160 protein-coding genes, 1 tRNA gene, 2 pseudogenes and 2 riboswitches are annotated in these 171,286 nt (G+C 71.4%); of the genes and pseudogenes, 61 read left to right on the top strand and 102 right to left on the bottom strand.

The window, feature by feature from the left end; translation table 11 throughout:
* The 11 genes from FLX08_RS12870 to FLX08_RS12825 all read right to left on the bottom strand — a co-directional run.
* A partial coding sequence (locus FLX08_RS12870; RefSeq protein WP_142619053.1) for a roadblock/LC7 domain-containing protein occupies positions 1-216 on the bottom strand: 216 nt, incomplete at its 3' end.
* Positions 216-3,278 (bottom strand): sensor histidine kinase, encoded by a 3,063-nt coding sequence (locus FLX08_RS12865; protein WP_142619052.1) that lies wholly within the window; start codon positions 3,276-3,278, stop codon positions 216-218. The genes FLX08_RS12865 and FLX08_RS12870, both read right to left, overlap by 1 nt.
* Before the next feature lie 563 nt (positions 3,279-3,841).
* Positions 3,842-4,378 carry a GTP-binding protein gene (locus tag FLX08_RS12860; RefSeq protein WP_244312598.1) on the bottom strand — a complete coding sequence of 179 codons (537 nt, stop codon included), beginning with the start codon at positions 4,376-4,378 and terminating at the stop codon, positions 3,842-3,844.
* Between the two features lie 28 nt (positions 4,379-4,406).
* Positions 4,407-4,766: a DUF742 domain-containing protein gene (locus FLX08_RS12855; protein WP_030510865.1), complete on the bottom strand. Its 360-nt coding sequence runs from the start codon at positions 4,764-4,766 to the stop codon at positions 4,407-4,409.
* Between the two features lie 15 nt (positions 4,767-4,781).
* On the bottom strand, positions 4,782-5,201 hold the full coding sequence (locus FLX08_RS12850) for a roadblock/LC7 domain-containing protein (protein ID WP_036327223.1): 420 nt from the start codon (positions 5,199-5,201) through the stop codon (positions 4,782-4,784).
* Positions 5,198-8,584: a nitrate- and nitrite sensing domain-containing protein gene (locus tag FLX08_RS12845; protein ID WP_167530388.1), complete on the bottom strand. Its 3,387-nt coding sequence runs from the start codon at positions 8,582-8,584 to the stop codon at positions 5,198-5,200. Before FLX08_RS12845 ends, FLX08_RS12850 begins: the two co-directional genes overlap by 4 nt.
* Before the next feature lie 230 nt (positions 8,585-8,814).
* Positions 8,815-11,166, bottom strand: a complete 2,352-nt coding sequence (locus FLX08_RS12840) for a [protein-PII] uridylyltransferase (protein WP_244312597.1) — start codon at positions 11,164-11,166, stop codon at positions 8,815-8,817.
* 4 nt (positions 11,167-11,170) lie between these two features.
* Complete coding sequence (locus FLX08_RS12835; protein ID WP_142619049.1) at positions 11,171-11,509, bottom strand: P-II family nitrogen regulator; 339 nt, start codon at positions 11,507-11,509, stop codon at positions 11,171-11,173.
* Positions 11,506-12,822: an ammonium transporter gene (locus FLX08_RS12830; RefSeq protein ID WP_142619048.1), complete on the bottom strand. Its 1,317-nt coding sequence runs from the start codon at positions 12,820-12,822 to the stop codon at positions 11,506-11,508. Before FLX08_RS12830 ends, FLX08_RS12835 begins: the two co-directional genes overlap by 4 nt.
* A gap of 396 nt (positions 12,823-13,218) precedes the next feature.
* Positions 13,219-13,383: a hypothetical protein gene (locus tag FLX08_RS40565; RefSeq protein ID WP_167530387.1), complete on the bottom strand. Its 165-nt coding sequence runs from the start codon at positions 13,381-13,383 to the stop codon at positions 13,219-13,221.
* On the bottom strand, positions 13,368-13,619 hold the full coding sequence (locus FLX08_RS12825) for a hypothetical protein (protein ID WP_142619047.1): 252 nt from the start codon (positions 13,617-13,619) through the stop codon (positions 13,368-13,370). Before FLX08_RS12825 ends, FLX08_RS40565 begins: the two co-directional genes overlap by 16 nt.
* Positions 13,620-13,648: 29 nt before the next feature.
* On the opposite strand from FLX08_RS12825, the gene FLX08_RS12820 reads away from it, so the two are divergent.
* Positions 13,649-14,110 (top strand): Rossmann-fold NAD(P)-binding domain-containing protein, encoded by a 462-nt coding sequence (locus tag FLX08_RS12820; RefSeq protein ID WP_142619046.1) that lies wholly within the window; start codon positions 13,649-13,651, stop codon positions 14,108-14,110.
* Between the two features lie 120 nt (positions 14,111-14,230).
* Here FLX08_RS12820 and FLX08_RS12815 read toward each other — a convergent pair whose 3' ends face one another.
* The 9 genes from FLX08_RS12815 to FLX08_RS12775 all read right to left on the bottom strand — a co-directional run bounded on the left by FLX08_RS12815 (position 14,231) and on the right by FLX08_RS12775 (position 23,692).
* Entirely contained in the window at positions 14,231-15,163 is a 933-nt protein-coding gene (locus FLX08_RS12815) for a sigma-70 family RNA polymerase sigma factor (protein ID WP_142619045.1), read from the bottom strand.
* Positions 15,164-15,387: 224 nt separating this feature from the next.
* Positions 15,388-16,536 (bottom strand): imidazolonepropionase, encoded by a 1,149-nt coding sequence (gene hutI, locus FLX08_RS12810; protein WP_142619044.1) that lies wholly within the window; start codon positions 16,534-16,536, stop codon positions 15,388-15,390.
* Positions 16,537-16,589: 53 nt separating this feature from the next.
* The gene (locus FLX08_RS12805; protein ID WP_244312596.1) at positions 16,590-17,933 is read right to left on the bottom strand and encodes a formimidoylglutamate deiminase; all 1,344 of its coding nucleotides are present in this window, start codon (positions 17,931-17,933) and stop codon (positions 16,590-16,592) included.
* Positions 17,934-18,006: 73 nt separating this feature from the next.
* The gene (locus tag FLX08_RS12800; RefSeq protein WP_142619042.1) at positions 18,007-18,693 is read right to left on the bottom strand and encodes an SDR family oxidoreductase; all 687 of its coding nucleotides are present in this window, start codon (positions 18,691-18,693) and stop codon (positions 18,007-18,009) included.
* A 340-nt stretch (positions 18,694-19,033) separates the two neighbouring features.
* A complete protein-coding gene (locus tag FLX08_RS12795) occupies positions 19,034-20,818 on the bottom strand; it encodes an ABC transporter ATP-binding protein (RefSeq protein ID WP_142619041.1) in 1,785 nt (594 codons plus the stop codon).
* A 138-nt stretch (positions 20,819-20,956) separates the two neighbouring features.
* The gene (locus tag FLX08_RS12790) at positions 20,957-21,658 is read right to left on the bottom strand and encodes a hypothetical protein (RefSeq protein WP_244312595.1); all 702 of its coding nucleotides are present in this window, start codon (positions 21,656-21,658) and stop codon (positions 20,957-20,959) included.
* Positions 21,659-21,696: 38 nt separating this feature from the next.
* Positions 21,697-21,891: a hypothetical protein gene (locus FLX08_RS12785; RefSeq protein WP_142619040.1), complete on the bottom strand. Its 195-nt coding sequence runs from the start codon at positions 21,889-21,891 to the stop codon at positions 21,697-21,699.
* Between the two features lie 95 nt (positions 21,892-21,986).
* Positions 21,987-22,844, bottom strand: coding sequence for a hypothetical protein (locus tag FLX08_RS12780; protein WP_244312594.1), 858 nt, complete (start codon positions 22,842-22,844; stop codon positions 21,987-21,989).
* Between the two features lie 44 nt (positions 22,845-22,888).
* Positions 22,889-23,692 carry a FadR/GntR family transcriptional regulator gene (locus FLX08_RS12775; RefSeq protein ID WP_244312593.1) on the bottom strand — a complete coding sequence of 268 codons (804 nt, stop codon included), beginning with the start codon at positions 23,690-23,692 and terminating at the stop codon, positions 22,889-22,891.
* 146 nt (positions 23,693-23,838) lie between these two features.
* On the opposite strand from FLX08_RS12775, the gene FLX08_RS12770 reads away from it, so the two are divergent.
* The 14 genes from FLX08_RS12770 to FLX08_RS12715 all read left to right on the top strand — a co-directional run bounded on the left by FLX08_RS12770 (position 23,839) and on the right by FLX08_RS12715 (position 39,201).
* The gene (locus tag FLX08_RS12770; protein WP_280117096.1) at positions 23,839-25,176 is read left to right on the top strand and encodes a glutamine synthetase family protein; all 1,338 of its coding nucleotides are present in this window, start codon (positions 23,839-23,841) and stop codon (positions 25,174-25,176) included.
* A complete protein-coding gene (locus FLX08_RS12765) occupies positions 25,143-26,528 on the top strand; it encodes an aldehyde dehydrogenase family protein (RefSeq protein ID WP_425280623.1) in 1,386 nt (461 codons plus the stop codon). The genes FLX08_RS12770 and FLX08_RS12765 overlap by 34 nt, the downstream gene beginning before the upstream one ends.
* Positions 26,529-26,532: 4 nt before the next feature.
* Entirely contained in the window at positions 26,533-27,297 is a 765-nt protein-coding gene (locus FLX08_RS12760; RefSeq protein WP_142619038.1) for a 3-oxoacyl-ACP reductase, read from the top strand.
* Between the two features lie 11 nt (positions 27,298-27,308).
* Positions 27,309-27,998 (top strand): gamma-glutamyl-gamma-aminobutyrate hydrolase family protein, encoded by a 690-nt coding sequence (locus FLX08_RS12755; protein WP_142619037.1) that lies wholly within the window; start codon positions 27,309-27,311, stop codon positions 27,996-27,998.
* 124 nt (positions 27,999-28,122) lie between these two features.
* Entirely contained in the window at positions 28,123-30,285 is a 2,163-nt protein-coding gene (locus FLX08_RS12750; protein ID WP_142619036.1) for a peptidase domain-containing ABC transporter, read from the top strand.
* Between the two features lie 134 nt (positions 30,286-30,419).
* Positions 30,420-30,572 carry a hypothetical protein gene (locus tag FLX08_RS40560; protein WP_167530386.1) on the top strand — a complete coding sequence of 51 codons (153 nt, stop codon included), beginning with the start codon at positions 30,420-30,422 and terminating at the stop codon, positions 30,570-30,572.
* Positions 30,573-30,582: 10 nt separating this feature from the next.
* Entirely contained in the window at positions 30,583-30,747 is a 165-nt protein-coding gene (locus tag FLX08_RS40555) for a hypothetical protein (protein WP_167530385.1), read from the top strand.
* Positions 30,748-31,131: 384 nt separating this feature from the next.
* The gene (locus tag FLX08_RS12745) at positions 31,132-32,097 is read left to right on the top strand and encodes an MvdC/MvdD family ATP grasp protein (protein WP_244312591.1); all 966 of its coding nucleotides are present in this window, start codon (positions 31,132-31,134) and stop codon (positions 32,095-32,097) included.
* A 73-nt stretch (positions 32,098-32,170) separates the two neighbouring features.
* Entirely contained in the window at positions 32,171-33,274 is a 1,104-nt protein-coding gene (locus FLX08_RS12740) for a TIGR04500 family putative peptide maturation system protein (protein WP_142619034.1), read from the top strand.
* Positions 33,275-33,480: 206 nt separating this feature from the next.
* Positions 33,481-34,419 (top strand): AfsR/SARP family transcriptional regulator, encoded by a 939-nt coding sequence (locus FLX08_RS43375; protein ID WP_142619033.1) that lies wholly within the window; start codon positions 33,481-33,483, stop codon positions 34,417-34,419.
* A gap of 96 nt (positions 34,420-34,515) precedes the next feature.
* Positions 34,516-34,613, top strand: a riboswitch (glycine riboswitch).
* A riboswitch (glycine riboswitch) is annotated at positions 34,614-34,709 on the top strand. It begins immediately after the preceding riboswitch.
* Positions 34,710-34,751: 42 nt separating this feature from the next.
* Entirely contained in the window at positions 34,752-35,843 is a 1,092-nt protein-coding gene (gene gcvT / locus FLX08_RS12730) for a glycine cleavage system aminomethyltransferase GcvT (RefSeq protein ID WP_142619032.1), read from the top strand.
* Positions 35,840-36,232: a glycine cleavage system protein GcvH gene (gene gcvH, locus FLX08_RS12725; protein ID WP_142619031.1), complete on the top strand. Its 393-nt coding sequence runs from the start codon at positions 35,840-35,842 to the stop codon at positions 36,230-36,232. The genes gcvT and gcvH overlap by 4 nt, the downstream gene beginning before the upstream one ends.
* A gap of 25 nt (positions 36,233-36,257) precedes the next feature.
* Positions 36,258-37,631 carry an L-serine ammonia-lyase gene (locus FLX08_RS12720; protein WP_142619030.1) on the top strand — a complete coding sequence of 458 codons (1,374 nt, stop codon included), beginning with the start codon at positions 36,258-36,260 and terminating at the stop codon, positions 37,629-37,631.
* A 142-nt stretch (positions 37,632-37,773) separates the two neighbouring features.
* Positions 37,774-39,201, top strand: coding sequence for a hypothetical protein (locus FLX08_RS12715; RefSeq protein WP_142619029.1), 1,428 nt, complete (start codon positions 37,774-37,776; stop codon positions 39,199-39,201).
* Here the strand turns inward: FLX08_RS12715 and FLX08_RS12710 are convergent.
* Both FLX08_RS12710 and FLX08_RS12705 read right to left on the bottom strand, forming a co-directional pair.
* Positions 39,130-39,621 carry a hypothetical protein gene (locus tag FLX08_RS12710; RefSeq protein ID WP_142619028.1) on the bottom strand — a complete coding sequence of 164 codons (492 nt, stop codon included), beginning with the start codon at positions 39,619-39,621 and terminating at the stop codon, positions 39,130-39,132. The genes FLX08_RS12715 and FLX08_RS12710 overlap by 72 nt on opposite strands.
* Position 39,622: 1 nt before the next feature.
* The gene (locus tag FLX08_RS12705; protein WP_142619027.1) at positions 39,623-40,339 is read right to left on the bottom strand and encodes a DUF6286 domain-containing protein; all 717 of its coding nucleotides are present in this window, start codon (positions 40,337-40,339) and stop codon (positions 39,623-39,625) included.
* Positions 40,340-40,540: 201 nt separating this feature from the next.
* Between FLX08_RS12705 and FLX08_RS12700 the strand changes: the two genes are divergently transcribed.
* A complete protein-coding gene (locus tag FLX08_RS12700; protein WP_142619026.1) occupies positions 40,541-41,716 on the top strand; it encodes an amino acid deaminase/aldolase in 1,176 nt (391 codons plus the stop codon).
* A 159-nt stretch (positions 41,717-41,875) separates the two neighbouring features.
* On the opposite strand, the gene FLX08_RS12695 is transcribed toward FLX08_RS12700, so the two are convergent.
* A complete protein-coding gene (locus FLX08_RS12695; protein WP_142619025.1) occupies positions 41,876-42,205 on the bottom strand; it encodes a DUF3618 domain-containing protein in 330 nt (109 codons plus the stop codon).
* Positions 42,206-42,341: 136 nt separating this feature from the next.
* Here FLX08_RS12695 and bcp point away from each other — a divergent pair, with 136 nt between their 5' ends.
* The 4 genes and pseudogenes from bcp to FLX08_RS42910 all read left to right on the top strand — a co-directional run bounded on the left by bcp (position 42,342) and on the right by FLX08_RS42910 (position 43,634).
* The gene (gene bcp, locus FLX08_RS12690; protein ID WP_142619024.1) at positions 42,342-42,800 is read left to right on the top strand and encodes a thioredoxin-dependent thiol peroxidase; all 459 of its coding nucleotides are present in this window, start codon (positions 42,342-42,344) and stop codon (positions 42,798-42,800) included.
* Between the two features lie 66 nt (positions 42,801-42,866).
* Positions 42,867-43,301 (top strand): annotated as a pseudogene (locus FLX08_RS43370) (hypothetical protein); the annotation flags it as partial.
* Positions 43,302-43,337: 36 nt separating this feature from the next.
* Positions 43,338-43,411, top strand: a tRNA-Leu gene (locus FLX08_RS12680).
* A gap of 94 nt (positions 43,412-43,505) precedes the next feature.
* Positions 43,506-43,634: a hypothetical protein gene (locus FLX08_RS42910; RefSeq protein WP_280117095.1), complete on the top strand. Its 129-nt coding sequence runs from the start codon at positions 43,506-43,508 to the stop codon at positions 43,632-43,634.
* Positions 43,635-43,797: 163 nt separating this feature from the next.
* Here FLX08_RS42910 and FLX08_RS40550 read toward each other — a convergent pair whose 3' ends face one another.
* Complete coding sequence (locus FLX08_RS40550; RefSeq protein ID WP_167530383.1) at positions 43,798-43,962, bottom strand: hypothetical protein; 165 nt, start codon at positions 43,960-43,962, stop codon at positions 43,798-43,800.
* 412 nt (positions 43,963-44,374) lie between these two features.
* On the opposite strand from FLX08_RS40550, the gene FLX08_RS41340 reads away from it, so the two are divergent.
* The 5 genes from FLX08_RS41340 to FLX08_RS12660 all read left to right on the top strand — a co-directional run bounded on the left by FLX08_RS41340 (position 44,375) and on the right by FLX08_RS12660 (position 50,094).
* Positions 44,375-44,605, top strand: a complete 231-nt coding sequence (locus FLX08_RS41340) for a hypothetical protein (RefSeq protein WP_208761410.1) — start codon at positions 44,375-44,377, stop codon at positions 44,603-44,605.
* Between the two features lie 174 nt (positions 44,606-44,779).
* Entirely contained in the window at positions 44,780-45,961 is a 1,182-nt protein-coding gene (locus FLX08_RS12675; protein WP_167530382.1) for a sensor histidine kinase, read from the top strand.
* Between the two features lie 129 nt (positions 45,962-46,090).
* A complete protein-coding gene (locus tag FLX08_RS12670) occupies positions 46,091-46,744 on the top strand; it encodes a response regulator transcription factor (protein WP_142619023.1) in 654 nt (217 codons plus the stop codon).
* Between the two features lie 113 nt (positions 46,745-46,857).
* Entirely contained in the window at positions 46,858-47,601 is a 744-nt protein-coding gene (locus tag FLX08_RS12665) for an ABC transporter ATP-binding protein (protein ID WP_142619022.1), read from the top strand.
* A 3-nt stretch (positions 47,602-47,604) separates the two neighbouring features.
* Positions 47,605-50,094, top strand: coding sequence for an ABC transporter permease (locus tag FLX08_RS12660; protein WP_142619021.1), 2,490 nt, complete (start codon positions 47,605-47,607; stop codon positions 50,092-50,094).
* A gap of 291 nt (positions 50,095-50,385) precedes the next feature.
* Here the strand turns inward: FLX08_RS12660 and FLX08_RS12655 are convergent, their stop codons facing one another.
* Positions 50,386-51,009, bottom strand: a complete 624-nt coding sequence (locus tag FLX08_RS12655; RefSeq protein ID WP_142619020.1) for a TetR/AcrR family transcriptional regulator — start codon at positions 51,007-51,009, stop codon at positions 50,386-50,388.
* A gap of 86 nt (positions 51,010-51,095) precedes the next feature.
* Between FLX08_RS12655 and FLX08_RS12650 the strand changes: the two genes are divergently transcribed.
* Positions 51,096-52,052, top strand: a complete 957-nt coding sequence (locus FLX08_RS12650) for an alpha/beta fold hydrolase (RefSeq protein ID WP_208761409.1) — start codon at positions 51,096-51,098, stop codon at positions 52,050-52,052.
* A 57-nt stretch (positions 52,053-52,109) separates the two neighbouring features.
* Here the strand turns inward: FLX08_RS12650 and FLX08_RS42025 are convergent, their stop codons facing one another.
* From FLX08_RS42025 to FLX08_RS12615, 7 genes are all read right to left on the bottom strand, one after another.
* Positions 52,110-54,035 carry a toxin glutamine deamidase domain-containing protein gene (locus FLX08_RS42025; RefSeq protein ID WP_244312589.1) on the bottom strand — a complete coding sequence of 642 codons (1,926 nt, stop codon included), beginning with the start codon at positions 54,033-54,035 and terminating at the stop codon, positions 52,110-52,112.
* A 178-nt stretch (positions 54,036-54,213) separates the two neighbouring features.
* Positions 54,214-56,073 (bottom strand): molybdopterin-dependent oxidoreductase, encoded by a 1,860-nt coding sequence (locus tag FLX08_RS42020; RefSeq protein ID WP_341874324.1) that lies wholly within the window; start codon positions 56,071-56,073, stop codon positions 54,214-54,216.
* Between the two features lie 58 nt (positions 56,074-56,131).
* Positions 56,132-56,734 carry an RdgB/HAM1 family non-canonical purine NTP pyrophosphatase gene (rdgB, locus tag FLX08_RS12635; RefSeq protein ID WP_142619018.1) on the bottom strand — a complete coding sequence of 201 codons (603 nt, stop codon included), beginning with the start codon at positions 56,732-56,734 and terminating at the stop codon, positions 56,132-56,134.
* Between the two features lie 19 nt (positions 56,735-56,753).
* Complete coding sequence (gene rph / locus FLX08_RS12630) at positions 56,754-57,470, bottom strand: ribonuclease PH (RefSeq protein WP_142619017.1); 717 nt, start codon at positions 57,468-57,470, stop codon at positions 56,754-56,756.
* Positions 57,471-57,475: 5 nt separating this feature from the next.
* A complete protein-coding gene (locus FLX08_RS12625; RefSeq protein WP_142619016.1) occupies positions 57,476-58,228 on the bottom strand; it encodes an MBL fold metallo-hydrolase in 753 nt (250 codons plus the stop codon).
* Positions 58,225-59,061 (bottom strand): glutamate racemase, encoded by an 837-nt coding sequence (gene murI, locus FLX08_RS12620; protein ID WP_425280622.1) that lies wholly within the window; start codon positions 59,059-59,061, stop codon positions 58,225-58,227. The genes FLX08_RS12625 and murI overlap by 4 nt, the downstream gene beginning before the upstream one ends.
* Positions 59,062-59,143: 82 nt before the next feature.
* Positions 59,144-59,938 carry a thioesterase family protein gene (locus FLX08_RS12615; RefSeq protein ID WP_142619014.1) on the bottom strand — a complete coding sequence of 265 codons (795 nt, stop codon included), beginning with the start codon at positions 59,936-59,938 and terminating at the stop codon, positions 59,144-59,146.
* A 242-nt stretch (positions 59,939-60,180) separates the two neighbouring features.
* Here FLX08_RS12615 and FLX08_RS12610 point away from each other — a divergent pair, with 242 nt between their 5' ends.
* Entirely contained in the window at positions 60,181-61,800 is a 1,620-nt protein-coding gene (locus FLX08_RS12610; RefSeq protein WP_142619013.1) for a DUF3352 domain-containing protein, read from the top strand.
* 91 nt (positions 61,801-61,891) lie between these two features.
* On the opposite strand, the gene FLX08_RS12605 is transcribed toward FLX08_RS12610, so the two are convergent.
* The 5 genes from FLX08_RS12605 to clpS form a co-directional block, all read right to left on the bottom strand.
* Complete coding sequence (locus FLX08_RS12605; RefSeq protein ID WP_030510924.1) at positions 61,892-62,839, bottom strand: PLP-dependent cysteine synthase family protein; 948 nt, start codon at positions 62,837-62,839, stop codon at positions 61,892-61,894.
* Positions 62,840-63,118, bottom strand: a complete 279-nt coding sequence (locus FLX08_RS12600) for a MoaD/ThiS family protein (RefSeq protein ID WP_142619012.1) — start codon at positions 63,116-63,118, stop codon at positions 62,840-62,842. It abuts the gene before it with no gap.
* 261 nt (positions 63,119-63,379) lie between these two features.
* Entirely contained in the window at positions 63,380-63,796 is a 417-nt protein-coding gene (locus FLX08_RS12595; protein ID WP_142560302.1) for a M67 family metallopeptidase, read from the bottom strand.
* A 10-nt stretch (positions 63,797-63,806) separates the two neighbouring features.
* Positions 63,807-64,331, bottom strand: coding sequence for a DUF2017 domain-containing protein (locus FLX08_RS12590; RefSeq protein ID WP_142619011.1), 525 nt, complete (start codon positions 64,329-64,331; stop codon positions 63,807-63,809).
* Positions 64,331-64,618 (bottom strand): ATP-dependent Clp protease adapter ClpS, encoded by a 288-nt coding sequence (gene clpS / locus FLX08_RS12585; protein WP_030510928.1) that lies wholly within the window; start codon positions 64,616-64,618, stop codon positions 64,331-64,333. Before clpS ends, FLX08_RS12590 begins: the two co-directional genes overlap by 1 nt.
* A 39-nt stretch (positions 64,619-64,657) precedes the next feature.
* On the opposite strand from clpS, the gene FLX08_RS12580 reads away from it, so the two are divergent.
* The 4 genes from FLX08_RS12580 to FLX08_RS12565 all read left to right on the top strand — a co-directional run bounded on the left by FLX08_RS12580 (position 64,658) and on the right by FLX08_RS12565 (position 68,354).
* Positions 64,658-65,941, top strand: a complete 1,284-nt coding sequence (locus FLX08_RS12580) for a nicotinate phosphoribosyltransferase (RefSeq protein ID WP_142619010.1) — start codon at positions 64,658-64,660, stop codon at positions 65,939-65,941.
* Between the two features lie 64 nt (positions 65,942-66,005).
* The gene (locus FLX08_RS12575) at positions 66,006-66,578 is read left to right on the top strand and encodes a nicotinamidase (protein ID WP_142619009.1); all 573 of its coding nucleotides are present in this window, start codon (positions 66,006-66,008) and stop codon (positions 66,576-66,578) included.
* A 117-nt stretch (positions 66,579-66,695) separates the two neighbouring features.
* The gene (locus FLX08_RS12570) at positions 66,696-67,328 is read left to right on the top strand and encodes a hypothetical protein (protein ID WP_142619008.1); all 633 of its coding nucleotides are present in this window, start codon (positions 66,696-66,698) and stop codon (positions 67,326-67,328) included.
* 264 nt (positions 67,329-67,592) lie between these two features.
* On the top strand, positions 67,593-68,354 hold the full coding sequence (locus FLX08_RS12565; RefSeq protein ID WP_142619007.1) for a hypothetical protein: 762 nt from the start codon (positions 67,593-67,595) through the stop codon (positions 68,352-68,354).
* A 338-nt stretch (positions 68,355-68,692) separates the two neighbouring features.
* Here the strand turns inward: FLX08_RS12565 and FLX08_RS12560 are convergent, their stop codons facing one another.
* The 7 genes from FLX08_RS12560 to FLX08_RS12530 form a co-directional block, all read right to left on the bottom strand.
* Complete coding sequence (locus FLX08_RS12560) at positions 68,693-70,447, bottom strand: DEAD/DEAH box helicase (RefSeq protein WP_142619006.1); 1,755 nt, start codon at positions 70,445-70,447, stop codon at positions 68,693-68,695.
* Positions 70,448-70,874: 427 nt separating this feature from the next.
* Positions 70,875-71,831 carry a hypothetical protein gene (locus FLX08_RS12555; protein WP_142619005.1) on the bottom strand — a complete coding sequence of 319 codons (957 nt, stop codon included), beginning with the start codon at positions 71,829-71,831 and terminating at the stop codon, positions 70,875-70,877.
* Between the two features lie 438 nt (positions 71,832-72,269).
* Positions 72,270-72,944, bottom strand: a complete 675-nt coding sequence (locus FLX08_RS12550) for a hypothetical protein (protein ID WP_142619004.1) — start codon at positions 72,942-72,944, stop codon at positions 72,270-72,272.
* Positions 72,945-73,332: 388 nt separating this feature from the next.
* On the bottom strand, positions 73,333-74,232 hold the full coding sequence (locus FLX08_RS12545; protein WP_142619003.1) for a hypothetical protein: 900 nt from the start codon (positions 74,230-74,232) through the stop codon (positions 73,333-73,335).
* Positions 74,233-74,383: 151 nt separating this feature from the next.
* Complete coding sequence (locus FLX08_RS12540; RefSeq protein ID WP_244312588.1) at positions 74,384-75,880, bottom strand: zinc metalloprotease; 1,497 nt, start codon at positions 75,878-75,880, stop codon at positions 74,384-74,386.
* A 71-nt stretch (positions 75,881-75,951) separates the two neighbouring features.
* A complete protein-coding gene (locus FLX08_RS12535) occupies positions 75,952-76,212 on the bottom strand; it encodes a DUF3039 domain-containing protein (protein WP_030510937.1) in 261 nt (86 codons plus the stop codon).
* Positions 76,213-76,298: 86 nt separating this feature from the next.
* The gene (locus FLX08_RS12530; RefSeq protein ID WP_142619002.1) at positions 76,299-77,864 is read right to left on the bottom strand and encodes an MFS transporter; all 1,566 of its coding nucleotides are present in this window, start codon (positions 77,862-77,864) and stop codon (positions 76,299-76,301) included.
* Between the two features lie 126 nt (positions 77,865-77,990).
* Between FLX08_RS12530 and FLX08_RS12525 the strand changes: the two genes are divergently transcribed.
* Positions 77,991-78,656 carry a TetR family transcriptional regulator gene (locus FLX08_RS12525; RefSeq protein WP_142619001.1) on the top strand — a complete coding sequence of 222 codons (666 nt, stop codon included), beginning with the start codon at positions 77,991-77,993 and terminating at the stop codon, positions 78,654-78,656.
* A gap of 51 nt (positions 78,657-78,707) precedes the next feature.
* Here the strand turns inward: FLX08_RS12525 and FLX08_RS12520 are convergent, their stop codons facing one another.
* Entirely contained in the window at positions 78,708-79,820 is a 1,113-nt protein-coding gene (locus FLX08_RS12520) for a leucine-rich repeat domain-containing protein (protein ID WP_244312587.1), read from the bottom strand.
* A 260-nt stretch (positions 79,821-80,080) separates the two neighbouring features.
* Here FLX08_RS12520 and FLX08_RS12515 point away from each other — a divergent pair, with 260 nt between their 5' ends.
* A complete protein-coding gene (locus FLX08_RS12515) occupies positions 80,081-81,478 on the top strand; it encodes a cellulase family glycosylhydrolase (RefSeq protein WP_142619000.1) in 1,398 nt (465 codons plus the stop codon).
* Positions 81,479-81,623: 145 nt separating this feature from the next.
* Here FLX08_RS12515 and FLX08_RS12510 read toward each other — a convergent pair whose 3' ends face one another.
* The 3 genes from FLX08_RS12510 to FLX08_RS12500 form a co-directional block, all read right to left on the bottom strand.
* Positions 81,624-82,199, bottom strand: a complete 576-nt coding sequence (locus FLX08_RS12510) for a YqgE/AlgH family protein (RefSeq protein WP_079315330.1) — start codon at positions 82,197-82,199, stop codon at positions 81,624-81,626.
* Positions 82,200-82,323: 124 nt separating this feature from the next.
* Complete coding sequence (locus tag FLX08_RS12505; protein WP_142619060.1) at positions 82,324-83,733, bottom strand: NAD-dependent malic enzyme; 1,410 nt, start codon at positions 83,731-83,733, stop codon at positions 82,324-82,326.
* Between the two features lie 273 nt (positions 83,734-84,006).
* Complete coding sequence (locus FLX08_RS12500; protein WP_142618999.1) at positions 84,007-84,921, bottom strand: tetratricopeptide repeat protein; 915 nt, start codon at positions 84,919-84,921, stop codon at positions 84,007-84,009.
* A 130-nt stretch (positions 84,922-85,051) separates the two neighbouring features.
* Between FLX08_RS12500 and FLX08_RS12495 the strand changes: the two genes are divergently transcribed.
* Together FLX08_RS12495 and FLX08_RS12490 are read left to right on the top strand one after the other, a co-directional pair.
* Positions 85,052-85,558 (top strand): DinB family protein, encoded by a 507-nt coding sequence (locus FLX08_RS12495; protein ID WP_142618998.1) that lies wholly within the window; start codon positions 85,052-85,054, stop codon positions 85,556-85,558.
* A gap of 112 nt (positions 85,559-85,670) precedes the next feature.
* The gene (locus tag FLX08_RS12490; RefSeq protein ID WP_142618997.1) at positions 85,671-87,056 is read left to right on the top strand and encodes a pyridoxal phosphate-dependent decarboxylase family protein; all 1,386 of its coding nucleotides are present in this window, start codon (positions 85,671-85,673) and stop codon (positions 87,054-87,056) included.
* A gap of 69 nt (positions 87,057-87,125) precedes the next feature.
* Here FLX08_RS12490 and FLX08_RS40545 read toward each other — a convergent pair whose 3' ends face one another.
* Positions 87,126-87,296, bottom strand: a complete 171-nt coding sequence (locus tag FLX08_RS40545; protein ID WP_167530381.1) for a helix-turn-helix domain-containing protein — start codon at positions 87,294-87,296, stop codon at positions 87,126-87,128.
* Between the two features lie 50 nt (positions 87,297-87,346).
* Positions 87,347-89,029: a coenzyme B12-dependent isobutyryl-CoA mutase large subunit gene (gene icmA, locus FLX08_RS12485; RefSeq protein ID WP_142618996.1), complete on the bottom strand. Its 1,683-nt coding sequence runs from the start codon at positions 89,027-89,029 to the stop codon at positions 87,347-87,349.
* A gap of 195 nt (positions 89,030-89,224) precedes the next feature.
* Between icmA and FLX08_RS12480 the strand changes: the two genes are divergently transcribed.
* Entirely contained in the window at positions 89,225-90,955 is a 1,731-nt protein-coding gene (locus FLX08_RS12480; protein ID WP_244312586.1) for a S8 family serine peptidase, read from the top strand.
* Positions 90,956-91,054: 99 nt separating this feature from the next.
* Here FLX08_RS12480 and FLX08_RS12475 read toward each other — a convergent pair whose 3' ends face one another.
* Complete coding sequence (locus FLX08_RS12475; protein ID WP_142560327.1) at positions 91,055-91,600, bottom strand: MarR family winged helix-turn-helix transcriptional regulator; 546 nt, start codon at positions 91,598-91,600, stop codon at positions 91,055-91,057.
* Between the two features lie 381 nt (positions 91,601-91,981).
* Here FLX08_RS12475 and FLX08_RS12470 point away from each other — a divergent pair, with 381 nt between their 5' ends.
* Both FLX08_RS12470 and FLX08_RS12465 read left to right on the top strand, forming a co-directional pair.
* The gene (locus FLX08_RS12470) at positions 91,982-94,186 is read left to right on the top strand and encodes a hypothetical protein (protein WP_208761408.1); all 2,205 of its coding nucleotides are present in this window, start codon (positions 91,982-91,984) and stop codon (positions 94,184-94,186) included.
* 137 nt (positions 94,187-94,323) lie between these two features.
* Positions 94,324-95,046 carry a DUF4230 domain-containing protein gene (locus FLX08_RS12465; protein ID WP_244312585.1) on the top strand — a complete coding sequence of 241 codons (723 nt, stop codon included), beginning with the start codon at positions 94,324-94,326 and terminating at the stop codon, positions 95,044-95,046.
* Positions 95,047-95,189: 143 nt separating this feature from the next.
* Here FLX08_RS12465 and meaB read toward each other — a convergent pair whose 3' ends face one another.
* Both meaB and FLX08_RS12455 read right to left on the bottom strand, forming a co-directional pair.
* On the bottom strand, positions 95,190-96,191 hold the full coding sequence (gene meaB, locus FLX08_RS12460) for a methylmalonyl Co-A mutase-associated GTPase MeaB (RefSeq protein ID WP_142618994.1): 1,002 nt from the start codon (positions 96,189-96,191) through the stop codon (positions 95,190-95,192).
* Between the two features lie 12 nt (positions 96,192-96,203).
* The gene (locus FLX08_RS12455; RefSeq protein WP_142618993.1) at positions 96,204-97,397 is read right to left on the bottom strand and encodes an acetyl-CoA C-acetyltransferase; all 1,194 of its coding nucleotides are present in this window, start codon (positions 97,395-97,397) and stop codon (positions 96,204-96,206) included.
* 105 nt (positions 97,398-97,502) lie between these two features.
* Here FLX08_RS12455 and mce point away from each other — a divergent pair, with 105 nt between their 5' ends.
* On the top strand, positions 97,503-97,925 hold the full coding sequence (mce, locus tag FLX08_RS12450; protein WP_139575889.1) for a methylmalonyl-CoA epimerase: 423 nt from the start codon (positions 97,503-97,505) through the stop codon (positions 97,923-97,925).
* A gap of 182 nt (positions 97,926-98,107) precedes the next feature.
* Entirely contained in the window at positions 98,108-99,409 is a 1,302-nt protein-coding gene (locus tag FLX08_RS12445) for a DivIVA domain-containing protein (protein WP_142618992.1), read from the top strand.
* A 174-nt stretch (positions 99,410-99,583) separates the two neighbouring features.
* Here the strand turns inward: FLX08_RS12445 and FLX08_RS12440 are convergent, their stop codons facing one another.
* The 3 genes from FLX08_RS12440 to FLX08_RS12430 form a co-directional block, all read right to left on the bottom strand.
* A complete protein-coding gene (locus FLX08_RS12440) occupies positions 99,584-100,354 on the bottom strand; it encodes an alpha/beta fold hydrolase (RefSeq protein WP_142618991.1) in 771 nt (256 codons plus the stop codon).
* A 78-nt stretch (positions 100,355-100,432) separates the two neighbouring features.
* Positions 100,433-101,137: an alpha/beta hydrolase gene (locus FLX08_RS12435; RefSeq protein ID WP_142618990.1), complete on the bottom strand. Its 705-nt coding sequence runs from the start codon at positions 101,135-101,137 to the stop codon at positions 100,433-100,435.
* 20 nt (positions 101,138-101,157) lie between these two features.
* Positions 101,158-101,484 carry an ATP/GTP-binding protein gene (locus FLX08_RS12430; protein WP_341874322.1) on the bottom strand — a complete coding sequence of 109 codons (327 nt, stop codon included), beginning with the start codon at positions 101,482-101,484 and terminating at the stop codon, positions 101,158-101,160.
* A 199-nt stretch (positions 101,485-101,683) separates the two neighbouring features.
* On the opposite strand from FLX08_RS12430, the gene nucS reads away from it, so the two are divergent.
* On the top strand, positions 101,684-102,358 hold the full coding sequence (gene nucS, locus FLX08_RS12425) for an endonuclease NucS (RefSeq protein ID WP_142618988.1): 675 nt from the start codon (positions 101,684-101,686) through the stop codon (positions 102,356-102,358).
* A 39-nt stretch (positions 102,359-102,397) separates the two neighbouring features.
* On the opposite strand, the gene FLX08_RS12420 is transcribed toward nucS, so the two are convergent.
* Positions 102,398-103,288, bottom strand: a complete 891-nt coding sequence (locus tag FLX08_RS12420) for an SDR family oxidoreductase (protein ID WP_142618987.1) — start codon at positions 103,286-103,288, stop codon at positions 102,398-102,400.
* 72 nt (positions 103,289-103,360) lie between these two features.
* On the opposite strand from FLX08_RS12420, the gene FLX08_RS12415 reads away from it, so the two are divergent.
* From FLX08_RS12415 to FLX08_RS12395, 5 genes are all read left to right on the top strand, one after another.
* On the top strand, positions 103,361-104,152 hold the full coding sequence (locus FLX08_RS12415; protein ID WP_142618986.1) for a TetR/AcrR family transcriptional regulator: 792 nt from the start codon (positions 103,361-103,363) through the stop codon (positions 104,150-104,152).
* A gap of 95 nt (positions 104,153-104,247) precedes the next feature.
* The gene (locus FLX08_RS12410; protein ID WP_142618985.1) at positions 104,248-105,132 is read left to right on the top strand and encodes an ABC transporter ATP-binding protein; all 885 of its coding nucleotides are present in this window, start codon (positions 104,248-104,250) and stop codon (positions 105,130-105,132) included.
* On the top strand, positions 105,129-106,004 hold the full coding sequence (locus FLX08_RS12405; RefSeq protein WP_142618984.1) for an ABC transporter permease: 876 nt from the start codon (positions 105,129-105,131) through the stop codon (positions 106,002-106,004). Before FLX08_RS12410 ends, FLX08_RS12405 begins: the two co-directional genes overlap by 4 nt.
* 259 nt (positions 106,005-106,263) lie before the next feature.
* Positions 106,264-106,869: a TetR/AcrR family transcriptional regulator gene (locus tag FLX08_RS12400; RefSeq protein ID WP_142618983.1), complete on the top strand. Its 606-nt coding sequence runs from the start codon at positions 106,264-106,266 to the stop codon at positions 106,867-106,869.
* A 53-nt stretch (positions 106,870-106,922) separates the two neighbouring features.
* Entirely contained in the window at positions 106,923-107,513 is a 591-nt protein-coding gene (locus FLX08_RS12395; protein ID WP_142618982.1) for a cob(I)yrinic acid a,c-diamide adenosyltransferase, read from the top strand.
* Between the two features lie 35 nt (positions 107,514-107,548).
* Here the strand turns inward: FLX08_RS12395 and FLX08_RS12390 are convergent, their stop codons facing one another.
* The 22 genes from FLX08_RS12390 to thrC form a co-directional block, all read right to left on the bottom strand.
* Positions 107,549-107,947, bottom strand: coding sequence for a DUF2550 domain-containing protein (locus FLX08_RS12390; protein WP_142618981.1), 399 nt, complete (start codon positions 107,945-107,947; stop codon positions 107,549-107,551).
* A 19-nt stretch (positions 107,948-107,966) separates the two neighbouring features.
* Positions 107,967-108,368 carry a F0F1 ATP synthase subunit epsilon gene (locus FLX08_RS12385; protein ID WP_079320504.1) on the bottom strand — a complete coding sequence of 134 codons (402 nt, stop codon included), beginning with the start codon at positions 108,366-108,368 and terminating at the stop codon, positions 107,967-107,969.
* Between the two features lie 71 nt (positions 108,369-108,439).
* The gene (atpD, locus tag FLX08_RS12380) at positions 108,440-109,867 is read right to left on the bottom strand and encodes a F0F1 ATP synthase subunit beta (protein WP_142618980.1); all 1,428 of its coding nucleotides are present in this window, start codon (positions 109,865-109,867) and stop codon (positions 108,440-108,442) included.
* 1 nt (position 109,868) lies between these two features.
* Entirely contained in the window at positions 109,869-110,768 is a 900-nt protein-coding gene (locus FLX08_RS12375) for a F0F1 ATP synthase subunit gamma (protein WP_142618979.1), read from the bottom strand.
* A gap of 3 nt (positions 110,769-110,771) precedes the next feature.
* Positions 110,772-112,421, bottom strand: a complete 1,650-nt coding sequence (gene atpA, locus FLX08_RS12370; RefSeq protein ID WP_142618978.1) for a F0F1 ATP synthase subunit alpha — start codon at positions 112,419-112,421, stop codon at positions 110,772-110,774.
* Positions 112,422-112,445: 24 nt separating this feature from the next.
* Entirely contained in the window at positions 112,446-113,255 is an 810-nt protein-coding gene (locus FLX08_RS12365; protein ID WP_142618977.1) for a F0F1 ATP synthase subunit delta, read from the bottom strand.
* On the bottom strand, positions 113,255-113,800 hold the full coding sequence (locus FLX08_RS12360) for a F0F1 ATP synthase subunit B (protein ID WP_142618976.1): 546 nt from the start codon (positions 113,798-113,800) through the stop codon (positions 113,255-113,257). Before FLX08_RS12360 ends, FLX08_RS12365 begins: the two co-directional genes overlap by 1 nt.
* A gap of 29 nt (positions 113,801-113,829) precedes the next feature.
* Positions 113,830-114,051 carry an ATP synthase F0 subunit C gene (gene atpE, locus FLX08_RS12355; RefSeq protein ID WP_079320508.1) on the bottom strand — a complete coding sequence of 74 codons (222 nt, stop codon included), beginning with the start codon at positions 114,049-114,051 and terminating at the stop codon, positions 113,830-113,832.
* An 84-nt stretch (positions 114,052-114,135) separates the two neighbouring features.
* Positions 114,136-114,924 (bottom strand): F0F1 ATP synthase subunit A, encoded by a 789-nt coding sequence (gene atpB, locus FLX08_RS12350; RefSeq protein ID WP_142618975.1) that lies wholly within the window; start codon positions 114,922-114,924, stop codon positions 114,136-114,138.
* A 132-nt stretch (positions 114,925-115,056) separates the two neighbouring features.
* A complete protein-coding gene (locus tag FLX08_RS12345; protein ID WP_079320510.1) occupies positions 115,057-115,272 on the bottom strand; it encodes a hypothetical protein in 216 nt (71 codons plus the stop codon).
* A gap of 62 nt (positions 115,273-115,334) precedes the next feature.
* Positions 115,335-115,757: a Cg1360 family ATP-synthase-associated protein gene (locus FLX08_RS12340; RefSeq protein WP_142618974.1), complete on the bottom strand. Its 423-nt coding sequence runs from the start codon at positions 115,755-115,757 to the stop codon at positions 115,335-115,337.
* Positions 115,758-115,915: 158 nt separating this feature from the next.
* Positions 115,916-117,400, bottom strand: coding sequence for an MraY family glycosyltransferase (locus tag FLX08_RS12335; RefSeq protein WP_244312584.1), 1,485 nt, complete (start codon positions 117,398-117,400; stop codon positions 115,916-115,918).
* A 63-nt stretch (positions 117,401-117,463) separates the two neighbouring features.
* On the bottom strand, positions 117,464-118,726 hold the full coding sequence (locus FLX08_RS12330; RefSeq protein ID WP_142618973.1) for a serine hydroxymethyltransferase: 1,263 nt from the start codon (positions 118,724-118,726) through the stop codon (positions 117,464-117,466).
* 106 nt (positions 118,727-118,832) lie between these two features.
* Positions 118,833-119,222, bottom strand: a complete 390-nt coding sequence (locus FLX08_RS12325; protein ID WP_142618972.1) for a hypothetical protein — start codon at positions 119,220-119,222, stop codon at positions 118,833-118,835.
* A gap of 227 nt (positions 119,223-119,449) precedes the next feature.
* Positions 119,450-122,533: a hypothetical protein gene (locus FLX08_RS12320; protein WP_142618971.1), complete on the bottom strand. Its 3,084-nt coding sequence runs from the start codon at positions 122,531-122,533 to the stop codon at positions 119,450-119,452.
* A 144-nt stretch (positions 122,534-122,677) separates the two neighbouring features.
* Positions 122,678-123,325, bottom strand: a complete 648-nt coding sequence (locus FLX08_RS12315) for an L-threonylcarbamoyladenylate synthase (protein WP_142618970.1) — start codon at positions 123,323-123,325, stop codon at positions 122,678-122,680.
* An 88-nt stretch (positions 123,326-123,413) separates the two neighbouring features.
* Positions 123,414-124,268, bottom strand: coding sequence for a peptide chain release factor N(5)-glutamine methyltransferase (gene prmC, locus FLX08_RS12310; protein WP_142618969.1), 855 nt, complete (start codon positions 124,266-124,268; stop codon positions 123,414-123,416).
* A 222-nt stretch (positions 124,269-124,490) separates the two neighbouring features.
* A complete protein-coding gene (gene prfA / locus FLX08_RS12305; RefSeq protein ID WP_244312583.1) occupies positions 124,491-125,537 on the bottom strand; it encodes a peptide chain release factor 1 in 1,047 nt (348 codons plus the stop codon).
* A gap of 107 nt (positions 125,538-125,644) precedes the next feature.
* The gene (rpmE, locus tag FLX08_RS12300) at positions 125,645-125,863 is read right to left on the bottom strand and encodes a 50S ribosomal protein L31 (protein ID WP_079317149.1); all 219 of its coding nucleotides are present in this window, start codon (positions 125,861-125,863) and stop codon (positions 125,645-125,647) included.
* Positions 125,864-126,117: 254 nt separating this feature from the next.
* The gene (gene rho / locus FLX08_RS12295; protein WP_142618968.1) at positions 126,118-128,100 is read right to left on the bottom strand and encodes a transcription termination factor Rho; all 1,983 of its coding nucleotides are present in this window, start codon (positions 128,098-128,100) and stop codon (positions 126,118-126,120) included.
* 413 nt (positions 128,101-128,513) lie between these two features.
* Positions 128,514-129,440 carry a homoserine kinase gene (gene thrB / locus FLX08_RS12290; protein ID WP_142618967.1) on the bottom strand — a complete coding sequence of 309 codons (927 nt, stop codon included), beginning with the start codon at positions 129,438-129,440 and terminating at the stop codon, positions 128,514-128,516.
* A 41-nt stretch (positions 129,441-129,481) separates the two neighbouring features.
* Positions 129,482-130,540, bottom strand: coding sequence for a threonine synthase (gene thrC / locus FLX08_RS12285; RefSeq protein ID WP_142618966.1), 1,059 nt, complete (start codon positions 130,538-130,540; stop codon positions 129,482-129,484).
* A 186-nt stretch (positions 130,541-130,726) separates the two neighbouring features.
* Between thrC and FLX08_RS12280 the strand changes: the two genes are divergently transcribed.
* Entirely contained in the window at positions 130,727-132,313 is a 1,587-nt protein-coding gene (locus FLX08_RS12280; RefSeq protein WP_244312582.1) for a glycosyltransferase family 2 protein, read from the top strand.
* A gap of 211 nt (positions 132,314-132,524) precedes the next feature.
* Here the strand turns inward: FLX08_RS12280 and FLX08_RS12275 are convergent, their stop codons facing one another.
* The 12 genes from FLX08_RS12275 to FLX08_RS12220 all read right to left on the bottom strand — a co-directional run bounded on the left by FLX08_RS12275 (position 132,525) and on the right by FLX08_RS12220 (position 146,937).
* Complete coding sequence (locus FLX08_RS12275) at positions 132,525-134,186, bottom strand: glycosyltransferase family 2 protein (protein ID WP_142618965.1); 1,662 nt, start codon at positions 134,184-134,186, stop codon at positions 132,525-132,527.
* Positions 134,183-135,298, bottom strand: coding sequence for a glycosyltransferase family 2 protein (locus tag FLX08_RS12270; protein ID WP_244312581.1), 1,116 nt, complete (start codon positions 135,296-135,298; stop codon positions 134,183-134,185). The genes FLX08_RS12275 and FLX08_RS12270 overlap by 4 nt, the downstream gene beginning before the upstream one ends.
* 121 nt (positions 135,299-135,419) lie before the next feature.
* Positions 135,420-136,160 carry a polysaccharide deacetylase family protein gene (locus tag FLX08_RS12265; RefSeq protein ID WP_167530380.1) on the bottom strand — a complete coding sequence of 247 codons (741 nt, stop codon included), beginning with the start codon at positions 136,158-136,160 and terminating at the stop codon, positions 135,420-135,422.
* Between the two features lie 187 nt (positions 136,161-136,347).
* Positions 136,348-137,829, bottom strand: a complete 1,482-nt coding sequence (locus FLX08_RS12260; protein ID WP_244312580.1) for a glycosyltransferase family 39 protein — start codon at positions 137,827-137,829, stop codon at positions 136,348-136,350.
* Positions 137,830-138,144: 315 nt separating this feature from the next.
* Positions 138,145-139,020, bottom strand: a complete 876-nt coding sequence (locus FLX08_RS12255) for a hypothetical protein (protein ID WP_142618962.1) — start codon at positions 139,018-139,020, stop codon at positions 138,145-138,147.
* A complete protein-coding gene (locus FLX08_RS12250; protein WP_142618961.1) occupies positions 139,013-139,231 on the bottom strand; it encodes a hypothetical protein in 219 nt (72 codons plus the stop codon). Before FLX08_RS12250 ends, FLX08_RS12255 begins: the two co-directional genes overlap by 8 nt.
* A 339-nt stretch (positions 139,232-139,570) precedes the next feature.
* A complete protein-coding gene (locus FLX08_RS12245; RefSeq protein WP_142618960.1) occupies positions 139,571-140,878 on the bottom strand; it encodes a homoserine dehydrogenase in 1,308 nt (435 codons plus the stop codon).
* 42 nt (positions 140,879-140,920) lie between these two features.
* On the bottom strand, positions 140,921-142,327 hold the full coding sequence (gene lysA, locus FLX08_RS12240) for a diaminopimelate decarboxylase (protein WP_208761407.1): 1,407 nt from the start codon (positions 142,325-142,327) through the stop codon (positions 140,921-140,923).
* A 128-nt stretch (positions 142,328-142,455) separates the two neighbouring features.
* Positions 142,456-143,298 (bottom strand): DALR anticodon-binding domain-containing protein, encoded by an 843-nt coding sequence (locus tag FLX08_RS12235; protein ID WP_244312579.1) that lies wholly within the window; start codon positions 143,296-143,298, stop codon positions 142,456-142,458.
* A 77-nt stretch (positions 143,299-143,375) separates the two neighbouring features.
* Positions 143,376-145,397, bottom strand: a complete 2,022-nt coding sequence (locus FLX08_RS12230; protein WP_142618958.1) for a glycosyltransferase — start codon at positions 145,395-145,397, stop codon at positions 143,376-143,378.
* Positions 145,398-145,915: 518 nt separating this feature from the next.
* Positions 145,916-146,467 (bottom strand): hypothetical protein, encoded by a 552-nt coding sequence (locus FLX08_RS12225; protein ID WP_142618957.1) that lies wholly within the window; start codon positions 146,465-146,467, stop codon positions 145,916-145,918.
* Positions 146,458-146,937 (bottom strand): hypothetical protein, encoded by a 480-nt coding sequence (locus tag FLX08_RS12220; protein WP_142618956.1) that lies wholly within the window; start codon positions 146,935-146,937, stop codon positions 146,458-146,460. Before FLX08_RS12220 ends, FLX08_RS12225 begins: the two co-directional genes overlap by 10 nt.
* 201 nt (positions 146,938-147,138) lie before the next feature.
* Between FLX08_RS12220 and FLX08_RS12215 the strand changes: the two genes are divergently transcribed.
* From FLX08_RS12215 to FLX08_RS12205, 3 genes are all read left to right on the top strand, one after another.
* The gene (locus tag FLX08_RS12215; RefSeq protein ID WP_142618955.1) at positions 147,139-148,818 is read left to right on the top strand and encodes an asparagine synthetase B family protein; all 1,680 of its coding nucleotides are present in this window, start codon (positions 147,139-147,141) and stop codon (positions 148,816-148,818) included.
* Positions 148,819-149,036: 218 nt separating this feature from the next.
* On the top strand, positions 149,037-150,767 hold the full coding sequence (gene treS / locus FLX08_RS12210) for a maltose alpha-D-glucosyltransferase (RefSeq protein ID WP_142618954.1): 1,731 nt from the start codon (positions 149,037-149,039) through the stop codon (positions 150,765-150,767).
* 192 nt (positions 150,768-150,959) lie between these two features.
* Positions 150,960-151,550: a superoxide dismutase family protein gene (locus tag FLX08_RS12205; RefSeq protein ID WP_167530379.1), complete on the top strand. Its 591-nt coding sequence runs from the start codon at positions 150,960-150,962 to the stop codon at positions 151,548-151,550.
* Positions 151,551-151,643: 93 nt separating this feature from the next.
* Here the strand turns inward: FLX08_RS12205 and FLX08_RS12200 are convergent, their stop codons facing one another.
* The 3 genes from FLX08_RS12200 to FLX08_RS12190 all read right to left on the bottom strand — a co-directional run bounded on the left by FLX08_RS12200 (position 151,644) and on the right by FLX08_RS12190 (position 155,246).
* Positions 151,644-153,917, bottom strand: a complete 2,274-nt coding sequence (locus FLX08_RS12200) for an ABC transporter permease (RefSeq protein ID WP_142618952.1) — start codon at positions 153,915-153,917, stop codon at positions 151,644-151,646.
* 76 nt (positions 153,918-153,993) lie between these two features.
* On the bottom strand, positions 153,994-154,743 hold the full coding sequence (locus FLX08_RS12195; protein WP_142618951.1) for an ABC transporter ATP-binding protein: 750 nt from the start codon (positions 154,741-154,743) through the stop codon (positions 153,994-153,996).
* Positions 154,740-155,246 carry a PadR family transcriptional regulator gene (locus FLX08_RS12190; protein ID WP_142618950.1) on the bottom strand — a complete coding sequence of 169 codons (507 nt, stop codon included), beginning with the start codon at positions 155,244-155,246 and terminating at the stop codon, positions 154,740-154,742. Before FLX08_RS12190 ends, FLX08_RS12195 begins: the two co-directional genes overlap by 4 nt.
* 136 nt (positions 155,247-155,382) lie before the next feature.
* Here FLX08_RS12190 and FLX08_RS12185 point away from each other — a divergent pair, with 136 nt between their 5' ends.
* From FLX08_RS12185 to FLX08_RS12160, 6 genes are all read left to right on the top strand, one after another.
* Complete coding sequence (locus FLX08_RS12185; protein WP_142618949.1) at positions 155,383-156,645, top strand: ABC transporter substrate-binding protein; 1,263 nt, start codon at positions 155,383-155,385, stop codon at positions 156,643-156,645.
* 2 nt (positions 156,646-156,647) lie between these two features.
* On the top strand, positions 156,648-157,973 hold the full coding sequence (locus tag FLX08_RS12180) for an ABC transporter substrate-binding protein (RefSeq protein WP_142618948.1): 1,326 nt from the start codon (positions 156,648-156,650) through the stop codon (positions 157,971-157,973).
* Positions 157,974-158,289: 316 nt separating this feature from the next.
* Positions 158,290-159,606: an ABC transporter permease gene (locus FLX08_RS12175; protein ID WP_142618947.1), complete on the top strand. Its 1,317-nt coding sequence runs from the start codon at positions 158,290-158,292 to the stop codon at positions 159,604-159,606.
* Entirely contained in the window at positions 159,603-160,490 is an 888-nt protein-coding gene (locus FLX08_RS12170; RefSeq protein ID WP_142618946.1) for a carbohydrate ABC transporter permease, read from the top strand. Before FLX08_RS12175 ends, FLX08_RS12170 begins: the two co-directional genes overlap by 4 nt.
* 184 nt (positions 160,491-160,674) lie before the next feature.
* The gene (locus FLX08_RS12165; protein WP_142618945.1) at positions 160,675-161,355 is read left to right on the top strand and encodes a uracil-DNA glycosylase; all 681 of its coding nucleotides are present in this window, start codon (positions 160,675-160,677) and stop codon (positions 161,353-161,355) included.
* A gap of 24 nt (positions 161,356-161,379) precedes the next feature.
* Complete coding sequence (locus tag FLX08_RS12160) at positions 161,380-161,736, top strand: hypothetical protein (protein WP_142618944.1); 357 nt, start codon at positions 161,380-161,382, stop codon at positions 161,734-161,736.
* A gap of 59 nt (positions 161,737-161,795) precedes the next feature.
* Here FLX08_RS12160 and FLX08_RS12155 read toward each other — a convergent pair whose 3' ends face one another.
* Both FLX08_RS12155 and FLX08_RS12150 read right to left on the bottom strand, forming a co-directional pair.
* Positions 161,796-162,338, bottom strand: coding sequence for an MOSC domain-containing protein (locus FLX08_RS12155; protein ID WP_142618943.1), 543 nt, complete (start codon positions 162,336-162,338; stop codon positions 161,796-161,798).
* A gap of 11 nt (positions 162,339-162,349) precedes the next feature.
* Positions 162,350-162,871, bottom strand: a complete 522-nt coding sequence (locus FLX08_RS12150) for a TetR/AcrR family transcriptional regulator (RefSeq protein ID WP_244312578.1) — start codon at positions 162,869-162,871, stop codon at positions 162,350-162,352.
* A gap of 284 nt (positions 162,872-163,155) precedes the next feature.
* Between FLX08_RS12150 and FLX08_RS12145 the strand changes: the two genes are divergently transcribed.
* Positions 163,156-164,082 (top strand): TIGR03564 family F420-dependent LLM class oxidoreductase, encoded by a 927-nt coding sequence (locus FLX08_RS12145; RefSeq protein ID WP_142618942.1) that lies wholly within the window; start codon positions 163,156-163,158, stop codon positions 164,080-164,082.
* A 238-nt stretch (positions 164,083-164,320) separates the two neighbouring features.
* Here FLX08_RS12145 and FLX08_RS12140 read toward each other — a convergent pair whose 3' ends face one another.
* The 6 genes from FLX08_RS12140 to FLX08_RS12115 all read right to left on the bottom strand — a co-directional run bounded on the left by FLX08_RS12140 (position 164,321) and on the right by FLX08_RS12115 (position 169,662).
* Positions 164,321-165,265 (bottom strand): hypothetical protein, encoded by a 945-nt coding sequence (locus FLX08_RS12140; protein ID WP_142618941.1) that lies wholly within the window; start codon positions 165,263-165,265, stop codon positions 164,321-164,323.
* A gap of 177 nt (positions 165,266-165,442) precedes the next feature.
* Positions 165,443-166,360, bottom strand: a complete 918-nt coding sequence (locus tag FLX08_RS12135) for a hypothetical protein (RefSeq protein ID WP_142618940.1) — start codon at positions 166,358-166,360, stop codon at positions 165,443-165,445.
* Between the two features lie 256 nt (positions 166,361-166,616).
* Entirely contained in the window at positions 166,617-167,069 is a 453-nt protein-coding gene (locus tag FLX08_RS12130) for an NUDIX domain-containing protein (RefSeq protein WP_142618939.1), read from the bottom strand.
* A gap of 216 nt (positions 167,070-167,285) precedes the next feature.
* The gene (locus FLX08_RS12125; protein ID WP_244312577.1) at positions 167,286-168,245 is read right to left on the bottom strand and encodes a GNAT family N-acetyltransferase; all 960 of its coding nucleotides are present in this window, start codon (positions 168,243-168,245) and stop codon (positions 167,286-167,288) included.
* Between the two features lie 266 nt (positions 168,246-168,511).
* Positions 168,512-168,994: a hypothetical protein gene (locus tag FLX08_RS12120; protein ID WP_142618937.1), complete on the bottom strand. Its 483-nt coding sequence runs from the start codon at positions 168,992-168,994 to the stop codon at positions 168,512-168,514.
* A 110-nt stretch (positions 168,995-169,104) separates the two neighbouring features.
* Positions 169,105-169,662: a TetR/AcrR family transcriptional regulator gene (locus tag FLX08_RS12115; protein WP_142618936.1), complete on the bottom strand. Its 558-nt coding sequence runs from the start codon at positions 169,660-169,662 to the stop codon at positions 169,105-169,107.
* Between the two features lie 80 nt (positions 169,663-169,742).
* Between FLX08_RS12115 and FLX08_RS40535 the strand changes: the two genes are divergently transcribed.
* The 4 genes and pseudogenes from FLX08_RS40535 to FLX08_RS42010 all read left to right on the top strand — a co-directional run bounded on the left by FLX08_RS40535 (position 169,743) and on the right by FLX08_RS42010 (position 171,237).
* Positions 169,743-169,892, top strand: coding sequence for a hypothetical protein (locus FLX08_RS40535; RefSeq protein ID WP_167530377.1), 150 nt, complete (start codon positions 169,743-169,745; stop codon positions 169,890-169,892).
* 19 nt (positions 169,893-169,911) lie between these two features.
* Positions 169,912-170,277, top strand: a complete 366-nt coding sequence (locus FLX08_RS12110) for a nuclear transport factor 2 family protein (RefSeq protein WP_142618935.1) — start codon at positions 169,912-169,914, stop codon at positions 170,275-170,277.
* Positions 170,278-170,369: 92 nt separating this feature from the next.
* Positions 170,370-170,864: pseudogene (locus FLX08_RS43590) on the top strand (AAA family ATPase); the annotation flags it as partial.
* A gap of 67 nt (positions 170,865-170,931) precedes the next feature.
* A complete protein-coding gene (locus tag FLX08_RS42010; RefSeq protein WP_142618934.1) occupies positions 170,932-171,237 on the top strand; it encodes an AAA family ATPase in 306 nt (101 codons plus the stop codon).
* Positions 171,238-171,286: the final 49 nt, after the last annotated feature.

Below are 171,286 nucleotides of genomic sequence, written 5' to 3'. Positions count from 1 at the left end.
ACCCTCGAACACCCGCGACGCACCCTGCGTCAAGCTGATCAACCCGGCCGCGACCGCCGCCAGCTGATCCGCCCGGTCCTTCGGAAACCCGTCCGAGAACGCAAGAGGCAACCCGTCGGCCGACACCACCACGGTGTGCGCCACACCCGGCACGTTGTTCACGAAGTCCGTGATCAACCAGTTGATGCCGCGTGCGGCCTGGCTCATTTCCCTCATCAGTCCTCCTTCTCACTGTCCTGGGCATCGGGCGTGCCCAGGGGCGCCGCCCCGGGATATCCCTGGTCCTCCCCGGCCTCCCCGCGGGCGACGGCCCGGCCCTGCCGGACGCCCTGCTGGAAGCTGGAGAGTCTGCTGCGCACCCGCTCGGGCGAGAGCACGGGCGGGGGCGGCGGCGGGGTGGCCGCCGCTGCCGCGGCGGGCTCCGCGGAAGGGGTGGGAGCCGTGGCCGAGCCGGGCACCAGGTTGGCCTTGGGCACCCGCTTGGGCAGGCCGGACGAGGTGACCCCGCCCAGGGCCGGCTCGCTGGCCGCCTTGGCCGCCTGCCAGCCGGCGTCCGCCGGGGACGACCAGCTCCTGGAGTCGGTGGCGGACTCATCGTTCGAGTCGTTCTTGTCCGCCGGGAGGTCGACCTTCTTGAACCAGTCCGACTCGACCGCGGCGAAGATCGGCAGGAACTCCTCCTCCGACTCCAGCGGCGAGGTCCGCACCACCGGCAGCGGGCCGGTGTTGTCGTCGCCTTCGAACGAGCCGCGACCGGTCCGTCCGGGCCAGCCCGCGCCGTCGTCCTGCGAGGCGCCGGGCCAGGAGCCGCCTCCCGGAGGGGGCAGGTGGCCGGGCCAGGGCGTGTCCACGGGGGCCTCGCCGACGTGACCCCGGCTGAACGGGTTGGTGTCGAAGGGACTGGCGTCGAACGGCCCCGAGTCGAAGGTCGTCGTCTCGAACGGGTCCCGCTCCGGCGCCGTCCTCTCGACCGGCGTCTTGTCGAAGGCCGCCCGGTCGAACGGCCCGGACTCGAACGGGCTGCGGGCGAAGGGGTCGGGCTGCCCGCCCTGACCGAAGCCGCCGGTGTCGAAGGGGTTGCGGGCGAAGGGATCGGACGGCTCGCCCGGCCGCCCCGCACCGCCCGCCTCGAAGGGGTTGCGCGCGAACGGGTCGGCGTCCGCGCCGCGGCCCGGCGGCGGCTCGAACGGGTTGCGGGCGAACGGGTCGGGGTCGAAGCCGACGGTCTCCCGCGGGAACGACTCGAAGGGCCCGCGCTCGAAGGGGTCCGCGCCGGGGGTGCCGACGCCGGGCGCGTCCGCGCCGAACACCGGGGTGCGCGGCGGGTTCTCGAACGGCGTCGGGCTGGCGAGGGCCGGCGCGTTGCCGAACATGGAAGCGCCGAACTGCGGCCCGGTTCCGACCACCGGCATCGGGCTGGTCAGCTCCGGCTGCGGCATGCCCGGCACGCCAGGGAACGCCGGGCCGGCGTTGGCCAGCAGCGCCTCGGGCAGCAGCACCATGGCCGTCAGGCCGCCGGTGTCCTGCTGGCGCAGCTGCACGCGGATGCCGTGGCGCAGCGCCAGGCGGCCGACCACGAACAGGCCCATGCGGCGGGACACCGACACGTCCACGACCGGCGGGTTGGCGAGCCGGTAGTTGGTCTGGGCCAGCTCCTCGGGCGTCATGCCGATGCCCTGGTCGCTGACGGAGATGATCAGGCCGCCGCCGTCGATGCGGTTGCTCGCCACCGTGACCTTGGTGTCGCGGGGCGAGAAGGAGATGGCGTTCTCCACCAGCTCGGCCACGAGGTGGACGACGTCGTTGACCGACTGGCCGACGACCGACGCTCCGGCCTGCACCTTGATGTCGACGCGCTCGTAGCCCTCGACCTCCGACAGCGAGGCGCGTACGACGTCGACGATGGGCACCGGCTGGCCCCAGCGGCGCGCGGGCTCCTGCCCGGCGAGAACCAGGAGGTTCTCACTGTTGCGGCGCATGCGGGTCGCCAGGTGGTCGAGCTTGAACAGGTTCCCGAGCCGCTGCTCGTCCTGCTCGCCCTGCTCCAGGCCGTCGATCAGGGACAGCTGGCGTTCCACCAGCGTCTGCGTGCGCCGCGACAGGTTCACGAACATCGCGTTGACGTTGCTCCGGAGCCGGGCCTCGTCGCCCGCCAGCCGGATCGCCTCGCGGTGGACCTCGTCGAAGGCCCGCGCGACTTCACCGATCTCGTCGCGGCCGACCACCTGGATCGGGGCGATGGGCGGGACCTCGGCGGCGTCGCCGGCCTCCCGCAGCTTCTGGACCGTGTCGGGGAGGCGGCTGCCGGCGATCTCCAGCGCCTCGGAGCGCAGCCGCCGCAGCGGGCGTACGAGCGAGCGGGCGACGCCGGTGGTGACGAGCAGAACCGCGATCAGCAGGAGGGCGACGGCGACGGCCACGATGATGGCCCGCTGCTGCTCGTCGTCCTTCAGCGTCTGGCTCCGGGCCACGATGGAGGAGGTCAGCTTCGCTTCGACGGTGCGCATCCGGTTGATGGGCTGCGACATCGCGTCGTACCAGAGGCGGGTGTCGTCGCGCACCGACAGGTCGAAGCCCTTGAGCGGGAAGCCCGCGTTGGCGCGGTCGAGCACCAGTGTGCGGATGAACTCCGCCTGGTCGACCTTGCCACCGGTGACCGCGTTGTCGTAGTCGGTGCGTTCCGCGGCGGTGGCGCTCTTGCGGAAGGCGCGCTGCTCGCTGTCCTGGGCGGACACGGCACCGAGGAAGTTCTGCAGCTGGGCCTGCTCGAAGCGGCCGTTGGGCAGCACCGTGGTCAGCAGACCACGCTGCACGGAGGCGCTCTCCTTCGCGCGGGCGAGCGCGGCCAGCGTGACGGACGAGGAGGCGAGCCGGTCGTCCTGCGTGCTCTTGGCCAGCTCGTCCTGCAGGGCCAGCAGGGTCTCGATGACGAGGGTGTACTGATCGAGCACGGCGCTCGGTTGCAGGTTCCCCTGCATGGCCTGGCTCCGCAGGACCTCCACGCCGTCGAGCTTGCCGATGATGTGGTCGATCTCGTCGGAGGCGCGGCTGCTCACCTTCGGCCTGACCTCGTTGGCCAGGTCGCGTACGGCGGTGGCCGCCTTGTTGGTGAGCAGGGTCTGCGCCTTGACCGCGGCGGTCGCCTTCGCCGGATGGCCGAGCGTGGCGTTCCAGGCGGCGCGGTCGCGTTCCGACTGCAGCTCGTGGGTGAGGCCCGCGACCTTGTCGACGAGTCGCGCCAGGTCACTGATCTGCTGATACTCGGCCGCCGTGTTCACCGACGTGACGACCCGCAGACCGCCGAGCAGCAGCGCCGCCGCGGTGGGGATGAGGATCAGCGCGACAAGCCTGAGCGCACGCGCCAGTTGCGCAGGAGAAAACGACTACCCTCGTCGGGCTCCTGCTCAGCCGGAACCCCGGTCCCGGGGCTCTCGTCGGTCCGGGGGTCTTGTGTCCTCACAGGCTTTGCAACCTCTCGCAGTATGTGCGCACAGGGGGAGTGTCTCAGCACGGATGTGGCTGGCGTGACGTGCGAGACGTCCTGCAGGCGAGGGTAATTGCAGCACACCGACACCAGGGAGGCCAACCGAACACCCGTGCACAAACAGCCTAGACAGGCATGTAGATGATGTTATTTGGTTAAATATCGGGTCAGCATCAATACCGAATTCTGCCCTGCCGGGTAGTCGCGGGTCCTGGAGACGAGGCCCCCGAAGGCAAAGAATGCCACCCCGGCGTCGCGCCCGGGCCGGACGCCGCGAGGGCGGCACCCACCTGGATGCCGCCCTCGTCGCCCCCGACCACAGGGCAAGGTTTTCCTGGAACACGCGCTGTCCCGGACTCAGTACTGTCTGCCGTACGCGGCCCGGACGGTGAGCACGTATTCGACCAGGCTGATGAGCGTGGACTTGACGGCTTCCCGCGAGCGCGCGTCCGTACGGACGACGGGGACGTGCGGAGGCAGCGACAGCGCCTCACGGACCTCGTCCTCCGAGTGGAGGAACTGGCCCTCCCAGCCGTTCATGGCGACCAGGAAGGGAAGCTGGGCCTCCTCGAAGTAGTCGATGGCCGGGAAGCAGTCGGCGAGCCGGCGGCTGTCGACGAGCACGACCGCACCGATGGCGCCGCGGACGAGGTCGTCCCACATGAACCAGAAGCGGTGCTGGCCCGGCGTGCCGAACAGATAGAGGATGAGGTCCTGGTCGAGCGAGAGCCGGCCGAAGTCCATGGCGACCGTGGTGGTCGTCTTGTTCGGCGTGAGCCCGAGGTCGTCGATGCCCGCACTGGCGTCGGTCATCACGGCCTCGGTCGTCAGCGGCAGGATCTCGGAGACGGCACCGACGAAGGTCGTCTTCCCGACGCCGAACCCACCCGCCACGACGATCTTCGTCGAGGTAAGACCACGGCTAGAGCCTGCGTAGTCCACTGAGCACCCTTTCGAGCAGGTTGAGGTCTGGCTGTCCCTGGTTCAGCTGCGGCATGTGCAGGCGGACCAGACCCTCGTCGGCCATGTCGGCGATGAGCACGCGGGCCACGCCGAGCGGGACCCGGAGCAGTGCCGAGATCTCCGCGACCGATCGTACGGAACGACATAGCATCATGATCGATTCCTGCTCTGGGCTGAGCAGAGAATAATCATTGCTCTTCAAGGTCACCGATGATACGAGGGTTTCCATCGCCATGTGGTAACGCGGCTCGGATCGGCCACCGGTGACGGCGTACGGACGGAACAGAGGCTCGTCCTCTGTCCCGTCACGATCACGCACGGCCCTCTCCTCTTGTCATCGCCGCGACGTCTGCAGCTCGGCGCGCAGCGCCGGAGTGAGCACCTGGCCCGCCCGTTCGACGAGCAGGGTCATCTGGTAGGCCACCAGGCCCATGTCGCAGTCCGGTGCGGCGAGCACGGCGAGGCAGGAGCCGTCACTGATCGCCATCACGAGCAGCAGTCCCCGCTGCATCTCGACGACGGTCTGCGTCACCGAGCCTCCCTCGAACACCCGCGAGGCGCCGACGGTGAGGCTGAGCAGGCCGGCGGCGACAGCCGCGAGCTGGTCGGCGCGGTCAGGCGGAAAGCCGTCCGATTGGGCCAGCCGCAGGCCATCCGACGACACCACCACCGCGTGCGCCACGCCAGGCGTGCTGCCGACGAACTCGGTGATCAGCCAGTCGAACCTGCGTGCTTCCACGCTCAGCTCAGTCACGAGCCCTCCTCCTCTTTACCCGACCCTTCGGCGAGCCCTCCGGACGTCTCGGCCCGGCCTCGCCTCACACCCTGCTGGAAGCTGGACAGGCGGCTGCGCACCGCCTCGGCCGAGACCGGGGGGCGCGGGGCCGCGGCGGCGGCGGGGCCGTCCGCGCCCACCGAACCCGGCACCAGGTTGGCCTTCGGCGTGCGCTTCGGCAAGCCCGCCGCGGTCACGCCGCCCAGCAGGGGGTCACGGGCGCTCGCCGCGGCCTGGAAGCCGCTGTCGGCCCGCGACCGCCACGCACCGGGGCTCCCGCCCTGCGCCTGCGGGGCGGCGGGCGCCGGGGCGGGAGCGGAACGCGGCACCCGCGCGATCTCCCCGGTGGTCTCCCCGGGCTTCTCTCCGGACATCTCTCCGGACCTCTCCGCCGGCTTGTCCGCGTCCGCGCCGGTCGGCGCCGCGGGCGCGGCCTGCGGGCCGGTGTCGGAGGGACGCCGGAACCACGCCGACTCGACCGAGGCGAAGATCGGCAGGAACTCCTCGCCCTGCTCCAGCGGCGACTCCTCCACCGACGGCAGCGGCCCCGCGGACGACGCGACGTCCTCGGACCCTCCCGCGGACGGCGCCGCGCCGGGGAAGGCGTTCGGCCCGGTGCTGGACGGGGAGAAGGCCGTCGGTCCCGTGCTCGACGTGGAACCCGGCTGAGGGAACGCCGTGGGTCCGGTGCTGGACGGGGAGAACGCGTTCGGGCCCGTGCTCGACGGCGAGAAGGCCGTCGGTCCCGTGCTCGACGTGGAACCCGGCTGAGGGAACGCCGTGGGTCCGGTGCTGGACGGGGAGAACGCGTTCGGGCCCGTGCTCGACGGCGAGAAGGCCGTGGGGCCCGTGGAGGCGCCCCGCCGCGGCAGCGCGTTCGGCCCGGTGGGCAGCGACGGCCACGAGTGCTCCGAGCGGTCGTCGCCGCTCCCGCTCGCCGCTCCGCTCTGCGATCCACTCAGGGATCCGCTCTGCGATCCGCTCAGCGACCCGCCGGGGGACCCGCTCCGGGGTCCGCTTTCGGAGAACGACGACGGCCACGACGACCCGGGCTGCTCGCCGAACGCCGGACGGGGCATGTCGCCCTCCGGCGCCCTCCCGGCGCGGCCCGGCATCGACTGCGGCCCCGTGTGCTCGCCGAACCCGCTCTCCCCGAACCCGCTCTCCCCGTAGGCGCTCTCTCCGTAGGCGCTCTCCGCGGGCGCGTCCACCGTCGGCGCGCCGAACGCGGCGAACCCGCCCGTGCCGCCGGCGCCGGCGCCGCTGAGCCCGTTCCCGCCGGGACCGTTCCCGCCGGCGGCCGAGGGCCTGCGGGCGCCGACGCCGCCCGCCGCGCCGTTGCCGGGGCTCCAGGGTTCGAACGAACCGCCCCCCGGCGCGGCGGGACCAAGCGGGTCCGGCTCGGCGAACGCCTGCCGCGCCGGCAGTCCTGACGCCGTCTGCCCGGCGGGTACGGAGGGACGCGGCATCATGGGCTGGTCGGCGTTGGAGATGAGCTGAGAGGGGAACAGCACCATCGCGATGACGCCCGCGCCGTCGCCCCGGCGCAGCTGCACGCGGATGCCGTGCCGCAACGCGAGGCGGCCGACCACGAACAGGCCCATCCGCCGGGACACCGAGACGTCGATCGTGGGCGGCTCGGCCAGGCGGCGGTTGATCTCCGCGAGCTCCTCCGGCGACATGCCGATGCCCGCGTCGGTGACGCCGAGCATCACGGCGCCGCCCTCGACGGGGCTGCTGGAGACGACCACCTTGGTGTTGCGCGGCGAGAAGGCGATGGCGTTCTCGACCAGCTCCGCGAGCAGGTGGACGACGTCGTTCGCGGCGTGCCCGGCGATCGCGATCGTCCGGGGGATCCGGACGACGACCCGCTCGTAGTCCTCGACCTCCGACAGCGAGGCGCGCACCACGTCGACCAGCCGGGCGGGCTGGCTCCGCTTGCGCGGCGGCTCGTGACCGGCGAGGACCAGGAGGTTCTCACTGTTGCGGCGCATGCGCGTGGCCAGGTGGTCCAGCTTGAAGAGGTCGGCCAGACGCCGGCCGTCCTCCTCGCCGCGCTCCAGGCCGTCGATCAGCGAGATCTGCCGCTCCACCAGCGTCTGCGTACGGCGGGAGAGGTTCACGAACATCGCGTTGACGTTGGCGCGCAGGCGGGACTCCTCGGCGGCCAGGCGCACGGCCTGCGTGTGGACCTCGTCGAAGGCCTGCGCCACCTCGCCGATCTCGTCGCTGCTGTCGACCGGGATCGGCTGCACGTGGGACTCGCGCTCGGGATCCTCGGACTCGCGCATCTGCCGGACGATGTCCGGCAGCCTCCGCCCCGCGATGTCCAGCGCCTCCGCCCGCAGGCGGCGCAGCGGCCGCACCATCGACCGCGCGATGAGCACGGTCGTGACGAGCACGAGCACGAGGAGCGCGAGGATCAGGCCACCGGCGATGAGGGCGTTGCGCTGCTCGACCGACTGCAGGTCGCGGGCGCGGCTCTGCACCAGCCCCGACACGCGGCCCTCGACGGCCGCCATCTGCTCGATCGCCTTCGTGCTGTCCTGGAACCACTGCTGGGCCGTCCTGTCCCTGCCCCGATAGCGGCTGAGGGACTGGTTCTGCAGGCCGAGCGTGAGCGCCCACGACTTGGTCAGCTCGCTGTTGACCACGTCCTTGTCGCCCAGAAGGGTGACCAGGCGGCTCGCCTCGGCCGCCGGGGCCTCGGTGTAGAACGTCGCCAGGGCGCTCTGCTGGCGCGACTGGGAGGCCAGGAAGTCCTGCAGCTCGAACGTGGTGAAGACCTGGTTGCGCTCCAGCAGCTCACGGGTGAGGGTGGCCCGCTGCACCGCCGACTCCTCCTTGGCGTGGGCCAGAGCGCTGAGGGCGCGGAGGTTGCCCAGGATCGCGGCGTTGTCGTCGTTGTTGCCCAGCTCGTCGTGCAGGCGCAGGACGTTGGCGATCACGGCGCTGTAGTCCTCCGGCGCACCGTTCTTGCGGATGCCCGTGAGGCTCGAGAGGCGGCTGGAGAGCTGCTGGGCCTGCTCCACCGCACGCGGGCCGTATTCCTCGTCGATGTCCTTGAGGTCGGCCTTCACCTGTGCGATGAGCGGGTCGACCGCCGCGCGCTGCTGGGCGCGGGTCACGACCGTCTCCCCGTCGATGTTGAACTTACGGCTGGTGTTGCCGCCCCAGACGAACAGGTCGCGTTCGAGAGCCAGCTGCTCGGCCAGATCCCGCAGGTGCACCGAGTATTCCGCCGCCGACCTGGTCCGCTGGTAGGCCGTCAGGCTGTCGATCGAACCCACGACGCGGACGCCGGCGAGGAGCACGGCCACGAGCGTCGGGGCGAGGATCAGCGCGGTCAGACGTGTGGGCACTCTCCAGTTGCGCGGCGAGAGACGACTCCGCCGCCTGCGGTTATCGGTATTCGACTGCTCCATGCTCACCGGCCCCGCCATCGTTCGGCCTGTCTTCACGCGTCTGGACAGCATGAAGTGACACAGCTGTATAAGCGGGGACAATTCGACCACAAGGTCACGATGGGGAGCGGCCCTACCCCTACCGCAGCACCCCAATTGTTACCAAGAGGTGAGGATCGTTACTTACGTCATCTGAGTGCCGCAAGCACATGCTCTCGCACCTGGATCCGCTGTTGCTCATCGAGAATGGGGCGGCCCGTACGATCCGCCACATAGAAGACATCCACCGCTTCTGCGCCCAGAGTCTCCACACGCGCGGCGCGTACGTCAAGGCCGCAGTCGCCGAACGCACGGCCGATCCGCCACAGCAGCCCGGGTCTGTCGTGCGCCCGCACCTCCACCACGCTGGCCGTCAGCGACGCGTCGTCCACCAGGGTGACCCGGGGCGGCGCGACCGGCACCCGGGACGGGCGCATCGACCTCGCCCGCCGGGCCAGGCGCTGCTCGATGTCGAGCCGGCCGGCCAGGACGAGGCGCAGATCGGCCTCCAGCGTCGCCGGGTCGGGCGGCGTGCCGTACTCGGGGACGACGACGAACTCGATGACCGCCGTCGACCCGGCCGACGCGGCGGAGGCGGAGCGGACCGCCATGCGGTGCGCCGCGAGCACCCCGGCCGCCCGCCACAGCAGGCCCGGCCGGTCGGGCGCGACCACGGTGACCGCGCTCCCGTTCACCCGCACCGCGCCGCCACCGTGCCGGGCGAGCGCCGCCTGCTCGGGGGAGAGCACCGGCGCGGGCATCGGAGGCGTGCCGGACAGCACCGACCGCACCCGCCGGACCAGGTCGGAGACCAGGGACGCCTTCCAGGAGTTCCACGCGGCCGGGCCGGTGGCGTTGCCGTCGGCCACCGCCAGCGCGGCCAGCAGTTCGAGCACCTCGCGGGACCCGATGGCCTCCGCGACCCTGGAGATGGTGACCGGGTCGTCCAGGTCGCGCCGGGTGGCGGTCTCCGGCAGCAGCAGGTGATGGCGCACCACGGTGGCGAGGACGTCCACGTCCGCCGGCGGCAGGCCCATGCGGGTGCCGATGTCCCTGGCCACGATCTCACCTGTGGTGGAGTGGTCGCCCGGCCAGCCCTTGCCGACGTCGTGCAGGAGCGCCGAGATCAGCAGCAGGTCGGGGCGGGACACCTCGCGGGTGAAGGCCGCGGCCCCGGCCGCGGTCTCGATGAGGTGCCGGTCCACGGTGTAGCGGTGCACGGGGTTGCGCTGGGGGCGGTGCCGCACACGCTCCCAGTCGGGGATGAGCTTCACGAGCACACCGGCCTGGTCGAGCTCCTCCCAGACCGGCACGGCCGCGCGCCCGGCGCCGAGCAGGGCGACCAGCGCGCCGCGCGCCTCCGGGGGCCATGGCACGGGCAGCGGCGGCGACTGCGCGGCGAGCGCGCCGACCGTCGCGGGCGCGAGCGGCAGCCCGGCCTCGGCGGCGGCCGCGGCGGCGCGCAGCACGAGCGTGGGGTCGGTGCGGGGGTTGACGCCGCGGGCCAGCACGACCTCGCCGCCGTGCTCCACCACACCGTCGGCGAGCGGCCTGCGGCCCCGGGGAGCGGGACCGGTGAGCAGCCGGTCGACCGTCCGCCAGGTGGCGTCGAACGCGTGGGAAATGGTGCGGCCCGCCTCGGCCAGGCGGCGCATCAGCGCCTCGGCGTCCAGCAGGCCCAGTGTGCCCGCGACCGCGTCCTGCTCCTGGAGCACCAGGCGGTCGGTGCCGCGCGCGGTGACGAGGTGCAGCCCGTGCCTGATGTCCAGCAGCAGCTCGTACGCCTCCCGGACCCGCGGGCCGGGGGCCGAGGCGACCCAGGCGGCGGCCACGGCCTGCATCGCCTGCACGTCGCGCAGCCCGCCCCTGGAGTCCTTGAGGTCCGGTTCGAGCAGGAAGGCCAGCTCGCCGCCGACCTCGGCGCGCTTGTCGGCCGCCGCGCGCAGCTCGGCCAGCCTGCGCCGGGAGTCGGCCCGCCACTCGGCGAGCACGGCCTCCCGCACGGATCTCGTCAGCTCGGGGTCCCCCACCACGTGGCGCGCCTGGATAAGGCCCAGCACGGCCTTGAGGTCCTCCCTGGCGACCTTCACCGCCTCGTCCACCGTACGGACCGAGTGGTCGAGGCCGATCCCGGAGTCCCAGATGGGATACCAGATGCGGTCGGCGATCCTCGCCACATCGTCGCGGCCGTCGTGCAGCAGGACCAGGTCGAGGTCGCTGCCCGGGGCGAGCTCGCTCCGCCCCAGGCTGCCGACCGCGACGAGGGCGACCCCGCTGATCCCGTTGGGAGCGGCCCCGCTGTGTCCGATTCCAGTGGGGCCGCTCCCGTGGGAGGCGGCGGGGCCGCGCTCGTCGGGGAAGCCGCCCTTCCCTCCCGATCCGCCCTCCCGCGCGTACGGCCGCGTGGCCGCCGTGCGGAACAGATCGGTGAGCCATCTGTCGATGTCCGCGGCCCTGTCCTTGCGGACCGCGGCGAACGAGCGCGCCTCCCCTCTCATCATCCGGTTACAGCGCCTCCGGCCCGCGCTCCCCGGTGCGGACCCGGACGACGGTGTCCACGGGGACCGACCAGACCTTGCCGTCGCCGATCTTGCCGGTCTGGGCCGCCTTGACGATGACGTCGATGACGTCCTCGGCGTCATCCTCCTCGGCGAGGACCTCGACCCGGACCTTGGGCACCAGGTCGACCTGGTACTCGGCGCCGCGGTAGACCTCGGTGTGGCCGCGCTGGCGGCCGTAGCCGCTGGCCTCCGAGACGGTCATCCCCTTGATGCCGGACTGCTCCAGGGCGGCCTTCACGTCGTCCAGTTTGAACGGCTTGATGACTGCGGTGATGAGTTTCATGCGTCGACCTTCTTCGCAGGCGCGGGCACGGGCCCGTTGACTGAGGCCACTCCCGAGGAGTGGACGGTGCCGAGGTCGTACCCGGTCTCGGCGTGGGTCGTGATGTCGATGCCGGTGACCTCGTCCTCCTGGTTGATCCGGAAGCCCATCGTCTTGTCGATGATCTTTCCGATGACATACGCCATGATGAAGGAGTAGAGGCCCACCGCGACAGGACCGAGGGCCTGCACGCCGAGCTGGGAAAGCGGGCCGCCGTAGATGAGGCCCTCGTTCTGGCCGTCCGCGAAGGGGTAGCGGGCGATGATGCCGAGGGAGACCGCGCCGATCGCGCCGCCGACCAGGTGCACGCCGACCACGTCGAGCGAGTCGTCGAAGCCGAGACGATACTTCAGGCCGACCGCGTACGCGCAGACCGCGCCGGCGACGAGGCCGAGTACGAGCGCCGCCCACGGGTCGATGAAGCCACAGGCGGGGGTGATGGCGACGAGGCCGGCGACGGCGCCGGAGGCGACGCCGAGGGTGGTGGAGTGGCCGTCGCGCAGCTTCTCCACCAGGATCCAGGCGCCGGCGGCGGCGGCCGTGGCGACCTGGGTGTTCATGAAGGCGAGGCCGGCGGTGCCGTCGACGGCGAGCTCGGAGCCCGCGTTGAAGCCGAACCAGCCGAACCACAGCAGGCCCACGCCGAGCAGGACCAGGGTCAGATTGTGCGGCCGCATCGGGTCCTTGCGCCACCCGGTGCGCTTGCCGAGCACCAGCGCCAGCGCGAGACCGGCGGCACCGGCGTTCACGTGGACGACCGTGCCTCCGGCGAAGTCCTCGATGCCGAGGTTCGCCAGCCAGCCGCCGCCCCAGACCCAGTGGGCCACGGGGAAGTAGACGATCGTCGCCCAGGCGAGGCCGAAGACGACCCACGCGCCGAACTTCGCGCGGTCGGCGATGGCGCCGCTGATGAGGGCCACGGTGATGATCGCGAAGGTGAGCTGGAAGGCCGAGAACACCAGGCTCGGCATACCGGTGCCGTCGTCCGCGGTGGGCGTGTCGATGAGGCTCTGCAGGCCGAGGGCGTCTCCCCCGCCCACGAGCTTGTTGATGAAGTTGTCACCGTCGCCGAAGGCGTCGAAGGCCAGCGAGTGGCCGTACAAGACCCAGGCGAGGGTGATGGTGATGATGCTGACGAACGACATCATCATCATGTTCAGGACGCTCTTCGCCCTGGTCATGCCCCCGTAGAAGAACGCGAGCCCGGGCGTCATCAGCAGCACCAGAGCGGTGGCTGTGATCATCCAGGCGGTGGTGCCGGTATCGATCTTCACCGACGCGGCCCTCCTTACATTTGGCGTGTGGCCGTTATCACTCCCGCAGTGACTTCCTCCCGGGCAACCTCGGCCGGCTGGCGCACTGACGTTGGCGACAGCGTGTTCTTCCGCCGTTTCAGCCCACGACCATGTGTGTTTCACATGTGTGAAACTCGCCACCACCGTGTTTCGGGCCGGTTTCGGACGTGCTGGGAACGACAAAACGCGCACCCGGAACGGATGCGCGTCGTCGGCCCTCCACTCGGGCCGACGCGACGGCCGACGCGACGGCCGCGAAGCGGCCGAGGGCTGCGTTCTATGCGTGCCCGTCCACGTCCGACGCCGCGGCGACGACCGATGAGACGCCTCCCCCGCCCCTGACCGATCTGCCGTCCTCGGCGTCGAATGCCCTGTTCACAGCAGTTCTCTGGCCGAGTCGTAGACCTTGCCCGGCGCGGCCATCAGCCGGCGGAGCTCGGTCTCGGTGAGACCGGCGGTGATCTTGTCTTCCAGGCTGCGGCGCTCGGCCTCGACCGGCTCCCGAAGCGCTCGGCCCGCGTCGGTCAGCCAGAGCCGCACGAGCCTGCTGTCACGTCGCGACGGCGGACGAGCAGCCCGGTGGCGCTCATCCGGGTGGCCATCGTCCGCGCCCCCGCCCGCGCGGCCGGCTTGCCCGCGAGCGCCGAGCGCGTGCCCGGCGACCTGGACGAGCCCTCGACGCTCGCTCCCGCCTTCGACGGCGTCGACCGGGTCTTCCTGCTCACCCCGGGCATCTGCGTGGACCAGGCCGCGAACGCCGTCACCGCCGCGCGCACCGGCCACGATCCTGCGTTCCGGCGGTTTCATGACCAATGTCCTGGAATGGGGGCCGCCCATCAGGAAGGAGGGGGTCGTCCTCGACGCGATCGGGCCGGGCCGGTCCGCGCCGATCGATCCGGCCGGCATCGCGGCCGTCGCCGCCCTCGTGCTGACCGAGAACGGCCATGAAGGCCAGACCTACACCCTCACCGGTGACGAGACATTCACCATCGCCGAGCAGGTCGCGACCATCGCCGCCACCATCGGCCGTCGCATAGAGGTCCGTGCGGCGGCCACCCCCGAGGAGATCGTCCGGTCCCGCTACCCCGACGGCGCGCCGAAGCCCCTTGCCGACGCGATCCTCGAAGCCGCGGCGCTCATGCGCGCGGACACGGACGGAGTCCGCACCGGCACCGTGCACCACCTGCTCGGCCGCCGCCCCCGGACCTTCTCCGACTGGTGCGCCCGGAACGCTCACGCACTGCGGCTCGGCGGCGAAGCCGAGTAGAGGAGGCCGGCGGGCGGGGCGCGCCCCCTCTCCGCATGACGAACCGACGACGCTCACGGACGACCGCGGACGCCGGCCTTCGTCACCCGGGCGAGACCCCGGCCGAGGGCGGACCGCCGGTCAGGCGGCGCTGGCCATCTTGCGCAGCCGCACCAGCGCGTCGCGCTCGATGCGCCGGGCCCGGTCACGCCCGATGCCGTAGCGCTCTCCCACCTCGGTGAGGGTGTGCTCGCGGCCGTCCACCAGGCCGTAGCGCCAGCGCAGCATCTCGCGCATCTGGCCCTCCAGGCCGGTCAGCCACTCCTCAAGGCGCTCCTTCTCCAGCGTGGCCATGGCCTGCTGCTCGGGGTCCGCCCACGTCTCGTCGGCGATCATGTCGCCGAGCTCGGTCTCGTCCTCGTCGCCCACACCGAGCTGGAGGGAGACCGGGTCGGAGGCCCAGCGGCGCAGCTCCTGCACCCGCTCGATCGGCAGGTCGAGCACCTCGGCGAGGTCGGCGTCGGTCGGCTCCGCGTCGGACTCCGCCAGCATGTCCCTGCGCACCCGCATGAGCCGCGTCATCTGCTCGCCCGCGTGGGTGGGCAGCCGCACCGGCCGCGCCTGCTCGTGGATCGAGCGGCCCACCGACTGCCTGATCCACCACGTGGCGTAGGTCGAGAACTTGTATCCCCGGCGATAGTCGAACTTCTCCACGGCGCGGACCAGACCGAGGTTGCCCTCCTGCACAAGATCGATCAGCGGCATTCCCCGTCCGGAGTATTTCCTCGCGACCGCGACCACGAGACGCAGATTCGCCTGGATGAATTCGTCCTTCGCCCGCCGCCCCGAGATCGCGATGCGCTCCAGCTCCTCGTCGGTCGCGTTCGCGATCTTCGGCTCGGGCCGCCCGCTGTCGAGCAGCTGCTCGGCGAACAACCCCGCCTCGATGCGCTTGGCCAGCTCGACCTCCTGCTCCGCGGTCAGCAAGGGGACGCGGCCGATCTCGGCCAGATATGTCCCGAGCAGATCCCGGTCAGAGATGTGCTGTTCCTGCGTCCGATTCCCCGTCGCCATCCGATGGCACCTCGTTCCGCCGCCGCGATATGCAATATGTGAGCCGGTGAGCCGGACGTGTCCGCCCCGTTCGGCACGGTCCCCGGCTTCCTGCTTCTGACCCGGACAACGGCCGGTCCATGGCAAAGATTCCCCAAACGGATACGACCGGGGAATGGTTTCGTTTTCCTCCCTGAGGAGGATGCGCGGCCGGGAAGAAAGGCGTTTACCCAGTTTGCGGGGGTCTAAACGAGGCGACGCCCCATTTGCCACACCTGCGCCACCAGCGGCACTCCGGGCCGGTAGGCGAGGTGGACGTACGACGGCGCCTCCAGGATGACGAGGTCCGCGCGGGCGCCGGCGCACAGGGTGCCCACGTCGGTGCGCCGCAGCGCCCGCGCCCCGCCGCGGGTGGCCGCCCGCACGGCCTCGAGCGGCGTCATGCCCATCTCGCGTACGGCCAGGGCGACACAGAACGGCATCGAGGTGGTGAACGAGGAGCCCGGGTTGCAGTCGGTCGCCAGGGCCACCGTGACGCCCGCGTCGAGCAGCCGCCGCGCGTCCGGGTAGGGCGACCTGGTGGAGAACTCCGCGCCCGGCAGCAGGGTGGCGACCACCCCGGAGGCGGCCAGCGCGTCCACGTCGGCGTCGGTGAGATGGGTGCAGTGGTCGGCGGAGGCCGCCCCCATCTCGCAGGCCAGCCGCACGCCCGGCCCCGGTCCGAGCTGGTTGGCGTGGACCCTGAGCTGCAGCCCGGCCTTGCGGCCCGCCGCGAGCACCTCCCTGCTGTGCTCCTCGCCGAACGCGCCGCGCTCGCAGAACACGTCCACCCACTTGGCGTACGGCGCGCACGCTTCCAGCATCGGGCCGGTCACGAGCCGGACGTAGTCGTCGGCGCACGTCTCCGGCGGCACGACGTGCGCCCCGAGGAACGTGGTCTCCTCGGTGAACTGGCAGGCGATCTCCAGGCTGCGGCGCTCGTCGTCCACGGTCAGGCCGTAGCCGCTCTTGATCTCGAACGTCGTGGTGCCCTGCATGGTCATCTCGGAGACCAGCAGCGCGGTCGTGGACACCAGCTCGGGGATGGTGGCCCGGCGGGTGGCGGCGACGGTCGAGCGGATGCCGCCGGCGGTGTAGGGCTGTCCGGCCATCCGCGCGGCGAACTCCTCGGTGCGGTCGCCGGCGAACACCAGGTGCGCGTGGCTGTCCACGAACCCCGGGACGACCGCGCGTCCCTCCACGTCGACCTGCTCGTCGGCGGCCGGGGCGTCGGCGGACCGGCCGATCCACCTGATCACGCCGTTCTCCGCCACCAGCGCGGCGTCCTGGATCTCCTCCCGCTCGGGGTCCGCCGTGTACAGCGATCCGATCCCCGTGAAAACGACTGATGTCATGCCGCTCGGCCCCACGTTTCCTGATCCTCGCCACCCCGCGAACGGCGCAAACCTCACCGGTTGAGCGGGGCGAGCGCGTCGCCCAGCAGCGCGCCGACGTCACCGAGCACGTGCCGTCCGTCCTCCACGATCCGCCGCCCGCCCGCCACCACCGAGTAGACGTCGGCGGAGGTGGCGGCGAACACCACCGCCTCCACCGCCGTCGCCTTCGTGGCTCCGGCCGTACGGACCGAGTCGAGCCGGACGGAGACGAGGTCGGCCCAGGCCCCGGGCACCAGGCACCCGGCGTCGGGGAAGCCCAGCGACGCCTGCCCGACGGCGGTCGCGGCGTTCAGGAGCTGCTCGGCGTGCCAGTGCCCGCGCTCGCCGGTGACCAGCCGCTCGTCCAGCTCCACCGCCCTGGCCTCCTCGAACAGGTCGATGACCGCCTGGCTGTCGCTGCCGAGCGTGACGGGCGATCCGGCGTCCAGCAGCCTGCGGGCGGGGCCGACGCCGTCGGCGAGGTCGCGCTCGGTGGTGGGGCACATGCACACGTGGGTGGTGGAGCCGCCGAGCAGCGCCACGTCCACGTCGGACAGGTGGGTGGCGTGCACCGCGGTCGAGCGCGGTCCGAGCACACCGTGCTCGTGCAGCACCTGCACCGGCGTGGCCGAGTAGAGCTCGACGCACGCCTCGTTCTCCGCCGGCTGCTCGGAGACGTGCGCGTGCAGCGGCGCGGTGTGCCGGTGGGCGAAGTCGACGACCACGGGCATCTGCTCGGGCGGCACCGCGCGCACGGAGTGGATGGCCGCGCCGATCTCCACGTCCTCCTCGCCCTCGTGCGCCCGGGCGAGGTCGTCGGCCCTGGCCGCCCATCGATCGGCGTCCCCGTCGCCGAAGCGCATCTGGGTGCCGGTGAGGGCGTCGCCGATGCCGCCGGTCAGATAACAGGTGTCGAGCAGGGTGATGCGCAGCCCGGCCCTCCTGGCCGCCTCGACCAGCACGTGGCCCATCGCGTTCGGGTCGGCGTACGGCCGGCCCCCGGGGGCGTGGTGCAGGTAGTGGAACTCGGCCACGGTGGTGATCCCCGCGAGCGCCATCTCGGCGTACGTCGCGGTGGCCAGGGCGAGGTAGCTGTCCGGGTCGAGCGCCTCGGCGACCGCGTACATCCGCTCGCGCCAGGTCCAGAAGCTGCCGCGGCCGGTCTGGGTGTGGCCGCGCAGGGCCCGGTGGAAGGCGTGGGAGTGACAGTTGGCCAGGCCGGGCAGGGTGATCCCGGCCAGCCGTACGGCTCCGGGGGGAGGCGCCGCCTCGGGCCTGACCTCGACGATGCGGCGGCCCTCGACGCCGACGACCACACTCTGCACGATCTCGCCGGGCGGCAGCCACGCCATCTCGCACCAGTAAGTCACGTGCACCGGTCCTCCAGATGGGCGGCATGGCGGTGATGCCACTGTAATGAACATCCGTCCCCCGCGCCTCGGGGGGGCGTCAGCGGGTCGGTCCCCCAGCCGGCCGCACGGTGATCTCGGTGACGTGGGCGTCGGGCGTCGCCGTCAGCGCGGCCAGCACGGCCCGCGCCACCGATTCCGGCTCCAGGTATTTTCCCGGCTCGTACGGCCCTCCTTCCTGGGCCCGGATGCGTCTTTGCATGTCCGTGTTCACCCGCCCGGGGAAGATCGCGGTGACCCGGACGCCGTTGGCGTGCTCCTCCTCGCGCAGTGTGTCGCCGAACGCGCGCAGGGCGAACTTGCTCGCGGCGTAGGCGCCCCAGTTGGCGTTGGCCCGCTGCCCGGCCCCCGAGTTGATCAGCACGACGTGCCCGCGTGCCGCCCGCAGCGCGGGCAGCAGCAGCCGGGTCAGCTCGGCGACCGCGACGACGTTGACCTCCAGCAGCCGCCGCCACTCGCGGGCGGGGGTGTCGGCCAGGGGCCCGACGCTGGCGACGCCCGCGCTGTGGACCAGCAGGTCGAGCCGGTCGATCCCCTCCACGTCCGCAGGGGTGAGCTCGGTCAGCTCCACCGCCCAGGGGCGGGCGGCGGGCAGTTCCGCGCACAGCGCGTCGAGCGCCGTGCCGTCCCGGCCGCCCAAAAAGAGGTCGTAGTCGGAGGCGAGGGCACGGGCGATCGCCGCCCCCACGCCCCGCGAGGCGCCGGTGATCAGAGCCGTGGGTCGCATGGACCTCACCTTAGAGCGCCGCGCGGATCTTGCCGCACACCGCGTGCCGGGTTTCTCCGCCGAAAGTGATCATTGAGCGCGGGACCGGGTAGCGGGTGAAGCATGGCGGGGCGCCCCGGCATGACCGGGACGCCCCGCCTCCGACCCGGGTCACCGGACGCGCCCGCACGCGCGATGGCACCGGCAACCGGGCGGTGGTGAAGGAGAGGTTACGCACCACCGACCTTCCCGGTCTCCGGTCGAAAGAAGCTGTGGCCCGGTGTAAGGGCTGCTCACGGCTTCGCCATCGGCGTCTGCGGAGATCACGGGCGCCGGCCGGGCGGAGATCGCCGGGCGCCGGTCAGGACGAGACGAGGAACTGCGTGGCGGCCAGCTCGCGGTAGAGCTCGTCGGCCGAGACCAGCTCGTCGTGGGTGCCCCAGGCCCGCACGCGGCCGGCCTCCATCACCACGATCCGGTCGGCGCCGGTCACGGTGGACAGGCGGTGGGCGATCACCAGGACCGTCGTCTCGCGCGCCACCTCCGCCACGACCTCCCGCAGCCGCATCTCGTTGACCGCGTCGAGCTGGGAGGTCGCCTCGTCCAGGAGCAGCAGCCTGGGTTTGCGCAGCAGCGCCCTGGCGATGGCGACCCGCTGCCGCTCGCCGCCCGACAGCAGCACGCCGCGATGGCCGACCGGCGTCTCCAGTCCCTCGGGCAGCCGCGCGACCAGGTCGTCCAGGCGCGTACGGGCGAGGGCGCGGGCGACCTCCTCGTCGGTCGCTCCGGGCGCGCCGAAGACGAGGTTCTCCCGCAACGTCCCCGCGAGCACGGGGGCGTCCTGCTCGACGTAGCCGAGCATGGCCCGCAGCTCGCCGAGCGGCCAGTCGCGGATGTCGCGCCCGCCGACGGTGATCGTCCCCTCCTGCGGCTCGTAGAACCGCTCGACGAGGCCGAACACCGTCGACTTGCCCGCGCCCGAAGGGCCGACCAGCGCGGTCATGCCGCCGGCCGGCACCTCGAACGTCACGCCCTGGTGGACCACCGGCCGGTCGTCGCCGTAGCGGAAGACGACCTCGGAGAACGTCACCCCGACCGGCTCGCCCCCCGCCCGCGCCGCCGGGGCCGCGGGCTCGGTGCGCAGCGTGGTGATCTCCTGGATGCGGGTCACCGCGGCCAGGCCGTTCTGGATCTGCGTGAGGCTCTGCACGATCTGGCCGATCGGGGAGACCAGGTAGAACAGGTACATGAGGAACGCGATCAGGGTGGAGATCTCCATCTCCCCCGAGGCGACCCGGGCGCCGCCGACCCCCAGCACCGCGAGGAACGCGAGCTGGATCGACATCCACGCGCCGATCCCGGCCAGCGAGGTCCACGCGGCGGCGGCCACGCCCCGGTCGCGCGCCTCGGCGGCGGCCGTGCCCACCGCCGCGATCTCCCGCGTCTCCGCGCCGCTGGCCTTGACCGTACGGAACGCCTGGAGGGCGCGGTCGAGCATCGAGCCCATCTCGCCGAGCGCCACCTGCGCCTGAAGGGACGCGCGGCGGATGCGCGGGGCGATGACCACGCCCAGGAGCCCGACCAGCGCGACGACGGCGAGCGTGACGACCAGCAGCAGGCCGTCCATGATCGCCATCATCACGGCGGCGCCCAGGAACGTGAACACCGAGCCGACCAGCGAGGCCAGCGCGTCCGTGCACACGGCCCGCAGCAGAGTGGTGTCGGAGCTCACCCGCGACAGCAGGTCGCCGGGCTTGAGCCGGTCGACGTCGGAGACCGTGAGCCGCAGGATGCGGTCGACCAGGCCCCGGCGCGAGTCGAGCACGATGGTCTCGCCCATCCGCTCCAGCAGGAACCGCCCGGCCGCCGAGATCAGCGCCCCGGCCAGGACCGCGGCCGACAGCCCGAGCACGGGGCCCGCCAGCGCGCCGCCCGCGCCGAACGTGTCGATCACCCGCTTGGCCATGACCGGCATGGCGAGCCCGGTGAGGCTGCCGACGAGGCTGAGCAGGCCGCCCAGCAGCAGCACCCGCCGGTGGGGCCGCACCTGGTCGAGCAGCAGCCGCCAGGCGGCGCGCTCCCCCAGCGACGCCTTCGGCCGTGGCGCGGGCCGTCCTCCGTCAGGGCCGTCGCCCTCCGTCCCCATGGAGCCCCCTCCGCGAGCACTGCGCACGGACCGGGCGCGCCGACCCTGTGCCCGGGCCCTGCGCAGCCTGTGCGCGATCTGCCGGAGACCCTAATTCACCGGAAACGCCGGTGCGCGCGGGGATTTCGGCCTCGTGGATCAGTCCAGGCCGGGGACGTCCAGGTCGAACTCGGCGTCGCCGTCGTCGACGCGGCGCAGTTTGATGTCCTCCGCCCAGGCGTACGCGAAGCGGCGTACGGCGGCGACGCCCTCCTCGTCCAGGCCGCCGAACGCCTCGTCGGCAAGCAGGTCGACGGTCTCCAGCCGCTCGACCAGGTCCTCGACCCGCCACTCGTCGTCGTAGCGCGCGCCGAGCCGTTCGAGCAGGCGGAAGGAGTAGAGGCCGGACACCGAGGCCACGTCGGCGAAGTCGCGCGGCAGGCCGCGGTCCTGCAGGGCGCGGACCTTGAGCCCCACGGCGTCGTCCAGGCCGAGCACCCGGCAGGGGCCGATGTCGGCGGGCCGGTCGCGCAGCGGCTCGCGGAGCAGGGCGACCTCGCACGACTGGCCGGTGATCTCGTCGGTGACGACGACGCGGCCGATGCGGGCGCCGGCCTCGCACACCTCGGCCGACAGGCCGGTGCTCCCGAACGCCTCGGCCAGTGCCCGGCCGGCCTCCTCCAGCGGCGCCTCGGCACCGGTGGCGAAGGTGAGGTCGTCGACCGGCCTCGACGTGCACCCGTGCGCCAGCAGCGCGTAGCCGCCGGCGAGCAGCAGGCCGTAGCGGTCGAGGACCGGCCGCGCGTCCTCGATGAGGCGCAGGTGGAACGGGGGCGCCGGGAAGGCGCAAGACGCGGTCACCACATCAGTATCGCCCGCGCACCCACCGTGATGATCCCTCATCCCGGCACTCCATAGGTCAGGCGGATGTGCCGGGTGGTGTCCATGATCGCGTACCAGGTGAGGCACAGGTCGGCCTCGGCCTCCTCCGCGCGTGCCTCCGCCGCCATGAGGCGATCCCCCGTCAGCAGCGCCGCCTCCCTTTTGAGCTGTGCCGCCATCCGCTGGAACACGAACCGCTCGCGAGACTCCATTACCGCCCCTCCCGCCCCCCAACAGTTCTTACCTGGGGTGAAATACCCACAGAACCGGCCGAAATGCTCTTCCTGTGAGCGGCATCGGCGGTTCGTCAGTGGGCGCGCGGCCGGCCCGACCGCCAGGGACGCCCGGGGTGCTCCGCCCCCTGACGGGGACGGGGGGACACGACCCGCCGCCGGAGGTGCCGGTCGGGCAGCGCGGGCGCGGGCAGGTCGTGGCGGCCGGAGACGAACTCCTGCACCGCGATCTTCGCCCGGATGACCGGGCGGCGCCAGCGATCCTCCCGGTGGACCGCCTTGGCCATCAGGCGCGGCCGGGGCCTCCGGGCCCGGTCCGAGTAGCACCAGCGGGCCCAGGGCGAGCCGGGACGGGCCACCCGCACCGCCCCCACGTACAGCAGCGGCGGCACGAACAGGCCCAGCAGGCCGCTCCAGATCTTCCCCTTGAGCAGGGTGATCACGGCGAAGACGAGGTTGACGAAGAGGAAGACGAGAGCCGTCCAGTGGCCGCCGTCCGCGCCGTTCCAGGCGAGCGGGCGCAGCCCGAGCAGCAGCAGGCCGGTGGCGGCGATCGCCACGAAGACCGCGTCGACGGAGGTGCGGCCCTCCTCCTGCCAGTAGACGTCGCGCAGGTGCAGGATCAGCGCGAACTCGTCGAGCACGAGGGCGGCGCCCACGCCGAACACGGCCGCGGAGAACGAGTACCACCCCGTGGACACGTCCGACAGGACCAGCCCGGCCACCCCGCCGAGCAGCGTGAGCACCACGCCGAACACCACGTGGTGGATGTGCATCTCGCCCACGCTGACGTTGCCGAGCCACCGCACCCGTGCCCTGATCAGCCGTACGTTCACCCGCGTGAAGACGAACGCCGTGATCAGCGCGACGAAGAAGCAGAACAGCGGCAGGCGGTGCGCCTCGATAATGCGTTCGTGAAACCAGCTGGACATCAAGCGATCCCCCGGCCTCCGATGGTACGGCGCGGAGGAAGTGGTCAGGCGAGAAAGCCGCGCAGCAGGGCCGCCGTGCCCTCCAGGTGCTCGGCCACCGCCCGTTCGGCCGCCTCGGGGTCGCCGTCCAGGATCGCGGCGGCGATGGCGGCGTGCTGCACCGCGGCGTGCTCGATGTTGGGCCGCAGCACGGGGATCGCGTTGAGCAGGTCGGTGACCCGCAGCCGGGCGTCGGCGCACGCGGCGGCCAGCAGCGGCGAGCCGCTCAGCTCCGCGATCGCCAGGTGGAACGCGATGTCCATCCTGCGATAGTCGGCCGGCGCCGCGTCGTTCACCCCGGCCAGCCGGGCGGCGAGCGTCTCCCGCTGCCCGGGGGACAGCTCGGCGGTCGCGAGCACCCGGGCCGCGCCGCACTCGACGGCCAACCGGAACGTCAGGGCGTCTTCGAGGTCGTCCTCTCCCATGCGGGTGACGGCCCTGCGCAGGTCGCCCTTGCGCGGGCTCGGCGGCTGGTAGACGACGAAGGCCCCGCCATACCGGCCACGCCGTACGTCGAGATAGCCGGCCTCCTGCAGCGCGCGGATCGCCTCGCGCAGCGTGACCCTGCTGATGCCGAGCCGGGAGGCCAGCTCGCGCTCCGCCGGGAGCTTCTCGCCATAGGGGACGACGCCGAGCTTGATGGCCTGGAGCAGGCGCTCGACGGTCTCCTCGAACGCGTTGCCCGCCCGCACGGGCCGCAGCAGCGACACCGCGCCGGTGATCCCCACGACCGCGTCCCGGGACGCGGGCTCGGCCGGGGTCCGGGAACGGGAGACGGACGCCTCCGCCGGGGTGATCTCCATGCGCATCGTCCCTCCACCCGTCACAGCGGGTCCCCCGTCCCTGTGATCGAGGTTAATCCCCTCGGGCATTGTTGACGACGAGGGGAACATGGTGCTTGCATGCCCTCAATGGTCTGATTCCAGACTTTTGGACGGGAGGCACCGTGCTCAGCGTGGATCGACTCCGCGATGACGTCGAAGCGGGCCGCGTGGACACGGTCCTGCTCGCGGTCACCGACATGCAGGGGCGGCTGCAGGGCAAGCGGCTTTCGGCGCGGTACTTCCTGGAGGAGGTGCTGAGCCACGCCGCGGAGGGCTGCAACTACCTGCTCGCGGTGGACGTCGACATGAACACCGTGGACGGCTACGCGATGTCGTCCTGGGAGCGCGGCTACGGCGACTTCGTCATGCGGCCCGACCTGTCGACGCTGCGCCGCGTGCCCTGGCACGAGGGCACCGTGCTGCTGCTCGCCGACCTGGTGTGGGAGGACGGCGCCGACGTCGTGGCCTCCCCCCGGCAGATCCTGCGCCGCCAGCTCGCCCGGCTCGCCGAACGCGGCTGGACCGCGTACGTCGGCACCGAGCTGGAGTTCGTCGTCTACGACGACAGCTACGAGCAGGCCTGGCAGCGGGGCTACCGCGACCTGACCCCGGCCAACCTCTACAACGTCGACTACTCGCTGCTCGGCACCTCCCGCATCGAACCGCTGCTGCGCAAGATCAGGCTCGGCATGGAGGGCGCCGGGCTGTACGTCGAGTCGGCCAAGGGCGAGTGCAACCTCGGCCAGCACGAGATCGCCTTCCGGTTCGCCGACGCGCTGACCACCTGCGACAACCACGTGTTCTACAAGAACGGCGCCAAGGAGATCGCCGCCCAGGACGGCAGGTCGATCACCTTCATGGCCAAGCCGAACCAGCGCGAGGGCAACTCCTGCCACATCCACATCTCCCTGCGCGACGCCGACGGCACCCCCGTGATGGCGGGCGGCGAGCCGTACGGGCTGTCGGAGACCGGGCGGCGGTTCATCGCCGGTCAGCTCGCGGCGATGCGCGAGCTGACCCTGCTCTACGCGCCCAACATCAACTCCTACAAGCGGTTCGTGCCCGGCAGCTTCGCGCCCACGGCCGTCAAGTGGGGCGTGGACAACCGCACCTGCTCGCTGCGGCTGGTCGGCCACGGCCCCTCGCTGCGGATCGAGAACCGGGTGCCGGGCGGCGACGTGAATCCCTACCTGGCGGTCGCCGCCATGATCGCGGCGGGGCTGTGCGGCATCGACGACGGGCTGGAGCTGGAGGAGCCGTTCACCGGCAACGCGTACGATTCCGGGGCCGAGCGGGTGCCCGCCACGCTCCGCGACGCCCTGGCGCTGTGGGAGGGGTCGCCGACCGCCGAGGAGGCGTTCGGCAAGGACGTGGTCGCGCACTACGCCAACAACGCGCGGGTCGAGCTGGCCGCCTTCGACGCGGCGGTCACCGACTGGGAGCTCTATCGGGGGTTCGAACGGCTGTGAAGATAGTCAATCCGGCGACCGAAGACGTGGTCGCCGAGGTCGAGATGGCGGACGCCGCCGAGGTGGACCGGGCGGTCGAGCGGGCCGTACGGGCCTTCCCGGCGTGGCGGGCGGTCGCCCCGGGCGAGCGGGCCCGGCTGCTGCGCCGCTTCGCGCAGGTCGTGGAGGACCACGCGGAGGAGCTGGCGCGGCTGGAGATCGCCAACGCCGGGCACACGATCGGCAACGCCCGCTGGGAGGCGGGCAACGTCCGCGACGTGCTGAACTTCTACGCGGGCGCGCCCGAGCGCGATCACGGCAAGCAGATCCCGGTGCCGGGCGGGGTGGACGTCACGTTCGCCGAGCCGCTGGGCGTGGTCGGGGTCATCGTGCCGTGGAACTTCCCGATGGTCATCATGACCTGGGGAGTCGCCCCGGCCCTGGCCGCCGGCAACACGGTGATCGTCAAGCCGGCCGAGTGGACGCCGCTGACCGCGCTGCGGCTGGCCGAGCTCGCCCTGGAGGCCGGGCTGCCCGAGGACGTGCTGCAGGTCGTGCCCGGCGAGGGTGAGGTGGCCGGCGCCCGGCTCGTCGAGCACCCGGACGTCCGGAAGATCGTGTTCACCGGCTCGACGGAGGTCGGCAAACTGATCGGCGCCAAGGCCGCCGAGCAGGTCAAGCGGGTGACGCTGGAGCTGGGCGGCAAGAGCGCCAACATCGTCTTCGCCGACGCCGACCTCGCCCGGGCGGCGGAGTCCGCCCCGATGGCGGTCTTCGACAACTCCGGTCAGGACTGCTGCGCCCGCTCGCGCATCCTGGTGGAGCGTTCCGTCTACGACGACTTCCTCGCACGGCTCGCCGAGGCGGTGCGCGCGGTGCGGGTCGGCGACCCGAACGACCCGGCGACCCAGATGGGCCCGCTGATCAGCGCCGAGCACCGGGAGCGCGTCGCGTCGTTCGTCACCCGGGCCGACGTGTACGCCGCCGGGTCGTGCCCGGCGGGCCCCGGCTTCTGGTTCCCGCCGACCGTGCTTGCCGGGTCGTCCTCGGAGTCCTTCCGCAGGGCGTTCACCGAGGAGATCTTCGGGCCCGTGGTGTCGGTCGTGCCGTTCGAGGACGAGGCCGACGCCGTGCGGATCGCCAACGACACGGCGTACGGCCTGTCGGGGTCGATCTGGACCCGCGACGTCGGCCGGGCGCTGCGCGTGGCGCGGGCCGTCGAAGCGGGCAACCTGTCGGTGAACTCGCACTCCAGCGTCCGCTACTGGACCCCGTTCGGCGGCTTCAAGCAGTCGGGCCTCGGCCGGGAGCTCGGCCCGGACGCCCTGTCGGCCTTCACCGAGACCAAGAACGTCTTCATCTCGACGGAGTAGATCAATGCAGCGTTTGCAGGACCGCGTCGCCGTCATCACCGGCGCGGGCAGCGGCATCGGCCTGGCCACGGCCCGCCGGTTCGCCCAGGAGGGCGCCAAGGTCGTGGTGGCCGACCTCGACGAGGAGGCCGGCGCGAAGGCGGCCGCGGAGGTCGGCGGCCTGTTCGTCAAGGCCGACGTGGCGAACGAGGACGACGTGACCCGGATGTACCGGACCGCGTTCGAGGAGTTCGGCAGCGTCGACATCGCGTTCAACAACGCGGGCATCTCGCCGCCGGACGACGACTCCATCCTGGAGACCGGCCTCGACGCCTGGCGCCGGGTGCAGGAGGTCAATCTCACCAGCGTCTACCTGTGCTGCAAGCACGTGATCCCGTACATGCGGCGGCAGGGCAAGGGCTCGATCGTCAACACCGCGTCGTTCGTCGCGGTCATGGGCTCGGCCACGTCGCAGATCTCCTACACCGCCTCCAAGGGCGGCGTGCTCGCGATGAGCCGCGAGCTGGGCGTCCAGTTCGCCCGCGAGGGCATCCGGGTCAACGCGCTGTGCCCCGGACCTGTGGACACCCCGCTGCTGCGGGAGCTGTTCGCCAAGGACCCCGAGCGCGCCCAGCGCCGTCTCGTCCACGTGCCGATCGGCCGTTTCGCCCGGGCCGAGGAGATCGCCGCGGCGGTCGCGTTCCTCGCCTCCGACGACGCGTCGTTCATCACCGCCTCGGAGTTCCTGGTCGACGGCGGCATCTCCGGCGCGTACGTCACTCCGCTGTAAGGGGGTATGCCATGGCCCGTCCCGTGATCGGCGTGACGTGCTACGTCGAGCCGGCGAGGTTCACCGTCTGGGACATGCCGGCGGCGCTGCTGCCGTACATGTACGTCGACCACATCGCGCGGGCGGGAGGCCAGCCGGTCATCCTGCCGCCGGCCGGGGAGCCCGCCGCGCTGGTGGAGCGGCTGGACGGGCTGATCATCGCGGGCGGGGGCGACATCGACCCCGCCCGCTACGGCGCGGCGCCCGCGGAACAGACCGGATATGTCAGGGAGTTCCGCGACGAGGCGGAGTTCGGGCTGATGGAGGCGGCGCTGCGCACCGGCCTGCCGTTCCTCGGCATCTGCCGGGGCCTGCAGGTGCTCAACGTTGCGCTGGGCGGCACCCTCCACCAGCACCTGCCCGGCGTGGTCGGCCACACCGCCCACTCCCCCGCGCCCGGGACGTTCGGCCGCCTCCCCGTACGGCTCTCGCCGGGGTTGGCCAAGATCTACGACGGCGAGGAGCTCACGCCCGCCCACTATCATCACCAGGCGATCGACCGCCTGGCGGACGGGCTGGAGGTCACCGCCCGCTCGGACGACGGCACGATCGAGGCCGTCGAGGTCACGGGCGCGGCGTTCGCCCTGGCCGTCCAGTGGCACCCGGAGGCCGACGAGGACGGCCCGCTGTTCCACGCCCTGGTGGCCGCCGCCCGCCGCTGAGCCGCCGCCTTTTCCAAGGTCGCCCGGCCGCTTTTCCAGGGTTGCTTGGCCGCTTTTTCAGGGCCGCGGGATTGAAGCCGGTCACAAGCGATGGACAAGCCTCCTGGCCGACACTCCGTGGACCATGAGGCTCAATCGCGGCACAGCTTTCAGCAGGGTTCCGGTCGTCCACCAGCGCACCCCCACCGAGTGCGGCCCCGCCTGCCTCGCCATGGTCCTCGGCGCGTACGGGCACCACGTGGAGGTGCGCGAGCTCGCCGAGGAGCTGGGCGCCGGCCGTGACGGCACCTCGGCGCTCACCCTGATCAGGGCGGCGAGGCGGCGAGGGCTGGAGGCGCGGGCCTTCTCCCTGCCTCCCGAGGGGCTGGCACACGCGCCGCTCCCGGCGATCGCGCACTGGAAGGGCGACCACTACGTGGTCGTCGAGCGTCACGGGCGCGGCGGGATCACGATCGTCGATCCCGAGACGGGCCGCCGTCGCGTCGCCGCCGCCGACCTCGCCCGGGACTACAGCGGCATGCTGCTCGTCTTCACCCCGGGCCCCGGATTCCGGCGGACCGCGCGCCCCCGGCGGGGCCGCTGGTGGCGGTGGCCGGCCGCCGTCGCCTTCGCCGGCCGCCGTCGGCTGCTCGCGCTGCTGGTGGCGCTCAGCGTCGTCATGCAGGCGTTCGGCTTCGCCCTCCCGGCGCTGACCGAGCTGGTCGTCGACCGGGTGCTGCCGGCCGGCGACCACGACCCGCTGGCCGTCGCGGGCCTCGGGGTGCTCGGCCTGGTCGCCGCGTACGGACTGGTCCGGGCGCTGCGCGGATACGCCATGGTCGCGCTCAGGGCGAGCGCGGACGGCGAGCTGGTCCGCGTCACGGGCGAACGGCTCCTCGCGGCGCCTTACCGGTTCTTCGCCCTGCGCGGCTCCGCCGACCTGGTCAACCGCGTGCTGGCGACCTCCCTGATCCGCGAGGTCCTCACCAACCAGGTGACGCTCGCCTTCCTGGAGGCCCCGCTGGCCCTGGGATACGTGATCGCGATCGGCGTGCGCAGCCCGCTGATCGGCGGCTGCCTGGTCGCGTTCGCCCTCGCCCAGGCAGGCCTGCTGCTCCTCACCCGCCGCCGCGTCGGCGACCTGGCCCACCGCGAGACGGAGGCCCGCAACGACCTGCAGAGCAGGCTGATCGAGGGCCTGCGCGGCATCGAGACGGTCAAGGCCTCCGGCTCCGAGCCGCGCATCGCGGACCGATGGGCGACCGCCGTCGCCGTCGTCGCCGAGCGGTCGGGGCGAAGCGGCCGGGCGCAGGCCCTCCAGGAGGCTCTGCTCGGGGCCCTGCAGTTCGCCGCCCCGCTCACCCTCGTGTGGACGGGCGCCCGCCAGGTGGCGGACGGCACGCTGACGCTCGGCGGGATGCTCGCACTGCAGGCCCTGGCCGGCGCCGCGCTCGCCCCGCTGAGCTCGCTGATCGCCGGTCTGCAGGCCGTACAGGTCGTCCGGCCGCACGTGGAGCGCCTGGCCGACGTGTGGCACGCCGCGCCCGAGCCCGTTCCCGCCGCCCCGGTCACCCGTACGCTCAGCGGACGGATCGAGCTGGACGGCGTCGGCTTCCGCTATGGCCCCGACAGCCCGTGGATCGTGCGGGACGTCACGGTCACCGTGCGTGCCGGGCAGAAGGTCGCGCTGGTCGGCGCCTCGGGCTCCGGCAAGACCACCCTGGCCCGGCTGATCCTGGGGCTGCTCACGCCCGGCGAGGGCGAGATCCGCTACGACGGCGTGCCCGCCGCCGCCTTCGATCCCCGCGCCCTGCGCCGCCAGTTCGGCGTGGTGCCGCAGGAGCCCGTCCTCTTCCACGGCACGATCTTCGACAACATCGCGCTCAACGTCCCCTCCGCCACCCCGGAACAGGTGGAACGGGCGGCCCGGGCGGCCCGCCTGCACGAGGAGATCGCGGCCATGCCGATGGGCTACCACACGCTGCTCACCGACGGCGGCGGGCTGTCGGGCGGGCAGCGCCAGCGGCTCGCGCTCGCCCGCGCCCTGCTGTCGGAGCCGAGGATGCTGCTGCTCGACGAGGCCACGAGCCACCTCGACACCGCGACCGAGGCCGCGATCGAGGAGAGCCTGCGCCGCTTCGCGGGCACCCGCGTCGTCATCGCCCACCGGCTGAGCACCGTGCGCGACGCCGACCTCATCCTCGTGCTGGACCGGGGCCGGATCGTGGAGGCCGGCGGCCGGGACGAGCTGCTCGACCGCGACGGGCACTACGCCCGCCTCGTCGCCGCGCAGCGGCTGGGCGCCTGACCTTCGCGAGCTGCGGCTAAAGCCGGCCGCAAGTCGCTTACCTCTCTCACGCAATCCGGTTCCAAGACCACCACGAAAGGCTCTGGGACACGGGGGGAGCCACCCGGCTCCCGACTCGACGGAAGGAGAAGACGATGAGCGGACAGCTCAGGACCGAGCTGCGCGACCTCTCCGAGGTGGGCGCCGAGCTGGACGAGAGCCGCCTGGAGGGCATCACCGGCGGGATGCAGGACCCCATGGCCGCACGCACGCGGTCCGGCGCCGGCTACGACGACTACCTGTGCTGAGGGAGGGGTCATGACGTCTCGCACCGTTCGCACGGTCCTCACCGCCATCGACGCCGTGGGCGAGGAACTGGACGAGGAGCGCCTGCGCGGCGTGACCGGCGGCCAGGCCCCGGAGTTCGACAGGACCGGCTGCTACGCCGACAACATGTGCAAGTACGACGACATCGCCGTCTGACACATGCTCACCGCGTCACGGCGTGACCCGGCCGGGTGAAGCACGCCCGTGACGCCCAGGGTGGGGACGCCACCCCGGCAGCTTCCGTGGCCCCGGAGGCCACGGTAGCTCCGGCGGTCGCGGTAGCTCTGGCGGTCGCGGTAGCTCCGGCGGTGCGGCACCGGTGGCTCTGCGGCTCCAGTGGCCCTGCGGCTTCAGTGGCTCTGGTCGCTCAGTGGCTCCCGCCGGCGCCCCACCCACCAGGCCCGTCGATCCACGGCCCGCTCGATTGCGGCTCTGTGGATTCGGGCCACTTCCGGAAGGCGCCCGCCGCGGCGGCCCGTCCGCGCTCAGGTCTGTTGAGTCACGTCGAAAGGCCCTCCGTTGCGCTCTTCTCACGTTCTCGTGCTCACCAGCGAGGACGACCCGCACGCCGACCGGGTCTGCGGTCTGCTCGCCCGGCGCGGCGCGCGCGTCAGCGTCTTCGACCCCGGCGACTTCCCCGTCTCCGCGAAGCTGGACCTCGGCTACGGCGCCGACCTCGGCACCCGCCGCATCCTGCGCCGCGACAAGGAGACGATCGACCTCGACACGGTGTCCGCCGTGTGGTGGCGCCGGCCGACTCCCCCGCAGCCGCACCCCGAAATCGTCGATCCGGCGGTCGCCGCCCACACGGTGCAGGAGTGCAAGAGCCTGCTCGGCGACCTGTGGGAGCAGCTGCCGTGCCGTCAGGTGCCCGCCCGCGAGTCGGTCTTCCGCCGGTCCGGCCAGAAGTCCTCCCAGCTCTCGCTGGCCGCGGAGCTCGGGTTCGCGATCCCGGAGACGCTGATCACCACGGACGCCGAGTCGTTCCTCGACTTCCACGACCGGCACGACGGCCGGATCATCACGAAGGCCTTCCACGTCCCGCTCGTCGAGGGCGTCTCGGGCGGCCTCACCGCGACCCGCCTCACCGAGCCGGTGTCGCCCCGCGATCTCGCGTACACCGACGGCCTGCGGTTCTGTCCCCTGATCGTGCAGGAGATGGTGCCGAAGCGCGTCGAGCTGCGCGTCACCATCGTCGGCCGGCGGATCTTCGCCGCCGAGATCCACTCGCAGGCGTCCAACCGATCGAGCCTCGACTGGCGCTACTACGACACCAGGACCACCCCGCATCGGCCGCACCGGTTGCAGGAGGAGATCGCCGACCGGTGCCTGGCGCTGATGGACCGCCTCGGCCTGCTGTACGGCGCGGTCGACCTGATCGTCATGCCGGACGACCGCCACGTCTTCCTGGAGGTCAACCCCAACGCTCAGTGGTTGTGGGTCGAGAACATGACCGGCCTGCCGATCAGCGAGGCCCTCTGCGATCTCCTGCTCGAACCGGCCTGACATCCCCGCCGCCGACCAGCCCGACAGATCCCGCTCTGAGGAGCGGGAACGACCGCACCCCGAGGAGCCCGACATGCCGCCGCACAGCGCCGTTCTTCCTTCGGCCCGTCTGCTGACCGATGTCCTGGCGTACCTGCGCCGGATCCGTGATCTGGAACCCACCGAGGCCAGGCTCCTGCTGGGCGACCTGCGGGCGGAGCACGAAGGCGTGCCGATGCGGCTGGTGTGGCAGCGTGACCACCCCGGCGGCGATTGTCACTACGACCTGCTGCTCCCGGTGGGCGACGGGACGGTCTCGATCGCCTTCGCCCCCGACCGCGCGCTGCCCTGGCCACTGCGCGGCAGCCGCAACTCGGGGGAGCAGGTCGTCGTCCGGGTCAACGGCATGGAGGTCGCCATGGAGCAGGCCATGGCGGTGCTGGACGAGTTGTGGAGCGACACTTCACTGGCGAGCAGGCTGGTCGACGCCGCCCTGGTCGCGCAGGAGCTGGCCGACGACCCGGCAGACCTGTCCACCGCCGAGTTGCAGGACGCTCTGGACGCCTTCAGGCGGGCCCGCGGGCTCCTGACGGTCGAGGCCACCCGGGCGTGGATGGCCGAACGCGGCCTCGACCACGCCGGTCTGGAGGACGTCGCGGCCCAGGAGGCGGGGATCGCCCGGCTGCGCCGCCGGGTCGCCGGTGACCGCGCCGAAGGCGTTTTCGCCGCCGGCCCCCGCTCCTACGACCGGCTGTGCGCGGTGTTCCTGCGCTATCCCCGGATGGAGGCCGCCCGGGCCGCCGCCGACCGGCTGCGGATCGGCGCGCCGGACGCCACCGCCACCGCCACCGCCACCGCCACCGCCACCGCCGAGATGCTCGACCACGGCGCGGACGCCCGGCTGCGGCGCCTGTTCCGCGCCGAGCTCGGCCCTGAGGGGGCGGACGCCTCACCCGGCGACGTCCTCGGCCCGTACGGACCCGACCCCGTGGTCGTCCAGGTCGTGGAGGTCAGGACCGCCGCTTTCGACGACGCCACCCGGCGGGGTATCGAGCAGCGGCTCTTCGACGACTGGCTGGCCGGGCGGCGGCGTGAAGCCCGCATCGAGTGGGTGTGGGGCGACGCCCGGCGCACCGAGGCCGTCAACCAGGCCCTGCGGGCTCCCGCGGCGGAAGGCGGCGCCGCGGCGGCCCGCTGAGCGCGATATTCACGCATCCCCGGGCCGGATTCACCCCTCCCCCGGGCGTGGCGCCGTACGCGCGCCGATCATCCGGCTAATCGGCGTCACCTCGCACACCGCCGACGGGACGGCCGGCGAGAGCTTGACTTGCAACCGCTTTCATTTGGGTTATCGGCGTATCGGAGCATGCGGAGCCGGGCATTGGCGCAGGCGGAGCAGCGTTTATGGGCCCCGGAGTGGCCGACATAGAAACGGCATATTTTTTGACGCACGCCGCCGCAGAGAGATATGGTCAAATAGCGATCATAGCCGCGTCGTCGGCGCGTTCACGCTGCTTTCGTGCGAGGGGAACCGTGTTATACGCCGTGCTCGGACCGTTCCTGGCCATGAAGCCCTCAGGGGACGTCATCGCCGGACTCGCCCCGAGGCACCGGCAGCTGCTCGCGTTGTTCCTGCTCAATCCGAATATCGCGGTCCACCGGGACCGGCTCATCGATCTGTTGTGGAATGGCCGTCCCACTAAATCGGCGCCGCGGAATCTTACCACCTACATCGCACAGGTGCGGCGACGGCTCTCGCCCCGCGACCCCGACCTTTCTCCACTGCACACCGTGGAGGGCGGCTACCTTCTTTCCGTGCCGCCGGCGTCCGTGGATGCTGAAGAATTCAACCATTTCGCGGCGCAGGGCAGAATCGCTCGTGAGAATTGCGATTACCACAATGCGGCGCGGATGTTCGAGAACGCGCTGAGCCTGTGGCGGGGTGATGCCCTGCTCGCCATGAGACATGTGCACGCGCTCTCCGCGTGGGCCGACCGGCTGGACGAGGAACGGCGCGCGGTGACCGAGGACCTCTTCGACGTCAGGCTGGCGCTCGGGCACCATCACGAGATCGTCGGGGGCCTGGCCCAATGGGCGAGGCGCCATCCGCTGCGCGAACGGCCGCACCGGCAGCTCATGCTGGCGTTGCACCGGTCGGGCCGCACCCACGACGCCTCGGCGTCCTACCAGCGGCTGCGCCGCACCCTGGTCGACCGCCTCGGCACCGAGCCGTCCCCCGACACCCAGGCCCTCCACCAGCGGATCCTCACCGGCGACGACCTCCCGTCCACCCTTTTGCGGCTCCGGGCGGCGCATCGGCCGCCGTGCGACTCCACCCACTGACCACGCGGGATGGCATGGCCGGAAGTGGCAGGGGAAATAGGGTGATCCGGCCGGTTACGGGGAAGGCGGCGACCCACTAGGCTTGCAGCACACCAGTGATCCCGCGCGGGAGAGCGTCCTGGCATCCGGTCAGGGCCCCTGAAGGAGCAAGCCCTCCCCGCGAACCTCTCAAGGCAAAGGACCGTGCGGGCCAGGTGACCTCTGGAAAGAAGGCCGTGAGGCCTCGCCGAAGGTGAAAGTCCGGCAAAGATCGGACGAAGCTCTCAGGCGCCGATGACAGAGGGGGAGGATGCCCGATAGTCAAACGCAGCATCCGTCCTTCCGAGGTGCGCATGTCCCGATCCACCCCGCTCCGTGGGGTCCACGAAAGTCTGGGCGCGACCCTGACCGACTTCGCGGGCTGGCAGATGCCCCTGCGCTACGGCAGTGAGTCGGCCGAGCACAACGCGGTGCGCACGGCCGCGGGCCTGTTCGACCTGTCCCACATGGGGGAGATCTTCGTCGTCGGCTCGCAGGCGGGCGAGGCGCTCGACCGCGCGCTCGTGGGGCACCTCAGCGTCCTCGCGCCCGGTCGCGCCCGTTACACCATGATCGTGAACGAGACCGGCGGCATCCTCGACGATCTCATCGTCTACCGCCTCGACGAGGACCAGTACATGGTCGTCGCCAACGCCTCCAACTACGCCCTCGTCGCCCGCGAGCTCGCCGACCGGGTCCGGGGCTACGACGCGCAGGTGACCGACAGGTCGGACGAGTACGCGCTGGTCGCCGTGCAGGGCCCGCGCAGCGCCGAGATCCTGGCCACGCTGACCGACGCCGACCTCGGCGACCTGAAGTACTACGCCATCGTCGCCGGCATCGTCGCGGGCGCGCCCGCCCTGATCGCCCGCACCGGATACACCGGCGAGGACGGCTTCGAACTCTTCGTGCTGAACGAGCACGCCCTGCCGCTGTGGAACACCCTCGCCGAGGCGGGCAGGGACGCCGGGCTCGTCCCCGCAGGGCTGTCGGCCCGCGACACGCTGCGCCTGGAAGCCGGCATGCCGCTGTACGGCAACGAGCTGAGCGCGGCGATCACACCGTTCGACGCGGGCCTCGGCCGGGTCGTCCGCTTCGACAAGCCCGGCGACTTCGTGGGCAAGAGCGCCCTTGAGCGGGCGGCGGAGTACGACACCAGGCGGCGTCTGGTCGGGCTGGTGGCGCGCGGCCGGCGCGTGCCCCGCCACGGCTACTCCGTCACCCGGGAAGGCGCCGTCGTCGGCGAGGTGACCAGCGGCGCCCCGTCGCAGTCCCTCGGCCGCCCGATCGCCATGGCGTACGTGGACGAGGGCGCCCTGGAGAAGGGTGGCCTGGCCGTGGACATCCGGGGCAGCCAAGAACCGGTCGACGTCGTCGATCTGCCTTTCTACAGGAGGAGCAAGTGAGCACCATTCCGGACGACCTGAGCTACACCAAGGAACACGAGTGGGTGGCCGGGCTTGAGGACGGCCACACCGTGACGGTGGGCATCACGGCGTACGCGGCCGAGCAGCTCGGCGACGTCGTTTACGTGGAGGTGCACTCCGAGGTCGGCGCGACGATCGCGCCCGGCGACGCGGTCGGCGAGGTGGAGTCCACCAAGTCCGTGAGCGACATCTTCGCGCCGGTCGGCGGCGAGATCGTCGAGATCAACCCCGCCGTCGTGGACAACCCCTCGCTGGTCAACTCCGACCCCTATGGCGAGGGCTGGCTGTTCCGCGTGCGCGTGGAGGAGGAGCCGGACGACCTGCTGTCGGCTGCGGAGTATGCCGCGCTGACCTCCGGCGAGTCCTGACAGACGGCGCGAAGGGCAACGGTCAATGGCGATCAGCGTCTTCGACCTGTTCAAGGTGGGCATCGGGCCGTCCAGTTCGCACACGGGCGGCCCGATGGCGGCGGCGCACAAGTTCGCCCGCGGGCTGCACCAGGACGGGCTGCTGGAAAAGGTGACCCGGATCGAGGCCATCCTGTACGGCTCGCTCGGGCTGACCGGCAAGGGCCACGGCAGCGACAAGGCGGTCCTGCTCGGCCTGTCCGGCGACAAGCCCGAACTGGTCGACGTCGACACCGTCGACGAACGGCTGGCGGCGATGCGGGCGAGCGGCACGGTCACGGTGTACGGCGTGCACGAGATCCCGTTCGTGGTCGGCGAGGACCTCGTCTTCGAGCGCAAGCTGTCGCTGCCCCACCACCCGAACGGCATGCGGTTCACGGCGTACGCCGACGACACGGTGCTGCGCGAGAAGGTGTACTACTCGGTCGGCGGCGGCTTCGTGGTGGACGAGAACGCCACCGGCGCCGACCGGATCAAGCCCGACGACACGGTGCTGCCGTACGCCTTCACGACCGCGCACGAACTGCTCGCGCACTGCGCCGAGACCGGCCTGTCGATCTCCGGCGTGATGATGGAGAACGAGAAGGCCTTCGGCCGTACGGAGGAGGAGATCCGTTCCCGCCTGCTGCATCTGTGGGCGGTGATGGCCGAGTGCGTACGGCGCGGCACCAGCCGCGAGGGCGTCCTGCCGGGCGGCCTCAAGGTGCGCCGAAGGGCCCACCAGCTCCACCGGCGGCTGCAGGGCGAGGCCGACGGGACCGACCCGCTGCGGGCGATGGACTGGGTGACGCTGTTCGCGCTGGCGGTCAACGAGGAGAACGCCGCGGGCGGCCGGATCGTCACCGCGCCGACCAACGGCGCCGCCGGCATCGTCCCGGCCGTTCTGTCCTATTACATGCGCTTCCTGCCGGGGGCCGGCGAGGACGGCGTCATCCGCTTCCTGCTCACCGCGGGCGCGATCGGCGTGCTGTTCAAGGAGAACGCCTCCATCTCCGGCGCGGAGGTGGGCTGCCAGGGTGAGGTCGGCTCGGCCTGCTCGATGGCGGCGGCGGGCCTCACCGAGGCGCTCGGCGGGACGCCGGAGCAGGTCGAGAACGCCGCCGAGATCGGCATCGAGCACAACCTCGGCCTGACCTGCGACCCGATCGGCGGGCTCGTCCAGATCCCGTGCATCGAGCGCAACGCCGTCGCCTCGATCAAGGCGATCGCCGCCGCCCGCATCGCGCTGCGCGGCGACGGCCGCCACTTCGTGTCGCTGGACAAGGCGATCAAGACGATGCGCGACACCGGCAGGGACATGCTCGACAAGTACAAGGAGACCTCGCGCGGCGGCCTCGCCGTCAACGTCATCGAGTGCTGACGGACGCGCCACCGCCGAGCCGAGCACGCCGATAAGCACGGCGGCAGGCGCGCGGTGGCGGGGGCGGTGACGTCTCGAATGTGACGCATGTGCCGCTCGCCAATATCGTGGTGACTTCCCCGGCGAGGAGGAGGGCCGTCACGTGAGGTGGCGCGAGGCGCTGCGCCCGCATCGGGCGTTCCTGGTCGTGCTGGCGGCGGGCGTCGCACTGCGCGCGCTCGCCGTGCTCGGCTACCGGCCCGCGCTGTGGTTCTGGGCCGACTCCTTCGCCTACCTCAGCTCGGCACTCGACCTGCGGCCGCTGCCCTCGCGGCCGTCCGGCTACTCGCTGTTCCTGGCGGCGCTGAGCCCGCTGGGCAGCATCACCGCCGTCGTGATCGTCCAGCATCTGCTCGGTCTCGGCATGGCCGTATGCGTGTACGCGCTGCTGCGCCGCCGCACCCGGCTGCCCGGCTGGGGCGCGTCGCTGGCGGCGGCGCCGGTGCTTCTCGACGTCCACCAGATCCAGCTCGAACACCTCGTCATGGCGGACCTGCTGTTCACCGCGCTGGTCGTGGCCGCCGTGACGATCCTGCTGTGGCGCCCCCGCCCGGGCGGGTGGGCCGTCGTCGCGGCGCTGCTGCTGCTCGGGTTCGCCACGGTCACCCGCACCCTCGGGCTGCCCCTGATCGCGCTGGCGCTGCTGCCGGTGGTGCTCGCCGGACGCTGGCGGGCCGCGCTCGCCGGGCTCGCCGCCGCGTCCGCCGTGCTCGGCGGCTACGCCGTCTGGTTCCACGACGCCCACGGCTCGTACGGGCTGGGCGGCAACAGCACGTGGCTGTGGTCGCGCACGATGACCTTCGCCGACTGCTCCGTCATGGAGCCGCCGAAGGAACTGGCGGTGCTGTGCCCGTCGGAGCCCCGGCTGGCCGCGCCCGCCTACATCTGGGACGCGGGCTCGCCCATCCAGCGGGTGAAGAAGGACAAGGACCGGCTGGCGAGCGAGTTCGCCTCGCTGGCGATCCGCAGCCAGCCCCTCGACTTCCTCATGACCGGGCTGCACGACGCCATGTGGGCGTTCGAATGGGACCGGAAGGTGTACCCCTCCCCCGGGCCGCAGAGCGCGTACGTCTTCCCCGCCTCGGTGAAGCCGTTCACCTCCAAGGTGGCCTCCGGCGGCCGTACGGCGGGCGAGCTGACCACCGCCTACCAGGGAGGCTCCGGGGACACGCAGGTGGTCGAGCCGTTCGCGGGGTTGCTGCGCGCCTACCAGGAGCAGGGCTTCCTGCGGGGGCCGCTGCTGGCGGTGATCCTGCTGGCCGGGCTCGCCGGGCTGGTCGCCCGGCGGTGGACGGCGCTGCTGCCCTGGGCCGCGGCGGCGGTCCTGCTCCTGCTGCCGCCCCTGATCGCCGCCTTCGACCACCGCTATGTGGTGCCCGTCGTGCCGCTCGCCTGCCTGGCCGCCGGGCTCGCCCTCGGCACGGGCGCCACCCCCGCGCCGTGGCGCAGGCAGGGCCGGTCAGCGGCGGCGGACGTGCAGGCGAACGACCGCAAGCGCGTCGCCGCGGCCGACCGCGCGGCGAACGCGTGAGACCGCCGACTCGTCCAGCCGCCTGATCACCTGCCGCAGGTCGGCCGACCGCCGGAGCGACACCGTCACCCGCAGTCTGCCGTCGCGCAGGAGCCTGACCGAGATGCGGCCGATCCCGTCGATCCCCTTCAGCGCCACGCCGAGCATGGCGATGCCGGCGCCGGTGCGGCTGCCGACCCGGCCCCAGCCGAGCGCCATGAAGAGCCAGCGGGTCGCGACCAGGGCGAGCACCATCGCCGCACCGGCCAGCAGGGGCAGCGCCCACGGTTTCCCGTCGATGACGCTCCCGTCGGCCACGCTCGCGTCGATCAGGGTCACGCCGGGCCGCCGGCGCACGGCGGTCAGCAGGCCGAAACCTCCCGCGGCGAGCGTGACGCCCACCAGCAGGAGCCCGATGCGGTTCCCCCATCGCGGACGCATGTCAGCCCCCTCTCCTGCGCAGCCGTACGACCACCTCGTGACGGGACCGGACGCCGAGCCCCGACAGCCGGTCGCCGACCGCCGCGCCGACCTCGCGCAGCAGGGCCCCGGTCGTGTCCGCGTCGGCCACCACGGCGACCTCGATCCGCCTGCGGAGGATGTGGACGTCGGCCCGCCGTACGTGCTCGACCTCGCGGGCGGAGGCGGCGAGCGTACGGCGCAGACCGGCGCGGGTCAGGCCCATCGCGAGCAGCGGGTCCGCGCAGGCCAGGGGCATGAGCCGGGGACGGCCGGGAACGAGCGCGAGGGCCACCAGCCCCACGCCGCAGACGATCATGCCTACCGCCGCGACGGGAACGACGGGGTCGGACGTCGTGAGGTTCATCAGCCGGGGCGGCAGCCGCCACTCCAGGGACACGCCGAGCATGACGGCGACGACCACGGCGGTGCACACCCAGCCGAGCAGGGCGATCACGGTGGCGACCACGACGGCGGCCGGGGTCCGGCCCGGCAGCAGGAGGCGCGTGGCGCTCCGCCGGCCCGCCGCGGCGCCCCTGCCGCCGGTGTCGCTTCCGGCGCCCTTGACGCCGTCGCCGCCGCCCACGCTGTCGGCGCCTCCGAAGCCGTATCCGGCGTCCTCGGGGCCTTCGGCGTCGCCGCCCCCGTCCATGGCGCTCCTCGCCGACGAACCCGCCAGGATTCCCTGCACGACGCTCATCAGCCGTTCACCCTTCCCGCTCACCGTGCCGGCTCCGCCCGGTAGTCACCTCACCATGGGTACACGGAGCGCCGGCGGGACGGGCGGGTCACCCGCGGCCTTGCGCGATCATGAACGCTCCACGGCGGAGATTTTGCCCGGGCACGGTTAATGTGAACAGCGCTCATGTATTTCCCGGCGGTGCCGTATTAGGCTGCGCCCATGGACGACCGACAGCGCCTCGACCGGGCGACGGCCCACCTTGAGCCGCCCTTCGCGGTCCTCGACATGGACGCGCTCCGGTCGAACGCGGCCTCCATGGTGCGCCGCGCCCGGGGCAAGCCGATCCGGGTGGCCAGCAAGTCGATCCGCTGCCGGGCCGTGCTCGAACGACTGCTCGGCATCGACGGCGTCTCGGGCGTCATGGCGTTCACGCTGCCCGAGGCGCTGTGGCTGGTCTCCACCGGCCTGCGGGACGTGCTCGTGGCCTATCCCACGGCCGACAGGACCGCGCTGCGCGCCCTGGGATCGGACGAGGCCGCCGCGCGGGAGATCACCGTCGTGGTCGACTCGCCCGAACACCTCGACCTCATCGAGAGCCTGCGCCTCCCCCACCGGATCCGGGTGTGCCTGGACATCGACGCCGGTTTCGTGGCCTTCGGCGGCGCGTTCCGTGCGGGCGCGCTGCGGTCGCCGATCCGCGAGCCCGAGCAGGCCGCCGAGATCGCCGCGCACATCGCCAAGCGCCCCGGAGTGCGGCTGACCGGGCTCATGGCGTACGAGGCCCAGATCGCCGGGGTGGGCGACGACGTTCCGGGACCGTACGGCCGCGCGGTGCGCTGGATGCAGGAGCGGTCGCGCCGCGAGCTGGTCGTGCGGCGCGGCCGGATCGTGCAGGCCGTGCGCCAGGTCGCCGACCTGGAGTTCGTCAACGGCGGCGGAACGGGAAGCATCGAGAAGACCGCCACCGAGCGGGCGATCACCGAGGTCGCGGCGGGCTCGGGGTTCTTCCATCCCCGGCTGTTCGACTTCTACCGGGGCTTCACCGGCCGTCCGGCGGCGCTGTTCGCCCTGCCGGTCGTACGCAAGCCGGCGCCGGACGTCGCGACCGTGCTCGGCGGGGGCTACCCCGCCTCCGGGGCCCCCGGGCCCACCCGGCTGCCCCAGCCGTACCTGCCGGCGGGGCTCCGGTATCACCCGGACGAGGGGGCGGGTGAGGTGCAGACGCCGCTGCTGGGCGAGGCCGCCGCCGACCTCCGCCTGGGCGACCGCGTCTGGTTCCGCCATGCGAAGGCCGGGGAGCTGTGCGAACGTTTCGCCGCCCTGCACCTGGTCGAGGGCGATCGGGTTACCGAGGAGGTCCCGACCTATCGCGGTGAGGGCAGAACGTTCCTCTGACCGCCGGCCTCGATGGTTCCGGACCCGGCCGGGAGAACGCGAACGCCGCCGTGAACCCGTCACGGCGGCGTCGGTGCGCAGCGTTTCAGCGGTCCGCCGTGGGCCGACAGTTCGCAGCGGCTCAACGGTTCCGCAGCGGGTCGACGGTCCCGCGGCGTTTCAGCGGGATCGGCGGCGGCGCAGCAGCATGACGGCCGCGCCCACGACGACGACCACGCCGATCCCGATCAGCACCGGAGCGATGTTGGGCGCCGGATAGTCCGCGGGCTCCTCGCCCTCGCCGTCGGCCGGGGCGTACGCGCGCGGACCCAGGACCATGTCCTCCATCGACGTGACGATGCCGCGCGCGCTGGCCTTCGCCTTCTCGACGCCGCGCTCCGCGACCCGCTTCGGGCTCACCCGGTCCGCGATGGCGTCGACCGTGCGAGCGAGCTCCGCGCGCGTGCGCTCGATCTTCCGTTCCAGCGCATCGGGATCGGTGTCCGCCATGCGATCCCCCTCCTGTGGTATTCGTGTGTGATCAGTCTGCCAGGTCCGGCGGTCGCCCCGCACAGCGGCTGAGCCGGTAGTTTGGTTGACGCTTGCCCGCCGATCGCCGCGGGTCACCTTTTTTCCGGAGGACGTGATGAGCAAGCTCCAGCCCGGCGACCCCGCGCCGGACTTCACCCTGACCGACGCCGACGAAAACGAGGTCTCGCTGGAGTCGTTCCGCGGCAAGCGGGTCATCCTCTACTTCTACCCGGCGGCGATGACCCCCGGATGCACCAAGCAGGCCTGCGACTTCCGCGACAACCTCGGCGCGCTGACCGAGCAGGGCTTCGTCGTGCTGGGCGTCTCCAAGGACAAGCCCGCCAAGCTTCGGCAGTTCCGTGAGCGTGACGCGCTCACCTTCCCGCTGCTGTCCGACACCGGCCTGGACGTGCACAAGGCGTACGGCGCGTACGGCGAGAAGACGAACTACGGCAAGACGGTGATGGGCGTCATCCGCTCCACTTTCATCATCGACGCGGACGGGAAGGTCGAGAAGGCCCTCTACAACGTGAAGGCCACCGGCCACGTCGCCCGGCTCACGAAAGAGCTGTGAATCTCCTGAGATATCCCTTTCGCGACTCCCCCGGAATTGTCGGTCGCGGCCGATAAATTCCGGGGCATGGCGAAGTACAAATACACCCCCGAGTTGCTCGCCGACGCGGCGGCCGCCGCGCGCAGCATCGCCGACGTGCTGCGCTATCTCGGCATCCCCTGGTCGGGCGGCGCACACGCCCACATCAGCCGCCGCCTCAAGCACTTCGGCATCGACACATCCCACTTCGGCAGCCCCTCTGCGGACAAGAGCGCCGCGACGCCCCGTCGATACCTGCCCGTGGAGATCCTGGTGCTGCTTCCTTCGGGATCCTGTCGTGAGAAGCCTCGCAAGCTCAGGCGGGCACTGCAGGAAGTAGGAGTCCCATACGTCTGCGCAGACTGTAGGATAGGCGACGCCTGGCAGGGTCGGCCGCTGACATTGCACATCGACCATATCAACGGCAATTGGCTGGACAACAGAAAAGAGAACCTGCGATTCCTTTGCCCCAACTGTCATTCCCAGACGGAGAATTTCGCGGGCAAAGGAAGAGGAAAAGGGGTCGTAGCCCAATCGGCAGAGGCAACGGTTTTAGGTACCGTACAGCGCGAGTTCGAATCTCGTCGACCCCACTGCAATTCAGATGACAATGGCGAGTCGCGAAATAATTCGAGAACGCGGACGTCGCCGGATTCGGCGCGGCCGGCACTCGCGAAGCTGAACCTGATGCTCGGGGCCGACGATCTGTCCTTCCTGGAGCGGTTCGTCTCCACCGGCAGGGCGCGCTCGCGGACGGCGGCGATCCGCACGGCGATCGCGCTGCTCCGCGCCGAGAGCGAGCGGGAGTGGCCGTGATGGGGATGCGCGGAGTCGCCGAAAGAGGTGACGGCACCGACGACGGCTTCCCGGCAACCGCTAGGGAAATTCGAAACCGACAGCGCCGATGCGCGGAAGACCCGTAGGCGCGCGCCGGCCCCTCCGCCGGCACGCGCCTATCGGGAAAACGCGACGTGAGCTTTCAGCCGGGCACCTGGCAGCGCACTCCGGCGTCGGTCTGCCGGCACCAGGGGGGCAGGTCGTTCTGGCCCTGCGGCACATCCTGACCGAAGCCGCGAGGGAAGAACGGCTGCCGTTCGTCTCCGCCGATCCAGGTCGTCCCGGCGTGCGACCGGTCCCAGACCAAGCCGGCGACGGCGACGACGCCACCGCCGAGAAGCGCTCCGACGATCGCGGACGCGACACCGACGGCGACGAGTCGCCCGGCGTGTCCGCGGGGCAGCCGGGCCGCCAGGCGCGTGCCGATGCCGGGCCGCGGGGCCGACGGGAACCGCGCCCGCGGGTCCTGCCAGCCCGGGGCGTTCCATCCCGCGCCGCCGGGACCGAAGGCATACCCGCTGCCGGTCGGGGGTGCGCCCGCGGTTCCCGGCCCGGGCTGCCGGGGACCCGCGGGGCCTGCCCAGATCGCATACGGCCCCGCCGCGCCGGGCCTGCTCCCGGGTCCGGTCCACGCCGAGCCCGTTCCTACGTTCCCCGGGCCGGTCCACGCCGAGCCCGTCCCTACGTTTCCGGGTGAGCCTGGCCCCGCACCTCCGGACGTGTCCCCCAAGCCGGTCCGTGGCGAGCCCGGTCCCACGCCCCCGGGCGTGCCGGCCGGGCTGCTCCAGGGTGTCGTGGGAGTGTTCCCAGGTGGCGGAGGCACGGCCGGCCCGGAGGGTTCGGCCGATCCGCTGGTCGCGGTCGGCTCACTCGGCCGGGCCGGCCCGGTCTCCGGCTCCGGGCGCGGGCCGCGCGGCTCGTCCCCTGCGCCGCGCGACCCCGCGTCCTGATCCGCCATCCAAATCTCCCTTTACCCGCTTCACAGAAGCGTTCCCGAGGACAAGAATGCGCCGAGATCCGTAAGAACGGCGTAAACGCGGCGGACGGCTGCGACCTGAGTCGTACCGCCGGATCCGCCGCAAGGGTGAGACCCTCCTGAGCAGCCGATACATAGGGTTGGGTACGTGTTCGGCAGACTGCGCGCCTGGACCCGGCGCCACAGCAAGCTCGTGGACTCGCTCACGGTCTCCCCGCTGGCGCTGTTGAGCCTGATCACCGCCGAGGTGTTCGGCCGGGCGAGCTCGATCGGGGGACGGCACGTCGGCGTGCTCGGGCTGCTGCTGTTGTCGGCCGCGCTCATCGTTCCGCTGGTATGGCGCCGCGACCATCCTCGTGAGGTGTTCGCGGTGGTCGCCACCGTCAGCTTCGTCCAGTGGCTGCTCGACATCATCGTCCTGCCCGCCAACATCGCGGTGCTCATCGCGCTGTACAACGTCGTCTCGCGCTGCACACTCCTGTGGGCGCTGGCCGCCGGGGCGGTCGCCGAATTCGGGCTGCTGCTGGCGATGCTGCGCTGGTCTCCGGACGCCTGGCGGGCATGGGTGTCGTCTTCGGCGTTCATCGTCGCCGTCTGGCTCGCCGGGATCTACGCCAACACCCGCCGCCGCTATGTGGAGAGCCTGGTCGAACGCGCCGAGCGGGCCGAGCGGGAGCGCGACCAGCAGGCACGCATCGCCGCCGCGGCCGAGCGCGCCCGCATCGCCCGCGAACTGCACGACGTGGTCGCCCACAACGTCAGCGTGATGGTCGTCCAGGCCGACGGCGCGGGATACGCCATCGACAGCGACCCCGAGCAGGCCCGGCGCGCGATGCAGGCGATCTCGGCGACCGGGCGGCAGGCGCTGGCCGAGATGCGCAGGCTGGTGGGCGTGCTGCGGCACGACGCCGGCAGCCCGGCGGAGGAGTACGCTCCGCAGCCCGGCGTCGCCCAGCTCGACGACCTGATCAGGCAGGTCAGGGACTCGGGGCTGCCGACCGAGTTCACCGTGTCCGGCACCGCGCGGAGCCTGCCGGAGGGCGAGCAGCTCGCCGTCTACCGGATCGTGCAGGAGGCGCTGACGAACGCGCTCAAGCACGGCGGTCCGGGCACGCGGGCCTGGGTCGAGGTGACGTACGGCAGGCGCGAGATCGAGCTGAGGATCAGCGACGACGGCAGGGGCGCGGCGGCGCCGCGCGTGGTCGGCGGGCACGGGCTGATCGGCATGCGGGAGAGGGCCGCGATGTACGGCGGAAGCGTCGATGCCTCCCCCCGGCTGGGCGGCGGGTTCCGGGTGGTCGCCCGCATTCCCCTCGGGGTGGCCGCATGACCCGGCCGTCCCCCGACCGGAGCGGCCGGCCGGCCCCGGACCGTGGTGACCCGGCCGTCTCCGGCCGCGTACGGTTGCGGGGATCGCGGCGATGACGAGCGGAACGGAGCGGCGGCAGTGATACGCGTCATGCTGGTCGACGACCAGGAACTGGTGCGGACCGGGTTCCGGATGGTCCTCGGGGCGCAGCCGGACATCGAGGTCGTGGGCGAGGCGGCGGACGGGCTGGCGGCCGTCGAGGCGCTGCGCGCCGTCGAGGCGGACGTGGTGCTCATGGACGTCCGCATGCCCCGGATGGACGGGGTGGAGGCGGCCCGCGTGATCTGCGCGGCGCCCGACGGCCCCAAGGTGCTGATCCTCACGACGTTCGACCTCGACGAGTACGCGTTCGCCGCGATCAAGGCGGGGGCGGCGGGGTTCCTGCTGAAGGACGTGCCGCCGGCCGAGCTGATCAGCGCGATCCGGTCGGTGCACTCCGGTGACGCGGTGGTCGCGCCCAGCACGACACGCCGTCTGCTCGACCGCTTCGCCGTGCTCCTGCCGGAGGGGGACGCGCGGCGGGCGGACGCGGGCGTGCTGACGGCCCGGGAGCGGGAGGTGATGGTGCACGTGGCCCGCGGCCTGTCGAACTCCGAGATCGCGGCGCGGCTGCATCTCGCGGAGGCGACCGTGAAGACGCATCTCGGCCGCATCCTGGCCAAGCTGGGGCTGCGCGACCGGGCCCAGGTGGTCGTCCACGCGTATGAGACGGGCGTGGTCTCCCCCGATCATCCGCGGGGCTGAGACCGGACTACCTCAGTAGTCGCACACGTCCCAGCGGGCCCGTCCCGGGGCCGCACGCCGAGAACGTCCGCGAGGCCGAGGAAACGCCCTGATCACGGCCATAGCGTGGCCGCATGACCACAACAACCCAGGTCCGCACCGCGGTCGTCGCGCGTGGACTGACAAAGGTTTACGGCGAGGGCGACGCGGCGGTGCACGCGCTGCGCGGCATCGACGTCGGGTTCGCCGCGGAGGCGTTCACCGCGATCATGGGGCCGTCCGGCTCCGGCAAGTCCACCTTGATGCACTGCCTGGCCGGATTGGACACGGTGACGGACGGGCGGGTGAGCATCGGCGACGTCGAGATCACCGGCCTGAACGACAAGCAGCTCACGCTTCTGCGGCGCGAGCGCGTGGGGTTCATCTTCCAGGCGTTCAATCTGCTGCCGACGCTGACGGCCGAGCAGAACATCCGGCTCCCCCTGGAGATCGCGGGCCGCCAGGCCGACCAGGCGTTGTTCGACCGCGTGATCGAGACGGTCAGCCTGCGGGACCGGCTCAGGCACAAGCCCAACGAGCTGTCGGGCGGCCAGCAGCAGCGCGTCGCGGTGGCGCGGGCGCTCATCAGCAAGCCCCAGGTGATCTTCGCCGACGAGCCGACCGGCAACCTCGACTCGCGCAGCGGCGCCGAGGTGCTGGCGTTCCTGCGCAGGTCCGTACGCGAACTCGGGCAGACGATCGTGATGGTGACCCACGACCCGGTGGCGGCGTCGTACGCCGACCGGGTGGTCTTCCTGCGTGACGGGCTGCTGGTGAGCGAGGTCGATCGGCCGACGCCGCAGACCGTGCTCGACACGCTGATGGCGCTGGAGGCCTGAGCCGTGTTCCGGACCACCCTCGCCGGGCTCCTGGCGCACCGCCTGCGCCTGGTGCTCACCTCCCTCGCGATCGTGCTCGGGGTCGGTTTCATCGCGGGCACGTTCGTGCTCACCGACACCATCGACGCCGGGTTCGCCCAGTCGTTCGCCGCGGACGCCGGCAAGGTGGACGTGGTGGTGACGCCCAAGGACGGCGCCGAGCCCGACCGGAATCTGCCGGAGAGCGCGCTCGCGGCCATCAAGGCGGTGCGGGGCGTCAAGGACGCGCAGCCCATGGTGTCCGGGGACGCGCCGCTCATCGGCAAGGACGGCAAGGTCGTGGGGGACTACCCCACCGTCGGGGTGTCGATCCCGGCGAGCCGCATCAAGATCACCTCGGGCAGGGCCCCCTCCGCCGCGGACGAGGCGGTGCTCGACGAGAACACCGCCAAGACCCAGGGGTTCGCGCCCGGAGCCACCGTCGCGGTGCTCGACCAGGCCGGCGAGCGACAGGAGTTCCGCCTCGTCGGCATCTTCGACGTGGGCCTCGACCAGGAGCTCGCCTACCGGGGCGCGGTCGCGTTCACTCCCGGCGCGGCACGGCGCGTCACCGGCGCCAAGGGCTTCACCGAGATCGACGTTCTCTCCTCGGGCCCCTCCCCGGAGAGCCTCCGTGCGGCCGTCGCGGCGGCCGTGGGCGACGCGAAGGTCGTCACCGGGCGGGAACGCGCCGACGAGGTGGCCCAGCGCAACCACATGGACACGTCCTTCCTCCGGCTGGGCCTGCTGCTGTTCGGCGCGGTCGCGCTGCTCGTCGCCGCGCTCGTCATCTACAACACCTTCAACATCCTGGTCGCGCAGCGGATGCGCGAGATGGCGCTGCTGCGCTGCATCGGCGCGACCAAACGGCAGGTCTTCGGCTCGATCGTGCTGGAGTCGGCCGTGGTCGGCCTGGTGTCGTCGGTGCTCGGCCTGCTGACGGGCCTCGGCCTCGGGGCGGCCGCGGTCGCCGTGCTGCGGGCCACCGGGACCGACGTCCCCACGGGCACCGTGAGCCTGTCTCCGCTGACGATCGTGGTCGGCATGTGCACCGGCACCGTCGTGACGATGGCCGCCGCCCTGCTCCCGGCGCGGCAGGCCACTCGCGTGCCGCCGGTCGCGGCGCTGCGCACGCAGGTCGAGGAGCACACGTTCCGCACCGGGGTCGTCCGGATGGTCGCCTCCGCCCTGTTCGTGCTGGCCGGGGTCGGCCTCACCGCGGCGGGTGTGCTGCAGGGGCCGAGCCAGGCGGCGTTGCTGACGGTCATGGCGGGCGGCGTGCTCGTGTTCTTCGCGGTGCTCATCCTCGGCCCGGTGATCGTACGGCCGCTGAGCGGGCTGGCCGGCTGGCTGCCGGCGCGGCTGTTCGGCGTGCCGGGACGGCTCGCCGTGGACAACGCGCGGCGCAACCCCAAGCGGGCGGCGACCACGACGGTGGCCCTGACCGTCGGCGTGACGCTGATGACGTTCATGGCGGTCCTGACCTCCACGATGCGGACCACCGTGAGCGGCCGGCTCGACCAGCAGTTCCCCGCCGACTACATCCTGTCCTCACAAACGGGCACGATCCCCCGCTCGATCGCCGACACGCTGCGTGCGAGCCGTGACCTGGCGGCGGTGACCGAGTTCCGCGGGGAGAAGGCCAAGGTGAACGGCCGCGACTACAAGGTGGGCACGGTCACCCAGTCGGCTCTCGGCACCGCCATCGAGCCGGAGGCGTCGTCCGGCACCATGGACGGCTTCGGCGCGGGCGACGTCGCGGTGGCCGACGAGGTGGCCCGGGACCTGGGCGCCAAGGTCGGCGACACCGTGACGGTCGTGTCGCGAGGAAAGAGCACCCCGCTCAAGCTCGTGGCCGTGCTGAAGTCCGACGCGTCGATGCTGCCGTCGATTACCATGGCCGAGCAGAGTTTCGAGCGGCACTTCGGCAGGGTGGGCGACGCGCAGGTCCTCGTGAACGCCGCGGACGGGGTGGACCCCGAGCGGGCCCGCAAGATCGTGGACGACGTGACGGCGGCCTACCCGGCGGTCAAGGTCGGCAGCACCACCGAGATCCGCGGCCAGTTCGACGAGGCGCTCGACTCGATCCTCAAGGTCGTGACCGGGCTTCTGGCCCTGGCGATCGTGATCTCACTGCTCGGCATCGCGAACACGCTGTCGCTCTCGGTCCACGAGCGCACCCGCGAGTCCGCGCTGCTGCGCGCCCTCGGCCTGACCCGGCCGCAGCTGCGGGGCATGCTCTCGGTCGAGGCGCTGATCCTCGGCCTGGTGGGTGCGATCGTCGGCGTCGTGCTCGGCATCGCGTACGGCTGGGCGGCGACGGCGACGTTCACGGCGGACGTCTCCTTCGAGCTGCCTATCGGGCAGATCCTGCTCTTCATCGCCGCCTCGGGCCTGGCCGGAGTGCTCGCCGCGCTGCTGCCCGCCCGCCGTGCCGCGCGGGCCTCGGTCGTCGGAGCGCTGGCCGCCTCCTGACCGCCACTCGTCCGCTGCTCGCCGGTGCCGTGCCGTGCCGGACCGGCCCAGTACGGCCGGCACGGCCCGGTACGGCGGTCGCCCGGGCCGCCCGCGCGCGCGGGTGACCCGGGCGAGCGCGTGACCCGAGCGAGCGCGTGACCCGGGCGAGCGGGGCCGGGCACACCCGCCGCCTCCGGCCGCGCGACGCCCGGCGCCCGACGCCCGACGCCCGGCGCCCGACGCCCGACGCCCGACGCCCGACGCCCGACGCCCGACGCCCGACGCCCGACGCCCGGCGCCCGACGATCGTCAGCCGGAGACCCCCGGCGGGGAGGGATCGCCGGAGCGGGTCAGGGCCCCAGGCAGGATCCGGCGGAGGTGATGGTCGACGATCGCGGTCGCGTCGTCGACGCCGAGTTCCCCGAGCAGCACCCCGTCGGCGAGGCCACGCGCGAGACCGAGCAGTGCGTGGGCCTCCGCGCCGGGATCGACATCCCCTGCCGGGCCGGAGGCCGCCACGAGCGCGGCGATCTCGCGATGGACGCCGTCGCCGCCGGCGCGATAGAGGGCGCGGATCTCCGGGTCGGCGACGGCCATGCTCACGAACGCGTGCCCGGCGAGCAGCGGGACCACGGCGGTCGCGCCCAGTTCGACGATCGCGAGCAGCACGCACCGCAGGGTTTCCGCAGGGCCGCGAGCGTCCCGGACGGCATCGCGAACCTGGCGCTCGATCTCTCCCCTCAGGACCTGGGCACTGGCGCGCAGCAGATCGGCCTTCCCTGCGAAGTAGTGCTGCACGAGCCCCTTGGAGACGCCGGCCTCCTGTGCCACCTGCCCTATGGTCACTCCGGCCAGGCCGTCTCGCGCGCACAGCCGCAGCGCGGCCTGGGCGATCTCCTCCCGCCGAGCCGCGTGGTCGACCTGCTTCGGCACGGCTCGCCCCCTCTTTCGCGATACGAATGTATTGTGATACTGATGCAATACGATCGTACCGCCAATGGCGAACGGAGGATCCGTACGTGGACGAGGTCGTGCGGCCCAACATCGGAGCGCAGTTCCGTCGGCGCCGCCTCGGGCACTTCCGGGACGCGCCGGCCTACGCGCGCTACCGGCGGACCTACGACCGGGCCATGGCCGTCCTTCCGCCTTACGACGGATTCCAGGACGTGCCGACCGGCTTCGGCATGGTCCGCGCCTACCGCTTCGGCGCGGACGGCGCCGACACCCGAACGCCGCTCCTCCTGCTGCCGGGACGCACCGCGTCCACCCCGATGTGGGCGCCGAACCTCGCCGGCCTCCGCGCCTCCGGCCGCGTCGTCTACGCGATCGACCTGCTCGGCGAGCCCGGCCTCTCGGTGCAGAGCAGACCGTTCGCGAGCGCGGCCGACCACGGCGTGTGGCTCGCGGAACTCCTGACCGGGCTCGGCCTCGACCGTACGCACCTGCTGGGAGTGTCGATCGGCGGGTGGACCGCCTTCCGGCTCGCCCTGCACGCCCCGGAGAAGGTCGCCTCCCTGAGCCTGCTCGACCCCGCCTGCCTGTTCGGCCGGATCACCTGGAAGGCGGTGGCCGTCTCGCTGGGAGCGGTGGGGCCGCTCCCCGAGCCGTGGCGCAGGCGACTGCTGCGCTGGATTTCCGGCGGTGCCGACGTCTCCGAAGACGAGCCGGTCGCCGCCCTGATCTCCGCTGGGATGCGGGACTTCGCCGCCTTCCTCCCTCCGCCGACGTACCCCTCGGACGAGGAGGTCGCCGCGGTCGGCGTACCGGCCCTCACCGTGATCGCCGGGCGCAGCATCATCCACAATCCGGGCAGGGCCGCGGAACGCGCCCGCCGGCTGCTCGCCCACGGCGTCGTCGAGCTGTGGCCGGACGCCTCCCACGCCCTCAACGGCGAGTTCCCCGAGCGGGTCGCCGCCCGGGTCCTCGGCTTCCTCGAACGGCTCGACGCGGACGACGCGCTCCACGGCCGTCACTGACCATCGTCGCCGCCGGGCCCGTGCTCGCCGCACGGGCCGTAGGCGTCGGCAGGGCGGTCACAGGCGGCGGCCCTGACGGTCGATCACCACCGCGAAGACCCCCGTCACATCCTCGTACGGCGGTTCCACGGCCATGTGGCCCCGCTGGGCGTCGATCCACAGGACCTCGCCCCGGCAGTTGACGGCGTTCCACGCGTGGCTGCCTCCCCCGGCCCATCGGGTGATAAGGACGGCGGCGGCACCGTGACCACCGAAGATCAGCCGCTGCGCGATCGCCACGTACGCCCGGCGGCCGTGGCCCACGTATTCGAAGCGGTGCCCGAGCCACTCCTCGGCGCGGGCGACACCCCCGGTCTCCCCGGTCAGCAGGGGGCGTCCCGACCCGTCGTACTCCGGCTGCCTGCGCGCCGCCACGACGGGCTCGCCATGCCAGGTGGACATGACCGACAGCGCGCAGTCGACCGCGTTGTTGGACCTGAACGCGTCCTCCGTCGGGCCTTCGGCGTTGATCAGGCGGATCCAGGTGCCCCGCGGGTCCGGGAAGCGCCCGCTCACCGCCTGCACGAGGCTCACCTGGCCGCCCGGGTCCGCCTCGGCCAGGCCGCCGGGCCTGCCGTACGGGCGGGTCTCCTCCAGCCGTCGCGGGCGGCCCGGGCTGTCGAGCCAGTCGCGCTCGGTCTCGTCGTGCAGCACGGCCGACCAGAAGTCGTCCGCGTCATCGAGGTCGCCCGTCTCCGGACCGTCGTCGGCGCCCATGTCCGGCTGCGCGGGAAGTGTCGGCGCGGGTGCGGTCTCGACGAGCCACTCGTCCTGTCGGGCCGGGGCTGCGGCGTCGTGTCCCGTCTCGGGCATCGGCTCGCCCGGCCGATCGCTCTCGTCGGTCGTTACGGTCGTCAGGGCCGTCGCGGCCGTCCGGGTCGTCTCGGCCGTCATGGCCGTCGTGACCTCGTCTTCCGCCGCATCGTCCTGTTCCCCCCCACGGTCCTGTTCCGCCGCACGGTCCTGTTCCGCCGCACCGTCCTGCGTGCCTGCGGCCGCCGTCTCCACGTGGTCCCTGCTTTCCAGGGAATCCTGGGGCTCGGCCGATTCCTCGGCGTCGCCCTCGTACTCGCCCTCGGCGTCGAGGCCGGCGTCGATGTCGGTGTCGGTGTCGTCCGCCTCGGTTGCGGCCGTCAGGCGCTCCACCATGTGAGTGAGATCGCCGGAGTCGTGCGAGCCGGGCTCCCCGGCCCCGGACTCCTCCACGCCGGGTTCCCCCACGCCGAGCGTCCCCAGACCGGGCACCCCGACTCCGAGCGCCCCCACGTCCGGCTCCCCCAAGCCGGAAGGTTCCGCGCCGGACTGTGCCGCCTCAGACCCTGCCGCCTCGCACCCTGCAGCCTCAGACCCTGCCGCCTCGCACCCTGCCGCCTCGGACCCTGTTGCCCCGGAGGCCGCCGCGCTCGACTCTTCGAGGATCGACGACGCGCCCTCAGGTGCTGTGGCGGTCAGTTGAGCAGCCTCCTCGGCGTTCTCCTCGCCACTCTCCTCGGCGCTCTCCTGGGGCGCCGCCTCGTCCGCCGTGTCGCGGGCAGCCTCCCCATCGGCGTCCTCGAAGCCACCGGCATCCCCGGCATCCCCGGCGTCTTCCTGGTCTCCGGTGCTCCGGGTGGCCTCGGCTCCGCCGGGCGTCACGGCGGGGACGGCCTCCCGGGGGTCTGACGACCCCGCGCGCCGCCCGGCCGGCGTTCCCAGCCCGTGGCCTCCGCGTCCCCCGTTCTCGCCGTTCCTCGCGGCCGGCACCACCGGCAAGGTCACGGTGTCCACGCCCAGCGGCAGCGCCGCCAGCCGTACCTCCAGGCGCCGGTCCTCCAGCGAGGGAGCAGGCGCCTCGGCGGCCTGCTCGTAGTCCCGCCATCGCCGGCCGTCGGCCGACACGACCGGGTTGTACACACCGGACGGCAACCGCCACCTCCCGTGGCGGCGCGCCCTCTCCTGGTTCACGCGCTTGGCCCCCCTCCTCGCGCACATCAGCGTGCCGATGGTAGAGGCGGGCCGTCCGGGGCACGGCGGGTTTTTCCAACTTCAGACCCGACTTCCGACCCGGCTTCAGATCCGGCTTCAGATCCGGCTTCGATCCGACTGCCGGCCCGGCTCTCCGCCGGAGATCGCGCGGGGACGGTCAGCGGGCCGTGACGGTGATCGTGTGGAAGCCGGTGGCGCCGTCGGGGGCGGGCGGGGCCTCGTCCGCGGTCTGCGTGTAGCCGGACGCGTCGGTGGCCCGCACGGCGATCGTGTGCCGGCCCGGCGTCAGGACGAGGTCGAGCGACCACTGCCGCCAGGTGTCGGGCCCGGGGACCTGCGCGAGTCTCGCCTGCTGCCACGCGCCGCCGTCCACCCGCACCTCCACCGCGTCGACGCCGCGGTGCTGGGCCCAGGCGACGCCCGCCACGGTCGTACGGCCCAGCGTGACATCGTCCCCGTCACGAGGCAGGTCGATCCTCGACTGGGTCTTGATCGGGCCCTTGGGAGCCCAGCCGCGCGGCGTCCAGTAGGCCTCGTCCTGGTCGAACCGGGTGACCCTGATCTCGGTGACCCACTTCGTCGCCGACACATATCCGTACAGTCCGGGCACGACCTGGCGGACCGGGAAGCCGTGGGACTCCGGGAGCACCTCGCCGTTCATGGCGACGGCGAGCAGCGCGTCGCGGCCGTCCATGACCACGTCGACCGGCGTGCCGCAGGTCCAGCCGTCCTCGGAGACGCTGAGCAGCATGTCGGCCTCGCGCCGGATCCCGGCCTCCCGAAGCACGTCGGCGAGCCGGGCGCCGAGCCAGCGGGCGTTGCCGATGTACGGCCCGCCGACCTCGTTGGACACGCAGGTCAGCGTGACGTCCGCTTCCATGAGAGGGCGTTTGAGCAGGTCGGCGAAGGTCAGCTCGACCGGTCTGTCCACCAGGCCGTGGATCTTCAACGTCCATCGGGCCGGGTCCACCGACGGCACGACGAGTGCGGTGTCCACGCGGTAGAAGTCCGCGTTGGGGGTGACGAACGGCGAGAGGCCGGGAATCCGCAGGTCCGCCCCGGCGGGGATGGGCGCGGCCGGGCGGGCCGCGCGCGGCAGCATCCTGGACACGCCGCGCCGGGCCAGTTCGGCGTCCTTGGAGCCCTTCAGCAGCCATCCGCCGAACCCGGCGACGCCCGCCACCGCGACCCCCGCGGCCGCTCCGGTCAGGAGCCTGCGCCGGTCGAAGGCGTACGGCACGGCGTCCGATCCGACACCCGGCCCAACACCGGATCCCGCGCCCGACCCTGTGCCCGGCCCTGTGCCCGGCCCTGTGCCCAACCCCATGCCCGCCCGCATGACGGCCGGCATGGCGGGCGACGGCGCGGGCTGCCGAGCGGACGACGGCACGGACCGCTGAGCGGGCGACGGCGCGGGCGGCCGGCCGGGCGATGGCGCGGGACCGGACTCCGCCGCGCGGCTCCCCTCCCCCGCGGCCCTCGTGCTATCTGCCGGCGCGGGCGCCGCCAGGACCCTGCCGCCTTCGGCGCGGTCGGCGGCCCGGCTGGCCGCCACGTAGTCCTCCTCGCCGCTGCTCAGGGCGCGGCGCTTCAGACGCGGCAGCGTCCACGCGCCGGCCGCGGCGCCGACGAGCGAGGGCAGCACGTGCGCCACCCCGGCGTCCGGCCGGGACAGCGCCGCGGCGGCGCCGACGAGGCCGAACACGGCCAGGCCCAGTGTGCCGTACGCCGTCCTGCGGCGGGCGAGCAGGCCGAGACCCGCGGCGACGAGGGCGAGCACGACGACAATGCCGCCGAGCAGGACCGGCTTGTCGTTGGAGCCGAAGGTGCGGATCGCCCATTCCTTGAGACCGGCGGGCGTGGCGTCGACCATGGCGCCGCCCACGGCGACGACCGGCGCGGCGGCGGGATCGATCAGACCGGCGACGATCTGGGCCACCCCGAGCGCCACCGCGCCGGCGACGAGGCCGGTCAGCGCGGCCGCCCAGGCGGGCATGCGGGTGCCTGCTGCGTTCACGTCCTGAACGCTACGCCCGTCCGCCCGCCCGGGTCTTACGGCGTCATTACGAGAGGGGTTACGAGACCACCTGGGCGATCACCGGGGCGATGGCCCGGAACGCCTTGCCCCGGTGGCTGATCGCGTCCTTCTCCTCGGCCGTCATCTCGGCCGTCGTGCGGGTGTCGCCGTCCGGCACGAAGATCGGGTCGTAGCCGAAGCCGCCCGTGCCGCGCCGCTCGCGGATGAGGTGGCCGTGCACGGCTCCCTCCACCACGTGCTCCTCCCCCGTCGGCAGCGCGAGCGCGGCCGAGCACGCGAAGTGGGCCTGGCGGCGGCCGTCCGGCACGTCGCCGATCTGCGCGAGCAGCAGGTCGAGGTTGGCGTCGTCGTCGCCGTGGCGCCCCGACCAGCGGGCGGAGAAGATGCCCGGCATGCCGTTCAGGGCGTCGACGCACAGGCCGGAGTCGTCGGCGATGGCGGGCAACCCGCTGACCGAGGCGACCGCGTGGGCCTTGAGCAGCGCGTTCTCCGCGAACGTGAGCCCGGTCTCGGCCACGTCGCCGATGTGCGGGAACGCCTCAAGACCGACGAGCTCGACCGGCACGCCGGCGTCGGCGAGGATCCGGCGCAGCTCCACGATCTTCCCGGTGTTCCGGGTGGCGAGGATCACCTTGTTCATGCTGTCGATCTCCCGTGAATCAGGCGAGGGCCTCGGCCTGCAGACGAGTGAGCTCCGCGCAGCCGGCCGCGGCGAGGTCGAGCAGGCCGTTGAGCGCCGTCCGGTCGAACGGCGTGCCCTCGGCGGTGCCCTGCACCTCGACGAAGTCGCCCCTGCCGGTCATCACCACGTTCATGTCGGTATCGGCCTTGACGTCCTCGCTGTAGTCGAGGTCGAGCATCGGCTCGGTGCCGACGACGCCGACCGAGACGGCGGCGACCGAGTTCACCAGGGGGTCGCCGGGGCACATCCGGCGCTGCCGCATCCAGGCGATCGCGTCGGCGAGGGCGACGTACGCTCCGGTGATGGCGGCGGTGCGGGTGCCGCCGTCGGCCTGCAGCACGTCGCAGTCGAGCACGACGGAGTTCTCCCCCAGGGCCTTGTAGTCGACGCACGCCCGCAGGGACCTGCCGATCAGGCGGGAGATCTCGTGGGTGCGCCCGCCGATCTTGCCGCGGACCGACTCGCGGTCATTGCGGGTGTTCGTCGACCGGGGCAGCATCGCATACTCGGCCGTCACCCAGCCGAGTCCGCTGCCCTTGCGCCAGCGGGGCACGCCGCTTTCCACCGTCGCGGCGCACAACACCTTGGTGCCGCCGAACTCCACCAGTACGGAACCCTCCGCGTGGGCGAGCCAGTTCCGGGTGATGGTCACGGGGCGAAGCTGGTCTGAACGACGACCGTGTGAACGAGCCATACGGGTCACCCTAGGTCATACACGGCCCCGCTCCGCGCCAACTCCATCGGCCCGGCGAAGCCGCCGCGCGAGGCGTCCTCCAGGATGCGCGACTTGTCGTACCACGGGACGAGATGGGTGAGGACGAGCGCGCCGGCCTCGGCGCGGGCGGCGTGCTCGGCCGCCTGTCTGCCGCTCAGGTGCAGGCCGGGGGTCAGGCCCGGCTGGTCGAGGAAGGACGCCTCGCACAGCAGCACGTCGGCCTCGTGCGCCAGCTTGACCAGCTCGGCCGACTCGCCGGTGTCGGCCGAGTAGGCGACGGAGCGGCCCTGGTGGGTGACGCGGAAGCCGTAGGTCTCCACGGGGTGGTTCATCGGGGCGGCCGTCACCTCGAACGGGCCGACGTGCCGGGTGCCGGGCGACAGCCGTACGAAGTCGAAGGAGTTCTCCATTACGGGCTCGTCCGGCATCGCGTACGCCGCGTTGAGCCGCTTGGAGGCGCCCGCCGGTCCGTGCACGGGCACCTTCGGCAGGGGGCCGTCGGGGGTGTAGGTGCGCACGACGTGGTAGGCGCACAGGTCGAGGCAGTGGTCGGCGTGCAGGTGGGACAGGAGGATGGCGTCGACGTCGTAGAGCCCGGCGTGCCGCTGCAGCGCGCCCAGCGAGCCGTTGCCGAAGTCCATCACCAGCCGGAAGCCCTCCGCCTCGAAGAGGTAGCAGGAGGCCGGACTGTCGGGGCCGGGAAAGCTGCCCGAGCATCCGATGATCGTCAGTTTCATCGAGAACTCCCTACGCCGCTGACGTCGCCGATGCCGGAGGCGGTCCGCTCCACCGACTGGAGCTCGGGACCGAGGAAGCGCTGCCCGAGCCGTTCGAACAGCTCGGTGTCGCCGGTCGCGCGGAAGTGGTGGCGCGGCTCGCCCGCGCCGTTGGACAGCCCGCGGTCGTGCAGGACGCGGTAGACGTCCTTGGCCGTCTCCTCGGCGCTGGACACCAGCGTGACCCCGTCCCCGGCGACGTACGACAGGGCGCCGGTCAGCAGTGGATAGTGCGTGCAGCCGAGGATGAGCGTGTCGCACCCCGCGTCCTGGATCGGCTTGAGATAGCCCGTGACCACCTCGATGAGCTCCTCGCTCATCGTCTCGCCCCGTTCGACGAACTCCACGAGCAGGGGCGCGGCCACCGCGACCAGCTCGACGTCGGGGGCGGCGGCGAAGGCGTCGTGGTAGGCCATCGACTCGATCGTGGCCCGGGTGGCGATCACGCCGACCCTGCCGTTCCTCGTGGCCCGCACGGCCCGCCGGGTGGCGGGCTGGATCACCTCGACGACCGGGACGTCGTAGCGCTCCCTGGCGTCCCTGAGCACGGCCGAGCTGGCGCTGTTGCACGCGATGACCAGCATCTTCACGTCGTGCTCGACCAGGTGGTCCATGACCTCCAGCGCGTATGCGCGGAGCTCGGCGATGCTCTTGGGCCCGTACGGCTGGTGGGCCGTGTCGGCCACGTAGAAGATCGATTCGTGGGGTAGCTGGTCGATGATCGCCCGGGCGACGGTCAGGCCGCCCACCCCGCTGTCAAAGATCCCGATCGCCCTGGTGTTGTCCTCCGGCACGCTTCCCAAGGTTAGGGGACTGATCCCCGCCACAGACGGTAAGAATGCTCACATCGCGCGCCGGGCGGCGGGGACGTACGGTCTAGCCTCGGCCCAGGCGCGCGATCTGGCGCGACTGGGCGACCAGCCGGCCCGCCGAGTCCCACACCTCGACCTCCTCGTCGAACCAGCCGTCGCTGATCAGGCGCCCGCCGCCGATCAGGGTCAGCCACCCGGGCGCGGGCAGGGCCCGCAGGTGCCAGGTCAGCTCCACCGTCGGGGCCCAGCCCCGCGCCCCCGCCGAGAACACGACCGGCGGCAGCGCGTCCACCGCCAGCGCCAGCACGTACGGGTCGGGGTCCTGCGGCTCCACCAGCCGGAAGTACGCGCGTGACTCGGGCCGTCCCGTCGGCGTGCCGGTGAGCCAGCCGATCGTGGGCGGGTCGAAGGCGAGCTCCATCCGGGCGCTGAGGTTCATGTTCGACTCGGGCTTGGGCTGGGGCAGGCGCACGCAGCCGGCCAGGTCCGGCATGACGGCCGACGGGCCGTCCGCCCAGTCGGGGACCGCCTCCTCCGCGAGCGTGGCGGTCGTGACGAGCATCTCGATGAACGACTCGCCGTCCTGGACGAGCCGCGCCCGGGTCATCGCCGCCGTACGGCCCGTCTTGAGCGGTTCGAGCAGCACCCGGGCCGGGCCCGGCCGGGCCACGCGAAGGAACTGGGCGCTCGTCGAGATCGGGTGCGCATGCGGCGAGGCGTCCACCACGGCGCGCAGCATCGTGGCCATGAGGTAGCCGCCGTTGAGCGGCCCTCCGATGGAGTATCCGTCGTCGAGACACACGTCGTAGGTGGTGTCGTCGACCCGGATGGCCTGCGTCGCCTCGTCGAACTTGGTCATGCGCCCCTCGCCGCTCTACCGAATAATGTTCTGCTCATTACTCTAGCGTGGCACTCCGGCGGATCCCACGGCCCGCGCGCGTGAGACAGCTCACGCGAGCGGGCCGGACCGGGGTGGGCTCGCGCGCGGCCCGCCGGGCGTGGCCGCGCCGCGCTCGAGGTCAAGCGGGCTGCAAGCGCACCGCTACCGGCCGCGCCTACCTTCGCGGCGTACCTGACGACGACGCCTGTGAGTGAGCCCCCATGTCCCCCGACACCTCCCCCAACCCCCCGAGCCCCTGGCGGCCGGGTGACGAGCCCGACCTCGACCGCACCGTCGCCTATCGCATTCCCCGCGCCGCCGCGAGCGAGCCGCACACCGTGCGGCTGCCGTCCTGGACGGAGCCGGAGGAGATCGGCTTCGCCACCGTGCCCGGCCCGCCCGCCCCGCCTCGCAGCGAGGGCAGGCGGGGGCGCGGCTGGATAATCGCGCTGGTGGCCGCCGTGCTCGTCGGGGTGGTCGCCGGCGGCGGCGTATGGGCCGCTTCGAAGCTCAGCGGCGGCGGCACGCAGCCGCAGGACGTGCTGCCCGCGAACGCGATGGCCTACGTGCGGCTCGACCTCGACCCGTCGGCCGGGCAGAAGCTCGCGTTGTTCGGCATCGCCCGCAAGTTCTCCGCCACCCGCGACGCCTTCGGCGGGGACGACCCCCGCAAGGCCCTCGTCACCGCGCTGCAGAAGGACGACCCCGAACTGTCGAAGATCGACTACGCCAGGGACGTCGAGCCCTGGCTGGGCGACCGCGTCGGCCTCGCCGTGCTCCCCGGGGACGGCGGCGGCGACCCCGTCGGGGCGCTCGCCGTACAGGTGAAGGACGAGGCGGCGGCCCGGACCGGCATCGCCAAGATGGGCCTCGGCGGCAAGGGCGGCCTGGCGTTCCGCGACGGGTACGCCGTGATCGCGACGAGCCAGAAGCTGGCCGACGAGTACGTCAAGGCGGCGCCGCTGTCCGGCGATCCGCACTTCGCCGCGGACCTCGGCGCGCTGGGCGAGCAGGGCGTGCTGTCGTTCTGGATGGACGTGGAGAAGGTCGCCGGCGCGGGCTGGAGCGAGGTCGCCGCCACGCCCGTGCTGGAGCAGATCAAGGGCATGCGGTTCGCCGGCGCCCTCCGGTTCTCGGGGGACTACGCCGAGCTGGCCGGGATCACCCGCGGCGGCACGGCCGTGCAGGGCCGGCCCGAGCCGGTGAGCATCGGCGAGCTGCCCGCCTCCACGGTCGCGGCGGCCTCGGTCTCCGGCCTGGGCGACCTGCTGCGCGAGCAGTGGCCGTCGATCGAGCAGGCGGCGAGCGACTCGGGCGGCGCATCGGTCAGGCAGGCCCTCGACCAGGCGCGGGCGCAGTATGGCCTGTCCCTGCCGGACGACCTCGCGACGCTGCTGGGCCGCACGTTCACGCTCGCCCTGGACGAGCAGGACCTCGACGGCGCGCTGCCCCGGATCGGCGCCGTGGTCACGACGGACACCGCCAAGGCGCGCGACGTGGTCGACCGGCTCAGGGGCCATCTGAACGGCATGGAGAGGTCCGCCGACATCGCCACCGCCGAGGGCGACGGGCGGTTCGTGATCGCGAGCACCCAGGAGTACGCCGACGCGCTCAACGGCGGCGGCACGCTCGGCGAGAGCGAGACCTTCCGCCTGGCCGTCCCGGACGCCGCGAACGCCACCTACGCCGTGTACGCCGACCTCGACCGGCTGGAGAAGCTCTACCTGCGCGCGCTGAACGACCAGGAGCGCGCCGACGCGGAGAAGCTGCGGGCGGTCGGTCTCAGCGGCACCCACGGCGAGGACGGCTCGACCTTCACCCTCCGGGTCGTGTTCAACTGAACCCCATACTCCGGCTCATCCCGTCCGAACCGGATCTCCGGCCCACCCATGCCGGAGCGGGCGGGGTGAGCCGGTCGGCGTTCGACGGCGATCAGGCCCAGAGCTGGCCTTCGAGCCGGTCCTCCGCCTCGTCGAGGGTGCCCTCGTACGCGCCGGTGGACAGGTATTTCCAGCCGCCGTCGGCCACGATGAACACGATGTCGGCCCGCTCGCCCGCCTGGACGGCCTTGCGGGCCATGCCGATGGCGGCGTGCAGGGCGCAGCCCGTCGAGATGCCCGCGAAGATGCCCTCCGCGGCCAGCAGCTCACGCGTGCGGCGCAGCGCGTCGGCCGAGGTCACCGAGTAGCGGGTGGTCAGCACGGACGCGTCGTACAGCTCGGGCACGAAGCCCTCGTCCACGTTGCGCAGGCCGTAGACCAGCTCGCCATACCGCGGCTCGGCGGCCACGATCTTCACGTCCGGCACCTGCTCGCGCAGGTAGCGGCCGACTCCCATGAGCGTGCCGGTCGTGCCGAGCCCCGCGACGAAGTGGGTCACGGTCGGCAGGTCCGCGAGGATCTCCGGTCCGGTCGACTCGTAGTGGGAGCGCCAGTTGGCGGGGTTGCCGTACTGGTAGAGCATCACCCAGTCGGGATGCTCGGCCGCGAGGCCCTTGGCCACCCGCACGGCCTCGTTGGAGCCGCCCGCGGCCGGCGAGGAGATGATCTCGGCGCCCCACATGCGCAGGAGCTGGCGGCGCTCCTCGGAGGTGTTCTCCGGCATGACGCAGATCAGCTTGTAGCCCTTGAGCCGGGCCGACATCGCCAGCGAGATGCCGGTGTTGCCGGAGGTCGGCTCCAGGATCGTGCAGCCCGGCGTGAGCAGCCCGTCCTTCTCGGCCTGCTCGATCATCCACAGCGCAGGCCGGTCCTTGACCGACCCGGTCGGGTTGCGGTCCTCCAGCTTCGCCCAGATCCGTACGTCGGGAGACGGCGAAAGCCGGGGCAGACCCACCAGCGGGGTGCGCCCGACCGAGTCGATCAACGAGTCGAAGCGCATTTAGCGCGCTCCGCCCGCGACGGCCGGGAGCACGGTCACGGTGTCGCCGTCGGCGACGGGGGTGCCGAGCCCGCCGAGGAAGCGTACGTCCTCGTCGTTGAGGTAGACGTTGACGAAGCGGCGCAGCCCGGACTCGTCGACCAGCCGGTCCTTCAGGCCGGGGTGACGCGACTCCAGGTCGCCGATCAGCTCTTCGAGGGTCGCTCCCTTGGCGTTGACCGCCTTGGCGCCATCGGTGTAATTGCGGAGGATCGTAGGAATGCGGACCTCGATGGCCATGTCGGCTCAATCTCCTTGATCAGTGGTCGTCGTTATGGTGGAGCGTCCACCTGCTCTGAACATGGGCAGGCGGGCGGCGATTCCAGCGGCCTTCTTCCCCCGACGCCGCGTGGGCGACCGGGTTCAGCGACAGTCGTAGACGACGACAGACGGCGTGTGCGCGAAGAGGAATGCCTGAACAGGCGATTCCGGGCGCACCCGGCGCGACAGGACAGCCGGTGACGACACGGGACGAGCGTCATCGTTAGCCATGGCTCAAGTTTAACCGTACGACTCTACGATCTTGACTTCCTCCTCGGTCACGACGCCGTCCACGATCCGGTAGGACCGGAAGGGCGTCTCCTCCTCCGAGGCGGTCGACACCAGCACATAGTGGGCGTCGGGCTCGGAGGCGTAGCTGATGTCCGTACGGGAGGGGTACGCCTCGGTGGCGGTGTGGGAGTGGTAGATCACGACGGGCACCTCGTCGCGGTCGTCCATCTCCCGCCACACGCGGAACTGCTCCATCGAGTCGAACCGGTAGAACGTCGGCGAGCGCTCGGCGTTCTCCATGGGGACGAACCGCTCGGGACGGTCGGATCCGGCGGGCCCGGCCACGACACCGCACGCCTCGTCGGGGTGGTCGGCCCGGGCATGGGCCACGATCTTGTCGACCAGCTCGCGTGAGATCGTCAGCATGCTGCGAAACCTACCAAAGCGCCCTGACAAGGGTGTCCTGCAGGTAGGTCAGCCAGTCGTAGGTCACGTACGCCGGATAGCGGGGGTCGTCCTCGGACATCGAGGCGATCTCCTCGTGGACCTCCTCGGTGACCTCCAGCCGCACGCCGAGCGCGAGCCGGACGTCGTTGAGCGCCCGCAGCCACGCCTGTCCCTGCTCGGCCGTCAGCGTCAGCAGGCCCGGCGCCGCGGTCTCCAGCAGCGTGGTCGCGTCGGCCCGCTTGGCGTCGCGCAGCGTCGCCTCGGTGTAGCGCCGGAACTCCTGCGCCGCGTCCTCGTCGTCCGAGTAGGCCGAGGGGAACAGCCGCGCGAGCACGGGGTCGGCCGACGGGGCCGCGGAGCCGATGCCCAGGGCACGCTCCAGCGGGTCGTCGCCGGTGGCCCCCGGCTCGACCAGGCCGAGCACCTGCGACACCAGCGAGCGCAGGATCGACACCTCGCCCGCGTCGAGCTGTACGGCCACCCCGTCGCCGGTCGCCTGGAATCCCGTGCTCATCACCTGTCCTGCTGGACGGTCGCCCACAGCCCGTAGGAATGGAGGATCTGCACGTCCCGCTCCATCTCCTCCCGGGTGCCGCTGGCGACGACGGCCTTGCCCTTGTGGTGGACGTCCATCATCAGCTTCTCGGCCTTCTGCCGGGGATAGCCGAACACGGTCTGGAAGACGTACGTGACGTACGACATCAGGTTGACCGGGTCGTTCCACACGATCGTGAGCCACGGCAGATCGGGACGCACGTCCGACGACGGACGCTCGACCTCGGTTGGAGCTGTGCTACCCACGTACCCATCCTGCACCACGACCGTCGTAGTCTTCGACACGTGCGCACGACCACGGGCACGGCCCTGCTGACCGACCGCTACGAACTGACGATGCTCCAGGCCGCACTCGCCAGCGGTGCGGCACATCGGCGGGCGGTCTTCGAGGTGTTCGCCCGGCGGCTGCCCGGAGGACGGCGCTACGGGGTGGTGGCCGGCACCGGGCGGTTCCTCGACGCGCTCGAGGCCTTCCGCTTCGAGGAGCGGGACATCGAGTTCCTGTGCTCCGCCGGGATCGTGAACGAGCCCACCGGAGAGTTCCTCGCCGGCTACCGCTTCTCCGGCGACGTGTACGGCTATCGCGAGGGCGAGGCGTTCTTCCCCGGCTCTCCGATCATGGTCGTGGAGGGGACGTTCGCCGAGGCCGTGCTGCTGGAGACCGTGGCCCTGTCGATCCTCAACCACGACTGCGCGATCGCGGCGGCGGCCTCGCGGATGGCCCAGGCGGCCGGCGACCGGCCGCTCATCGAGATGGGCTCGCGCCGCACCCACGAGTACGCCGCGGTCGCCGCCGCAAGGGCCGCCTACCTGTGCGGCTTCGCCTCCACCTCCAACCTCATGGCCGGCCACCTGTACGGCGTGCCGACCGCCGGCACCGCCGCCCACGCGTTCACCCTTCTCCACGACTCGGAGGAGGAGGCCTTCCGTGCCCAGCTCGACTCCCTCGGGGTCGGCACCACCCTGCTGGTGGACACCTACGACGTGGCGAAGGCCGTACGAACCGCGGTGAAGCTGGCCGGGCCCGATCTCGGCGCGGTGCGCATCGACTCCGGCGATCTCGCGGCGGTGGCGGTGGAGGTGCGCCGCCTGCTCGACGAGCTGGGCGCGACCCGCACGCGGATCGTCGTCACCAGCGACCTGGACGAGTTCGCGATCGCGGCGCTGGCCGCGGCGCCCGTGGACGCCTACGGCGTCGGCACCGCCCTGTCCACGGGTTCCGGCCATCCGACGGCGAGCCTCGTCTACAAGCTCGTCGCCCGGGAAGACCGCGCGGGCCGGCTCCAGCCGGTCGCCAAGGCGTCCGTCGGCAAGCCGAGCATCGGCGGGCGCAAGTGGGCCTACCGCAGGACCGTCGGCGGCACCGCGACCGCCGAGATCGTCACCCGCGAGCCGGTGGAGACGGACGACCGCCCCCTGCTGGCCGAACTCGTGCGGGACGGCAAGATCGTCGGCCGCGAACCCCTGGCGGCCGCCCGCGACCGCCACCGGGCGACTTTGTCCGAGTTGCCACTGGAAGCGCGCAGCCTCTCCCCCGGAGACCCCGCAGTCCCTACTATCTTCAAGTGATCGCGGGGGACCGGCGCATGAGGACGACGCCGGTCCTCCGTGATCGCCACTGTGAGGTGACCCGATGAAGACCGCGCTCATCGTCGTGGACGTGCAGAACGACTTCTGCGAGGGCGGCAGCCTGCCGGTCGGCGGCGGCGCCGAGGTGGCCGCCGCGATCAGCCGCCACATACAGGAGCACCCGTACGACCACGTGGTCGCCACCCGCGACTACCACGTCGATCCCGGCCCCCATTTCTCGGCCGAGCCCGACTTCGTCAACTCGTGGCCGCCGCACTGCGTGGCCGGCACCCCCGGCGCGGACTTCCACCCGGCCTTCGACACCTCGAAGGTCGAGGAGGTCTTCAGCAAGGGCGAGCGGCAGGCGGCCTACAGCGGGTTCGAGGGCGCCAACGCCGACGGCGTGGGCCTGGCCCAGTGGCTGCGCGAGCGCGGCGTGGAGGCCGTCGACATCGTCGGCATCGCCACCGATCACTGCGTCCGGGCCACCGCCCTCGACGCGGCGGCCGAAGGCTTCGCCGTACGGGTCCTGCTGGACCTGACGGCGGGCGTGGCCCGGGAGACGACCGAGGAGGCGCTCGCCCGCCTCGCCGAGGCCGGGGTCGAGCTCGTCGGGGAGCCCGTCCTCCGTTCCTGATCCGCGACACCGACGAGCCGTGCAGCCGGGACACGCGCAGGACATCAATGGCTTCACCACGAAGCGTCACGGGTGTATTACCTAGAGCGACGACCCCTTCGTGGATTGGCGGCCCCGATGTTCGCGTTCCTGCTCGGCCTCAGCTGGCTCGTCCTGACCCCGGTCTGCATCTGGCTGCTCTTCGGCCGCGGCCACAAGGGCGTGCTCCGCGTCACGGGCGCGCTGACACTGGCGGCCCTGCAGACGGTCACGATGACCGTGGGATTCGCCCAGGAGCCCGCCCGGGTCCCCGCCCAGACGGTCGCCGTACGCGACCCGCGCGCCGACGCGAGCCGACCGGCGGACGCTGGGCCCACGCCGTCCCCCGGTGTGGCGGCGGCCGCGACACCGTCCCCGGCACCCGGCGCCCCGCCCGCCTGCGACTCCCGCGTCCCCGACCCCCAGGCCGTGCGGCTGTCGTTCCACGGCAGGACCCTGCACGGCCTCACGGTGTTCTGGCCCGCATCGCCCGCGCAGTGCGACACCGCGACGGTGGCCGTCCACCAGGCCGGGCGCCGGCTGCGCATCTGGGTGCAGGAGGGCGGCGACGCGCGGCGGCACGAGGGAGCGCACAACGTCCCCGTACGCGTTGAGCAGGGCATGGCCTCCCTCAGCCTCCGGCTCGGCTCGGTCACCCGGCACCACCGGCGTTACGTGGCGATCAACGGCCACACCGGCGACAAGATCCCGCTGCGCTCCCGCACCTCATAGCGTCGCCGCGAGGGCGAAGACGAGCCGTTCATAAATCGCGAGAAATGAGGACACGACGCGTAGAACACGCGGAGCCGGGTGAATATTCGTCACACCGCTAGCGAAAAATCCTCACCCCACCGACGGACCCGCGCAAAATCCGCCGCGAACATTCCCATTCCGGCAGCCTTCGAGCTGATAGCAATTACCTCCGCGCACGCACAGCGCTCTTGTTTCCCCCCGGCGAAGCCCCGGCTACGCTGCGAGCAGCATCGGAGGACATGCATGTTGACGCTCGAGGAACGCGTCGATCTCCTGGAGCAGGAAATGGTCAGTCTCGGCAAGAACAATCGCCTGGAGGCGACGATACGCGCCTATGACTCCCAGCAGATGGTCTGGGTCAAGATCGACGCGGTGGGCGAGCGGCTCACCCGGGTCGAGCAGATGGGCGAGCGGACGAGAACGGACATCGGCGTCCTCAAAAGCCAGATGGCCGCCGCCAGTCGCCGGTTCGACCGCGTGGATCACGAGATCGCGCGCCTGGACGGGCGCATCGACGAACTCAGCAATCGGGTCGACACCCTGACCGGCCAGGTGGACACGTTGACCGGCCGGGTGGACACCCTCACCGGGGAGGTCGAGACCCTCAGAGGACACGTCGAGGTCCTGACCGGCCGAGTGGACGGCCTCACCACACGCGTGGACACACTCACCAACCGCGTCGACACCCTCACCGGGCAGGTGAACGTGCTCACCGCTCGTGTCGACGGGCTCACCGATCAGGTCGAGGCCCTGACCGGCCGCGTCGACGGCCTCACCACCCGGGTCGACGCGATGAGCGGCCAGGTGACCACACTGACGGAACAGGTCGACGGCATGGCCGACCACCTCCGCAGGATGACCGACATGAACAAGACGATGTTCACCTCGGTCCTGACCCGGCTGGAAGATGTGTACGCCCAGATCCGGATGAGAAACCTCGCCGACCGACCGGCCCCCCGGCGCGTGGAGGATGCCGAGGACGGCGGAGCGGAGGCGTCCGCCTGATCGACCCGGCCCGGAATCCGGAGCCCGGGGAGGGGCCCAGGCAGTGCCCGGAACGGCTTGCCGCAGGTCCTCCTGGCCCGCCCCGGGTAGCCGGCGCGACGACACCGCGGTTCGCCGCCCCGCAAGGGACCGGCGAGCCGCGGTCCGTCACCCGTCGGGCGGCAGGCCGTCAGCAGACACCGAACGACTCTTCGGCGCACTCTGGCTGCTGCCGCCGGAGGCGCGCGTGCACGAGCCGCAGGTCGTGCTCGACGGCGACCAGAGGCGCGACGCGTCGCCCGGTCCGGCGCGCTGGACCACGCGCGTAGCCGTACGGCCCCGATGGAATGACCGCGAGGTCACTTGCGCTGGGTGGCCCACTTGCGGATCATCGCGATGCGCTCGCGGACCTGTTCGGCGGTGGCCTGGGCGATGGCGGGGCCCCCGCAGGCGCGGCGCAGCTCGGCGTGGATGACGCCGTGCGGCTGACCGGTGCGGTGGTTCCACGCGCCCACCAGGCCGTTCAGCTCCTTGCGGAGCTCGGCGAGCTGCTCGTGCGGCGCGAGGGCGGGGGCCTGCTCCTCGCTCTTCTTGGTCTTGCGCTTGGCCGCCTGCTGGTCGGCCTGGCGCTTGCGCAGCAGTGAGGCCACCTGGTCGGGCTCCAGCAGGCCGGGCAGGCCGATGAAGTCCTCCTCCTCCGGGGAGCCGGGCGCGGCGGCGGTGCCGAACTCGCCGCCGTCGAACAGCACCCGGTCGAAGGTCGCGGACGCCTCCAGCGTCTGGAAGGGTAGCTCGTCGCCGAGCGCGTCGGGCTGCTTCTTCTCCTGCTGGGCCTGTTCGAGCAGGAGGTCGTCGAGGCCGTCCTCGTCGCGGCGGCGGCCCAGCACGTGGTCGCGCTCTTCCTCCATCTCGCCAGCGAGGCCCATGAGGACGGGCACCGAGGGCAGGAAGACCGACGCGGTCTCGCCGCGCTTTCGGGCGCGGACGAAACGCCCGACGGCCTGGGCGAAGAACAGCGGGGTCGAGGTGCTCGTGGCGTAGACCCCGACGCACAGCCGGGGAATGTCGACACCCTCGGAGACCATCCGGACCGCGACCAGCCAGCGCCGGTCGGAGGCGCCGAAATCCTTGATCTTCTTGGACGCGCCCGGGTCGTCGGAGAGCACGACCTCGGCGCCCTCGCCGGTCACCGCCCGGATGTGCCGGGCGTAGGCGCGGGCCGCCTCGTGATCGGAGGCGATGACCAGGCCGCCCGCGTCGGGCACGCCCCGTCGCACCTCGGTGAGGCGCCGGTCGGCCGCGTGGATGACCTGGCGGATCCAGTCGCCCTTCGGGTCGAGGGCGGCCCGCCACGCCTGCGAGAGCTGGTCCTTGGTCAGCGGCGTGCCCAGCGTGGCGGCGATCTCGTCGCCCGCCCGCGTCCGCCACTTCATCTCTCCCGAGTACGCGAGGAAGATGACCGGCCGGACGACGCCGTCGGCCAGGGCCGGGCCGTACCCGTAGGAGTAGTCGGAGACGCTCCGCATCGCCCCCTCGCCGTCCTCGACGTAGGTGACGAACGGGATCGGGCTGTCGTCGGACCGGAACGGTGTGCCGGTCAGCCCGAGTCGCCTGGTCGCGGGCTCGAACGCCTCACGGATGCCGTCGCCCCACGACTTCGCGTCGCCGGCGTGGTGGATCTCGTCGAAGATCACCAGCGTCTTGCGCGCCTCGGTGCGGGCCCGGTGCAGCGCCGGGTGCATGGCGATCTGCGCGTAGGTGACCGCGACTCCGATGTAGTCGCGCGAGGTGGCGCCCTGGCTGTTCTTGAACTCGGGGTCGATGCTGATCCCGACCCGGGCCGCAGCGTCGGCCCACTGCCGCTTGAGGTGCTCGGTGGGGGTGACGATCGTGATGGCGCGCACGATCCCGCGGCTGAGCAGCTCGCTGGCGATCCGCAGCGCGTACGTCGTCTTGCCCGCGCCGGGGGTGGCGACGGTCAGGAAGTCGCGCGGCTCGCGGCTGAAGTAGAGATCGTAGGCCTGCTGCTGCCATGCGCGCAGCTTGGGGGCGGTGCCCCAGGCGGCTCTGTCGGGGTAGGACGGGGAGAGGTGGGACGCGGCCGAAACGCTCAACGACGCCTCCCCGAACTCATCGGAACACTGGTGTCTCTATCGGTTCGCTCCCTCACAGTGGATTCAGACTAGCCCGCCAGACCGACAGAACGCGCCGAGCACGCGCAGCCCGGCCGGAATTACCAGGTGTGGTCCCGGCCACAGGAGTCCTTAGTGCGATCGGCACAGTGACCTCGCCCATGAGGCACGCGTGGGGGTACATCGGGGAGAAACAGACGTGCCACATCCGCAGCAGGCAGATACGAGGCTCGACAGCCGAGAAGTCGCGTTGGTGTGGGGCTCGTCGGCGCGCGCTCCGGCGGCCTGGGCCGGCCGGCATGGAGTGGGTCGTGCATCAACCCGGTATCACCTTAAACGCGACCGCGCACGTGATCTGGTTCTCCGCAGATTCACGTGCGCGGTTGCCTCACCGACTCACGCCGGTCACCTAGAGCCGGGCCGCCAGCCCGGCACCCACATGCGCGTGGAGCCGAGCGGTGAGACGCGCCGCAGACGGGGACGGGTCCGCCTCAACGGCAGTGCCAGACTCGGGAGCGTCGGCCGACTTCGGCCTGAGCCTCGGCTGCGGTTTCTCGGAAGGCTCCGACTCCGAGGGCGGGGAGACATCGGCGCTCGCCAAGGTCCCATCGAAGAGTGTCTTGACTCCCAGAGGCTCGAAGTCATAGACCGCGTCGTTGATGCGCAGGCCATCGACCGCCCCGTGGAAGGGGCCGTCGTTGCTGCCCTTGTTGATCGCGATGCTGTAGGTGATGACCGCATCCGGCAGAAGGGCCTTGAGCTCGGCAAACGAGCACGGATTGGCCTGCGTGCAGGTGGTCAGCGTGCCGGGACGGGTCATGTACCACCGGCTGCCCTCTGCGCTGGCGTCGTACTGCTGCCACACGTTGGGGAGCGGGGTCGACGGGGCCGACGGCGCCACCGAGGTGTTGGGCAGGTAGACCAGGCTGGAGTAGTTTCCCGTCTCCGGCCTGTTGGGGTCGACCTCCAGGTTGAGGTTCGGACGGTTGATGGTTGGGAAGACGTCGGCGTCGGCTCCAGTGAAGATCCAGTACGTCAGAGTGTCAATGTCCGCGAGCGGTATGTTCGCGAAGTCCGTCTCGTTGCCGAACTGGATGTGATCCGTGTTCCCGCCGACGATGAGCCCTAGGCTGCCGATGCCGTAGGGCGGCGGCTGCTTTGCCGCAGGTGCATCGCTGGTGCGGCCGTATGGGCCGCCACGCAGCACCGCGCTGGGGTCGCCCGATGTATTGCGGTAGATGACACCCCAATGGTCACCCGTATAAGGACCGAGCTTTGCGTTCGCCGGATGTGCTGCAGTCATGCTGGCGGCACTGGCGACGGCAACGCCCGATGCGGCGCACGCCAGAAACTTGGAGAATCTCATTTGACTGGTCTCCTGGAGAGGGCTAGAGAAATTGCGCAAAAGGGGTGGCCGACCAAGCCAAGGCCACCGAGCTGGGACAGGTCTGGCGCCTTGCCCAGGTGAACTTGATCCGATTCGGGAGTGCTTGAAAACACGCCCATAACCGGGTAGGCGAAGGTGGGTGCATGGCCCGCAGGAGGAGCCACGTTCTCCCAGCGGCGCCCCTGCCCCACTTCGTTTCGAGCCTGGGGGGAGATCCCGTCAGTGCGCGGGCAAAGCACGCCTTGCCCGCGCACAGCGAGGCTTTATATGCCAGGAAGACCTGCTTCCGAGATGGCCTTCCGCACTCCGGCAGATGGTGGCGAGCACCATTTCCTACAGCCAACCAGGGCGGACAGCCCGGCGAGAGCAGCTTCCTCTACCGACGTCCGCCCTGATTCGCCTGTGCCGGACCCTCCATCAGCTAGTCGGGAGCAGGCTGGCCGTGCTGCAGTTGGTGGCGCTGAGCGGAATCTCGTTGAACGAACGGCCGCCGGCGATCGCCGGATTCACCACGGAGACGGTGCAGTCGGTGAACAGAATGCGGCCGTCCGCCCTGCGAACGCTGACCCGCAGCAGACCCGCCGGATCCCCCGTGTTCGGAAGAGTGATGGGTGCGAGGGCTGTGGCGCTGGTCAGGACAAGCGGCCTGCTCGGTGACGGAGCCAGGGCGATGTCATACAGGAAGGCGTTACCGAAAACCGGCGTGAGGTTGACCCAGCGGTTGTTGTTGCTGTCGAAGACCCACGCGTTTCCCCTACGGGCGGAACCGGTGTAGTGGTTGGAGCGGTTGGGGAACAGATCGGGCACGGGCGTGTCGATAACGCCGGTGGTCCTTGTCTCAGCGAGTTCACCGGTGAAGCCCGTGACGACGTTGGTAGCGTCCAGGCGCGGGTAGGGAAGGTTGGCCTTTGGCTTCTCCCCCGTCGGGCTTGCCGCCTGCGTGGCGGGGGCGGTCTTCGTTGTGGTGGCATTCGCTGCGACCGCGCCCGAGAGCCCCAGGGTCGCGCAGGTCACCGCCGCCGCGGCGGACCACATCAGCAGGCGACCGGCGCCACGCGAACCAGAGGCCGAGCTGCTCCTACGAGAAATCAATTTGATTTCCCCCCATGGTGAGAGAATTGGTCTTTCCGGGTCACCGCGTTTTTCGTGCGATGCGACATTGAAGATACCTGTCAGGGGAAACGCGGGCAGCGAGCCACTTATCGGATAGCGGCAAACAGATGTTACGCCTATCTCAAAGGCGTCCCGGCGATCCCACTATCTCCTCTTATTCCATGAGTGAACGGCCGAGAGTAGATCAACGCACACATATGAAGTTTCAGCCGGACAATAAGGACAACGAGCTGAGCCGACATACTGCTCGACCGCTTTTTTTAATGCCTATATCCGTTCCGAACATCCGAAGACGAGACAAAAAGAGCTTATTTCGGGCATCAGCGCCGGGCCGCCGTACGAGCGCGCGGCCGGTCTCACGACGCGCTCAGCGGGCTCCCCACATCAGGCCCTCGATCTCGGCGCGCGACTGGGGGCGGTCGGGATGCGCCAGCCCCAGCAGGACCGTGCTGCCGCCGTCCGGCCGGGTCAGCAGGGTCACCCGCATGAAGGCGGGCTCGTTCACCACGTCGGTGTACTCGGCGCGTACGGCCCGCGTGTGGCCCGGCCGCCCGCCGACGGTCACGGCCCGATCGTCGAGCACCTCGACCTTGTCGCCGTGCAGCAGCAGCTGCGTGTAGAGATCGCTCAGGTCGATGACGGCCGAGCGCAGATTGGGCGGGTCCACCCGGTCGCCGGGCCGGGCCATAACGGTGGCGCTGTCGCCACGCGCGGCGGCGGAGGTGAAGCCGGTCACGGGCGCGACCACGCCCTCCCGCCACTCCGGGGGCAACGTGTAGGAGACCCCGGCGATCTGGTCCTGGATCACCGTGGGGGGCGCGCTCTCGGCCCGGTTCAGGACCGTGACCACCACCGCGCCGATGACGGCCGCCGAGCAGACCAGCGCGAGGCCGCCGACGAGAAGGCGCCGTAACCACCTCGGCATCGAGCGCGGAGGCGTCTCGGGCGCTCGATAGCGGCGGGCCGACGGGGGCAGGTCGTCCTCGGGTTCCGGGGACTCCAGGCCCAGCGAGGGCCAGGCCGGGCGGCCGGCCTGTGACCGTTCGGCGACCGGCGCGCCGTACAGGCCGGCGAGGCTCTCCTCGGAGGGGTTCCGGTCCGGCTCACGGCCGCCGTACGGCCGGGTGGGCCACTGGGGGGACGTGGGCGGCGTGGACGACCGCGGCGACCCGCCCGGGACGCCGTACGGGCGAGTGGGTGCCTGCCCGGACGGCGGAGACTCCTCCTCCGCGGGTGGCCAGACCCGGCGGGTCCACTGGTCATCCACATAGCCTCCCCGGGCGGCCTGGCCGGGCGTGTGGGACGGAACCGGCGAGCGAACTCGGCGCTCACGGCCGGGCGCGAGGCTTCGTGACCATGAACGCTGCTGTGGAGTTACTCACACCCGCGCCGCGACGTCAACGGCTCCGACCGATTCGTCATCGCCCTGTTCCTCCCGATGATCTCTCATCGCCCTGCGTGTCGCCAGCCGGATGCTCGGAGCTACGGGTGACGATCCCCGGCCCAGGATCGCTCGCGGAGTCGCTCGCCGTTCCGTTCGCGGTGTCGCTCACAGTGTCGCTCACGGAAACGGCATCGAGGTCGTTCGCGGCGCCGGTGGACACCACCGCGGCGTCTGCGGCGTCCGCGCCGTCGGCGACCTCCGCGGCGGTCCCCTGAGTCGCCGGCGTGGCCCCCTGAACCCCCGCCGCGGCCACCCCGGTGGCGGCCTTCTGCGATGCCGCCCCGGTTCCCAGCGGCGCCGGGCGGCGGTAAGCGTCCCACATCTGGTGGACGCGTACGCCCTGGCCCGCGGTGAACTCACGCATGCAGCGGTCCTGGGCGTAGTCCATGAAGTTGTGCACCGGATCGCTGCCCGGAGCCGGGCAACTGTCCTTCTTCGCCGGGCAGCCGTTCGTCGGGTGGGCCTCGGGGGGCGTGTCGTCCACCGAGTCGCCCGGGGCCTTGCAGCCGTTCTCGAAGGTGTGCAGCAGGCCCAGCCAGTGGCCGATCTCGTGCACGGCCGTGAAGCCCCTGGCGAAGTCGCGCAGCGGGCCGCCGGGGACGCTCCGCCAGTCGATCACCACGCCGTCCAGCACGGGCTCGTCGTCATACCAGTACGGATAGGTGGAGTAGCCGAGCACGAGCCGGCTCAGCTGCGCGATGTAGAGGTTGAGCGTCTCGGGGCCGCCGACCCGCAGCTTCTTCTTCATCGGTTCCTCGTAGCCGAGGGGGTCGCGGAACCAGTTCCGGTTTTCGGTGTGCGTGATGCCCTTGAGCTCGAAGCGCACGCCGGTGTCGGCGCCGCCGTACCCGCCGGAATAGGCGGTGTTGAGCACGGCGATCTGCCGGGAGACGGCGGCGTCGGGCAGGCCGAGCGTGCGGTCCCTGATGATGTGCACCCGCACCGGGACGGTGATCCGTTCGACGGCCGCGGAACCGCTCCGCCGCGCGACGGCCCCGCTCCCCGGCCGCGCTGCCGTCGCCCCCGGCCGCGCTGCCGTCGCCCCCGGCCGCACGGTCGCCCCCGGCTGCGGAGTGACCACGGGCCGCGCGGCCGCTCTCGGCGGCACGGTTGCTGTTGCCCGCGCGGCCTCTCTTGCCCGCGCACCAGCCGTCGCGTGCGCGGCTTCTGCCGGCTGAGCGGCTTGTCGTGACTTCGCGCCGAGCCGGCGGGCAAGGTCGGCCGACATCCGGGCGACCTCGTCCGGCCCCGGCTCGCGCGGCTCCAGGGCATGCGTGAGCCGGCCCACGCCGTTCCGGCGCTTCGAAGCGGCGTGACGGGTCAGGCAGGCGTCCGGCCGGGAGGCCGGCGATCCGCGCAGTGCGGCGCCGGTGAGACCACCAGGCGCCCGGGAGGCGGCGGCCGGAGCGGCGCACGCGCCGCCCAGCGCGTAAAGGCATGCAAGGACGACGGCGATGGGTCGCCGAACCATTCGTTCCCCCGATACGGCTGGTCAGAAGGCAGACCCTAGCCGCAGGGGACGCGATGATCCCGGATCGACACTCACTCGCCGGACGGTTCGCCCTTGGGCAACCCCTCGTAGATCTCCTTGCACTCCGGGCAGACCGGATACTTCTTCGGATCGCGGCTGGGCACCCAGACCTTGCCGCACAGGGCCCGCACCGGCGCACCGGTCACGTAGCTTTCAGTGATCTTGTTCTTGTCGGCGAAGTGCGAGAAGCGCTCGTGGTCACCGTCGCCGTGCGAGAGCCGGGGTGTTACGTCGCTCTCGGGAAGAATCTTCGTGCCGCTCACGGATACCAAGTCTACTGAGCGAGCAGGCGCACCCGGCCCGGACGCGCGTACGGCCCCCGCCGAGGTGGCGGGAGCCGTACGGAGGAGACCGGACCTCAGCCCATGTGGACCGGGGCGCCCTCGGTCTTACGGCCGGCCTTGACGAACAGGGCCAGGGCCGCCGCGACGACGGCGACCGCCGTGCTCACGACGAAGCCGAGGTGCAGGCCGTCCATGAACGACAGGTGCGCCGCGTCGGCGACCGTCTTGGCCACCTCGGCCGGGAGCCCGGGCGGGGCCTGGCCCACCGACGCCAGGGCCTTCAGTCCTTCCATCTCCGCGGGCTTGACGGCCTGCGCCACCGGACCGAGGTAGCCGGGCAGCACGTCGGCCACCTTGGCCGACACGACCGCGCCCAGGATGGCGGTGCCGAGCGCGCCGCCGACCTGCATCGCGGAGTTCTGTACGCCGCCCGCGACGCCGCTCAGCTCCTCGGGCGCGTTGCCCACGATGATCTCCGTGGCGCCGACGAACACCGGCGACAGGCCGAACGCCAGCAGCACGAACGGGATCGCGCTGTCGACGAAGGCGGCCTCGACGCTGAGCCGGGACATGAGGAACATCGCAAAGGCGCTGATCACCATGCCGCCCGCGATGGTGATCTTCGGACCGAGCTTGCCGATGAGGACGCCCGCGATGGGCGAGGCGACGATCATGCCGGCGCTCATGGGCAGCATCCGCAGGCCGGAGTCGAGCGGGGTGAGCCCGTGCACGCCCTGGAAGAAGAACGTGAGGAAGAACATCGCGCCGAACATCGCGAACGACATGAGGATCATGAGGACGGTCCCGATCGAGACCGAGGCGTTGCGGAACAGGCTCAGCGGCAGCAGCGGCTCGCTGGCCTTGGACTGCCAGAACAGGAACACGGCCCCGACGACCACGGCGGCGGCGAGGAAGCCGAGCGTCTTGGCGTCGCCCCAGCCCCACTCGGGGGCCTTGATGATGGCCCACACCAGCGCGAACATCGCTCCGGACAGCAGCACGACGCCGAGCCAGTCGACCCGCGACAGCATCGTGGTCCGGTTCTCCCGCAGCGTCCACAGCCCGAACGCCAGCGCCGCCACGCCGACCGGCACGTTGATGAAGAACACCGACTGCCAGCTCACGTTCTCCACGAGGAGGCCGCCGACGATCGGGCCCGCCGCGCTCGACAGCCCGATGATCGCGCCCCACGCCCCCATGGCCATATTGAGCCGCTCACCGGGGAACGCCGACCGGAGCAACGCGAGCGCCGCGGGCTGGAGCAGCGCGCCGAACAGTCCCTGCAGCACCCGCAGCGCGATCAGCACGCCGATCGAGGACGACAGGCCGATGGCGAGCGAGGTCAGCGCGAAGCCGGCGACGCCGATCAGGAAGACGCGCTTGTGTCCGAACAGGTCGCCGAGCTTGCCGGCCGTGATCAGGAAGACCGCCAGCGCGAGCAGATAACCGCTGGTCACCCACTGCAGGTCGGCCAGCGTCGCCTTGAGCTCGACCTGGATGACCGGGTTGGCGATCGCCACGACCGTGCCGTCGAGCATGACCATGATCACGCCGAGCGAGACGGCGAGCAGCGTGAGCCATGGATGCCCCTGGCCTCGTCCTGGAGGCGCGTCGGCGTCCACCGATACGGCTTGAGTCATGGAGATTCCCCCTTAGCACCACTGAGTCGACCGGCAGCAATTTATGTCAGTCGATGACAGATGACAAATCCTTTTATCCGACATACGGTGACATATGAGAGTTTGTGAACCGGCAGTTTCGAGGAGGTGACCTCCGTGGGTCTGCGCGAACGCAAGAAGCAGCGGACGCGGGACGCCCTGGTCGACGCGGCCCTCGACCTCTTCCTCAGCAGGGGCTACGAGGCGACGACGATCGACCAGATCGCCGCCGAGGTGGAGGTCTCGCCCAGGACGTTCTTCCGCTACTTCGCCTCGAAGGAGGACGTGGCACTCTCGCTGACCGCCGACGAGCAGCGGGTGCTCCTCGCCGAGCTGGTCGCACGTCCCGAGTCGGAGTCGCCGTTCACCGCCCTGTGTCAGGCGATGCGCTCGTTGCTGAAGATGCTACGAGAGGCGGACGACGCGGAGACGGGCAGGTACCTGCGTTGCCAGAAGGTCGTGCACTCCACGCCCGCCCTGCTCGCCGGGGCCATGCGGCTGATCAAGGAGAACGAGCGCAGGCTGGTCGCCGAGGTGGCCCGCAGGCTGGGAGCCGACCCGTGGGACCTCCAGCCGAAGTTCATCGTGGCCGTCTTCGTCAGCGTGGCCCTCGCCTGCTTCGACGAGCGCACGCAGGACCCCGTCGTACTGGCGAGACGGCTGGAGGACCTGCTCACGCTGGCCGAGCGTTCCCTGTGTCCCGGCTGGGACCTGGCCGCGTGCTCCGCGGAGAGCGCCGGGCGCCCGGCCGAGGCCGCCTCGACCACGGGCTGACACACCCGGCCGCCCCGGCAGCCGTCCTCACAGCCGTCCTCACAGCCGTCCTCACAGCAGGACGACGCACCCGCGCTCGCGCAGCGGGCGGACGCAGGCGGGGGTCTCGTCGAACTTGACCCAGCGCAGGTCGAGCTTCTCCAGCCGCGACAGCTCCGCCAGCCCGCCGGGCAGCGTGGTGAGGCGGGTCGCCCGCAGGTCGAGGTGGGTCAGCTCGGTCAGGCGTACGACGGCGTCGGGCAGCCGCTCCAGGGGGTTGCCGCGCAGGTCCAGGTGACGCAGCGCGCGCAGCCCGCCGAGCGACTCGGGCAGCCCGGCGAGGCGGTTGTTCCTGAGGTGCAGCTCGCGCAGCCCGGTCAGACGGCCGATCGACTCCGGCAGCGCCGTCAGCCGGTTGTCGTGGACCCGCAGCTCGTGCAGGCCGGTCATGCCGCCGATCGTTTCCGGCAGCGCGGCCAGCCGGTTCTCCGCGAGGTTGAGGTAGCCGAGCCGGTCGAGCCGTCCCAGCGAGGCGGGCACCGAGGTGAGCCCGTTGTCGCTCAGGTAGAGGTAGTCGGTGAGACCGGGCAGGTCGCCGATCTCCGCGGGCACCTCGCGCAGCCGGTTGTGCCCGAGGTCGAGCATGCGCAGCTCGCGAAGGCCGCCGAGGCCGGGAGGCAGGTCCGCGATCTCGTTCTCCGCCAGGTTGAGCGACCGCAGCCGGCTCAGCCGCCACAGCGCGTCCGGCACCGCGGTCAGCGCGTTGTGCCCCACGCTGAGGTGTTCGAGCGCGGCGAGGCGGCCCACTTCGGGCGGAACGGCCGCGATCCGGTTGCCGTAGAGCAGCAGAACCCGGAGCCGCTCCAGGCGGCCGATCCAGCCGGGCACGGTGGTCAGCGCGTTCCCGTCGAGGTCGACGTGGCGCAGCGTCGCCATGTCGCCCACGGCCGCGGGCAGCGAGGGCAGCCCCGCGCCGGGCGCCACGAGGGCGACGGGCGCCCCACCGTCGAACCGTACGGCGCCCGGAGGCGCCCAGCGCAGATCGGGCCCGCTGACATCTGAAACACCGGGACCGGGCACGCCGAGATCGGGCCCGCTGACATCTGACACACCGGGACCGGGCACGCCGAGGCCGGGCCAACCGAGATCCTGGGCACCGAGATCCTGCACACCGGGGTCGGGCATGGCAGCCGACTCTACAGAGGGCCTCCGGGCCCCCGCGCGGCGCCCGGGGCCGGTGAACGTTTCATCGGGATGACGCGGCCCAGACGGGGCCCTGGGAGGGAGATCGCGCTGGTCCGATGGCACGCGCTGCCGAACCGGTTCAGTAAGGCCGCGCCCGTCGATGGGCGCGCGGGAGCCGTCTCCTGTACGGCCCCGGCTCCCCCTGCCTATGGTGCGTTCGGCGCTTCCACCGGCGCCGATCCCCCCATCCGAGGTACAGAATGAGAACACGTTTCATCGCCGCGGGCGCGGCCATCCTCGCCCTCCTGACGTCAGTGCTCGCGATGACCCAGAACGCGCAGGCCGCGACCGGACTCCACGTCAGCGGCACGAGGATCCTCGAAGCCAACGGAAACCAGTTCGTCATGCGGGGCACCAGCCACGCCCACACCTGGTACTCGAGCCAGACGAGCTCGTTCGCGAACATCAAGTCCCTGGGCGCGAACACCGTCCGCGTCGTGCTGAGCGGCGGCCGCTGGACGGCCAACACCGCGAGCGATGTCGCCAACGTCATCTCCCTGTGCAAGCAGAACCGGTTAATCTGCGTGCTCGAAAACCATGACACCACCGGCTACGGCGAGCAGAGCGGCGCGTACACGCTCGACCAGGCGGTCGACTACTGGGTCGGTCTCAAGAGCGTGCTGACCGGTCAGGAGAACTACGTCGTCATCAACATCGGCAACGAGCCGTACGGCAACAACAACCAGTCCGCCTGGACCAACGCGACCAAGAGCGCGATCAGCAGGATGCGGGCGGCCGGATTTCAGCATCTGCTGATGGTCGACGCGCCCGCCTGGGGCCAGGACTGGCAGTTCGTCATGCGCGACAACGCCGCCTCGGTCCTCGACAGCGACCCCCAGAAGAACACCGTCTTCTCGATCCACATGTACGGCGTCTTCGACACGGCCGCGGAGGTCACCGGCTACCTCCAGGCGTTCCAGAGCGCCGGCCTGCCGCTGGTGATCGGCGAGTTCGGCAACATGCACTCGGACGGCGACCCCGACGAGGACACGATCATGTCGCAGGCCCAGTCGCGCGGCGTCGGCTACCTCGGCTGGTCGTGGAGCGGCAACGGCGGCGGCGTCGAATACCTCGACCAGGTGACGAACTTCAACGTCGACCAGCTCACCTCGTGGGGCCAGCGGCTCTTCAACGGCGCGAACGGCATCAAGTCGACTGCCAAGGAGGCGACGATCTACAGCGGCCAGCCGCCGGTGAGCCCGTCTCCCAGCCCGTCGGCCTCCCCCAGCCGGCCCGCGTCCCCCAGCCCCTCGCCGACCAGGTCCCCGAGCCCCAGCCCCTCCCCCACCGGCGGCGCCAAGGGCTGCTCGGCGACGTACACGGTCGCCAACCAATGGGGCGGCGGCTTCCAGGGTGAGGTGACGGTCAAGGCCGGCTCCAGCGCCATCTCCGGCTGGACCGTGACCTGGACCTACGCCAACGGCCAGGCGATCACCCAGGTGTGGAACGCCACGGTGACGTCGAGCGGGTCGTCGGTCACCGCCAGGAACGTGAGCTACAACGGCTCCCTCGGCGCCGGCGCGTCCACCTCGTTCGGGTTCCTCGGCTCCTGGAACGGCACCAACTCGGTGCCGGCGGTGAGCTGCACCGCGAGCTGAGACGCGAGCTGAGACGCGAACTGAGACGCGGCGTGTCACCCACGGCCGGGCGCGCTCCCCGCGCCCGGCCTCCGCGCGTCGCGGCCGGCCCGGGATGGGCGCTGCGGAGGATCGGCCGAGCAGGGGGATCGGCTGAGCAGGGGGATCAGTTGAGCAGGGGGTCGTCGGGGAAGGTGGCGACCAGCGCCAGGTCCCCCTTCTGCCTGCGCAGCACGGTGCGCCACAGCGTGGCCGGGTTCGGGTGGAAGGTGTCGCCCGGCTCGGAGTCCACGACGTACCAGGCGCCCTCCTGGAGCTCGTTTTCGAGCTGTCCGGCGGTCCAGCCCGCATAGCCCGCGAAGATCCGCATCTGGGAGATCTCCCCCGCCAGGATCTCCGGGGGCGCGTCGAGGTCGACCGTGCCGAGGCGCGAGACCGCCGCCCTGCCCTGCAGTCGTCGCCAGCCCAGCGGCTCCTCGCCGCTGAGCACGACGGCGAGCGCGAGCGCGCTGTCCGTCTGCACCGGGCCGCCCTCGAACAGCACCGGAGGACCCGTGACCAGGGCGTCCCAGGAAGGTAAGACCTGGGTCACGGCGATCTCGCTGGGCCGGTTGAGCACCACACCCAACGTGCCGCCGTCCTCGTCGTGCTCCAGGACGAGCACCACGCTACGCCGGAAGTTGGGGTCGTCGAGCAGTGGCGTCGCTACAAGCAACCCGCCGACGTAGATCGCCTCCGCCATACATCCCATCATGAGGGAGGATTGCGGATTCGTGTACGCCGACCCCGGTTTGCCGCATCATATTACTGATAGTAACGACAATGTCACCGAGAGGGAGTTCGATCAGGCCCGGATCTGGCCCCGATCATGCCTCGGTGAAGCCCCGGGCCCTGCCGCCGGCCGACTCCCGTACGGCAGCCGCCACCGCGTTGGCCACGTCGGGGTGGAAGACGCTCGGGATGATGTAGTTGGGGCCGAGCTCCTCGCTCGTGACGACCGCCGCCAGCGCGCGGGCCGCCGCGAGGAGCATCTCCTGGGTGACGCCGTTCGCCTGGGCGTCGAGCAGGCCGCGGAACACGCCCGGGAAGGCCAGCACGTTGTTGATCTGGTTGGGGTAGTCGGACCGGCCCGTGGCCACGACCGCCGCGTGCTCCCGGGCGTCGTCCGGGGAGACCTCGGGCTCGGGGTTGGCCAGCGCGAACACCACCGCGTCCTTCGCCATGGCGGCGACGTCGTCCCCGGTGAGGATTCCCGGCGCGGAGACACCGATGAAGACGTCGGCGCCCTTGACCGCGCCGCGCAGGTCGCCGCCGTACCCCTCGCTGTTGGTGTGCTCGGCGATCCACCGCAGCGAGTCGTCGAGGTCGTCGCGGCCGAGGTGGACCGCGCCGCGATAGTCGCAGACGACGACGTTGCGCGCCCCGGCCGCCAGCAGCAGGCGCAAGACGGCGGTGCCGGCCGCGCCGGCTCCGGCCATCGCGATCCGCACCTCGGACATCTCCTTGCCGACGACCTTCAGCGCGTTGGTCAGCGCGGCGAGCACGCAGATGGCGGTGCCGTGCTGGTCGTCGTGGAAGACCGGGATGTCGAGCAGCTCGCGCAGCCGCCGCTCCACCTCGAAGCAGCGCGGCGCCGAGATGTCCTCCAGGTTGATGCCGCCGAAGCCCGGCGCGATGGCCCGCACGGTGGCGACGATCTCGTCCACGTCCTGCGTGTCGAGGCAGATGGGCCAGGCGTCGATGCCGGCGAACCGCTTGAAGAGGGCGGCCTTGCCCTCCATCACCGGCAGTGCGGCGGCGGGGCCGATGTTGCCGAGGCCGAGGACGGCCGAGCCGTCGGTGACGACGGCGACCGAGTTTCGCTTGATCGTCAGGCGGCGGGCGTCCTCCGGGTTGCGCGCGATCGCCAGGCTGACCCGCGCCACACCCGGGGTGTACGCCATGGACAGCTCGTCGCGGTTGCGCAGGGGAACCTTCGACTGCATCTCGATCTTGCCGCCCAGGTGCATGAGGAAGGTCCGGTCGGAGACCTTGTGGATCGCGACGCCCTCGACCGCGCCGAGGCTGTCGACGATCGACTGCACGTGGTCGGCGTCCTTGGCCGCGCACGTCACGTCGATGCGGAGCTTCTCGTGACCGGCGTTGGTCACGTCGAGGGCGGTCACGACGCCGCCCGCGTTCTCCACCGCGTGGGTGAGCAGGCTGACCGCCTTGCCCCCAGCGGGCACCTCCAGGCGCACGGTGATCGAGTAGGACACGCTGGGCACGGTGGCCACGTCTATCCGCTCCTTTGCGGGGTGATGCCTGGCCGTGCTCTCCCGGCTGCTCCAGTGGGGCGCGGCCTCCGCGTGGCGGCCACGCTCCCGCATCCGGCTGGACGGCTCATGGGTGCTATCCATCGTGCCATCCCCGGCGGGGTGTTTCAGCCCGTGTCCGTACGTCTCACACCCGTCGTACCCGGCCCGCGCCCAGCCATGCCGCTTTCGCGGGGCGGGCACGGGCGGGAGCGGCGGGCGGGAGCGGCGGGCGGGAACGCGGGCGGGAATGGGTCAGAAAAGCGCGCTGGCCAGCGCCCTGCGCGCCCGCGCCACGGACGGGTCGTCGGAGGGCAGCGCGTCGAACAGCCCCAGCAGGTGGACCCGCGCCTTGTCCCTGTCGGCGCCCCGGGTGCGCCGCACGAGCGCGACGAGCCGGTCGAACGCCTCGTCCACCTGGTTGGTCACCATCTCCACGTCGGCGGCCTGGAGCTGCAGGTCCACGTCGTCGGGGTTCTCGGCGGCCCGGCGCAGCACGTCGGCCGGGTCGAGGTCCTGCGTGCGCCGCAGCAGCCCGACCCCCGCGAGGCCGATCTTCGCGCCCTCGTCCGACGGCGACCTCGCCAGCAGGCGCTCGTACGCCGCCGCGGCGGCGTCCAGGTCGCCCTTCTCGACGGCCTGCTCGGCCGCCAGGAGCTCGGGGTCCACCGGCGGCTCCTCGGGCTCACCCTCGCGCGGCGCGGCCAGCTCGACACCGAGCTGCTCGAACACCTGCGCCAGCGCCTGCCGGAGCTGCGACTCCGGCAGCGGGCCCTCGAACAGGGGCATGAGCTGCCCCTGGAAGGCCAGATAGACGGTGGGCACCGCGCGCATCCGCAGCGCCTGGGCGAGCTGCGGGTCGGCCTCCACGTCCACCCGGGCCAGCACCCACGCGCCCGCCGCCTCCGCGGCCAGCTTCTCCATCACGTCGCTGAACTGCCGGACCTGCTCGGCCCTGCTCACCGTCGCTTCGACGATGACGGGGACGCTCAGCGAGCGCTCCACCACGTCGGTGTTGAAGGTGGCCGAGGTCACCTCGATGACGTCCGCCGAGGCGGCTCCGGCCGGCCCGGCGGCCTCACGCCGCGCCTGGGCCTCGAGTGCCTGCTTGCGCGCGCCGAGGTCCACGGCGCCGTAGAGCGATCCAGGTCGAGAGAACTCCGCTGCCATACCCCCAATCCTGCCGTACCCGCCCGCGTGATCTGTGCGATCCCCGCCCCTTCCGCCCGGCGATCGGGCCGAGGCGGCTCCGGCCATAGGGTGAACGACGCATAAATCGCCATATTGGAGGGAGCAGGAGATGGCTGTGGAGCGGATCGGCCCGCCGACCGTCGCGGACGAGCGCGAGATGCTGCGGGCGTTCCTCGACTACCACCGGGCCACGCTCGCGCTGAAGTGCGACGGGCTGTCGGACGAGGAGCTGCGCCGCAGGTCGATGCCGCCGTCGACGCTCACGCTCCTCGGTCTGGTCAGGCACATGGCCGAGGTCGAGCGCGCGTGGTTCCGCCGGGTGATCGCCAAGGAGGACGTGCCGCTCCTGTGGTCGGACGAGGGCGACTACCAGGCGGCGTACGACCCGAGCGGGTCCACCGGCGCGGAGGCGTTCGCCGCCTGGCAGGCGGAGGTCGAGCACTCCCGCAGGATCGAGCGCGCGGCGGAGTCTCTCGACGTCACCGCCTACCAGCCCCGGTGGGACGAGGAGGTCTCGCTGCGGCTGGTGATGCTGCACATGATCCACGAGTACGCCCGGCACAACGGCCACGCCGATTTCCTGCGCGAGGGCGTCGACGGGACCGTGGGCGTCTGAGCCGAGCCCCGTCCCCGCGTTTCAGGAGACCGCCTCCAGCGGCCGTCCGGGTGATCCGTCCATCGATTCGGCCTTCGTGGCGGGTTACGTCCGATAGAGCCATTATTCGGGCATGACACCGAATCACACCTGGGAGATCGACGACTTCGTCCAGGCCGCCGAGGCGACCGTCGAAGGCCTCGCCGCGTACGTCCGGGAGAGCCAGGACGGGGCGGTGCCGGTGATCCGCCGCACACCGCCCGCGGAGCTGGCCGGGCGGCTCGGGCTCGCCCGCTGGATCCGGGAGGGCGGCATGACCCCGGAGACCTACCGGGAGTGGCTCGACGCCTATCTCGCGGAGGGAACGCGGCTGCACCACCCGGCCTACCTCGCCCACCAGACGGCCGCGCCCGACTTCCCCTCCGCGCTGGCCGACTTCGTCCACGGGGCGATCAACAACCCGATGGCGATCTACGAGATGGGCGCCGCGGCGGCGACCGCCGAGTTCGAGGTGCTGCGCTGGATGCTCGCCAAGGTCGGCTTCCCCGAGGGCGGCGGGGTGCTCACCCACGGCGGGTCGCTGGCCAACCTGACCGCGCTGCTCGCCGCGCGGGCCGTCGCCGCCCCGGACGCGTGGACCGAGGGCGTGCCCGGCGATCTCGCGCTCCTCGCGCCGCCGTCGGCGCACTACTCGATCACCCGGGCGGCGGCGATCCTCGGCCTCGGCGAGCGCGCGGTCGTGCCGCTCGACGTGGACGACCTGGGCAGGATCGACGTGGCCCGGCTGCCCGAGGGGCTCGACCGGGTGCGGCGCGCCGGGCGCCGGCCGATGGCCCTGGTCGCCGCCGCCTGCGCCACCGGCACCGGCCTTTACGACGACCTGCGGCCCATCGGCGAGTTCTGCGCCGAGCACGGCCTGTGGTTCCACGTGGACGGCGCACACGGCGCCTCGGCGCTGCTCAGCGAGGAGCACCGCCATCTGCTCGACGGGATCGAACTGGCCGACTCCGTGATCTGGGACGCCCACAAGATGCTGCGCACCGCCAGCCTCGCGGCGGCCGTGCTCGTCCGGCGCGAGGGCGACCTCGACGCGGCGTTCCGGCAGGAGGCCAGTTACCTGTTCTACGGCGACCAGGGCTTCGACCTCGTCGGCAGGACCGTGGAGTGCAGCAAGGCCGCGCTCGGGACGAAGGTGTTCCTCAACCTGGCCTGGCGGGGCGAGCGAGGCCTGGGCGAGCACGTGGCGGCGCGGTACGCCACCGCGCACCGCTTCTGGGAACTGGCCCGCGAGCGGCCCGGCTTCCACTGCCCGTACGAGCCGGAGAGCAACATCGTCTGCTTCCGCTATGGCGACGGCGACCAGGCCGAGATCCGCGAGAGCCTGCTGGAGGAGGGCTCCTTCCACCTGACCTCGGCCGAGGTCGGGGGTGTGCGCCACCTGCGGGTGACGGTCATCGCCCCGGCGACCGACGACAAGACCCTCGAAGCCCTCCTCGACCGCGTCGCCGCACTGTCGTGAGCGCTGTCGTCAGCGCCGTCGTCAGCGCCGTCGTCAGCGCTGTCGCGAGCGCTGTCATGAGCGCGGTCGTCAGCGGGAGAAAAGGCCGATGATCTCGTGGCCGCGGGGGGTGCGCAGGATCCACACCTCGCGGCCCCCGCGCTCCCTGCGGATCACCCCGGCCGCCTCCAGACGGTCGCAGTGGTAGGCGATGGCGCTCGGAACCGTGCCGGCCAGCGTGGCGAGCTGCCCCGTGGTCATGGGCCGGGCGGTCGTGGGCCGGGCGAAGGGCGTCCCGACAAACGTCCGCGTCAGAAGGCCGCCGGCTCGGAGTAGGTGCCCCACTCCTCGCGCAGGACGTCGCAGATCTCGCCCAGCGTGGCCTCGGCCCGTACGGCCTCCAGCATGGGCGGGATCATGTTGTCGTCGCCCTTGGATGCGGCCCGGAGGGCGGCCAGCGCCGCGTCGACGGCCTCCTGGTCCCGCGCGGCGCGCCGCTCGGCCAGCACCCTGCGCTGCTCGACCTCGACCTCGTGGCTGATCCGCAGGATCTCCAGCGGCTCCTCCACGCTCGCGGTGTGGCAGTTGACGCCGACGATCCGCTTGTCGCCCTTCTCCAGCTTGCGCTGGTAGTCGAAGGCCGACTCGGCGATCTCGGACATGAACCAGCCGTCCTCGATGCCGCGCAGGATGCCGGCGGTCATCGTGCCGTCCCCGCCCATCTCCCGGATCTTCGCGAAGATCTTCTCCGCCTCGGCGTCCAGCCGGTCGGTCAGCGCCTCGACATACCAGGAGCCGCCCAGCGGGTCGACGACGTTGACGACCTCCGTCTCCTCCATGATCACCTGCTGGGTGCGCAGCGCGATCTCGGCGGCCTTCTCCGACGGCAGCGCGAGCACCTCGTCCAGCGCGTTGGTGTGCAGCGAGTTGGTGCCGCCGAGCACGGCCGCCAGCGCCTCGATCGCGGTGCGGACGATGTTGTTGTCGGGCTGCTGCGCGGTCAGCGACACCCCCGCCGTCTGGGTGTGGAAGCGCAGCCACTGCGCCTTCTCGGTGCGCGCGCCGTACACGTCGCGCATCCAGCGGGCCCAGATGCGCCGCGCGGCGCGGAACTTCGCGATCTCCTCGAAGAAGTCGATGTGCGCGTCGAAGAAGAACGACAGGCCCGGCGCGAACACGTCCACGTCGAGCCCGCGCGACAGGCCCAGCTCGACGTAGCCGAAGCCGTCGGCGAGCGTGAAGGCCAGCTCCTGCGCGGCCGTGGAGCCCGCCTCGCGGATGTGGTAGCCCGACACCGACAGCGGCTTGTACGCCGGGATCTCGGCGGCGCAGAACTCCATCAGGTCGCCGATCAGCCGCAGGTGCGGCTCGGGCGCGAACAGCCACTCCTTCTGCGCGATGTACTCCTTGAAGATGTCCGTCTGGAGCGTGCCGTTCAGCTTGCCCACCGGCACGCCCTGCCGCTCGGCCGCGACCACGTACATGCAGAAGATCGGCACTGCGGGCCCGCTGATGGTCATCGAGGTGGTGACGTCGCCGAGCGGGATGCCGTCGAACAGCAGGTCCATGTCGAGGGCGGAGTCGATCGCCACGCCGCAGTGGCCCACCTCGCCGAGCGAGCGGGGGTCGTCGGAGTCGCGGCCCATCAGCGTCGGCATGTCGAACGCCACCGACAGGCCGCCGCCTCCGGCGCCGAGGATCATCTTGTAGCGCTCGTTGGTCTGCCTGGCGTTGCCGAACCCGGCGAACTGCCGGATGGTCCAGGGACGGCCGCGGTAGCCGGTGGCGTACAGGCCGCGGGTGAAGGGGAACTCCCCCGGCCAGCCGATGCGCTCGAACCCGGTGTCGTCCCCGGGCGGGCCATAGACGGGGTCCACCTCCAGCCCCGACAGGGTGCGGAACTCACGGTCCCGTTTGAAGGCGGCGTCGTATCGCGCCTGCCAGCGGGCCCTGCCCGCCTCGATCGCCTCGGCGCTCGTCGCGTCCGGCTCCATGCGTCCCTCCCCGTGTCTCACTCTTCGAGAAGATACTAGGACGTCCTATTAAATCCGGCCACCACCGGTCCCTCTCGACTCCCCGCCTCCACCGCGGTCATGTCACACGTTGGTCGCGAATTGTCACGGACCTTTGACAGAGCCGCTGAATCTCCAAACATTGTCAGCGCCCGTGAAGTCCACATGGAGGTGGATGTGAAGCGCTTGACAGTCGTCGCCGCGACCGCGGCGATGGTGGCGGCAACCCTCGCCACACCCGTTCAGGCCGAACCGGCGGCCGCCGGGTCCGCGGCCCAGACCGAATACGTGGTCCTGTTCAGGGAAGGCACGGCCGCCGCGGACGCCCAGAAGGCGATCGAAGCGGCGGGCGGCAGCGTGATCAAGGTGAACACCGAGGTCGGGCTGGCCACGGTCAGCAGCGCCAACGCCGGCTTCGCCGATGCCCTGCGGGGCTCGGCGGCCATCGAAGGGGTCGCCCGCAACCAGTCGATCGGCAGCGCGCCCGACGACGCCAAGGCGTCCGCCGCCGCGAAGAAGGCCGTGACGCAGGCCGCCAAGAACCAGGCCGTGGAGAAGGAGGGCCGGGGCGGCGGGCCCTTCAAGTGGGGGCGCAACGTCAAGGACGAGCCGCTGGCCGACCTGCAGTGGGACATGAAGCAGATCCACGCGGACCAGGCCCACCGGTTCGAGCAGGGGGACAAGGGCGTCCTCGTCGGCATCCTCGACACCGGCGTCGACGGCTCCCACCCCGACATCGCGCCGAACTTCGACCGGAGGCTGAGCCGCAACTTCACCGTCGACCTGCCGGCGGACGCCAACGGCACCGAGATCGACGGCTCCTGTGAGAGCGACCCCGACGGCTCCTGCACCGACCCGAACGACGTGGACGAGAACGGCCACGGCACCCACGTCGCCTCGTCGATCGCCTCGCCCATCAACAAGCTGGGCGTCTCGGGCGTCGCGCCGAAGGTGACGATCGTCAACCTGCGGGCGGGCCAGGACTCGGGCTACTTCTTCCTCCAGCCCACCGTCGACGCCCTGACCTACGCGGGCGACATCGGCGTCGACGTGGTCAACATGAGCTACTACGTCGACCCGTGGCTGTTCAACTGCGCGGACAACCCTGCCGACAGCCCTGAGGAACGGGCCCAGCAACGGCTGTACATCGCCGCCACGCAACGGGCGATAAATTACGCCCACGCGCGCGGCGTGACGGTCGTCAGCGCGGCCGGCAACGAGGCGATCGACTACACGAAGACGAACGTCGACAGCGGCAGCCCCGACTTCGCCGGCTTCCCCGGCCAGGCTCCCAGAGACCGGACCATCCCCCCGTCGTGCGTCTCGCTGCCGAGTGAGGCCGAGCACGTGATCTCGGTCTCCGCGACCGGCGTCAGCAAGCGCAAGGCGTACTACTCCAGCTACGGCAACCACTACATCGACGTGGCCTCGCCCGGCGGCGACGTCTACGACACCCCCGGCAACACCAGGGACATCACCAAGGCCACGCTCGCGGCCTATCCCAAGGCGCTCGCCGTCGCCAACGGCGAGATCGACGCGAACGGCGACCCGACCGTCGAATACGTCGTGAAGGACTGCAAGGGCTCCACCTGCGGCTACTACCAGTACCTTCAGGGCACCTCGATGGCCTCGCCCCGCGCGGCCGGCGTCGCCGCGCTGATCGTCAGCCGGTACGGCAAGCGCGACCACGCCCACGGCGGGCTGACGCTCGACCCCGGCAAGGTGGAGGAGATCCTCAAGGGCACGGCCACCAGGACGGCGTGCCCGAACCCGCCCGCGTTCACCTACACCCGCATCCTGCCGAGCGGGTCCACCGTGACCGCCACGCACACCTGTGAAGGCGGGCCGTCGGACAACGGCTTCTACGGCAGGGGCATCGTCGACGCCCTGCGCGCCGTCGGCCGCTGATTCGCCGGTTCCTCTTGGGGCCGGTGGCGCACCCGTACGGCGGGGCGCCACCGGCCCACCCCGGGCGGCGCGGCGCCCTGGTGATTCCCCGGGCCGCCGTCAGGAGCTGAAGTCGCCCGCAGCGACGCGCAGGGTCCTGAGCAGGCCGAACATCTCGTCCAGCTCGGCGTCGTCGTACATGCCCATGCAGAAACCCGCGTTCATCAGGTCGGCCGTGGCCCGCCGCACGATGTCCCGGCCCTCGTCGGTGATCTCGGCGAGCACGCCGCGGCCGTCCCGCGGGTTGCGCATGCGGCGCACCAGACCGGCCCGTTCGAGGCGGTCCACGGTGTTGGTCACGCTCGTCGGGTGCACCATCAGCCGCTCGCCGATCTTCGACAGCGGCAGCGACCCGGCCCGGCTGAACGTGAGCAGCACGAGGGCCTCATAACGGGCGAAGGTCAGGTCGTACGGCTTGAGCAGCGTGTCCAGTTGCGCGAGCAGGATCTGATGGGCTCTCATGATCGAAGTCACGGCGGCCATGGCGGACGACGGCCCGAAGGTCGAACGCCATGTCTCGGCCGCCCGCTCGATCGGGTCGAACGGGAGCTTGAGCGGCCGCGGGCCACCCGTGGGCGGCGGCTCTGAGCTGGGCGGAACGGACACAGCGATATACGGTAGCGCGACGCCCGCCAAGATCGACCAGTGCACCGAGCGTAACCGGATTCATTCCTTGACCCCAGAACTCCCCCTCGTACGGGTCACGCTCCGTTATGGTTGCGACGTCGAAAGGTGAGGCGGCGGCAAACCCGGCGGCACGGGGAACCCCGTCTGCTAGAGGACGTCTCGCGGACGGGGGTCCGCGGGGAGACGCGTCCGACGGCGGGCGAGGCGAGGCCGGCCGGCGAATCAGCGCCACGGGGAACGGCGTGGGTTCGCGTGCACCGCTCACACAGACACGGGGGAGATTCTCAATGGACAGCATCGCTGTCCCGGCGCCGCATGCGCGCCGGACTTCGGCGGCGTGGCCGGGGGCCGCGCCCTGCTGTGGGTGAGCATAGGGGCGGTTCACGCGGTGAGCTGAGACACGGCGCACTGGTCGCGGCGACCGTGCTGTTCGTGCTCGCGCTCGTCGCCGCGTGGAGCGTCCTCATTCCCGGTTTCATGGACTGGGACGACATAGTGGCGGCCGTCATCGGCTCGCTGCGCCTGACGGGGCCGCTCGGAGCCGCGTTCGCGGCCTGGGTCGGGCTCCGCAGGCGCCGCGCGGAGAAGGGTCGTGTCCTGACGCCGTGGCGGGCCGCCAGGGCGCCGTTGTCGATCATCGCGGTCGTCACCGGCTCCTTCGGGGCCACCGTGCTGCTGCTCGGGCTGCGCGCCGCGCTGACCGGGCAGGGCGGACCGCCGCTGCCCGGCGGTCTCGCGATGTCCGTCGCCGGGCTGGGGCTGTACGTCGTGATCGGCTGGATCCTCGGCTGGCTCGTGCCTGTCGTCGTCGTCCCGGTGATCGCGGGAGCCGGCACGTTCGGGCTGTTCACCTGGCTGGCCACCGGGCCCAACTGGGCAGACCGGCTCACGCCCGCCACGCGGGAGCCGTACGACCTGCTCTCCGGCGTCAGCGAGACCGCCTACGCGGACCAGACGCTGTGGCTGCTGGGCCTGAGCACCGCGCTGCTCCTCGGCTGGGTGGCCCTGGTGACCCGGCGGACGCTGGCACTGGCCGCCGCGGTGATCGCCGTGCTGGCCGCCGGGACCGGCGCCGCCCGGCTCGTCACCGTGCCGCAGACGGTGCCGGTGAGCGAACGCCTGGTCTGTCAGGAATGGCCCATCAACGTCTGCGTCCATCCGGCGCTGCGCGCGGGCCTGGCCGAGCTCGCCACCGTGTTCACCACGCTCGCGCTGAAGCTGGACGGCACGCCGGCCGCCTTCACGAGGGTCGAGCAACGGGAGCACGGCGAGGACGAGTCCGTGGGGACGGGCGTGATCGTCGTGCACATCGACGACCTCGGGTCCGGGTACGCCCAGCGGGCCGCCGCCGAGTTCCTCGACCGTCTGGCCCACCCCTGCGCGGGCACCGTGGCCGCGGGCTACCGGACCATCGTCATCGCCTGGCTGCGGGACGTCCCACTGCCCAGGGGGCCGTTGCACGAGCACCAGGAGGCGGCCGTCTGGTTCTCCGAGCTGAGCAACGCCCAGCGGCACGACTGGCTGCGCATGTTCTACTCCGACTTCGTCTCCTGCGGCCTGCAGGCCAAGCACTTCGGCGGCGGCACCCATCCCGCCGACCCCGTCGCGTCGCGTTATCCGGTGAACCCCACCCCCGCGTACGCGCCGGGCTATCCGGTCGAGCCGTCTCCTACGGGCATGGCCGTCGCCACCGGCATGCCGGTCGGCCCCGCCTGGGAACCGGTCACGGACCCGCGCGGCGGCGAGGTCGGCCCGGGGTGGATCCCCCCGAGTCCGGCCACCTCCGGGTGGCCGTCTCCCGCCGCGAGTCCCGCTGGTCCGGGCTCTGTCAGTCCGGGCCCAGCCGGTCCGGGCACAAGCGGCCCGGGCACAAGCGGTCCGGGCACAAGCGGTCCGGGCACAAGCGGTCCGGGCACAGGCGGTCCGGGCACAGGCGGTCAGGGTCCGGCCGGTCACGGCTCGACGGGTCAGGGCCCGATGGGCCGCCCGGGTCATCCGGGTCCGTGGGACACGCCGGGCCGCGAAGGCGCCCGGAGAGGCCGTCCCTGGATGCCGATCCCCGGGCGGTCGCCGCACCCCTGGCGCCCCGGAAGGACCGGCAGGCCCGCCGACCCCGCGTCCCCGGAGCGGCCGGGAAGCCAGGAAAGGCCCGGCACTCCCGGTGCTCCCGGTGGGCCCGGTGGGCCCGGTGCTTCCGGTGCGTCCGGTGCTTCGAACGGGGCGGGTGCGCAGACACGGCCCGGCGCCGCGAGCCCTTCGCCCGCTCCGGGTCGTTCCGGCCGCGCGCGTCCCGGCGCCCGGCCCGGCGGCGCGAGCCCCTCGCCCGCCCAGGACCACCGGCCCGGCCGGCGGCGGTCGGGCGGCACGCTTCCCGGCCGCGACGGGCACGACGGCCACACCGGACGCGCCGGACGCACCACGCCCCCCGGCGACACCGGTCGAGACAGCGGTCGCGCGACCCCTGCCCCGCATGCCACCGGCGACACCGGCGCCCACGACACGATCCCCGAGGACGACCCCGGTGTGGCGGGCGTGCCCGGCGCGCTCCTGGCGCCGGCCGTGTAGCGCCGGAGCACTGCCGGGAGGCCGGCTTGATTATCGGTCCGGATTGATGACGAGTTTCGGACGTCCGAAGCATGGCTCACGGACGGAAGCGATCTTGTCCCGGGTGAGATCGCGGAAATACCGGGAAGATTCCCCCCGTGGACCGTCAGACCCGTCCCTCGTTCGCGCCGGCCGACTCCGGCGCCGCCGCCACCGACGCCACGGCGAGCGCCGCGGCCCCCGCCCCCCGCTCCCGGCGCGGCTGGCGGGTGCTCGCCGGCCTGCTGTTCGTGATCCTGCTGCTCGTGGTCGGCGCGCGGCTGACCTGGTCCTGGCTCGATCCGCTGGGCGAGCGGACCGTCGACCGCAGCGGGCCCGCACTGCTGCGGTCGGTGCAGAACCTGAGCCGTTTCGAGGCCGCGACCGGCGACTTCCAGGTCATCGTCGACCTGGAGAAGGACGCCAGGTTCCTCCCGGACGCGATCAAGGGCTCCCGCACGCTCTTCGTGGGCGCCGGGACCGTGGACGCCTACGTGGACTTCTCCACGCTGCCCAAGGACGCCTTCACGGTCTCCCCCGACCGCACGGCCGTGACGGTGCGGCTGCCGCACGCCGAGCTGGAGAAGCCCAACCTCGACAACAAGCGGTCGTACGTCTTCGCCCAGGAGCGGGGCATCTTCGACCGGATCTCCGACTTCCTGTCGTCGTCGCCGCAGAACCAGCAGGAGCTCTACGTGCTGGCCGAACGCAAGATCGGCGATGCCGCCACCGCGAGCGACCTGCGTTCCCGGGCCGACCAGAACACCAAGGCCATGCTTGAGGGCATGCTGAAGTCCCTCGGCTTCACGACGATCACGGTCAAATACAACGGCGAGCCCTGACCCGTCGGCCGCCGCGATGCGAGAGCCGTACGGGCCGGGCCGGGTGCGGCACCTCGGCGCGTCACCCCAGCGCGCCGTGTCACCCCGGCTCGGGCCGATTGACTCAGCGCGGCCCGTACGCCTCGGCGCGGCGGCCCGACGGCTCAGCGCAGCGCGGCGATGAGGTCGTCGGCGGCGGCGTAGGGGTCGGTCTCCGCCGCGAGCAGCCGCTCGGCGAGCACGTCGAGACTGTCGCCGTGGAGCACGGCGAAGCGCGAGCGCAGCTGGGCCAGCGCGATGGCCTCGATCTCGTCGCGCGCCCTGGCCAGCCGCCGTCTGCGGGCCTCGCCGGACTCCTCCAGGTATGCCTGGTGTTTGTCCAGCGCGGCCAGCAAGTCGTCCACGCCCTCGGCCTTGGAGGCGACGGTCGTGACGATCGGGGGCCGCCAGGGCGCCTCGACGAGGGCCGTCATGGTCCGCAGCTCCCGCACGGTCGTCTGGACGCCGTCGCGGTCGGCCTTGTTCACCACCAGGACGTCGGCGACTTCGAGGATGCCCGCCTTGGCGGCCTGCACGCCGTCGCCCATGCCCGGCGCGAGGATGACGACGGTCGTGTCGGCCAGGCGGGCGATCTCCACCTCGGCCTGCCCGACGCCGACCGTCTCGACGAGGATCACGTCACACCCCGCGGCCTCCAGCACACGCAGCGCCTGCGGCGTGGCCCACGCGAGCCCGCCCAGGTGCCCGCGGCTCGACATGCTGCGGATGAAGACGCCGGGGTCGGTCGCGTGGTCCTGCATGCGTACGCGGTCGCCGAGCAGGGCGCCGCCGGTGAACGGGCTGGACGGGTCGACCGCCAGCACCCCCACCGTGCTGCCGCGCCTGCGGAACGCCCGGATGAGCATGCCGGTCGAGGTCGACTTGCCGACGCCGGGAGAGCCGGTCAGGCCGATGACCCTGGCGGGGTGCGGCCGGGCGCCGCCGGTGGCGAGCTCGGCCATCGCCTCGCGCAGCGCGCTGGTCGCCGCCCGGTCTCCCCCGGCGGAAACACCGCTCTGAGAGCCGTTCGCGGCGTTTTCGACGGCGTTCTCCACCAGCGAGATCAGCCGCGCCACGGCGCGTGGCCGGCCCTGCCGCGCCTGACCGACAAGCTCACGGACGTCCACCTGCGGCTCCGCTCAGGCGCCGGGCGCGGGAACCCGGATGATCAGCGCGTCGCCCTGGCCGCCACCGCCGCACAGGCCGGCCGCGCCGAGGCCGCCGCCGCGCCGCTTCAGCTCGTGGGCCAGCGTCAGCACGATCCGGGCCCCCGACGCTCCGATCGGGTGACCGAGCGCGATGCCGCCGCCGTTGACGTTGATCTTGTCGAGCGGGACGCCGAGCTCCTTGGCCGACTGCAGCACGACCTGGGCGAACGCCTCGTTGATCTCCAGCAGATCGAGGTCGCCGACGGTCAGCCCCTGCTTGCCCAGCGCCTGCTTGATGGCGTTGGCGGGCTGGGACTGCAGCGAGTTGTCCGGCCCGGCCACGTTGCCGTGCGCGCCGATCTCCGCCAGCCATTCGAGGCCCAGCTCCTCGGCCTTGGCCTTCGACATCACGACCACCGCGACGGCGCCGTCGGAGATCTGCGAGGACGATCCGGCCGTGATGGTGCCGTCCTTGGTGAACGCCGGGCGCAGCTTCGCCAGGGCCTCGACCGTGGTGTCCTTGCGGATGCCCTCGTCGGCGGAGAACAGCACCGCCGGCCCCTTGCGCTGCGGCAGCGGCACCGGGACGATCTCGTCGTCGAACAGGCCCTTCTCCGTGGCCTCGGCGGCGCGCTGGTGCGAGCGCGCGGAGAACTCGTCCTGCTCCTCCCGGGTCAGGCCGAGCCTGGCGTTGTGGTGCTCGGTCGACTCCCCCATCGCGATCTGGTCGAACGCGTCGGTGAGCCCGTCGTGGGCCATCGCGTCCAGGATCCCGGCGCTGCCGTACTTCACGCCCTTGCGCAGGCCGGGCAGCAGGTGCGGCGCGTTGGTCATCGACTCCATGCCGCCCGCGACGACGATGTCGAACTCGCCCGCGCGGATGAGCTGGTCGGCCAGCGCGATCGCGTCGAGGCCCGACAGACAGACCTTGTTGATGGTGAGGGAGGGCACCGTCATGGGGATGCCGGCCTTCACCGCCGCCTGGCGCGAGGGGATCTGACCGGCCCCGGCCTGGAGCACCTGCCCCATGATCACATACTGGACCTGGTCAGGGGAAACACCGGCGCGCTCCAGCGCCGCCTCGATCGCGATCCCGCCCAGTTCGACGGCGGACAGATCGGAGAGCGAGCCGAGGAGCCGTCCGATCGGTGTGCGTGCTCCGGCAACGATGACGGAACCAGACATTGGGACCCTCCACTGCGAGATCGGGGCGACGGTGTCACCATACCCAGGAGTAGGCCGGCCGCCCGGACGCGGGCGGCGCGACGGGAACGCGGAGGGAGACGGCCGATGCTGCTGCGGATCGATCACGTGGGCGTGGCCTGCCACAACCTGGAAGAAAAGATCGAGTTCTACGAGTCCGTCTTCGGCCTGACCGTCGTCAGCCGGGAGGTGAACGAGGAGCAGGGCGTCCGCGAGGCCATGCTGCACGTCGCCGACGGCGACCAGGGCGCGTCGTATGTCCAGCTTCTCGAGCCGCTGCACCCCGACACAGCCGTGGGCAGGTTCCTCGCCAAGCGGGGCGAGGGCGTGCATCATATCGGGTACGGCGTGGCGGACGTCACCAAGGCCCTGGAGGAGATCGGGGCGAAGGGCGTGCGCCTGATCGACGAGAGGCCCAGGCATGGGTCGATGGGAGCCTCGATCGCGTTCCTGCATCCGAAGGACGTGGGAGGGGTTCTCACCGAGCTCGTCGAGACGTCCAGGCGCTAGGTAAACGCAAGAAACGTTCATACGTAACAAGTCGCGCAGAAAGTCGGAGGGGGCCTCCAACGCGGCAGTACCGGAGTACGCTGGCGTACCACCGGACGTGGACGCCACACCGGCTTCCTCGCCTCGGAACCGACCCCCCGTCCGGCCCCCTGTAGCCGTCTCGACAACCAGGATCGAGCCTCATGCAGTCCGACATCGACGCCCAGCTGAACAACTTCTTCGAGGACGCCCCATCTCGCGAATTCGACGTGGTGCTCCGGGGTTATGACCGGCACCAGGTCCACGACCACCTGAAGACCCTCGACACCGAACTGCGTCAGGCCAAGGAACAGATCGGCGCCCTTCAGCGGGAGCTGTCCGACTCGCAGCGCCAGCTCCAGGAGCAGGAGCGGCCGACGTACTCGGGTCTCGGCGCCCGCATCGAGCAGTTGCTCAGGCTGGCGGAGGAGCAGGCCACCGAGCTCGTCCAGGCGGCCAGGTCGGAGGCGAACGAGATCCGCGCCGCCGCCAAGGTGGACGCCGCCGACCTGCGGGCGGCAGCGGAGAACGAGGCGGCGGAGAAGCGGGCGCTGGCGACGCGCGAGGCCGAGGAGATGCGCAGCACCGCCGAGCGCGACGCGGAGGAGATCCGGTCGACGGCCCGGCGCGAGTCCGACGAGCTGACCGCCACAACCGAGCGCGAGGTCGCCAAGATCCGCGCCACCGCCGACCACGAGGTCGCGGAGAAGCGGGCGGACGCCGAGCGCGAGATCGCCAAGCTGCGCACCACGACCGAGCGCGAGGTGGCCCAGCTGCGGGCCTCGACCAAGCGCGAGCGCGACGAGGTGCTCACCACCGCCAAGCGTCAGGCGGACGAGATGCGGGCCCAGGCCCAGCGGATCCTGGAGGAGTCGGAGGCCAAGCGGGCTCAGGACGAGGCGGAGTTCGAGATCCAGCTCGCCGCCCGCCGCGAGGAGGCCGAGCGCCAGGAGGCCGAGCGCCACGCCACCGCCCAGGCCAACACCCAGAAGCTGGTCGCCGAGGCCGAGCAGCGCGCCGCCACGGCCGAGCAGCGGGCCGCCAAGGCCACGCAGCAGGCCGAGCAGACCCGCCGCGAGGCCGACACCCACGCCAAGCAGCTGCTGGCCAACGCGCGTAAGAACGCCGACCAGCTCGTGGCCGACGCCAAGGCCAGCGCCGACACGATCGTGACCGAGGCGAAGAACGAGGCCGAGCGCACCCGTACGGCGATGCAGCGCCAGGTGGACGAACTCACCCGCCAGCGCGACAGCATCACGAGCCACCTCGCCCAGCTCCGCCAGCTGCTGGGCGGCGCCCCGCTGCCGGGCATGGACCCGGAGCCGGCGCCCGTCACCGCGGCCCCGCCGAAGCCGGCCCTGTCGGCTCCGCCGGTCGTGGAGAAGCCGTCCGTGCCCGCCGCACCGGCCGTCGAGCCGATCAGCTCCACCAAGAGCGACGACGACGCGGAGTGGTGGCAGGAGTAGTCACCGGCGCACAGGCGCACATCATCGGGGAGTCTGACGGCTGAACCAACGGGGCCCGGCACCGCCGGGCCCCGTTCTCGTGCCCGCCCCCGACCCGCGTCCGAGCCGAGCAGTCCGGCCCCCGGCTCAGTCGAAGCCCACGGCCCTCGCCTCCGCCGGGAAACCCCGGGTGGCTCAGTCCAGAGACTTGACGAACTCCGCGACGGCGCGGTTGAACGCGTCGGGCTGCTCGATGGCGGACAGGTGACCCGCCTTCTCGATGACGGCGAGCCGCGCCTGCGGGATGGCCTCCGCCATGGCCTGGGCGTCCGGCAGCGGCGACAGCTCGTCCTCGTCGCCCACGACGACCAGCCCCGGCACGGTCAGGGATCGCAGTGTGCCGAACGCGTCGGGCCGCGCGGCCATCGCCCGCTGGGCCCACGCGACGGCCGCGGGCGGCGCCGCCTGGACGAGCCCGCGCACGCGCCCGACGACCATCCCCCTGCGCTCCTTCGTGGTCGCCCCGAGCATCGCGGGCAGCGACTCGGTCACGAGGATGCCCGTGCCGCTCTCCAGGACCGCCGCGGCGATCCGCTCCCGGTTCGCCCTGGCCGGCTCGGGGTCGGCCTGGGCCTTGGTGTCGGCGAGGATCAGGCCGCGTACGCGGTCGGGGTGGCGGCGGCACAGGGCCATCGCCACGTAGCCGCCCATGGACAGGCCGCCGACCACGGCGCGGTCGATGCCCTCCTGGTCGAGCAGGTGCGCCACGTCGTCGGCCATGAGGTCGATCGAGGGCTCGTCGTCACCGAGCATCGTGCCACCGAAGCCGCGCAGGTCCGGGGTGATCACCCGGCAGACCGGCGCGAGGCCCTCGCGCTGGGCGAGCCACATCGCGGAGGACAGGGGGAACGCGTGGAGCAGGACGACTGGCAGGCCGCTCCCGGCGGAACGCGAGTAGAGCTGCATCAGGTCACGGTAACGCGCCGCGCGCCCGCCGCCGCCGTTCGTCACCGATTCGCGACCCCGGCGGCCCGTCCGTCACGTTCAGACCGTGGTCGGCAGCGGCGCGGCGGGCGGGTTCACCCGCTTGACGATCTCGTTCAGCACGATCCGCACGTACGGCTCGCCGACCCACAGGTGCTTGGCTCCCTCCACGCCGACGACCTCCGCCTGCGGCGCCGCCGCGAACCGGCGTACGGCCTCCTCGGGCTGCAGGTAGTCGTCGTGCTCCGGCACCAGGGCCACCAGAGGACGGCCGAACTCGCCCCAGGCGACGAGGTCCTTCTCGCCGGCCCGCTTCAGCGGCGGCGACAGCAGGATCGCGCCCTGGACGATCGGGTCGCGGCCCCACTTCAGCGCCAGCTCCGTGCCGAACGACCAGCCGAGCAGCCAGGGGTTCGGCAGGTCGTGGAAGTCGGCGTACTCCAGGGCGGCGGCGACGTCCCACCGCTCCGCCTCGCCCCCGTCGAAGGACCCCTGGGAGGTGCCCCGGTCGGAGGTCGTGCCGCGGGTGTTGAACCGCAGCACGGCGATGTCGGCGAGCGCGGGCAGCCGGTAGGACGCCTTGCGCAGCACGTGGCTGTCCATCATCCCGCCGTGGGTGGGCAAAGGATGCAGGCAGACCAGCGTCGCCACCGGCGGCCGGCTCTCCGGCACGGCCACCTCGCCGACGAGGGTGAGCCCGTCGGCCGTCTGCAGCTCGATGTCCTCGCGCCGGGCAGGCAGCACCGTGGACGCCCTGATGTCCATTCCCACTCCGAAAGCTCGTGTCAATAACGGCTGCGGCCCGGACCGCGGTTGGCCCGGTTGCGCCAGCACGTGGTGTGCCAGTGCCGCCGCTCGTCCTCTCCCCCGGCCCAGGCCGGCCAGCTCACCACGTGCGGCAGCCCGGGCCTGATCTCCTGCTCGCACCCCGGGCACCGGTAACCCTTGCCCTGGGCGGCGCCGGAGACGTTGCGGACGACCCACTCGCCGTCGTGCGCGCTCTCCACGCGGTCCACCCCGGCCACCTGGGGGCCCACCGGCCGTGCGGCACGGCCGTCCGGGCGTTCGAACGGGCCGCGGCGGCGGGCACGTCGGGGACTCACGGCGGGCATCCTTCCGGGGGGTTCATGTAGGCAGAACGGGAGAAGACGGCCCATTCTTCCAGCACCCGGTCGGGCGGCGTACAAGCGGACGCCGCGAACCCCGCGCACCGCGCCGGCCCACCCTCCGGTCTCCTCCCCTGCCCGGGCCATGCCCGCCAGTCTCCCAGAACGCCTCGGGACCTCCGCGATCCCGGTAGGGTTGGCGCACATGCGGCTGGTCATCGCGCGGTGCAGCGTGGATTACGTGGGACGGCTCACCGCCCATCTCCCCATGGCCCCTCGGCTCATCCTGATGAAGGCGGACGGAAGCGTGTCGATCCATGCGGACGACCGGGCGTACAAGCCTCTGAACTGGATGAACCCTCCCTGCAAGGTTCGGGAGGAGGAGATCGACGGCGTGCTCACCTGGTCGGTCGTGCACGGCAAGACCGGTGAGAAGCTCGTGCTGACGATCGAGGAGATCCTGCACGACTCCAGCCACGAGCTGGGCGTCGACCCGGGCCTGCGCAAGGACGGCGTCGAGGCGCACCTGCAGGAGCTGCTCGCCGAGCACATCACCACGCTCGGCGACGGCTGGACGCTGGTGCGCAGGGAGTACATGACCGCCATCGGCCCCGTGGACATCCTGTGCCGCGACCACCTCGGCGGCGCGGTCGCCGTGGAGATCAAGCGGCGCGGCGACATCGACGGCGTCGAGCAGCTCACCCGCTACCTCGAACTGCTCAACCGCGACCCGCGCCTGGCCCCGGTCAAGGGGATCTTCGCGGCCCAGGAGATCAAGCCGCAGGCCCGCGTGCTCGCCGCCGACCGCGGCATCGAGTGCGTGACGCTCGACTACGACGCCCTGCGCGGCATCGAGCCGGAGAACCCGACACTGTTCTGAACCCGGTCTGAACCCGGTCTGCGCCCTGTCCGACCCCGGTCAGCCCGTGAAGTCCGCCGCGTGGTCACGGGCCCACTCGGTGAACGTGCGCGCGGGCCGGCCGGTGACCTGCTCGGCCGTCGGCAACGGCAGGCGTTCCGGCGCGGGCCGCGCGTCCGTGTCCATGTCCGTGTCCGTGTCCGTGTCCCGCTCGATCTCCCGCCCTCCGTAGTCCGTGAACCCGAGCAGGAAGTCGGCGTTCGCCGCGGCGAAGCCGCCCATCCGGAGGTAGAGCTCACGCGCCTCCTCCCGGCCGACCTGTTCGAAACGGATCTCCCGGCCGATCGCGGCGGCGATGGCGGCCACCTGTTCGCGCCGCGTCACCCACTGGGGACCGGCGAGGGTGTACGCGCCGCCTACGTGGCCGTCCTCGGTCAGCGCCAGCACCGCCACGTCGGCGATGTCCCGTTCGTGCACGGGAATTCCGGCCTGCTCCGGGAAGGGGTCGCGGACCACCCGCTCGGTGCGGATCGACTCCCCCCACAGTTCGAGCCTGTTCGTCATGAACTCGCCGGCCCGCACGTGCGTCCACTCCAGTCCCGACTCCTCCACGGCGCGCTCCACCGGCAGGTGGAAGTCCTTGTCGAGGCCGAAGGTCACGGCGCCCGAGGACAGGACGACGACACGCCGCGCCCCCGCGCGCTTCACCTGCTCCACGACCGCTTGGGCGGTCGCGGGATGCGGGAACAGGTAGACGCGCTCGACGCCGGACAGCGGCCCGGCCAGCGTCGCCGGATCCGCGAGATCACCGAACACCACCTCCGCCTCCGGCCGCAGCGTCGCGTCGTCCGGCCGCCGGGTGAGCGCGCGCACCCGCTCACCGGCCCGGATGAGCCCTTCGACGACCATCCGCCCGACGTTGCCCGTCGCGCCCGTGACCAGGACAGTCATGTCTCACTCCATTCTCGTATGGCGTACGGAGAGAATAACCGTACCGCATACGAAAATGTAGGATTCACGCTCATGGGAGTGGAGCGCAGCGGCGGCGGCGATCCGGAGCGGACGCTGGCGCTGCTCTGGCGGGACCATGCGGCCACCGGACGCGCCGGCGACAAGCCGACCAAGGGGCGCAGGCCCCGGCTGACCGTCGGCCAGATCGTCCGTGCCGCCCTGGCGGTGGCCGACCGCGAAGGGCTGGCGTCGATGTCGATGAGCCGGGTCGGGGAGGAACTCGGCGTGGGCACGATGTCGCTCTACACCTACGTTCCGGGCAAGGCCGAGCTGATCGATCTCATGGTCGACGCGGTGCTCGCCGAGCGGGATCTGCCCGGCCCGGGCGACCCGCGGCCGGCAGGCTGGCGGGAGCAGATCGAGCTGTACGCCGAACGCACCCGGGAGGCGTACCGGCGCCATCCCTGGCTGCGGCAGGTCTCCACGGTGCGGCCGCCGTTGGGCCCGGGCCTGATGGCGCAGCAGGAATACCTGCTGTCCGCGCTCTCGGGCATCGGGCTGTCACCCCGGCAGATGACCGCGGCCGCGGGGGCGATCGTCACCTTCGTCGACGCCGCCGCGGCCGTCAGCGCCGAGTATGACCACGTGGAGCGGACGACCGGGGAGTCAGCGGACGCCTGGTGGGCGGCGCGCGGCTCGTTCTGGGAGGACTACTTCGACACGACCCGGCATCCGGCGATCACGCGCGTCTGGCGCGAGGGAGGCTTCGACGCGGCGACCGCGGAGGCGAACGCCGAGTCCTACCGGTTCGGCCTGCAGCGGCTTCTGGACGGCATCCAGGCGCTCACGGGGCAGCTCCGGTAGGCGCGTGGCCCGGCCGGGCGTCCGCCGTACGGAGGACGCCGATCATCGTCCGATCGGGGGGTGTCCCGTCATCCTTCCGCGTGGATCATCGGGGCATGGAACACGCGATACGTGTACGGGGCCTGACGAAACGGTACGGCGAGGTGCAGGCCGTCGCGGGCCTGGACCTGGACGTCGAGCACGGCGAGGTGTTCGCCGTCCTCGGCCCGAACGGCGCGGGCAAGTCGACCACGGTCGAAATCCTGGAGGGATACCGCCAACGCGACGCGGGAGAGGTCACCGTCCTGGGCAGGGACCCGGCCCGGCCGACCCGCGAGTGGCGGTCCCGCATCGGCATCGTGCTGCAGAGCGCCGACGACCGGGCGGAGTTGACCGTACGGGAGACCCTGCGGCACTTCGCCACCTACTACGCGAACCCCCGCGATCCGGACGAGCTCATGGAACAGGTCGGGCTCACCGACAGCGCGGGCAAACGCATCCGCCAGCTCTCCGGCGGCCAGCGCCGCCGGGTGGACGTCGCCCTCGGCGTCATCGGCCGTCCCGAACTGCTGTTCCTCGACGAGCCGACGACGGGTTTCGACCCCGAGGCGCGGCGGCGGTTCTGGGAGCTCATCGAAGGGCTGGCGCACGACGGCACGACGATCGTGCTGACCACCCACTACCTGGAGGAGGCCGAGACGCTGGCGGACCGCGTGGCGGTCGTGGCGCGGGGACGCGTGGTCGCCCAGGGCGACCCCGCCACCCTGGGCGGCCGGGCCACCGCGAGGGCCAGGGTGGCCTGGTCGGACGGCGAGATCGAGACCGACACCCCCACCGAGGTCGTCCTGGAGCTGTCGCGCAGGTATGACGGGGAGATCCCCGGGCTCACCGTCACGCGGCCCACGCTTGAGGACGTGTATCTCCGCCTCATCGAGGCGGAGGAGCCGCCTGCCGGCGGCACCCTGGAGACCCCCGCCGTACCCGTGGAGAGTGCGCCATGACCACCGCCTCCGATCCGGCCGCCTCCGATCCGGCCGCCTCCGATCCGGCCGCCGTCCCACGGGCGGCGGCATCCCTGCCGTCTCCGCTGAGGATCGCGCTGGCCCGCGCGGCCGTCGAGACGAAGGTGCTCTTCCGGGAGAGGGACGCCGTCGTCTTCACCTTCGCCCTGCCGATCGTGTTCCTGGTGCTGTTCGCCGCGATCTTCTCCGGCAGCGCCGAGGGCACCGGCGTCACCGTCGCCCAGCTCTACACCGCCGGGCTCATCGGCTCGGGCGTGATGGGCACGGGGTTCCAGAACCTCGGCATCGGCATCGCGGGCGACCGGGACGACGGCACGCTGAAGCGGCTCGTCGGGCTCCCGATGCCGCGTGCGGCCTACTTCATCGGCAAGATCGCCAGCGTACTGGTGATGACGGTCCTCCAGGTGGCCGTCCTGCTCGCCATCGCGGTGCTGTTCTACGACCTGGAGCTGCCCTCACAGGTGTCGACCTGGCTCACGTTCGTCTGGGTGTTCGTGCTCGGCGTGTCGGCCGCCTCGGTGCTCGGCATCGCCGTCAGCGGCCTGCCTCGCTCCGGCAAGAGCGCGACCGCGGTGATCAGCCTGCCGTTCGTCGTGCTGCAGTTCGTCTCCGGGGTCTTCATCCCGATCACGGAGCTGCCCGACTGGCTGGTGAACGCCGCCTCGGTCTTCCCGCTCAAGTGGATGTGCCAGGGCTTCCGATCCGTCTTCCTCGGCGACGCGGGGGCCGCCCTTGAGCTGACCGGGTCGTACGAGCTGGGCAAGGTGGCCCTGGTCCTGGGCGCGTGGCTCGTCGGTGGTCTCGTGCTGTGCGTGACGACGTTCCGCTGGAAGGGGCGGCACGACGGGTGAGCCCGGCAGCACACCGGGGCACGCCCCTTCGCACGCGCTTCTGTAATTGCCGATGCAATTGCAGCGAGGGTGATCTATCCCAATTGGTAAGCGTGCTGACCTCTTGACGGCTATGTCAAGCTATTGAGCGTCTTTGGCATAGCACGAAAGTGCCTATTTCTCAGCACTTCCACAAAAAGGATCTTGCGTTCATAATGGGGACTTCTGGGGGGACCATGACAGGGTGAGGTGAAAAGTGGCGGGACGGGACTATCGGGGGATGTCGGCTGCCGAAAGGCTTGCAGACAGGAGGGAAAGGCTCATATCGGCCGCCTACACCCTGTTCGCCCAACCCGGCTTCCACGCAACCACCATCGAGAGGCTCTGCGCGACCGCGCGCATCTCCAATCGCGCCTTCTACGAATGCTTCTCCAGCCGCGAGGATCTGATGCGCGCGGTTTACGAGCGGTGCATCGAGGAGACGCTCGCGTCGGTCAGCGAGGCCATCGACGCGGCCCCGCCGACGCTCGACGACCGAATCGTCGCCGGCATCGCCGAATACATCCGCTTCGTCACCAAGGACGTGCGGCGCGCCCGTCTCATGCACCTGGAGGTCCGGCGGGCGGGCAACGTGCTCAGCGGCGCCCGTCAGCAGGCGGTGGCGTCGTTCACCAAGGTCATCGAGTCCTCGGCGCGGGGCGCGCGCGTGCCCGCCCTCGATCTCCACCTGCTGGCGCTCGGGCTCATCGGCGCGATCACCGAGTTACTCATCGAGTGGGTGATGACCGAGCCGTCACCGCCCACGGAGCAGCTGATCGACACCGCCGTGTACATCTTCCGCCGCACCTTCTCCTCCGACGGTCCCCTGGCGGCCTCCGCCCAGTGACCCCCGGCCGCCTCCCCCGAGTTGAGCAGAGCACGGCGACTACGCTGAGCCACATGACCCGAGCCGACAACGACACACCGGTCGTCCTGTCCAAGATCTACACGAAGACGGGCGACGACGGCACGACCGCACTGGGCGACATGAGCCGCACCCGTAAGACCGATCCCCGCCTGACCGCCTACGCGGACGTGGAGGAGGCCAACGCCGCCATCGGCGTCGCGCTCGCCACAGGCGGCCTGTCCGAGGACGTCACGGCCGTCCTGAGCCGGGTGCAGAACGAGTTGTTCGACGTCGGCGCCGACCTGTGCACCCCGGTCGTCGAGAACCTGGAATTTCCGCCGCTGCGGGTCGAGGAGCCGTACATCGCCTGGCTGGAGGAGCAGTGCGACCGGTTCAACGCGGAGCTGAAGCCGCTGCGCAGCTTCATCCTGCCCGGCGGCGCGCCCGCCACGGCCTCCCTCCACCTCGCCCGCACGATCGTACGGCGGGCCGAGCGGTCGGCCTGGGCGGCGCTGGAGGAGCACGACGACGTGAACCCACTGACGGCCAAATATCTGAACCGCCTGTCCGACCTGATGTTCATCCTCTGCCGCGTGGCCTCCGCCGGCGACGAGATCCTCTGGAGGCCCGGCGCCACCCGCTGAGCGCGACTGAGGGGCACGCCAGAGGCGAGACGGTTTTACGCGGCGTCCAGATGGGCGCTGGGCGGGGCCGACTCCAGCCAGGCGAGGAAGCCGGTGAGGGCGTCCTCGCTCATCGCCAGGGACAGCGGACCGCGTTCGGCGGAGCAGACGACGGTCCAGTAGCCGGCGGGCCCCTCACCCGTGTCGAGCATTCTCCGGCTGGAAACGGTGAGGCCGCGCCTCGCGATAGCGTGGCGCGGCCTCAGGCCGAGTCCCAGGAACGGAATCCAGTGGAGCTCTCCCCCTACGTAGCGGGCGACCCCGCTCTTCCAGCTCCCCTGGCCGTGCCGTACCCGGCAGACGATCGTGCCCCGGGCCCGGGCCAGGACGAAGCCCCGGAGGACGAGGAGCGCGGCCACGGCGAAGACGCCCGCGAGTATCTCAAGCGCCGCCAATGCCGCCCTCCTCCTGGTGTCAGACCTCTTCGCCGGCCGCCCGAAGCCGGGCTGCCGCACGCTTGGCCTGCAGTCGTGCGTCCGCGTCCTCCTGGTCGGCCTCGATCGAGGCCTGAGCACGCTGCAGCGCGTCCTTGGCCCGCGCGACGTCGACCTCCGAGCCGAGCTCGGCCGCCTCGGCCAGGATCGACACGTCGTTGTCGGCGACGGAGATGAATCCGCCGTGCACCGCGGCCACGAGGTCGCCTTCGTCGCCGCGCTTGACGCGCAGCACTCCGCCCTCGACGAGGACACCGAGAACGGGAGCGTGGTTCGGCATAATACCGATCTCGCCGTCCACGGTCTTGGCAATGACCATGTCGGCCTCGCCCGTCCAGATCTCACGTTCCGGCGACACGACGCCCACGCGAAGCTTTGCCACTTCTCAGCTCCCTTTCGACGGACGCCCGTGCGGCGCGGCCGGGGCCGTGCCGCACAGGCGTCGAAGGCGTCCTAGCGCTCGAGTTCCTTCGCCTTGGCGATGGCCTGCTCGATGCCACCGACCATGAAGAAGGCCTGCTCGGGCAGGTGGTCGTACTCGCCGGCGCACAGGCCCTTGAACGAGGCGATGGTCTCGTCCAGCGGCACGAACTCACCCGGCTGACCGGTGAACGCCTCGGCGGCGTACATCGGGTGGGACAGGAACCGCTCGATGCGGCGCGCCCGCTGGACGGTGACCTTGTCCTCTTCGGAGAGCTCGTCGATGCCCAGGATGGCGATGATGTCCTGCAGTTCCTTGTACTTCTGCAGGATTCGCTTGGTCTCCTGGGCGACCGCGTAGTGCTCCTCACCGATGATCTGCGGGTCGAGGATCCGCGAGGAGGAGTCGAGCGGGTCCACCGCGGGGTAGATGCCCTTCTCCGAGATCGGCCGGGACAGAACGGTCTGCGCGTCGAGGTGCGCGAACGCGTTGTGCGGCGCCGGGTCGGTGATGTCGTCCGCGGGCACGTAGATCGCCTGCATGGAGGTGATCGAGTGACCGCGGGTGGAGGTGATGCGCTCCTGGAGCACACCCATCTCGTCGGCGAGGGTCGGCTGGTAACCCACGGCGGACGGCATACGGCCGAGCAGCGTGGACACCTCGGAACCCGCCTGGGTGAAGCGGAAGATGTTGTCGATGAACAGCAGCACGTCCTGCTTCTGCACGTCGCGGAAGTACTCCGCCATGGTCAGAGCGGACAGCGCCACCCGCAGACGGGTGCCCGGCGGCTCGTCCATCTGGCCGAAGACGAGCGCGGTGTCCTTGAGGACGTCCGCCTCCTCCATCTCCAGCCACAGGTCGTTGCCCTCACGGGTGCGCTCGCCGACGCCCGCGAACACCGAGGTGCCCGAGAACTTCAGCGCGACGCGGCGGATCATCTCCTGGATCAGAACGGTCTTGCCGACGCCCGCGCCGCCGAACAGACCGATCTTGCCGCCCTTCACGTACGGCGTGAGCAGGTCGATGACCTTGATGCCGGTGGGCAGCATCTCCGTACGGGCCTCGAGCTGGTCGAACGCCGGGGCCGGACGGTGGATCGGCCAGCGCTCGTTGACCTGGATGCTGGCCTTGTCGGCGTCGAGCGGCTCGCCGAGGGCGTTCCACACGTGGCCCTTGACGGAGTCGCCGACCGGCACCGAGATCGGCGCGCCGGTGTCGATGACGGCCGCACCGCGGACCAGGCCGTCGGTGGGCTGCATGGAGATGGCCCGGACGATGTTGTCGCCGAGGTGCTGGGCGACCTCGAGCGTCAGGGTCTTGGTCTCCTCGCCGAGCGTGACGTCGACGGTGAGCGCGTTGTAGATGTCCGGCATGGCCTCGACGGGGAACTCCACGTCGACGACCGGACCGGTGACGCGGGCGACACGGCCCACGGTGGTCTCAACAGTCTGTGCGGTCATTTCACTCTTTCCCCGCTGCGGCGTCAGCCAGCGCGTTCGCGCCACCGACGATCTCGCTGATTTCCTGGGTGATCTCGGCCTGACGCGCCTGGTTCATCTGCTGGGTGAACACGCGGATGAGCTCGTTGGCGTTGTCGGTGGCCGACTTCATCGCGCGGCGCCGGGCGGCGTGCTCGGAGGCCGCCGACTGGAGCAGCGCGTTGTAGATGCGCGACTCGATGTAGCGCGGCAGCAGCGAGTCGAGCACGTCACCCGCCGTCGGCTCGAACTCGTAGTAAGGCGGGATGCCCTCCGGGGCCGTCTCCGCCTCCTCGACCTCGAGCGGCAGGATCCGCTTGACGATCACGTTCTGCGTCAGCATCGAGACGAACCCGGTGTAGACGACGTGGATCTCGTCGATCCCGTCCTCCGCCTTGAACGCCGTGATGAGCGCGTCGGCGATCTCCTTGGCGTCGGCGTACGACGGGTTGTCGGAGAAGCCGTCCCACTCGCCGAACATCTCCCGGCTGCGGAAGCGGTGCCAGGTGATGCCCTTGCGGCCCACGACGTACGGCTTCACGGCCAGGCCGCGTCCGGTCAGGTGGCCCTTCAGCGCCTCTGCCTCACGGAGGATGTTGGCGTTGTAGCCGCCGGCGAAGCCGCGGTCGCTGGTGACGATCAGGACGCCGGCCGTGGCCGGCTGCTCCTTTGCCACCGTGAGCGGGTGGTCGACGTTCGTCGTGTTCGACAGGACGGCCGACACCGCGTGGGTGATCTCCCGCTCGTACGGCACGGCCGCCTGCATCCGCTGCTGCGCCTTGACGATGCGCGACGAGGCGATCAGCTCCTGCGCGCGGGTGATCTTCGCGGTGGACTTGACCGACTTGATCCGCCGCCGCAGCTGTCGAAGCTGGGCACCCATGGGTTACTTCGCCTCGACCTTGCGGACGTGCTTGACGACCTTCTCCTGGCCGACCTCGCTGGCGTCCAGCGCCTCCACCGGCTCGTCGTTGACGAGCAGCTGACCGCTGGAGGTGGTGAAGCCCTTCTTGAACTCCGTGATGGCGTCCTTGAGGGCGGTCACCGTGTCGTCCGTCAGCTCCTTGGTCTCGCGGATGCTGTCGAAGACACCCTTCTGGGCGGTGCCGAGATAGTCGAGGAACTCGGCCTCGAAGCGGCGGATGTCCTCGACCGGCACATCGTCCAGCTCGCCGGTGGTGCCGGCCCACACCGAGACGACCTGCTTCTCGACCGGGAACGGGCTGTACTGCGGCTGCTTGAGCAGCTCGACCAGGCGGGCGCCACGCTCCAGCTGGGCGCGGGAGGCCGCGTCCAGGTCGGAGGCGAAGGCCGCGAAGGCCTCCAGGTCGCGGTACTGGGACAGCGACAGACGGAGCGTGCCGGCCACCTTGCGCATGGCCTTGACCTGGGCGGAACCGCCGACTCGGGAGACCGAGACACCGACGTTGATCGCCGGGCGGACACCGGCGTTGAACAGGTCGGTCTCCAGGAAGCACTGGCCGTCGGTGATGGAGATGACGTTGGTCGGGATGAACGCCGACACGTCGTTGCCCTTGGTCTCGATGATCGGCAGGCCGGTCATCGAACCGCCGCCCATGTCGGCGGAGAGCTTGGCGCAGCGCTCCAGCAGACGCGAGTGGAGGTAGAAGACGTCGCCGGGGAACGCCTCACGGCCCGGCGGACGACGCAGCAGCAGCGACACGGCGCGGTAGGCGTCGGCCTGCTTGGTGAGGTCGTCGAAGACGATCAGCACGTGCTTGCCCTGGTACATCCAGTGCTGGCCGATGGCAGAACCGGTGTACGGGGCGATGTACTTGTAGCCCGCGGGGTCGGAGGCCGGAGCGGCGACGATGGTCGTGTACTCCAGCGCGCCCGCCTCCTCGAGGCGGCCGCGGACCTGGGCGATCGTGGAGCCCTTCTGGCCGACGGCGACGTAGATGCAGCGAACCTGGCGGTTCGGGTCGCCGGAGAGCCAGTTCTCCTTCTGGTTGAGGATGGTGTCGACCGCGATCGCGGTCTTGCCGGTGCCGCGGTCGCCGATGATCAGCTGACGCTGGCCGCGGCCGATCGGCGTCATGGCGTCGATCGCCTTGAGGCCGGTCTGCAGCGGCTCCTTCACGGGCTGACGCTGGACCACCGAGGGGGCCTGCAGCTCGAGGGCGCGGCGGCCCTCGGCGGCGATCGGGCCCTTGCCGTCGAGCGGGTTGCCCAGGGGGTCGACCACGCGGCCGAGGAAGTCGTCGCCGACCGGCACCGACAGGACCTCGCCGGTGCGGCGGACCTGCTGGCCCTCCTCGATGCCGCTGAAGTCGCCCAGGACGACCGCGCCGATCTCGCGGACGTCGAGGTTCAGCGCCAGACCACGGGTGCCGTTCTCGAACTCGAGCAGCTCGTTCGCCATCGCCGAGGGAAGGCCGGAGACATGGGCGATGCCGTCCCCGGCGTCGACGACGGTCCCGATCTCCTCGCGCGCGGCACCTTCCGGCTCGTACGCCTGGACGAAGCGCTCAAGGGCGTCCCGGATCTCGTCCGGCCGGATCGTAAGCTCCGCCATCTCTTTCTTGTCTCCCTATTCGCCTCAGCCGGCCAACCGGCGGCGGACTTCTTCGATACGTCCGGCGATCGTGGTGTCGATGTAGTCGTCTCCGACTCTGACGGAGAACCCACCGAGCACCTCCGGGTCCACCTCGACGTTCAGGTGGACGTCTCGCCCGTAGGTGGTTCGCAGCCAGGCCGCGAGCCGCTGCTTCTGCTGCTGTGAGAGCGGCACCGCGCTGCGGACCACACCCACCAGGCGCTCGCGCGCCCGCGCGACGATCCAGCCGAACTCCTCTAGTGCCGTCTCCAGGCTACGTCCCCGCGGGTGCACAACGGCCTGCGTGACGAGCCGGACGGTGGAGGGGGCGGCCTTCCCGCCGAGCAACGTGGCGAGCAGGTCGCGCTTGCGCTCGGCCGGGACGGCCGGGTCGCTGAGCGCGCGGCGCAGCTCCGGGTTGGCGGCGAGGATGCGGCCGAAGCGGAACAGCTCGTCCTCGACGTCGTCGAGGCGGCGGTCCGACTCGGCCTCGGCGGCCGCGGACATCACGCCGATACGCTCCAGGGCGTCCGGCAGGTCACTGGCCTTGGACCACTTCGCCCTGACCGCGGCGACCGCGATCTCCAGCGCGGCGTCGCCGACCTTGCCCTGCAGCAGGGAGCGCAGGACGCTCTCCTTCTGCTCCGCCGGGCGCGAAGGGTCGGAAAGACCCCGCCGCAGCCCGTGCTCGCGGTCGAAGAGGTCGGCGACGGCGAACAGCTCCTCGGCGAGGGCACCGAGGTCGGCGGTCGCGGCGACGGTGTTGAACCGCTCCTCGACCTCCGTCAGGGCGGTCCTGCTGAGGCCGCGCATCAGCGGACCGCCTCCGGACGGCCCTCGAGCTCTTCGAGGAACCGGTCCACGATGCGGCGCTGACGGGCCTCGTCCTCGAGCGACTCGCCGACGATGCGGCTCGCCAGCTCGGTGGACAGGCGCCCGATCTCACCGCGCAGCTGCGTGAACGCCTGCTGACGGTCGGCCTCGATCTGGGCGTGGGCCGCCTCGATGATGCGCCGCGCCTCGGCCTGGGCCTCCTCGCGGAGCTCCGCCTTGATCGCGGCGCCCTGCTCCCGGGCCTCCTCGCGGAGACGGGCCGCCTCCTGGCGGGCCTCCGCGAGCTGCGCCCGGTACTGCTCCAGAGTGCGCTGGGCTTCGGCCTGGGCGTCCTCGGCCTTCTTGATGCCGCCCTCGATAGCCTCGGTCCGCTCGGCCAGCGTCTTCTGGATGCGCGGGGTGAGGATCTTTCCGACGACGAGGAAGACGACGAGGAAGGCGAAGCTGCCGACGACCAGCTCGTAAGCGTGCGGAATGAGGGGGCTCTCGCCCTCCGCCGCGAGGAACGTAGCTGCCAGAGTCATAGGTGCAGCCTTCCTTCAGAGTGGGTACGTCAGTAGATGAACGGCGCGACGAGGCCGATCAGGGCCAGCGCCTCGGTGAGAACGAAGCCGAGCAGCATGTTCTGGCGGATGAGGCCGTACGCCTCGGGCTGACGGGCGATGGCCTGCACGCCCTGACCGAAGATGATGCCCACGCCGATGCCGGGGCCGATGGCGGCGAGGCCGTAACCAACAGCGCCAAGGTTGCCGGAGACTTCAGCGAGAACGCTCATTGCTGTTCTTCCTTTACTGGTCGGCCGGTGAGTGTGGTCTCACCGGTCTGGTCTACGTCGAAAGGTCGGGTCTGGGGAGATCCGTCAGTGCTCGGCGTGGAGCGAGTTGCCGATGTACATGGCGGCCAGCATCGTGAACAGGAACGCCTGCAGGAACTCGATGAACATCTCGAAGCCGGTCATCGCGATCGTCATGATCACACCGACGACACCGAGGCCCGCACCGAGGGGAGTCGGCTTCTCGAAGAGGAACCAGAAGCCGACCATGCTGAAGAAGGCCAGGATGAGGTGGCCGGCGAACATGTTCGCGAAGAGTCGGACGGCGTGCGTGAACGGCGCGATGATCAGGTTCGACAGGAACTCGATCGGCGCGAGCAGCACGTAGATCGGCTTGGGCAGGCCGGGCGGGAACATCATGTTCTTGAAGTAGCCGCCGAGGCCCTGGTGCTTGATGCCCAGGTAGATCTTGATCACGTAGATGGTGATCGCGAAGACGATGGGGAACGCGATGTGCGACGCCACCGGGATCTGGATCAGCGGGATGACGCCGAAGAAGTTCCACAGCAGGATCAGGAAGAACAGGCTGAGGAGCAGCGGCATCCACCGCTCGGCGTCCTTGCCCAGGAACGGCCGGGCCACCTGGTCGCGGACGAACTGGTAACCCATCTCGCCGAGGTTCTGCATTCCCCTCGGAACGAGCTTGGGCTTGGCGAAGGCACTCCATGCGACCGCGCACACCACGACGGCGCCGAAGATCGCCATCAGCACCGGCTTGGTCAGCCAGTAAGGCGCCCCGTCGTAAAGCGGGGGAAAGTCGAAGATCGACGGTCCCGGCGCCTTGAAGTCGTCGGCGACGAGCATGAGGGGGGTCACCTGGCCACCTCGCCTACCTGCTCGGGGCGGAATGCCCGAAGCATGTGCTTGTTCGTCCGTTCGCTACGCTCGCGCACGGGCGTTCCCTTCAACGATTGGATCAACAGAAGAGCGTTGGAAGCGGGCCGGCTGTCAGCGGCCGTACTTCAGATAGACGAGGTAGGCAGCCAGCCCGACCCCGAGAATGACGCCTATGGGGATGAACGCATGCACGCCGGTCCACCAGCTCAGCAACCAGCCGAGGCCGCCCCATACCAGGATCCCGGACAGCAGATAGCTCGGGACCGACCAGGCGGCGTCGGCGAAGTCGCGGCCGTCGGTCTCGGGCCTGCGCTCCTGTTCGCTCATCGCGGCACGACGATAGCAGGAGCCATGCGGACTAGTCATATCGGGCTGCCCCGTACGCATGGTCATCCGCGCCCCTGCCCGGGAACCTTCGCCTCAGGCTCCACGTAGAGCATCTTCAGTTTCATGAATCCGCGCATCTCACCGACGGTCCAGGCGAGCGTGCAACCGATGACGCTCAGCGCGAACACGCGGGAGTCGAACGCGGTCGTGCCCTCGAAGGCTTTGAGCATCGCCATGATCGCCAGAACCTTGACGACATAGCCCAGCACGGCGGCCGCCATCATCGCCATCGGCGAGACCCGGCCCGCCCAGGAGACGACGACCAGACCGATGGTGAAGAAGGCCGCGACAAGGACGAGACCGATGCCGGCGCCCAACGCACCCTTGGCCCCGGTCGTGAACACCGCGATGAGCGCGGCGAGGAGACCGACGACCAAGGTCGGCACGGCGGCGCCCTTGAGAACGCGCACGTCGTTGGCCTGCAATGGGACTCCAGAATCGGTTGTCAAACGAGCGATTGCTACCTGCTGGGGCGTCGTTGGCCTCGCCCCTTGCTAGTGAAAGCTATCACAAGCCCCGGAGTGCCACCTTTACCTGCCGTTTCGGGTCGGCGTCGACCTGCGGGGACGGCTCGGAGGACGGCTCAACGGAAGGTCCCGGTGTCGGCGCGGGAGGTGGTGGGAGGGACGCCCGGGGAGCCCGGGGCACCCGGGCCGCTCTGTCCCGGGTAGGGGTTGCGGCCCTGCGCCGGGAGCCTGCCGGGACCCGCCTGGCCCGGAACCGCCTGGCCGGGCACCGCCTGGCCGGGAGCGGAGGGAGCGGCGTGACCGGGCGTGACCGGAGGGGCGGGCGGGGGGACGACGGGGTAGACGAGCGTGTCATGTTCGGAGATCACGCGCCTGGCGGCCGGTGCGGAGACGGTGCCCGCGCCCGGCGGACGGGTCCCCGCCGCATGCGCTCCGGTCTTCTGGCCGCCCTGGCCACCCCTGTCTCCCTTGTCGTCCTGTGTCGCCGTACGGCGCGAGCGCCACCTCGGCAGGCCCATGATCACCAGCACCGCCACCGCGAGCACGATCGTCAGGGGGAACACGATGAGCGGCACGCGGCCGATCGACAGGCCCACGATCGCGAAGGCGAACAGGAACGTCCAGGCGTACATGATCAGGACGCTGCGCCGGTGGGAGTGGCCGATGTCGAGCATCCGGTGGTGCAGATGGCCGCGGTCGGGGGCGAACGGGGACATCCCCGCCGACGTACGGCGGACGACCGCCATGATCAGGTCGGCCAGCGGCAGCACCACGACCGCGATCGGCAGGATCAGGGGCAGGATCACCGGGAACCGGTTGAGCTTGCCGACCACCGCGTCCGGCTCGACCGACGACAGGCTCGTGATCAGCGAGGTGGCGAGCAGCAGGCCGAGCAGCATCGCGCCGGTGTCGCCCATGAAGATCTTGGCGGGATTGAAGTTGTGCGGCAGGAAGCCCACGCACATCCCGATGAGGATCGCCGCGATGGCGGCCGTCCCGTTGATCCGCGAACCGCTCGCGGTCTGCTGCAGCACGATCGAGTAGGCGAAGGTCGCCATCGCGGCGATGGCCACGATCCCCGCGGCCAGGCCGTCCAGCCCGTCGACGAAGTTCACCGCGTTGATCACGACGACGACGATCATGATGGTGAGGATCGTGTGCAGGGTGTCGTCGAGGGCCTGGGAACCGCCCATCGACTGCGGCAGCGGCAGGAACTGCAGGTATACGCCGAAGTAGACGAGCAGCCCGCCCGCGGCGATCTGGCCGCCCAGCTTGACCAGCGCGTCCATGCCGAGCCAGTCGTCCAGGAACCCGGTGAGGACGATCAGGCCGCCGGCCGCGAGGAGGGCGGTCACCGTCTTTCCCGTCTGGCCGCTGTCGAAGGCGCCGCCGACGTACGGCAGGTTGCTCGCCACCAGCAGGGCCGCGACCATCCCGCCGAACATCGCGAGCCCGCCCAGACGCGGGGTGGGCACCGTGTGCACGTCCCGCTCCCGCACCTCGGGGGCCGCGCCGATGCGCAGCGCGAACACCCTGACCGGCGGCACCAGCAGGTAGGTCACCGCAGCCGCCACGAGCGCCAAGAGGAGATATTCGCGCACGGACCTAGTTTCCTGGATAGGCGGATCAGTTGTGACGGGCAAAAGACATAGATCGCCCTATCCCTAACGGGGATATGCCGGATGCGTCGCGGTCAGCCCCTTTACCCGTTCGAGGACCGACGTTATCGCACCCGGGTGCCGGATGGCCCGGACGATGAGAGACGCGATCTCTCTCATTTCCGCCGCGCCCATCCCCTGGGTGGTCGTGCAGAGCGTGCCGACCCTGATCCCGGAGGTCACGGTCGCGGGCGCGGGATCGTACGGGATCGCGTTGTGGCCGAGCAGGATGCCGGCCTCGGCGCAGCGCCGCTCCGCCTCCGTCCCGCTCACCCCGGCGCCGCGCAGGTCGACCAGCGCGAGGTGGGTGTCGGTGCCGCCCGACACCGGGCGCAGCCCCTCGGCCGCCAGCCCCTCCACCAGGGTCCTGGCGTTGTCCACCGCCGACGCGGCGTAGACCCGGAACTCGGGGCGCAGCGCCTCGCCGAACGCCACCGCCTTGGCCGCGACCACGTGCATCAGCGGCCCGCCCTGGCTGAAGGGGAACACCGCCCGGTCGATCCCCGGCGCCAGCTCGTCCGTGCACAGCACGCCTCCCCCGCGCGGGCCGCGCAGCGACTTGTGGGTCGTGAAGGTCACGACGTCCGCGTACGGCACGGCCGACGGGATGGCCCCACCCGCCATGAGGCCCATCTCGTGGGCGACGTCCGCCAGCAGCCACGCCCCGGCCTCGTCGGCGATGGCACGGAAGGCGGCGAAATCGATCAGCCGGGGATACGCCGTGGCGCCGCAGACGATCACCCGGGGCCGGTGGCGCAGCGCCAGGTCCCTCACCTCGTCGTAGTCGATCGTCTCGGTGTCCCGCCGCACGCCATAGGAGACGACGTCGAACCATCTGCCGGAGAAGCTGGCCTTGGACCCGTGGGTGATGTGGCCGCCGTGCTCCAGTGCGAGCGCCAGGACGGTGTCGCCCGGCTGCAGAAGGGCCGCGTACGCCGCCAGGATGGCCGTGATGCCGCTGTAGGGCTGCACGTTGGCATGATCGGCCCCGAACAACCGCTTGGCCCGCTCTACGGCGATCCGCTCGGCGTGGTCGGCCTCCTCGCAGCCGCGGTAGTACCTGTGGCCCGGGTAGCCCTCGGCGTACTTGTCGTTGAGCACCGAGCCGAGCGCGGCGAGGACCGCGGACGAGGAGAGGTTCTCCCCCGCGATGAGCTGGAGCCCGCCGCGCAGCCGGGCGACCTCGTCGAGCAGCACCCGGGCGACGTCCGGATCCTGCGCGGCGAGCCCGGCGAAGTCAGGCCCGTAGAACGGCTCCGAACTGTCCATAGAACCGCCTCACAATCCCGTGGCGGTCTTCGCTCCAAGAGTAGACGCCGCTGGTCAGGGAGCTGCGAGCGGTCGCAGGAGCTTGCTCGGGGTGCCTGGACGGTCGTCAGGAGGTGAAGGCGTGCGGCGCGCCGGCCTTGGCCGGGATCCAGCGCGGCGTGTCCGCCGCCTGGTCGCTGATCGCCGTCAGCACCGCCTGGCGGTACATCCCGAGCCGGTTGCGCCATTCCGCCAGGTCCTGGACGTACCGCTCGGCGACCGGAGCGTCCCACACGTCCCTGCTCCGGGCCCTCTCGTACGGCTTGTCCAGAGACTTGGTGAGCTGGTCCATCAGCGGAACCACCTGCAGCCACAGGTCGACGAGCTTCTGGTATTCCGGATTGAACACCCAGCCCGTCGGCTGCCCGCCGGGCGACAGCAGGTCGGTGCTCGACGGCGCCGGCGGGGTCTCCCCCGGCTGCAGCGGAGTCGGCGCCGGCGGGTCGACATAACTCACGATCGCGCCTCCTGTGCGAAGCCGGCCAGCACGCCGGCGTTGGTCATCGCCTGCCCTGCCCCGGACACCCCGGCGGCCCGCCGCCCGGCTCCGCTCACGGGGTCGCCTTGCCCCGCATCCTCGTCCGGCTGCCGCGCGGTGCTGCCGATCTGCGTCGGTACGGCCGCTTCTGGGTTTCGCGGCGGTCGGATCCCTGCACGCCCAAGCGGGAACGTCGCTGGCACGCCTCACTTCTCCGGCTTCTGGATGATGACCTCGACGGCTTCGACGCGGCCGGCGGGCCCGTCGGGCTCGACCTTCCCGGCCACCCATTCGCCCTTGCCCCACTCCCCCTCCGGGGCGCCGACGTCCGGCATGTCCACGGGCTCGATGTCACGATGGTGGTCCACCAGCATGCGCGGCACGGCCTCGTCGTCCGAGTGGCGAGCGGGATGGCCGTGCACGTCTCCGGGCTGCGCGGCGGCGAGCGATCGGGCATCGGGAGCCGGGGCCTGGCCGGTGCCCGGAGTCCTCCTCGTGCCGCTGGTCTCCGCGTCGTGGGTCTCCGCGCCGTTCGTTCCCGTGGTGTGCCCCGTCGCGGCGTGTGCGCCACCTCCGGCCACCCCGGTCGCACGCGTACCGGCATCGTTGTCGCACGGTCGTCCGCCCGAACCGGGCGCGCCGTCGGCCCTGTCGCTCACACCGGTCGTCCCGGTGTGGCCCGTCGCGCCGTCGCCACCGGCACCCGCCGCGCTCGCGGTCCCCGCCGTTCCCGCCGTCCCGGCCGCGTGGCCGTCTCCGGCCGCCGCTCCCACGGCGGGCAGGCTGCCGGTGACCGTGCCGGTCGTACCGGTCGCATGCCCGGCGCCAGGAGCGCTCACCACCTGCAGGTTGCCGGTCACCGTCCCCGTCCCGCTCGGCGTCGCAGCCGATGATGAAGGCGCCGCGTCGGCCGTGCCCGTGGCACCTGCCGGTCCGGTCGCGTGAGCCGCGCCGCTCGTCGCGCTCGTCCCCGCCGGTGCCGCAGGCGTCCCATCGGCCGCTGTGCCCACTGGATGAGCAGGCGCGGCCGCCCCGGGGACCGTAGGTGTTGCAGGCGTGGCGGCCGTGGCAGGCGCGGCAGGGGTGGCAGGGGCGGCATCGGCCACGCCGGCCGGCTGGGTGGTCACGGTCGCCACAGGCGGCGCGGGGGTGGCACCGGCCGAACTCGTAGCACCCGCCGCAGCCACAGGATGCGAGGTTCCGATCGCTGTATCAGCCGTCCCCGCCGTGGTCACAGGATGCGAGGTTCCGATCGCCGTGTGAGCCGTACCCGCAGTGGTCGCCGAAGGCGAGGTCCCGGCCGCCGTGCCGGCGGTACCTGCCGCACCCGCCGTGGTCGCCGGATGCGAAGTTCCGGTCGCCGTGCCGGGCGTACTCGCCGGTTGTGCCGTGCCGCTTGTATCTGCCGCCTGGGCCATACCACCGGCACCAGTGGCACCGCTCGTGCCGGCAGCGTCCGACGGGTGAGAGGTCCCGGTCGCCGTGCCGCTTGCGACCGGGTCGCCCGTGTACGCATGACCGCCGGCGCTCGCGGCCACCGCAGTGTGGCCGGCGGAAGTCCCCTGCACGGTGTCAGAGGCCCCCGTCGCGAACGGATCGACGGAGAGGTTGTCGGCCGGCGTGCCGACGTATGCGCCCATGGGATCGCCGGGCGCGAGGCCGGGCTGCGCAGGCCGGTTCGCCGCCGGGTTGGTCGGCTCGGCGGGTGGCACCAATCCGGGCGGCCCGTCCGGGTGCGCACCGGTGGCACTCGCCGTCTGCGCGTCCATACCGGGCATGTCGATCGGCTGGACGCCCTGTGCCTGCTCGGCACCGGGCTGGATCAGCGGAGTGCTGACGACCTTGACACCGTCGACGACGGTCACCTGCCGACCGGCGGGGTCGATGTCGTCGGGGTGGTCCTTGCCGGGAGTGTCGTAGATGGCGGAGTCGCTTCCGCCCATCGGGGGCCGCTCCCCTGCCGCTTTCGAGTCGGCCGGCGTCCCCTGACCCGCACTCTGCCCCTGGTTCTGTCCCTGGCTCTGGCCCTGTCCCGCGTTCTGGCCCTGTCCTTGGTCGACGGGCTGCTGCCGACCGCCGTCGGACTGGCTCTGATCGGCACCCTGAATGTCGCCGACGGGCTGGACGTGGCCCGTGCCTCCCTGATCCTGGCCAACGACCTGATCGCCGACGGGCTGCCCCGGGACCGCAGGCCGATCCTGGCCCGCGCCCTGGCCAATGCCCTGATCCACCCTCTGGCCCACGCTCTGGCTGTCGCCGGTCGGCTGACCCGGGCCGACGGGGTGGTGAACCTGGCCGGAGCCGATGTTCGCGCCCGCGTCGCCGGTGCCGCCTACGGCGCCGTTGACGCCTGCCTGTCCTGCACCGGAGCCGGCAGCCGCGCCGGACCCGGTCGCCGTGCCGGAGCCAGTCGCCGTGCCGGAGCCAGCCGCCGTGCCGCTGTCGCCACTCGCACCCGTGGCCGGAGGCGTCCCCGCGCCAGAACCTGCACCCGTGCCTGCACCTGCAGCCGTACCCGTGGACGTTCCTGCGCCCGTGGACGTTCCTGCGCCTGTGGCCGGACCGGCGGCGTCGGCGGGGTGTGCGGGACCGTGCGTCGAGGAGGGCATCTGGGCGAGGGAACCCTCGATGGTGCCGTAAGCGGGCTTGTCCGCGAGCTTCGCTTCGGCCGCGCCCTGGCCTCCGCCGTCGCTGTTCGCGCGGGTCGCGCCGTCGGCGGCGCCGTGCGCCCGGTGGGAGGTCTCCCCCTTCGCCGCCGTGCCGGAATCGCTTGAACCATGCGACGACGTCTTGGGGGCGTCCTGTGTGTCGCGAACCGCCTTGCCCTCGGGCTTGGCCTCCGGCTTCGCGTCGGCCTTGTGGTCGGGCTTGGCGTCGGGCTTGTGGTCCGTCTTGTGCTCGGACTTGTGGTCGGACTTGCCGTCCTGCTTGTGATCCGCTTTGTGGTCGGACTTGTCGCCCTGCGTGCTGGACGGCGCCGGATCGTCCGCGGGCGCGGTGGTGTCCCTCTCCTCTGTGAAGGAGGCCCCGCGGGTCGTCGGGACCGTGCCCGTGCTCTGCTGTTTCTCCTTCTTCTCCAGCAGGGTCACGCGGTTGGTGACGTCCTTGACCATCGTCGTGCACGCGTCGGCGACCTGGGACGGCCGGTGGGTCACGTGCACCGAGACGCCGGCCGTACGCGTCAACTGGGTGATCCGGGCCTCGATGCCGTCCATCTGCTTCGCAGCGTGCTGAACCTCCGACAGCAACTCACGGACGAGCTTCGGATCCATCCCGTCGAGCTTGGCCATGGGCGCGCCTCCACAGAGATATCGGCGCACTTCACGGTAGCCGGGGTGGCATCGGTAAAGAAGCCCGATAGCCAGACGGCATCGATCGCCCTGATCAGAGCCGTGGCGTCATCTCGCCATGTGAGACGTACGCCCGGATCGCGGTCACTCCTCGGTGGCGAGGTATCCCACGAGGGCGCGGATCTTGTCCACGGGGATCGCACCCTTGCGCAGCACCCGGGGCACGGCTGTGGTGAGATCGACGATCGTGGACGGAATGGTGTCGGCGCAGGGGCCGGCGTCGAGGTAGACGTCCACCGCGTCGCCGAGCTGCTCCTCGGCCTCGTCCACCGTGGTGGGCGGCGGGTTGCCGGACCGGTTGGCGCTGGAGACGGCCATGGGGCCGGTCTCCTTGAGAAGGTCCAGCGCGACCGGGTGCAGCGGCATGCGGAGGGCCACCGTCCCCTTGGTGTCGCCGAGGTCCCACGACAGCGACCGGTTGGCCCTGAGGATGAGCGTGAGCGGCCCGGGCCAGAAGGCGTCCACCAGGTCCTGCCCATACGTCCCGAGGCTCTCCACGAGGGCGTTGGCGGCCCGTACGGTGCCCACGAGGACGGGCACGGGGATGTCCCTGCCCCGGCCCTTGGCCTCCAGCAGGGCGTTGACGGCGGAAGGGGTGAAGGCGTCGGCGCCGACCCCATAGACGGTGTCGGTGGGCAGCACCACGAGCTCGCCCCGCCGTACCGTCGAGATCGCCTCCGCCAATCCGGTCATCCGCTCCGTCTGGTCGGCACAGTCAAACCGTCGGCTCACGAAGCCATCCTTCCACGTGTCCCGCCCGACTCCGCCGCCGCCGTGGCCACCGCCCGGGCCGTTCGCGTCACACCGGGGTCGGTCTGGGTCAGTCCAAGCTCAGCCGGGCCGTGACGAACCTGTCCCGGCCGGTCAGGTCCTGGCGCAACCGCACGTCGCGCCAGCCGTTCTCCTCGGCGAACAGCCAATAGACGGCGTTGCCCTGCTGGTCGGCGTGCTCGACCACGGCGAACCCGCCGGGCCGCAGCAGCCGCCGCGCCGTGCGCTCGACTGCTCTCACCTCGTCCAGACCGTCCTCCCCCGATCCGTAGAGGGCCCGCGAGGGGTCGTAGTCGCGCACCTCGGGATCGCGCGGGATCGCTCCGGGCGGGATGTACGGCGGGTTGGAGATGACCAGGTCGACCTGGCCGTCCAGTTCCGGCAGACAGTCGGCCAGGTCCTCGGGATGCAGCGTCGTGCGGCCCTGGCCGTGTTCGAGGATGTTGCGCTTGGCCCAGCCGTACGCCACGGGGTCGATCTCGACGGCGTGCACCTGAGCCAGCGCGACCTCCTGCGCGATCGACAGCGCGATGGCCCCGGAACCGGTGCCGAGGTCGACCACGACGGGAGAGGCGACGTCCATCTCGCGCAGCCGGTCGATCGCCCAGCCGGCCACGACCTCGGTCTCCGGCCTGGGCACGAACACGCCGGGGCCGACCTCCAGGGAGAGGTAGCGGAAGTAGGCGCGGCCGGTGATGTGCTGCAGCGGCTCGCGTGCCTCGCGCCGGGCGACGCCCTCCCAGAACCGCGCGTCGAAGTCGGCGTCCTTGACCGTGTGCAGCATGCCCCGCGGGACGCCGTGGATGAATGCCGCGATCTCCTCGGCGTCCGTTCGCGGTGACGGCACTCCCGCCTCGGCGAGCCGGGCGGTGGCGAGGGCGATTTCGTCGAGCAGGAAGGTCATGGTCTCTTACAGCACGGTCCTCGCGGCGTGGCGGGGGAATCGCCGGTCATGGGCAGAGGGGGCGCCGTGGCCGGGGAAAGGTCGTTCGTGGGCAGACGGGCCGCCGTGGCCGGGGAAACGTCGCTCATGGGCAGACAGGCCGCCGGGACGGCCCACTGTCGCTCGACGTCCCACGTCCATCACCGCTTCTCCCATCGTCCCCTCATCAGGCTCGCCGCGGGCTCACGAATGAGCGGCCAGCTTCTCCGCGAGTTCCGCGTCGAGCAAAGCCTGTATCACCGCGTCGAGATCGCCGTCCAGGACTTGGTCCAGGTTGTAGGCCTTGAAGCCCACGCGGTGATCGGAGATGCGGTTCTCCGGGAAGTTGTAGGTGCGGATGCGCTCGGAGCGGTCGACCGTGCGCACCTGCGACTTGCGCTCGGCCATCGCCGCCGCCTCGGCCTCCTCCTGCGCCATCGCGAGCAGCCGGGCGCGCAGGATGCGCAGCGCCGACTCCTTGTTCTGGAGCTGGCTCTTCTCGTTCTGGCAGGAGACGACGACGCCCGTCGGGAGGTGGGTGATGCGCACCGCCGAGTCGGTCGTGTTGACGCTCTGACCGCCGGGACCGCTGGAGCGGAACACGTCGATCCGCAGGTCGTTGGGGTCGATCTGGACGTCGACCTCCTCGGCCTCGGGGTAGACGAGCACGCCGGCGGCCGAGGTGTGGATGCGGCCCTGCGACTCGGTCACCGGCACCCGCTGCACGCGGTGCACGCCGCCCTCGAACTTGAGCCGCGACCAGACGCCCTCCCTGCCCTTGATGGCGACGGTGACGTCCTTGTAGCCGCCGAGGTCGGAGTGCTGGGCGTCGATGATCTCGGTCTTGTAGCCGATCCGCTCGGCGTACCTGAGGTACATCCGCAGGAGGTCTCCGGCGAACAGGGCCGACTCCTGGCCGCCCTCGCCCGCCTTGATCTCCATGATGACGTCCTTGTCGTCGTTGGGGTCGCGCGGGACCAGGAGACGGGTGAGCTTCTCCTCCAGCACCGGGATGCGGCCTTCGAGCTCGGCCGCCTCCTCCGCGAACGCCGGGTCCTCCGCCGCCAGCTCGCGCGCGGCGGCGAGGTCCTGCCGTACGCCTTCGAGCTCCCGGTAGGTCGCGACGATCGGCGTGAGCACGGCGTAACGCTTGCCGTACGTCCGCGCCTTGCTCTGGTCGGCGTGCACGGCGGGGTCGGCGAGCCGCAGTTCCAGATCCGCGTACTCACTCATGATCTCGTCGAGGTTCACCGCACGCTCCTTTGCTCAAGCTCCTCGGTAAAGGCCGTAATCACCAAGAACGCCGACCCGGAGACGCCCCGCGAAAGGGGCGCCCCCGAGCCGGCGTCCTGGAGGAGCTACTTGCTCTGGGCCTTCTTGCCGAAGCGCGCCTCGAAGCGCGCCACCCGGCCACCGGTGTCGAGGATCTTCTGCTTGCCCGTGTAGAAGGGGTGGCAGGCGGAGCAGACGTCGGCGTGGATCACACCGTTCTTCGCGGTGCTACGCGTGGTGAAGGTGTTCCCGCAGGTGCAGGTCACCTGGGTGACCACGTACTCCGGGTGGATGTCGGGCTTCATGTCTCAGTCCTAACGCTAGGCGCGGTCGCCGGGTCGCTTCGCCTGTCACGGCCTGCGCGCATCGGCACACCTGTGATGCGCGGCTGCGGGAACCGGTACCGCTGCGGTTCGGCTACCAGTGTGCCAGATCCTCCAACCATCCCAGGCCATGGGCTATTCCTGGGCCGGACACCGTGGTGACGGGGCGGCGGATCGGCGGATCACGCCGACGCCCCGTACGGCACGGGCCGTCCGGGGCGTCGGCCGGAAGGGCGTCAGTCGCGGTCGTTGCTGACCGTGGTCTTCTGCACCTGGAGCAGGAACTCGGCGTTGGACTTGGTCTCCTTCATCTTCTCGAGAAGGAGCTCCAGCGCCTGCTGCATGTCGAGGGCGTGGAGGACGCGGCGGAGCTTCCAGACGATGGACAGCTCCTCCTTGGCCATGAGGATCTCCTCCTTGCGGGTGCCGGACGCGTCCACGTCCACCGCCGGGAAGATGCGCTTGTCCGCGAGCGACCGGTTGAGCTTGAGCTCCATGTTGCCGGTGCCCTTGAACTCCTCGAAGATGACCTCGTCCATCTTGGAACCGGTCTCGACCAGCGCGGTGGCGAGGATCGTCAGCGAGCCGCCGTTCTCGATGTTGCGGGCGGCGCCGAAGAACCGCTTCGGCGGGTAGAGCGCGGTCGAGTCGACACCACCGGACAGGATGCGGCCGCTCGCCGGCGCCGCGAGGTTGTACGCGCGCCCGAGGCGGGTGATCGAGTCGAGCAGGACGACGACGTCGTGGCCCAGCTCCACCAGGCGCTTGGCCCGCTCGATGGCGAGCTCGGCGACGGTGGTGTGGTCCTCGGCCGGGCGGTCGAAGGTCGAGTGGATGACCTCGCCCTTCACCGACCGCTGCATGTCGGTGACCTCTTCCGGACGCTCGTCGACGAGGACGACCATCAGGTGGCACTCCGGGTTGTTACGCGTGATCGCGTTGGCGATCGCCTGGAGCACCATGGTCTTGCCGGCCTTGGGCGGCGACACGATGAGGCCGCGCTGGCCCTTGCCGATCGGCGAGACGAGGTCGATGATCCGCGTGGTCAGGACGTTGGGCTCGGTCTCCAGGCGCAGGCGCTCCTGCGGGTAGAGCGGCGTGAGCTTGTTGAAGTCGGGCCGCTGACGGGCCTGCTCCGGGTCCATGCCGTTGACGGTGTCGAGGCGGACGAGAGCGTTGAACTTCTCGCGCCGCTCGCCGTCCCTCGGCTGCCGGACGGCGCCGGTGATGACGTCGCCCTTGCGCAGGCCGTTGCGGCGGATCTGGGCGAGTGAGACGTAGACGTCGTTCGCGCCCGGAAGGTAGCCGCTGGTCCGCACGAAGGCGTAGTTGTCGAGGATGTCCAGGATGCCGGCGATCGGGATCAGGACGTCGTCCTCGCCGATGACCGGCTCGTTGCCCTCGAAACGGTCGCGCCCACGGCGGCCGCGCTCCCGGAAGCGGCCACGGCGCCCGCGGCCGTCCTCGCCCTGCTGGTCGCCCTTGCCGTCGGCGCGGCTGTCCGTACGGCTGTCGCCGCGGCCGTCACGGCCGTCACGCCCGTCGGAGCGGTTGTCGCCGCGGCCCTGCTGGTCACGACGGCCCTGGCCGCCGTCTCCCGCATCGACGGCGCGCTGGTCACCACGCTGGTCGCCACGCTGGTCACCGCGCTGATCACCGCGGCCGTCACGCTCGCGGCCCCGCTCGCCACGCTCACCGCGCGTGCGGCGCTCGCGGCGGTCGCCGCGCTCGGGCCGCTCGCTGCGGGTCTCCGGCTGGGCGGCGGCCTCGGCCTGCGGTTCGGCTACGGTGGCGGCGCCGTTCTGCGCGGCCTCGGCGGCCACGGCGGGCGCCGCCTCGACCACGGGCCGCTCCTCACGAGCCGCGACGGCGGGCTCGGCGGCCGGCGCCGGCTCGGGCGCGGAGGCCTGGGCGGCGCGGGAACGTTCCCGGCGGCCACGGGCAGGGCGCTCGGCGACTGCGGGCGCTTCTGCGGCGGCCTTCGGCTCGGCCGCGGTGTCTCCCGATCCGCCCTGCTTCTCCTGGATGGCCGCGATGAGCTGGCTCTTGCGCATCCGTCCGGTCCCCGTGATGCCGAGGCTGGTCGCCAGGGCCTGAAGCTCGGGGAGCACCATGCCAGCCAGGCCGGTGCCGGAGCGACGTCGCGGACGGGCCGGGGCGGAAGTGGGGGTGTCGCCGGCGGCCTGGCCGTCGGAGAGGAGTTCGGTGGTGTCGCTCAACTAAGGGTCCTTCCCAGGGGTCGGGCGCCAGAATCGTGCGTCCAGGCGTCCCGGTGATGCGACCCGGCGGGACAGACCGGGTCGGGCTTCGCGAATCTCATGTGTCGATGACCCTCGGGATCCGCGAGCGGTAGGTGCCCGGGGGCGATCCCCCGGATTGCCGCCACCGACCAGATGTCTTGGTGGTTCGAACGCGCATGTCTCCGAGAACGCCGCCTCTGGCCATGCCACCCGAAGGTGTGCCGACTGGAGGAAACGGTTTCGGGGAAATCGCCCTGCCCGCGTCGAAGGACGCGAGGCGAAGTGCAGCGATGTGCGAATGACAAGCACGCACCCAACACGGGGGCACCTGGTGCGGCTATCAGCCTAACATCACCAGCGCGCACAGCTATTCCCTGAAGGTCGAAGAAGCATCAGCGTGTCTCGGGAAACCGAACGTACGCACCAAGCGGGTCGACGTTCATTGGCTGGATGTGCCAGTCATTACCCACTTCTGGCGCGATCAAATCCTCGGTGTCCCGTGTCGTCAACGCGAGAACCGTCGGACCGGCCCCCGAGACGACGGCGGGCACCCCGGCCTCGCGAAGCCGTCGCACCAGTTCAGCGGTGCGGGGCATCGCGGGAGCGCGGTACCACTGGTGCAGACGGTCTTCGGTGGCGGCGAGCAGGAGATCCGGTTCCGGTCTCTGCGTGAGCGCCGCGACGAGCAGAGCCGCCCGCCCCGCGTTGGCCGCCGCGTCGGAATGCGGTACGTCCTTCGGCAGCAGCCCTCGAGCCTCCTCTGTGGACAACCGGAAATCCGGGATCAGCACCACGGGCCGGACGTCCTCGTGCGGGCTCAGTTTCACCATACTCGCCACCCCCGACTGGTCGGTCCAGGCGATGGTGAGCCCGCCCGCCAGGCACGGCGCCACGTTGTCGGGATGCCCCTCCAGCTCCGTGGCCAGCGCGAACACCTCGGAGTCCGGCAGATCCCCCGCGCCCCGCGCGCGTACGAGGGCGCGGGCGGCGAGGATGCCGGCGCAGATCGCCGCCGACGACGAGCCGAGCCCCCGCGCGTGCGGGATGCGGTTGCGGCAGCGCAGCGCGACGCCGTCCGGCTGGGCGAACCCCATGCGGTCGAACGTCGCCCGCATCGTCCTGACGACGAGGTGGCCCTCGCCCTCGTCCAGCTCACCGGCGCCCTGGCCCTCCACCTCGATCCGCACGCCGGGCGAGCCGGAGATCTCGGCCTCCACCTCGTCGTACAGGTCGAGGGCGAGGCCGAGGCTGTCGAAACCGGGGCCGAGGTTGGCGCTCGTCGCCGGCACGCGGACGACGACACCGTGACTGTCCGTCAATTCGTCACCTGAACCCTTTTATGGGCGGGAATAGAGGCCGGTCAGCCAAGGCCGAGCGCGGCCGCGGCGGCGTAGGCGTCGATCGGGATCGTCACCGGCGCCGGGGCGCCGGAGATGGCCCAGTCGGGGTCCTTCAGGCCGTTGCCGGTCACGGTGCACACGACCCGCTGCCCGGGCGTGAGCAGGCCCCGCTCGTGCGCCTGGAGCAGGCCGGCGACGCTCGCGGCGGAGGCGAGCTCGACGAACACGCCCTCCTCCTGGGCGAGCAGCTTGTACGCAGCGGCGATCTGGCGGTCGGTCACGGCCTGAATGTCGCCGCCGGACTCGTCGCGCGCGGCCTCGGCGAGCCGCCACGAGGCCGGGTTGCCGATCCTGATCGCCGTGGCGATCGTCTGCGGGTGCGTCACGGGACTGCCGCCGACCAGCGGCGCCGCGCCGCTCGCCTGGAACCCCAGCATGCGCGGGCGCTTGGTGGCCACGCCGTCCTCGGCGTACTCCTTGTAGCCCATCCAGTAGGCCGAGATGTTGCCGGCGTTGCCGACCGGGATGCAGTGGACGTCGGGCGCGTCGCCGAGCGCGTCGACGATCTCGAAGGCCGCCGTCTTCTGGCCCTGCAGCCGGTGCGGGTTGACGGAGTTGACCAGCGCGATCGGGTAGGTCTCGGCCAGCTTCCTGGTCATCTCCAGGCAGTCGTCGAACGAGCCCTCGACCTGGAGCAGCCTGGCGCCGTGCACCAGCGCCTGCGCGAGCTTGCCCATCGCGATCTTCCCGCGCGGCACGAGGACGGCGCAGGTCAGCCCGGCCCGTACGGCGTAGGCGGCGGCCGAGGCGCTGGTGTTGCCGGTGGACGCGCAGATGACCGCCTGGGCGCCCTCCTCGACGGCCTTGCTGATCGCCACGGTCATGCCGCGGTCCTTGAAGCTGCCGGTCGGATTGAGGCCCTCGACCTTGAGGTGGACGTCACAGCCCGTGATCTGGGACACCCGCCTGGCCGGGACGAGCGGCGTGCCGCCCTCGAGCAGGGTCACCACGGGCGTCGTCGTGGATACCGGCAGACGGTCGCGGTACTCCTCGATCAGGCCACGCCAAGCCCTGAACATTGTCGCTCCTCCCACGCGCGCGTACGCGTGTCACCAGGGGTATCGGTCACCGAGTCTACGGCCAACCGTCTGACGTGCGGACTCCGTTGTCCACCAAATGGACATATTGGGCGTCACCTTAGGGAACCGTCAGCCGCTTTCGCTAGGGTGGAGCAACCTTTTGACCAACGCTGTGAAGGACGAGGATTGGCCCACCTGACGGGCGTGGAGCCCCGGCCGAGGATTCGCCACAACGACTACTCTCCGCTCACGCCGCCGCCCATCGGCGAGTGGACGCCCACGCTCAGCGCGAGTGTCGTCATTCCCGCGCACGGCGGGCAGCACCGCCTCGACCTGACGCTGGCCGCGCTGGCCGCGCAGACCTATCCCGCGCACCTCATCGAGGTGATCGTGGTGGACGACCGCAGCGACCCTCCGCTGCGCCTGCCCGACCTGCGGCCCGACAACACCCGCGTCGTGGTCGTGCCGCCCGGAGGATGGGGCGCGGGGCACGCGATGAACGCCGGCATCGCGGCGGCCGAGGGCGAGATCGTGCAGCGTCTCGACGCCGACATGGTGATCTCGCGGGAGCACCTGGAGGCGCTGTTCCGCTGGCACCACCTCACCGACTATCTCGTCACGATCGGCGGCAAGAGGTTCGCCGAGGAGCCCGCCCTCACTCCGGCGCAGGTCCACGAGGCCGTACGGCACGGCTCGCCCGAGGACCTGTTCGACCCGTCCGCGCTGGTGTCCAGCTCGACCGAGGAGACGATCCGCCGCCTCGACGGCCTGCGGGCCAGTAAGAACCCCTATCAGGTGTGCACCGGCCCGACGGTCTCCCTGCGGCGGGCCCTGCTCGACGACGTCCGGGGGTTCGATCCCGAGGTGGTGCGCGGCCAGGACACCGAGTTCGCCTACCGCCTCGCCCAGGCCGGGGCGGTGTTCGTCCCCGACATGGAGGCCCGCGCCGTGCATCTGGGCCTGCCGGCCCAGCGCGGCGAGCACGGCAAGTCGATCGTCCGGCTCGTCGAGGCCCACCTGGCACACCGGGTCCCGCTCCGCCGTGACCTGCGCAAGGTGCCCGGCCGGCGCTGGCTCGTGCCGTACGTGGAGGTCGTCTTCGACGTCACCGGGGCGGACGAGCGGCGGATCGTCGCGGCGGTCGACGCGGTGCTGCGCGGCACGCTCACCGACGTCGTGGTGACGCTGACCGGCCCCTGGTCGTCGCTCGACGGCGGACGCCGGTGGGCGCCGGGGACGGAAGCGTTCGATCTCGCCCTGGTCAAGGCGGCGTTCGGGCACGACGCGCGGGTGCGGTTCGCTGACCGGGCGGCGCCAACGGCCGCGCCCGTCCCCTTCCGCTACACCGCGCCGGTAGACAGCCCTCCGGCTCCGGCGCTGCTGGAGCGGGCGGTCAAGGCGATGCTGGAGGAACGCATCGGCCTGCTGGTCCTCGACCTGCCGGGCGGGGGCACGGCCACCCTGGAGCGGACCGAGGCCGTCGCGCGCGCCCGCCGGCTCGCCGCGCCGGGTGAGGACCCGGCCGACGTGATCACCCAGACCCACGGCGTACGGCACGACGCGGCGAGCGAGTTCGAGGGGCCTTCCGCGGCGGCGAGACCGGCCGCGCCCGCTGTGCCGAACGCCGTGCCGAACCCCGTGCCGAACGCCGTCGAGCCACAGGTCACGGCGAGCCCGGGTGCGGCGCAGGCGAACTCGAAACCGGCCGCGGCTCACGGCCCGCAACCGGAGGCGGCGCCGCCGCGCCGTCGCGGCCTGTTCCGCCGCTCCTGACCCGCAGCCCCGCCGCTCCTGACCCGGAGCCCCGGCCACCGACCCGCCCCGAGCAGTGGTCGGGACGCGGGAGGAGACGGGCGGCGCGGGCGGGATGCGGGGGTTCGGCAACCGGTCCCGGCTCCGCGATCCGCGCGAATGCGCCGGAAAGGACTACCGCCGGTCGCGATCGGCGCGGGATGTCCGTGCCGCCTCGCGACCGGCGGGGCGGTCAGGTCTTCTTGAACGTGAAAGGCCGGCGCAGGCCGCGGGCGATGCCGCGCAGGCCGCGGCCGCGGTGCAGCGCCGAGACCTGCCCGCGCAGCACCGACACCTGCCGCCGCAGGGCGCCCATCTCACGGCGGAACTCGACGGCGGACTTGCGCCACCGCCCGGCCTCGTCGCGCCATCTGGCGACCTGTTCCCGCAGCCGCTCGACCTCCTTGGTCAGCCGCTCGACCTCGGCCTCCGCCTGCACGCGCTTGCGATAGGCGGCGCGCGCTCTCACGAAGGCCGGGGCCTCCTCCGCCGTCCGGAAGCCGAAGGTCTCGCCGTCGACCCAGTAGACGCCGAACATCTCGTCGACGGCGTCGTCGAGGTCCTCGCCCTCCTCTACGACGAGGGCGGCGCGGGAGAACGCCTCCGTGCGCTCCAGCCGGGCGACGGTGACGCCTTCGGCGTCCTCGGCCAGGAGCACGCTCACCAGTCCGCGTTCCCGCCCGCGCAGCACGTCGAGCAGCCGGCCGATGCCGTCCTCCTCGGGCACCCATCCGGGCGGGATACGCAGGCGGTAGGGCGACTGGGTGTCGGACGCCATGGTGGCCAGCCGCACCCGGCCCTCGTGGGTGTAGTGGGCCCGCAGCAGCACGAGATCGAGGCGCGGGTCCTTGAGCGGCGCGCGCTGCTCGGGCGCGAGCTCCTCCCACGGGCCGGTCAGCACCACGGCGAGGTCGGTCACCGTGCCGGCCAGCACGCCGTCGACGGTGGCCCTGACCTCGTCGTACGACCCCGCGGTGGCGTCCACGAGGACCTCCACCTGCGGGACCTTCCACTGCCGCGAGGGATGGGTGCGCAGCCACCGATAGCCGGGCACCCGGTCGGTGACCAGGGCGTGGCTGACCCTGCTGATCGGCGCGCTGTCGCGCATGCGCATCGACGGGCCGAGGTGGTAGGCCCTGGCCTGCGGGTCGGGGATGAAGACCGCGCCCGCCTGGGCGAGCCGGTATCCCATCTCGGTGTCCTGGCCGAGGATCATCTCCGGGTCCATCGGCCCGGCCCGTTCGAACAGCCGCGCCGAGACCGACGACGCGCCGCCGATGTGGATGCTGAACGGCCGCGGCGAGTTGACCAGCCCGTGCGACCGCTGCACCAGGTCCTCGATCCAGGCGTGCGGCTCGGCCGGTTCGAAGAGCTTCGCCAGGTCGTCCGTACGCGCGACGTCGGCGGGGCCGGGCAGCGGGGCGGTGGTGAAGCGCAGGTAGGAGGTGACCGACAGATAGGGCGCGAGGTGGTGCCAGCGCATGTGCGCCTCCACCTCCTCCGGCTCGGGCACGACGTCGGAGTCCATCCAGTGGATGACGTCGCCCGTCGCGGCGGCCAGGCCGGTGTTGCGGGCCCTGGCCCGTCCCGGAGCCGCGCAGACCAGCAGCCGCGTGTCGCGGGGCCGGATCTCCGGCAGGCGCAGCGGCGGATCGCTGCCGTTGTCGACCACGATCACTTCGAGCAGGTCGGCCGGGTAGGTCTGCCTGGCCAGCCCGGCGAGCGCGAGATCGAGCTTGACCTGATCGGCGTAGGCGGGGATCACCACGCTGACCCGCAGACGGGGCGTCCACGACGACCCGAGGGCGGGCGGCCGCAGGACGGTGTAGTCGTTTCCCCTTATGCGTGGCGTCATGGTGCTTCCAACATCACACTTGGGCGAAAGCCGCGCCACTGGTTCGCGGCGACTCGCAGAAAGTGGGCAAGAGGAAGGTTCCAGGTGTGCTCGGCGCCGACCGATCGCCGCAGGATGTAGCCCAGGCCGTGGGTGCGGTAGACGCGTCCGCCGCCCGCCGCGACCGCCCGCAGGAGGTGCGCGTCCTCCCCGCGGTCGAGCGCCCCGAAGCCGCCGGCCTGCTCGAAGGTCTCGCGGCCGACCATGATCGTGCCGCCCGCGACGTGGTCGGCCCACACCTCGCTGCTGTAGTCGACGCGGCGGATCGTCGCGTCGAGGGGCTGCAGGTAGAAGAACTCCGGCGCGGTCCCGACCAGCTCCGCTCCGGAATAGGCCATGGCCAGCAGCAGGTCGGCCAGGTGCTCGGGGCCATACCAGTCGTCGTCGTCCCATTTGGTGACGATGCCGGTGGACGCCCGTGCCGCCGCCATGTTGAGCACGGCCCCGAGCGGCGCCTCCGGGTCGGCCTCGACGACCGTCATCGGGTGGGGGAACTCCGCGAGCGCCTCCCGCACCCGCGCCGCCGGGAACCCGTGCAGGGCGACGACCGCCTCCAGGCCGACGCCCCGCTGCCGGGCGAGCTGCCGCAGCGCGTGGGCCACGTAGTGGGGCCGCCGCGTGGCCATGACGACGGTCACCGGGGCGAGGCCGGTGCCGACGCCCGTCGTCCGCAGCGCGTGCCTGCGCAGGCGCACGCTGTGCTCTTCCCTGCGCAGATCGGCGACCGAGTCGGGCCTGCCGTCGTCGGCCTCGGGAGTCCAGGCCGCGACCAGGCCGGCGAGCACGGGATCGTCCTCCCGCACCCATCCCGGCGGGTCCTGGCCGGTGAGCGGCACCCCCGCGGCGGCCAGGGCGGCGATCACGTCCAGCGCCCCAGGGGCAGGCCGCTCCGGCCACTCCACCCGGAGCCCGCGCAGCGGCCGGAGGGCGGCGACGTCGTCGGCCTGCGGAGGGACGGCCAGCGGGCGGCCTGCCACCGTCCACCGTCCGTCGCTCCAGGACAGCGTCGCGGTCTCCTCGGTCGGGCTGCGCGTGAAGCCGTACGGCGAGCAGATGCCGGTCGTCACCGTCACGGTGGTCCCTCCCGCGCGTCCGTTTACAGGCTGGTGAACTTGTATCAGCCGAACCTTGTGAATCCCTGTGACCGTGAAGGTCAACCTGACGACTCGCTGTGACACGGCGCGACAGACGGGATCACGGGGCGGGCGAAACTTCCCCGCCGACCACGTCGCCCATCGTCCTCACGTCGATCTTCCCGGCCTTCCGCTGCTTGGCCACCCAGTCGATGAAGGCGGCGAACTCCTTGGGCGCCGTCGCGTACTGGTCCCGCGGCTGGTTCTTGATCTCGTGGAACACGAAGGTCACCACGCCGGGGTCGCTCTCCTGCTGCGCACGGGTGACGAACTCGCGCAGCGTGCGGGCCGTACGCGGCAGGTGGGTCTGGCTCGTGGCGCGTACGGCGGCGGGGTCCGCGGGCGGGATCGACTCGGTGACCGGGCAGGCACGGCAGCTGTCGGGCCGGTAGAGGCCGTTGATGTCGCGCGCGCTGTTGTAGCCGCAGCCCATCGCGATCCGCTTACTCGACTCGTCCATGGCCCCGAACGGATAGGCGAACGAGCGCACGGCGAAGCCCATCTTCAGCAGCGCCCGTCTGTCGTCGCAGATCTCGGCCTGCTGGGCGGCGTCGAACATCTCCGGCAGATGCGGATGGTGGAGGGTGTGGCCGCCGATCTCGTGGCCCTGCTTCGCGATGGCCCGTACGGCGGCCACGCTCAGGAAGCCGCGTTTGCCGAGGCGGCCGCTGTTGACATAGAAGGTGCCCTTGAGTCCGCGCCTGCTCAGCATCTTGGCGACGGCGAGGTGGTCGGCCGTGCTGTCGTCGAAGGTGAGGACCACTGTCGGCACCCCGGCCGCCCGCGCTTGCTGTTGTGTCACGTGCGCCGGGACGGCCGATCCGGCCGCCGCCGCGGCAGGGTGCTGGAGTCCCGCGATCGACGCCGCGGTTAGGAGACAGGCCGGAAGAAGTCTCTTCACCGTAAGTCGCATGGAGAGAAACTTTACTCACCCGTGGCAATTACTCTTGCACGCGATGTCCAACCGTAATGAAACGGTCCAACATCGCTCAGCTCCTGCCACGAGCGCGCTCGAACAGTGCGACGGTGAGGCCCGGCAGCTCCGCGGAATGCCAGGCCGTCGAAAGACGGTATCCGGCCGCGCGCACGGAAGCCACCCTGGGGATCTTCTTTCCCGTCAGCCCGGCCTGCTTCGTCCCCCGCCAGACCACCCAGACCCGGCGGTGCCCGGCCAGGGCCTCGGCCAGGTCGTCCCGCTCCACGTACTCGAAGGCGGGGCCCTGTCCCTTGAGAAGCACGTCGTCGGGCAGGTTTTCACGGCCGTAGTAGACGAAGCCGGTGCGCAGCCGGCTCTGGCCGTACACGATGGCGTCGCCGGGGCGCTCCCGCGCCTGGATCACCCCGAGCGCGCCGGGGAAGTCGTCGTAGTGGCCGTTGCGCTGCCGATAGTCGGCCTGCGCGGGCAGCCCCAGCAGCGCGACGGCCAGCACGACGGGCACGCCGACCAGCGCGAAGGGCACGGGGGCCAGGCGCACCGAGGCCAGCGCCACGCCTGCCGCCAGGGCCAGGGCGGGCGCCGTGACGAACACGTAACGGTCCACGTAGGCCGGGGTCACCAGCGCGTCGACCAGGAGCAGCAGCGCGGGCGGGAGGACGAGCCAGCCGCCGGCGAGGACGCCCCAGGGCACCGACCTGCGCAGCAGGATCACCACTCCCACGACGGCGAGGGCGAACAGCGGCGGGCCCGCGAGGTCGGAGCCCGCCGCGTGCTTGGGGAACTTCAGCAGCACGTCGGGCCCGTGCGGCTCGATCCAGCTGATCGCGTGGCGCTCGCCCCAGCCCACCAGCGCGAGGATCGCGAGGGGGACGCACCCCACCGCCATCGCGGGGACGATCCTGGTCAGGAACGTACGGCGGGGCAGCACGAGCAGGGCGGCCAGGAACTGGGCCGGGAGCACCAGCACCGAGAACAGATGGGTGCAGCCGAGGAGCGCCACCGACGCCGCGTACCAGCGGGTTCGCGAGCCGGTGGGCGCCTCGGCCACCCGGTGCAGCGTCCACGCGGAGATGACGGCCGCCGCCGCCGCGAACGCGTACGGCCGGGCGTTCGCCCCGTGGTAGGACACCGACGGCAATATGGCGAACAGCGCCGCGGCCAGCACGCCCGCCCGGGGACCGGCCAGCCGGCGGCCGAGGTCGGCCAGGAAGCCCGCCGCAACCCCGGCCGCGAGGGCAGAGGGCAGACGCAGCCACCACTCGGCCTCCCCCAGCCACGACCAGACGTGGATGAGCAGGTAGTAGGGCAGGAAGTGGCCGTCGATCTGCTGGACGAGCCCCCACAGCCCGCTCAGCGGCCGGGCCACCGCGGCGCTGTAGGTCGCCACCTCGTCGGCTGACAGCGACGCCGTGGTGCCGGAGATCGCGACACAGGTGGTCAGCAGGCCCGCGAGCAGCGGCGTCCAGCGGGGCCAGTCCTTCGCTTCGGCATCCGTCCTCTGACCGGACGTCCGGACCGCCTCGCCCGTAACCACGCTTCCCCCTACAGATCTGATCATTTCGGCGATGTCAAAGGACATCGAACACGCACGGACGCACGGATCGGCGGGCCGTTATCCGATCGAGTCGTTGCCCGCGACCGCCCTGCCTTCCGGACATGCCCGGCACCACCGTACGAGATCTCGGGGTCTCGGAGGCGCCGCGGGCTGGTGGCCTACGGGCCCGCTGCCGCCCGTCCCCGGCGCGCGCACCGCGCGGCCGAGAGCGGCCGGCTGCGCCTGCGTGAGGCCGCCGAGGCGTTCGCGGGTGCCGTACGGCACCTCGGGGTCAGGCGGCTTCGCGGTCGTTGGTCAGGCGGCTTCGCCGTCCAGGGGGCGGCGGCGGAACCGGCGGAGGTTCACGACCAGCAGGACCGCGGCCGCGAGGGCCACGGCGGCGCAGGCGGCGAGGCCCGGCACGCTGGGGTCGCCCTTCGCCGCCGCCCGTTCCCCGGCCGCGGGGAAGGTGATCGTCCCGGTGGCCGTACGGCTGACGCGGCCGCTGCGCAGGGTGAACCGGAACTTCCAGGGCCCGGCGGGCAGGTCGCCGCCCAGCAGCACGGCCACCTGACCGTGGCCGCCGGGAGGCAGGGTGGTGACGCCGGCGGTGCGGAACGGCCCGGCGCCGAGCGCGCTCGGCCCCTCCGACAGCCGCACCTGTCCTTCCAGGTCGACCGCGCGTTTCCCCGTGTTGCCGACCTCGGCCACCAGCCGGGGCCGCCCGTCGTCGGTGCGCCCGGCGGTCACCTCGCGGATCCGGAACCTCGTCGGCGGCTCGCCGCCCGGCCCCACGTCCAGATAGGTGCGGACGCCGACCCGGTTGACGAGCGCGATGTCGCCCGACGGGCCGGGCGAGGCCGAGGAGTTCTTCGCCCAGATGACCGCGTAGCGCTCGCCCTTGGACGCCGCGGGCGGCACCGCGACGGTGGCCGTCACCGGGACGTGACCATGCGGCGGCACGTCCACCTCCGTCCGGTCGAGCGTGATCCAGGAGGTCAGTTCGTTGCCGGCGCGGCCGGGGGCGAAGGTGAACCCTCCGTCGCCGACCCGTGCCGTGGCGGGATACACGGTCACGTGCCGCCGCCGCCCCTCACCGTCGTACGCCGCCGCCGGTGTGACGGCCGCGGCGTACGACACGATCGCGAGCAGGCCGGAGGCGATGATCGTGCGGGCTGTGCGGTCAGGCAACGGAGTGGTTCACCGTGCCGGTGCAGGTGCCCGCGGCGGCCGACATCGTGGCCACCCACGTCGCGGTGAGCGCGGCTCGCTCGCCGGGCACGGTGACCACGCCGAGCCGGCCGTTGATGGGGTCGCCGGGCACGCCGCTGCCGATGCTCACGGGTCCGTCCGGCACCGTGATCGTGAGGCCGTCAGGGGCGTTGACACTTCTCTTGCCCATCTGCCGATCTCCTCCGTCCGTGCGGTGCCCTCGTAAAGGCTCGACGGGTGACATCCTGGCCGGTCAGAGGGGTGCGGCAGGGTTCTCCCGCCGGTGTCTGGAGACCCTTTGTGATCAGATGACGACCGGCGGAGACGCGCGGCCCGCCGTCCACGGTTGCGGCTGGTCACGGCGTGGCGACGGCAAGAGGGCGCTCCGGGTGTCCCTGCCCGCTGGAGCCGCCGCACGGCGACGAGGAAGGTCGCACAGGGCCCGTCCGGGCATGATCGCGGCGGCGCGACGGGGACTCCCGGGCGGAGCGCCCGGGAGTTCCTTCAGTCCACGCCGCCGCCCTCGGCGTCAGGGCGTGTCGTCGCCCTCGACCCGCATGACGCTCGCGACCGCGCGGACGATGTTCAGGTCGCGCAGGTCCTTGATCGTGGCCGACAGGGCGGCGTCGCTGGCCCGGTGGGTCACCAGCACGAGCTGGGCGTCGTCGCCACGGCCCTCCTGCCGCACCGTCTGGATCGACACGTCGTGCCTCGCGAAGATCTCGGCCACCCGGGCGAGCACACCGGGCTTGTCCGCGACGTCCAGCGACACGTGATAGCGGGTGACGCTGTCGCCCATCGGGTGGACCTTGAGGTCGGCGTACGTCGACTCCTCCGGCCCGCGGGTGCCGGCGATGCGGTTGCGCGCCACGGCGACGATGTCGCCCAGCACGGCGCTCGCGGTCGGCGCGCCGCCCGCGCCCGCGCCGTAGAACATGAGCCGCCCGGCCGACTCGGCCTCCACGAAGACGGCGTTGTACGCCTCGCGCACCCCGGCCAGGGGGTGCGACCTCGGGATCATGGCGGGGTGCACCCGGACGCCGACCGTCTTGCCGTCGTCGGAGCGGGCGCAGATGGCCAGGAGCTTGATGACGTAGCCCATGCCCTTGGCGGAGGCCACGTCGGCCGCGGTGATCTCCGTGATGCCCTCGCGGTGCACGTCGGCGGCCGTCACCCGGCTGTGGAAGGCGATGCCGGCGAGGATCGCGGCCTTGGCGGCGGCGTCGAAGCCCTCGACGTCGGCGGTGGGGTCGGCCTCGGCGTACCCGAGCGCCTGGGCCTCCTCCAGGGCGTCGTTGAACGAGGCGCCGGTGGAGTCCATCTTGTCGAGGATGTAGTTGGTGGTGCCGTTGACGATGCCCAGCACGCGGCGCACCCGGTCGCCGGCCAGCGACTCGCGCAGCGGGCGCAGCAGCGGGATCGCCCCGGCGACGCTCGCCTCGAAGTAGAGGTCGGCGCCGTTCTCGCGGGCGGCCCTGTGGATCGTCGCGCCGTCCTCGGCCAGCAGCGCCTTGTTGGCGCTGACCACGGACTTGCCGTGCGCCATGGCGGCGAGGATCAGCGACCTGGCCGGCTCGATGCCGCCGATCACCTCGACCACGATGTCCACGTCGTCGCGGGTGACCAGGGCCTCCGCGTCGGTCGTGAGCAGGGCGGGGTCCACGTCGGTGTCCCGCTTGCGCCCCAGCCTGCGCACGGCCACGCCGGCCAGCTCCAGTGGGGCGCCGACACGGGCGGCCAGGTCGTCGGACTGCTCGCGGAGCAGGCGCACGACCTGCGAACCGACGACGCCGCAGCCCAGCAGCGCGACCCTGAGCGCCGGTTTGGCCTTACTCACGATGCCTCCTCGCTTCGCCGCCGGACTGCTCGGGGCGGGCGGTCACAGCTGCCCCCTGAGCAGGTCGTCCTCGGTCTCCCTGCGGATGATGACCCGCGCCTGGCCGTTGGACACCGCGACGACGGCGGGCTTGGGCAGATAGTTGTAGTTGTTGGCCAGCGACCGGCAGTAGGCGCCGGTGCCGGCGACGGCGATCAGGTCTCCGGGGGCCAGGTCGCCCGGCAGGTAGAGGTCGCGCACGACCATGTCGCCGCTCTCGCAGTGCTTGCCGACCAGGCGCGACAGCATCGGCGCCGCCTGGCTCACTCGGGAGGCGAGCACGGCCGTGTATTCGGCTCCGTAGAGGGCGGTGCGGATGTTGTCGCTCATCCCGCCGTCCACGCTCACGTACGTGCGCAGGCCCTCCACGTCCTTGACCGTACCGGCCTCGTACAGGGTCACACCGGACACTCCGGCGATCGAACGACCCGGCTCGACCGTGAGCCGGGGCACGGGCAGCCCGGCCGATTCGCACACCTTTGTGACGATCTCCCGCAGACTGTCCGCGATGACCTTGACGTCCAGGGACTCGTCGCCCACCACGTACGGGATGCCGTATCCGCCGCCGAGGTCCAGCTCCGGGAGCACGACGTCGTGCTCCTCCTTGATCTCGACCAGCAGGCTGGCCAGGCGGCGGGCCGCGACCTCGAACCCACCGGTGTCGGTGATCTGCGACCCGATGTGCGAGTGCAGGCCGACCAGTTCGAGCTGCGGCAGCGCGAGGATGCGCCGCACCGCCTCGGCGGCGGCGCCGCTGCTCAGCGACAGGCCGAACTTCTGGTCGTCGTGGGCGGTCGCGATGAACTCGTGGGTGTGGGCCTCGACGCCCACGGTCACCCGGATCATCACCTTCGGCCGCACGCCGTGCTTGTCCGCGAGGAAGCCGAGGCGGGCGATCTCCTCGTACGAGTCGACCACGATGTGGCCCACGCCGACCTGGACGGCCTTCTCCAGCTCGGCGAGCGACTTGTTGTTGCCGTGCATCGTGATCCGCTCGGGCGGGAAGCCCACGCTGAGCGCCACGGCGAGCTCACCGGCGCTGCACACGTCGAGGCCGAGGCCCTCCTGGTCGATCCAGCGGGCGACCTCACGGCACAGGAACGCCTTGGCGGCGTAGTGGACCTCGCCGTCGTGGAAGGCGGATCGATACTCGCGGCAGCGTGAGCGGAAGTCCTCCTCGTCGATGACGTACAGAGGCGTGCCGAACTCCTTCGCCAGGTCGCGTACGTCGATTCCGCCGATGGTGACGGCGCCGTCGGCCCTGCCGGACGTTCGCGGCCAGATGGCCGGTTCGAGCGCGTTGAGGTCGGCGGGCACGTGCTGCGGACGCTCCTCTGGCAGTCCGGCGGTCACGGCGACGATAGATGAAGCGGCGTGCAGGTCGCCGGCTGGGTGGGCGAATCGACTCACCCGAACGAGGCTAGCCGACCCTGCGATTCACTCGCGCCCGCTGTTCACCCTGCGAGACGGCCCGAAAGGAAGATATTCAGATCCGCAGGTCGTTGACGGCATTGCTTCCGGCTATCGGGCGGTTTGACTCAGATTTTGCCGGGCGGGGCGACACCCAGCTCCACGAGCCCCTCGCCGAGCACGAGGCGCACCGCCTCCCCCATCCGCACCCGGGCCGTGTGGACCTCGGACGGCGGCTCGTCGCCCATGGGAATCGGACACGCGCGCTCGACGGCGGTGTGGTAGACCTCGGCCAGCCGTTCCAGGTACGCCGCCCATCCTGGGTCGCGGCTCTCCCTCCTGCTCGGCAGCTCGGCCAGCACCCGCAGCACGGCCCGGTCGAACGGGCCGTCGAGCAGCTCGGGCCGCGCGGCCACGCCGGTCCGCACGCCCAGAGCACCCGCCCACCGCCGTACGGCTCCCGCCCGCACGTACGCGTACCGGACGGCGAAGCCGGGGTTGTCCCACGTGCGCGGGAAGTCCGGCCACGGCGCCGCGACGGCACCCGGCCGCGGGGGCACGGCTCCCGGCTGCGCGAGCGCGGCCGAGGCTTCCCCCGTTCGGGGCACGGCGACCGGGGCGGCTCGCTGCCGCTGGGACGAGGCCAGGACGTCCTCGACGATCCGTCCCGGCGTGGCGACGACGATGACGAGGAAGCCGTTCGGCCGGACGTCCACCCGCCGGACCCCGGGCACCGCGCGCAGCCGGGCCGCGAGCCGCTCCGCCACCTCGGCCGGGGCCTCCGCCGTTTCCCCCAGCGCAGCCGACTTTCCACGGAGCGCAGCCGTCGTTCCACTCAGCGCAGCCGTCGTTCCACGCAGCGCAGCCGTCGTTCCACGCAGCGCGGCCGTGGACACGAAGCACGCGTCCCGCTCCCACGATCCCTGCGGCACCGGCGGGACGCCGAGGACGCCGCGCAGCTCCTCGATCATCACGCCGTAGGCGCGGCGGTCGTCGGGACGGCTGTGGTGGTCATCGCGGCCAGTCTAGGCCGACCTCGCCGGAGAGGTCAGAGCAAGGCGAGGGGCTCGGCCGGGACGTATCCCTCCATGCGCGCCGAGCCGAGCAACGAGCCCTCGGCCGAGTCGCGGACGCAGACGTAGGAGTAGCGGTCGGCGGAGTAGACCCGCACCCCGTCCGTACGGCACTGCCGCATCAGGACCTCGCCCCACTCCTCCGAGACGTCGGCGAAGCCGAGCTCGGTGAGGACCTGGCGGCGGGCCAGGACGGTGCCCCCGGCCACCTCGGGGAGGAACCGGTGCTCGGCCTCCGGCTGGCGCAGCAGGGTCGCGCCGGTCGCCGGCAGGTGGGCGTAGAACGACGCCTTCCCCAGCACCTCGGCGTCGGTGGAGGCGAAGTGGCGGACGAGGTCGGCCAGGTAGTGCTCGCCGTACAGGTCCCTGGCGTCGAGCACGGCCACGTAGTCGCCGTCGGCGAGCCGCACCGCGCGGTCGAGGGCGGCGCCCCGGGTGATCGGCTCGCCCGTGGCGCGGACCACGACGTCGATGTCCGGGCACGACTGGCGGACCGTCTTGTCCACCAGGCCCGCGTCGAGGCCGTCCGCGACGATCACGATCTGGCCGGGCCGTTCGACCTGACGGGTGACCTGGGCGAGCAGGCGGTCGAGCTCCGCCGGGTCGGAGACGGCGGTGATCGCCGAGATCACGCCGCTGCCCCGCACGCTCGGCACGCCGAGGGTGTCGAGGATCGGGTCGAGCAGCGGGGTGACGCTGGTGCGGGCCCGCCAGGCGAGATGGGCCTCCCTGGCCAGCCGTCCCTCGTCGGCCATGAGGATCTCCGCCGCCGCGAGGATTTCCTCGCCCTTCGCCCCGGCCCGCACCTGGAGCACCGGGGTGCCGCAGGCCGCGACCTCCCCTATCACCCTCGGCTCGGCGTCGGCGCCCGCGACCACCAGGGCCGGCCGCCGGTAGGCCGTCAGCACGTCGTCGTACGGCGTCTTGTCGTCGCCCTGCCCGGCCAGCGGCTGCCACGCCGCACCACCGGCCGGCGGGGTGACCGTGCCGAGGGTGACGATCTCCCCGGTCCTGCCGCCCTCGGCGGGGATGGGGTTGTGCACGCGGGGCTGGATGGCGAGCGGGAGCACGCCGACCCGCTCGTGCCGCAGCGCGGAGCGCCACTCGCGGGCGCGGGCCTCCGTGGTGGCCAGTACGTACTCGAAGTGCTCGGCCGCCGGGACGGCTCGCGACACCGCGCCGCCCGAGTGCCAGAAGACCGTCTTGATCCCCCGCTTGTGGCAGGCCGCCACCAGGTCGCGCAGTGCGCGTGTCTCACCGGCCAGCGCCTCCAGCCAGCGCCCGCCGTTGCCCTGCAGGGGGCCGGGCCGTACGGACTCGACGAACAGCACGTGCGGCTGCTGCTGGTCGAGCATGGCCTCCCAGTTGTCGGGGCCGAAGTTGGTCACCAGCCGCCACTCGTAGCGCAGCAGCGCCTCGGTCTGCCTGTCGACGATCGCGGCCACCGTCATGTACGGCCGGGCCGTCGGGCCCTTGGGCACCGTGAACGACTCGGCGAGCGGGGCGGAGACCTGCGGGGCCTTGGGCTCGGGCGCGGCGGGGGCCGCCTTCACCTCGGGGACGGCGGGGACCTCCGGCTTGAAGTCCGAGCGCTTGGGCGCGGGGCGCTTCCTGATCGGCGCCTTGAGCGTCCTGGCCACCGAGCCGGGGTTCTTGCTGTGGATCGCGTCGCCGAGCTTGCTCCACCGGCTCTCCTGGAGCGAGGCGAGCTTCCAGTTGGCGACCTCGGTCTGGTACTTCTGCTCCGCGAGCTGCTTGGCGAGCTGCGCGTTCTGCCGCTCGACGGTCTTCAGCCGCGCCTCGGCCTCACGCATCTTCGTCAGCGCCTCGGCCTCCGAGCGCGCCGCCTCCTCCAGCCGCCGCTGGTAGTCCGTGATCAGCCGGGCCAGCTCCGCCGCGCCGGAGGCCCGCTCCACCGCCTCCGCCAGCGCCTGCCGCAGCGCCGCCGGGTCGCTCCGCTCGGGCTGTCCGGCTGCCGGCTCGCTTAGCTCGCTCATAGGGGGTGACTCCGCGGTAGACCTTCAGGACCAGAGTCACAATATTCGCAGAACGCCCTGATCGCTCTCAGCCGGAGCCCAGACCTCGCTCACCTCACCGGCCACATTCCCCAGCGACCAACGGCTCACGAACCAGGCGACCGATCCACCACGTACCCTGCGACCGATTCACCACGACGCTAGCGACCATTTCACCAGCGATCATGCGACCAACGCGTCACGTGACCACCCCCTGTGCCAGCCTGAGCTGGCGAAAAGCCCTTCGCAGACCACCCTCGACCTCGCGCCGACCATGCCGAGCGAGTCGTCCGCGGACGATCTCCGAAGGCGGTGGCTCGGACGAACCCGCGCATGCCGGAGCTCGTGTCAGACGCTGTTCTCGGGTAACCCCGTCGCGGGCTGTGTCGCGGCTCCGATCGGAGTCGCAGTTGCCTCAGGGCGCTGACCGGCATGGGGGGATCTGCCGGGCGGCCATGCCCGACGATCTACAGTCCCCGGTTGATGCAGGGCAGCGGCGATCACGACCTGTCTGCCCGGTCGAGTTCGAGGACGACGACACCCTCGGTTTCGCCCCGTGTGCGCACGGCTGTGATCATCTTTGCCAGCTCCGGGTCTTCGAACTCGTCAAACTGGTAGGACGCGATTCGAATCAGGGACAGTCGGGTGTCCTTCCATCGGCCCGATCGCATGGATACCCAGTCAGGGAGTCGCCGCATTTCGATCGTCCAGCCAAAGGCCTTCAGCAGGGCGATCGCCTTCTCCAGCGCCGTCCGGCTGCCTGTGCTCCTCATGTCGGTGACCAGAACGTCCGTGACCGCCGTTTGACCATCCCAGTGGCGTTCCGTCGTCGCCTCCGCGATAACGCCGCCGATATGTCGTACTTCGTCGACGACGGCACGCTCCACCCGAGATGTCGTGCCGGAGAAGAAAGAACAGCCGGGCAGAAGGACGAGCGCAGTCCACAGGGCCAGGGCCAGTCGCCCGCCGCGCACCAGCCGTTGCGCTTGCCCAGAACGGGAAGACATCAGCTCGCCAGACCACAAGATCGAGATCGACAGGTTCAGGCGCACATGACATCCGCACTCTCAAGGAACTCGTTCCAGGTGTACAGATCGTTCTTGTCGCCGACATACACCTCCCCGGGGCGGAGCGTGGCCGCGTCGTTCAGGCTGAACCTGAGCTGACCCACGATCGCGTCTTTCCCGTCGTCAGGAGACGCCTCGACGTAGTAGGTGACGCCGGGACGGAGATGCGGATCACCCCACACCGATTTCCAGTCCGGTGACGGCGACTCGAGATCAAGCGTCACGGAACCACTCCCGACCCGCGTTGTGCTGAACTCGGCGACTCGCTCCCAGGACTCGTGCACCAGGATGGTCACGGTCATGGAGTGAGGCGACCTTCCGCACCAGGCGACGGGCACGCTCAGGCCACCGTCCTGCGATCGCGTCAGCCCCACAGTCCCTATCTGGTTCTGCACACAGCCGGCGAGACCGGCCGTCACGGCAAGCACCAGGATGAGGCGCAGGACCGTTTTCATCAGAGCCACACCTCTCGCCGTCTCCACCGTGAATCGGGCCTGCCTTGATCTCACCAGTCCGGCAGGCCGCCGCAAACAGGGGAAGCCGTTTCGTTACGGCCGCTGAACGACTGCGCTCTCGCCGGCGGCCGGGGCGGGCTCCGGTCCCCCGGGCGGCCCTGAGGTCCGTAGACTCGGCTGGGGTTCAAGGGAGGGCAAACCGTGCGCAAGGGTGAGTGGCCGCGATTCCAGGCCAGGCCGTACGTCTGCGGGGCCATTGGGCCCTTCGAGCAGGCGACGCTCGACCTGCTGGCACGGTCGGGACCGGCCGTGCAGGCCGTGCACACGGCACCGGAGGCCGCGCTGCTCACGTCGGCCCCCCTGGCGCCGTACGCCACGGGAGCCCGGACGACCGCGTACGCGTGGGGCGGCCGGCAGCCCGAGACCGGGGGCGAGCCCCGGGCGAACGCGTGGCTGCGGGTCGCGGAGACCTACGAGACCCCGGGGCTGGTGGACGAGCCCGGCACGGTGAGCCTGCACACGGGCGGCCTCGGCCTGGTCGACGTCTACTACCTCCAGGACGGCGACGCCGTCTACTTCTCCTCGCTGATCGAGCCGCTGCTCGCGCTGGCCCGGCGGCCCTACGAGGTGAACTGGGAGGCGTGGGCGGCGATCCTCATGCTCACCTATCCGCTCCTCGAGGACACGCCCTACCGCCAGATCCGGCGTCTGCCCGGCGCGACCGCGCTGACCTGGTCGCGGCGCGAGCGCAGGCTGAAGGTGGACCGGCGGGCCCCTCGCTGGGTGCGGGAGGAGCCGGTCGACCGGGGCGTGACCGGCGGCGACCTGGTCGCGCTGCTGCACGACGCGCTCAAGCCGTACGAGCGGGTGCTGGTGCCGGTGAGCGGCGGGTATGACTCGCGGCTGCTGGCCAGCGTGGCGGTGGCCAGGAAGATGGACGTCGAGTCGTGGACCACCAGCCCCGACGACGGGCTGGACAACGACATCGACTTCGCCCGCTACATCACTCGCGAGCTGGGCGTCCCGCACCGGATCATGCCGCAGGACCCGGCCGCGTACCCGGAGGAGGCGCTGTGGGCGGCCCGGCGCCTGGAGTTCCTCACCAGCCACCACGCGTGGTACTCCCCCTTCGCCCGGGAGGTGCACGGCGCGGGCCGGGCGCTGGTGGACGGCCTCGCGGGCGGCCCGCTGATGAAGAACTTCCTCATCACGGCGGACGCCGTCGGCGCGGGGACGGGCGCGTCCCGCCGCGAGGCGCTGCTGAAGGCGCTGTCGACCGGCGACGCCCACATCCCGGTGCTCGGCGAGGCCGCCGCCGCGTGGATGGACGACCGGGTCCGCACGGCGTTCACCCGGGCGACCTCGATGCTGCACGGGCACCGGGCCGAGTTGCCGCTGAGCGTGCTGCACACCCGGACCGTGCGGGGCATCGCCCGGTCGCCGGTCAACCTCGTCGGCCCCGAGGCGACCCCGGTCTTCCCGTTCCTGCACCCGGAGTTCTTCGACGCGGCGCTGTCGGTGCCGGTCGTCCGCAAGGAGGGCGGGAAATTCTACCGGGAGGTCCTGCGGGCCGCCAACCCCCGCGTGGCGGCGCTTCCCTCGACCAACACCCCGCTGCTGCCGAACCGCCGGGTGCCGCTGCGCTCGAACGGGCCGGTCGCCCGTGAGTGGAACCACCGGATGCTGGTCAGGGCCGCGCGGATCCCCGGGCTGGTGTCGCCCCAGATGGGGGACGCGATCGCCGGCGGGCCGGACGCGCTGACCGCCTTCGGGTCGTGGAACTCGCGGTTCTGGCTGCGGGCGCTGGTGGCGTTCGGGGCGTGGCTGACCGACTACGAGGACGTGCTCGGCGACCTCACTCCGCCCTGGTCCGGGGCGTAGGGCGGGGAGTCCGCACAGTCGTGGGACGCGTCTGTGCGGTAACAGCCTGTGATCACCTGAAAACAGGTAAAAACTGCATGTCAGACCGGCGTCAGCCTTTTCGGTCAGACCACTTCTGGTGGTAGTTTTGGTCAAATAGAGCCAAACATCATGGCGAGAGCTTCAAAAGCTCGGGTGTGACCTGACAACACGCTCCTCCTTCCTCAAGCGAGAACCAGATGAACGCTGCTGCGCCCTGCCCTGACTCGGCTTCCGGGTCATTCGGCGCCACCACCGGCGATCTCCCGGAGATCACCGATTTCACCTCACAGGACCCCCGCTGGTACAAGCGCGCGGTCTTCTACGAGGTACTGGTCCGCGGCTTCAAGGATTCCAACGGCGACGGCACCGGCGACCTGCGCGGGCTGATCGAGAAGCTCGACTACCTCAAATGGCTCGGGGTCGATTGCCTCTGGCTGCTGCCGCTCTACGAGTCCCCGCTCAAGGACGGCGGCTACGACATCTCCGACTACCTCAAGATCCTTCCGGAGTTCGGCGACCTCGGCGACTTCGTGAAGCTGATCGAGGCCGCGCACGAGCGCGGCCTGCGGGTCATCACCGACCTCGTGATGAACCACACCAGCGACCAGCACCCCTGGTTCCAGGCGTCCCGGAGCGACCCGGACGGCCCGTACGGAGACTTCTACGTCTGGTCGGACGACCCGAACACATACTCGGGCGTCCCCATCGTCTTCGTGGGCTCGGAGGAGTCGAACTGGACGTACGACCCGGTGCGCAAGCAGTACTACTGGCACCGGTTCTTCCACCACCAGCCCGACCTCAACTACGACAACCCGGACGTCCAGAACGCGATGATGGAGGTCATCCGCTTCTGGCTCGACCTCGGCGTGGACGGGTTCCGGCTGGACGCGGTGCCCTACCTGTTCGAGCGCGAGGGCACCTCCTGCGCCGGGCTGCCGGAGACGCACGCCTACCTCAAGAAGGTCCGTGCCGAGGTGGACCGGATCTACCCCGACCGGGTGCTGCTCGCCGAGGCCAACGGCTGGCCGGAGGACGTCGTCGAATACTTCGGCGACCCCACCAAGGGCGGCGACGAGTGCCACATGGCCTTCCACTTCCCGCTGATGCCGCGCATCTTCATGGCCGTACGCCGGCAGAGCCGCGAGCCGATCTCCGAGATCATGTCGCGCACCCCGAAGCTGCCGGAAAGCGCCCAGTGGGGCATCTTCCTCCGCAACCACGACGAGCTGACGCTCGAGACCGTGACGGAGGAAGAGCGCGACTACATGCACGCGGAGTATGCCAAGGACCCGCGCATGCGCGCCTACCTCGGCATCCGGCGGCGCCTGGCCCCCCTGCTGGAGAACGACAGGGACCAGATCGAGCTGTTCACCGCGCTGCTGCTCAGCATGCCGGGCTCGCCGGTCATGTACTACGGCGACGAGATCGGCATGGGCGACAACATCTGGCTGGAAGACCGTGACTCGGTCCGTACGCCGATGCAGTGGACCCCGGACCGCAACGCCGGGTTCTCCGACGCCGATCCCGGCCGGCTCTACCTGCCCGTGGTCATGGACCCGGTGTACGGCTACCAGTCGGTCAACGTCGAGGCGCAGACCAAGAGCGAGTCGTCGCTGCTCCACTTCACCCGGCGGATGCTCCAGATCCGGCGGGAGCACCCGATCTTCGGCACCGGCAGCTACACCGAGCTGTGGTCGCCGAACCCGAGCGTGCTGACCTTCCTGCGGGAGGAGGGCGACGACGTGGTCCTGTGCGTCAACAACCTGTCGCGCTTCGCCCAGCCGGTCGAGCTCGACCTGCGGCGCTTCGCCGGGGTGACTCCGGTCGAGTGCCGGGGCGGCGTCCCCTTCCCGACGGTCGGCGAGCTGCCCTACCTGCTCACGCTGCCGGGGTACGGCTTCTACTGGCTGTCCCTGCGCAGGTCCTGATCCGGCCGGCGCGGCACGCCCCGCCCCGGGCCCTTCCACGGGCCCTTCCACGGGCCCTTCCAACGGGGGGCCTCCGGCGGGGCGTCGCCGCGCTCACGGCAGACTTGACGCCGCCTTGGCCCACCCCTTTCGCCCGATGTGCCTACCGTGATGAACGGGCGGATTTCTCGCATCGGCGGGAGGGGGAGCCTCATGCTCCGGCACACCTACCTGTCCCTGGCCGCCGCGCTGGTCGCGGGCGCGGCCGTCTCCGGGGTCGCCACGGCACGGACGCCAATGGTGCCGGGCGACGTCGACGCCTCCGCGACTCTCACGAACGCGCAGGGGCAGAACGTCGGGACGGTCCACGTGGAGAACGACGAGAACGGCGGGACCGAGGTGAAGATCAGGGTCACGGCCCTGCCGCCCGGGTTCCACGGCGTGCACATCCACGACAAGGCCGTCTGCGACCCGAACGCGAAGGACCCGGCGACCGGCAGCCCCTTCTTCAGTGCGGGCCCCCACCTGGGCTCGGGCTCGCACCCGGGGCACACGGGGGACCTGCCCGATCTCCAGGTCCGCGGCGACGGCGTGGGCCAGGCCGCCTACGTCACCGACCGGTTCAAAGTGGAGGACCTGCTGAGCGGCGGCGGCAGGTCGGTCGTCGTCCATGCCAAGCCGGACAACCAGGCGAACATCCCCGGCCGCTACACCCATTCGGGGACGGCCGGGCCCGACGCCGAGACGCTCAAGGCCGGCGACTCGGGCGGCCGGATCGCCTGCGGCGTGTTCCGGAGAGACTGAGAGGCGCTTCCTGGAGAGACGGCGCTTTCAGCAGGCGCTGAACCCTACGGCGCTGGAGGATCGGCGGGTGCCTGGGGCGGGTTCTCCGTTCCTTCAGCGGGCGGTGACGGGCACCTGTGCCCGCGCCGCCCGCCTGGCGGGGATCAGCGCCACCAGCAACGCCGCGCCGATCGCGATGAGCAGGGCCGCGGCGAGCATGCCGGGTGTGGGGGCGCGGCCGATGCCGGCGCCGACGCCGCTGCCGCGGCCCTCCAGATCGATCAGCCACCGTGACCAGGACGCCCCCGCCGCGGCGCCCAGCACGACCCCCACCGCCGCCGGCAGGCCCGTGGCGGTCACCAGCGTGGCCATCACCTGACGCGGGGTCAGCCCCATCGCCTTGAGCACGGCCAGGTCGAGGATGTGGTCGCGCAGCCCGAGCGCGCTCGCCGTCAGCAGGCTGGCCAGCCCGATCAGGGCCAGCACGGCGACCAGCGCGACGATGATCACCCGGATGACCACAAGCCGGTCGGCCGGGTTCACGGCCTGGGCCACCTCCAGCCCCTGCCCCTGCAGACGGGCCCGCACCTGGGCCGCGTCGGCGCCGGATCTCAGCACGAGGGCGTAGAACTGGGGCGGCTCCGCGTCCTTGGCCGCCAGGCTGTCCACCCCCAGCGACAGCACCTCGCCGTCCTGCTCCGGCTCGACCACGCGGCCCACGATCCGCACGATCAGCGGCGTGCCGCCGATCGTCACGCGGACCCGGTCGCCGATCTGTACGCCGAGGAGGTCGAGCAGGCCCTGCCCGGCCACCGCCTCGCCACGGTCGGCGAACATCCGGCCCTCGACGACCGGGAAGGGGTAGGGGTCGGAGGACAGGCCGAGCGCCCTGGTCCGCACGGTCCTGGTCTGCCAGGGGACGAGCGCGTCGAGCTCGGCGCCCGGATAGGCCGCGACCACGTCCGGGTCGGCCATCGCGCGCTGGCGCGCCTCCTCGGCGGTCAGTTCGGCCGGCCGTACGGTCAGGGCCGCCGCCTGGCCCACGCTCTCCGGATGGCGGATGAAGTCGTCCAGGGTCGTCCAGCAGCCGAGCCCGATCGTGATCATCATCATCGGGATGGCGACGCCGCACAATGTGAGCGCGGCGGGCGCCCTGCGGGTGAAGGCGTCCCTCGCGCCGAGGACGAGCGCGGGCGGCAGCCGTACGAGCAGGGCGACCCGCGCCAGCCTCGACAGGTGCCCGCGCGGCGGCGCCGCCGGGGCGGCCGGGATCGGCGGGGTGCGCCCGCCGCGCCAGGCCGGGATCAGCACCGCGGCCAGCACCGTCAGCGACGTCCCCACGAGGATCGCGGACAGGGGGCCGGCCGACAGCGGCACGACGACCGACTCCCCCATGGCGTACGTCGTGATCAGCCGGGCGACGAGCGCGCCGGCGGCGATGCCGAGCAACCCGAGCGTGCCGTGCTCGATGACGAGCATCCGGACCACCTGGCCCCGGGTGAACCCGAGCGACTTGAGCGTGGCGATGTCGCGCAACTGCATCAGCACCCGGCCTCCGGCGGCGTTGGCGAGCGCCAGCGCGGCGGCGACCAGGCCCGCGCCGCCGAACAGCGCGAGCAGCAGGCCGAGCAGCCGGTTGTCGAGCTCCATGGAGGCCCGCACCTCACGCCAGGTCGTCACCCGCTGCACCTGGTTGCGCATCGTGAAGACGGCCCGCTGGACGACGAGATCGGTGGCGGCGGGGTCGGCCAGGCGCAGCCCGGTCACGGTCTCGGTGCGGCCGGGCGCGGGCTCGACCACGTTCAGCGTCTGCGCGAGCGTCCAGGCCAGGCCCGGGGTCCACTCCGGGTAGAACCCCTGGTCACCGCTTTCCGCCAGCCCGGCGACGGTCAGCGTGTGGGTCGCACCGTTCAGTCCGGTGACGGTGAACGGGCTGCCCGGCCGCAGGCCGAGAGCGCGGGCGAACGACCGCTCGACGACCACGCCGTTCGGCGTGCGTACGTCGAGCCAGCGGCCCTCGCGCAGGAGCGGGCGGGCCACGGCGGGGAGGGCCGCCGGCGTCTCCTGCAGCGTGATCGGCACCCGCCGGCCGCGCGCGACCAGCGTGGCGGGTGCGCTGCGGTAGGGCCCGGCGACGTCGGTCACGCCCTTCAACTGGCGCAGCGCGGACACGTCGGGCACGTCCTTGCTGTGGATCCAGATGTGCGCGCCGTTGCTGCGCTGGAACAGGCCGCGCCAGGGATTGGTGCCGTCCTCCAGCAGCGTGGCCGCGATGATCAGCGCGGTGACGATCCCCGCCACCGCGAGGACCGTGAGCACCGCCTGGCCCCGGCGCGCCCGCAGGTCCGCGCGGATCCACCGCAGCTCCGCGGTCCTCGTCGTGATCACGCGGCCCCCTCGCGCCGAGCCGGGCTCTGCGGGCTCTTGAGGCGGGTGGCCGGGGAGGCAGGGCGGCCGGACGGACTCAACTGCGCAGCTCCACGACGTCTCCGGCCGCTCCCAGGGGGCGCCGGCGCGACTTCGGGATCGCGCCGTCGTCGACGATCTGGCCGTCCAGCAGGCTGACGACGCGGTCGGCCATGCTCGCCACCCGTGCGTCGTGGGTGACCAGCACGATCGTCTGGCCCTGCCCGTGCACCTGGCCGAGCAGGCGCAGCACGTCGCGGGTGTTGCGGCTGTCGAGGTTGCCGGTCGGCTCGTCGGCCAGCAGCAGCCGGGGCTGGTTCGCGAGCGCGCGGGCCAGCGCGACCCGCTGCTGCTCGCCACCGCTGAGCTGCGCCGGCGACGCCCCGGCGCGGTCGGCCAGGCCGAGCTCGCCGAGGAGATACTCGCGCCGTTCCCTGGCCTGCCGGGGCGAGACGCCGCCCAGCAGCGCGGGAAGCTCGACGTTGTCGGCCACGGTCATGTTGGCGACCAGGTTGAAGAACTGGAAGACGAAGCCGATCTTCTCCCGGCGGAGCACCGCCCACCCGCTCTCGGAGAGCGTGTCGGCCCGCCTGCCGTCCAGCCAGATCTCGCCGCTGGTGCGCGTGTCCAGGCCGCCGAGCATATGCACGAGGGTGGACTTACCCGACCCGGACGGGCCCATGATCGCGACGAACTCTCCCGCCTCGACGGTCAGGTCGACCCCGCGTACGGCGGGCACCGGCAACCCGCCGGTCTGGTAGATCTTCACCAGGTTGACGGCCCGTACGACGGGCGCCTCTGAACTCATGGCAGGTCCTCCTGGCAGCGTTCGAGCCAGTCGAGGTCGGCCTGCAGGTGGAGCATGGCTCCCTCGATGAGCAGCAGCGCGACGCGGTTGGCCGGATCGGTGCGCTCGGCCAGCTCGCGGAGATCTCGCATGAGCGAAAGGTAGTGCCGTCGCTGCCGGTTCACCAACGCCATGCGGTCGGAGAGCCCGGTCATCGGAGCCAGCACGAGCTTCATGAAGAACTCGTCACGCACCCGGGGGCCCTCGGTGGGCTCCTCGACCCAGGTCTCCAGCGCCTCCCTGCCGGTGGCGGTGATGTAGTAGACCTTCTTGTTCGGCCGGTTGGCCTGCTCGACGTCGACCGACCGGACGTACCCGTCCTTCTCCAACCGGCCCAGCGTCACGTAGATCTGGCCGATGTTGGGCGACGGGTAGGCGCCCCCGAAGATCGTTTCGAGTGCCTGTTTCAGCTCGTATCCGTGGGCAGGTTCCTTCGCAAGGAGCGCCAGCAGCGACTGCCGCACGCGCCCACCCCCCCAGCCGTATCGAGCAGTTATCGGAGCGTTACGAGCTCATCCGTTGACGCTCACATTATCGCTATGCATAACATGCATGCACCTACCTAACACGTATGTAACCGGCTTTTCATACGGAGGCCACATGGTTCGCCGAGCTCTCGCCGCACTGGCCGTCTTCCTGGCGGCCGGCTGTGCAGGGCTCGCCGACACCGGCGCCCCGTCCACGGTGGGCAGCGACGGCACCGGGCCGATCACACTGGCGATCGGCAGGGACACCACCGCCTACCTCCGCCCGCTGCTGGACCGGTGGAACCAGACACACCCGGACGAGCCGGTGTCGCTGCTCGAACTGCCCGAGGCGGCCGACGAGCAGCGCGCACAGATGGTGGCCAACCTGCAGGCGCACAACGACGTCTACGACGTGCTCGCGCTCGACGTGATCTGGACGGCGGAGTTCGCCGACGCCGGCTGGATCGTACCGCTCGACCGCAGCCTGTTCCCCCTGGACAAGCTGCTCAAGGGCGTCGCGGACACCGCCATCTACCGGGACAGGCTGTGGGCCGCGCCCTACACCAGCAACGCCGGCCTGCTCTATTACCGGTCCGACATCCTGAAGAAGGAGCACCTCAAGCCGCCCAAGACCTGGGCGGAGCTGCGCGATCAGGCCTCCCGCCTGAGCGCGAAGTATCACATCGGTGGATATGCCGGGCAGTTCCTGCCGTACGAGGGGCTGACCGTCAACTTCGCCGAGGCCGTGCAGTCGGCAGGCGGGTCGATCCTCAGTCCGGACGCCCGCAAGGTCACGATGGACCTCGGCAGCGCGCGGGCCGCGCTCGACTTCCTCGTCGGCGGCGTCAAGGAGGGGTGGATCCCCCGCGAGGCGCTGACGTACAAGGAAGAGGAGTCGCGGCTCGCCTTCCAGGAGGGGCGGCTGCTGTTCGCCCGCAACTGGCCCCACGCGTACGGACCGGCCGCCCATTCGAAACTGGCCGGGAAGTTCTCGGTGGCCCGGCTGCCCGGGCTGAACGGGCCGGGGTCGAGCTCACTGGGCGGCTACAACCTCGCCATCAGCGCCTTCTCGAAGCGGCAGAAGTCGGCGCTCGACTTCATCCGCTACTTCACCGGTCTCGACAACGAGCGGCTCGTGCTCACCGAGGGCTCGTTCCCGCCGGTGTGGGCGGAGCTGTACGACGACCCGGAGCTCATCAAGCGGTTCCCCTATCTGCCCGCGCTCAAGGAGGCGATCGTCTCGGCCCGGCCCAGGCCGGTCACCGCCGACTACAACCAGGTCAGCCTGCTGATCTCCAGCGCCGTCTCCGGCGCGCTCACCCTCGCAAAACCCGTAGACGAGACCGTCGCCGACCTGAAACAGGGACTCGGCGAGGTCATCCAGTTCGGAGGATAGATATGCGGAAACTTCCCCCCATCATGGTCGCGTGCCTCGCTCTCGCCGCCGCGGCCGCGTGCGGCAGCGACTCCGGCAGCGAGCCCGCCGCCTCGGGCAGCGCCCCGGCCGCGGACAGCGCCGCCGCCAAGCCCCTGGAGGGTGTGAAGGTCGAGGTCGCCGCGAAGTGGACCGGCGACGAGCAGGCCAACTTCGAGAAGGTGCTCAAGGCGTTCGAGGAGAAGACCGGCGCCACGGTCACCTACGCGTCCACCGGTGAGGACACCGGCGCCTACCTCGGCCCCCGCATCCAGGGCGGCAACCCTCCGGACGTCGCGATCCTGCCGCAGCCGGGCCTGGTGCAGCAGTACGCCGACGAGAACGCGCTCAAGCCGCTGGCCCCCGAGGTGCAGGCGCAGATCGACCAGAACTACACCCCCTACTGGAAGGAGCTCGGCTCCGCCAAGGGCCAGGTGTACGGCGTGCTCGTCAAGGCCGCGCACAAGTCGCTCGTCTGGTATCGGCAGTCGGCCTTCGACGACGCCGGCGCACAGCCCGCGACCACCTGGGACGATCTGATCAAGAACGCCCAGACGCTGTCCGACTCCGGCGTCCCGCCGTTCGCGCTGTGCGCCGCCTCCGGCTGGACGCTGACCGACCTGTTCGAGAACGTCTACCTGTCCACGGCGGGCCCGGAGAACTACGACAAGCTCTCCAAGCACGAGATCCCGTGGACCGACGCCACGGTCGCGACCGCCCTGGAGAAGATGGCGCAGATCTTCGGCAAGAAGGAGTTCATGCTCGGCGGCTCGTCCGGCGCGCTGCAGACCGACTTCCCGACCTGCGTCACCCAGGTGTACGCCCAGAAGAAGGCCGCGATGGTCATCGAGGCCGACTTCGTCGCCGCCTCCCTGGGCCAGTCGGGCGCCAAGGTCGGCGAGGAAGCCAAGATCATGCCGTTCCCGAAGGCCGGCGACACCGCTCCGGTCATCCTCGGCGGTGACGTCGCGGTCGTGATGAAGGACAGCAAGGGCGCGCAGGCGCTGGTGGAGTATCTCGCGTCCAAGGAGGGCGGCGAGGTCTGGGCCAAGCAGCCCGGCTACCTGTCCCCGAACCGCAACGTCTCCCCCGACAACTACCCCGACGACCTGACCAAGCAGCTCGCCCAGACGATCATCTCGGCCGGCGAGTCGGTGCGGTATGACATGTCCGACCTCGCCCCCAGCGCCTTCGGCGGCACGGACGGCAAGGGCGAGTGGAAGGACCTGCAGGACTTCCTCCGCAACCCCTCCGACGTGAAGGGCGCGCAGGAGAAGCTCGAGGCGGACGCCGCCAAGGCCTTCAAGTAAAGGACGTACGGCCGTGACCGATCGGTTGGACGGCCCGCAGGCCACCGGCGACGGAGAAGCCGTCGCCGGGGCCTCCTCCGGCCCGCGCGAACCCCTCGCAGATCCTTCCTCCGACTCCCCCCAGCCGGGAGCGGCCCACTCCGATTCCGGGGCCGGCGCCCCGGACGCCTCGGACTCCCTGACCGTTTCCGAGTCCTCTACCGATTCCGATTCCGATTCCGATTCCACTGCCGAGCCCGATTCCGCTGCCGGTTCCGGTGAGCCGGCGGCGGGGTCCGCGACGGCGGCCCCGCCCGGCGCGGTCGCCGCGGAGGGCATGGAGGGCACGGAGGGCGCCGCGCAGGCGTCCCCGCGCCTCGGCCCACCGCCGAGACTCGCGGTGATGTTCCTGCTCCCGGCGGTGCTGCTGCTCGCCGCGTGGGTGATCTACCCGGTCGTCTACTCCATCTGGCGCAGCCTCTTCGACGCCACCGGCGACCGCTTCGTCGGACTGGGCAACTACGTCTCGATCTTCACCGACTCTTCGACGCTCACCACGATCAGAAACAACATCATCTGGGTCGTGGTGGCCCCGATCATCGTCACCGCGCTCGGCCTGGTCTTCGCGGTGCTCACCGAGCGCATCAAGTGGTCGACGGCGTTCAAGCTCGTGCTGTTCATGCCGATGGCCGTCTCGCTGCTCGCCGCCGGGGTCATCTTCCGCCTCGTGTACGAGCAGGACCCCGACAAGGGCGTGGCCAACGCCATCGTCACGACCGTCCACGACGCCTTCTCCTCAAGCGCGGGCTACCCCGGAGCCCGGCCGCGAGAGAACGACCAGGCGCCCGCGGTCGTGCAGGACGGCGCCGTCGTGACGAGACAGGAGGTGCAGGCGGGCAGCCCGGTGCTGATCCCGCTCGTCGGCCTGACCCAGGACGTCGTGAAGGACGCCGCACCCGCCAAGGCGGCCCCCGGCGGCGACGGCCTGAGCGGCACCGTCTGGCTCGACGTCGTCCGCGGCGGCGGAGGCACCCTGAACCAGATCGACCCGCAGGAGAAGGGCCTCGGCGGCATCACGGTCGAGGCGGTATCCGGCGGCGCGGTCAAGGCGACGACCGAGACGGCCGCCGACGGCACGTTCCGCTTCTCCGGTCTCCCGGCCGGCTCCTACGTCGTACGGCTGCCGCAGTCGAACTTCACGGCGCCCTTCAACGGGCTCACCTGGCTGGGGCCGGCGCTGATCACCCCCGCGATCATCGGCGCGTACATCTGGGTGTGGGCCGGATTCGCGATGGTGCTGATCGCGGCCGGGTTGTCGGCGATCCCCCGTGACGCCCTGGAGGCGGCCAGGATCGACGGCGCGACCGAGTGGCAGGTGTTCCGCCGGATCACCGTGCCGCTGCTGTCGCCGGTGCTGCTCGTCGTCTTCGTCACCATGATCATCAATGTGCTGAAGGTCTTCGACCTGGTGTTCATCATCGCCCCCGGCTCGGTGCAGCCACAGGCCAACGTGATCGCGCTGGAGATGTGGCGCGTGTCGTTCGGCGGCGGCGGCAACCAGGGCCTGGGAAGCGCGCTGTCGATCTTCCTGCTCGTGCTGGTGGTGCCGTTCATGATCTTCAACATCCGCCGGTTCAGGAGGGACGAGGGATGACGACCCTGGCCGAACCCCGGCACGCGCAGCCGATCCAGCGCAACGTGGTCGCACGGGTGGCCGACCGCCTCGGCGGCGGCCTGGTCCAGGTCTTCATGGTCCTGGTCGCGCTCTTCTGGCTGCTCCCGACTCTCGGGCTCCTCGTCGTCTCGATGCGCGGCGAGACCGACAACAACTCCTCCGGCTGGTGGACGCTGTTCACCAAGCCCGCGCAGCTCACGTTCGACAACTACTCGAGCCTGCTCGCGTCGGGCTTCGGCTCGTCGTTCTGGAACACCGTGCTCATCACGGTGCCGGCGACGCTGCTGGTGATCGGCATCGCGGCCATGGCGGCGTACGCGTTCGCCTGGATCGAGTTCCCCGGCAGGGACCTGGTGTTCCTCGTGGTCATCGCCCTCCTGGTCGTCCCGGTGCAGATCGCGCTGATCCCCATCGCCAAGCTGTACGGAGCCCTCGGGATCTTCGGCTCGATCCTCGGGGTCGTGCTGTTCCATGTGGCGTTCGGCCTGCCGTTCGCCATCTTCCTGCTGCGCAACTTCTTCGTGGGCATTCCGCGTGAGCTGCTCGAAGCGGCGCGGATGGACGGCGCGCCGGAGTGGCGGATCTTCGCCACCGTGGTGTTCCCGCTGGCCAAGCCCGCGATCGCGTCGCTCGGCATCTTCCAGTTCCTGTGGGTGTGGAACGACCTGCTCGTCGCGCTGGTGTTCGCCGACACCGAGAACCAGCCGATGACGAAGGCACTGCAATCCCAGATGCGGCAGTTCGGCACGAACGTGGACATTCTCGCGCCGGGCGCGTTCCTGTCGCTCATCATCCCGCTGGTGCTGTTCTTCGCCTTCCAGCGGTATTTCGTGCAGGGCATGCTTGCGGGCTCGGTCAAGTGACCGGCCGGAGGCCCCGGATCGTCCCGGGGCCTCCGGCATCACCGCGGTCACCACGGGAAATGTCCCGTGTATGGCGCACCGTGCCGAAAGTACGTCGGATGCCCGCTTCACGGGGGTAAGCGGGCATCCGATCTTTCCGCTGCCGGGCCGTACGGGGGCCGAAAAGCCGATAGAGTGCGCGGACATGTCAGGACGTCCGTTGCACGAACTCGTGGAAGCCGGGTGGGCCGAGGCCCTCGCGCCCGTGGCCGGGCGGATCGCCGCCATGGGCGACTTCCTCAGGCAGGAGATCGCGGAAGGCCGCCAGTACCTCCCGGCGGGGGACAACGTCCTCCGCGCCTTCCAGCAGCCGCTGAGCGAGGTCCGGGTGCTGATCGTCGGTCAGGATCCGTACCCCACCCCCGGGCACCCCGTCGGGCTGAGCTTCTCCGTGGCCCCCGACGTACGGCCGCTTCCGGGCAGCCTGGTCAACATCTTCAAGGAGTACATGGCCGACCTCGGCCACCCCACCCCGCCCTCGAACGGCGACCTCACCCCGTGGACGGAGCAGGGCGTGCTCCTGCTCAACAGGGTGCTGACGGTGATGCCGGGCAAGCCCGCCTCCCACCGGGGCAAGGGCTGGGAAGAGGTGACCGAGCAGGCCATCAAGGCGCTGGTCGCGCGGGGCGGGCCGCTCGTGGCCATCCTGTGGGGCCGCGACGCCCGCAACCTGCGGCCGATGCTGGGCGACGTGCCGTGCATCGAGTCGGCCCACCCCAGCCCGTTGTCGGCGCGCAGCGGGTTCTTCGGCTCCCGTCCGTTCAGCCGGGCCAACGCCCTGCTGGAGCAGCAGGGCGGGACGCCGGTCGAGTGGAAACTGCCGTAACGGCTAGCCGATAGGATCACCACCATGAGCGATGGAACGGACACCGGCCGCTACCTGCGGCTCACCGTCGACCTGGTGGTCGAGGTCCTCGATGTCGACGCGCTGCAGGCAGCGGCGCTCGCCGAGATCCGCGACCCCCAGGCCGAGCTGGACGACGCCGAGCGGCAGGAGCAGATCGAGCTGGTCAACTCCGACGAGACGGGCGCGGCGGCCCTGCAGTGGCTGATCGAGCCCGACCACGTGCTGGGCCTGGTCGAGCACGTCGCCGAGGTCGAGCCGCGCGAGGCGATGCTCGGCGTGGAGCCGTCGGAGGGCACCCTGGAGGACGAGGACGACCACGATCACGATCACGACCACGACGAGCCGGGCCACACCCACTGAGACCCGTCTGCTGACGGCCGGTCAAGCGTCGGGGAACCGCGGGCAGGCGCCCGCACCGCTCACACCGGCCGAAGAGGCTCATGCGGTCCGGCCGGGAGCTCCACGTGTATGGAGTCGCCCGGCCGGACCTCGCCACCCTCGATGACGATGCCCATGACCCCGGCCTTGCGCACCAGGTTGCCCTCCTCGTCCCGGCCCAGCACGGCCTTCATCAGCCCGTCCTGGAAACCGTCGAGTTGCACGCACGGGTTGCGCAGACCGGTCACCTCGACAATGGCGGTCTCGCCGAGGCGCAGCCGCGTCCCGGTGGGCAATGCGAGCAGATCGACGCCTCTGGTGGTGACGTTCTCCCCCATGTCCCCCTCCCGTACGGTGAAGCCCGCCTCGCGCAGTTCGTCGTGCAACTCCGCGTGCACCAGGTGCACCTGACGCAGGTTCGGCTGACGGGGATCACGGGCGACCCGCGACCGGTGCTTCACCGTCACTCCGGCGTGGGCGTCCCCCTCGACGCCCAGGCCGGCCAGCAGCCGGATCGACTCCAGCGGAGTCTTGCTGAAGGTGTGGGTGGCGCTGCGGCTCACCGCCGTCACTCTGCTCGTCATGCCTTCTCCTCTCAGGGCAACGGCTCCATTCCGCGCACGAGGGCGAGAAGACGGTCAAGCAGATATTCGTCACACGGGGCCTGCTGGCTGACCCACGCGATCGCGTTGACCAGCGTGAGGAGGTCGCCGATCTCGACGTCGCCAGGCACTCCGCCGTCCCGTTGCGCGCGTTCGAGCAGGGCGGACCCGGTGGCCCGGATCCGCTCGTGACACGCGGCGAGCGCCGCGTCGTCGTCCGGCGCGGGAGGAACGGCCATCCGGGCGGCCACCAAACCCCGCATCGTGGTCGCGTGCTCGGCTACTGCTCGCAGCCAAGTGCGCAGCGCCTCCACCGGGGACGGGTGGCCGAGCAGGTCGCGTCCTTTCTCGCACAGCGCCGCCACGTCGTCCCCGATAATCGCCACGAGCAGGGCTCCGAGGGTGGGGAAATGGCGATACAACGTGCCCGGGCCCACCCCCGCGCTTTGTGCGATCTTGTTGAGCGACGCCTGGGCCCCGTGTTCGGCGAAGGCGGCTCTGGCGGCGCGAAGCACGCGTTCGCGGTTATCCCGCGCGTCGGCCCGCATCTGCCTGCCCCCGGCAGCGCCGGTCGGCTTCACGGCACCCGCCGGCCCAGCGCCCGATGAACTCGGCTCGGCCGCCGGTCCAGCGGCCGGTGAACTCGCACTGGCCGTCTGTTTCGCCTGCCGTCGGCGTGCCCCGGCACTCTCGGTCCTCACTTCCACCCTCACATTGCCATCCGGAGAGGTTCTCCGTATTCTAACCGCACTTAAACCGGAGAGCCTCTCCGGTTGAGCTCGTGGAGATGAGGGGTTCGATGAGGATCGGTGTTCTCGTCGGTGAGGTGCGGGGAGCCGTGACGGCCGAACAGTTCACCTGCCAGGTGCGTGCGGCGGCGGACGCCGGTCTCGCCACCGCCTGGACCGCCCAGGCGCTCGGATGGGACGCGCTGACCGCGCTGGCGATGGCCGGCGCCCAGGTGCCGGGCATCGCGCTGGGCTCGTCCGTGGTGCCGGTGCCCGCACGTCATCCACTGGTGCTGGCGAGTCAGGCCCTGAGCGTCCAGGCGGCGACCGGGAACCGGCTCACCCTCGGCATCGGTGCCGGGATCGCGATGATGACGGGGACGATGTTCGGACTGTCCGCCGAGCGGCCCGTCGCCCGGATGCGCGAATACCTGTCGGTGCTCCGTCCCCTGCTCAGAGGCGAGCACGTGAGCCACCACGGCGAGATGTACACCGTCGAGAGCACGGTGCACGTTCCCGGCGCCACGCCGCCGCCCGTGCTGCTGGCCGCGCTCGGCCCGGCCATGCTGCGCCTGGCGGGCGAGCGCGCGGACGGCGTGGTGACCTGGATGACCGGCCCTCGCACCCTGGCCGGCCACATAGTCCCGGCGGTCACGCGGGCCGCCCATGCCGCCGGGCGTCCCTCCCCCCGCGTCGTCGCGGAGCTGATCGTCTGCGTGACGGAGGACGAGGAGGGCGTACGGCGGCGCATCGCCGCGGAGTTCGGGCTGGCGGGCCACGTGCCCGAATATCGGGCCGTGCTCGACCGGGAGGGTGCGGATGGCCCGGAAGACGTCGTGATCGTCGGTGACGAACAGGCGGTGGTGCGCCAGATCCGGCGACTCGCCGAAGCGGGTGTCACCGAGTTCGCCGCGTCGCCCTACGGTGACGCGCACCAGCAGGAACGCACCCTCGCGGTGCTCGCCGACCTCGCCCGATCAGCGGACTACTTGATATGAGACGCGGCCGCTCGGACCACGAGTCCGCCCACGGTGGGCGCCACACAGGGTCGGCCCGGGATGCGAACCCCACAGCACCGGCCAAGGCGCGGACCGCACGGGCCGGCCAAGGCGCTATCCCATGGCGCAGCCAGAGACGCGCACTCCCTGACCACGGCCAAGGGACGAACGCCGCACGCCGCCTGAGGACGCGCGTCCGCCGACGGCTTCTCCGGCTGGCCGGGCCGGGCGGGACAGGTCAGGAGCTCAGGAGCTCCTCGCGCCGCCGGGCGAGGGATTCCTGCTGGCGGGTGAGCTCCCCGCAGCGGGCGGACACCTGGTTGACCATCGCCCCCACCCACTCGGCCACCTCGCGGACGGCCTCCGCCGTACGGGTGATGCGCTGGTGCTTGATGGCGTCGGTGATGATGTTGTCGAAGAAGACGTCGGCGAACCAGCGGGTGTCCACCTTCGGCAACTGGGGCGCGGCGGCGACGCCGATGTCGGCCAGCTCGCGGGAGAACCGGTCGAGCGCACCCTGCGCGTGCCAGGCCGCCTCGTCGGCCTGGCGCAGGTGCCCATGCTCGACCATGTCGGCGAAGCCGCCGCCGCTGCTGAACATGTCCCAGGTCGAGGCGCCGCGAGCGCCGCCCAAGTGCCGCAGGACGTAGCCGACCGCCTGGCCCGCGGCGGCTCCGGCCTGCTGCGCCTCCTGGTGCTCGCGCAGGTCGGCGCCGAGGTTCGCCAGCCGGGCGGCGATGTCGGCCAGCTCCCGCCCGCGCGGGTCCCCCGACTCGACCAGCATCCGTTCCTTGCGGGCGAGCAGCACCTCCAGCTCCTGATGCGGGTTGCCCAGCTCCGCGAGGGCCTGGTCGGTGGTCCGCAAATCGCCCGTGAGCCACTCGAGCCGGGTGCGCTGGCCGGTGACCCGCTGGCGGACCGCCGCCGCCTCGGCCCGTTCCCGTGCCAGGCGTTCCTCCTTGTCGCCAGTGAGTCCCGCCAGGAAGGCGGTGAAGCCGCCCTGTTCCAGCTTGGCGACGTCGCGGTCCTCCTTGGCGAGCTGCTGCTCCAACTCCGCGAGCATGCCACGAACCTCCTCGATCTGCGTCAGGAGAGTGGCACGCTGCCGGGTGAGCTGGTCGCGGCGTCTGGCGCGGTCCCGCGCGTCCCGGATCTCGTCATCGATGGCAGCGAAAAGGGTCACACCTCACAGACGTCCGATAGAGGTCCAAACGTTCCCGCGCCGCCGCCTGATCACCTGGCCAGGGGACCAGCCCGATCGTGCCGGCGATCCTGCGTCCTCCCCCGGCTCGTGCGCCGCACGCCTCACGTGTGCGCCGCACACCGCGCCCCGCTCCGGCACGCCGCCCGGAGGGGCGGTTCAGGCGACCAGCAGGCCGGGGGTGTGGTGCGGGTGGGGGTTCCCGCCGTGACCGCCCGGCAGGCCGAGCTTGAGGCACGAACGCGCGGCGGCGGCCGGCGTGAGGCGCACGCGCAGCAGCGCGCCCTCCTCGTCCGCTCCGCTGGACAGCACGGCGTAGTCGATGCCCGCCACCCGGAGGCGGCGGGAGACTGCACGGCAGAGCGGCGGCGTTTCGGTCTGCCGCCGGGAGCCCGAGGACAGCCAGGCGAAGTGATCCGCGAGCAACGAGTCGGCCACGGCCCGCAGGACGGTTGCCGCGCACAGGCTGTGCGCGCAGGCGAGGCCGGTCAACGCGATCTCCGGCAGACCGAAACGCCGCAGGCCGCGTGAGGTCGTGACGAGGCACGAACAGCCCTCGCCGGCATCGGCTCCCACGGCTGCGGCAGCGCCAAGGCCGAGGGCACAGGCGTGCTCCTCGTCGGCGCACGACACTCTCCAGCCCAGCCAGTCGTCGCCGAGGTCGAAGTCGCGCCGTTCCCCCGGGCACTCGGCGCAGTGGTAGACGGCCGCTCCGGTGAGCGGGTCGTACAACACGCCGTGATAAACCTCCGCGATTCCGCGCGCTGCCGCCCGGGCGACCTGGGCGGCCTCGGGTTGTTCCTCGACGGGAGCGTTGCTCGTCACCACCACGTGGTGGCGGGCCCGTCTCACCCGTTTGAGGTCCTCGGCGCTCAGGTCCATGCGCCGCCATGGGGAGCGCGTCGACCGGAACGCCTCCAGCCTCAGCCGTGGCGTGCCGAGCGCGTCCCTGGCGGCGCGCCGGTGGGACGGCCCCATCCGCCAGGGGACGATCGACGAGAGATCGGTCGGCGTGCGGTCCGTGACGACGACGAAGACCGACGAGGTCTGCGCGGGCACGGGATAGGTGATTCGCATGGCTCCTCCTCCGCGACGTGCTGCATTTCAACCGCCGAAGCGGCCGCGGGAAGTGCCGCAGGAGCAGGCGGCTCCGCGCCTGCCGCTCCCCGCACTACCGCAGAGCCACAGCCTGCGCGAATCCACCGTCGTCCGGGCCGACAGAACGCCATTCTGTGGACAGCCGGCGAGCAGAACGGGCGAATCTCCGTGCCACGCCGCCCTTGTCCACAGGTCACGGGTCGACGACCTGTGCGGCGACCCTCCGACCGGCCCTCTAAACGGCCCTGCCCAAGATCAGGAGCCGATGGGCCTCCAACGTCCCCTCCGGCAGGTCGTCGGGCGTGCACCACCGGGCCTCCAGGATCTCCCTGGGGTCGAGCTTCATCGCGCCGCCCACGAACTCGGCCTCGTACGCCACCTCGACCCGCAGCCGGTAGCCGCTCCTGAGCTGGACGAGCTCGCCGACGCGCACCGTCAGACCGGTCTCTTCGCGCACCTCCCGGACGACCGTGTCCTGGAACGTCTCCCTCTTCTTGGCGCTGCCGGTGGGCAACCCCCATTGACGGCCTTCCGGCCACAACCGGTGCCGGAGCAACAGAACCCGCCCGTCTCCGTCGCGAACGATCCCCGTCACGCCGACCATGAACTTCGCCTGCGAAATCCACAGCAGCCGCCACTGCACCGAGCCGCCGATGCTCCGCCACAGCCGGGCGACCAGATCGTTCACGTGATTCCTTTCGTCCACAATGTGGCGAAAAGGACATCATCACAGGCCCGGCCGCCGGTTCCGCGCCGCTTCCCGCCAGAGGGACGCCCATTGACCGGCGGTCAGGTCCTTGGGCAACGCGTACGGCGCCGCCGACCCCGGCCCCCCGCCGGGCGACCTCGGGTTCCGCGAAGGAGGTCCCCCGGGCCCGGCGAGCACCGGGTCCGGGGGGTGAAACTACTCGGGCTCGCCTTCGCTCCAGGTCATGTCGATGCGCCGCCCGATGATCTCGTATCCGGCACGGAGGAACGCCTGAGCCATCGGGACGTTCCCGACATCCGTGGCGGCGCGGACACGCGGGACGTCCTGCCCGGCGAGGATCCGCGTCCCCTCGGCCAGCAGGTCGTCGATGTAGCCCTTGCCACGGTGCGCGGGCACGACCCCGATGTACGCGATCATCGCGTTGTAGGAGTTGCGCGCCGGGATGACGAATCCCACGGGTTCGCCCTCGGGCGATGTGCCGATCCGCCACCATTCCCGTGGGCTCGGATAGTGGGCGAGCTCGTCGTCGCAGTGCTGGGCCGCGGCCTGCTCGGCGGGCATGCGGGCGAGGTCGGCGCGGCTGTGGGCGTCGAGCGTGCCGTCGAGGACGAGGGTCATCAGCGCGACCAGTTCCTCCCTGCCGGCCACGGGACGGAAGGCCAGTCGCCCGCTCGGCGGTGCGATGGGCGTGCCCGGACGCCACTCCAGCCGCAGCCGTTCGACGAGCGGCCGGGCGCCGGTCCGCTCCAGTACGGCGATGCGGCCCTCGACGGCCCGCCTCGCCCCCGCGTCGTCGCGCCACCGCGCGGGGACGAACGCGTTGTGCTCCGGCGGGCGTACCCCGGCCGGCAGCACCGCGGCGCTCGCGGTCTCGAACAGCCGGACCCCGGCGTCGATGCTCGCCGGTGCGGGCGTGGCGTCGTCGAGGTCGAGGATGTCCAACAGCTCCGGCGGCTCGCCCGCACGCGGGGCCCACCAGGACAGCCGTGCGACGAGGTGGTCGCCGCGCAACGCCATCCACATCCACTCGGGCCGCCGCCGGCCGGCGGCGAGGTCGTCGTCCAGCTCGTCGTTCAGTACGTAGGGCAGACGGCGGAAAAGGTCGAGTTCCGAACGCCCCGCGATGGGGCGAATGATCAGGTTGTCGGGGTTCACTGCACTTCCTCGGGTGAGGTGTGCCGCTCGCGCCCAGGGGTCAGCGTCCGGCCATACCCCGGGAAGGAACCGGCACGACGTTTTCGGTGTACATCGGCTCGTCCCTCCTCTCGTCATCGAAGGTCCGCCTGTTCTATCGGACCTGCCGTCCGGCCCGCCAATCATTTACGGCCGGCCCGAATGCCACCCGCGGCGGGCCGCCCGCGGAAGGGGCCGCCCGGCGCAGGCCGGGCGGCCCTACCGAGCCGTGGTGCGGACGTCCGGAATCAGCGGCAGTTGCCCCACCCGCTGCGACCGCCGCTCGCGACCTCGCCGTTGATGCGCGTGTCGGCGATCGTGCCGGAGTATTTGACGCACAGGCCCTTGGCGTAGAGCTTGACCGGACCGGCGTAGTACTTGTACTTCCCGCTGTCGCTCTTGCGTGCCGTGGTCACCGGCTCGTCGCGGTGGCGCCTGACCTGCGTCACCAGCGTCGCGGACGTCCGGGTGGCCGTGCCGGCGTACGACGACTTGATGGTGACGACGCAGTTCTGCCCGGTCTTGCGGTTGTAGAGCAGGTAGACGCGCCCGAAGACCCGCCCGGAAGGGGTCTTCACCGCCCGGCTGCCGTCGGTGGAGACCCGGCCGAAGCCGGAGCCGCACACCCCCTCGGGGGTGTAGCCGGCCGAGATCGCGTATGCCGGGTTGGCGACGAGCCCTCCGACGGCCAGCGCCGCAGCGACGACGACCGTACCCGCAGACCTGCGCATACGTTGTCCTTTCCCAACCGCCGCCCTCGGTCCGGGCGGCGTCCTGGCGATCATCCTTGCGGATCATCAACCAGGAGATGACCGAAACAGTCAAATTTGGGCAAGGCCAATCATCTCGACGCGGCGAGTACGGCCTCCGCTAGCGCCCGCGCGGCCAGGGCCGGACGGGCGGCGGGCCGGGTGACGGCGTGGGCGAGCACGCCGTCGATGAGCACGAGGAGCTGGTCGGCGCCCGCGTCGGGAGCGGGATGCCCATGGCGGGTCAGCTCCGCCGCCATCAACCGGTGCAGACCCTCCTTGAAGGACCGCACCTCCCCGTGCGCCGGATGCGCGGGGTCGGTGAGCGCGAGCTCGGCCGCGGTGTAACGGCATCCGCGGAAGGCCGGCTGTGAGGTGATCACGTCGAGCTCGTCGAACACGGCCAGCACCCGATCGCGCGGATCGTCCCCCGCCGCGTCCATGACCTGGTGGTAGCGGTCCAGCCCGCCGTCACTGCGCAGCACCTCGGCCACGAGGCCGTCCTTGCCGCCGAAGTGCTGATAGAGCGAGCGTCTCGCGACGTCCGCCTGCTTGAGGATCGCGTCGACGCCCACCTGCACGCCCTGGCTGTAGGTGAGCTCCCTGGCGGCGTCGAGCAGCCGCTGGCGGGGACCGGGTCTCGTCGTCACGTGACGATTCTGGCACGCACTTGACAGTAGATCAACCGGTCTATCTAATTGGGCGGCGTATACCGATCGTTCTATCCACATTGGAGGGCATCATCGGCATCGTCTTCTACAGCGCCCTGTCCGGCGGCGTCACCGTCGCGTTCCAGCACGGGCTCGCCTACCTCATCGTCATCACCCTGGCCATCGCCGCTCTCGTCCAGTGGCTGCCGCGTGCCAGAGCCGCAGCCTGACCGTCATCGGAGGAGAACCATGAACGACCTCAACGACCTGGCCCGCCGCTACGTCGCGGTGTGGAACGAGCCCGACGCCACCGCACGCCGCGAGTCGATCGCCCGGCTGTTCGCCCCCGACGCCGCCCACTACACCCCGTCGCTGGAGGCCCACGGCCACGCGGAGCTGGAGGTGCGCATCGCCACGTCGTACGACAAGTGGGTGGCTCCGGGCACGTACGTCTTCCGGGCCGTGGAGAACGCCAACGGGCACCACGGCGCGGTCCGCTTCACCTGGGAGATGGTGCGTACGGCCTCCGGCGAGGTGGACTCGGTCGGGTTCGACTTCCTCATACTCGGCGAGGACGGCCGGATCAGGACCGACCACCAGTTCATCGAGAGCTGACCACCCCGCCCGGCCCTCGCGTACGGATCAGCGGGAGGGCCGGGGCACCACAGCCACGTTGAGCGACTCGGTCTCAGTTCGCGGGCAAGCCCATAGAGCTGGGATCAAGCAACCGCGCCGTCGGCCGGGCCGTCGAAAAAATCACTCGACCCAACTCGCTTTTTCTCTCGGCGGCCGCTGCCGCAGGACACCCCGACCTGCTTCCTCTTTTCCAGTGGTTCGAAAGGAATCTGCTCCTCGCCGAAGCATCCAGCCGGCAGATACGGTGGGCCTACACCACTCATCTCCTGCGCAATGACGACAGCCGCGAGCAGGTTCTCGCATTGATCAAGGCCGCTGATGTCGGCATCGCGGACGCCCGGATCCGGCCGCTCGATCCCGCGGTCGTGGACCGTGTTCGCCGGGCCGTCAAAATCCTCGCCGGACGGGAGGATGACGCGGACGGAACATTCGAGATCGACCTGACGGAAATGGGTCTGGTCCTCAGCCATGCCGGCTCGGACGAGGATGTCGATTTCGACGTGCAGGAGGAGTCACTCGGCACCCTTGTCTGGCTGGGACTGATCGGCCCCACCGTCTCTGCGCTGCAAAGGGGAGCGGTCCTGCTCGCGGATGAACTGGATGCGAGCCTGCACCCGACACTCGTCACGCCGATTGATCGGCCTCTTCCAGGATCCCGAGTCCAATCCGCTCGGCGGACAGCTGATCTTCAGTTCGCACGACGCCACGCTCCTCGGCGGGACATCCGACGATCGCGCGCTCGGGCGGGACCAGATCTGGTTCACGGAGAAACTCGCCGACGGCAGCACTCGCCTGTATCCGCTGTCGGATCTCGGACCGCGGAAGGAAGAGGCGATCGGCCGGCGCTACCTCTCCGGACGCTACGGGGCCACCCCGATCGTGAGCCACCAGGAGTTCGCCGAAGCCGTCCTGTCCTCGATGCCCGGCAGGCGCGGATGAGGCGAGGATCGCAGGGGCCCCGCGGCAACCGGCAGCCACGGACCGTTCA

The organism is Microbispora hainanensis (genome assembly GCF_006874475.1).
Lineage (GTDB): Bacteria > Actinomycetota > Actinomycetes > Streptosporangiales > Streptosporangiaceae > Microbispora > Microbispora hainanensis.
This window is presented reverse-complemented; position numbering and strand designations above follow the sequence as displayed.

Coding starts and splice junctions, on each gene's coding strand:
- FLX08_RS12575 (WP_142619009.1), top strand. CDS start 66,006: ATGAAGACCGCGCTCATCGTCGTGGACGTGCAGAACGACTTCTGCGAG.
- FLX08_RS40555 (WP_167530385.1), top strand. CDS start 30,583: ATGACGTCTCGCACCGTTCGCACGGTCCTCACCGCCATCGACGCCGTG.
- FLX08_RS12185 (WP_142618949.1), top strand. CDS start 155,383: ATGGTTCGCCGAGCTCTCGCCGCACTGGCCGTCTTCCTGGCGGCCGGC.
- atpD (WP_142618980.1), bottom strand. CDS start 109,867: ATGACCGCACAGACTGTTGAGACCACCGTGGGCCGTGTCGCCCGCGTC.
- FLX08_RS12405 (WP_142618984.1), top strand. CDS start 105,129: ATGACCACCGCCTCCGATCCGGCCGCCTCCGATCCGGCCGCCTCCGAT.
- FLX08_RS12665 (WP_142619022.1), top strand. CDS start 46,858: ATGACCACAACAACCCAGGTCCGCACCGCGGTCGTCGCGCGTGGACTG.
- FLX08_RS12710 (WP_142619028.1), bottom strand. CDS start 39,621: ATGCGTCCGCGATGGGGGAACCGCATCGGGCTCCTGCTGGTGGGCGTC.
- FLX08_RS12160 (WP_142618944.1), top strand. CDS start 161,380: ATGAGCGATGGAACGGACACCGGCCGCTACCTGCGGCTCACCGTCGAC.
- rpmE (WP_079317149.1), bottom strand. CDS start 125,863: ATGAAGCCCGACATCCACCCGGAGTACGTGGTCACCCAGGTGACCTGC.
- FLX08_RS12415 (WP_142618986.1), top strand. CDS start 103,361: ATGGGAGTGGAGCGCAGCGGCGGCGGCGATCCGGAGCGGACGCTGGCG.
- FLX08_RS12780 (WP_244312594.1), bottom strand. CDS start 22,844: ATGTCCAGCTGGTTTCACGAACGCATTATCGAGGCGCACCGCCTGCCG.
- FLX08_RS43375 (WP_142619033.1), top strand. CDS start 33,481: ATGGGCCCCGGAGTGGCCGACATAGAAACGGCATATTTTTTGACGCAC.
- FLX08_RS12605 (WP_030510924.1), bottom strand. CDS start 62,839: ATGCGCTTCGACTCGTTGATCGACTCGGTCGGGCGCACCCCGCTGGTG.
- hutI (WP_142619044.1), bottom strand. CDS start 16,536: ATGACATCAGTCGTTTTCACGGGGATCGGATCGCTGTACACGGCGGAC.
- FLX08_RS12555 (WP_142619005.1), bottom strand. CDS start 71,831: ATGAGATTCTCCAAGTTTCTGGCGTGCGCCGCATCGGGCGTTGCCGTC.
- FLX08_RS12430 (WP_341874322.1), bottom strand. CDS start 101,484: ATGCCCGCCGTGAGTCCCCGACGTGCCCGCCGCCGCGGCCCGTTCGAA.
- FLX08_RS12595 (WP_142560302.1), bottom strand. CDS start 63,796: ATGCTGACGATCTCACGCGAGCTGGTCGACAAGATCGTGGCCCATGCC.
- FLX08_RS12670 (WP_142619023.1), top strand. CDS start 46,091: ATGCTGGTCGACGACCAGGAACTGGTGCGGACCGGGTTCCGGATGGTC.
- FLX08_RS12235 (WP_244312579.1), bottom strand. CDS start 143,298: ATGATCGAGGAGCTGCGCGGCGTCCTCGGCGTCCCGCCGGTGCCGCAG.
- FLX08_RS12820 (WP_142619046.1), top strand. CDS start 13,649: ATGACCAATGTCCTGGAATGGGGGCCGCCCATCAGGAAGGAGGGGGTC.
- FLX08_RS40545 (WP_167530381.1), bottom strand. CDS start 87,296: ATGACCACGGGGCAGCTCGCCACGCTGGCCGGCACGGTTCCGAGCGCC.
- FLX08_RS12750 (WP_142619036.1), top strand. CDS start 28,123: ATGAGGCTCAATCGCGGCACAGCTTTCAGCAGGGTTCCGGTCGTCCAC.
- FLX08_RS12120 (WP_142618937.1), bottom strand. CDS start 168,994: ATGCGCAGGTCTGCGGGTACGGTCGTCGTCGCTGCGGCGCTGGCCGTC.
- FLX08_RS12755 (WP_142619037.1), top strand. CDS start 27,309: ATGGCCCGTCCCGTGATCGGCGTGACGTGCTACGTCGAGCCGGCGAGG.
- FLX08_RS12360 (WP_142618976.1), bottom strand. CDS start 113,800: ATGACTCTGGCAGCTACGTTCCTCGCGGCGGAGGGCGAGAGCCCCCTC.
- FLX08_RS12490 (WP_142618997.1), top strand. CDS start 85,671: ATGACACCGAATCACACCTGGGAGATCGACGACTTCGTCCAGGCCGCC.
- atpE (WP_079320508.1), bottom strand. CDS start 114,051: ATGAGCGTTCTCGCTGAAGTCTCCGGCAACCTTGGCGCTGTTGGTTAC.
- FLX08_RS12205 (WP_167530379.1), top strand. CDS start 150,960: ATGCTCCGGCACACCTACCTGTCCCTGGCCGCCGCGCTGGTCGCGGGC.
- FLX08_RS12530 (WP_142619002.1), bottom strand. CDS start 77,864: ATGACTCAAGCCGTATCGGTGGACGCCGACGCGCCTCCAGGACGAGGC.
- FLX08_RS12565 (WP_142619007.1), top strand. CDS start 67,593: ATGTTGACGCTCGAGGAACGCGTCGATCTCCTGGAGCAGGAAATGGTC.
- mce (WP_139575889.1), top strand. CDS start 97,503: ATGCTGCTGCGGATCGATCACGTGGGCGTGGCCTGCCACAACCTGGAA.
- FLX08_RS12700 (WP_142619026.1), top strand. CDS start 40,541: ATGGACGACCGACAGCGCCTCGACCGGGCGACGGCCCACCTTGAGCCG.
- FLX08_RS12785 (WP_142619040.1), bottom strand. CDS start 21,891: ATGGAGTCTCGCGAGCGGTTCGTGTTCCAGCGGATGGCGGCACAGCTC.
- FLX08_RS12135 (WP_142618940.1), bottom strand. CDS start 166,360: ATGCGAATCACCTATCCCGTGCCCGCGCAGACCTCGTCGGTCTTCGTC.
- FLX08_RS12695 (WP_142619025.1), bottom strand. CDS start 42,205: ATGGCGGACACCGATCCCGATGCGCTGGAACGGAAGATCGAGCGCACG.
- FLX08_RS12165 (WP_142618945.1), top strand. CDS start 160,675: ATGTCAGGACGTCCGTTGCACGAACTCGTGGAAGCCGGGTGGGCCGAG.
- bcp (WP_142619024.1), top strand. CDS start 42,342: ATGAGCAAGCTCCAGCCCGGCGACCCCGCGCCGGACTTCACCCTGACC.
- FLX08_RS12800 (WP_142619042.1), bottom strand. CDS start 18,693: ATGCGACCCACGGCTCTGATCACCGGCGCCTCGCGGGGCGTGGGGGCG.
- FLX08_RS12740 (WP_142619034.1), top strand. CDS start 32,171: ATGCCGCCGCACAGCGCCGTTCTTCCTTCGGCCCGTCTGCTGACCGAT.
- FLX08_RS12625 (WP_142619016.1), bottom strand. CDS start 58,228: ATGAAACTGACGATCATCGGATGCTCGGGCAGCTTTCCCGGCCCCGAC.
- atpA (WP_142618978.1), bottom strand. CDS start 112,421: ATGGCGGAGCTTACGATCCGGCCGGACGAGATCCGGGACGCCCTTGAG.
- FLX08_RS12320 (WP_142618971.1), bottom strand. CDS start 122,533: ATGGCCAAGCTCGACGGGATGGATCCGAAGCTCGTCCGTGAGTTGCTG.
- FLX08_RS12515 (WP_142619000.1), top strand. CDS start 80,081: ATGAGAACACGTTTCATCGCCGCGGGCGCGGCCATCCTCGCCCTCCTG.
- FLX08_RS12590 (WP_142619011.1), bottom strand. CDS start 64,331: ATGAGCACGGGATTCCAGGCGACCGGCGACGGGGTGGCCGTACAGCTC.
- FLX08_RS12275 (WP_142618965.1), bottom strand. CDS start 134,186: ATGACGCCACGCATAAGGGGAAACGACTACACCGTCCTGCGGCCGCCC.
- FLX08_RS12760 (WP_142619038.1), top strand. CDS start 26,533: ATGCAGCGTTTGCAGGACCGCGTCGCCGTCATCACCGGCGCGGGCAGC.
- FLX08_RS12520 (WP_244312587.1), bottom strand. CDS start 79,820: ATGCCCGACCCCGGTGTGCAGGATCTCGGTGCCCAGGATCTCGGTTGG.
- nucS (WP_142618988.1), top strand. CDS start 101,684: ATGCGGCTGGTCATCGCGCGGTGCAGCGTGGATTACGTGGGACGGCTC.
- FLX08_RS40560 (WP_167530386.1), top strand. CDS start 30,420: ATGAGCGGACAGCTCAGGACCGAGCTGCGCGACCTCTCCGAGGTGGGC.
- FLX08_RS12440 (WP_142618991.1), bottom strand. CDS start 100,354: ATGCAGCTCTACTCGCGTTCCGCCGGGAGCGGCCTGCCAGTCGTCCTG.
- FLX08_RS12395 (WP_142618982.1), top strand. CDS start 106,923: ATGACCCGAGCCGACAACGACACACCGGTCGTCCTGTCCAAGATCTAC.
- FLX08_RS12500 (WP_142618999.1), bottom strand. CDS start 84,921: ATGGCAGCGGAGTTCTCTCGACCTGGATCGCTCTACGGCGCCGTGGAC.
- FLX08_RS12250 (WP_142618961.1), bottom strand. CDS start 139,231: ATGGGCAAGAGAAGTGTCAACGCCCCTGACGGCCTCACGATCACGGTG.
- FLX08_RS12345 (WP_079320510.1), bottom strand. CDS start 115,272: ATGAGCGAACAGGAGCGCAGGCCCGAGACCGACGGCCGCGACTTCGCC.
- FLX08_RS12175 (WP_142618947.1), top strand. CDS start 158,290: ATGGAGGGCACGGAGGGCGCCGCGCAGGCGTCCCCGCGCCTCGGCCCA.
- FLX08_RS12220 (WP_142618956.1), bottom strand. CDS start 146,937: ATGAAAACGGTCCTGCGCCTCATCCTGGTGCTTGCCGTGACGGCCGGT.
- FLX08_RS12445 (WP_142618992.1), top strand. CDS start 98,108: ATGCAGTCCGACATCGACGCCCAGCTGAACAACTTCTTCGAGGACGCC.
- FLX08_RS12615 (WP_142619014.1), bottom strand. CDS start 59,938: ATGACCAAGTTCGACGAGGCGACGCAGGCCATCCGGGTCGACGACACC.
- FLX08_RS12840 (WP_244312597.1), bottom strand. CDS start 11,166: ATGATGAGAGGGGAGGCGCGCTCGTTCGCCGCGGTCCGCAAGGACAGG.
- FLX08_RS12230 (WP_142618958.1), bottom strand. CDS start 145,397: ATGAGCGAGCTAAGCGAGCCGGCAGCCGGACAGCCCGAGCGGAGCGAC.
- FLX08_RS12330 (WP_142618973.1), bottom strand. CDS start 118,726: ATGGACAGTTCGGAGCCGTTCTACGGGCCTGACTTCGCCGGGCTCGCC.
- FLX08_RS12540 (WP_244312588.1), bottom strand. CDS start 75,880: ATGGTTCGGCGACCCATCGCCGTCGTCCTTGCATGCCTTTACGCGCTG.
- FLX08_RS12195 (WP_142618951.1), bottom strand. CDS start 154,743: ATGAGTTCAGAGGCGCCCGTCGTACGGGCCGTCAACCTGGTGAAGATC.
- FLX08_RS12170 (WP_142618946.1), top strand. CDS start 159,603: ATGACGACCCTGGCCGAACCCCGGCACGCGCAGCCGATCCAGCGCAAC.
- rph (WP_142619017.1), bottom strand. CDS start 57,470: ATGGCTCGTTCACACGGTCGTCGTTCAGACCAGCTTCGCCCCGTGACC.
- FLX08_RS12400 (WP_142618983.1), top strand. CDS start 106,264: ATGTCGGCTGCCGAAAGGCTTGCAGACAGGAGGGAAAGGCTCATATCG.
- FLX08_RS12720 (WP_142619030.1), top strand. CDS start 36,258: ATGGCGATCAGCGTCTTCGACCTGTTCAAGGTGGGCATCGGGCCGTCC.
- FLX08_RS12145 (WP_142618942.1), top strand. CDS start 163,156: ATGAGGATCGGTGTTCTCGTCGGTGAGGTGCGGGGAGCCGTGACGGCC.
- FLX08_RS12180 (WP_142618948.1), top strand. CDS start 156,648: ATGCGGAAACTTCCCCCCATCATGGTCGCGTGCCTCGCTCTCGCCGCC.
- FLX08_RS12775 (WP_244312593.1), bottom strand. CDS start 23,692: ATGCGCATGGAGATCACCCCGGCGGAGGCGTCCGTCTCCCGTTCCCGG.
- FLX08_RS12600 (WP_142619012.1), bottom strand. CDS start 63,118: ATGGCCATCGAGGTCCGCATTCCTACGATCCTCCGCAATTACACCGAT.
- FLX08_RS12110 (WP_142618935.1), top strand. CDS start 169,912: ATGAACGACCTCAACGACCTGGCCCGCCGCTACGTCGCGGTGTGGAAC.
- FLX08_RS12705 (WP_142619027.1), bottom strand. CDS start 40,339: ATGAGCGTCGTGCAGGGAATCCTGGCGGGTTCGTCGGCGAGGAGCGCC.
- FLX08_RS12410 (WP_142618985.1), top strand. CDS start 104,248: ATGGAACACGCGATACGTGTACGGGGCCTGACGAAACGGTACGGCGAG.
- FLX08_RS12815 (WP_142619045.1), bottom strand. CDS start 15,163: ATGGCGACGGGGAATCGGACGCAGGAACAGCACATCTCTGACCGGGAT.
- FLX08_RS12365 (WP_142618977.1), bottom strand. CDS start 113,255: ATGCGCGGCCTCAGCAGGACCGCCCTGACGGAGGTCGAGGAGCGGTTC.
- FLX08_RS12795 (WP_142619041.1), bottom strand. CDS start 20,818: ATGGGGACGGAGGGCGACGGCCCTGACGGAGGACGGCCCGCGCCACGG.
- thrC (WP_142618966.1), bottom strand. CDS start 130,540: ATGTTCAGGGCTTGGCGTGGCCTGATCGAGGAGTACCGCGACCGTCTG.
- FLX08_RS12155 (WP_142618943.1), bottom strand. CDS start 162,338: ATGACGAGCAGAGTGACGGCGGTGAGCCGCAGCGCCACCCACACCTTC.
- FLX08_RS12570 (WP_142619008.1), top strand. CDS start 66,696: ATGTTCGCGTTCCTGCTCGGCCTCAGCTGGCTCGTCCTGACCCCGGTC.
- gcvT (WP_142619032.1), top strand. CDS start 34,752: ATGTCCCGATCCACCCCGCTCCGTGGGGTCCACGAAAGTCTGGGCGCG.
- FLX08_RS12510 (WP_079315330.1), bottom strand. CDS start 82,199: ATGGCGGAGGCGATCTACGTCGGCGGGTTGCTTGTAGCGACGCCACTG.
- icmA (WP_142618996.1), bottom strand. CDS start 89,029: ATGGAGCCGGACGCGACGAGCGCCGAGGCGATCGAGGCGGGCAGGGCC.
- FLX08_RS12455 (WP_142618993.1), bottom strand. CDS start 97,397: ATGTCTGGTTCCGTCATCGTTGCCGGAGCACGCACACCGATCGGACGG.
- FLX08_RS42910 (WP_280117095.1), top strand. CDS start 43,506: ATGCTCGGGGCCGACGATCTGTCCTTCCTGGAGCGGTTCGTCTCCACC.
- FLX08_RS12495 (WP_142618998.1), top strand. CDS start 85,052: ATGGCTGTGGAGCGGATCGGCCCGCCGACCGTCGCGGACGAGCGCGAG.
- FLX08_RS12435 (WP_142618990.1), bottom strand. CDS start 101,137: ATGGACATCAGGGCGTCCACGGTGCTGCCTGCCCGGCGCGAGGACATC.
- FLX08_RS12375 (WP_142618979.1), bottom strand. CDS start 110,768: ATGGGTGCCCAGCTTCGACAGCTGCGGCGGCGGATCAAGTCGGTCAAG.
- rdgB (WP_142619018.1), bottom strand. CDS start 56,734: ATGAACAAGGTGATCCTCGCCACCCGGAACACCGGGAAGATCGTGGAG.
- FLX08_RS12420 (WP_142618987.1), bottom strand. CDS start 103,288: ATGACTGTCCTGGTCACGGGCGCGACGGGCAACGTCGGGCGGATGGTC.
- treS (WP_142618954.1), top strand. CDS start 149,037: ATGAACGCTGCTGCGCCCTGCCCTGACTCGGCTTCCGGGTCATTCGGC.
- FLX08_RS12610 (WP_142619013.1), top strand. CDS start 60,181: ATGTCCCCCGACACCTCCCCCAACCCCCCGAGCCCCTGGCGGCCGGGT.
- prmC (WP_142618969.1), bottom strand. CDS start 124,268: ATGACCTTCCTGCTCGACGAAATCGCCCTCGCCACCGCCCGGCTCGCC.
- FLX08_RS12835 (WP_142619049.1), bottom strand. CDS start 11,509: ATGAAACTCATCACCGCAGTCATCAAGCCGTTCAAACTGGACGACGTG.